The following is a 188,237-nucleotide window of genomic DNA, read 5'->3' as shown; positions in this document are numbered from 1 at the left end:
TCCGCGCCCCTGTCGGGGCGCCTCCGTCTATGCGGACAGTTGCGCGCCGTCGTGGTTGCTCGCGCAGTTCCCCGCGCCCCTGTCGGGGCGCCTCCGCCCGTGGAGACAGTTGCGCGCCGTCGTAGCTTGTCGCGCCCCTTACGGGGCCCTCTACGACTGGGTGTCTTCCGGGATTGATACCAGCCAGCGGGTGGCCTTGCGGGGGCGGAGGTACAGGGCCCAGTAGAGGGTTGCCGCAGCTGTGATGCCGCCTGTCCACAGGAGGTAGCTCGTTTCCTGCTGGGTGAGGATGTAGGCCAGGACGGCGATTAGGAGGACCGGCATCGTCGGCCACAGGGGCATCCGCCAGGCCGGGGTGTGCTTGTGGGCGCCTCGGCGGGCCAGGAGGGCGGCCACGGCCACCAGGAGGTACATGCCGGTCACCGAGACGCCCGTCACGCCGTACAGGGTGTCCAGGTTGACGAAGCAGAGCAGGGCGCCGGGGACGCCGACCGCGAGCGTGGCCACCCAGGGGGAGCCGAAGCGGCCGAGTCGGGAGAGGGCCGCGTTGACCGGGATGGGCCATGCCTTGTCGCGGGCCGAGGCGAACAGGACGCGGGAGTTCTGGATGACCATGACGATGCCCGCGTTGATGATCGCGAGGGCCACGCAGAGGCTGACGAACGTGCCGACCGCGGAGTTGGACCACGCCGTCACCATGCTGCTGATGTCGCCGCCGGTGAGTTCCTTGATGTCGGACGCGCCCATGGTGATCGCCGCGACCGGGACCAGGATGATCACCGTGGAGATCGCGAGGGTGGCGAGGACCGTACGGGCGACGTTGCGGCGCGGGTGCTCCAGTTCCTCGGAGAGGTAGACCGCCGTGGAGAAGCCCTGGGTGACGAAGAGGGCGATCGCCAGGCCGGAGACCACCAGCATCGCGGTGACGGTGGTGGCGTGGCCTCCCGCGTCCGCCACCTGCATGGAGGTGAGGCTGCCGGCTCCCCGGTGGCTGTGGGAGAAGCCCAGCACGGCCACCACGCCCGCCGCGATGACCTCGAGGACCAGGAAGACGCCCGTGATCCAGGCGTTCGCCCGCAGGTCCAGGAGGCCGGCGAGGGTCGCGAGGAGCATCACGCCGGCGCCGGTCACCGACGGGTCCAGGTGGGCGATCGGGGCCAGGTAGTCGGCCGTGCCGATCGCGATCACCGGGGGCACGATCATCACGACGAGGAGGGAGAGGACGAAGACCAGCCAGCCGGCCAGGCGTCCCGCCATCGTCGAGACCATCGCGTACTCGCCGCCCGCGCTGGGGATGAGCGTGCCCAGCTCCGAGTAGCAGAACGCCACGGCGATACAGAGGAGGGAGCCGATGGCGATCGTCAGGGCGGTGGCGGTGCCGAGGGAGCCGAACAGGTCGGGGACGACCACGAAGAGCGTCGAGGCGGGTGTCACGCAGGAGAGGGTCAGGAGGGTGCCGCCGACCACGCCGATGGAGCGCTTGAGCGTGTTGGGACTGTCGGACGCCTTTGGGAGGGCGGTCTCGGCAGGGCGGAGCGTGTCGGTCATGCGGCGGTTCCGATCGACTCGTGCGGATGCCTCCGGCGGTTGGGCTGCGCTGCATGGAACCCCGACGAAAACCGCTGCGTCAATGGCTGTTCACCTTCGGATTCCGCACTCTTAAGGCGGCCGGGGTCACATCACTTTCGCAGGGCCCAACGCCCCAATGAGGCAATCACCAAGCTCCTTGTGCGCATGACCTTGCATTCGAAGGTCATTCACCAAGAGGGCCTAAGTCACCCGTTTCATCCCGTCAACACGGGAACCGCAGCACGGCTGACAAAAAAAGTTGAGGCCGTCCGGTATCCGGACGGCCTCGACTGGGTCAGTCGGTCATGCTCAGTGGTTGCGGGGGAAGCCCAGGTCGACGCCCGCGGGGGCTTCGGACGGGTCCGGCCAGCGGGTCGTGACGACCTTGCCGCGGGTGTAGAAGTGGGTGCCGTCGTTGCCGTAGATGTGGTGGTCGCCGAAGAGCGAGTCCTTCCAGCCGCCGAAGGAGTGGTAGCCGACGGGGACCGGGATCGGGACGTTCACGCCGACCATGCCGGCCTCGATCTCCAGCTGGAAGCGGCGGGCGGCGCCGCCGTCCCGGGTGAAGATCGCGGTGCCGTTGCCGAAGGGCGAGGCGTTGATGAGGGCGACACCGTCTTCGTAGGTGTCCACGCGCAGCACGCACAGCACCGGGCCGAAGATCTCGTCCTGGTAGGCCTTCGCGGACGTGGGCACGTTGTCCAGCAGCGAGATGCCGATCCAGTGGCCGTCCTCGAAGCCGTCCACCGTGTAGCCGGTGCCGTCCAGGACGACCTCGCAGCCCTCGGCGGCCGCGCCCTCGACGTAGGAGGCCACCTTGTCGCGGTGTACGGCCGTGATCAGCGGGCCCATCTCCGACGTCGGGTCGTTGCCGGGGCCGATCTTGATCTTCTCGGCGCGCTCGCGGATCTTCTCCACCAGCTCGTCGCCGACCGCCCCGACGGCGACCACGGCGGAGATGGCCATGCAGCGCTCGCCCGCCGAACCGTAGGCCGCGGAGACGGCGGCGTCGGCCGCCGCGTCCAGGTCGGCGTCGGGGAGGACCAGCATGTGGTTCTTGGCGCCGCCCAGGGCCTGCACGCGCTTGTGGTTCGCGGAAGCGGTGGTGTGGATGTAGCGGGCGATCGGCGTGGAGCCGACGAAGGAGACCGCCTTGACGTCCGGGTGATCCAGGAGGCGGTCGACGGCCACCTTGTCGCCGTGGACGACGTTGAAGACGCCGTCCGGGAGCCCCGCCTCGGACAGCAGCTCGGCGATCTTGATCGACGCCGACGGGTCCTTCTCGCTCGGCTTGAGCACGAAGGTGTTGCCGCACGCGATGGCCATCGGGAACATCCACATCGGCACCATCGCCGGGAAGTTGAACGGCGTGATGCCCGCGACCACACCGAGCGGCTGGCGGATCGAGGAGACGTCCACCCGGGTCGCCACCTGCGTGGACAGCTCGCCCTTCAACTGCACGCTGATACCGCAGGCCAGGTCCACGATCTCCAGGCCGCGGGCGACCTCGCCGAGCGCGTCGGAGTGCACCTTGCCGTGCTCGGCGGTGATCAGCTCGGCGATCGCGTCCCGGTTGGCGTCCAGCAGGGCACGGAAGCGGAACAGGATCTCCGTGCGCTTGGCCAGCGAGGACTGGCCCCAGGTCACGAAGGCCTCCTGGGCGGTGCGGACCGCCGCGTCGACCTCGTCGACGGACGCGAACGCGACCTTCGTGGTGACCGCGCCGGTGGCCGGGTCGGTGACCGGCCCGAAGGTGCCCGACGTGCCTTCGACGGACTTGCCGCCGATCCAGTGGTTGACGATCTTCGTCATGACCGGTTACTCCTTCACAGATGGCGGCGTCGGGTCGAGACGTGCCGTTCGTACAGCTCACGTGCCTTGACCGCGGACGATCGGGTCGCGGTCTCGGCCACAGGTACATCCCACCAGGCCTGCGCGGGAGGCGGGCCCGACACAGTGTCGGCCGTTTCGGTCTCCACGTAGACACATGTGGGAGTGTCGGCGGCCCGCGCCTCGGCGAGCGCCGAGCGCAGGTCACGGACGGTCTTGGCGCGCAGTACGCGCATGCCGAGGCTGGCCGCGTTGGCGGCGAGGTCGACGGGCAGCGGGGCACCGGTGAAGGTGCGGTCGGCCGAGGGGAAGCGGTACGCGGTGCCGAACCGCTCGCCGCCCACCGACTCGGACAGTGCGCCGATGGAGGCGTAGCCGTGGTTCTGCACCAGGAGCACCTTGATGGCTATCCCCTCCTGCACGGCGGTCACTATCTCGCTCGGCATCATCAGATACGTGCCGTCGCCGACCAGCGCCCACACGTTCCGCTCCGGCGCCGCGAGTTTCACCCCGATGGCGGCCGGGATCTCGTAGCCCATGCACGAGTAGCCGTACTCCACGTGGTACTGGTCGCACGACCGGGTCCGCCACATCCTGTGCAGGTCGCCGGGGAGGGAGCCGGCCGCGTTGATCAGTATGTCCGTCTCGTCGACGAGCGCGTCCAGGGCGCCGAGGACCTGCGGCTGGGTCGGCCGGGCGTCCGGCTCCTCGGCCTCGTAGCAGGCGTCGACGCGCTGCTCCCAGCGCTCCTTGTCCTCGGTGTACTCGCTGACGTACGAGTCGGCCACGCGGTGGTCGTGCATCACCAGCGCCTCGGTCAGTTCGGCGAGGCCGCTGCGGGCGTCGGCGATCAGGGGCAGGCCGGCGAGCTTGTGGCCGTCGTAGGGCGCGATGTTGAGGTTGAGGAAGCGGACGTCCGGGTTCTCGAAGAGGGTGCCGGAGGCGGTGGTGAAGTCGGTGTAGCGGGTGCCGACACCGATCACCAGGTCCGCGGTGCGGGCGAGTTCGTCGGCGGTGGCCGTGCCGGTGTGGCCGACACCTCCGACGTCCTGCGGGTGGTCACAGCGCAGCGAACCCTTGCCGGCCTGCGTGGAGGCGACCGGGATGCGGGTGGCCTCGGCGAACTCGGCGAGGACCGCCTCGGCACGGCTGTGGTGGACACCGCCGCCCGCGATGACCAGGGGGCGGCGGGCGCTCCTGACCGTCCGTACGGCGGCGGCGAGTTCGACGGGGTCGGCGCCCGGCCGTCGTACGGTCCACACCCGCTCGGCAAAGAACTCCGCCGGCCAGTCGTACGCCTCGGCCTGGACGTCCTGCGGGAGGGCCAGCGTCACGGCACCGGTGTCGACGGGGTCGGTGAGCACGCGCATGGCCTGCAGGGCAGAGGGGATCAGCTGCTCGGGGCGGGTGACCCGGTCGAAGAACCTCGACACCGGGCGCAGGGTGTCGTTGACCGACACTTCGGCGGCATGCGGGACCTCGAGCTGCTGGAGGACCGGGTCGGCGGGGCGGGTCGCGAAGACGTCGCCGGGGAGGAGCAGGACCGGGAGGTGGTTGACCGTGGCGAGGGCCGCGCCGGTGACCAGGTTGGTGGCGCCGGGCCCGACGGAGGTGGTGACGGCGTGCGTGGCGAGCCGGTTCGACTGACGCGCGTAGCCGACGGCCGCGTGCACCATGGCCTGTTCGTTACGGCCCTGGTGGTACGGCATGTCGTCCGCGTACTCCAGGAGCGCCTGGCCGAGCCCGGCCACGTTGCCGTGGCCGAAGATGCCCCAGGTGGCGCCGATCAGGCGGCGGCGCTCGCCGTCCCGTTCGGTGTACTGGGCGGCGAGGAATCGGACGAGCGCCTGCGCGACGGTGAGCCGTATCGTCATCGATACCCCTCTGCGCTTTCTACGTGGGCCGGCTGGAAGCAGATCCGCCACTCCCGCGTCTCACCCGGCCCCGCCATGACGTTCAGGTAGTACATGTCGTGACCGGGCTGCGCGATCGACGGGCCGTGCCATCCGTCGGGGACCAGCACGGCGTCGCCGGAGCGGACCTCGGCGAGGACGTCGGTACCGCCCTCACGGGAGGGGAATACGCGCTGATAGCCGAGACCGTTCGGTCCGTCGATCTCGAAGTAGTAGATCTCCTCCAGCTCCGACTCCTCGCCGGGCCGGTGCTCGTCGTGCTTGTGCGGAGGGTACGAGGACCAGTTGCCGCCGGGGGTGATCACCTCGACGGCGATCAGCTTGTCGCAGTCGAAGGAGTCGGCCGAGGCGAAGTTGCGCACCCGGCGGGCGCTGGTGCCGCCGCCGCGTTCTTCGACGGGTACCTCCGGCGCGGGGCCGTAGCGGGCGGGGAGTCGTCGCTCGCACTTCGCTCCTGCCAGGGCGAAGCGGCCTCCCGCGCCGGAGGCGATCTGGACCTGGGTGTCCCGGGGCACGTACACGAAGTCGGAGACTCCGGCGAACACGCTCTCCCGGCCCAGGATCTGGAACTCTGTTCCCTCTGTTCGCACCGTACAACCGCCTTGTAGCGCAAGGATGATCCACTCACTGTCCCCAGTGGTGAACAAGTGGCTACCGCCAGGCGGCAGTTCGACGATCCGGAGGCTGCTGTGCGCCCAGCCGGCCCGCTTGGGGTCGATGTCGAGCGCGTACTGGGCGTTCGCGGTCGAACCCTTGCTCAGGTGCAGCTCGTTGGTCGTCATCGGGGCCTCACAGAAGTCCTACGGCGGTGTCCACGGCGGCGGCCACGTCGCCGTCCGCCGGGTACAGCAGCGAGCGGCCGACCACCAGGCCGCGCACGGTGGGGAGTTGGAGGGCGCTGCGCCACTTCTCGTAGGCGCCGGCCTGCTCCTCGACGGAGCCCCCGACCTCGCCGCCGAGGAGGACGGCGGGCAGGGTGGACGTCTCCATCACCTGGGCCATGTCGTCGGGGTTGGCGGTGACCGGCACCTTGAGCCAGGTGTAGGCCGAACTCCCGCCGAGGCCCGAGGCGATGGCGATGGACTTGGTGACCGCTTCCGCGGACAGGTCGTTCCCGACCTTGCCCTCGGGGGTGCGGCGGCTGATGAACGGCTCGACGAAGACGGGGAGCCGGCGCGCGGCCATGTCGTCGATGGCGCGGGCGGTGGACTCCAGGGTGGTCAGCGAGCCCGGGTCGTCGTAGTCGATACGCAGGAGCAGCTTGCCGGCGTCGAACCCGAGGCGCTGTATGTCCTCGGCGCGGTGGCCGGTGAACCGGTCGTCGAGTTCGAAGCGGGCGCCCTGCAGTCCGCCGCGGTTCATCGAGCCCATGACGACCTTGCCGTCGAGGACGCCGAGCAGGAGCAGGTCGTCGAGGATGTCGGCGGTGGCGAGGACGCCGTCGACGCCGGGCCGGGACAGGGCCAGGCAGAGCCGTTCCAGCAGTTCCGCCCGGTTGGCCATGGCGAGCTTGTCGCCGCCCACGCCGAGGGCGCCGCGGGCCGGGTGGTCGGCGGCGACGATCATCAGCTTGCCGTCCTCGTTGAGGAGCGGGCGGCGGGCTCTTCGCGCGGCCGCCTCGGCGATGGCCTCGGGGTGGTGGGTGCGGGTGTGGACGAGGGCCGCGATGTCCACGCTCGGCTGCCTGGCGGGGGCTGTGCCGTCGTGGTGCGCGCCCGCGACGCGGCCGGCCCTCACAGCACCGCTCCGGCGGCGAGCGCGGCCGCGATCTCTTCGCGGGTCGGCATGGCGGACGAGCACTCCAGGCGGGAGGCCACGATGGCGCCGGCCGCGTTGGCGTGCCGCATGGTCTTCTCCAGGTCCCAGCCTTCGAGGAGGCCGTGGCAGAGGGAGCCGCCGAAGGCGTCGCCGGCGCCGAGTCCGTTGAGGACGCTGACGGGCAGGGGCGGTACCTCGGCGGAGTCGCCGTCGCGGTTGACGGCGAGGACGCCCTTGGGCCCCTGCTTGACGACCGCTATCTCGACGCCGGCGTCGAGCAGGGCCTGGGCGGCGGCCTGCGGCTCACGCACGCCGGTCGCCACCTCGACCTCGTCGAGATTGCCGACGGCGACGGTGGTGTGCTTGAGCGCCTCCGCGTAGAAGGGGCGGGCGCTGTCCGGGTCGTTCCAGAACATCGGCCGCCAGTCGAGGTCGAAGACGGTGGTTCCGGCCTTGGCCCGGTGGGCGAGGGCCGCGAGGGTCGCCGTACGGCTGGGCTCCTCGCTCAGGCCGGTGCCGGTGACCCAGAAGATTCGGGCGCCCCGGACGGCGTCGAGGTCCAGCTCGTGGGCGTCGATCTCCAGGTCCGGGGCCTTGGGCTGCCGGTAGAAGTACAGCGGGAAGTCGTCCGGCGGGAAGACCTCGCAGAAGGTGACCGGGGTGTTCAGTCCGGGGACGGAGGTGACCCAGCGGTCGTCCACACCGAAGTCGCGCAGCGCCTCGTGCAGGTAGGCGCCGAAGGCGTCCTCCCCGGTGCGGGTGATGACGGCGGTGCTCCGGCCGAGGCGGGCGGCCGCCACGGCCACGTTCGTCGCCGACCCGCCGAGGAACTTGCCGAAGGACGACACCTGGGCGAGCGGGACACCGGTCTGGAGCGGATAGAGATCCACCCCGATCCGTCCCATGGTGATCAGGTCGTACGCCATCGGCTTCCCTTCGTCACGGCTCTCCCCCGGTTTGTAGTCCTGGACAGGAGGTCGTGTCAATGGTTTGTCCGGACATTCGGACGAGAGACCGCAACGGAGCCGGCGTGCACCGCTCGCCCGAATGTCAACGCGCCCCGCCGACGCACCGGCCCATGCCTGTGCCCCGGCTGTGTCACAAACACCCCTCTTGTGTCACACATGTCGCACCTACGCGGGTTCTCTGTCACACCTGGCCCACAGCCACTTGCCCATGGTCACTCTCCGTCGTTCACCGGGCGCAGGGTTTGTGATCGCCAGCGCAGCGCCCGGCTCCCCCGACGACCGCCTCCGGTCGCCCCCGCGGTGCGCGCAGGGAGGTGCACCTCATGACCGACCGAAGGCTCTGGTCCTACAAGGAGATCGCGGCACACATCCGCGTGCAGCCCGACACCGTCCGCTCCTACCGCAAACACGGGCTGCTGCCGCCACCCGACCATGTCGAGCGCGGCAAGCCCTACTGGTACGCCGACACGGTCCGCGCCTGGGTCGCCTCCCGGCCGGGCAACAGAAACCGCAGAGACCTCTGAACCGGGCCCGTCCCCTCCGTCGAGGACGGGGCACGGGACGCTCAGGCCCACGGCTCGATGACCGTCACCCCCGCTCCCGGCGCCCCGCCCATCGACGCCAGGGCCTGCGGGGCCGCGTCCAGGGTGATCGTCGAGGTCACCAGGAGGTCGGGGCGGAGGGTGCCCGCGCGGACCAGTTCGAGCATGGCGGGGTAGGCGTGCGCCGCCATGCCGTGGCTGCCGAGGAGTTCCAGTTCCAGGGCGACCGCGCGGGCCAGGGGCACGGGGGTGTTGCCGTCCGGCGACGGCAGCAGACCCACCTGGACGTGACGGCCGCGGCGGCGGAGGGAGTCGACCGATGCGGCGGCGGTGGGCGGTGAGCCCAGGGCGTCCAGGGAGAGGTGGGTGCCGCCGGCGGTCAGGGCGCGGACCGCCGCCGCCGGGTCGCCGCCGTCCGACGCGTCCACGCAGTGCGCCGCGCCGAACCTCCTCGCCAGGTCCAGGGCCTGGGGTGACACGTCGACCGCCACCACCCGCGCTCCGGACGCCGCCGCGATCATCACCGCCGACAGGCCCACGCCTCCGCAGCCGTACACCGACACCCACTCCCCCGCCGCGACCCTGCCCCGCTGCACCACCGCGCGGAACGCCGTCGCGAAGCGGCAGCCCAGGGAGGCAGCCGTCGTGTACGGCATGTCCTCGGGGACCGCCACGAGGTTCACGTCGGCGTGGTCCAGGGCCACGTACTGGGCGAAGGAGCCCCAGTGCGTGAAGCCGGGCTGCGTCTGGCGTTCGCAGACCTGCTGGTCGCCGGCCGCGCAGGACGGGCAGCTGCCGCAGGCACAGACGAAGGGAACGGTGACCCGGTCGCCGGGCCGCCAGCCGGTCACCCCGGCGCCGGCCGCCTCGACCACACCGGCGAGTTCATGCCCGGGCACATGCGGCAACGTGATGTCCGGGTCGTGGCCCGCCCAGCCGTGCCAGTCGCTCCGGCACAGGCCGGTGGCCTCGACGCGGACCACCACTCCGTGCGGGGACGGTCGGGGGTCCGGGACGTCCCGTACTTCGGCGGGGGTGCCGTAGTGGTCGAAGACGACTGCTCGCATGCGCGCGTGCTCCTTTCGGGGGCTGCGCGAAGGCTAAGCGCCCGTGCGGGGATCCATGGGACCGGGAGTCTCCTCGAATCCTCCGGACTGCGACATCAGGCGCATATGCCTAAAGTGCGGTTTATCGCCCCAGTCCCGATCCGCCGAGCGCCGTCCGCACCCGCAGGAGCACCCAAGGGGACCCCGCCGTGACCCACTCGCCGCATCCCGGCCGGCCGCAGGCCCGCATTCCCGGTCCGCAGCAGCCGCCACCGCCGTACCCCCGTATCCGCGCGGGCCTGTGGAAGCGCTGTCTCGGCGGTGGGCTCGCCCTGTGGGCGCTGACCGCGGTGGTGACGTACGCGACGACGAACACCACGCTGCTGCCGACGCTCATTCTGCTCGGCAGCTTTCTCGTCCCGGTCACCTTCGCACTGTGGGCCTACGAGCGGCATGGCCGCGACCTCGGCGTCAGCGCGATCCTCGGCTGCTTCCTGACCGGCGGCACGCTCGGGGTGCTGGGCGCCTCCGTCATGGAGTACTACCTCGTCCAGCCCTCCTGGGTGATGTTCGTGTCCGTCGGCCTGATCGAGGAGGCGGTGAAGCTCGGCGCGCTGATGTTCGTACTGCGCCGGCTGCCCGCGATCCGGGGCATGCGGGCCGGCCTTGTGCTCGGCGCCGCCGTCGGCTTCGGCTTCGCGGCCCTGGAGAGCGCCGGTTACGCCTTCAACGCGGCGGTCTCCACCGAGGGCATCGACCTGCGGGCGCTGATCGAGACGGAGATCCTGCGCGGGGTGCTGGCCCCCTTCGGGCACGGCCTGTGGACGGCGATCGCCGGCGGTGTCCTGCTCTCCTTCCGCCGCCCGAGCGGCCGCTTCCGCCTCACCGCCCCGGTCGTGAGCACCTACCTCGGCGTCTCCCTGCTGCATGCCCTGTGGGACTCCACGCACGGCATCGCGATCTGGCTGGTGGCGCATCTGGCGGGTACCGGACTGGAGCGGCAGTTGTTCGCCGAGGGGTACATCCCGCGCCCCACCGCCGAACAGGAGCACCTCTTCACGCTGTTCTCGGTCGGCCTGCTGGTGCTCGTCTCGCTGCTCGGCATCGCCTGGGTGCGTTCGCTGGCGCGCCGGGACCCCTCTTGGAGAAATACCCCCTAGGGGTATAGTGTGAAAACAGTGGGGTTCCCTCGCGGGCCCCACCGGCCCCACACGCCTCGACGAGGAGAACGACATGACCGCCCAGACCGACATCCCGGGTTCCGTGACCGCCGTCTACAAGGTGACCGGCATGAGCTGCGGACACTGTGAGGGTTCCGTCTCCGCCGAGCTCTCCGGGCTCCCCCGCGTCAGCTCGGTGAAGGCCGTCGCGGCCAGCGGCGAGGTCACGGTCGTCTCCGCGGCGCCGCTCGACGACGAGGCGGTCCGCGCCGCCGTCGACGAGGCGGGCTTCGAACTCGTCGGCCGCGTCTGACGCAGGCGCGATCCCGGAGCAACACACGCAGTACGAGCAGTACGTACGACGGAAACGTATCTCTCCACCGGGCCGTACCGACCAGCTGATACTGGCTCCGTGCGATCCGGTCCGTTGTCTGGAGTCCGGACATGACCACCAGCCCCACCACCGCAGAGACACGGATAGCCGAGCCGGCCGCCGGCCCTACGGCCGAGGTCGAACTCCTCATCGGCGGCATGACCTGCGCCTCCTGTGCCGCCCGGGTCGAGAAGAAGCTCAACCGCATGGACGGCGTCACCGCCACCGTGAACTACGCGACCGAGAAGGCGAAGGTGACATACCCCGGGGGGGTTCAGATCGCCGACCTGATCGCCACGGTCGAGAAGACCGGGTACACCGCCGAGGAGCCCGCGCCGCCGGAGCCGGAACAGCGACAGGTACCCGAAGCCGGGCCCGAGCGGGATCCCGAACTCGCCGCTCTCCGCCACCGCCTGCTCGTCTCCGCCCTGCTGGCCGCGCCGGTCGTGCTGCTCGCCATGATTCCGGCGTGGCAGTTCGACAACTGGCAGTGGCTGTCCCTGACACTCGCCGCTCCGGTCGTCGTCTGGGGCGGCCTGCCGTTCCACCGGGCCGCCTGGGCCAACGCCCGGCATGGCGCGGCCACCATGGACACCCTGGTCTCGGTCGGCACGCTGGCCGCGTTCGGCTGGTCGCTGTGGGCGCTGTTCTTCGGTGACGCGGGTATGGCCGGCATGCACGACGAGTTCCGGTTCACCGTCTCCCGGATGGACAGCGCGTCCACGATCTACCTCGAAGTCGCCTCCGGAGTCGTCGCGCTGATCCTGCTCGGCCGCTATCTGGAGGCCCGCTCCAAGCGGCGCGCGGGGGCCGCGCTGCGGGCGCTGATGGAGTTGGGCGCCAAGGACGTGGCGGTGCTGCGGGGAGGCCGTGAGGTGCGGATTCCGCTGGCGTCCCTGGCGGTGGGCGACCGGTTCGTCGTACGCCCCGGGGAGAAGATCGCCACCGACGGCACGGTCGTCGAGGGGGTCTCCGCGGTGGACGCGTCCATGCTGACCGGGGAGTCGGTGCCGGTGGACGTGGCCGTCGGCGACGCCGTCACCGGCGCCACGGTCAACGCCGGGGGCCGGCTGGTCGTCGAGGCCACCCGGGTCGGGGCCGGCACCCAGCTCGCGCGGATGGCGAGGCTGGTGGAGGACGCGCAGAACGGCAAGGCCGAGGTACAGCGGCTCGCCGACCGGATCTCCGCCGTCTTCGTCCCGGTCGTCATCCTGATCGCGCTCGGCACCTTCGGGGTCTGGCTCGGTGTCACGGGCGACACGGCCGCGGCGTTCACGGCCGCCGTCGCCGTGCTGATCATCGCGTGTCCGTGTGCCCTGGGCCTGGCCACGCCGACCGCGCTGATGGTCGGCACCGGGCGGGGCGCGCAGCTCGGCATCCTCATCAAGGGCCCGGAGGTGCTGGAGTCCACGCGCCGGGTCGACACCGTCGTCCTCGACAAGACCGGGACGGTGACCACCGGGCGGATGAGCCTCCAGGAGGTGTACGTCGCCGAAGGGGCCGACGAGGACGAGGTGCTGCGGCTCGCGGGCGCGCTCGAACACGCCTCTGAGCATCCGGTGGCGCGGGCGATCGCCGCGGGGGCCGAGGCGCGGGTCGGGAAGCTGCCGGCGGCCGAGCACTTCGAGAACGTCCCCGGACGTGGTGTACGCGGGCGCGTGGACGGGCGCGAAGTGGCTGTGGGGCGCCTCTTCGACGCCGTACCGCGGGAGTTGGCCGCCGCCCGCTCCCGGGCCGAGCGGGAGGGTCGTACGGCCGTCCTGGCCGGCTGGGACGGACAGGCACGGGGTGTCCTCGCCGTCGCCGACGCGGTCAAGGAGACCAGCGCCGAGGCGGTACGCGAACTGCGCGCCCTCGGGCTGACGCCGGTGCTGCTGACCGGGGACAACCGGGCGGTGGCCGAGGCGGTCGCCCGGGCGACCGGGATCGATGAGGTCATCGCCGAGGTGCTGCCCGAGGACAAGGTGGACGTCGTACGACGGCTGCGGCGCGAGGGGCGCACGGTCGCCATGGTCGGCGACGGCGTCAACGACGCGGCCGCGCTGGCCACCGCCGACCTGGGGCTCGCGATGGGCACGGGGACGGACGCGGCGATCGAGGCCGGCGATCTGACCCTGGTGCGCGGCGATCTGCGGGTGGCGGCGGACGCGATCCGGCTCTCCCGGCGGACCCTCGCCACCATCAAGGGCAATCTCATGTGGGCCTTCGGGTACAACGTGGCCGCGCTCCCACTGGCCGCCGCCGGGCTGCTCAACCCGATGATCGCTGGGGCCGCGATGGCGTTCTCGTCCGTGTTCGTGGTGACCAACAGCCTGCGGCTGCGTACCTTCCGCTGAAAGTTACCGCCGGTTCGCGGCAGCGGATGCAGAAGTCCCCCTGGAGTCCAACGCGCACCTCACATAAGCTCTTCACAAGGCTCGCGCATCATCCTTACGCTTGAACTCCGATCGCCATATCGGGGCTCTTGCGTATCTATCGGACATATGCAAGAGACGCAGATCACAGTGATGTGAACGTAACCATCGAAGGGGTTCGAAGGTCTAAATTGGCGATGTCAGACCAGCGTCTTGGGGGGCGCTGACCTGGCATCTGGGGATGTCTTGGGGGACTTCCTCAGAGATGCGTTGCCGGGGCACGTACGACGGGAAGCTTTGAGCGGCCCTCCCGTGCGGTACGGGTCCCGGCAGATCGCACCGCATCACTGGAGTACGACATGTAGTACGGCGAGTTCAGCTCGTTGTGCTCAAAGCAGCGAATTCAGGCGCTGCCATACCGAGCGCCCGGCCGGATCCCGTGGGGGGAATCCGCACCGGGACACGGGAAGGCGCCCTGGTCGCCGGCCCGTGGGGGGACCGGTGTACCAGGGCGCCTTCTGTTGTGCCCGTGCGGTGTTCCGCCATGCCGGTGCGGCGGGGGCGCCGATGAGACGGCGCCCCCTGACCGGCTGGTGTCAGCGCTCCTCGACCGGCACGAAGTCGCGCTCGACGACGCCCGTGTAGATCTGGCGCGGGCGGCCGATACGGGACCCGGGCTCCTTGATCATTTCCTGCCACTGGGCGATCCAGCCGGGCAGCCGGCCGAGGGCGAACAGGACCGTGAACATCTCGGTCGGGAAGCCCATGGCGCGGTAGATCAGGCCGGTGTAGAAGTCGACGTTCGGGTAGAGGCTGCGCGAGACGAAGTAGTCGTCGGAGAGCGCGTGCTCCTCCAGCTTCAGGGCGATGTCCAGCAGTTCGTCGGACTTGCCCAGCGCGGAGAGGACATCGTGCGCGGCGGCCTTGATGATCTTGGCGCGCGGGTCGAAGTTCTTGTAGACCCGGTGGCCGAAGCCCATCAGGCGGACGCCGTCCTCCTTGTTCTTCACCTTGCGGATGAAGGAGTCGACATCGCCGCCGCTGGCCTGGATGCCCTCCAGCATCTCCAGGACGGACTGGTTGGCGCCGCCGTGCAGAGGACCCCAGAGGGCGGAGATACCTGCGGAGATCGACGCGAACATGTTCGCCTGCGACGAGCCGACCAGACGGACCGTCGACGTCGAACAGTTCTGCTCGTGGTCGGCGTGCAGGATCAGCAGCTTGTCGAGCGCCGAGACGACGACCGGGTCGAGCTCGTAGTCCTGCGCCGGCACCGAGAACGTCATGCGCAGGAAGTTCTCCACGTAGGAGAGGTCGTTGCGCGGGTAGACGAACGGGTGGCCCACCGACTTCTTGTAGGCGTACGCGGCGATCGTCGGAAGCTTGGCGAGCAGCCGGATGGTGGAGAGGTCGCGCTGCTTCTCGTCGAACGGGTTGTGGCTGTCCTGGTAGAAGGTGGACAGCGCCGAGACGACCGACGACAGCATGGCCATCGGGTGGGCGTCGCGCGGGAAGCCCCGGTAGAAGTTCTTGACGTCCTCGTGCAGCAGGGTGTGCCGCGTGATCTCGTTCTTGAACGTGGTGAGCTCGTCCACCGTCGGCAGCTCACCGTTGATCAGCAGATACGCCACCTCCAGGAAGGTGGAGCGCTCCGCCAGCTGCTCGATCGGGTAGCCGCGGTACCGAAGGATGCCCGCCTCGCCGTCGAGGTAAGTAATGGCAGATTTGTAGGCGGCAGTGTTGCCGTATCCGCTGTCCAGGGTCACCAGACCGGTCTGGGTGCGGAGCTTCCCGATGTCGAAGCCCTTGTCGCCGACGGTGCTGTCGACCACCGGGTAGGTGTACTCGCCGTCGCCGTACCGCAGTACTACAGAGTTGTCGCTCACGTCTTCCCTCACCGACGTAGTGCCTCATCTTCGAGGTGCCCTGACTGTCTCTACCATCCCCCATTTGGCTCAGGAGAGTGCACTCGGGGTCGACCATTAGGCCCATCGACGGCACTCAGTGCCGCCAATCTGCTCATCCTGCCCCCTTGTTTCCCCAACTGGAAGTGGTCTGTGACCTTCACGACTCATTTGATCGATCATTTTTTGTGATGGCCGTCCATGAGCCGTGTGCGAACCGTCTACGGGCCGTCTACGAGCCGTCGCGGAGCCGGAAGTCCAGTGCCGTACAGCGCCGGCCTGCCGACACCGTGCGCACCGCCTGACCGATCGCCTTGCGAGAACCGACGAGCACGACCAGCTGCTTGGCCCGGGTCACCGCCGTGTAGAGGAGGTTCCGCTGGAGCATCATCCAGGCTCCGGTGGTGACCGGGATCACCACCGCGGGATATTCACTTCCCTGTGAACGATGAATGGTCACCGCGTAGGCATGGGCCAGTTCGTCCAGTTCGTCGAACTCGTACGGAACCTCCTCGTCCTCGTCGGTCAGCACCGTGAGGCGCTGGTCGACCGGGTCGAGCGAGGTGACCACGCCCACGGTGCCGTTGAAGACACCGTTCTTGCCCTTCTCGTAATTGTTGCGAATCTGGGTGACCTTGTCGCCGACCCGGAAGACCCGCCCGCCGAACCGCTTCTCGGCGAGGTCGGGGCGGCCGGGGGTGACGGCCTGCTGAAGCAGACCGTTGAGTACGCCGGCTCCCGCGGGCCCGCGGTGCATCGGCGCGAGCACCTGCACGTCCCGCCGTGGGTCCAGCCCGAACTTGGCCGGAATACGGCGGGCGGCGACGTCGACGGTGAGCCTGCCCGCCTCCTCCGTCTCGTCCTCCACGAAGAGGAAGAAGTCCTTCATGCCGTCGGTGACGGGGTGCTGCCCCGCGTTGATCCGGTGCGCGTTGGTCACCACCCCCGACTGCTGGGCCTGCCGGAAGACACGGGTGAGACGGACGGCGGGGATGGGACTGTCCTCGGCGAGCAGATCCCGGAGCACCTCCCCCGCCCCGACGCTGGGCAACTGGTCGACGTCCCCGACGAAGAGCAGGTGCGCACCGGGCGGTACGGCCTTCACCAGCTTGTTGGCGAGGAGGAGATCGAGCATCGACGCCTCGTCCACGACCACCAGGTCGGCGTCCAGCGGCCGGTCCCGGTCGTAGGCCGCGTCACCGCCGGGCTTCAGCTCCAGCAGTCGGTGCACGGTGGAGGCCTCGGCACCGGTCAGCTCGGCGAGCCGCTTGGCGGCACGGCCGGTGGGGGCGGCGAGCAGCACCTTGGCCCGCCTGGCCCGCGCCAGCTCCACGATCGACCTGACGGTGAACGACTTGCCGCAGCCCGGCCCACCGGTCAGCACGGCCACCTTCTCGGTCAGCGCGAGCTTGACGGCGGCCTCCTGCTCGGGGGCGAGGTCGGCGCCGGTCCGGTCCTTCAACCAGGCGAGCGCCTTGTCCCAGGCGACGTTCCGGAACGACGGCATACGGTGCTCGCCGGTGCGCAGCAGGCGCAACAGCTGGGCGGCGAGCGCCACTTCGGCCCGGTGGAAGGGGACGAGGTAGACGGCGGTGACGGGTTCGGCGTCGGGCGCGGCCCCGGGGAGTCTCTCCCGTACGACGCCCGGGTCCTCCCCGTCCTCGGGCGGTGCGGCCAGCTCTGCCAGGCAGTCGATGACCTGGCCGGTGTCGACCTGGAGGAGCTTGACGGCGTCCGTGATGAGCCGCTCCTCGGGGAGGTAGCAGTGCCCCTGGTCGGCGGACTGGGACAGGGCGTACTGCAGCCCCGCCTTGACCCGCTCCGGACTGTCATGGGGAATCCCGACGGACTGGGCGATCTTGTCGGCGGTGAGGAACCCGATGCCCCACACGTCGGAGGCGAGCCGGTAGGGCTGGTTCTTCACGACGGAGATCGAGGCGTCGCCGTACTTCTTGTAGATGCGCACGGCGATGGACGTGGACACCTCGACGGTCTGCAGGAACAGCATCACCTCTTTGATCGCCTTCTGCTCCTCCCAGGCGTCGGCGATCTTCTTGGTGCGCTTCGGCCCGAGGCCGGGGACCTCGACCAGCCGCTTCGGCTCCTCCTCGATGATCCGGAGGGTGTCCACGCCGAAGTGCTGAGTGATCCGATCGGCGAAGACCGGCCCGATGCCCTTGACGAGACCCGAACCGAGGTAGCGCCGGATGCCCTGGACGGTGGCCGGCAGCACGGTCGTGTAGTTCTCGACGGTGAACTGCTTGCCGTACTGGGGATGCGACCCCCAGCGCCCCTCCATCCGCAGCGACTCCCCCACCTGGGCGCCCAGCAGCGCGCCGACGACGGTGAGGAGGTCTCCGGCGCCTCTGCCGGTGTCGACGCGGGCGACCGTGTACCCGTTCTCCTCATTGGCGTAGGTGATGCGTTCCAGCACGCCTTCGACGGTGGCGAGTCGTCGTTCGCCGGTGGGGGTCCCCGTCTGCTGAGCCATGAACAGAAGGTACCGGCCGGCTCTGACAGCGATCATGGCCTCGGCCCGGATCCGCTACCGACAAGGACGTCCCATGCCCGTACCCGCCGACCCGACGGTCCTCCACCCGATGCCCGAGCACCCCCGGGTGGTCCAGCTCAAGCCGCTCGTGACGTCCCCGCTGATCGAGGTCGGCGAGTACTCCTACTACGACGACCCCGACGACCCGACCGCGTTCGAGACGCGCAACGTGCTCTACCACTACGGCCCGGAGAAGCTCGTCATCGGCAAGTTCTGCGCGCTGGGCACAGGCGTGCGGTTCATCATGAACGGCGCCAACCACCGCATGGACGGCCCCTCCACGTTCCCCTTCCCCACCATGGGCGGCTCCTGGGCCGAACACTTCGACCTGATCACCGGGCTCCCGGGCCGAGGGGACACCGTCGTCGGCAACGACGTCTGGTTCGGCCACGGTACGACGGTCATGCCCGGCGTACGGATCGGCCACGGCGCGATCATCGCCACCGGCGCCGTGGTCGCCGGCGACGTGCCCGACTACGGCATCGCCGGCGGCAACCCGGCCCGCCTCATCCGCACCCGCTACGACGAGCAGGACATCGCCCGGCTGCTGGCGGTGGCCTGGTGGGACTGGCCCGCGGAGCACATCACCGAGCACGTACGCACGATCATGTCGGGCAGCATCGCCGAACTGGAGGCCGCGGCGCCGAAACCTAGGTGACCGGAGGCCGGGGCGCGGCTAGGGTCGCGGACATGCAGTTCCTTCAGATCTACGGCTGACAGGGCGACGACCGGGCCGATGCCCGGGTTTCCCACCCGCGCGCTGTCTGTGCACACCGTGCACGTTCCTCGGAAACGTCGGCGCGCGCCGATTCGCCGTACCCTCCCCCGTAGATCTGAAATGAGCGAGCTTCCATGCCTTCGGTTCCTTCTGTGCCTTCCATCTCCCCTCGCCCTGGCCATATCGCGATGGTCGGCATCCCCGCCGTCAGCCATGTCCTGCCGAGCCTTGAGATCATCCGCGAGCTGGTGGCCCGCGGGCACCGGGTGACCTACGCCAACGACCCCGCGGTGGCCGACCTCATCGCGCCCACCGGCGCCGAACTCGTCCCCTGCGCATCCGTACTGCCGGTCGCCGACAACAACTGGCCCGACGACCCCATCGCCGCGATGGGCCTCTTCCTCGACGACGCCATCCAGGCACTCCCCCGGTTGCACGCCGTGTACGACGACGACCCGGCGGACCTGTACCTGTACGACATCGGCGCGTACGCCGCCCGCGCCCTCGCGGAAGCACAGGGCCGGCCGCTCATGCAGCTGTCCCCGACGTTCGTGGGCTGGGACGGTTACGACCAGGAAGTGGCCGTGCATCTACGACAGTTGCCGGGCGTCGACGCCTATCGGGCGAAGTTCGCCGGGTGGCTGGCGGCGGGCGGGGCGGTCACGACCGACGTGGACACCTTCTCCGGCCCTCCCTCCCGCGCCCTGGCCCTCATCACCCGGGCGATGCAGCCGCATGCCGACCGGGTCGACACGGGCACGGTGACCTTCGTGGGTCCCTGTTTCGACGTCTCCGCAGACGCGGAGATGTGGACGCGGCCTGCCGACTCGGAGAAGGTGCTGCTGATCTCCCTGGGCTCCGCGTACACCCGCCAACCGGAGTTCTACCGCCAGTGCGTTGCCGCCTACGGCGACCTGCCCGGCTGGCATGTCGTCCTCCAGATCGGCAAGTACACCGACCCGCGCGAACTCGGCGAGATCCCGGCCAACGTCGAGGTGCACAACTGGGTTCCGCAGCGGGCGATCCTGGAGCAGGCCGACGCGTTCGTCACCCACGCGGGCATGGGGGGCTGCGGCGAGGGCCTGCTGGCGGGCGTCCCGATGATCGCCGTACCGCAGGCGGCGGAGCAGTTCATGAACGCGGACCGGCTGGTGGAGCTGGGGGTGGCCCGGCGCATCGACACGCCGGACGCCACGGCGGATGCGCTGCGCTCGGCGCTCGCCGCGTTGGTGGCAGACCCGGAGGTGGCTGAGCGTTCGGCGAGGCTGCGGGCGGCGGCACGGGCGGAGGGGGGCACGCGGCGCGCCGCGGACCTTATCGAGGAGATGCTGGGCGGGGGGTCTTGAGGGCGTCGATGAAGGTGGTGAAGGCGGGGGTGGGGAAGGTGAGGGTGGCTCGGGTGGGGGTTTTGGAGTCGCGGATGGCTGTGTGGGTGGGGGTGGTTGCTATCTCCACGCAGTCGTCGCCGTCGCCGCCAGCGGAGTAGGAAGACTTCCGCCAGTTGTCCATGTGGTTCATCACAGTCCTTTCGCCAGCCTCTGAATGAGGTCACGCGACCGTTCCGGTGCGAGCGCCATAGCTCTTACCTCCTGGAAACGGCTTCGATATGTACTTAGTTCGGCCTCTGCGTCCACATAGAGCGCACCCGTGGGAGTGTCGCGGATCACCGTGTCAAGCTTGGTCACGCTGCCGCCCACGTAAGCCATCGTGCTACTGCCCCAAGAAAAGCCTTCGAGATCGAAGGGGATGACAGACACGGTGATGTGATCCGCTTCGGAGAGTTCCAGGATGCGAGTGAGCTGGGCCCGTGCTGTGGCCCGAGTGCCGACCATGATCCGCAGTGCCGCTTCATGGATCACCGCATCGAGCGGGATGGGTCGGGGCCCTTCAAGGATCACACGACGCGCCATGCGGTGACGCACGCGCAGCTCAAGTTCGTGTGGGGTGAGTTCGGGAATTCGGGTGGAGAATACGGCGCGAGCGTAGTCCTCGGTCTGCATTAGGCCTGGCACGAACAGGATGGCAACGTTGCGCTGGAACCGAGCGTGATGGTCGAGTTCGGCCAGATCCAGGAACGACGCGGGGAGCAAGCCTCGGTACTCCTCCCACCAGCCCTTCGTACGGTCCGTGGCCATCGCCACCAACGCGTCGACGAACTCCTCGTCCGTGCACATGTAGTGGACCGCAAGCCGGCGCAGCCGCTTCTCGCTCACGCCCGTGAGTCCGGCCTCGATCTGACTGATCTGAGCGGAAGCCACCCCGAGCAGAGCCGCCGCCTCCCGGGCCGTGAGGCCTGCCGCTTCGCGCAGCCTGCGCAACTCGACCGCCAGCCGCATCTGACGCGCCGTTGGCTGCTGCCTCAACACCATCGCACGCCTCTCCCAACACACCTGTGGACGCAATCCGTTCGAGGGTCAGGTTACGCGACCGGCTTGCAAAACTTAAAAAGATAGGTCTACCGTCGGTGACGCAACGCACACGCAGCGGAAGCGCACCGCTTCGTCCTGCCATGACGGCTGCGGCAATGCCACCCTGCGTGAAACTCCCCCAAAACCACCGGAGTTGATGACGCATGCCCGATGCCTGGGAGTACACCCTCTCCATCCCCAACGACCTCCGTGCCGTCACCGTCAGCCGTCATACCCTCCGGCTGGTCCTCACCGCGCACGGACTCGTCCGCTTCCTCGACGTCGCCGAGTTGCTCGCGACCGAGCTGGTCTCCAACGCCGTACGGCATACGAAGGGCCCCGCCGCGCTGAGGGTGCGTTGGTCACCGCCTGGCACCCTGCGCATCGGTGCGTGGGACGCGGACCCGGAACCTCCCGAGCCACCTGTGCCGTTGGAGGGGCTCGGGGAGCTGGAGGAGGGGCGGGGGCTGGCGTTGGTGCGGGCCTGCTCGGATCTGTGGGGCTGGCAGCCGTTGTCGAGATTCGGCAACCGGGGCAAGTACGTGTGGTGCGAGCTGGCTGCGGCGTAGGGAGCCGTCAGGTTCTACTCCGGGTCCCAGGCCAGGAGCAGGTCGAAGATACGGCGGTCGCCGTCGAGCTTCAGGGAGTCCACCGGGATACGACCGTACAGGGCCAGGGCCAGCTCACCGGCCGTGCCCCGGACGGAGGCGTCGACGGGAGTTGTGCCGGGTTCGGGGAGGCGGGCGGTGCGTGCCGCCGTCGGCTGAGAGCCACAGGCGCCAGGAGCGGCCCTCGGTGGCGTGGTAGTCGACGGCAGCCGGCTCGTGCGGCCAGGCGTCCGTCGTCGCACAGCAGGTGGACAGGAACTCGTCGACACCGTCGAGTGCCACCTCGTCCGGCAGCGGCTGCGGGGCGCCCAGGGTGAGTTGGGCATCGTAGGTGTACGTCGGGATCTCCTGGAGCTGGTGCCGGGCAACGGCACCGCAGGTCTGCGGCGACTGCGAGGTCTCCCACCACGTCCAGCAGCCGCGATCCGGGCCGGCCTCCCGCAACGCGTCCAGTAGCTGCTGCGCCGATGCGGCCCACCAGTCCAGCAGGGCATCGCGCTCCTGAGGCGCAACCGGAACGCCCCATGCGGACTTGGCCGGGGGAGCATCGGCAGGCCCTGCGGCGACGACGGCGGCCCACTTGCGGCGCCCCTCGCCCAGCGGGCCGGTTCGCGCGGGTTGAGCCCCGGCTCAGGACCTCGAACACCTCGTGCCAGCGGGCAGGGTCTACGCTGTGACCTGCGGCCACCGTCTCTTCGTTTGTCCACACAGCACACGATGATCAGCGGTGGCCGTACCTGTCTCTATGCCGACCTGTACTGAGCACCCCCAGTTGGCCGTCCCCGAGTCAGAGGCCGAGGGGTTCATCGGTCGCCGGGAGTAGGTCCCTCGCCTCATGCGCGCTTCGAGCCTGCTGGCTAAGGTCGGCGCTCATGCAGACCACGGGGATTGTTCGCCGCCGGGCGGCGGAGCGTAGGCGCAACACTCTGGAACGGCTCGTTACCGAGCGGGATGTGTGGGTGTCGACAGCACATCCTGATCACGGGCCGCACCAGGTGCCGCTGTGGTTCTTGTGGGATGGGCGAGCGGTGTGGATGTGCACCAGTGCCACTTCCGTGACTGCGCGGAACGTCCGCGAGGAGCCGCGCGTGCGCCTGGCTCTGCCGGACACCTCCGATGTGGTGCTTCTCCAGGGTGAGGCGGAGTGCTTCCTGGACCAGGATGTGCCCGGAGACGCGGCGGAGGCGTTCGCCGCCAAGTTCGGGTGGGACCCGCGTGCGGAGGAGAGTTCCTTTGCGTATGTGCGCGTGGTGCCGAAGAGTGTGCGTGCTTGGCGCGGCGAGCCGGAACTACGCGGCAGAGTCATCATGCGCGACGGGACGTGGCTGGAATAGCGGCCGTCCCTGATTGACTCGTCTACGCCCTGGTCAGCGGCTGTGCTGGCGGGCACTGCCGCCGTGCTTCACCGCCGCCACCATCCGCGCCGACCGCTCCAAGGGGCGCTGGCCCGCCGCCGCCGACGACTCCGGCCGCGTACACAGCTGACACGGCGTCACCATCGCCAAGGCGCTCGCCGACCGGCGCGCCTACCACAAGACCCGGGAAGGACGATGGCCATGGCCAAGGACCGCCCCTGGAAACACCCAGCCGCCCGTCGGCGCTGACTTCGACTTCGCCGACGAGGAAGATGCGCGCCTACTGCCTGCAGCATGCCCGCACCTTCCTGGCCCGGAGTGAGAGCGTCGACGCTGCGATCAGCAGCAGCCGCCCGCTGGACATCGCCGCCCGTACGCCATGATCGCCCGGGGGACACCCATTCGGTGAGGATGACAGCGCCGGATGAGTGTCCCCGGAACTCGGCACAGTCGCTACTTCTTGTGGCAGCCCCACTTGCCGTTGACCTTCGTGTAGTGCTTGCCCTTCGGGCACTTCTTGTGGGTCGGCGTCTTCGTGGGGGTCGGAGCGGGCGCGTGCTGACTGTTGGCCACGTTGGCCTTCGCCGGTACCGCGAGGGCGGTACCCGTTGAGGCCACGGCTGCTCCGCTGGCCAGCATGCCTGTGGCGATACTGACGGCCAGAGTGCGTGCGATCCTGCCTCGCATGATCGGCACCTTTCCGTAGTCGGCGTCACTGCCTCTCAGATCGATTCTTGGCGTCTCTCCCGCAGTTCGCATCTCGATCACGAACATGCTGCTCAAGCACCGGGTAGTTCGGCTAAAGGTTGAACCTGCCTGTGTTTCTTTGGCGTTACGTCGCAGTGCGGCGTTTTAGGCTGCGTACGCTCGCGCCGAGCCCTTGGACGGGGCAGGCGTGCCGGGCGGCCGTACACCGCCCGCGTCATGCGTGGGCCGCGCGACCCGCCGCCACGATCAACCAAGTCCCAGCCGTGACCTCGGTTTCTCCCCGGCAACGCCCCACCGCATTTCAAGGTGTCATCTTCGAGAGGTCGGGGGGCCCTGGCGTGTCGTCTGCGTTGCCAGAGCTCGTGTCCGAGGTCAGGCGCGCATGGCCGCCGACGCCGCTGCAAAAGGGGCAGCAGAAACGGTTCCTGCCCCGCGCCTCTCACCGTGGCAGAAGTTCGGCGGCTCCTGGCAACTGGCCACTCATCCCTCTCCGCTGGCCAGCCCCTCATCAGCGCACGCGCGCTGAGATGGTCGCACTGGCGCAGACGACGCCAAGCCGTCGCCCGCCGCTGCCACTATCAGCGGCGGCTGCACACGATCGAGGGGCGGCACGGGAAAGAGAACACGGGCCGTCCACCAGCCCACCACACCCACCCAAACCGCCCCTGAACAGGGAAAACGTCAAAGTGCTGCTGGAGTACTAGAGGGGAGCGGATTCCCGTCTGGACACCGTGGTCGTCGCCGTCGGCGGTGGCGGGCTCTTCGCCGGGGTGACAGCCTCGGCCCAGCACCACCGGGTCCGTGTAATGGCCGTCGAGCCGACCAACTGCCGTGCCCTGAAAGCCGCCCTGGAAGCCGGACACCCTGTCGATTCACCGTGGACTCCGTCGCCGCCGACTCCCTCGGTGCCCGCCGTGTCTCCGCCATGGCGCTGCGGGCCGCCCAGCAGGACGGTGTGCGCTCCTTGCTGGTGAGCGAGAGGAGATCGTCCAGGCGCGCCAGGCGCTGTGGGACCTTCGCAGGCCGGCCGTCGAACACGGCGCGGCGACCGCGCTCGCCGCGCTCACGGGCCACGGTTACCGGCCCGCCGACGGCGAGAAGGTCTGCGTCGTGCTGTGCGGAGCGAACACCGACCCCAGCGACTTGGCCGACCGGCGGCCCCCCCTCGCGCACTGATCGGCGCACCCGCGCGTCGGCCCGGGTACAGCCTGCTGTACCGGGAGTTGGGGCGTGTGCGGCAATGATCGGCGGGTTCGGCGCTGGTGTGCTGGAGGCATCGCGAGACGCACTGCGAAACGCATCGCAGAACGCGTCGCGAATCGCGCCTCTCAGACTCCGTCCGAACGTCCCGAAGGGACCCCCGGTGACCGTCACCAGCCTCCCGCAGTCGCAGGCCGAGCAGGCCCACACCCCTCTGCGCTCCCGTATCCGCCGCCACCCGCTGACCTGGTTCTTCTCGCTGGCCATGGGACTGAGCTGGCTGGCCTGGACTCCGTACATCCTGTCCGGGAACGGGCTCGGGGTGTGGCACTGGACCTTCCCCGGCGGGGCCGCCGGCAGCCAGTTGATGGGCGTCCTGCCCGGTGCGTACCTCGGCCCGATCGCCTCCGCGCTGCTCGTCACCGGTGTCACCGAGGGCCGGGCCGGGCTGCGGGCGTGGCGGGGGCGGATGACGAAGCTGCGGGTGCGCTGGTGGTGGTTCCTGGCCGTGGCGGTGTCCGTGCCCGCCGCGCTGACCGTCACCTCGGCCGCGCTGACCGGTCAGGGCCCGCTGATGCCGTCGGCGGCCGTGCTCGCCGCGTACGTCCCGGGACTGGTCATCCAGATGATCACCACGGGTCTCGCCGAGGAGCCGGGCTGGCGCGAGTTCGCCATGCCGCAGATGCAGCGCCGGTACGGCCCCTTCGTCGCCACCCTCGTCGTCGGACTGCTGTGGGGCGCGTGGCACCTGCCGCTGTTCCTCACCGAGTGGGGCGGCGGCCCGAACGTCGACCTGTCCCGGCCGCTGGAGTTCATGGCCACCACGCTCGCCTTCAGCTTCGTGATGACCTGGGTCTTCAACCGCTCCGGCGAGAGCATGCCGCTGGTCATGCTGCTGCACACCAGCGTCAACAACTACTTCTCCATGGCGTGGTCGGACATGTTCCCGGACGTCACGCCGGCGGACACCGCCCACGCCTTCCTTCTCGCGGCGGCGCTGGCGGCGGCCGTCGTGCTGGTGGCGACCCGGGGCCGGCTGGGTCTGCCGTCCGGAAGCACTTCCCCTGTCGGCCCGGGTGGCGGGATCCGCGAGGGGCGGTGATGGTGGGCGGCGGGGAACTTGTTCACGCGCAGGGAGAGCTGGAGATGCCCGAGATCACTACTCCGTACGCGACCGGCACCCCGTGCTGGGTCGATCTGATGGCGCAGGACCAGCAGGCCGCGCTGGACTTCTACCGTGACCTGTTCGGCTGGCAGGGCGAGCCCGGCCCGGGTGAGTTCGGCGGGTACGCGGTCTGCACGCTGCGGGGCAAGCCGGTGGCCGGTATTGGTCCTTCCATGGGGCCGGAGGGGCAGCCGGAGGCGCCGACCGTATGGACCACCTATCTGGCCAGCACCGACGCGCAGGCCACCCAGGACACGATCGTCTCGGCGGGCGGCACCCTGCTGGCCCCGGTGATGGACGTCGGCTCCCTCGGCCGGATGCTGATCGCCGCCGACCCGCAGGGCGCGGTGTTCGGGGTGTGGCAGCCGGGCGAGTTCCACGGCGCCGGGCTGGTCAACGAGCCGGGCACGCTGATCTGGAACGAGCTGAACACCAGCGACATCCCCGCCGCCACCGGCTTCTACGGCGAGGTCTTCGGGATCGAGATCCAGCCGATGGAGGGCGCCGAGGGGAACTACTGGTCGCTGAACGTCGGCGGCAAGACCGTCGGCGGCGCCGCCCCGCTCGGCGACGACCGGCCGGGTGTCCCGCCGCACTGGCTGGTGTACTTCGCCGTGGACGACGTCGACTCCACCGTGGACGCCCTGGTCAAGCGGAACGGAACGGTGCTGGAACCGCCGTTCGAGATGATGGCCGGCCGGATGTCGGTGGTCGCCGACCCGCAGGGCGCGGTGTTCGCGGTCTTCAAGCCGAAGCCGATGTAGGACGTGAGACACCGCCGGCAGAGCAGTCCCTGGTCAAGGTCTCCTTGTAACCCCAGGAGCCGTGCTGGGCGTTGTCGTGAGTGATGGTGCCGCCCGGGCCGCCCTGGAGGTGGGTGCCGTTCCACCAGGGCTTGCGGCCCGGTCCAGTTGATCTCGAAGGTGCTACCGGCGAGTGGAGTCGGACTGGGTGAACGCCCGTCGGCTGTGCACGAGCAGCTCGCGCACCGAGGGGTTGTGCGCGGTCTTCCAGATCAGGGCGAGCACTGCCGGTGTCTCGACATCCTCGATCGGGCAGGCGGTGAGCCGGTCACCGTGGCTCGCGGCCATCGAGTCGCTGAGGATGGCCACACCGAGCCCGCGGGCGGCGAGGCCGGCAATGGCGTCCGCGGCGCCGGCCTGCAGGGCGATCGCGGGCTGGAGGTTCTGCGCGGCGCAGGCCTGGTCGAATACCGCACGCAGACCGGTGCCGGGCGGCATGCACACGATCGGGTAGCTCATCAGGTCGCGCAGGGTTACTCGCCGCTGTTTCGCCTGTTGCGCCTGTTTCGCCAAGGGGTGCCCGGCCGGGACCGCCGCGACGAGCCGTTCGCTGATGATGGTCAGCGCCTCCAGCCCGTCGGGGGCGGCGGCCGCGGCCCCGATGAGTGCCAGGTCGACGGCGCCGCTGCGCACGCCCTCGGCAAGCCGGTCGGAGCTGTCCTCCAGCAGCAGGATCTCCACACCGGGATGCGCCTCGTGGAACGCGGCGAGAGCGTCGAACAGCGGGGTGAGGGTGCAGCCCAGCACCATTCCGACGGTGATCCGGCCCCTGATCAGGTCGGTCACCTCTCCCACCGCCTGGCCGACCGCCCCGGCTGCGGCGAGTGCGGTGCGGGCGTATTCGAGCGCGGCCTTTCCCGCGACGGTGAGCGTGACGGTGCGGGCCGACCGGTCGAACAACTCCGCACCGAGTTCACGTTCGAGCTGGCGGATCTGGGCGCTGACGCCGGACTGGCTGATGTGGACCCGCTCGGCGGCACGGGTGAAGTTCTGCTCTTCGGCGACGGCGACGAAGTATTCCAGCTGCCTCAGCTCCATGACTGCTGATTCTAGTTTGCAGAAGACACATCTGTTGGACTTCTGATCGGTCGGTGACCACGCTGAGAAGCGCCGGAACCCGACATCAGGAGGTACCCATGCCGGAGTACGAGAGGGCCATGCGCCCCGAAGACATCACGCGCCTGTTCGTCGAGCGGTCCAACGCCGGTGACGCAGCCGGGGTCGCGGCCCTCTACGAGGAGGACGCGGTACTGGCCTACCCGCCCGGCGAGCTGACGGTGGGTCGGGAGGCGATCCGCGCGCTGTGGGAGAAAGTGCTGGCGGGCGGTCCCCGCTTCGAGCCGGAGCAGCCACTGCCGACGCTGGTCAGCGGCGACATCGCCCTCACATCGACCCCGCCCAGGGACGGGGCCGGTGCGCGGGCCCAGGTCGTCAGGCGCCAGCCCGACGGCAGCTGGCTGCGCCTGCTCGACCAGCCCGAGTTCGCACGAACACCGGGGGCTTCGGGGGCGTGACGGGGGGATTTGTGCCCGCGGGTGGGGGAAGCCTGGCCGCGGAGCACTCGTGCCCAAGCGGCAAGCCCGGAGGCGAAGGACTTGTGCCCCCGTGGCCAAGCCCGCAGACGGAGGAACTTGTGCCCCCGTGGCGGAGCCTGGCCGCGGACGTGTCTCTCCCCGGTGGCACAGATCCGCCAGTCCCCGCCGGTAGGTGACCGTAAGGCGTGCTCCGGCCGTCGCGTCCGGGAATCGCCGGAATAGCCGTGAGACCGCCCCGCGTTGGGCGACCATGACGACGAATGCGCCGCGCTCCGAGGTACTGCGATACACCGCCTTCTCCAGCCGGCCCGAGGGCGGGAACCCCGCCGGCGTCGTACTGGACGCCAGTGGCCTGGACGACGCCGGCATGCTGGCCGTCGCCGCCGAACTCGGGTACTCGGAGTCCGCGTTCCTGACCGCCTCTCCAGAGGAGCGGTCGTACACCATCCGTTACTTCAGCCCCAAGGCCGAGGTGCCGTTCTGCGGGCACGCCACCATCGCGACCGCGATCGCGCTCGCCGAGCGGATCGGCCCCGGGGAACTGGTGTTCGCCACGCGCGCCGGCACCGTGCCGGTGGAGGTGACGGAGGAGGACGGGACGGTCACGGCCACGCTCACCAGCGTCGAGCCGCACGTCGAGCGCCTCGCCGACGCCGACCTCGCCGAGGCGCTCGCCGCGCTCGGCTGGCCGGAAGCCGACCTCGACCCGGGCTTCCCGCCCCGGGTCGCGTACGCCGGTGCCCGCCATCTCGTTCTCGCGGCGGCGACGCGGGCACGCCTCGCGGATCTGGCGTACGGCTTCGCGCGGCTCGAAGCCCTGATGCACCGCCTGGACCTGACCACGGTCCAGTTGGTGTGGCGGGAGTCGGCCACCGTCTTCCACGTCCGCGACCCGTTCCCCGTCGGCGGCGTCGTCGAGGACCCGGCGACCGGTGCAGCGGCCGCCGCGTTCGGTGCGTACGCCCGTGAGCTGGGCCTGGTCTCCGAGGACGCCGTCCTCACCCTGTACCAGGGCGAGGACCTGGGCCGCCCTGGCGAACTCACCGTGACGCTGTACGCGGGTGACCCGCGCGTCCGCGTCAGCGGCACGGGAACCCGTATCGGGTGAAGCAGCCGGTACCCGGCGCGACGGCCCGGCGAGAGTCACGATTCGATTTCGGCCACCTCCCGCCTCTTGCCTCAACCTCGTGTAATCGATTCCAATCCTCGGGACGCAGTGCGTGTAATCGATTCCATGAGTTCCACGAGGAGGTGGAGCGGCGATGGCGAGCATCAAGGACGTGGCCGCCGAGGCGGGCGTTTCCGTCGCCACGGTGTCCCGTGTCCTGAACGACCATCCGTCGGTCAGCGCCGACGCCCGTACCCGTGTGCTGGCCGCCGTCGAGACGCTGGGCTACCGCCCGAACGCCGTCGCCCGTTCCCTGCGCACCGACCAGACCCGCACCCTCGGCCTTGTCATCAGCGACGTACTCAACCCCTACTTCACGGAACTGGCCCGCTCGGTCGAGGAAGAGGCCCGCGCGCTCGGCTACAGCGTGATCATCGGCAACGCGGACGAGCGGCCTGAGCTTCAGGACCACCACGTACGGACGCTGCTCGACCGGCGGATCGACGGGCTGCTCGTCTCCCCCACAGACGGCGGCTCCCCGCTGATGCTGGAGGCGGCGCGCGGCGGGACGCCGATGGTGTTCGTCGACCGGTGGATCCCCGGCCTCGACGTGCCGGTGGTGCGGGCGGACGGGCAGACCGCCGTACGGGATCTCGTCGCGCATCTGCACGGGCTGGGGCATCGGCGGCTCGCGATCATCGCGGGCCCCGCCGGCACCACCACCGGCAGCGAGCGCGTGCAGGCCTTCCGGGAGGCCCTCGCCGCGTACGGCGTCCCCCTCCCCGACGCCTACATAGGACAGGGCGACTTCCAGGCCGACAGCGGGCGGCGGGTCACCGAGGGTTTCCTCGACCTGCCCGAGCCGCCCGAGGTCGTCTTCGCCGCCGACAACCTGATGGCGCTCGGCGCACTCGACGCCGTACGTGCGCGTGGCCTGCGGGTGCCGGACGACATCGCCCTCGCCGCGTTCGACGACATCCGGTGGTTCGTGCACACCGATCCGCCGGTCACGGCGATCGCCCAGCCGACGGGCGAACTGGGGCGCGCCGCCGTACGCGCGCTGATCGACCGCATCGAGGGGCGGTCTCCCCGGTCCGTCACCCTCCCCGCCCGGCTCGTCGTACGCCGCTCGTGCGGCGCGAACCCAGACGAGAACCGTAGCGAGAACCGCTGCGACAACCGTGGCGAGAACCCGACCCCTGTGCAAAGGAGCACATCGTGAGCAACCCGGACGAGTTGCTGCGCATCGAGGGCATACGGAAGTCCTTCCCCGGCGTGGTCGCGCTCGACGGCGTCGACTTCGATCTGCGCCGCGGCGAGGTGCACGTACTCCTCGGTGAGAACGGCGCGGGCAAGAGCACCCTCATCAAGATGCTCTCCGGCGCCTACACGCCCGACGAGGGGCGGATCCTGGCCGGCGGCGAGGAGGTGCGCATCCATGGCGCGCAGGACTCCGAGCGCCTCGGGATCGCCACCATCTACCAGGAGTTCAACCTCGTACCCGACCTCACGGTCGCCGAGAACATCTTCCTGGGACGGCAGCCGCGCCGCTTCGGGATGATCGACCGGAAGAGGATGGAGGCCGACGCGGAGGTGCTGCTCGCGCGGGTGGGAGTCCATGTCTCACCCCGCGCGCGGGTCCGCGAACTCGGTATCGCCCGCCTCCAGATGGTCGAGATCGCCAAGGCGCTCAGCCTGAACGCGCGCGTGCTCATCATGGACGAGCCGACCGCCGTGCTCACCTCGGAGGAGGTGGAGAAGCTCTTCGCGATCGTGCGGCAGCTGCGGGCGGACGGCGTCGGGATCGTCTTCATCACCCATCACCTGGAGGAGATCGCCGCTCTGGGAGACCGGGTGACCGTGATCCGCGACGGGAAGTCCGTCGGGCAGGTGCCCGCCGCCACCTCGCAGGACGAACTCGTACGGCTCATGGTCGGGCGGTCCATCGAGCAGCAGTACCCGCGCGAGCGGACCGGGACCGGTGCCGCGCTGCTGTCCGTGGAAGGACTGACCCGGGACGGCGTCTTCCACGACGTCAGCTTCGAGGTGCACGCCGGTGAAGTCGTCGGCATCGCGGGGCTTGTGGGCGCCGGCCGTACGGAGGTCGTGCGCGCCGTGTTCGGCGCCGATCCGTACGACAAGGGGGCCGTCAAGGTCTCCGGAAGCGCGCTCAGGCGGTACGACGTCAACGCGGCCATGGCCGCCGGGATCGGGCTCGTCCCCGAGGACCGCAAGGGGCAGGGGCTGGTCCTCGACGCCTCCGTCGAGGAGAACCTCGGCCTTGTGACCCTGCGCCGGGCGACCCGGGCCGGGATCGTCGACCTCAAGGCACAGCATGTCGCCGCCGGGCGGATCGCCAAGCAACTGGGCGTGCGGATGGCCGGCCTCGGGCAGCACGTCCGCACGCTCTCCGGCGGCAACCAGCAGAAGGTCGTCATCGGCAAGTGGCTCCTCGCCGACACCAAGGTGCTGATCCTCGACGAGCCGACGCGCGGTATCGACGTCGGCGCCAAGGTCGAGATCTACCAGCTGATCAATGAGCTGACGGCCGCCGGGGCCGCCGTACTGATGATCTCCAGTGATCTCCCGGAAGTCCTCGGGATGAGTGACCGGGTGCTGGTCATGGCCCAGGGCCGTATCGCGGGCGAACTGGCCGCGGACCAGGCCACCCAGGACTCCGTGATGGCACTCGCCGTCAGCAACCCCACCACAACCGACAAGGAGGCCGCTCGTGGCCGCTGACACGCTCAAGAGCACATCGGGCGCCGGTGGCGGCGCCGCGGCGGTCCGCCGACTGCTCCTCGACAACGGCGCGCTCACCGCGCTGATCGTCCTCGTCATCGCCATGTCGGCGCTGTCGGGCGACTTCCTCACCACCGACAACCTGCTGAACGTCGGCGTCCAGGCGGCCGTGACGGCCATCCTCGCCTTCGGCGCGACCTTCGTGATCGTCGCGGCGGGCATCGACCTGTCGGTCGGCTCGGTGGCGGCCCTGTCGGCCACCGTGCTGGCGTGGACCGCGACCCAGCACGGGGTCCCGGTCGTCATAGCGGTGGTGCTGGCGGTCCTGACCGGTGTCGCGGCCGGTCTCGTCAACGGCTTCCTCATCGCGTACGGCAAGCTGCCGCCGTTCATCGCGACGCTCGCGATGCTGTCGGTCGGCCGCGGTCTGGCGCTGGTGATCTCCGGGGGCTCCCCCATCGCCTTCCCGGACTCCGTCTCGCACCTCGGTGACACGCTCGGCGGCTGGCTGCCGGTGCCGGTGCTGGTCATGATCGTCATGGGGCTCATCGCCGCCTTCGTCCTCGGCCGGACGTACATCGGGCGCTCGATGTACGCGATCGGCGGCAACGAGGAGGCCGCCCGGCTGTCCGGGCTGCGGGTGTCCAAGCAGAAGCTCGCCATCTACGCGCTGTCCGGACTGTTCGCGGCCGTCGCCGGCATCGTGCTCGCCGCCCGGCTGTCCTCCGCACAGCCGCAGGCCGCCAACGGCTACGAACTGGACGCCATCGCCGCGGTCGTGATCGGCGGCGCCTCCCTGGCCGGCGGCACCGGCAAGGCGTCCGGCACGCTGATCGGCGCGCTGATCCTCGCGGTGCTGCGCAACGGGCTCAACCTGCTCAACGTGTCCGCCTTCTGGCAGCAGGTGGTCATCGGTGTCGTCATCGCGCTCGCGGTGCTCCTCGACACCGTGCGCCGCAAGGCCGGAGCGACTCCCCTGGCCGCCGGAACCGGCGGGAACAAGGGCAAGCAGGCCGGGACCTACGCGCTCGCGGCGGTCGTCACCGTGGCGCTGGTGGCCGCGACCTCCCTCCTGCACACCGGCTCCTCCTCGAGCAACCCGAAGATCGGGCTGTCCCTGTCCACGCTCAACAACCCGTTCTTCGTGCAGATCCGCTCCGGCGCCCAGGCCGAGGCCAAGAAGCTGGGCGTGGACCTGACCGTCACGGACGCCCAGAACGACGCCTCTCAGCAGGCCAACCAGCTGCAGAACTTCACCAGTTCGGCACTGGGCGCGATCATCGTCAACCCGGTGGACTCGGACGCCGCGAGCAACTCCGTGCAGGCCGCCGACAAGGCCGGCATCCCGGTCGTCGCCGTCGACCGGGGCGTCAACAACGCCAAGACCGAGGCCCTGATCGCCTCCGACAACGTCACCGGCGGTGAGCTGGCCGCCAAGACGGTCGCCGGGAGGCTCGGCGGCCACGGCAAGATCGTGATCCTGCAGGGCCAGGCCGGCACCTCCGCCGCCCGCGAACGGGCGCAGGGCTTCGCCAACGGCCTCAAGGCCTACCCGGGGATCCAGGTGGTGGCCCAGCAGCCCGCCGACTTCGACCGCACCAAGGGCCTCGACGTGATGTCGAACCTGCTCCAGGCCCACCCCGACGTCCAGGGCGTCATCGCCGCCAACGACGAGATGGCCCTCGGCGCGATCAAGGCGCTGGGCTCCAAGGCCGGCACGTCGGTGTCCGTGGTCGGCTTCGACGGCACCCCGGACGGCCTGACCGCGGTCAGGAACGGCACGCTGTACGCGTCGGTCGCCCAGCAGCCGAGCCAGCTCGGGAAGATCGCCGTGGACAACGCGCTCAAGGCCATCCAGAGCAAGAAGGTCGAGTCGACGATCAAGGTGCCGGTGAAGGTGGTCACGAAGGACAACGTGGCCGGCTTCTCGGGCTGAGCCACCAAGGAGGCGGCCGGGCTGTTGAATTGGGGGCCGGCCGCCTCAACTCTTTCATACAGGGAGTCAATCGATGTACGACTACGACCTCCTGGTCGTGGGCTCGGCCAACGCCGACCTGGTGATCGGGGTCGAACGGCGTCCGGCCGCCGGTGAGACCGTGCTGGGCGGCGACCTCGCCACGCATCCCGGCGGCAAGGGCGCCAACCAGGCGGTCGCGGCCGCCCGGCTCGGCGCCCGCACCGCGCTGCTGGCCCGGGTCGGCGACGACGCGCACGGCAGGCTGCTGCTCGACTCGCAGCGGGCCGCCGGGGTGGACACGGTGGGCGTGCTGGCGGGCGGGGCGCCGACGGGCGTCGCGCTGATCACCGTGGACCCCTCCGGCGACAACAGCATCGTGGTCTCCCCGGGCGCGAACGGCCGTCTCGCACCGGCGGACGTACGGGCCGCGGTCAGCCTCTTCCACGCCTCCCGGGTGGTCTCCGCGCAACTGGAGATCCCGCTGGAGACGGTGGTGGAAGTGGTACGGAACCTGGCCCCCGGCAGCCGGTTCGTGCTCAACCCGTCCCCGCCGCAACCCCTTCCGGGTGAGGTCCTCGCGGCCTGCGACCCGCTGATCGTGAACGAGCACGAGGCGAAGGTGATCCTCGGCGCGGCGTGCGTGAGTGAGGAGCCGGCCGACTGGGCGCGGCTGCTGCTCGCCAAGGGCCCGAAGTCGGTGGTGGTGACGCTGGGCGCGGAGGGCGCGCTGGTCGCCGACGGGCACGGCGTCGAGTCCGTCCCGTCCGTGAAGGTGGACGCGGTGGACACCACGGGCGCCGGGGACGCGTTCGCGGCGGCCCTCGCGGTACGGCTCGGGGCGGGCGCGTCGCCGGCGGAGGCGGCTCGGTTCGCGGCCCGGGTCGGGGCGGCGGCGGTGACGAGGCGGGGCGCGCAGGAGTCGTACCCGACGATGGCGGAGGTCGAGGCCCTGTGAAGAGGGCGGGGATCCTCAACCGTCATCTCTCCGGCGCGCTGGCCGAGCTGGGGCACGGGCACGGGGTGCTGGTCTGTGACGCCGGGATGCCGATCCCGAAGGGGCCGCGGGTCGTGGACCTCGCCTTCCGGGCCGGGGTGCCGTCCTTCGCGGAGGTGCTGGAAGGACTGCTGTCCGAGCTGGTCGTGGAGGGCGCGACGGCGGCGACCGAGATACGCGAGGCCAATCCGGCCGCGGCCGAGCTGCTGGCCGGGCACTTTCCCGACCTGGCCCTGGTCCCGCACGAGCGCCTGAAGGACCTGTCGCGGGACACCCACCTGGTCGTCCGCACGGGCGAGGCACGACCGTACGCGAACGTGCTGCTGCGGTGCGGGGTGTTCTTCTAGAGCCCGGTCACGGCTGGGGAACACCAAGGGCACGCCGTAGCGCTTACAGACATGCTTCGAGGGGGCCCGGTCCGTCGACCGAACCCCCTCGGCTTACCCCCTCCGCATCAGAACCCCCGCGATCCCCCCAGATCCCCTCCGAAAGTTCTGACGCCACGTATGACCGGCAGGGCGCGGGGATGGTTGTACGGGGTGCCGGAAATTCTTCCGGGGACGCCGGTGCCCGCGCTCGTGGCCTTCTTGAGTGGTCGCGGCTACCGGATCACATGCTCCACAAACCGGTTCGCCGTCTCCGCGAGCACCTCGCGGCCGTCCCTCGCCCACAACCCGTCGTTGAACAGCTCGACCTCGATGGGACCGGTGTAACCGGCCGCCTCCACGTACCCCTTCCACTCCCGCATGTCGATCGCCCCGTCCCCGATCTGGCCACGGCCGTTGAGGACGCCCTCGGGCAACGGGGTGGTCCAGTCGGCGAGTTGGAAGGTGTGGATACGGCCGCCCGCGCCGGCGCGGGCGATCTGCGCGGGCGCCTGGTCGTCCCACCAGATGTGGTAGGTGTCCACCGTGACGCCGACCTGGTGGGCGGGGAAGCGTTCCGCGAGGTCGAGGGCCTGGGTGAGGGTCGAGACCACACAGCGGTCGGACGCGTACATCGGGTGCAGCGCCTCGATGGCCAGCCGGACCCCGTGCCGCTCCGCGTAGGGGCCCAGCTCCCCCAGCGCGTCCGCGATCCGCTCCCGCGCCCCGTACAGGTCCCTGGAGCCCGCCGGCAGGCCGCCGGAGACCAGCACGAGGGTGTCCGTGCCGAGGGTCGCCGCCTCCTCGATCGCCCGCCGGTTGTCGGCCAGGGCCGCCGCCCGCGCCTCGGGGTCGATCGCCGTGAGGAAGCCGCCCCGGCAGAGGGTGGTGACCGTCAGGCCCGCCTCGCGGACCAGCTTGGCGGTCGCGTCGACGCCGTAGGACCGCACGGGCTCGCGCCAGAGGCCGACGCCGGGCACGCCCAGCTCCAGGCAGGCATCGGCGAGTTCGGGAATCGACAGCTGCCTGACCGTCATCTGGTTGATCGAGAAGCGGGACAGATCGCCGGTCACCGGGTCACTCCGTACAGGGCGAGCAGGTTCTTCATACGGTCCTCCGCCAGCTTCGGGTCGGGGAACAGGCCCAGTCCGTCGGCGAGTTCGTAGGCGCGGGCGAGGTGCGGCAGGGAACGGGCCGACTGGAGGCCGCCGACCATGGTGAAGTGTGCCTGGTGACCGGCGAGCCAGGCCAGGAAGACCACACCCGTCTTGTAGAAGCGGGTGGGGGTCTGGAAGAGGTGGCGGGAGAGTTCGACGGTCGGGTCGAGCAGGCGGCGGAAGCCGTCCGTGTCCCCGGTGTCCAGCACCCTTACCGCCTCGGCCGCCAGCGGTCCCAGCGGGTCGAAGATGCCGAGCAGGGCGTGGCTGAAGCCCTGCTCGTCGCCGGCGATCAGCTCGGGATAGTTGAAGTCGTCGCCGGTGTAGCAGCGGACGCCCTGCGGGAGGCGGCGCCTGAGGTCGATCTCCCGCTGCGCGTCCAGCAGCGAGACCTTGATGCCGTCGACCTTGTCGGGGTGGGCGGCGATGACCTCCAGGAAGGTGCCGGTGGCCGCGTCAAGGTCGCTCGACCCCCAGTAGCCCGCCAGCGCCGGGTCGAACATCGGGCCCAGCCAGTGCAGGACCACCGGCTCGGCGGCCTGGCGGAGGAGGTGGCCGTAGACCTCCAGGTAGTCCTCGGGGCCGGAAGCGGCGGCGGCGAGCGCCCGGGAGGCCATCAAGATGGCCTGGGCACCCGACTCCTCGACGACCGCGAGCTGCTCCTCGTACGCGGCCCGGATCCCGGCGAGCGTGCCGCCGGTGATCTGATCGGTGCCGACGCCGCAGGCGATCCGGCCGCCGACCGCCTTCGCCTCGGCGGCGCTGCGGCGGATCAGCTCGGCCGCCCCCGCCCAGTCGAGGCCCATCCCGCGCTGGGCGGTGTCCATCCCCTCGGCGACACCGAGGCCGTGCGACCACAGGTGGCGGCGGAAGGCGAGGGTGGCGTCCCAGTCGACGGCGGCGGGCGAGTCCGGGGACACGTCGGCGAACGAGTCGGCGACGACATGGGCCGCCGAGAAGACCGTACGGGAGACGAAGGCGGTGCCGGGGGTGAGGGCGAGCGGCTCGGTACGCGGCTCGTAGGTCCTCAATACCCCGTCGGCCCCGGGGAGTTGGATGGTCACAGCGCGATCTCCGGTACGTCGATACGGCGGCCCTCCGCCGAGGACCTCAGCCCCAGCTCGGCGAGCTGCACACCACGGGCGCCGGCCAGCAGGTCCCAGTGGTAGGGGGCGTCGGCGTAGACGTGCTTGAGGAAGAGTTCCCACTGGGCCTTGAAGCCGTTGCCGAACTCGCCGTTGTCCGGGACCTCCTGCCACTGGTCGCGGAAGGCCTCGGTGGCCGGGATGTCCGGGTTCCACACCGGCTTGGGGGTCGCGGACCGGTGCTGTGCGCGGCACTCGCGGAGTCCCGCGACCGCGGAGCCCTCCGTGCCGTCCACCTGGAACTCGACCAGTTCGTCGCGGTTGACGCGCACCGCCCAGGAGGAGTTGATCTGGGCGATGGCGCCGCCGTCGAGCTCGAAGATGCCGTAGGCGGCGTCGTCGGCGGTGGCCTCGTAGGGCTTGCCGTTCTCGTCCCAGCGCTGCGGGATGTGGGTGGTGGCGATGGCCTGGACGGACTTCACCCGGCCGAACAGCTCGTGCAGCACGTAATCCCAGTGCGGGAACATGTCGACGACGATGCCGCCGCCGTCCTCGGCGCGGTAGTTCCAGGACGGGCGCTGCGCGGGCTGCCAGTCGCCCTCGAAGACCCAGTAGCCGAACTCGCCGCGGACGGACAGGATCCGGCCGAAGAAGCCGCCGTCGATGAGCCGCTTCAGCTTCAGCAGGCCAGGCAGGAAGATCTTGTCCTGGACCACGCCGTGCTTGACGCCCTTCTCGTTCGCCAGCCGGGCCAGTTCCAGGGCGCCCTCCAGTCCGGTCGCCGTCGGCTTCTCGGTGTAGATGTGCTTTCCGGCCGCGACGGCCTGCCGGATGGCCTCCTCGCGGGCGGAGGTGACCTGGGAGTCGAAGTAGATGTCCACGGTCGGGTCGGCGAGCACGGACTCCAGGTCGGTGGAGACCTGCTCGTCGGACAGACCGTGCCGGTCGGCGATGTCGCGGAGCGCGTGCTCCCGGCGGCCGACGAGGATGGGTTCCGGCCACAGCACGGTGCCGTCGCCGAGGTCGAGGCCGCCCTGCTCGCGCAGCGCGAGGATCGAGCGGACGAGGTGCTGGCGGTAGCCCATGCGCCCGGTCACGCCGTTCATGGCGATACGCACCGTCTTGCGTGTCACGTGATTCCCTTCGTCCGCGTGCGTCTCAGCAACGCAGCAAGCGCTTTCTATCTGCTCTGAAGCTAGCCTTTGAACGCCGGTCTGTACAAGACCGTGATGGGGTCGAGTTGTTCGAGGGGGCGAACAACAGGAGTGAATGGCCTTATGGTCTGCACGGCAAGGGGGCTTCCTTTGATCAGGCTGTGTACGACGGCGTACGACGAGACGCGCGACCGGAGGACGACGAGATGACGGTGACCCTGGCGGACGTGGCGGCCCGCGCCCAGGTCTCGCCCGCGACGGTGTCGCGCGTGCTGAACGGCAACTACCCCGTGGCGGCTTCCACGCGGGAGCGGGTGCTGCGGGCGGTGGACGAGCTGGACTACGTCCTCAACGGGCCCGCGAGCGCCCTTGCGGCGGCCACGTCCGACCTGGTCGGCATCCTCGTCAACGACATCGCCGACCCGTTCTTCGGGATCATGGCGAGCGCGATCCAGTCCGAGATCGGCGGCCCGGGCGGACGCGCGGGCGGCGAACGGCTGGCGGTGGTCTGCAACACCGGGGGTTCGCCGGAGCGGGAGTTGACCTACCTGACCCTGCTGCAGCGGCAGCGGGCGGCGGCGGTGATCCTCACGGGCGGGGCCGTGGAGGACGCGCCGCACGCGGCGGCGGTGGCGGCGAAGCTGCGGAAGCTGACGGACGCGGGGACACGCGTCGTGCTGTGCGGGCGGCCGCCGGCGCCGGAGACGGACGCGGTGGCCCTGACCTTCGACAACCGCGGGGGCGGCCGGCAACTGACCGAGCATCTCATCGGCCTGGGCCACCGGCGGCTGGGCTACATCGCGGGTCCCGAGGAGCGGACGACCACCTGGCACCGTCTGGAGGGCCACCGGGCGGCGCTGGCCGCGGCCGGGATCGAGGAGGACCCGCGCTGGACCGTGCACGGGCGCTACGACCGGCGGGCGGGGTACGAGGCGACGCTCGAACTGCTGCGCAGGGATCCGACGCTCACGGCCGTGGTGGCCGCGAACGACTCGGTGGCGCTGGGAGCGTGCGCGGCGCTGCGGGAGTCGGGGCTGCGGATCCCCGCGGACGTGTCGGTGGCCGGGTTCGACGACCTGCCGTTCAGCATCGACGCGGTGCCTTCGCTGACGACGGTACGGCTGCCGCTGGCGGAGGCGGGGGCTCGGGCCGGACGCATCGCCATGGGCCGCGAGGAACCTCCGCCGGGCGGGATCGCGACGGTCCGGGGGGAACTGATGGTGCGTGGGTCTTCGGGGGTACCGCGGGTCTGAGCGAGGTGGTGACGCGGTGACCAGGAAAGGGGTGAGGCCCTTCGGAGGGCCCGAGCGGCCCAGCTGTAGCCGTAGCCGCCGAAGTGCGCCGTGCCGTCGTACCGGTTGCCGTGCACGCGGATGTCCTACTGCTGCCAGAGCACGGAGCCGGCGCTCACCGCCCGTGCGCTCTCGGGGCCGTTGCCATGCAGGATGTCCAGCAGATCGTTCCTGTAGACGCCGCCCCAGCCGTAGGCGGCCTCGGGCGGGTCCGCCTCCAGAACGATGATCTCGTGCCCGGCGTCCCGTAGCTTCGCCGGGATCGAGAAGTACAGGCCGACCGGGCCTCCGCCCACACACGATCCTCATCCGGTCACCGTCTCCACGGCCCGGGGACCCGCGGCGCGCAGGGGATTTGGTGCATGGATCCGGGTGCCCGAAGGCCGGGCACCCGGACCCACCCTTTGCTCTCAGTCTCAGAGAGCGTCAATGACTGTGGCTCGGCTCAGTTTCACCGGCCGCCGTGACCGCCACCGTGACCGCCACCGTGACCGCCGCCGTGACCGCCGTGCCCGCCACCGTGACCGCCGCCGTGACCGCCACCGTGACCGCCGTGCCCGCCACCGTGACCGCCGTGCCCGCCACCGTGGTCTCCGCCGTGACCGCCGCCGTGACCGCCACCGTGACCGCCGCCGTGACCGCCGCCGTGGCCGCCACCGCCGTCGTTCTGGTAAGTGGCGACGTGGTTGGGCGCCGAGTTGGTGGCCGCGCTGGCGACTCCGGCTCCGGCACCGAGTGCCAGGATGGGTGCCGAGACTGCAGCGATGGCCGCCCTCTTCATACGTGTGCTGTGCGCGCGCATGGTTTCGCCCCTCTCCGAGGGTGTGATGTGTTACGGCGGCCGCGTAAGGGGCCACCCGGCATGCGCTCCAGGGCCTGCGCGCAGCCCTGAGCGCGTCCGCCGCCCTCGATGCCGGTTCTCCGCACCGCACGGGCTCTCCGGCGGACCACGTCAGATCCGAAGTTGAATCGGACATAAGTGACGTTCGTGTATAAACCTACGGCGCGGGTGCGGTTAAGTCAAAAGCAGGACTAGAACCGGGCAAGAAAATCAAGTAAAGCCCGCGGGGCCGCCGTTCAGGCCGACGCCTTCCGGCCGGGCGGGGTGGCGGGATAGCCTCGGGGGCACGGCATCTCTGACTCAGTCAATCATCGGGGTCCAGCCATGACCGTCCAGGACATCCGTGCCTTCAACCGCTTCTACACCAACCTCATCGGCGCCCTCGACTACGGCCGCCACCTCTATGCCCCTTACACCCTCACCGAGGCCCGCGTGCTGTACGAGCTCGCGCACTTCTCCGACACCGACGCGGCCGACCTGCGGGCCCATCTCGCACTGGACGCCGGATACTTGAGCCGGATCCTCAACAAGTTCGAGGAGGCCGGGCTGATCGAGCGCTCGCCCTCGGAGAAGGACCCGCGGCGGCGGCGCGTGTCGCTCACCGCGGGCGGCCGGTCCGCCGCCGAGCTGCTCGACGAGCGGGCCAGGGAAACGGTCGGCTCGCTGCTGGGCGCCGTAGCCCCCGGTGAGCGGCCACGGCTCGCCGAGGCCATGCGGACCATCCGTACGCTCCTCGGCGACGCGCACACCCCCGACGGCGCCGGCGAGGTCGTCCTGCGCGAACCGCACCCCGGTGACCTGGGCTGGATCGTGCAGCGCAACGCCGCCCTGTATGCCGCCGAATACGGCTGGAACACCGACTACGAGGGCCTGGTGGCCCGGATCGTCGCGGACTACGCCGAGGACCACGACCCGCATCTGGAGCGGACCTGGATCGCCGAGTGGGCCGGGCGGCCGGTGGGGTGTGTGATGTGCGTACGGGACGACGCCCCGGGCACCGCACGGCTGCGGCTGCTGCTCGTCGAGCCGGAGGCCCGGGGGCTCGGCATCGGGGACCGGCTGGTCGGCGCCGTGATCGAGTTCGCGCGCGGGGCCGGCTACCGGGAGCTGGTGCTGTGGACCAACGACGTCCTCGGCGCCGCCCGCCGGGTCTACCAGCGGCACGGCTTCGTCCTCACCGCCGAGAAACCGCACCGCTCCTTCGGCAAGGACCTGGTCGGGCAGGACTGGCGGCTGGATCTGCGCAGACCGGTGAGTGAGAAGTAGGTTGGTGAGCATGAGGTTTGCCTTCTCCACCCTCGGGGTTCCCGGTCTGCCGGTGCCGGACGTGCTGGCGCTCGCCACGGCCCACGGCTATCACGGCGTCGAACTGCGCGCCCATCCGGAGGAGCCGGTGCATCCCGGCCTCGGCCCGGCCGCGCGGGCGGACGTGGCCGCCGAGTTCAAGGCGGCCGGAGTGGACGTCCTGGGCGTCGCCGGGTACGCGCGCGTCGCGGCCCCCGGCGAGGACGCCCCGGTCCTCGACGAGGTCCGCCAACTCCTCCAGCTCGCGCACGACTTGGGCGCCTCCTTCGTCCGGGTCTTCCCCGGCGCCGACCCGGCGCTGCCCACCGCCGAGTCCGACGCGATCGCCGCGCGGCGCCTCGGCACGGTCGCCGAGGACGCCTCCGCGCTCGGTGTCCGGGTCCTGCTGGAGACGCACGACTCGCACCGCACCGGCGCCGACGCGATCCGCGTCCTCGGCCCGGTCGGCCATCGCATGGTCGGATCCCTCTGGGACGTCATGCACACCTGGCTGGGCGGCGAGCAGCCCGCCGAGACCTACGCGGCCCTCGCCCCGCACCTCGGCTATGTCCAGGTCAAGGACATCGCCTCGGCCGAGGACACCACCCCGCTGCCGCTCGGCGCCGGGATACTGCCCCTCTCCGACTGTGTGGAGGTGCTCTCCCGGCACGGCTGGGACGGCTGGCTGTGCTGGGAGTACGAGAAGCGCTGGTACGAGGCGGCGGCCCCGCTGCCCGACCTCCTGGCGGCGGGCCGGGACCACCTGGCACGGCTGCTCAACGAGTCGGCGTGAGCACGGTGCGTCGGCTCACCGTAGGGCGGTGAACCTCGCCACCCGGTCTTCCAGTCGCTTACGGCACTGCGGCCACTCCGCCGCCGTGACGGAGAAGATCGCGGAGTCACGGAGCCGGTCGTCCTCGCCCGGCACCCAGGAGCGGGACCAGTTGCGCAGGACGCCCTCGAAGCGGGCGCCGACACCGGCGATGGCGGCGCGGGAGCGCTCGTTCCGGGCGTCGGTCTTGAGGTCGACGCGGGAGACACCCCAGCTGTCGAAGGCGTGCCGGAGGAGGAGGTACTTGGCTTCGGCGTTCACCCCGGTGCCCTGCGCGGACACGGCCAGCCAGGTGAACCCGATCTCCACCGCGTCCAGTTGGTCCTCGGCGAGCCAGCACCGGGGATCCCAGAACGCCGTCACACCCACGGCCCGCCCGGTCACCAGGGACACCTGCGCGTACGGCGCTAGCCGACCCGTCGCCGCGCGAGCGAGCTGGGCGTCGACGTAGGCGTCGACCTCCTCGGCCCGGGGGACCCAAGTGAACGCGTAGCTCCCCCGGTCCTCCTCCGCCGCCGCCGCCAGATCGTCCGCGTGCCGGTGCTCCAGCGGCTCGAGGCGCACCAACTTGCCCGCCAGCAACGGCCCTTGCAAGGTATAGGTCACACCCGGAGTCTCGCCTACGCGATCACGCGCCGTCGAACGGATTTTGCGGACTTGGAACCGGGGATGTCGACGAGCGGCATGTCCTCATGATCGCCCGTCAGGGGCCTCGGTCGGAGATTGCTTCCAAAGGGTGGACCAGGTGGATCACCCCTTCACTGACATCCCATACATCCTTTACGTCCCTCCGCTCCCGACTTCCGGAAGTCGGGAACCCGGCCCCCACCCCGTCCGTCCAACGCTCAGGCTGTCGGAAGAGTCTCCGTGGTGTGGTGTCGGCCCTCGCTGCTGGCTGCGATCGTCGACCCACGCTCTCCGCCGCACCGCGGCCGCCGGCCCGCCGCCATCGACGTGCCCCCCTCCAATGCGCCGATGGCGGCCCCTTTCTGGTTACTGTGCAGTCCCTTGACGGAAAGAAACTTCCCGAATATTGCTGAGCCAACGGAAGTTTCCTTCAGCCGGTTCCCCACCGGAAGGAGCGCACGTGCCCTCCAGACGCACCGTTCTCGCCGCGACCGCGGGCGTCACCGCGGGTCTGACCGTCGGCAGCAGCGCGTACGCCGTCGGCTACGACGACAAGAAGCTCCGCGCCCTCATCGCCCGTATGACCCTTGAGGAGAAGGTCGGCCAGCTGTTCGTGATGCGGGTCTACGGCCACTCGGCCACCGCCCCCGACCAGGCCGACATCGACACGAACCTCAAGGAGATCGGGGTCCGCACCGCCGCCGAGCTCATCGCGAAGTACCGCGTCGGCGGGATCATCTACTTCACCTGGGCGCACAACACCCGGGATCCGCGGCAGATCGCCGAACTGTCGAACGGGATCCAGAAGGCCTCCCTGGACCAGCCGCGCGGCCTCCCCGTCCTCATCGCCACCGACCAGGAGCACGGCGCCGTCTGCCGGATCGGCAAGCCCGCCGCCCTCTTCCCGGGCGCGATGGCCATGGGAGCGGGCGGCTCGCTCGCCGACGCCCGTACCCTCGGCCGGGTATCCGGCGCGGAGCTGCGGGCGATGGGCGTCCGGCAGGACTACTCCCCCGACGCCGACGTCAACGTGAACCCGGCCAACCCCATCATCGGCGTCCGGTCCTTCGGCGCCGACCCGGACGCGGTCGGCGCCCTGGTCGCCGCAGAGGCGGCGGGGTATCAGGCCTCCGGTGTGGCGGCCACCGCCAAGCACTTCCCCGGGCACGGCGACACCGCCGTCGACAGCCACTTCGGCTTCCCGGTCATCACGCACAGCCGGGAGCTGTGGGAGAAGCTGGACGCGGTCCCCTTCCGGGCGGCGATCAAGGCGGGCATCGACTCGATCATGACCGCGCACATCCAGTTCCCGGCGCTGGACGGCTCCGGCGACCCGGCCACCCTCTCCCATCCCGTCCTCACCGGCATCCTGCGCGACGAGCTCGGCTACGACGGGGTCGTGGTGACCGACTCGCTGGGCATGGAGGGCGTGCGCACGAAGTACGGCGACGACCGCGTCCCCGTGCTCGCGCTGAAGGCCGGCGTCGACCAGCTCCTCAACCCGCCCACTCTGGACGTGGCCTGGAACGCCGTGCTGAAGGCCGTACAGGACGGGGAGCTGACCGAGGCGCGGCTGGATGAATCGATCCTCCGGATCCTGCGGCTGAAGTCACGGCTGGGGCTGCTGGACCGGCCGTACGTCCACGCCAAGGACGTCGACCGGGTGGTGGGCACGGCCCGGCACCTCGCCACCGCCGACCGGATCGCCGAGCGCACCACCACCCTGCTGGTCAACGAGGGCGGGCTGCTCCCGCTGTCCCCGCGCACACACGGCAAGGTGCTGGTGGTGGGCGCCGACCCGGCCTCTCCGTCCGGTACGACGGGCCCGCCCACCGGTGTGCTCGCCACCGCCCTCACCGAACTCGGCTTCACCGCGACCGCGTTGTCCACCGGCACGGCACCCTCCGCGGCGACGATCGACAGGGCGGTCGCGGCGGCGCAGGGGGTGGACGCGGTGGTCGTCGGGACGTACAACGTGACGGCGGGCGGCGGACAGCAGCGGCTGGTGGAACAACTGGTCGCGACCGGCCGGCCGGTGGTCGCGGTGGCCGTGCGCAATCCGTACGACGTCGCCCAACTGCCCACCGTGAAGGCCTGCCTGGCGTCCTACTCCTGGACGGACGTCGAACTGCGGGCCGCGGCACGGGTGATCGCCGGGCGGGTCGCGCCGCACGGCAGGCTGCCGGTGCCGGTGCAGCGGGCGGACGATCGGGCGCAGGTGCTGTACCCGATCGGTCATGGGCTGACGTACTAGACGTACATAGCGGATCGGGCGCAACACCCCCAATAGGCGGAAAGCTTCCCGTGCAGCTGGCGTGGACCGTGATCGCGGGCCACGCTGGCAGGGGAGTTGGTATGAGGAGCAGATGTCTTGCTGGTGTGCTGGTGACGCTCGCCGTCGCCCTGTTGTCGGCCGGCTGCCGGCCGTCCTCGCCCGGGGCACCGGCGGGCAGCGCTCGGTCGACGGCGAGCACGACGGTGTCCGGGTACGGCGCGCGGTTTCTCGCGGTCGACGAGTGCAGTTCGTTCGGGACCGCCAGTTTCACCGAGGTGCCCTGCACCGGCGAACGCGCGGCGGCCCGGGTGGTCGCCCGGTACGACGGCGGCATCGCCGACGGGCCGCGGTGCCCGGCCACCACCGACTTCGTGCTGCACATCAGCGCCCAGCGCACGACCAGCGACGAGGACCGTGCCGGAACGATCCCGCAGGGCTACGCCTGTATGCGCAACCTGCAGCCGCCACACCCCGGCGACCCCGGCGGGGGCGGCGGACCGCGCACGATCGTCGGTGACTGCGTCTACGGCTCGGGCCACGGCCAGGTCCGCGAGACCGCCTGCGACGGCTCGGGGAAGCGGAAACCGCAGTACAAGGTGGAGCGGGCGGTGCCCTCGCGGGCCCGATGCCCGGAGTCCACGGCCCTGTACGTCCAGCTCGGCGGCGACCAGCCGGTGGGCTGCGCCCGCCGCGTGTGAACGCTGTGAACGCCCCTGGGGGTGTCTCCAGCGGGAGACGGACGCCGGCATGCGGGTCCGGGACCTGCCGGGATGGCCGCGCGGGGCTCCGGTGCGCCGACCAACAGGCCTCTGACGCACCGGAGTTGTGGTCGTTACGGTCGCAGCGCGGGCTCGCGCTCCACGTCACGGACGTCCAGTTTCGCGTCGTACTTCGCGAGCGGCTTCGCCGCCGTCACGGTGGCGGCCGGCAGACCCGCCCAGTCCAGGATGCGGGCGGTGGCCAGGGACTTCTCGTCGGGGACCAGACCGGCCACGTTGGCGCCGTGGTTGAGGCCGGGTGCGGTGAAGACGTACGCGTCCTTCGAACCCTTGCCGACGCGGAAGCGCTCCGCGCCCCACGGGTCGTTCTGGCCGTACACGAAGAGCATGTGGTGGGCGTTGTGCTTCACCCAGGTGTCGACGTCCCGCATGGCGTACCGCTGGAACCTCATCGGGATCGAGCGCGGCACGAAGTTCCGCGGCGGCTGGTAGCCGTAGCGGATGTACTTCTTCTCGATGTACGGGAACTGGATGGTGGGGGCGCCGAGTTGGGTGCCCGCCTGGTAGTAGTACGGGGTGTACGGCTCCAGGCCCTGGTCGGTGTAGGCGGAGAAGCCGGAGATCGTGTCGACCGAGTCCCAGATCTCGTCGTCGGTCGCGGTCGCCGCGTCCGCCGGGATCGTGTCGCAGTCGGACAGCAGGCTGTACTGCCAGAAGCCCCAGACGTAGTCGAGGACGACTGCCTCGTAGGCGCGGTCCAGGCCGCCGACGGTGTCGAAGGTGAGGCCGTTCTCGGCGGCGAACGCCGCGTACTTCTGCTCCAGCGGCTCCCGGCGCACCAGCGCCTCGCGCTGCACCGCGTCCAGCCGGTCGCGGCACTCCTGGGTGCCGACGCTCGCGAAGAAGCGGTCGTAGGCCGAGTCCTCGTCGTTCACGACGTCGTTGGGAGCGACGTACGCGACCACACCGTCCATGTCCCTCGGGTAGAAGCGCTCGTAGTACGTGGCGGTCATGCCGCCCTTCGAACCACCCGTGGAGATCCAGTTGTTGGTGTAGATCGGCTTCAACGCCTCGAAGATGCGGTGCTGGTCGCCGGCCGCCTGCCAGATGTCGAGCTTGGACCAGTCGGCCGGGTCGGGCCGGGACGGGGTGAAGAAGCGGTACTCCATGGAGACCTGGTTGCCGTCCACGATCTGGGTCGGCTCGCGGCGGCTGGGCGTCGTGGAGACGTTGTAGCCGCCGGTGTAGAAGACCGTCGGCCGGCTGACGTCCTTGTGCAGCACGGTGATCCGCTGCTGGAAGGTGCCGCGGTCCGGGTGGCGGTGGTCGACCGGCTGGGTGTAGTTCAGGACGAAGTAGCGGTACCCGGTGTACGGCTTCTCCTGGATCAGGCTCATGCCCGGTATCGCCAGAAGCCGGTCCTTGATGTCGGTGGCCTCCGGCTCGGCGGCGGTGGCCGCCCCAGCCGCGCTCAACGTGCCTATGAGCACCGTGAGCGCCAGCAGCCATCTGAGCGCCTTGCGCATGCGCACTCCCCTGGGAATCCGTGTGACAGATGTGCGCCGGAAGCTATCGGAGCAACTGCCTTCACACCAGGGGGGATTGAAGGGGCGTAAGGGCGTTCAGCACAGAATCCAGCCGGAACTCACCGAGCTCCGGCCGACCGAACCCTTCACCCACACGCACCGGTGCCCGGCGTGCACGGTCACCGGGCCCGCGTGGTACTTGTATCTGCCCTTGTCCACGACCGGACGGTTGCCGCGGGCCTGCACGCTGACGGACATCATGCGCTTGCCGCCGGACGTCTTGGGGAGGGTCATCGCGCAGACGTAGCCGCCCTGCCGGTAGACGTGCACGGTGCCGGTGGCGAAGGGCAGCGTCCGCACCTCGCGTCCGCCGCAGCTGCCCGCCGCCACGGCCTGGGCCTCGGCCGGTGCCACGAGGGCGAGCACCCCGGAGGCGGCCAGCACGGCCGCACCGAGCGCCAGCCGCCGCCGTATCGCACCACTGTCCACAGTCGTCCCCTCCCGTACCGCAGCTGCGCACCAGTCATGACCGTACTGATGTACGGACGCACGACATGTATCGGATGGTTGCACGGCCGTCATTGGCCCGGTCACCCACCCCGGACTACGTCACGTCAGGACATCGGAGCGGCCCGGGCGGTGACCGCCGTCAGGCCCTGACTCAGCGGGCCGCGCCCACCGGCTCCTCCGGTTCCTCGGCCTGGCCGATGAAGGTGCGCCACAGCTCGGCGTACCGTCCGCCACGGGCGAGGAGTTCGTCGTGGGTGCCGTCCTCGACGACCCGGCCGTGGTCCATGACCACCACCCGGTCGGCGCGGGCCGCGGTGGTCAGCCGGTGGGCGACCACAAGGGTTGTACGACGGCCCGCGAGGCGGTCGGTGGCCACGTTGACCTGTGCCTCCGTCGCCAGGTCCAGAGCCGCCGTCGCCTCGTCGAGGAGGAGAACGTCCGGGTCGACCAGCTCCGCGCGGGCCAGCGCGATCAGCTGGCGCTGGCCGGCCGAGAGGTTGCGGCCGCGCTCGGCCACCTCGTGGAGGTAGCCACCGTCCAGGGTGGCGATCATCTCGTGGGCGCCGACCGCCCGGGCCGCCGCCTCCACCTCGGCGTCGGTCGCGTCCGGGCGGCCGTAGGCGATGGCGTCCCGGACGGTCCCCGGGAAGAGGTACGGCTCCTGCGGGACCACCCCGAGCCGGTGCCGGTACGAGGTCAGGTCCAGGGCACGCAGATCCGTGCCGTCGACCGTCACCCGGCCGCCCGTCGGGTCGTAGAACCGCGCGACCAGCTTGACGAGGGTCGACTTGCCGGCGCCGGTCTCGCCGACGAAGGCGACCGTCTGCCCGGCGGGAATCGTCAGGTCGATGCCGCCCAGGGCCGCATCGCCCTCGTCGGCGGCCCCGTACGCGAAGTGCACGTCCTCGAAGGCGATCTCGCCTCGGAGTTCGGGCACCTCCAGCGGCTGGTCCGCCGCCCGCGTCGACGTCTGCTCGCGGAGCAGTTCCTGGATACGGCCGAGGGAGACGGTCGCCTGCTGGTAGCCGTCGAAGACCTGGGAGAGCTGCTGGACGGGCGCGAAGAACAGGTCGATGTAGAGGAGATACGCGACCAGGGCACCGGTGGTGAGCGTCGCCGCCTCCACCCGGTGCGCGCCCGCCATCAGCACGCTCGCCGCGGCCACCGACGACAGCAGCTGGACGAACGGGAAGTAGACCGATATCAGCCACTGGCCCCGGATGCGGGCGCGGCGGTAGCTCTCGCTGCGCTCCGCGTACCGCCGGGAGCCGTCGCGCTCGCGCCGGAAGGCCTGCACGATCCTGAGCCCCGACACCGACTCCTGAAGGTCGGCGTTGACCACCGACACCCGCTCACGGGCGAGTTCGTACGCCTTCACGCTGGCCCGGCGGAAGAAGAAGGTCGCGACGATCAGCGGGGGCAGGGTGGTGAAGACGACCAGGGCGAGCTGTACGTCGATCACCAGCAGGGCGACCATGATGCCGAAGAAGGTGACGACGGAGACGAAGGCGGTGACCAGTCCGGTCTGGAGGAACGTCGAGAGGGCGTCGACGTCGGTCGTCATCCTCGTCATGATCCGGCCGGTCAACTCCCGCTCGTAGTAGTCGAGTCCGAGCCGCTGGAGCTGGGCGAAGATCTTCAGCCGGAGGGCGTAGAGGACCCGCTCGCCGGTACGGCCGGTCATCTTGGTCTCGCCGATCTGGGCCGCCCACTGGGCGAGCACCGCGACCAGCCCCAGCAGCGAGGCCGCCCAGACCGCGCCGAGCGCCATCCTGGTGACGCCCTGGTCGATGCCGTGCCGGATCAGCACCGGGAGGAGCAGGCCCATGCCGGCGTCCACGGCGACCAGCGCGAGGCTGACGAGGAGCGGGCGCCCGAAGCCGCGCAGCAGCCGGCGCAGACCGTAGGAGTCCTCGGGGCGTACGGCCCGGGCCTCGTCGATATCGGGGATGTCGGTGGCCGGCGGCAGCGCGTCGACCTGGGCGAGGAGTTCGGGGGTGGCCGGGGTGCCGGAGAGAGCGGGGTCCCTGGGTGTACGGTCACCGGTCCACAGGCGCGGGGTCACGCCTCGCTCGGCGTCGAACTCCGCGTCCAGTTCGTCCCGTACGGACGTGTCCTCGTGCGGGACGGCGGGGAGGGCGTGGCCCGGGGAGACGCCGCCCAGCTCGTCGGGGTCGGTGAGCAGCCGCCGGTAGAGGGCGGACCGCTCCTGGAGCTCCTCGTGGGTGCCGATGTCGGCGAGCCGGCCGCCGTCGAGGACGGCGATGCGGTCGGCGAGGTTGAGGGTCGAGCGGCGGTGGGCGATGAGGAGGGTCGTCCGGTCCCGCATCACGTGTCTGAGCGCCTCGTGGATCTCGTGCTCCACGCGGGCGTCGACCGCCGATGTGGCGTCGTCGAGGACGAGCAGGCGGGGGTCGGTGAGCAGGGCGCGGGCGAGCGCGACGCGCTGGCGCTGGCCGCCGGAGAGGGTGAGGCCGTGCTCGCCGACCTTGGTGTCGTAGCCCTCGGGCAGCTCGGCGACGAAACGGTCGGCCTGGGCGGCGCGGGCGGCTACGTGAATCTCTTCGTCGGTCGCGTCGGGGCGGCCGTAGGCGATGTTGTTGCGGACCGTGTCGGAGAACAGGAAGGAGTCCTCCGGGACCAGGCCGATGGCCGCCCGCAGCGAGTCGAAGGTCAGCTCCCGGACGTCGTGGCCGCCGATCAGGACGGCGCCGTGGGTGACGTCGTAGAAGCGCGGCAGGAGCAGGGAGACCGTGGACTTGCCGGAGCCGGAGGAGCCGACGACGGCGAGGGTCTCGCCGGGGCGTATCTCGAAGCTCAGCCCCTTCAGGACCGGTCTGGCTTTGCCGGGGGCGCGGTCGTACGCGAAGGACACGTCGTCGAACTCGACGGTCGCGGGCGCGTCGGCGGGAAGGGTCTTCGTGCCCTCCCGCAGGGTCGGCTCGGTGTCGATCAGCTCCAGGACGCGTTCGGTGCCGGCGCGTGCCTGCTGGCCGACGGTGAGGACCACGGCGAGCATCCGGACCGGGCCGACCAGCTGGGCGAGGTAGGAGGAGAAGGCGACGAACGTGCCGAGGGTGATGTGGCCGCGGACGGCCAGCCAGCCGCCGAGCGCCAGCATGGCGACCTGGCCGAGGGCCGGGACGGACTGCAGGGCCGGGGTGAACCTGCTGTTCAGCCGTATGGTGCGCAGCCGCCCCGCGAACAGCTTCCGTCCGACCTCCCGGAGCTTGCCGGTCTCCTGTTCCTCCTGCCCGAAGCCCTTCACCACGCGAACGCCGCTCACGGCACCGTCGACCACGCCGGCGACGGCGGCGGCCTGGGCCTGGGCGTACCAGGTGGCGGGGTGGAGCTTGCTGCGGCTGTGCTTGGCGATCCAGTACAGGGCCGGGGCGACGGCGAGGGCGACCAGGGTCAGCGGCAGCGACAGCCAGGCCATGATCCCGAGGGAGATCAGGAAGAGCAGGACGTTGCCGATGGTCATCGGCAGCATGAAGAGCAGGCCCTGGATCAGCTGGAGGTCGCTGGTGGCCCGGCCGACGACCTGGCCGGTGGACAGCTCGTCCTGCTGCCGTCCGTCGAGCCGGGTGATGGTGTCGTACATCTCGGTCCGCAGGTCGTGCTGGACGTCGAGGGCGAGGCGGCCGCCGTAGTAGCGGCGGACATAGGTGGCCGCGTAGACGAGTACGGCGGCGCCGATCATGGCTCCGACCCAGGGCCCCATGGCACGGCTGTGATCACCGATGACGTCATCGATGATCACCTTGGTGATCAGCGGTACGACGGCCAGCACGGCCATACCGGCCAGCGAGGATCCCAGCGCGAGTACGACGTCCCCTGGATGCCGCCAGGCATACCCCGCCAGCCTGCTGGCCCAGCCCTGCCGCTCCCCCTGTTGCGCTGCCACGCGGCCGCCCTCCGTTCGCCCTGGTCTTCCGCATGACCACAACACGGACGGAACCGGATTTCATCCCTCCGCAATAAACCTCGGTCGGGGGGACCAGGGGGCTCGGTCCGTAGACCTGGTCCGCCGCTCCGGCCGGCGGGGCTTGACCTCAAGCAAGGTCGAGTTTCTACGGTCGGTGGTGTCGATCCGCACAGAGGGAGGAATCCGGCCGTGGAGTACTCGTACAGCGATGCCGAACTGATGCGCCAGCCCATCGGTTACTGGAGCTGGGCCGCCTACAAGGCCGTCGTCACCCGCGCCCGGGCCGCCCTCGCGGAGGTCGGCACCTCCCAGCCGCAGTGGTGGATCCTGGCCCAGGTCGCCGGGGCCGACGGCGCCAGGACGCGCGCGGAGGTGTCCCGTATCCTGCGGGGCTACCTCGACTCGGGCCCGGAAGTCCTTGAGGAGGAGATCGACAGCACCATCGTCCACGGCTGGATCACCGAGGACACCGGAGGCGTCCTGAACCTCACGGATGAGGGCCGCACCTTCTACGGCAAGGCCGCGGCCGTCCAGGCCGGGCTGGAGGCGGAGCGCCGGGCGGGCATCTCCGACGAGGAGTACCTGATCACCCTCAAGGTGCTGCAGCGCTTCATCCACAACACGGGCGGGAGCGCCTGGCACCATTAGGGGATCTCCGCCGTTTCTCCTCCGTTCGCGGAATCGCGATCACGGCCTGCCCCCGGGCGGATCCACACGGAGCGGTTCAGCGCGCTCGCCGCCATCAAACCCGGCGTCACCCCCACCGCCGCGGTCCGGCCGCACCAGCCGTCCGGTCCTCCGGGCCCCGGCCCCTTTGTCACCTTCGCCCGCAGTGACATCCCCACCCCGTGGTCACCCGCCCACGCCTCACTCCTCGAACTCGCCGAAGCCTGCGACAAACCCACCCGCTGATCGTGCCGCACCGGCGTCTGCCACACCTGTGTCACCCCCCGGTGACAGGCGGCGTCGTCTACACCGCCCCGCCCCTCGCCCCCCGAGCCCGGCACTGTCCTCGTCTGCTGCGGCACACCCGCCACCGACGCCGTCCCAGGTCTCTGAGAGGGCTCGCGCCTCCGTAACGACTCGTCAAACCCTCCCCCGCCCGTACAACCATTCGTGCGAACTCGCGAGTCAATTCGGGCATGACTCAACGGATATCCAGACGCGCCAGGGTGCTGGCGGCAGTCGTTGGCGGGGCCGCGTTCACCGCGGGGGTGGCCGCGCCCGCCTCGGCAGCCGCTCCCACCGTCAGCTGTACGTCCGCCAAGGCGGGCCTGGCAGCGAAGCTGAAGAAGGACATCACCGCCGCGATGGCGAACCGCAAGGGGACCATCGCCGTCGGACTCTACGACCGGTCCACGAAGACGACTTGCACGCTTCGCGCCACCACGCACTACGACTCGGCCAGCACCGTCAAGGTGACCGTGCTGGCCACGCTGCTGTGGGACGCCAAGAAGCACAACCGCTACCTCACGACCACCGAGCAGTCCCTCACCAAGGCCATGATCACCAAGTCGGACAACAACGCGACCACCAAACTGTGGAAGCAGTTGGGCCTGACGAAGATCAAGGGATTCCTGAGCGCCGCCGGGATGACCCAGACCACCCCGGGCGCCAACGGATACTGGGGCCTCACCCAGATCGACGTGCACGACGAGCAGCGACTGCTCACCATGATCACCGCCAAGAACACGGTACTGAGCGACAACTCACGGGCGTACATCCAGAAGCTGATGGGGCAGGTCATCTCGTCCCAGCGCTGGGGCACCCCGTACGGCGTCCCCTCCGGGGTCTCCGTGCACGTCAAGAACGGCTGGCTGCAGCGCTCGACGCACGGCTGGCGGGTGCACAGCCTCGGCACCTTCAAGGGCGGCGGCCACGACTACATGATGACGGTGCTGACTCACGACAACAGCACCATGAACTACGGAATCACCACAATCCAGGGCATCGCAAAGGCCATTCACAGGGACCTGGCCGCGAGCTGAACCCCGGCCTGACCCTGGCCTGCCGTGAGCTGACCTTTCATGAGCGGGTCTCCCGCCCTGCACCGATCCGCCTTACGGTGACGGCCATGCGCCTGCGAACCGTACTCGCCACCGTCACCGCCGGCCTGGCGGCGGCCAGCTGTCTGTCCGCCGCCGGGTCCGCCGCCGCGTCGGCCAAGCCTGCCCCGGTCAACGCCTGTTCGTCCGCGGTTTCCATCGACGGCTTCTCCGACGCCCTCGACAAGACGACGTACAACAGCACCTTCGTCGGCAACTTCTCGGCCCTCGCCGTGGACGGCCACGGATCCCTGGCCGCCCTCTCCGACCGGTCCTCGCTCTTCGACCTCGACGCGAAGACACTCGCACCGAAGAAGGTCGTCCAGCTCGCCGACGAGAACGGCGCCGCGCTCGACTCCGAGGGCCTGGTCGTGGACCGCGACGGCACCCGGCTCATCACCTCCGAGACCGAGCCGTCGATCCGCCGCTACTCGGTGGACGGCAAGATCCTCGACCGGCTCCCCGTGCCGTCGTCCCTGCTCGTGTCCCCCGCCGGCCGCGCCACCACCAACCAGACCTTCGAGGGCCTGACCCTCCTCAACGGCGGCCGCACCCTGCTCGCCTCCATGGAGTACGCCGTCTCCGGCGACACCGCCGGGATCGTCCGCTTCCAGACCTGGCAGCGGACCAAGGACAACCACTTCAAGCCGTCGGCCCAGTACGCCTACCGCACCGACGCCCCGATCCTCGGCGTCCCCGAGGTGCAGGCGCTCCCCGACGGCCGCCTGCTCGTCCTGGAGCGCGGCTTCACCTCCGGCGTCGGCAACACCGTCCGCCTCTTCCTGGCCGACCCGCGGCACGCCACGGACACCAGCGGCATCGGGAACCTCACCGGACAGGCCGGCGTCCGGCTGGTCAGTAAGACCCTGCTCACGGACATCGCCGACTGCCCGTCCCTGGGCGCCACGGCCAAGCAGCCGCAGCCCAACCCGCTCCTCGACAACATCGAAAGCATGGTGGTCACGGGCCGCTCGAAGGGCGCGTACAAGGTCCTCCTGGTCAGCGACGACAACCAGAACGCGGCCCAGACGACGCGGTTCTACCGGCTGTCGGTCCGGGTGCGCTGACGCCGGCACGCCCGTGGAGGGCGGCCGTACCGGCCGCCCTCTTACCCGCGCCCCACCCACCCACAGCCTGCGCCCAGGATCGGCACAGCCCTCACCCATCGGCCGTCGGCATGGTGGGCTGGTGACATCTGCCACCGATCCCATTCCCCCCACGACCGTGTCCCCCGACTGGGCCCCGCCCACGGCGACCCCCGCGGCTCCCCTGCCGGACAGGGCACCGCGCTGGTCGCTCCCCGCGTTGATCGCGATCCTGATCCTGGCGGCGGTGCTCTACTCCTGGAACCTCTCCGGTTCCAGCATGAACACCTTCTACAGCGGCGCCATCTGGGCCGGTACGAAGAGCTGGAAGGCCTGGTTCTTCGGTTCGCTGGACCCGGGCAACTTCCTGACCGTCGACAAACCGCCGTTCGCGCTCATGGTCATGGGCCTGTCGTGCCGCGTCTTCGGCTTCGGCACCTGGCAGATGATGGCCCCGCAGGTCGCGGCCGGTCTCGCCACGATCTGGATCCTGCACACCAACGTGAAGCGGGTGTGGGGCCACGCCGCGGCGGCCGTCGCCGCCCTGGTCCTCGCGCTGACCCCGATCACCGTCGCGATCAACCGCGACAACAACCCCGACACGATCCTGGTCTTCCTCATGGTGGCGGGCGCGGCGCTCGCGTTCCGCGCCACCCGTGACGAGAAGCTGCTCCCGCTGCTCGGTTCGGCGGCCTGCTTCGGCCTCGCCTTCAACACCAAGCTGCTCGCGGGCTGGATCGCGCTCCCGGCCGTCTTCGCGCTCTACCTGTACGCGTCGAAGGCACCCTGGGTGAAGCGGATCGTCAACCTGGCGCTGGCCGCGGTCGTGCTGGCCGTCTCCAGCTTCTGGTGGGCGATCGCCGTCTCCCTCGTCCCGGCCTCCGACCGCCCGTACATCGGCGGCTCGACGGACGGTTCGGCATGGGACCTGATCATGGGGTACGACGGTCTCGGCCGCGTCTTGGGCGGTGAGGGCAACGGCGCCGGAGGCGGTGGCGGTGGCGGAGGCGGCGGTTTCTCCGGTTCCGCCGGTCTCGGCCGGATGTTCAACGACATCCTCGGCGGCCAGATCTCCTGGCTGCTGCCCTTCTCCGCGATCGCCCTGATCGGCGGATTGGTGCTGTGCGGCCGCGCCCCGCGCACCGACCTCCGCCGGATGGCGCTGGTCCTGTGGGGCGGCTGGACCCTGCTGCACTACGTGATCTTCGCCACCGCGCAGGGCACCATGCACCCGTACTACACGACCGCGCTGGCCCCCGGTATCGCGGCGCTGTGCGGCGGCGGTGGGCTGATGCTGCTGCACGCGTTCCGCACCGACAAGCGATGGTTGTGGGTCCTCCCCCTCGCCTTCGGCATCACCGGCATCTGGGCGATCGTCCTCCTGCGCCGGGCCTCCGGCTGGAACACGTGGCTGTGGCCGACGATCGGCGTCCTGACGGTCGCCGGCATCGTGGGCATGCTGGTCTTCCTCCCCCACTCTCGGCTTCGCTCGAGCGGGGGGACCCCCATCGGCAACCGGGCCCGGCTGCTGACGGCCTCGGTGGCGACGGCCGTGATCGCGGCGCTGGCCGGTCCGACGGCGTACGCGGCGGCGGACCCGTTCGGCGGTTCGAGCGGCGGCGGCATGGGCGGTACGAACCCGACGGCCGGCCCCTCGACGGGCAGCGGCGGCTTCGGCGGCGGTCCCGGCGGTGGCGGCGGCAACCGGGGCGGCTTCCCGGGTGGCGGCCAGGACGGCGAGAACGCCGAGGCCGGCGGCGCGATGGGCGGCGGCTTCCCCGGCGGCACGAACGGCGAGGCGCCCGGCGGTACCCAGCAGGGCGGTGGCTTCCCCGGCGGCACGAGCGGTGAGATGCCGGGCGGCGGCACCGGCGGTACCGGCGAGGCGGGCAGCGGCACCGGTCAACGCGGCGGCTTCGGCGGCGGAGGCGGCATGGGGGGTGACGTGAGCAGCGACCTGATCGCCTACCTCAAGAAGCACATGGACGGCGCCACTTGGCTGCTGGCCGTCTCCAACTCCCAGTCCGCGTCCCAGATCGAACTGAGCTCCGAGGAGCCCGTGATCTCGATGTGGGGCTTCACCGGATCCGACAAGGCGATGACCGTCGCCAAGCTGAAGGAACTGGTGAAGGCGGGCAAGCTGCACTACATCCAGCTCGGCGGCGGCGGAATGGGCGGCAACAGCACGCTCAACTCCGAGGTGACCAGCTGGGTGCAGAAGAACGGGACGGCGGTGAAGGAGAGCGCGTACAGCAAGTCCACGACGGAGAGCTCGACCTCCAACTCCAAGTCCTCGTCGTCCTCGTCGTCCTCGTCGTCCTCCTCGACGCTCTACCGACTGGACCCCTCGGACGTCAGCTGACGTGACCCCGTGTCCGTGTGATCGCCCAGGAGCATGGGGGCGCCCCGGCAGTTCCGCCGGGGCGTCCCCAACTCCCCTTTCCGCAGAGCCCCGTGAAGCTTCGTACCTGGTCCCTCGCCGCCGCGCTCGCCCTGACCGCCCTCGTCGCGCCCGCGCAGAGCGCCTCCGCGCATGCGTCCGCCGCCCCCTCATGTCCCGACGGCTCGGTGTGCTTCTGGAGCGGGGAGGGCTTCGGCGGCAACTACTGGGATTGACATCCTCGCCCTCTCAAAAGAGGGGGATTCCAACCCAGGTGAGTTGAGGTTCACGGGCGCTCGAACGGCTGGTGGCCGTTGTCACCCCTCCGGCACCGACTGTACGCCGGGGGCGGGGGATCCCGCCCTGTCCTGCCGCGACGTTGATGCTTGCGTTCTCATCCGCGTTGCAGGTGAACCCGCAGGACACACAGACGAAGTCGGCTTGGCTCTTGCGCGACTTCTTCTCGATCCACCCGCAGGCGGAGCACCGCTTCCCCTGCCACGCTACGCGGGAGCGGGCATTCACCCCCGCCAACTGGTCCCGACCGAGAAGCGCGGTCTTCAACGGCGACTGGCGCTCCCGGTACCTCGGCGACTTCGGCGGCCGCATGGACGGGGTGGGCGCCGGCGGCTGCTGAACCGGTCGGGGTCCCTCGGCCCGGCACCTGGTGAGCCGGGCCGTACGTCCGCGCTCACCAGGTCGGGACGAACCCGCCGTCGATCCGCAGGTCGCTGCCGAGGATGTTGGCGGCACGGTCACCGGCCAGGAACACAACCAGATCGGCGATCTCCCGCGGCCGTGAGAAGCGGCCGCTGGCGGTCGCCGCCGCGGCCTGTGCCATAACCTCGTCGGGGCGCAGTCCCCCCGCGGCCGAGACGGTGTCGGCGACGCCCCCGCCGCCGAGCCACAGGTCCGTCTCGACAGGCCCGGGGCTGACGCTGTTGACGCGCACGCCCCGGGGCCCGAACTCCTTCGACAGCGCCTTCGAGAAGTTGACCAGCGCCGCCTTGGCCGCGCTGTAGTCGACCACCAGCGGATCCGGCAGCTCGGCGTTCACCGAGCCGATGTTCACGATGGAGCCGCGGCCGGCCTCCAGCATGCGCGGCAGCACCGCCCGGGTGACCGCGAGCGTGGCGAAAAGGTTGACCTCGAACGTCTGCCGCCACTCGGCGTCGCTCACCCCGAGGAAGCCGCCCGGCCGGGCCGGGGCTGCACCCACGTTGTTGACCAGGATGTCGACGCGGGGGCCTGCCGCGTCCACCAGGCGCTCCGCGCTGTCCGGCGTGGTCAGGTCGAGCCCGACCCAGCGGGCGCCGCCCGCCTTCACCAACCCGTCGAGCCCGGGCGACGAGGTGCGTGCCACCGCGACCACGTTGGCCCCAGCCGCCACCAGCGCCTCGGCCACGGCCAGGCCGATGCCCTTGCTCGCGCCGGTGACCACGGCCGTCCTGTCCTGCAGTTCTCCCGTCATGGACCCGCTCCTCGTTCCGCTCGGTCCTACCACTCCCACCAGCCTCCCCTCCGGAGTGCGGGAGCGCCTCCGCCGGACGGGTACTCAGCCCAGATGCGTCGGCGCGAACATCCTCAGCAGGGCCGGGAGCACCACAACCGAGGGGCCGGGCGCGGAAAGGGCCTTCGCCAGGTCCGTCTCCAGCGTCGCGGGGGTCGTACGGACTCCCGGCACCCCGAAGGACTCGGCGAGCGCCACATAGTCGGGGCGGGCCAGTTCCGTCGCCGTGGCCTGGCCGAAGGCGCCGGTCATGTACTCGCGCAGGATGCCGTAGCCGCCGTCGTCCACGATCAGCCAGGTGACCGGGAGGCCGTGCTGCCTCGCCGTCGCCAGTTCCGCGACGGAGTAGAGGGCTCCGCCGTCGCCCGACACGGCGAGGACCGGGCGGGTCGGGTCGGCGGCGGCCGCGCCGAGCGCAGCCGGGAAGCCGTAGCCGAGGCCGCCGGCGCCCTGGGCGGAGTGCATGAGGTTCGGGGCCTGGGCGTCGAACGCCGACCATGCCCAGTAGGACAGGATCGTCATGTCCCAGAAGGAGGGGGAGCCCGGCGGGAGGGCCCGGCGGACCGACGCCAACACGTCCTGTTCCAGGGTGAGTTCCTGGGACGCGATGCGCTCCGAGACCCGGGAGAGCAGGTCTCGTACCCGGTCGGCGGCCTGGTCGTCCGCGCGTTCGGTGACCGTCTCCAGCAGGGCCTGGAGCGCGAGCCGGGCGTCCGCGTGGATGCCGAGTGCCGGTTGGTTGGACTCCAGCTTGCCGAGGTCAGCCTCGATCTGGACGACCCGGCCCCGCGGCTTGAACGTGTGGTAATTGGAAGAGAGTTCGCCCAGGCCCGAGCCCACGACCAGGAGGACGTCCGCGTCCTCCAGGAAGTCCGTGGTGTGGCGGTCCTCCAGCCAGGACTGGAGGGAGAGCGGGTGGTTCCAGGGGAAGGCGCCCTTGCCGCCGAAGGTGGTGACGACCGGGGCGTTCAGCTTCTCGGCCAGCTGCCTCAGCTTGCCCGACGCGTCCGCCCGTACCACTCCCCCGCCCGCGATGATCGCCGGGCGGGCCGCGCGCGACAGCAAGTCGGCTGCCACCGCCGTCAGTTCGGGGCGCGGCGGCAGCTCCTCCGGGGTGGCGTCCATGGCCGTCACCACGGGGACCGGGGTCGGTGCGAGGAGGACGTCCTGCGGGATCTCCACCCACACCGGGCCGTGCGGAGCCGCCAGCGCCGACTTCCAGGCCGCCGCGATCGCCGAGGGGATCTGCGACTGGGTGCGGACGGTGTGGACCGACTTCACCACGCCCCGGAAGGAGGCCGCCTGGTCCGGGAGTTCGTGGAGATAGCCGTGGCGGCCGCCGCCGAGGCCGGCCGTGGGGATCTGGCTGCTGATCGCCAGTACGGGAGCGGAGGCCGCGGCCGCCTCCTGGAGCGCGGCCAGCGACATCAGCGCGCCCGGGCCCGTGGACAGCAGCAGCGGGGCCGCCTCGCCGGTGATCCTGCCGTACGCGTCCGCCGCGAAGCCCGCGTTGTTCTCCACGCGCAGGCCGACATAGCGCAGGGACGAGCGGCGCAGGGCGTCGAACATGCCGAGGGCGTGCTGGCCGGGCAGGCCGAAGACCGTCGTCGCGCCGAGCCCGGCCAGCGTCTCCACGACCAGGTCTCCGCCGTTGCGTCCGGCGGGAGGGTTCAGTGCGGCGGCGGTCTGCGCCTCCGTCGGGCGAAGCACCAGGTCGTGGTCGTGGGTCACTTCGAACGAGCCTCGGCAATCTGTCGGGTCATGATCGTGGTCAGTTCGTACGCCGTGTGCGAGGCCGCCACCGAGGTGATCTCCGCGTGGTCGTAAGCGGGTGCCACCTCGACGACGTCCGCCGACACCAGGTTGCAGGAGGAGAGCCCGCGGAGGATCTCCAGCAGCTCCCTGGACGTCATACCACCGGCTTCGGGCGTGCCGGTGCCGGGGGCGTGGGCGGGGTCCAGGCAGTCGATGTCGATCGAGATGTACAGCGGGCGGTCGCCGATGCGCTGGCGCAGCTGGTCGGCCACCTCGTCGGCGCCCCGGCGGTAGATGTCCGCCGAGGTCACGATGCCGAAGCCCATCTTCTCGTCGTCGGTCAGGTCCTGCTTGCCGTACAGCGGGCCGCGGGTGCCGACGTGGGAGAGGGCCGAGGTGTCGAGGATGCCCTCCTCGACCGCCCGGCGGAACGGGGTGCCGTGCGTGTACTCGGCGCCGAAGTAGGTGTCCCAGGTGTCGAGATGGGCGTCGAAGTGGAGGAGGGCGACCGGGCCGTGCTTCTTGGCGACGCTGCGCAGCAGCGGCAGCGCGATGGTGTGGTCGCCGCCCAGGGTCATCAGCCGGGCGCCGGTGCCGAGCAGGTCGTCGGCGGCGGCCTCGATGGTGTCCACGGCCTCGTTGATGTTGAACGGGTTCACGGCGATGTCGCCGCCGTCCGCGACCTGGGCGAGGGCGAAGGGGGACGCGTCCTGCGCGGGGTTGTAGGGGCGCAGCAGCCGGGACGCCTCGCGGATGGCGTTGCCGCCGAAGCGGGCGCCCGGCCGGTACGAGACACCCGAGTCGAACGGCACGCCCACGACGGCGACATCGGCGGTGCCGACCTCGTCGAGGCGGGGCAGCCGGGCGAAGGTCGCGGGACCGGCGTACCGCGGGACGCGGGAGGAGTCGACGGGGCCGCGGGGCGTCTCGTTGCTGCTCATGGGGTGATGCCTTCTTTCCTACGCTTTGACGCGTATGTACTGCTTCTGTCTACGACTTTACTGGGCGGCCGAGACCGCTTCGGACGCGAGTTCGGGAGCGCCGCGGCCCGCGAGCCGTTCGCGCCAGTTGGCCAGCACGGTCGCGTCGGTCGGCTTCGTCGCCAGCGAGACGGCGACATAGGCGGCAAGGGAGGACAGGAGGCCGTAGTAGACCGGCTCGTTGGCGAGGACGCCGTAGCCCGCCATCAGGCCGATCACCGCGAGGCCGCCGACGGTCACGGAGGCGAGGGCGCCCTGCACCGTGCCGCGCTTCCACAGCAGTCCGCCGAGGATCGGCACGAGGAGGCCGCCGACGAGCAGGTTGTATGCGACGGTCAGCGCCTCCACGACGTTGTTCAGCGCGATCGCCGTGCCGATCACCCCGACGCCCATGATCAGGATGAAGGCGCGGTTGCCCCGCACCTCGTCATGGTCACCGGACCCGGCCCGCCCGCGCAGCCGCGACCAGATGTCGTTGTTGGCGACGGTCGCGCAGGCGATCAGCGCGCCGGAGGACGTCGACATCACGGCGGCCAGCGCTGCCGCCAGCACCAACCCCCTCACCCCGATGGGGAGTTCGTCCTTGACGATGGTCGCGAAGGCGTCGTCCGGGCTGCCCAGCTTCGGATACAGCACCTTGGCGGCCGTACCGATCACGGCACCGGCGAGGGCGTACACGAGGCAGTAGGTGCCGGCGACCGTGCCGCCCCACTTCGCCGTCCGGTCGTTGCGGGCCGTGAACACGCGCTGCCAGATGTCCTGCCCGATGAGCATGCCGAACGTGTAGATCAGCACGTATGTGAAGATCGTCTCGCCGCCGATGCCCAGCGGGTCGAAGTAGGCCGTCGGCAGTTTGGCCTTCATCTCGGAGAAGCCACCCGCCTTGACCACCGCGATGGGCAGGAGCAGAAGCAGTACGCCGATCGTCTTCACCACGAACTGCACCATGTCCGTCAGGGTGATCGACCACATGCCGCCGAGCGTCGAGTAGGCGACGACGATCGAGCCGCCGAGGACGATCGCGACCGTCCGGTTCATGTCGAAGAGGACGTCGAAGATGGTGGCGTACGCGATGGTCGAGGTGACGGCGAGCATGAGCGTGTACGCCCACATCACGACGCCCGAGATCACGCCGGCCCGGCCGCCGTACCGCAGGTCCAGCATCTCGGAGACCGTGTACACCTTGAGGCGGGCGATCCGGGCCGAGAAGAAGACCGACAGGGCCAGCAGCCCGAGGCCGATGGTGAAGACCATCCAGGCGCCGGAGAGACCGTACTGGTAGCCGAGGCCCACGCCACCGATGGTGGACGCGCCGCCGAGGACGATCGCGGCCATGGTGCCGGAGTACATGGCGGGGCCGAGCCGGCGCCCGGCCACCAGGAACTCGCTCTTCGACCTGGCGCGGCGCATGCCCCACCAGCCCATCGCCAGCATGCCGGCGAGATAGAGGACGATCACGCTGTAGTCGACGGCCATGGGGCCTCCCTCACTGAACCTCACTGGAACCCGACTGGAACAAACGGAGTCGCCGACGGGTGACGGTCACCGACATTAGGTGGCTGAAAAGCGGCTGCGAAGTGTACGTTTCATCCATTCGAGCCCAACGGGATGGAGGGATCGCACACCATGCCGGACCCCGCTGTTCCCCCCACGCCCCCTGTGCCCCTGGCGGCCCTCCTGGCCCGTGAGGACCTCGCCCTGCGCCAGATCGCCGGGCCGTCCGACCCATCCCTGGTCGTCCACTGGGTGCACACCTCGGAGATGGCCGACCCGTACCCCTATCTGCTGGGCGGGGAACTGCTGCTGACGGCCGGGGTGCACATCCCGGAGGCGGCGGGTTCGGGCACGTACTTCGACGACTACGTGTCACGGATCGTGGCGGCGGGCGGCGCCGCTCTCGGCTTCGGGGTGGCCCCGGTGCACGACACGGTCCCGCGCGGCCTGGTCGCGGCCTGCGAGGCGTACGACCTCCCGCTGGTGGAGGTCCCGCCGCAGACCACCTTCTCCGCCGTCGCCCGCGCGGTCTGGCAGCTGATGGCCCAGGCCCGCCTCGCGGAACTGCGCCGGGTCACGGAGGCCCAGCAGAGCCTCGCGGCCGCCGCCTCCCGCCCCGACCCGGTCCCCTCGGTGCTGCGCCAGCTGGCGACCCGGCTCGGCGGCTGGGCGGCGCTGTACGGTCCGGAGGGCACGGAGATCGCCTCGGCGGGCCGAACCGGGGAGCCGGTACGCGCGTCCCTGGCCGAGCTCGCGGGCGTCGTACGGCCGTCAGGCCCCGGAACACCCACCTCGGCCACCCACGCCACCGCCGGCACCCACCTCGCCGCCTACGCCCTCGGCACCGGCCAGGGCTTCGCCCTCGGCGTCGCCACCCCGGGCCGCGAACCCGGCGACCACACGATCGCCTCGGTGGCGGCGGTCCTGCTGACCCTGCTCACCGGCGAGCACCAGAGCGCGGCGGGCACGGCCCGCTCCTCCGCGCTGGTACGGCTGCTGCTGGGCGCTCGCCCGTCGGACGTGGCGCCACTCCTGGGCGAGGGACGCTGGCTGGTCGTGCACGCCCGCCCGGAGGCCCAGGGGGCACCGGAAGCGGTCGCCGCCTCCGCGCTCGGCGCGGCCCTCGGGTCCGCGCTGCTCGACCTGGGGCCCGATGTCGTACGACTCCTCGTCCCCGCGAACCGGGAACCCGAGCCGCAGCCGGGCTGGACGCTCGGGGTGAGCTCGGCCGTCGAGCCGCCCGAGTGGGCCGCCGCCGACACCCAGGCCGCCCGCGCGCTGGCCCGCGCCCGCGCCACGCGCGCCACGCTGGTCCGGCACGGCGCCCGCCCCGGCCTCGACGAACTGGTCCCCAGGGGCGAGGCGCGAGCGCACGCCCGCGCCCTGCTTGCGCCCCTCGCCGCACAGCCCGCCCTCGCCGAGACGCTGCGCACCTGGCTGTCCCTGCACGGCAGTTGGGACCGTACGGCGGTGGCGCTGTCCGTCCACCGCAACACCGTGCGGCAGCGCATCGCCCGCTGCGCGGCGCTCCTCGGCGCCGAACTCGACGACCCGGACGTACGGATGGAGCTGTGGTTCGCGCTCCGACAGGACTGAGTGACCCACGTCCCAGCGGGCGATACGCAGGGGAATCGCACCGCGCCCTGCCTCACAATGGAGCCATGCCGATACCCGGGACACCCAGCCGCGCCGAGCTCGTCGAGCACCTTGTGAAGACCCGTATCGCGGGCGATGTCGCCACGCCCCGCGAGAACAACCTGCTCCACTACCGCAAGCTGGCCAACGGCGAGCGCAACTGGTGGCTGGGACTGGAACTCGGCGACCGCTGGACCGACGAGCAGGACGTGCTGGCCGTGATGGCCGAGCGGGTCGGGGTGAACGACGATCCCGAGTACCGGTACGGCCAGGACACCATCGACCCCGAGCTGACCGTGGACGGCCTGAACCGGCTGGCGGCGCGGCTGCGCAAGGCTGCCGAGGGACAGCAGCGGGTGCTGTTCGCGACCGGTCACCCGGGCGGCCTGCTGGACGTGCACCGGGCGACGGCGGCCGCGCTGCGCGCCGCCGGCTGCGAGATCGTGGTCATCCCGGACGGGCTGCAGACGGAGGAGGGCTACGTCATGCAGTTCGCGGACGTGGCCGTCCTGGAGCACGGGGCGACGCTGTGGCACACCCACTCCGGTGAGCCGATGAAGGCCATTCTGGCCGGGCTTGAGCGCGAGGAGCGGCCGCTGCCCGAACTGGTCGTCGCCGACCACGGCTGGGCCGGCTACGCGGCGGAGGTGGGCCTGGACTCCGTCGGATACGCCGACTGCAACGACCCGGCGCTGTTCCTCGCCGAGGCGGAGGGCACCCTCCAGGTGGCCGTCCCGCTCGACGACCATGTGCTCAGCCCGCGTTACTACGACCCGGTGACCGCGTACCTGCTGGCGGAGGCGGGACTGGCGTAACAGGGCCGGACAGGGCGAGGTGCGGCCCCCGGAGAGGGAACCGCACCTCGTGGCCTGGTCCTAGATCCTGAATCCTGTCTGTTGACGCCTGGTCGGTGGCTCAGAACCCGCCGAAGCCGCCGAATCCGCCGAAGCCGCCGAAGCCATACCCGGGGACGACCACGACGGGGACGACCGCGACGGGGTAGTACCCGTAGCCGCCGTAACGGCAGTTGTTGTAGAACCCGCCGAACCGGGAGTTGTTGCAGCCGTAGCCGCCTGTGACGACGTTCTGGTGAGAGGCGGGGGCCGCCGAGGCGGTACCCGCGGCGCCGATCGTGGCCCCACCGGCCAGCAGCAGGCCGGCGGCGGACATCGCGGCGATGCGCCTCGCGCGCTGTACTCGCATGGGAAATACCTTTCTGCCGGACTTACGTCCGCTACGCGGCACGTCCGCTATGCGGCACATGCACTGTGCGGCATTTCACTCATAGAGCTTAATCTCGGACAAGTCGCCCGGCACCTCGAACGGTCACCGCCCGTGGTCGCCCGAGTACCTGGATCCCGGGGTCGGATCCAGGTAGACCCGGCCGATCATGGGGAACGCGGCCCGCAGCCGCTGCTCGGCCCGTTCGCAGGCCCACTCGACCTCGGCCGCCGTCGACACGTCCCGGAAGTCCACCTTGGCGGCGACCAGCGCCTCCTGCGGGCTCTGCACCAGGGTGGTCAGCTCCAGTACGGCCACCATGTGCTCGGACTTCAGCAGTTCCGCCCGGATCCGCTCCCGCACGGGCCTCGGCAGCGGCCGCCCGATGAGGAACTCGGCGTTCGACCGGCCCAGCTCCCAGGCGACGCACAGCAGGAGCAGGCCGATGAGGAGGGAGGCGATGCCGTCCCAGATGGCGGAGCCGGTGAGCTGCCCGCCGAGCAGGCCGCCGGCCGCGAGCAGCAGGCCGACGAGCGCGGCCGAGTCCTCCAGCACCACGGCCTTCACGGCGGTGTCGGGGGTGCGCCGGAGATACAGCTTGAAGGGCACCCGCGACCGGGCCGCCTCCCCGTACGCCTGCTTGAGCGCCCTGCGCAGGGAGAGCCCCTCCAGCACGAAGGCGACGGCGAGGACGGCGTACGACGACAGCGGGTCGCCCGGTTCCTCGCCCGCGGCCAGCGCGTGGATGCCGTCGTAGAGGGAGAAGACCGCACCGCCGACGAAGGTGGCGACGGCGGCGAGCAGGGCCCAGATGTACCGCTCGGGGCCGTAGCCGAGCGGATGCTCCTCGTCGGCGGGTTTCTCGCTGCGTTTGAGTGCGATGAGCAGCAGCAGCTCGGTGCCCGTGTCGGCGACCGAGTGCGCCGCCTCGGACAGCATCGCGCTGGACCCGCTGATCACCCCGGCGATTGCCTTGGCGAGCGCGATCCCGAGGTTGGCGACGGCGGCGACGATCACCGTGAAGGTGCTCTCGCCACTCTTCTGGGCTTGGGACATGCCCCATGATCTACCTGGGGACGCGGAGAACACCCTCCTGGATCACGGAAACGGCCAGTGAACCGTCCTGGGTGTAGATCCGGGCCTGGCCGAGCCCGCGGCCGCCGTACGCCGACGGGGACTCCTGGTCGTACAGCAGCCACTCGTCGGCGCGGAACGGCCGGTGGAACCACATGGCATGGTCCAGGGAGGCGCCCACCACGTCCCCGACCGCCCAGCCGCCGCGGCCGTGCGCCAGCAGGACCGAGTCCAGCAGGGTCATGTCGGAGACGTACGTCGCGAGCACGACGTGCAGCAGCGGATCGTCCTCGAGCTTGCCGGCGGTCCGGAACCAGACCTGGCTGTGCGGCTCGCGCGGCTCACCGAACCTCCCGTACGGCGGCTCGTCGACGTACCGCAGGTCGATCGCCTCGCGGGCCTCCAGGAACTTCTCCACGACGGCGGGCGGCAGATGGTCGTAGCCGCGCAGGCGTTCCGCCGAGGTGGGCAGGGTCTCCGGGTCGGGCGCGGGCGGCATCGGGGTCTGGTGGTCGAGGCCGTCCTCGTACGTCTGGAAGGACGCGGAGAGGGCGAAGATCGGCCTGCCGTGCTGGACGGCGACCGCGCGCCGGGTGGTGAAGGAGCGGCCGTCGCGGATCCGCTCGACGTTGTAGACGATGGGCGCGCCCGGGTCGCCGGCCCGCAGGAAGTACGCGTGCAGGGAGTGGGCGTGCCGGTCCGACGGGACCGTGCGCCCGGCGGCGACCAGCGCCTGGGCCGCGACCTGCCCGCCGAATACCCGCGGGACGACGGCGGACCGGGACTGGCCCCGGAAGATGTCCTCCTCGATCTGCTCCAGGTCGAGCAGATCGAGGAGATCCTTCAGTGCCTGGTTCATGGCACCATTTCTACTTGCCGGTAATTACGCGGACCTTACAGGCCCATGTCCTTCGCGATGATCGTCTTCATGATCTCGCTGGTACCGCCGTAGATGCGGTTGACGCGGTTGTCCGCGTACAGGCGGGCTATCGGGTACTCGTTCATGAAGCCGTAGCCGCCGTGCAGCTGGAGGCAGCGGTCGATCACGCGGTGGGCGACCTCGGTGGTGAACAGCTTGGCGCTGGCGGCCTCGGCCGGGGTCAGCTCACCGGCGTCCAGGGCCTCGGTGGCGCGGTCCACGACGGCCTCGGCCGCGTCCACCTCGGCCTGGCAGGCGGCCAGCTCGAACTTGGTGTTCTGGAAGGCGGCGACGGGCTGGCCGAAGACGACGCGCTGCTGCACGTACTCCTTGGCGAACCGGACGGCGGCCTTGGCCTGCGCGTAGGCGCCGAAGGCGATGCCCCAGCGCTCGGAGGCGAGGTTGTGGCCGAGGTAGTAGAAGCCCCTGTTCTCCTCGCCGAGGAGGTCCTCGACGGGCACCTTGACGTCGACGAACGCGAGCTCGGCGGTGTCGGAGGTCTTCAGGCCCAGCTTGTCGAGCTTGCGGCCGACGGAGTAGCCCTCCGCCTTGGTGTCCACGACGAAGAGGGAGATGCCGTGGCGGCGGTCGTCGGGCGTCGGCGCGGAGGTCCGGGCACAGACGATCATGCGGTCGGCGTGCACACCGCCGGTGATGAAGGTCTTGGCGCCGTTGAGCACGTAGTGGGTGCCATCCTCGCTGAGCTTGGCGGTGGTCTTCATGCCCGCGAGGTCGGAGCCGGTGCCCGGCTCGGTCATCGCGATGGCCCACATCTCCTCGCCGGAGACGAACTTCGGCAGGTAGCGCTTCTTCTGCTCCTCGGTGGCGAGCAGCTTGATGTACGGCAGGCCGAGCAGGACGTGCACGCCGGAGCCGCCGAAGGAGACGCCGGCGCGGGCGGTCTCCTCGTACAGGACGGCCTCGAACTTGTAGGAGTCGATGCCGGCGCCGCCGTACTCCTCGTCGACGCGGATGCCGAAGACGCCCAGCTCGGCGAGCTTGTAGTAGAAGTCGCGGGGCGCCTGGCCGGCCGCGAACCACTCGTCGTACACGGGTACGACCTCGGCCTCGATGAAGGCGCGGAGGGTCTCCCGGAACGCCTCGTGATCCTCGTTGAACAACGTACGGCGCACGGCCGCCACCTCCACCGGCTTCGGTCTGTCTAAGCGCTTGCTCAGACTCCAAGGTACCGGCGAGTACGTTCAGGCGTCCAGGGTGACCTTGCCCACCTGTGGGATCAGTCCCCGGCCTTGCCGTAGCGGCGGAAGGCGGGGGTCTCCACCGTCCAGGGACCGAACGGCACCGAGTCCCCGTAGATATACGGGTCCTTGCGGGTGTAACGGCCTCTGCACGGATCGGAGTGCACCTCGATCGTGCCGGTGCGCGGGTCGACGATCATGTAGTGGGCGATGCCCATGGCCGGGTAGTCGTCGAGCTTCTCGAGGTAGACGCCGTCACGGTCGGACGGAGAGACGACTTCGACGGCCGCGGGCACCTGGGTCGCGTCGAAGGCGATGCCCTCCTCATCGAGTGCCTCCTCAGGAATGACGACCGCGTCGGGGAGGCGCATACGGCCGAGTGCGGGGTGCTCGATCTCGGGGCCGCTCGCACAGATATAGCCGGGATGCGTATCTGCGAGCTGCTCGTCCAGTTGCTTGCAGATACGACGGATCGTGCCCTCGTGCCGCTTCGACGGACACGTCATAGCCAGGATCGGACCGGACGGCCCGATCAGCGATCGCACGCATCTTCGCGTAGTCCATGCCCATGACCGCAGCGTACCGAGACGGTCCGACACCGGCCCGCGCCTCGGCTCAGCCGCCGTCCGCGGCCGCCTCGAACGCGCCCCGCGCCATCCGGTGCAGCAGTACCGCCGTCGCCCCCCGCCCCGGCAGGGAACCCGGCCGGCCCAGGTGCGGGGTCGAGTTCAGGAGGCCGAAGACCGAGTGGACCGCCGAGCGGGCCGCGGGTTCCGGCAGGGTGGGGTAGACCTCGCGGAGAACCTCCACCCACAGTTCGACGTACTGCCGCTGCAGCTGTCGTACCAGCTTGCGGTCGCTGTCGCGCAAGCGGTCCAGCTCCCTGTCGTGCAGGGTGATCAGTGGGCGGTCGTCGAGGGCGAAGTCGATATGGCCCTCGATGAGGGAGTCGAGGACCGCCGACGGACCGGTACTCCCGTCGGCCTCCGCCAGGCGGCGCTTCGCGCCCGTCAGCAACTGCCCGCTGATCCCGACCAGCAGCTCCGCGAGCATCGCGTCCTTGCCCGGGAAGTGCCGGTAGAGACCGGGTCCGCTGATGCCGACCGCGGCGCCTATCTCGTCCACGCCGACACCGTGGAAGCCGCGCTCCGCGAACAGCCGGGCGGCCTCCTTGAGGATCTGCTCGCGACGGGTCGGGGCGTCGGTTCTCGTGACCATGAGGGCAATTCTAGACAGGGAGGTTAGCGGTCGTTAACCTGAGGGAAATGCGTTAACGCTCATTAACAAGGTGAGGGGATCGCGGCATGGACCAGGCACCGGAGCTGACGAGCGCGGCAGACCCCGCCTCGGAGGCCTTTCGGGCCAACGAGGACGCGCACCGCCTCCTCGTCGAGGAGCTGCACGCCAAGCTCGCCGCCGCCGCGCTGGGCGGCGGGGAGAAGGCCCGCGCCCGGCACGCCGCGCGCGGGAAGCTGCTGCCCAGGGACCGGGTGGACACCCTGCTCGATCCGGGGTCCCCGTTTCTGGAGCTGGCTCCACTGGCCGCCGAGGGGATGTACGAAGGGGCGGCCCCGGCGGCCGGCGTGATCGCCGGGATCGGGCGGGTCAGCGGGCGCGAGTGCGTGATCGTCGCCAATGACGCCACCGTCAAGGGCGGCACCTACTACCCGATGACCGTGAAGAAGCACCTGCGGGCGCAGGAGGTGGCCCTCGACAACCGGCTGCCGTGCGTGTATCTGGTCGACTCCGGCGGCGCCTTCCTGCCCATGCAGGACGAGGTCTTCCCGGACCGCGAGCACTTCGGGCGGATCTTCTACAACCAGGCCCGGATGTCGGGGGCGGGGATTCCGCAGATCGCGGCCGTCCTCGGGTCGTGCACCGCCGGTGGCGCGTATGTCCCGGCGATGAGCGACGAGGCGGTCATCGTCCGCAACCAGGGCACCATCTTCCTCGGCGGCCCGCCGCTGGTGAAGGCGGCCACCGGTGAGGTGGTCACGGCGGAGGAGCTGGGCGGCGGCGAGGTCCACTCCCGGATCTCCGGCGTCACCGACCATCTCGCCGAGGACGACACACACGCCCTGCGGATCGTCCGGAACATCGTCGCCACCCTCCCCGCCCGCCGCTCACTGCCCTGGGAGGTCTCCCCGGTCGTGGAGCCCAAGGTCGACCCCTACGGCCTCTACGGCGCCGTCCCCGTCGACTCCCGCACCCCCTACGACGTCCGCGAGATCATCGCCCGGATCGTCGACGGCTCCCGTTTCGCCGAGTTCAAGAGCGAGTTCGGGCAGACCCTGGTCACCGGCTTCGCCCGGATCCACGGCCACCCGGTCGGGATCATCGGCAACAACGGCATCCTCTTCTCCGAGTCCGCCCAGAAGGGCGCCCACTTCATCGAGCTGTGCGACCAGCGCGGCATCCCGCTGGTCTTCCTGCAGAACATCTCCGGCTTCATGGTGGGCAAGGACTACGAGGCCGGCGGCATCGCCAAGCACGGCGCCAAGATGGTCACGGCGGTGGCGTGCACCCGGGTCCCGAAGCTGACCGTCGTCGTCGGCGGCTCGTACGGCGCCGGGAACTACTCGATGTGCGGCCGGGCCTACTCCCCCCGCTTCCTGTGGATGTGGCCGAACGCCAAGATCTCGGTGATGGGCGGCGAGCAGGCCGCGTCCGTCCTCGCGACGGTGAAGCGGGACCAGCTGGAGGCGCGGGGAGAGTCCTGGCCGGCGGAGGACGAAGAGGCCTTCAAGGCGCCCGTCCGCGCGCAGTACGAACACCAGGGGAACGCCTACTACGCGACCGCGCGGCTCTGGGACGACGGGGTCATCGACCCCCTCGAAACCCGCCAGGTGCTGGGCCTCGCTCTGACGGCCTGTGGCAACGCGCCGCTGGGTGAGCCCCAGTTCGGCGTCTTCCGGATGTGAGGAGGGGACTCGTGTTCGACACCGTACTCGTGGCCAACCGGGGCGAGATCGCCGTCCGGGTCATCCGTACGCTGCGGTCGCTGGGCGTGCGCTCGGTGGCGGTGTACTCCGACGCCGACGCGGAGGCGCGCCACGTCCGGGAGGCCGACACGGCGGTACGGCTCGGTCCGGCGCCGGCGGGCGAGAGCTATCTGTCGGTGGAGCGGCTGCTGGCTGCGGCCGCCGTGAGCGGTGCCCAGGCGGTCCACCCCGGGTACGGCTTCCTCGCCGAGAACGCCGGGTTCGCGCGTGCCTGCGCGGAGGCCGGGCTGGTCTTCATCGGGCCGCCGACGGACGCGATCGCGCTGATGGGCGACAAGATCCGCGCGAAGGAGACGGTGAGCGCGGCCGGTGTCCCGGTGGTGCCCGGCGGGCGCGACCCTGAACTCGCCTCTGCCGCACACGAGTTGGGCGCCCCGGTTCTGCTCAAGCCCTCCGCCGGCGGGGGTGGCAAGGGCATGCGGCTGGTGCGGGATCTGACCCTGCTGGACGAGGAGATCGCCGCCGCCCGCCGCGAGGCCCGCGCCTCCTTCGGCGACGACACCCTGCTCGTCGAGCGGTGGGTCGACCGGCCCCGGCACATCGAGATCCAGGTCCTGGCCGACGGGCACGGGAACGTGGTGCATCTGGGCGAGCGCGAGTGCTCGTTGCAGCGCCGGCACCAGAAGGTGATCGAGGAGGCGCCGTCGGTCCTGCTGGACGAGGAGACGCGGGCCGCGATGGGCGAGGCGGCGGTGCAGGCGGCGCGCTCGTGCGGGTACCGGGGCGCGGGCACGGTGGAGTTCATCGTGCCGGGCGGCGACCCTTCGTCGTACTACTTCATGGAGATGAACACCCGCCTCCAGGTGGAGCACCCGGTGACCGAGCTGGTCACCGGCCTCGATCTGGTGGAGTGGCAGTTGCGGGTGGCGGCCGGGGAGCGGCTCGGGTTCGCGCAGGAGGACGTCCGGCTGACCGGGCATGCCGTCGAGGCCCGGATCTGCGCGGAGGACCCGGCACGCGGCTTCCTCCCCACCGGCGGCACGGTGCTACTGCTGAAAGAGCCCTCGGGGGACGGCATCCGCACCGACTCCGGTCTCAACGAGGGCACCGAGGTCGGCAGCCTCTACGACCCGATGCTGTCCAAGGTGATCGCCTACGGCCCCGACCGGGAGACCGCGCTCCGCAAGCTCCGCAAGGCCCTCGCGGAGACGGCCACGCTGGGCGTGCAGACCAACGCCGGGTTCCTGCGCCGGCTGCTCGGCCATCCGGCGGTGGTGGCGGGCGAGTTGGACACCGGGCTGGTCGAGCGGGTGGTGGACGAGTTGGTCTCCACGGACGTACCGGACGAGGTGTACGAGGCGGCTGCCGCCGTACGGCTGGAGGCGCTGGAGCCCGCCCTCAATGCGGGATGGACGGATCCCTTCTCGGTGCCGAGCGGCTGGCGGCTCGGTGGCAGGCCCAAGCCGGTCGGCTTCCACCTCCGGGTGCAGGAGCCGGTGGAGTACGTCCCGCGCGGTACGCACGACAAGGTCACGGCCGACCGCGTGTCGGTGACACTGGACGGCGTCCGCCACACCTTCCACCGCGCCGCCGACTGGATCGGCCGCGACGGCGACGCCTGGCAGGTTCGCGACCACGACCCGGTCGCCGCCTCCCTCAACCGCACCGCCCACGCCGGTGCCGACTCCCTCACCGCGCCCATGCCCGGCACGGTGACCGTGGTGAAGGTCGCTGTCGGCGACGAGGTAACCGCCGGTCAGAGCCTGCTGGTGGTGGAGGCGATGAAGATGGAGCACGTCATCTCCGCCCCGCACGCCGGCACGGTCGCCGAACTCGACGTGAAACCCGGCGCCACGGTCGCCATGGACCAGGTGCTGGCGGTCATCAACCCGGTGGAGGAGGAGAAATGACACTCCCCATGGTCGTACCGGCCACCGATCTGCCCGCCCGCGTGCGGATCCACGAGGTCGGCGCGCGCGACGGCCTGCAGAACGAGAAGGCGACCGTGCCCACCGAGGTCAAGGCCGAGTTCATCCGGCGCCTGGCCGACGCGGGCCTGACGACGATCGAGGCGACCAGCTTCGTACACCCCAAGTGGGTGCCCCAACTGGCCGACGCGGAAGACCTGTTCCCCCGCGTCACCGAGCTGGAGGCAGCCCTCCCCGTCCTCGTGCCCAACCAGCGCGGCCTGGACCGGGCGCTCGCTCTCGGGGCCCGCCGGGTCGCCGTCTTCGCCAGTGCCACGGAGTCCTTCGCCAAGGCCAACCTCAACCGCTCGCTGGACGAGTCTCTCGCCGTCTTCGATCCGGTGGTGCGGCAGGCCAAGGACGCGGACGTCCATGTACGCGGCTATGTGTCCATGTGCTTCGGCGACCCCTGGGAGGGCGCCGTCCCGCTCCACCAGGTGGTCCGGGTCTGCAAGGCGCTGCGCGACATGGGCTGCGACGAGCTGAGCCTCGGCGACACCATCGGCGTGGCCACCCCCGGCCATGTCCTCGAACTGCTCTCTTTGCTGAACGAGGAAGGCGTGCCGACGAACGTCATCGGCGTGCACTTCCACGACACCTACGGCCAGGCGCTCGCCAACACCTACGCGGCCCTCGAGCACGGCGTGACGACGGTCGACGCGTCCGCCGGCGGGCTCGGCGGCTGCCCGTACGCCAAGTCCGCCACCGGCAACCTCGCCACCGAGGACCTGGTCTGGATGCTCCAGGGCCTCGGCATCGAGACCGGAGTCGACCTCGGCCGTCTGACCGCCACCAGCGTGTGGATGGCCGAACAACTGGGCCGACCCAGCCCGTCCCGTACCGTCCGCGCCCTCTCCCACCAGGAGTGACGACCATGGACCACCGCCTCTCCCCTGAACTGGAAGAACTCCGCCGCACGGTGGAGGAGTTCGCGCACGACGTCGTGGCGCCGAAGATCGGCGACTTCTACGAGCGCCATGAGTTCCCGTACGAGATCGTCCGCGAGATGGGCCGTATGGGCCTGTTCGGGCTGCCGTTCCCCGAGGAGTACGGCGGGATGGGCGGCGACTATCTTGCCCTCGGCATCGCCCTGGAGGAACTGGCCCGGGTGGACTCGTCGGTGGCGATCACCCTGGAGGCCGGGGTCTCGCTCGGCGCGATGCCTCTGCATCTCTTCGGCACGGAGGAGCAGAAGCGGGAGTGGCTGCCGAGGCTGTGCGCCGGAGAGATCCTGGGCGCGTTCGGCCTCACGGAACCCGACGGAGGCAGCGACGCGGGGGCGACGCGTACGACGGCCCGGCTGGACCCTGGCACCGACGAGTGGGTGATCAACGGCAGCAAGTGCTTCATCACCAACTCGGGGACCGACATCACGGGTCTGGTCACCGTCACCGCCGTCACCGGCCGCAAGCCCGACGGCAAGCCGCTGATCTCGGCGATCATCGTCCCGTCCGGCACGCCCGGCTTCACGGTCGCCGCGCCCTACTCGAAGGTCGGCTGGAACGCCTCCGACACCCGTGAGCTGTCGTTCGCCGACGTCCGGGTCCCCGCCGCGAACCTCCTCGGCGAGGAGGGCCGCGGCTACGCCCAGTTCCTGCGCATCCTCGACGAGGGCCGGATCGCCATCGCGGCCCTCGGCACCGGCCTCGCCCAGGGCTGCGTGGACGAGTCGGTGAAGTACGCCAAGGAACGGCACGCCTTCGGGCGTCCGATCGGCGCCAACCAGGCCATCCAGTTCAAGATCGCCGACATGGAGATGAAGGCCCACACGGCCCGGCTGGCCTGGCGGGACGCGGCGTCGCGACTGGTTGCCGGGGACCCCTTCAAGAAGGAGGCGGCCCTCGCCAAGCTCTACTCCTCCACCGTCGCCGTGGACAACGCCCGCGACGCCACCCAGATCCACGGCGGCTACGGCTTCATGAACGAGTACCCGGTGGCCCGCATGTGGCGCGACTCCAAGATCCTGGAGATCGGCGAGGGCACGAGTGAGGTACAACGGATGCTGATCGCACGAGAGTTGGGGCTGGTGGGCTGAGGCGGACACACGTCAGGGCGGACCGCCTCCGGATACGGCGCGTACCGGTACGCCCGGCGGGTCGGACGGCGACAGGCCGCTGACGGATTCATGCGAAAACCACCCGAGAGCTGGACAGCTTGTGAGGTTAGGCTAACCTAATCTACACCTTGTCCGGCGGTGTTTCCGCACGTCCGAAAGCAGCCACACCTATGTCCAACGTCAGAGCAGCCCGCCTCACCCGCCGCGGCGTACTCGCCGCCGGTGGCGCCCTCGGCCTCGGTGCCGTGCTCGCCGCCTGCGGGGACGACAGCAAAAGTGGTGGCTCCTCCGGCAAGGAGGCGACGGCCGCCAAGTCCGGTCCCTGGGCCTTCAAGGACGACCGCGGCACGACCGTGAAGCTGGACAAGATCCCGACGAACATCGTCGCGTTCACCGGCGTCGCCGCCGCCCTGTACGACTACGGCATCGACGTCAAGGGCGTCTTCGGTCCGACGAAGACCAAGGACGGCAAGGCTGATGTCCAGGCGGGCGACATGGACATCAGCAAGGTGACCGTCCTCGGCAAGGCCTGGGGCCAGTTCAACGTCGAGAAGTACGCGGCCCTCGCCCCCGAGGTTCTCATCACCACGATGTTCGACGGCGCCGGCACCCTTTGGTACGTCCCGGACGAGTCCAAGGACAAGATCGCCAAGCTCGCCCCGAGCGTCGGCATCTCGGCCTACGACCGCCAGCTGACGGTCCCGCTCCAGCACGTCTGGGCCCTCGCCGAGTCGCTCGGCGCGGACATGACGGCGAGCAAGGTCACGGACGCCAAGAAGCGGTTCGAGGAGGCGTCCACCCGGCTGCGCGCCGCCGCCAAGGCGCACCCCGACCTCAAGGTGCTGGCCGGCTCGGCCGCCCAGGACCTGTTCTATGTCTCCGGCACCAACCTCTCGGTGGACCTGGAGTACTTCAAGGCCCTCGGTGTGAAATTCGTCGAGCCGTCGGCGTCCGTGCTGAAGGCGAGCGGCGGCTGGTACGAGTCGCTCAGCTGGGAGAACGTCGACAAGTACCAGGCCGACATCATCATGATGGACGACCGCTCGGCGACCATCCAGCCGGCCGACATCACCCAGGCCACCTGGAAGAAGCTCCCCGCGGTCAAGGCCGGTCAGGTCATCGCCCGTTCCCCCGAGCCGATCTTCTCCTACGACAAGTGCGTCGCGATGGTGGAGAACCTCGCCGAGGCGCTGGAGACGGCGAACAAGGTCAGCTGACCCCCAGGCAGATCCACACGACTTCCTGAGTCCCAGGAGCTCATATGACGACGGCCGTAGCCGCCCCGTTCCGTTTCTTCTCCCTCCAGGTCGTACGGACGAGGCGGCTGGGTCCGTCTCTGGTCCGGGTCACCTTCGGCGGTGCCGATCTGGAGCATTTCCACTCCCACGGGCGCGACCAGTCCCTGTCCTTGTTCATCCCCGCCGATGGGCACACCGAGCCCGCCGTGCCCATCGAGCTGGGATGGGGGTCCCCCCGCTCGAGCGAAGCCGAGAGTGGGGGAGGCTGGTGGCAGGGCTGGCGTGAACTCCCGGACGAGGTACGGGCGGTGATGCGCTCGTACACGCTCCGGGAACTGCGCCGGGACCCGGACGAGATCGACATCGACTTCGCCCTGCACGGCGTCGAGCCCGGGGCCGCCACCCCGGCCGGGCCCGCCTCCCGCTGGGCGTCGCGGGCCGGCGCCGGTGACCGGGTGGTCGTGCTCGGGCCGGCCGTCGCCGACAACCGGGCGATCCGCTTCCGGCCGCCCGAGGACACCGATCTGGTGCTGATCTGGGGCGACGAGACCGCCGTACCCGCGGCGACCGCCATCCTCGAATCCCTCCCCGCCATCACCCGCGTCCGCGCCTGGCTGGAGGTGCCGCACGCCGAGGACGTCCAGGACGTGGTGACCCCCGCCGACGCGGAGATCGAGTGGGTGGTGGGCGGCACCGCCGAGGCGGCGATCCGGGGCGCCCGGCTGCCTTCCGCGGAGCGCCCGTATGTCTGGATCGCCGGTGAGTCCGGGCGGGTGAAGGAGCTGCGCCGGCACTTCGTCGGGGAGCGGGGGGTGGACCGGCGCCAGGTCACCTTCGTCGGCTACTGGCGGCGGGGCCTGACGGAGGAGCAGCTCCGGGCCGTCGGCGAGTAGTTACCGGGCCGAAGTGACGGCCGTCACGGGCGGGCAGCGTTTCCATCACGCTACTTAGGTTAGGCTAACCTAAGTAGCATTCCAGGAGTTCCGCTCCCCTCCCCCGCCCGGATCGTCCCCGGAGGACCCCCCTATGCGCTCGCACCTGCTCAATGACCTCACCGCGGAGCACTACCGCCGCTCCGTGACCGAAGGAGTAGAGCGGGTGGCGGCCAACCTCGCCACCACCGAACGGCCGTTCACGGGTGTGACCGTCGACGCCCTCTCCCCTCTCATCGACGGCATCGACCTCGACCGGCCGCTGCACGACACCACCGCGGTCCTGGACGAGCTGGAGGAGGTCTACCTCCGGGACGCCGTCTACTTCCACCACCCCCGCTACCTCGCCCACCTCAACTGCCCGGTGGTCATCCCGGCGGTGCTCGGCGAGGCGGTGCTCTCCGCCGTCAACTCCTCCCTGGACACCTGGGACCAGTCGGCCGGCGGCACCCTCATCGAGCGGAAACTGATCGACTGGACGACGGCCCGTATCGGCCTCGGCGAGGCCGCCGACGGTGTGTTCACCTCCGGCGGCACCCAGTCCAACCTCCAGGCGCTGCTGCTGGCCCGCGAGGAGGCGAAGCCAGGGCCGGGCGGGTGGGAAGGACCGGCCTCTCTCGCCGGACTGCGTATCCTCGCCTCCGAGGCCAGCCACTTCAGCGTGAAGAAGTCGGCGAAACTGCTCGGCCTCGGCCAGGACGCGGTGGTCTCCGTCCCCGTCGGCCACGACAAGCGGATGCAGACCGTCGCCCTCGCCCATGAGCTGGAGCGCTGCCGAAGCGACGGCCTCATCCCCATGGCGGTCGTCGCCACCGCCGGCACCACCGACTTCGGCTCCATCGACCCGCTGCCCGAGATCGCCGGGCTGTGCGAGCAGTACGACAGCTGGCTGCACGTGGACGCGGCCTACGGCTGCGGGCTGCTGGCCTCCCTGAGGTACCGGGACCGTATCGCCGGCATCGAGCGCGCCGACTCGGTCACCGTCGACTACCACAAGTCCTTCTTCCAGCCGGTGAGTTCGTCCGCCGTGCTGGTCCGGGACGCTTCCACCCTGCGCCACGCCACCTACCACGCGGAGTACCTCAACCCGCGCCGGATGGTCACCGAGCGCATCCCCAACCAGGTCGACAAGTCCCTGCAGACCACCCGCCGCTTCGACGCGCTCAAGCTGTGGATGACCCTGCGCACCATGGGCGCCGACGGCATCGGCGAGCTCTTCGACGAGGTCTGCGACCTGGCGGCGGAGGGCTGGAAGCTCCTCGCGGCCGACCCCCGCTTCGACGTGGTCGTCCAGCCGTCCCTCTCCACCCTCGTCTTCCGTTACATCCCGGCGTCCGTCACCGACCCGGCCGAGACCGACCGCGCCAACCTGTACGCCCGCAAGGCCCTGTTCGCCTCCGGCGACGCCGTGGTCGCGGGCACCAAGGTCGGCGGCCGCCACCACCTGAAGTTCACCCTGCTCAACCCCGAGACCACGACGGCCGACATCGCCGCCGTCCTCGACCTGATCGCCGGCCACGCCGAGCAGTACCTGGGAGGAGAGTCCCTTGACCGCGCGTCCTGAAAGCCCCGCCAAAACCCATGACTTCGTGGGTATCGGGCTCGGCCCCTTCAACCTCGGCCTCGCCTGCCTGACCGAGCCGATCGCCGAACTGGACGGCGTCTTCCTGGAGTCGAAGCCCGACTTCGAGTGGCACGCGGGGATGTTCCTCGACGGCGCCCACCTCCAGACCCCGTTCATGTCGGACCTGGTCACCCTCGCCGACCCCACCTCGCCGTACTCCTTCCTCAACTATCTGAAGGAGAAGGGCCGACTGTACTCGTTCTACATCCGCGAGAACTTCTATCCGCTGCGGGTCGAGTACGACGACTACTGCCGGTGGGCCGCGAACAAGCTGACCAACGTCCGCTTCGGCACGACGGTGACCGACATCCGGTACGAGGACGACGTCTACGTGGTGACGGCCGCCGCGGGCGAAACGTTTCGGGCCCGGCACCTGGTCCTCGGCACCGGCACCCCGCCCCACATCCCCGAGGCCTGCCAGGGGCTGGGCGGCGACTTCATCCACAACTCGCAGTACCTCCGGCACAAGGAGGCGTTGCGGTCGAAGGAGTCGATCACGCTGGTCGGCAGCGGCCAGTCCGCCGCCGAGATCTACTACGACCTGCTCAGCCAGATCGACGTCCACGGCTACCGGCTGAACTGGGTGACCCGCTCCCCGCGCTTCTTCCCGCTCGAATACACCAAGCTCACGCTGGAGATGACCAGCCCGGAGTACATCGACTACTACCACGCCCTTCCGGAGGACACCCGCTACCGGCTCACCGCTGAGCACAAGGGCCTCTTCAAGGGCATCGACGGCGACCTGATCAACGAGATCTTCGACCTGCTCTACCAGAAGAACCTCGGCGGTCCGGTTCCGACCAGACTGCTCACCAACTCCTCGTTGAAAGCGGCGACCTACGACAACGGCACGTACACCCTGAAACTCCGCCAGGAGGAGCAGGGCAAGGACTACCAGCTCGACACCCAGGGCCTGGTCCTGGCCACCGGCTACACATACGCCGAACCCGAGTTCCTGCGCCCCGTCAAGGACCGGCTGCGCTACGACACGCACGGCAACTTCGACGTGGCCCGCAACTACGCCGTCGACGTCACGGGCCGGGGCGTGTTCCTGCAGAACGCGGGCGTCCACACCCACAGCATCACCAGCCCCGACCTGGGCATGGGCCCCTACCGGAACGCGTACATCATCCGCGAGCTGCTCGGCACGGAGTACTACCCGGTCGAGAAGACGATCGCCTTCCAGGAGTTCTCGGTATGAGTACCACCGCCACCCACACGTTCACCTTCCGCCCCCTCGACCCCCTCCAGGACGCCGAGCTGCTGCACCGCTGGGTGACACACCCCAAGGCCGCCTACTGGATGATGCGGGGCGCCAGGCTGGAGGACGTCGAGCGGGCGTACATGGAGATCGCGGCCGACGAGCACCACCACGCGCTGCTCGGGCTCGGCGAGGACGGTGAACCCGCCTTCCTGATGGAGAAGTACGACCCGGCCCACCGCGAGCTGGTGGGGCTGTACGAGCCCGAGCCGGGGGACGTCGGGATGCACTTCCTGACCCCGGCCACCGACACGCCCGTGCACGGCTTCACCAAGGCCGTCATCACGGCCGTGGTGGCGCACCTCTTCGAGGACCCGGCGACCCGCCGGATCGTCGTCGAGCCGGATGTGCGCAACACGGCCGTGCACGCGCTGAACGAGGCCGTCGGGTTCGTGCCCGTACGGGAGATACAGAAACCGGAAAAGAAGGCGTGGCTGAGCTTCTGCACGCGGGAGCGGTTCCAGAAGGCGGTGTCCGTATGACCCTGGCAGACACGGTCGCCCATCTCTCCCCCGAACGCTGGGAGATGGCCAACCGGCTCCTGATACGCAAGGCGCTCGCGGAGTTCGCCCACGAGCGCCTGATCACCCCGGAGGAGGAGGGGGCCGGTTACGTCGTCCGCAGTGACGACGGGCTCACCCGCTACCGGTTCACCGCCGCCCGCCGCGCCCTGGACCACTGGCAGGTGGACGCCGACTCCATCAGCCGGGTCCGCGAGGGCACCGAACTCCCCCTCGCCGCCCTCGACTTCTTCATCGAGTTGAAGAAGTCCCTGGGCCTGAGCGACGAGATCCTGCCGGTCTACCTGGAGGAGATCTCCTCCACCCTCTCCGGTACCTGTTACAAGCTCACCAAGCCGCAGGTCCCGGTGGCCGAGCTGGCGCGGTCCGGATTCCAGGCGATCGAGACGGGGATGACCGAGGGCCACCCCTGCTTCGTCGCCAACAACGGCCGGCTCGGCTTCGGCATCCACGAGTACCTGTCGTACGCCCCGGAGGCCGCGAGTCCGGTCCGGCTGATCTGGCTGGCCGCCCACACCTCGCGCGCCGCGTTCACCGCCGGTGCCGGTATCGAGTACGAGTCCTTCGTCCGCGACGAGCTGGGCGAGGAGACCGTGGAGCGCTTCCACGGCGTCCTGCGTGACCAGGGCCTGGACCCCGCCGACTACCTCTTCATCCCGGTCCACCCCTGGCAGTGGTGGAACAAGCTCACCGTCACCTTCGCCGCCGAGGTCGCGCGCGGTCATCTGGTGTGCCTGGGCGAAGGGGACGACGAGTACCTGGCGCAGCAGTCCGTCCGGACCTTCTTCAACAGCAGCCACCCCGAGAAGCACTACGTGAAGACCGCGCTGTCGGTCCTCAACATGGGCTTCATGCGCGGGCTGTCGGCCGCCTACATGGAGGTCACCCCGGCGATCAACGACTGGCTGGCCCAGCTCATCGACAACGACCCGGTGCTCAGGTCCACCGGTCTGTCGATCATCCGGGAGCGGGCGGCCGTGGGCTACCGGCACCTGGAGTACGAGCAGGCGACCGACCGCTACTCGCCGTACCGGAAGATGCTGGCCGCGCTGTGGCGGGAAAGCCCGGTGCCGTCCCTCCAGGAGGGCGAGTCGCTCGCGACGATGGCCTCCCTCGTGCACGTGGACCACGAGGGCGCGTCCTTCGCGGCGGCGCTGATCGAGCGGAGCGGGCTGACGCCGAAGGACTGGCTGCGGGCGTACCTGCGGGCCTACTTCACCCCGCTCCTGCACAGCTTCTACGCCTACGACCTGGTCTTCATGCCGCACGGCGAGAACGTCATCCTGGTCCTGAAGGACGGCGTGGTCCAGCGGGCGGTCTACAAGGACATCGCCGAGGAGATCGCGGTCATGGACCCGGACGCGGTACTGCCGCCGACGGTCGAGCGGCTGCGGGTCGAGGTCCCCGAGGACAAGAAGCTGCTGTCCATCTTCACGGACGTCTTCGACTGCTTCTTCCGCTTCCTCGCCGCGAACCTCGCGGCCGAGGGGGTCCTGGAGGAGGACGACTTCTGGCGGACGGTCGCCGAGGCCATCCGCGACTACCAGGAGTCGGCGCCCGGACTCTCCGACAGGTTCGCCCGGTACGACATGTTCGCGCCCGAGTTCGCGCTGTCCTGCCTCAACCGGCTCCAACTGCGCAACAACCAGCAGATGGTGGACCTGGCGGACCCGTCGGGCGGCCTCCAACTGGTCGGAACCCTGAGAAATCCCGTCGCGGGGTTCTGATCCAGGCAGACGGGCTCCCCCGAGTACGGTCCTCGGGGGAGCCCGTCTTCTCCCTTCAGCTCATGTCGCGGGCCAGGGCACCTGCGGCGAGCGGTAGTAGTCGATACCGAGGGCGTCCCAGCGGGGCGCCTGCGCGGCGAGCCGCACCCTGTAGGCGTCCCAGTCGTGGCTCGCGGCCGGCGACCAGCCCAGCTCGGCCACCCCGGGCAGCCGCGGGAAGGCCATGTAGTCGATGTCGGCGCTCGTCACGATGGTCTCGGTCCACAGCGGCGCCTCGACACCCCGTACGGCCGAACCGGGCGCCCCGGCGAGGTAGTTGCCCGGATCCCAGTCGTACGACCGCTTCACCTCCACCAGGGCCGCCCAGTCCTGGCCGAGCGGGGTGTCCTGCGTGTACTTCATGTCGAGGTAGACCCGGTCGGCGGGCGAGAGGATCAGCCCGGTGCCGTGCTGGGCGGCCTTCACCACCTGCGCCTTCTCGTCGGCGCCGGTGTCGTCCAGGCCCCAGTACTGGGCGATGGCCCCGGGCGCCGGGTGCGCGCCGGTCAGCTGATGCCAGCCGATCACCGTCTTGCCGTACTTCGCGACGATCGGCTGCACCCGGTCCATGAAGGCCACATAGTCCGCGTGGCCGGTGGAGTGCGCCTCGTCGCCGCCGATGTGGAGGTAGCGGCCCGGGGTGAGGGCCGCCAGTTCGCGGATGACGTCGCGCACGAAGTCGTACGTCACCTGCTTCGACACGCACAGCGAGCTGAAGCCCACCTCCGTGCCGGTGTACAGCGGCGGTGCCGTGCCGTCGCAGTTGAGGTCGGCGTAGGAGGCGAGGGCCGCGTTGGTGTGCCCGGGCATGTCGATCTCGGGGACGACCTCCAGGTAGCGGGAGGCCGCGTAGCGGACGATCTCCTGGTAGTCGGCCTTGGTGTAGTGGCCGCCGCTGCCGCCGCCGACCTGGGTGGAGCCGCCGTAGGCCGCCAGGCGTGGCCAGGAGTCGATGGCGATGCGCCAGCCCTGGTCGTCGCTGAGGTGCAGATGCAGTTCGTTGATCTTGTAGAGGGCCAACTCGTCGATGTACCGCTTGACCTGGGCCACGGTGAAGAAGTGCCGGGAGACGTCGAGCATCGCGCCCCGGTAGGCGTAGCGGGGGCGGTCGGTGACGGTGCCGCCCGCGACCAGCCAGGGGCCGGGCTGCACGGTGTCCTTCTCGACGGCCGCCGGGAGCAGCTGGCGCAGGGTCTGGACGCCGTGGAAGAGGCCGGCGGCTTCGGCGGCGGTGATGGTGACGCCGTCGCGGCCGCTGCCGAGACGATAACCCTCGGCGCCGAACGGACCCTTGGCCAGGTGGAGTTGGATGCCCGAGCCACCATGGGTGGTCAGGGGCAGCCGGTAGCCGGTCGACGGGCGCAGCAGGTCCGCGAGGTACTCGGCGACCCGGCGGGTCTCCCGGGAGCCGTCGACGCGGATGGCGGTGTCGCGGGTGATGCGGTACGGCGCTCCGCCCGGGGTGACCGAGGCGGGCGCCGGGACGATCCGGCCGAGCGGAGCCGGGACGATCCGGCCGAGCGGGGCCGGGGCGGGCTTCGACGTCGCCGGGCCGGCGCCGACCGTGAAGGCGCCGGCCGCCGCGACCAGCAGCAGGGACCCGAGGACACGGGCCAGGCGGGGAGTACGGGGAGCCGTTCCATGATGCCGTCTCACATGCGCTCCTTTGACAGAACTCAGTGCAGAGGACTGGGCTGAGGATGCACCACGGGCCGGGATTGGTCGAGACCATGGCCCTGCATTCGCGGTGGAACAATCCCCGCATGGCGGAAATCATCCAGAAGGACGGCATCTGGGCCTTCGACACAGACGCCCTGCGGCTGATCCCCGGGCGGGACAGGAACGTCAGTGTGCTGCGCCGGACGCTGGGTGAACTCGTCGTCCCGCTGGGCGCCTTGGCGGGCATCTCGTTCGAGCAGGGCCGTAGGTCGGGGCGGCTGAGGCTGCGGCTGCGGGACGGCGCCGATCCGCTGCTGCACGCCACCGGCGGCCGTCTCGCCGAGACCCACGACCCCTACCAGCTGGCCGTGGAGCCGGACCGGTACGGCGTCGCCGAGTACTTCACGGACGAGGTGCGGGACGCGCTGCTGCTGGAGCAGGTCCCGAACACGCCGGTGAGCGAGTATCTCCTGCCGGGCCCGCGGCTGCCGCTGTCGGTCTCCGCCGGGGACGGCACGGCCGGCTTCGACGGCGAGCGGGTGCGGCTGGAGTGGAACTGGAAGACGGAGGACGCGAAGGCCGCCGCCGGTCCCCGCACGCTGGCCCTGGCGGACATCCTGGCCGTGGAGTGGCAGCCCTCCGCCGGGCTGGAGAACGGCCATCTGCGGTTCCGGGTGCGCGGTGCGCCGGCCGGGGCGCGGGCCAAGTACGACCCCAACGCCGTGGAGTTGTGGGGGTTCAAGCGGGATCCGCTGATGGCGCTGGTCGCGGCGGCGGTGCAGGCGCGGCTGCCGCATCCCTCGGCCGCAGCACCCGAGACGCCCCACGCGCCGGAGGCGGATCACGATGCCCTGCTACGGCGGCTGCGCGAACTGGGTGAGCTGCATCGCGACGGTGTGCTCACGGAGGAGGAGTTCGCGATGGCCAAACAGGCGGTTCTGAAGAGGATGTAGCGGGCGGTCCTCGTACAACCCGAGAACCGCCCGCCGATGCCCTGCGCCCTGCCTTCCGGGCGTACGGCGATTGCCCCCTGATCGGCGTTACTTGGCCTTGCGGGCCACCGTGAAGTGGTCGATACGGTTGCCGGTCTCGGCGATGCCCGACACCTTCAGCTTGGCGTACTGGCCGCGCGGGGCGGGCTCGACGTCCACGCGCAGGAAGGAGTAGTTGAGGTAGCGCACCCGGGACCAGGCGACGGTCTCGTTGACCTTGCCGTCCTTGGTGTTGATGAAGGAGGCCACGGAGTCCACCTCGTTGAGGTGGCCCTCGTAGGAGTCCGGGGCGGAGAACGCGTAGAGGCTGCGGCCGGCCGCGCCCGCGGTGACGTAGACGACACCCTCGGTCTCGGGGTAGGCCGTCTCGCCGATCGGGAGCTTCTTGGTGACGGTGTTGCCCTTGATGACGTCGGTGCGCTCGTACTGGTGGTTGTGGCCGTTGATGACCAGGTCCACCGTGTACTTCTCGAACAGCGGCACCCACTCCTGTCGCACGCCCCCCTCCGAGGCGTGCGCCGTGGAGGTGCAGTAGGCGCAGTGGTGGAAGAACACGACGATGAAGTCGATGTCCTTCGAGGCGCGGAACTTCCTGAGCTGCCCCTCGAACCACGTGGTCTGCGTGCCGCCCGAGATGCCCAGGTTCGCCGGGATCTCGAAGGAGACGTCGTTCGGGTCCAGCGAGATGATCGCCGTGTTGCCGTGGACGAAGGAGTAGACGCCCGGCAGGTGGTCCTTGTCCGGCCCGTTGTCGGGCAGGGTGAAGCGGGCCTCCTCGCCGCCGTAGCCGTTCGGCGAGTACCAGGCCTCCATGTCGTGGTTGCCGTACGACACCATCCACGGCACGGACTTGGCGACCGACTCGGTCTGGGCCAGGAACTGGTCCCAGGTGCGGGAGTCGAAGCCGGTGTCGGTGGCCTTGCCCTGGCCGGCCGGGTCACCGTAGGCGATGTCACCGGCGTGCAGGTGGAAGCTGGGGTTCTGGCCGAGGATCAGGCTGTCGTTGGCCAGGGCGTGGTAGCTGACGCCCTGGTCGCCGAAGGCCGTGAAGGTGAACGGCTCCTTGTGCGAGGGCGCGGTGGTGAAGGTGCCGATGGTGCCGGCGAACTGCGGGGCGGCCGGGTCGAAGCCCTCGTGGCCGACGCCGTAGAAGTACGTCCGGCCCGGCTTGAGGTTGGCCAGCTTGGCGTGCACGTAGTACTGGGTGTGGTCGGCGCTCGCGCCGACCCCGGCCGGGGTGTAGAGGGAGCGGATCTCGGCCGGGATCTTGACCGAGAGGTGCGAGGCGTGGGTGCCGATCCGGACGAACGGCTTCTTCACCGCGACCGGGACCTGCCAGGAGATCGTCATCTCCGTGCTGGCGTCGTTGCCGTAGGCCAGGTGACGACCGAACGGCGCCACGAAGGCGCCGTCGACGTACTCGGTGGCCGGGGCGGACGACTGGGTGGGAACGGCCGCCTGGGCGGTGCCGCCCAGCACGAACGAGCCACCCGTGACGGCGCCGACAGTCACGGCGCCGCCTCTGATCATCGAGCGCCGGGAGAACTTGGCGCGGAGGTACTCGTGCTGCTCGGCCAGGCTCATACGCTCGGCCAGCTGTTCGGGTACTCCCATACGAGGAATGTCCATGGTGTCTGAAACTCGCCTTCACAAGCAACGTGGCGCAAGACACAGGATGGACAGGCTGCGAACAGGGCCCCATAAGAGATTCAACAGACCGTTGCCCGGAATCGGGCAGGATTCTTGCGTTACCGTCATCCCGTACTCCAGGATCTACGGGTGCACGACGAACTGGTTGATCATCTGACGCGGTCCACGCTCCTGAGCCGGGGCGAGGCGCTGCGGGTGATACAGGACGTGCTCGCCTACTTCGACGAGACGGCCGGGGACTACGTCCGGCGCCGCCACCGCGAACTGCAGGCGGAAGGCCTGGTGAACGCGGAGATCTTCGAAAGGATCGAGGCGGATCTGAAGTACAGGGCGGTCGCGCCGCCGGAGCTCACCCTCCGGCAACTGCGCCGCATGGTCTACGGCTGAGGAATACGGTACACCTACATATGTGCGGAATTGTCGGATACATCGGTAAGCGTGATGTGGCTCCCCTCCTCCTTGAGGGGCTGCAGCGGCTGGAATACCGCGGCTACGACTCGGCGGGCATCGTCGTCACCTCCCCGAAGGCGGCCGGTCTGAAGATGGTCAAGGCCAAGGGGCGGGTCCGGGACCTGGAGGCCAAGGTCCCGGCGCGCTTCAAGGGCACCACCGGCATCGCCCACACCCGCTGGGCCACCCACGGCGCACCCTCCGACGTGAACGCCCACCCGCACCTGTCGGCCGACCAGAAGGTCGCCGTCGTCCACAACGGCATCATCGACAACGCCTCCGATCTCCGCCGCAAGCTGGAGGCGGACGGCGTCGAGTTCCTCTCCGAGACCGACACCGAGGTCCTCGTGCACCTCGTCGCCCGCTCCCAGGCGGAGACCCTGGAGGAGAAGGTCCGCCAGGCGCTGCGCCTGATCGAGGGCACCTACGGCATCGCCGTGATGCACGCCGACTTCCCCGAGCGCATCGTGGTGGCCCGCAACGGCTCCCCGGTGGTCCTCGGCATCGGCGACAAGGAGATGTTCGTCGCCTCCGACATCGCGGCCCTGGTCACCCACACCCGCCAGATAGTGACGCTGGACGACGGCGAGATGGCCACCCTCAAGGCCGACGACTTCCGGACATACACCACCGAGGGCACCCGGACGACGGCCGAGCCGACCACCGTGGAGTGGGAGGCCGAGTCGTACGACATGGGCGGCCACGACACGTACATGCACAAGGAGATCTTCGAGCAGCCCGACGCGGTCGACCGCGTGCTGCGCGGCCGTATCGACGACCGCTTCTCCACCGTGCACCTCGGCGGCCTCAACCTGGACGCCCGCGACGCGCGTGCCGTGCGCCGCGTGAAGATCCTCGGCTGCGGCACCTCGTACCACGCGGGCATGATCGGGGCCCAGATGATCGAGGAGCTGGCCCGTATCCCAGCGGACGCGGAGCCGGCCTCCGAGTTCCGCTATCGCAACCCCGTGGTCGACCCCGACACCCTCTACATCGCGGTCTCCCAGTCCGGTGAGACCTACGACGTCCTCGCCGCCGTCCAGGAGTTGAAGCGCAAGGGCGCCCGGGTGCTGGGCATCGTGAACGTGGTCGGTTCGGCGATCGCCCGCGAGGCGGACGGCGGCATGTACGTGCACGCCGGGCCGGAGGTCTGCGTGGTCTCGACGAAGTGCTTCACGAACACCACGGTCGCCTTCGCCCTCCTCGCCCTGCACCTGGGCCGCATCCGGGACCTCTCGGTCCGCGACGGCAAGCGCGTCATCGACGGCCTGCGCAGGCTGCCCGGCCAGATCGCCGAGATCCTCGCCCAGGAGGAGGAGATCGAGCAGCTGGCGAAGGAGTACGCCGACGCCCGCTCGATGCTCTTCATCGGCCGCGTCCGGGGCTATCCGGTGGCCCGCGAGGCGTCCCTGAAGCTCAAGGAGGTCTCCTACATCCACGCGGAGGCCTACCCCGCCTCGGAGTTGAAGCACGGCCCGCTGGCCCTGATCGAGCCGGCGCTGCCCACGGTGGCGATCGTCCCCGACGACGACCTCCTGGAGAAGAACCGCGCGGCCCTGGAGGAGATCAAGGCCCGCAGCGGCAGGATCCTGGCGGTGGCCCACCAGGACCAGGAGAAGGCCGACCGCACGATCGTCGTCCCGAAGAACGAGGACGAACTGGACCCGATCCTGATGGGCATCCCCCTCCAACTCCTCGCCTACCACACGGCAAAGGCGCTGAGCAGGGACATCGACAAGCCGCGGAACCTGGCGAAGTCGGTGACGGTTGAATAGGTTTTTCTCGCCCCGACGGCCGTAGCGTTAATTGAGCAGCCCCCACGGCGAGCAACCAGGTCCGCGAGAGCGGCGCCGGTTCAGGCGCATAAGGGGAACGGACCCCTACGTGTGCCACCGGCCACGAAGGGGCCCGCTCTCCATGTCGCCGGGGACGCCCAACTCCCCGGCGTCGGCTGCCCTATCAGCCGTGGGCCGTCACCCCACGGCCGGCAGCCCGCCCAGGAAGGACCGTCGGCCAGTGCGCCAGCGCGGCGGTCGCGGCGTACCAGGCCACCGCCCCCGCCGCCACGGCGACCCAGCCGCCCGCCTTGACCAGCGAGGAGCTGTTGGCGAAGTTCGCGACAGCGAGGAGCAGCATCGCCAGGAACAGCAGGCCGTGCATGGCCTGTCCGAGCGTGTCGCCGCCCGCGAGGGTCAACGACAGTGCGACGAGGGCGAAGAGGAGCAGGAAGAGCCCGGCCGCGTTGGCCGAGGCGTGGCCGCCGGACGAGACGGCCCAGGTGAACCAGAGGGCACCGAGGGCCACATAGCCCGTGCCGTTCGCGGTGTCACGGTCACGGAAGGCCAGCAGGCCGACGAGGAAGAGGGCGACTCCGCCCACATAGTGGGCGACTGATACGGCGTCGGAGGTGGTGACGTTGTCGATCACGCCGGTGGTGCCGAGGCCGAACGCCAACAGGGTGATCCCCAGGGCGAGTCGGCCGACCACCGCAGTGGTTCCGCTTCCCGCAGAGACGTCGTTGTCCACGGCGGGCTCCCTTCATGCTCGGTGCAGTTGCGCACGGTGACCGATATATGCCCTTCACAAGGGCACAAACACCTCTACGCACGAGTAGATTTGCGCACGGCACAAAGGGAGGCGGACCGTACCCACGGCGCATCTCACCTGGGAGAACGTGGAGTTACGGAATGACAACGACGGGCCGCTTGGCTCGCTTGGCGAGCCGCCCGGCGACAGAGCCGAAGATCCGGCCGACGATACCGTGGGTCGACCCCACGACAATCGCGTCGGCCTCGTACTCGCACCCCACCTCTTCGAGTTCGTGGCAGATGTCACCGCCGCGTTCGACAAGGATCCAGGGCACCTCGGCCAGATAGTCGGCGCAGGCGAGTTCGAGACCGAGCACCTCGGTGCGGTGGTCCGGCACGTCGACGAAGACGGGTGGCTCGCAGCCGGCCCACACGGTGGTCGGCAGTCGGTTGGCGACGTGGACGATGATCAGCCCCGCGCGGGAGCGATGTGCCATCCCGATCGCGTAGGCGAGGGCGCGTTCACTGGAGGTGGAGCCGTCGAAGCCGACGACCACTCCGTGTTTGAAGGCGGGGTCGCAGGAAGGGCGTGTCTCTTCCGCCGCCAGCGCATCGGCCGCCGTGGGGTCGGCGACCGGCCGCTTGCGGTCCGCTGGATCGAAGAATTCGTGACCGGCCATGGCTGTCTCGGCGTTGTGATCCTTTGTGGGAGGGACGACAGTGTGCGGCGGAGCTGTGTCCGGGAAACGTCTTCCCAACCCCATACCCCCAAGGGTACGGCGGCACGCCTCCTCAGCCCAGATCCCGCGCACTCTCCGTAGGGGCCTTCCCCGGAGTCGGTTAGGGGTTCCAGGGAGCATGCACGAGCCGCGCCCGTAACGCAATGGTTGCTGCCCCGTACAGGCGGTTTGCACAGAATTCGGACAGGCCCCGGGTCCACGCACGGTGACCGACCGCCCGAACACGCGTTGAACCCGGCAGGAGCACCGCCCGAGAGCGGGCAGGAGCACCACCAGGGAGACACGCACATGCCCGGACCGCGCCCGAAACCCGACCCGCGCCCCGCCCAGGACGGCGCGGGTGACGTCGTCCGCTGGGCCGCGTTCTCCTGTGTCCTCGTCCCCGTGGTGCTCCTCTGGTACGGCACCTCGCTGGCCGGCGCGGTCGGCACCGCCCTGGGCCTGGCCGCGGTCACCGCCGCGTGCCGGTTCCTGCTGCGCTGCTCGGAGCGGGGAGCCGCGGCCCGGGGAGGGGTCCGGGAAACGGCCCGAGGAACGACCCGGGGAGCGACCCGAGGAGGCGGACGTCACACTAGGGGCAGTACACCGGTCGACTGACCGGTTTCCATGCACGCGAACGCTTCTTTTCAGCCAACTTCCCGACCCTGTGCAAGAGGGGCCCCGACCACCCCCCAACCCCCGTTCCACCTGCACGGAAAGGGCCCAGGGGACCCTTCGCACCCTACGCGGTTTGGCCACTGCCACGAGGCGTACTTCCCTGCACGGCCCGTGAGTGCAACGCTTCGTGATCGAATGCTTCACGCCAAGTTGTCAAGTCGACAATCTTCGGCGTGTCGAACTGGTCACCGCAACACCGCGGAAACCAGTAGATTCGATCTTGACGTCTTACGGCGGGGGACTCGTGCAGGACCGAGGGGAAACGTGCAGGAGCGACACAACCGAGGAGCCGCGACCACCGAGGGGGGCTTAGCAGTATGAGCCACGACTCCACTGCCGCGCCGGAAGCCGCGGCCCGGAAACTCTCCGGGCGACGCCGCAAGGAGATCGTCGCGGTGCTGCTGTTCAGCGGCGGCCCCATCTTCGAGAGTTCCATACCACTGTCGGTGTTCGGGATAGACCGCCAGGACGCCGGAGTGCCGCGCTACCGACTGCTGGTGTGCGGTGGCGAGGAAGGCCCGCTGCGGACCACAGGGGGCCTGGAACTCACCGCGCCACATGGCCTGGAGGCGATCTCACGCGCCGGTACGGTCGTCGTGCCGGCCTGGCGTTCGATCACCGCGCCACCACCCGAAGACGCCCTGGACGCGCTGCGCCGCGCCCATGAAGAGGGGGCGCGCATAGTCGGGCTGTGCACCGGCGCGTTCGTACTGGCCGCCGCCGGGCTGCTGGACGGCCGCCCGGCCACCACCCACTGGATGTACGCGCCGACGCTGGCCAAGCGCTATCCGTCGGTGCACGTCGACCCGCGTGAACTCTTCGTGGACGACGGCGACGTCCTGACGTCCGCCGGTACGGCGGCCGGAATCGACCTCTGTCTCCACATCGTGCGGACGGACCACGGCAACGAGGCGGCCGGCGCGCTCGCCCGCCGCCTGGTGGTCCCACCCCGCCGCTCCGGCGGTCAGGAGCGCTACCTCGATCGGTCTTTACCAGAGGAGATCGGCGCCGACCCGCTCGCCGAGGTCGTCGCCTGGGCGCTGGAGCACCTCCACGAGCAGTTCGACGTGGAGACGCTGGCGGCACGCGCGTACATGAGCCGCCGGACCTTCGACCGTCGCTTCCGCTCGCTGACCGGTAGCGCCCCGCTGCAGTGGCTGATCACGCAACGGGTGCTGCAGGCGCAGCGGCTCCTGGAGACGTCGGACTACTCGGTGGACGAGGTGGCGGGCCGCTGCGGCTTCCGCTCCCCCGTCGCCCTGCGCGGCCACTTCCGCCGCCAGCTGGGCTCGTCCCCGGCGGCGTACCGGGCGGCCTACCGGGCGCGCCGGCCGCAGTCCGAGCGTCCGGAAGCCCCGGAACCGGCCCCGCTGCCACCGACGGGCCCGCTGCCGGTCCAGTACCCCGAGGGGGTACTGCCGATGCAGACCCGCAGGACAGCGGCGGTAGGCCTGTCGGCCAGCCTGCCGGGCCCACGAACTGGCAGCTGACGCCCCACCGGCCCACCCGACTCAGCTCGGGTGGGCCACTGCCATGCCGCCGCCCGGGGCGGCAGCCGCGCGAAAACGGCGTCCGCACCGACCGCGGGGGACCCAAAGGCCGACGTCAGCTTTAGGGTGGTCGCATGAACGATCGCATGGTGTGGATCGACTGCGAGATGACCGGCCTCTCGCTGTCCGACGACGCGCTCATCGAGGTGGCCGCACTGGTCACCGATTCCGAGCTGAACGTGCTCGGCGAGGGCGTGGACATCGTCATCCGTCCGCCGGCCAAGGCACTGGAGACGATGCCGGAGGTGGTGCGGCAGATGCACACCGCGTCCGGCCTGCTCGACGAACTGGCCGGCGGCACGACGCTCGCCGAGGCCGAGGAGCAGGTCCTGGCCTACGTACGGGAACACGTGAAGGAACCCGGCAGGACCCCGCTGTGCGGCAACTCCGTCGGCACCGACCGCGGCTTCCTGTCCCGGGACATGCCGGCCCTGGAGGGATACCTCCACTACCGGATCGTCGACGTGTCCAGCGTCAAGGAGCTGGCCCGGCGCTGGTATCCGCGGGCGTACTTCAACAGCCCGGAGAAGAACGGCAACCACCGCGCCCTCGCCGACATCCGCGAGTCGATCGCCGAACTGCGCTACTACCGCGAGGCCATCTTCGTACCGCAGCCCGGCCCGGACTCGGACACCGCGAAGGCGATCGCCGCCAAGCACGTCCTGCCTGCGGAATAGGCGTTCAGGAGGTCCCCGAAGGGGCGCCCGGAAAGCCGTGCGCGAGCACCCCTTGGGACCCTGTACACTTTTTCTCGGCCGGTCGGAGAAACCACAGAGTCACCGCCGGTCGTGGTGGGTGTAGCTCAGCTGGTAGAGCACCTGGTTGTGGTCCAGGATGTCGCGGGTTCGAGTCCCGTCACTCACCCTTGTACGAAAGGCCCCTGACCTGCGGAAACGCGGGTCAGGGGCCTTTTTGGTCGCCCGGCTTGGCCAAACATCCGCCCGAACCGGCCGGATTTTCGATCTATGGTCCGGCCCCATGTGTGCTCGGACCTCCCGTACCCACCGCAAGCGTCCAAGGGCGTGGAAGAGGGCTCCAAGGGGCTGTCCGCCTGCCCGCCATCCAGGCTTGCCTCGGCCACGAGTCGATCGAGAGCTGCAACTGGTAAGCGCCTGAGCGAAGTCGGCGGTGCCCACTCATGGGGCGGGCACCGCCGACAGCCACTGGGCTCCCGCTGTCGGTGGGGCCAGGACGAAGCCGCATCCCGCGGCGGCTCCAAGACCCATACGGGCAGGCGCGACAGGGATGCATGCAGGTGGCTACTACGCAGCCCTGCGCGCCAGTTGCCCCCCGCTTATTTGATCGCTCCTCGGACGACCCTCTCGTGAAAGCGGGCTAGCGAGTCCCCGCCCCGCCACCCAGCACATGCCGCAGCAACTCCCCGTCCTTCTTGGGCACCGCCAGGTCGTACGTCCCCGCGCCCGTGACGAGTTCGTACCGCTCGAACTTCCGGGCCAGGCGCACCTTCCCGGCCGCCGGCTTCAGCCGGAACGGCGCCTGAAGGGTCGCGCTCCGGCCTCCTCGCGCGTCGTTCCAGACGGGTGCCTCACCGGCAGCGAGCCGAAGGTAGCCCTGTCTCAACCGCGCGATCTGCTTGCCCTTGCCGACCGAGACCTTGACCGTCCCGCCGATGCTCTGCGTGAACCCGACGACACGCAGCGGCTGCCCGCCATCGAAGTCCGCGATGTCCCGCGCGGGCGTGCGGCGCCGGATCCACGCCCAGCGCAGCAGCACGTCCAGCATGGTCTCGGTGCCCGCGGAACGGCGTTCCGCGCGTGATCCTGTCACTTCCTTGTCCCCTCCGCCGCCGGTGAACACATCAGTCGACCTGCCAGGCCGTATGCAATGCCGAGCGCGCCAGGGACGGGTCCACGGCATCCACGGGCGGCTTCCAGTCGAACCCTCTCATCCGCTCGACGAACTCCGACGGCAGCAGCACGCCGTGGCGTCCCACGTAGTGCCCGAGGTCGCGGCGCCAGACCCAGGCGCCGTCGGTGAACAAGGACGAGCAGCCCACGAGATTCTCGCCACAGCCAAGCAGGCACCGGTCGGTCTCGGTGAATTCGGCGACCACCGGGGAGCCGGCAAGGTACGGGACAGCGAGTGCCGCGGTCTCCTGCCATTCCCCGGAGTCCGAGCGCGTGAGTTCGTGAATCCCTGGAAGATCGACCGGGACCTTGAAGAACTCACGGACAAACCCGACTCTCAGCATGATCAGTGCGCACCTCCCGCCATGGGAAGGAACATGCGCCAAGTCCCTCCGGGCTCCAGGAACGGTTCCTGCGACCCGAGACTCGGCATGACGCCGACCTTGGTGGTAGGAGCCCAGACCGGCACACCCAGACCATTGGCGACATCCTGGGCCACACCGGATACACCTGAATGACAGACGAGGAGTCTCACACATCCGCCCTCGTAATGCGGATTTCCTCTGACCGCCTCGACGATCTGGAGGGGATTCGTGTCCTGCCCGTCCACACCGAGTACTCCGCGGGTCGATCCATGCACGATCACATCGTGGTGGCCCGCGTTCTTGGCGTGCTCTCGTACGCTCATGGTCGCCGAGTCCGATCCGATGGATGTCGACGTATGTGTGTGCCTGACGGCGCCCCCACCAGGAGTGTAGTTGTCGGCGGGTGGGTCGGCCGACATCTGCGCGGCATCGGCACTCGCGGACGCGGCGCCCGTTTCGTGCGCACCGGACGGGTCGGAGGTGGTGACGGGGTTGTTGTCCGAGTAGCTGTAGCCGTTGAGTGACTGGTGCTGTTCGAGGGCCAGGAGCGGGTCGACACTGATGAACTGGCCCGTGGGCCTCGGTGAGCTTGGTCAGCTTGCCCTCGCCGTTCCAGTCCAGGCTCTGGCCGGTGCTGGAGCCGGCCTTCTCGACGCGCTTCTCGGTGTTGCCCGTGTCGTCGTACGTGTACTGCGCGGCCACGCCCGTGCACGTGCTGCCGGTCGTGGTGGCCGTCAGCGCATGCGGTCGGGTCGCGTCGTAGCAGTAGGTGGTGGTGACCGGCGTGGCGGAGTTCTGCTTCTCGGACTTGCGCTGGCCGGACGTGGTGTACGTGTACGACGTCCAGTAGGGGGCCGACCCGCCGAGGTTGGCTGTCGTACGGCCCGAAGTCGCACAGTCGGTGCTCTTCGGTGTCCACGCCTCGGTCAGATGCCGCTGGGCGTCATAGGCGAAGCACTGGTTGTCCGTGCCGGCACCTATGTTGGCGCCGTCGGATATGGACGTGACGTTGCCGACCTGGTCGTAGCCGTAGTCGAGGTTCTGGACAGCACCGCGGGTCTGGTCGTCCACCGCGGCGTCGAGCAGTCGGCCGGTGCCCTTCTCATAGGTGTTGGTGACGAAGACCCGCTTGGTGCCGGTCGCCGTGCCCAGCTGGAGCTGGCCGACCTGGCTCAGCGCGGTGTAGTCGGTCGCGAGCAGGTATCCGGTCTTGCCGGACAGCTCGTTGTTGAGGCCGAAGTCGTTGTAGCGGTACTCCAGGGTCTCCGCGGCGAGCCCACCGACGGCGGGTTCCTTGCTCGTACCGACGGTGCCATCAAGGCGGTACGTCGTCTCGACCGTGCTGGTCGGCGGGACGGCTTGGGAACTCACCAGAGGGTCGTCGGACGGAAGGGTGACGCTCGTGGCGGTGGGCCGGTACAGGTTGTCGTAGGCGGTGGTCTGCCGGGTGTAGGCCTTGCCGTTCACACCGTCCACGTAGCGGATGGACGCGGTCGCCTGGCCCTTGGCGACACTGTCGAACGTCCAGGCGGCGAGCCTGTTCGCATCGGTACGACTGGTCTGCCACAGGCCTGTCTTGCGGCCGAGCTCGTCGTATCCGTACAGCAGACTCCGGTCCTCGTCATCGGTCGTGGTGTCGACCTGGTCGAGTTCGGTGTAAGTGGTGACAGTGGTGCCCTTGTCCGGGTCGACCGACTTCACCTGGCGGCCGAACAGGTCGTACGTGTACGACCACTTCGTGTCGTCCGGGCCGGTGATCGTCTCCTGCTTGCCGTCGGGCGTGTAGCTGTACCGCACCCTTGTGTACGACGTGCCGGTCGTGGCGCCGTAGGCCGTGTCGTTCGGTGCCGTACCCGCATAGGTGCGGGTCTCGGCGGTGCGCCCCAGGGCGTCCGTGATGGTGCGGGTGGCGTTGCCGCCCTGGACGGCCGTGGTCGCCGTCGAATCGCCCGTGTAGGTCGTGGTCGTCGACCACTTCTTCACGCCGTCCACCAACAGGGTGGAGGTGGCGGCGCGCTCGGCGCCGTCGAACTCCGTCTCGGTCTGGCTCCCGCCGCCGTACGGAGTCTGCGTGTACGTGCTGTCGGGGGCGGTGGTGTTGTCGTAGACGTCGGCGTAGGTCTCGTAGACTGGCTCGCGCGTCACCGCCAACACCGCCGCCTCCCACAGGACGGTTGCCGCGAACGGCATCCGCTCCTTCGGCTTCCTCGCCTCCTGGCAGGACGCGAACTACCAGCGTGCGACTTCGAGCTCAACGGCCGCAGTTGCGTAAAGGTCTGATCGGAGCCGTCCGACATCCCCTTCGTTTAGTGGAGGCCGAGGGCGACCTCGGCGCCGGGAGGTGGAGCGTTTGGCCATGGCCAAACCGGATGCCACACAGCGTCGTCCAGCGTCATCATCCGCCACCCGCATGCACGGATTTATCCGCACGTACAGCAAAGACGCAGGTCGCCATAGCGATACGAAACAGGTTCGAGTCCCGTCACTCACCCTTATTGATCAAGGGCTGGCCTGTGAAAGCAGGTCAGCCCTTGATGTTTTCTCATCCGGCGCGGATCCCCCCGGCCCCGGCACGACCTAGGAAGACGCGCGGGTCACCAGCTCCGTCGGCAGTACCGCGTGCCGGCGTTCCAGGCCCCGGGACGCGGCCGGGCGGCGGTCGGCGATCTCCGCGAGGAGGAGGTCGATCATCGCGCGGCCCATCTCCTCGATGGGCTGGCGGACGCTGGTGAGCGGCGGGTCCATATGGCGGGCGATGGCCGAGTCGTCGTACCCGACCAGCGCCACGTCGTCGGGGATACGGCGGCCGACCTTGCGCAGCACCTGGCGGGCGCCCGCCGCCATCACGTCCGAGCCGGCGAAGACGGCGTCGAGGGCGGGCTCCCGCTCCAGCAGGCGGGTCATCGCACGCCGGCCGCCCTCCTCGGTGAAGTCGCCCGGCTCTATGAGGAGTTCGGTCTCCTTGCGGCCGGCGTCACGCAGGGCCTCGCGGTAGCCGTCGACGCGGCGCTGGGCGCCGTACACGTCCAGGCGGCCGGTGATGTGCGCGATCGTCCGGCGGCCGCCGGCCAGCAGGTGCTCCACGGCCGAGCGCCCGCCGCCGTAGTTGTCGGAGTCGACGGAGGTCAGCGTCTCGGCGGCCGAGCGCGGGCCGCTGATCACCGCGGGGATCTCCAGCTGGACGAGGAGGTCGGGCAGCGGGTCGTCGGCGTGGACGGACACCAGCAGCACTCCGTCCACCCGGTGGGCGGCCAGGTACTGGGCGAGCCGTTGCCGCTCCCGGTCGCTGCCCGCGAAGATCAGGAGCAACTGCATCTCGGTGTCGGAGAGTTCGGCACCGACACCGCGGAGCATGTCCGAGAAGTACGGCTCCGCGAAGAACCGGGTCTCCGGCTCGGGGACGACGAGGGCGATGGCGTCGGTGCGGTTGGCCGCGAGGGCGCGGGCGGCCGTGTTCGGAACATAACCGAGCTCCGCGACCGCCGCCTCGACCACGGCCCTGGTGGCGTCGCTGACCCGGGGCGAACCGTTGATCACCCGCGACACGGTGCCCCGCCCCACCCCGGCCCGGGCGGCGACTTCCTCGAGGGTGGGCCGACCACCGCTACGCCCCCGCGCTCCGTGGCTTGCCATGGGCTTTGCCCTCCTCGCCGACGTTCAACTCGCTGGCCTGGAATCTAACAGTGCTGTCCGCCGCCACAGCCGCGGCCGTTTTGTCAGGACATATGCAGCTTTCCCCTCGCCTCTCGGCGGTAGCTAACGGGCCTATAACTGAAGGCGGTTGGCCGCGTCCGCTCCCTTGACACCCCGCCCCGAACCGACGACTCTTCAACTCATCACTGGTGGGAGCGCTCCCACAGTACCTGACACATACACATCCCGCACGTTCCCCGCCCGAGCCGCAGCGAGAAACATACGGGCCCAACAATGCAGTTGGCCGGGGGGTCGGCACGTCAGGGCAACAGGAGGACGTAATGCGAGCACGTACCCGAACCGCCTCCCACAAGGCGGTGGTCCTGGCGGCCGTCGTGTCGCTGGGAGGAGCGTTGCTGGCCGGCTGTGCCGACGACAGTGGTGGCGGCAGCGACGGCACCGGCGGTGGAGGCAAGGGCAAGACGACGATCACGCTCGGTCTGTTCGGCACGTTCGGCTTCAAGGAGGCCGGGCTCTACAAGGAGTACGAGAAGCTCCACCCGAACATCGTCGTCAAGGACACCTCGATCGAGCAGAACGAGAACTACTACCCGGCGCTCGTCAACCACCTGACCACCAACAGCGGTCTGATGGACATCCAGGCCGTCGAGGTCAGCAACATCGCCGAGGTCACCAGCACGTTCGCGGACAAGCTGGTGGACCTGTCCAAGGTCAACGGCGTCTCGGAGAGCAACTGGCTGGACTGGAAGTGGAAGCAGGCAACCACGTCCGGCGGGCAGACCATCGGGCTCGGCACCGACGTCGGTCCGCTCGCCATCTGCTACCGCAAGGACCTCTTCGAGAAGGCCGGTCTGCCCACCGAGCGCGACGCGGTGAGCAAGCTGTGGGCGGGCAGCTGGGACAAGTTCATCAAGGCCGGCGAGCAGTACAAGAAGAAGGCGCCCTCCGGCACCACCTTCATGGACTCCCCCGGTGGTCTGCTGAACGCGATCCTCGCCGGTGAGAGCACCCGTTTCTACGACTCCTCCGGCAAGGTCATCTACAAGACGAACCCGGCGGTCAAGACCGCCTTCGACCAGACCGCGAAGGCAGCGCAGGAGGGCCTGGTCGGCGCGCAGACCCAGTTCCAGCCGGCCTGGAACACGACGATCGCGAACAACAAGTTCGCCGCGATCTCCTGTCCGCCGTGGATGCTCGGCTACATCAAGGGCCAGTCCAAGGCGGACGCGGCCGGCAAGTGGGACGTGGCCCAGGCGCCGCAGGCCGGCAACTGGGGCGGCTCCTTCCTGACTGTGCCCAAGAGCGGCAAGAACGTCACCGAGGCCGAGAAGCTCGCCGCCTGGCTGACCGCGCCCGAGCAGCAGGCCAAGCTCTTCAGCGTGCAGGGCTCCTTCCCGAGCGCGCCGTCGACGTACACCTCGGCGGCGGTGACCGGCGCCAAGAACGACATGACCGGTGACGCCCCGATCGGCACGATCTTCGCCGAAGCCGCCAAGGACAGCCCCGTGCAGGTCATCGGCCCGAAGGACCAGATCATCCAGCAGGGCCTGACCAACAACGGCGTCATCCTCGTCACCAAGGGCAAGTCGCCCGCGGAGGCCTGGGACACGGCCACCAAGACCATCGACAACAGCCTGGAGAAGTGACCGGCATGGCCACCCGGCACGACACCGCCGCGCCCCTCGCCAAGGAGGGGGGCGCGGCCCCGTTCCGCCCGCCCACCGTTCCCACCGAGGCGGAGCGGCGGCGCCGCGCCCGTCTCTCGCGCCGCTGGCAGCGGGACATCAAGTGGAGCCCGTACGGCTTCATCTCGCCGTTCTTCCTGCTCTTCCTCGCCTTCGGGCTCTTCCCGCTGCTGTACACGGGCTGGGCCTCGCTGCACACGGTGGAGCTGACCGCGCCCACGGACATGCAGTGGGCGGGGCTGCACAACTACACCCGCATCTTCGACGACGAGTTCTTCTGGAACGCGGCCAGGAACACCCTGACCATCGGGATCATCTCGACGGTTCCGCAGCTGCTGATGGCGATGGGGCTCGCCCACATCCTCAATTACAAGCTGCGTGCCTCGACCTTCTACCGGGTCGTGATGCTGGCGCCGTACGCCACGTCGATCGCCGCCGCCTCACTCGTCTTCGTGCTGCTGTTCGGCCGTGACTACGGCATGATCAACTGGGCGCTGCACTTCTTCGGCGTCAGCCACATCGACTGGCAGAACGACAAGTGGCCGTCCCAGATAGCGGTGTCGACGATCGTGATCTGGCGCTGGACGGGCTACAACGCGCTGATCTACCTGGCGGCGATGCAGGCGATCCCGCAGGACCTGTACGAGTCGGCGGCCCTGGACGGCGCCGCGCGCTGGCAGCAGTTCTTCCATGTGACGCTGCCGCAGTTGCGCCCGACGATCCTGTTCACCTGTGTCGTGTCCACCATCGGGGCGAGCCAGGTGTTCGGCGAGCCACTGATCTTCGACGCGAACAAGGGGGCGTCGGGAGGCGCGGAGCACCAGTTCCAGACGCTCGGCCTGTACCTGTACGAGCAGGGCTGGGTGAACCAGCACCTGGGCCGTGCCTCCGCCATCGCCTGGACGATGTTCCTGATCCTCATCGTGATCGGGATCGTCAACTACGTCATCTCGCGCCGGCTGCGCGCCAGTAGTTAGGAGACCGGCCGTGACGACGACCCTGACCAACCCTTCGGCTGCCGAGCCCAAGCGTGTGCGGCGCTCGAAGTCGGCGCGCGCCGGCGGCACGATGCACGCGGGCCCGATCGCGTACACGATCCTCGTGCTGTTCTCCATCGGCTCGCTGTTCCCACTGGTGTGGACGGCGATCGCCGCCTCGCGGAACAACAACCGGCTGGCGCAGACCCCGCCGCCGTTCTGGTTCGGCGGGAACCTCTTCAACAACCTGGACGTCGCCTGGAGCGAGGCCAATCTCGGCAAGGCGTTCCTCAACACCACGATCGTGGCCGGGACTTCCGCGGTGACCATCGTCGTGCTGTCCACGATCGCAGGGTTCGCCTTCGCCAAACTGCGCTTCAGGGGCCGTAACATCCTGATGCTGACGGTGATCGGCACCATGATGGTGCCGCCCCAGCTCAGCATCATCCCGCTCTACATGATGGTCGCCAAGCTGAACTGGGCTGACCAGTTGCAGGCGGTCATCTTCCCGTCCCTGGTGAGCGCGTTCGGCGTGTTCTTCATGCGGCAGTACCTCATCCAGGCGCTGCCGGACGAGCTGATCGAGGCGGCCAGAATGGACGGCGCGAGCAGCTGGCGGGTGGTGTGGCACGTGGTGTTCCCCGCGGCGCGCCCGGCGATGGCGGTGCTCGGCATGCTGATGTTCGTCCAGGCCTGGAACGACTTCCTGTGGCCGTTCCTGGTCCTCACGCAGACCGGCAACCCGACGGTGCAGGTCGCCCTGGCGGGCCTGGGCCGCGGTTACACCCCCGACCAGTCCCTGATCATGGCGGGCGCGCTGCTGGGCACGCTTCCGCTGCTGCTCGTCTTCGCGATCTTCGGCAAGCAGATCGTGGGCGGCATCATGCAGGGTGCCGTGAAGGGCTGACCGTTCATGAGAAGGGCCAGGGCCGCCACTTCTCATGAACGGGGGCCGGGTCACCGCCGTCCCGGCCCCTCCCGCCCCTCCTCCATCTACCCGTCGGTCTCAACGACCTCCAATGGGAGCGCTTCCATGCCTGAACCCATGACTTCCGTGACCTTTCCTCCCGCCTTCCTCTGGGGCGCCGCGACCTCCGCCTACCAGATCGAGGGGGCGGTGCGGGAGGACGGCCGCACGCCCTCGATCTGGGACACCTTCAGTCATACGCCGGGCAGGACGGTCGGCGGCGAGACCGGTGACATCGCTGTCGACCACTACCACCGCTACCGCGACGACGTCGCGCTGATGGCGGAGCTGGGCCTGAACGCGTACCGGTTCTCGGTCTCCTGGTCGCGCGTCCAGCCGACCGGCCGGGGCCCCGCGGTCCAGGTGGGCCTGGACTTCTACCGCAGGCTGGTGGACGAGCTGCTGGCGAAGGGCATCAGGCCCGCCGTCACCCTCTACCACTGGGATCTGCCGCAGGAGCTGGAGGACGCGGGCGGCTGGCCGGAGCGGGACACGGCGTACCGGTTCGCCGAGTACGCGCAGATTCTCGGCGAGGCGCTCGGCGACCGCGTCGAGCAGTGGATCACCCTCAACGAGCCCTGGTGCAGCGCCTTCCTGGGCTACGGCTCCGGAGTGCACGCCCCCGGGCGGACCGACCCGGGGGCCGCGCTGCGTGCCGCGCACCACCTCAACCTGGGGCACGGGCTGGCGACTTCGGCGCTGCGCTCGGTGATGCCGGCCCGCAACGAGGTGGCGATCAGCCTCAACTCCTCCGTCGTACGGCCGCTTTCGCAGGACCCGGCCGACCTGGTGGCGGTCCGGACCATCGACGACCTGGCCAACGGCGTGTTCCACGGCCCGATCCTGCACGGCTCGTACCCGGCGACCTTGTTCGCGGCGACGGCCTCGGTGACCGACTGGTCGTACGTCCTGGACGGCGACCTCGGCACCATCCGCCAGCCCCTGGACGCCCTCGGGCTGAACTACTACACGCCCACGCTGGTGTCGGCGGCGTCCGAATCGCTGAGCGGTCCGCGGTCGGACGGTCACGGCGCGAGCGCCCACTCCCCCTGGCCGGGCGCCGACGACATCGCCTTCCACCAGACCCCCGGCGACCGCACCGAGATGGGCTGGACGATCGACCCGACCGGCCTGCACGAGCTGATCATGCGGTACGCGCGGGAGGCGCCCGGTCTGCCGCTGTACATCACGGAGAACGGCGCTGCCTACGAGGACAAGGTGGACGCCGACGGCCGGGTGCACGACCCGGAGCGCATCGCCTATCTGCGCGGGCATCTGGAGGCGGTGCGTCGCGCTGTCACCGACGGGGCGGACGTCCGCGGGTACTACCTGTGGTCGCTGATGGACAACTTCGAGTGGGCGTACGGCTATGCCAAGCGGTTCGGCATGGTGCACGTGGACTACGGGACGCTGGAGCGGACGCCGAAGTCGAGCGCCCGCTGGTACGGGGAGGTGGCCCGCACGGGGGCGCTGCCGGAGGTTCCGGTGGCGTGAACCCGGGGGCGGGGGTGTTCCGGGGGACAGTGGGGAGTCCTCCGGAACACCCCGCCGGTCAGGGATCCTCGGGGACTTCGGGGGCCGGGGATCTGTAGCGGTACGGCGGGCAGCTGCGGTCCGGGCCGGTTCGAACGGCCCGGACCGCAGGTGTGTCCCGGTTGCTGCTCGCCGGCGCGTCAGCCGATCGCCGCGAACGCCTTCGAGAAGGCATACTTGTCCTGGACGACCGAGCTGCACGTGGCGTCGGCGGTGGGCTTGGCGCCGCCGTCGCACTGCTTGTCGCGGGTGGCCGACCACATCGAAAGCCAGCCGAGCCCCTTGGACTTGGCGAAGTCGACGAGCTGGGTGGCGTCGTCCACCTTGAAGACCTCGGAGGAGACGTCGTTGACGCCGATCATCGGGGTGACGGCCACCGTCTTCCAGGCGGCGGCGTCCGAGAGGCCGAGCACGCTCTTGACCTGGGCCTGGGTGGCGGTGGCGGCCTGGATGGCGTAGGTGCCCATGTCGCCGTTGTACGAGGCGCCGTAGTCCATCGCCATGATGTTGACGGTGCTGATCTTCACGCCGTTGGCCTTGGCGTTGGAGAGCAGGTTCACGCCGTCCTGGGTGAGGCCCTCCGGCATGACCGGGAGGGTGAAGGAGACGTCCAGGTCCGGGTGGCTCGCCTGGAGCTTGGCGATGGCCTTCGCACGGTTGGTGTTCGCCGTGGTGTTGGGCAGCGCGCCGCCCTCCACGTCGAAGTCGACCTTGGTCAGTTTGTAGGCGTCCACGGCCTTGCCGTACGCCGTCGCCAGCGCGTCCGCCGAGGAGCAGGTGGTCGCGAGCTCCGAGCCTGAGGCCCCGCCGAAGGAGACCCGGACGTCACCGCCCTTGGCGCGCAGCGCGCCGATCTGGGCTGCCACGCCGTCGCCGGCCAGGTCCGTCACCCCGCCCCACTTGGGCGTGCAGCCGCCGCCGTCGGTGATGAAGGCGAGGTTGTAGTTCTTCACACCGGTCGCGTCGGCGGCCGCGAGGAGGTCGAACGCCGGGTAGAGGGAGGTGTCGACGTACGGGGCGAAGCCGGCGGAGGCGGTGGTACCGGTGCCGCTGCTCTGGGTGGGGGACGCGGTGGGAGTGGCCGTAGCGGTGGGGGTGGCGGAGGCCGTGGGGGTCGGGGTGGGGGTGGGGGACTGCGTCGGGCGGCCGCTGGGCTCCGGGGTCGCCGTGCCGTCCGCCGAACAGCTCGCGTTGTCGATACGGCAACCGGTCGGGTCCCCGGCGCCGTTGACCACGAAGCCGACGGTGAAGGACTCGCCGGCCGCGACACCGTCCGTGTCCCACTTCGGCGGCTTCACGGTGACGTGCCGGCCGCTGACCGTGGACTCGGCGTTCCACAGCGAGCTGAGTTTCGCGCCGGCCGGCAGGTCGAACTCCAGGGTCCAGTCCTTCTCCGTCGCGCCGCTGTTGTTCGTCACGACGTACTGCGCGGTGTACCCGGTCGACCAGTCGCTGGTCTTCGTGTACGCGGCGCCGACCCCGGCCGCCTGCGCGATACCGGTGAACAGGATCGCCCCGCCGCCGACCACGGCCGCGGCGACCAGACCGCCTATCGCCTTGTTCCTGCCACTGATTCTGCGCCGGTGCGTGCTCATGCGCGTGCCTGCCTTCGCCTGCCGAAAATGGGGGGTGCGGCAGCACGCTAGCGACCGGCAAACGGACAAACGGCCTGATAGGGACGGTCGTTGGGGATCTTAGGGTGCGCTTAAGGATGGGATCGGGACCGATTAAAGGTCGAGACCAATTTTCTTGGTCTCCCCGGTTCCTCTCCTGCCCGCCTCCCCCGGCTGCCTGCGCGAACGGCGCCGGCGCACCGACCCCCGATGCCCCTTCCGCTCCGGCTTCCCGCCGTCCAGCTGGATCCAGATCCGCACCTCGGTCCCGCCGAGCACCGACGAGCCGATCCGCACGTCCCCGCCGGTCGACTCGGCGAGCCGGCGCACGATGTCCAGTCCGAGCCCGGTCGACCCGGCCGCCCCGGAACCCCGGCCCCGGGCCATCGCCGCCTCGGGATCCCGGATGCCCTGCCCGGCGTCGGAGACCAGCACGATGACGGCGTCCTCCCCGTTGTGCACGTCGACCGCGAAGGCGGTGCCCTCGGCGGTGTGCCGGAAGACATTGCCCAGCAACCCGTCCAGCGCGGCGGCCAGGTCGGCGCGGGCGACGGGTATGCGGACCGGCCGGTCCACGCCGGCCACCCGCCACTTGCGGCCCTCGTCCTCCGCGAGCGCCGACCAGAACCCCATCCGCTCCCGCACCACCTCGGCCGCGTCGCACCCGGCGCCCGGCCCGGCGGCCGCCGTCTGCGGCTTGGCCTCCCGGGCGGTACGGATGATGGTGTCGACCTCACGCTCCAGCTGGGCGACGGCGGCCCGGGTCTGCTCGGCGGCGGCCCCGTCCCCGAGCGAGGCCGCGTTGAGCCGCAGCACGGTGAGCGGGGTCCGCAGCCGATGCGACAGATCCGCCGCCAACTCCCTTTCGTTCGCCAGCAGCTGTACGACCTGATCGGCCATCGAGTTGAACGCGACCGCCGCCAGCCGCAGTTCGGTCGGCCCCTCTTCGGGCACCCGCGACCCCAGCTTGCCCTCGCCCAGTTCGTGCGCGCCCTCGACCAGCCGCTGGGCGGGCTGCACCATCCGTACGCCCAGCCGGTCGGCGACGGCGACCGAGCCGACGACCAGCGCCAGGCCGACGGCGGCGAGCACCGCCCAGGCCGTGGAGACGCCGTGGGTCACCTCGGACTTGGGGACGTACACCTCGACGACCGCGATGGCACCGGAGCTGAGCGCGACGGGCTGCAGCAGGGTCGAGCCGCCCGCCACCCCGGTCGTGGAGGCACGCCCCAGCTTCCGTACGGTCGCGATGTCCCGGTCGGCGGCGCGCTGCCGCCCGATGTCGACGGCGGCACCGTCTCCCGACGCCGGTATGTGCACGGCCATGCCGCGGTCGGCGCCGGCCGAGGCCACCACCCGCTCCAGCTTGTCCCGGTCGGTGGTGATGGACAGGGCGGGGGCGATGGCGGCCGCCTCCCGCTCGGCGTTGGAGAAGGCGCGGTCCCGGGCCATCTCCTTGACGACCAGGCCGAGGGGGACCGCGAAGGCGACCACGACCATCGCGGTGACCGCCAGACAGACCTTGACCAGTGCCCATCTCATCCGACCGGCCTCGCTTCCCCGCCCGGCGGCTCCAGCTTCACGCCGACTCCCCGAAGTGTGTGCAGATAACGCGGCCGGGCCGCCGTCTCCCCCAACTTCCTTCGCAACCACGACAAGTGCACATCAATGGTCTGGTCGTCCCCGTAGGACTGCTGCCACACCTCCGCCAGCAGTTCCTTGCGCGGCACGACGACCCCGGGCCGCCCGGCCAGAAAGGCCAGCAGATCGAACTCCCGCCGGGTGAGATCCAGCCGCGCCCCGTCCAACTCGGCCTGCCGCCGCAGCGGGTCGACGGTCAGCCCGCCGACCCGCAGCACGCTGGACGGCGTCACCTCGCCCCCGCCTGACCGCGCCCGGCGCAGCACGGCGGACATCCGCGCCGAGAGATGCTCGACGGAGAAGGGCTTGGTCAGATAGTCGTCCGCACCGGCGTTGAGCAGCCGGACGATCTCCGTCTCGTCGTCGCGGGCGGTGGCGATGATCACCGGCACATCGGTGATCCCCCGCAGCATCTTCAGGGCCTCGGAGCCGTCCAGGTCCGGCAGTCCGAGGTCCAGGATGACCACGTCGAAACGGAAATGGGCGACCTCGCGCAGCGCCTCCAGTGCCGTACCGACGCTGCGCACGGTGTGCGAGGCGTCGGTGAGATGCCGGATGAGCGCCGAGCGTACGAACTGGTCGTCCTCGACCACGAGCACACTTGCCATGCGCCGCACCGTACGCCATACGGCAGACCCCGGTCGGAGCCTGTGGATAACTCGGGACGAGTGCGCAGGGCGGTACCCCTGAGGCAGTATGGCCCGCGATGCGCAGAGGACTCGTACACGTACTGGCTTGGCTGCTCGCCACGGGCGCGGCGGTCACGCTGTCGTGGTGGGGCGTCCACACGGTGATGGCGGGAACGGCCTACGACCCACCGCGCGCCCTGCCCATCACGGCGGCGGACGCCCCGACGACGCAGGGTTCCAAGCCCCTGGCGTCGTCCACGTCCCGCCCACCGAGCCCCTCGCGCACCGCCTCCCCGCGCCCGTCGGCGACTCCCACACCGACGCCCTCCCGGACCCCGACGGCCACCCCTACCCCGTCCGCCACCGTGTCCGGCGAGGTCAGGGCCTATGACACGAACGGCGGCCGGGCGGTCTTCGACCTGGGGAAGACCAGCGCGACACTCGTGTCGGCGACCCCGGGAACCGGCTGGTCGATGCAGGTATGGAAGACGGAATCCTGGATCCGCATCGAGTTCAGCAGGAGCACGGACAGGGTGTCGGTGTTCTGCACATGGCACGACGGGCCGCCGCAAGTGCAGGTCGAGACTTACTGAGACCTGCACTTGTCAGCAGCCCTCACTCACCCGCGGCTTCACCGAAAGACCGAGGGCGGCGGCGAAGGCGAAGCCACAGCGACCGAATCAGTCACGGCGACAGCCCCACCGGTGAAATCCCTCAACTCCCGCCCATGTTCGACCCGCCCGGGGTGCGAATCGGAAGCACAACGCCGGGTCAGCTCCCCGACGGGCAGCTGGACGTCGGCCGCCACCAGCACCGCGTTGCCGAACCGCTTCCCCCGCCAGACTCCCGCATCCGCCACCACCGCCAGCTCCGCGAACCGCGCCCCCGCCGTGGCGATCTGCCCTCTCAAGTGCGCCAACGGCGGCCCGTCCGCGAGGTTCGCCGCGTACACACCCCCCGGCCGCAGCACCCTCCGCACCTCGTCGAGGAACTCCGTGGATGTCAAGTGCGCCGGCGTGCGTGCCCCGCTGAACACATCTGCTATGACCAGGTCCGCCCACCCCTCCGGCAGCCTGCCCAGCCCTTCCCGGGCGTCCACGGACCGCACCCGTATCCGCGCGTTCGGATCCAACGGCAGCTCCCGCCGGACCAGTTGGACAAGGGCCGCGTCCCGCTCCACGATCTGCTGCATGGACCGGGGCCGGGTCGCCGCGACATACCGCGCCAACGTGAACGCCCCGCCCCCGAGGTGCAGGACCTGCACCGGTCTGCCCGGAGGTGCGACCAGGTCGATCACATGGCCGAGGCGGCGCTGGTACTCGAAGGAGAGATACCCGGGATCGTCGAGGTCGACGTGTGACTGCGGGGCGCCGTCGATGAGCAGGGTCCAGGCGCGGCTGCGCTCGGGGTCGGGTATGAGCTGGGCGAGGCCGCCGTCGACGGCCTCGACCACGGCATCGGCGGCGGCCGGCCGGCGCCGTGAGTTCCTGGACTTGCCCATTCCGCCATTTTCGCAGGCAGCGGCCGTACAGGGAATTCAGCAGCAGCTGTCCGCGGCCTTGATCAGCCGGGCCGCCTCCCCGAGTGCCCGGCGCAGCACCGCCGGGTCGGTCGCCGGGTCGGCCTCGCCGGGCGGCAGCAGCCAGTCGGAGCCCGCGACCGGTGGCTCGGGGTTGAGTCGCAGCCCGCGCCCGTCGGTCCCGGTACAGGTGCTGCCGGGGACGTCCCAGCCCGCCGCCGTACCGGCCGGCACCACGAATCCGAGGGTGTCGCCCCCGTCGTCGTGGAGTACGGGCCCCACCGCGTCACCGGCCCCCCGCCGCAGGATGTCGACCGCCTCCAGGCCCTGCCGGGCCGGCACCGTGACGAGGTCGCATCCATCATCGTCTGCCGCCGAAGTCGTCGACGGCGCACAAGGATCGTTGCTCTGGCTGGTCTCCATCCCGGCCTCCACCGCGCAGCCCTCTTGCAGTCCATGACGTCCAACGCGCCACCGCGTCAACGGCTACGGCGGAAGTCAGCCGCAAAGGATGGCAGTTCATGGCAGATCGTGCAGGAGATATCCGGTTTGTAGCCAAACACAGCGTCACGGGTCCGAAACAGCAGGTACGTTCTTGCCCGCCGGAATCAAGGGTCCACTCGGACAACTCACCATCACTCCGGCATGGTTCGACGGTTCGCACGAGAGGACCCGGCCATGGCGTCGTCAACCACGACCTCGCAACCTGATCGGCCGGTACGGCCGAACGTCGCCTTCCGGCAGCTGCGCGGCCGGCACTCGCCGGCCGAGTTCGCCGCGCTGGTGCGGCGTGCCGCCCGCGAGATCGGCGAGCGGGTGAGCTGTGACGCGCGCTACATCGGCCGGGTGGAGGCGGGTGAGATCCGCTGCCCGAACTACGCGTACGAACGGGTGTTCCTGCACATGTTCCCCGGTCGCACGCTCGCCGACCTCGGCTTCGCGCCCCGCTCGTCCGTCCGCGGACGCGGGGCGCGGCCGCCGGAGGACACGCCCCTCGCCCTCGCGAGAGGCGATGTCCAAAAGGCCGTCGAGCCGCCGTATCACCCGCCCGACACGTTTCAACCGCAGGACACGTATCACCCGCAAGACAAGTACGAGACGCACGACAACTTCGAGGAGAGCGACGTGCTGCGTCGCCTATTCATGACCGGCGGAGGCGCCACGGTGGCCGCCGCCACCCTGGGCCCTCTGGGATCCACCATCGACGCCGTGGCGGCGGACCGGCCGGTACACCGCGCCGGGTCCTCGCACGCGGCCGCCCTGGAGGAGGCCGTACGCCGGATCCGGCTGCTCGACGACCGGCACGGCGCGGACGGTCTGTACCGGCGTGCCGCGGCTCCGCTGCGCGCGGCGTACGCGCTGCTGGACGCGGGCGCGACCCGCCAGACGACCGCCGACCGGCTGCACTCGGGCGCGGGTGAACTGGCCATCTCGGTGGGCTGGCTGGCCCATGACTCCGGCCGCTTCGACGACGCCCGCTCGCACTACGCGGAGGCGCTGGCGACGGCTCGGATGACCGGGGACCCGGGGCTGGAGGCGCACGCCTTCTGCAACACGGCGTTCCTGGCACGGGACGCGGGGAGGCCGAGGGAAGCGGTGCGAGCGGCACAGGCCGCGCAGCGGGTCGGCCGGCCGCTGGGCTCGGCGCGTCTGATGTCCCTGCTCGCGCTGCGCGAGGCGGGCGGCTGGGCGGGGCTCGCCGACCGCACCGGATGCGAGCAGGCCCTGGTCCGCGCGCAGGCCCTCTTCGAGCGAGGCCACTCGGACGCCGACCCCGAGTGGATGAGCTTCTACGGAGAGGCCGAACTGGAGGGCCTGGAAGCGCAGTGCTGGTCCACGCTGGGCGACTGGCGGCGTGCCGCGCGGCATGCGCGCAGGGCCGCCGACCTGCAGGATCCGCACTTCACGCGGAACATCGCGCTGTACACGGCGGAGCTCGCGGACGACCTCGCCCGCGGGGGTCGTCCCGACGAGGCGGCGATGGCGGGGCTGCGGGTCCTGGACCTGCTGGGCCAGGTCCAGTCGTCACGGATCCAGGGGATGCTGGCGGGAACGGCGAGGGTACTGCTGCCGCATCGCCGGGCGAGCGGGGTCCAGGAGTTCCTGGACCGGCATGCGTCGACACCGAGGGTGGTCTAGGCCCTGTCGTCAACGGGGGTGTGTGTCGTCGCGTCAGCCACAGCTGCGGGCAGTCGTGCCGCTTGGGGCGGCACGGGTGGGCGCAGGCGGCACCCTGCGAGCGCCGGTTGGGCGACCCCACTCCTACCCACCGTCAGCCGGACAAGTGCCCCAGGTCGTTCCAGCTCTCGATCGCCGGTTCGCCGTACGCCCACCCCAGCACGGACAGCGACGTCGGGTTCAGCCGGATCCGCGCCGCGAAATCCAGCGGCAGCCCCAGCCAGCGCGCGCCGATGGAGCGCAGTACGTGCCCGTGGGCGAACACCAGCACGTCCCGGTCTTCCGACCGCGCCCACGCCACCACCTCGTCCGCCCGCGCGGTGATCTCCGCGATCGTCTCGCCCTCGGGGACACCGTCCCGCCAGATCAGCCACCCCGGCCGGACCGCCTGGATCCCGGCCGGGGTCAGGCCCTCGTAGGTGCCGTAGTCCCACTCCATCAGCGTGTCCCAGTGGGCCGCGCGGTCGCCGAACCCCGCCAGCTCGCACGTCTCACGCGCGCGCGCCAGCGGGCTGGTGCGCACCTCGACGTCCGGGAGGCCGTCGAACGGCGGCCGGTGCAGGCGCTCGCCGAGCAGCTTGGCTCCCCGCCGGCCCTCCTCCAGGAGCGGTACGTCGGTCCTGCCGGTGTGCTTGCCGGACAGCGACCACTCCGTCTGTCCGTGCCGGGCCAGCAGGATGCGCGGTGCCATGGAGGTCGGGCCTTTCGGGAGAGGTTCGGGAGCGGGACACCTCCATCATCACCCACGCCGGAAACGCGCAGGGAGGGGGCAGGGAAGGGGCACGGGACGGGCAACCCGGCGGGCGGTCTCCGCGTCTTTGAGGGCTGAGCGCCCTGCATGGGCGGGAATACGCGCCACGTAAAGTGTCACGGTCGGCCCGCCGGGTGCCGCGCAGACAGGGACGACAAGGGGGAGGCAGCCGGATGCCGCAGACCGAGATACCGGGCACCGAGGTGACTGCGCGAACCCCGCTGCGCTGGTGGACCGAGCTGCCGCTGATCCTGCTGGTATACGGCTGCTACACGGCCGGCCGCCTGCTCGCGCGCGGGGACACGGCCTCCGCCGTCGACCACGGTCTGGCGATCCTGCGTATCGAGAAGGACCTGCGCCTCAACGCCGAGCACCCGCTCAACCGCCTGTTCACCCGCGAGCCATGGCTCGGTGTACCGGCCGACTTCTGGTACGCCTCGCTGCACTACCTGATCACCCCGGTGATCCTGGTCTTCCTGTTCCGCAGGCGCGCCGAGGTCTACCGGCGGGCCCGTACCTGGCTGATGACGTCCACGTTCATCGGTCTGATCGGCTTCACCCTGCTGCCCACCTGCCCGCCCCGGCTGCTGGACGCGAAGTACGGCTTCGTCGACACGATGGCCCAGTACGGCTCGTACGGCTGGTGGGGCGGCGACGCCAGCGCCCCGCGCGGCCTCGGCGGCATGACCAACCAGTACGCGGCGATGCCGAGCCTGCACTGCGGCTGGGCGCTGTGGTGCGGGGTGATGCTGTGGCGCCACGGCGGCACCCGTCTGACCAAGGTGCTCGGTGTGGCGTACCCGACGCTGACCGCGATCGTCGTGATGGGCACCGCCAACCACTACTTCCTGGACGCGGTCGCGGGCGCCGCCGCGATGGGCGCCGGCTTCCTGCTGTCGCCGTACGTGACGCGGGTCGCGGACTTCGTCCGGGTCCGGGTGACCCGGGGCACCTCACTGGTCGCAGCACGCTCCGGCGGCACAGGTTCCCCGATTGTCAGTGGCGGATGCCAGACTTCGGCGGGTGAGCGAATTCCATCGCAGCGCGAGTCCCGGCTCGCCTCCGGAGCCGAACCGGACGCCTCCCCCACCGCCGCGGGGGACGGCGCTCCGGCACCGGCTCGCTGAGCTGCGCGGCCCCGACGTCCCCGCCAAGGCCCTCGACGCGCGTGCCCTCGCGGCCCTCGCCGCGAACCCGGGGTGCCGAAGGCGGGCGATCCTGGACGGCGCCGGGGTGGACAAGACCGCGCTGGCGAGCGCCCTCGGCTCACCGTCGGCCTTCGGCCAGTCGCAGTTCGCGCTGACCCGGGGCAACGCCTTCGAGGCGAGGGTGAAGGCGGACGGCGGCTCGGAGTTGCTGCGGCTGGTACGCAGGCACGTGGACCCGGGCGCCGAGCCGGCCGAGCGGGCCGCCGTGCCCGACCTGTCCGCGATCGGTCCCGAAGGGCGTACGGCCCGTACGGCACTGGCGCTGCGCGAGGCCGCCGAGAGCGAGGCGGGCGGCTGGGTTCTCCTCGACCATCCGATGCTGGCCCTCCGGGTGGCCGGCTCCCCGGCGTTCCTGGAGCCGGACGCGGTGGTCGTGCACCCCGACGGCAGCTGGACGGTCGTGGAGATCAAGTCCTTCCCGATGCTGGACGGTTCGGCGGACCCGGCGAAGGTGGGGGCGGCCGCCCGGCAGGCGGCGGTGTACGTGCTGGCGCTCGAGGAGGTCGCGGCCCGGCTCGAGCCCGCCCCGCGTGTGCGCCACGACGTGCTGCTGGTCTGTCCCAAGGACTTCTCCAACCTGCCCACCGCCTCCGCCGTGGACGTCCGCAAGCAGCGCGCGGTCACCGCCCGCCAACTGGCCCGGCTCACCCGTATCCAGGACATCGCCGACGCCCTTCCGGAGGGCACCTGCTTCGCCCCCGGCCTGCCCGCCGAGCAGCTGACGGCGGCTGTCGACGCCGTCCCGGCGGCCTACGCGCCCGAGTGCCTGTCCGCCTGCGAACTGGCCTTCCACTGCCGTCAGCGCTCCCGCGCGGCCGACGAGGTCACCACGCTCGGCCGCGCGGTCCGCGCCGAGTTGGGCGGACTGACCACCGTCGAGGACGTCCTGTCGGCGGCCCGTGGCGAGAGCGGCGACCTGGGCGATCCGGCGGTCGTGGCCCTGCGCCGCGCGGCGGCCCTGCGTGCCGAGGCCCTCCAGGGGGCCGCGTGTCCCTGATCACCACCCTCGCCCGCCTCGAAGCCGTGAGCACGGGCACCGCCCAGCCCGCCGCGACCGTCCGCCACCGGCATCTGTCCGAGCACCCCCTCGTCTTCGTGCCGCTCACCACCTCGGGTGAGGCGGGAGCGCCCCTCGGCGCCCTGGTCGGCACCGACCGGGACGCCCCGCGCCTGCTCGTCGTACCGCAGCCCCGCGACCGCGACCTGCGGTTCGCGTTCCTCGCCGAGCTCGCCGACATGGTCCTGCCGTACCTGGACTCCTACGCCGGCTCGGTCGAGGCCGCCGAGCGCACCGAGACCGATCCGGAGACCGGCAAGCGGGTCAAGGTCGAGGTGGAACTGTGCGCGGACGCGCCCCAGTTGATCGTCCCGGGCCGCGCGGGCATCGAGTACGTACGGCTGCTGGGGCGGTCGATGCGCTTCAGGCGCACGGCGGAACAGGACCCTGAGGCGCCCTACCCGGCCCCGCCCCGGGTGCCGTTGCTCGGCCGCTGGCTCACCCACTTCGGTGAGCGCGCCCGCGTGCCCGGCTCCTCCCTTCTCCTGGCCATGACGGACCTGCTCTCCCGGCACTGGGCGACCGGGCAGTCCGGCGTCGAGGACCAGCACCTGGGCGCGCTGCTCGCCTGGATCGAGCCTCCCCCAGTCTCGGCTTCGCTCGACCGGGGGGACCCCCACGCCGGCAGCACAGGCGCGGACGCCGCGCGCGTGGCCGAGCTCGCGCGGGACGGCGAGGGCCAGTTGCTGTGCCCGCCGGCCGGCCCGGCCACCGACCCTGCGTTCGACAACAAGCTGCTGGCCCCCGCATTCGAGCGCTACGACCGCGCCCGCACCGCCCTGGCCGACGCCGAGGACGGTCTCCAGGCCGACGACCGGCTGCTGATCCTCACCGCCGCCGAGCGGGAGATCCGCGACCTCGTCGCGAGCCGGACCAGGCCCACCTGGGACGCGGTCTGGCGCGGGCTGGATCTGCTCCGCCGGCTGCCGGAGGGCACCCGGGTCGAGGAGCGGTGGACGCGCGACCGCTGGTCGTTCACGAGCCACCGGGACCGGGTGCTCGCCGGTGAGCCCCCGCAGCCGCGCCGCGACGACGCGGTCACCGCCGCCAACAAGCTGGCCACCCGCGAGCGCGAACAGGCCCGGCTCGAAGCCCAGGAGGCGCTCGACGACCCGCTGGTGATGGCGGGGCGGCGGCTGACCGGTGAGGCGTTCGCGGGTGAGGTCCTCGATGTCGTGATGGCGTACAGCGAGGGCAAGCGGCCCAGCCCGCGCCCGCTGGTGACCGTGCGCACGGAGGACCGGCCGCATCTGGGAGAGCGTGCGAAGGCGTACCGCTCGCTGGGCGGCAAACCGCAGTCGATGGAGTTCGTCGGGTATGAGGCCGAGGGGGTCCTGGTGCTCCGCGTCCTGGACAAGATGGGCCGGGGCAAGGAGCCGGAGGAGGGATCCGTCCCGGAGAAGGGCGACCGGCTCACCCTCACCCTGTTCGAACACGAACAGCGCGGCGGGGCGAAGCTGCCCGACCCGGAGGCGACCCCGTGGACCCACGGTGGGCCGCCGGGCGAGGCCGCACCGGAGACGGCCGACACGGTGACCGAGGAGGACGTGCTGTGACGGCCGACGCCGGCTTCGACCCGGGTGCGGCCGCCACCCGCGCCACCGCCGCGATCCTCCACGACACCCTGCACGGCACCGACCGGGGTGTGGTCGTGGACTCCCCGCCGGGCGCCGGCAAGTCCACGCTGGTGGTCCGTGCCGCGCTCGAACTCGCCGACGCGGGCCGCCCGCTGATGGTCGTCGCGCAGACGAACGCGCAGGTCGACGACCTGGTCATCAGGCTCGCGGAGAAGAACCCGGAGCTGCCCGTCGGCCGGCTGCACAGCAGTGACGCCGACCCGTACGACAAGGCGCTGGACGACCTGCCGAACGTCCGCAAGTCGGCGAAGGCGGCCGAGCTCAGGGAGGCACCGGTCGTGCTGTCCACCGCCGCGAAGTGGGCGCACGTCACGGTGGACGAGCCGTGGCGGCACGCCATCGTCGACGAGGCGTACCAGATGCGCTCGGACTCGCTGCTCGCCGTGGCCGGGCTGTTCGAACGGGCGCTGTTCGTCGGCGACCCCGGCCAGCTGGACCCGTTCGCGACCGTGGGCAGCGAGCAGTGGGCGGGCCTGTCGTACGACCCCTCGGCCTCGGCTGTGTCGACGCTGCTCGCCCACAACCCGGGCCTGCCCCAGCACCGCCTCCCGGTCTCCTGGCGCCTGCCCGCGTCCGCGGCCCCGCTGGTGTCCGGCGCGTTCTATCCGTACACGCCCTTCCGTAGCGGCACCGACCACGGTGACCGCCGGCTGACCTTCGCCGTCCCGTCCGACGGCTCCGGACCCGACCGGGTGATCGACTAGGCGGCCGAGTCCGGCTGGGGCCTGCTGGAGCTGCCCGCCCGGCACACCCCGCGCACCGACCCGGAGGCGGTCCGGGCGGTGGCGACGGTGGTACGACGGCTGCTGGACCGGGGCGGGGCGGCCGTGTCGGAACGTTCGCCCGACCCCGCGCCGCTCACCGCCGACCGGATCGCCGTCGGCACGGCCCACCGGGACCAGGCGGCGGCGGTCCGCACGGCCCTGGCGGAACTGGGGGTGACAGACGTCACCGTCGACACCGCGAATCGGCTCCAGGGCCGCGAGTACGAGATGACGGTCGTCCTCCACCCGCTCTCCGGCCGCCCCGACGCCACCGCCTTCCACCTGGAGACGGGCCGCCTGTGCGTCCTCGCCTCCCGGCACCGCCAGGCCTGTGTCGTGATCTGCCGCGCCGGGGTGACCGACCTCCTGGACGACTACCCGTCGACGGAACCGGTCCAGCTGGGGACGATCGAGAAGTTCCCGGACGGTTGGGAGGCCAACCACGCGGTACTGGCCCATCTGGCCGAGCACCGGGTCAGCTGGCGGCCCTGACGCAGACGTGGCCGAGCGCGGGGTCAGCCGGCAGCTCTGGGAGCCCTTGCGCGGACGCGAGAGAATGGACGGTGGCCATCGAACCGTAGGCATCGAACCGTACGAGGAGGACCAGACATGGCGGAGCCCACGCCGCGTCGGAACGAACCGCGGCTACGCCCCGTGCCCCTGCTCTTCGAGCCAGTGGAAGCGGTCGCCGACCCGGAGCACTTCTTCGGCCTGGAGTCGATAGACGACCCCGGGGCGCTGCTGGCGCGCGCGACCGAGCTGACCCAGGCTTTCCGTGTGGCCACCGACCGGGCGGTGGAGTTCCAGGCCATGGCCGCCGCCCAGCTCGCCGACCCGCGCCGCTTCGACCGTCTGACCCCGGCCGACATCGCCGAGCGGGCCGAGTGGACCGAGGACTACGCGAAGAAGATGGTCGAGTTCGGCCGGGATCTGCTGAAGGGCAGCGAAGACGCGGAGCCGGCGGAGCCCGTCTAGCGGACCCGCTGAGCAGGGCACGGCAGGCAGCAGGCGGCATATGCCAGGGGGGCAAGATACCCCTCTCCGGTCCGCCCCGTCCCGGTTTTCCGCAACTCACGGCGAGCGGCAGCTCACGATGGGTATCAATGCCCTATGACCAGCACACCGTACGAGACACCCCTCCACGGCCCCGGCGCCCGTTCCGATGCCGCCGGGGTCACCTACGACGGAGCCGCCTGGCTCGCCTCCGCAGGAACGTATCCGCGCAGCACGCTCGCCTTCTGGGAGGAGCGGCCGGACGCCCCGGTCGTCCTGCCCTGCGGTTCCGTGTTCGACGTGGTGAACGCCCCGGCCGTCTTCGGCCGCCGCATGCTGGACCGGATGTGGGACGAGGGGCCGGGCTCCGGACCGGTGGCGGTGTTCAGGGGCCGGATGCTTCTGTTCGCCGCCCCCGGCACCGCCGCACGGCTGCCGTCACTGCTGGGCTGGGAGGAGTGGGGTGGGCGCGGCGGGACCGTACCGCCGCTGCTGTGCCACGGCACCGGCGACGCGGTGACCGTCCCTGCGCTGTACGGCGACCGCTCCCCCGCCCCGGCCGACGCGCGCTGGCTGGTCGCCCCGGACACCCGGCACCCCTGGCTCCCCGGGCCGGAAATCCTGCTGTGGGCGGCGGTGCGGGCGGCCCGCTCGGCCGTGCGGATATCGATTTTTCCTCCCGCCGATCAGGATGCTAATGTCTACGACGTCAGCAGGCGCCGCTAGCTCAGTTGGTTAGAGCAGCTGACTCTTAATCAGCGGGTCCGGGGTTCGAGTCCCTGGCGGCGCACGCGAAGTAGGCGAAGAGCCAAGCTCCTGCGAGCTTGGCTCTTCGTGTTTCGCCCCTCGCGCTTGTGCCGCCGTGGTTCAGTCCGGCTCCCCCGGTGTGATCTTCACATTCCAGGCGCCGGAAGCCGTCCGCCCCTCCACCTCGACCTTCACACCGCGCCCCGGCACCGTGAAGCTCTCGCCGAGGGCGACCGGGGCGTCGGCCAGCGGCGGGTAGACGGAGTTCTCCCAGCAGGCCTCGGTACGCGGGTGGGCGTCGATCACCTCGACCGGGCCGCCGCCGGAGGCCGTCTCGTCGCGGACCCGGTAGACGAGAATGCCCTGCCGGCAGGCCGCGCTGTCGTTGCCGGACGCGCCGCGCGCCTCGAAGGCCAGCACGCTGTCGGGCCCGGTGCGCACCACCGCCAGCTTGGCGCCGTCGCCGAGCCCGAAGGCCGGCGCGCCCGCGGCGCCCTGCTCCGGCACCCCCGGCCCGGCCGACAGCGGCTCCAGGGTCAGCCGGGTCGGCCTGGTCCCCCGTACGCACACCACCTGGCGCGGATCCAGCCATCCGAGCTTCCACTTGTGCCAGGCGAAGAGGTCCGGGGACAGTCCGAACTGGCTGCCCATCAGATCCCAGTCGCCGACGTAGGTGTCCCAGTCGCCCTTGCCGTCCACCGGGCGGTGGTAGAGGTCGGGGAGGTCGAAGACATGGCCGGTCTCATGGGCGAGAACCAGCCGGTCCGGCGGATGCTTCTCGAAGACGGTGACGACCCGGCGGACGTCCGTGCCGTCCACGTGCACCGGGATGCCGAGGTTGACCACCTTCGTGGCGTCGGAGTCGACGCCGGGCGCGTCCGGGTCGGCGACGAGGTACACGACGTCGTAGCGCGAGAAGTCGACCTCGGGATCGGCCGCCGCGAACGCGTCCCGCAGGTAGGCGGCCCGCAGTACCAGGCTCCAGTCGCGTTTCATGCCGTAGGCGACCGAGGGCCGGGGCATCCGCAGCCAGTGCGTCAGCGGGTGCGGCCGGATCGTGAACTTCCCGTAGGAGGCCTGCTCGAAGTAGCGGGTGGTGGCCGGGAAGTGGTCGGCGGCGAGCTCCGCGGGCGTGGTGCGCGGGGGCGCGTCCGGGAAGGAGAGGAACACCATCACGGCCGAGAGCCGGTGGGTGGGGCGGGTGTAGTCGGCGTTCCAGGTGTCGACGCCCTCGGAGTGGTGCGCGTCGGTGCGGTGCAGGGCGCAGGGGACCGTGGAGAACGGCTCGGCGGCCGACGGTCCGGTCAGGATCGTCGTTGCGACGAGCGCCGACATCGTGGTGAATACGGCGGCGGTGCTGCGCAGCGGGAGACGCGGCACGGAAGGACCTCCGGGGCGGTTCGCGGGACACCGCACCCAGCCTGTGTTATTTGTCGCGATATGACCTGTTTATCTGCACCAGAAGAGTGAGGGGCCCCCTGGCGACCACCGAGGAACCCGAACGGCCGACACCCCGAGAAACTCACGGAACGTCACAAGTGGCCGGGCGACTCAAGAACCCGTCCAGGTGCAGGCAGAAACGATCTGTCAGAACCGGTGCTTCATCATGGACACTGGACAGTGGCTGGAAGGCCCTCGGGCCAGCCTCTATGATCGGCACACTTTCCTGCACGGACAGAGATCGAGTGCACTGCGGGAGCGAGCGGTGAGCGGAACGTCCGAAGGGCCGACGCCCGCGGCAGACCTCGACCGGTCCGCCGTCACACAGAGTGACAAGATTTATCGGAAGTCGTACGACGAGACGACCGACCCGAAGACAGGCGAGACGACAGACGAGACGACGGATCCGAAGACCTACGAGCACGCCTTCACGGCCGCCGCGCTGCCCATGGCCGTCGTCGACCGCGAAGGCCTGGTCAGCACCGCCAACGAGGCGTTCGGCACCCTGATCGGCGCCGACCCGGCCGGCCTGGCCGGGCGGCTCGCCGCGGACCTGGTGGACCTGGCCTCCGACGCCCGTACCTGGCACGCCTATCGCGAGCTGCTGCGCGGCCGGCAGGCCAAGTTGCGCTGCACCCGCCGGCTGAAGCACCCCGACGGGCACTCACTGTGGGTCCAGGTCACCATCTCTCCGCTGGCGAAGGACACCCCGGGCGTGCTGCTGTCGGTCTCCGACATCAGTGCGCGCCGCGAACTCCAGGCCCGTCTGCGGCACTTGCAGATGCATGACCCGGTGACCCGGCTGCCCAACCGGACGTTGTTCTTCGAGCGTCTGTCGGCCGCGCTGGAGGCGGAGTCGTACGAGCAGGGCGGTACCGGCCGAATCGGCCTGTGCTATCTGGACCTTGACGGTTTCAAGGCGGTCAACGACACCCTCGGCCACCGGGTGGGCGACCGGTTGCTGGCCGCCGTCGCCGAACGGCTGACCCGGGTCGCCGACGAGGCCGGCTCCGCGCGGGCCGGGGCGCCGCTGGTGGCGCGGCTCGGCGGTGACGAATTCGCCCTGCTGGTCGAGGACTCGACGGGCACGGAGCAGCTGGCCGATCTGGCCGAGTCGGCGCTGGCGGCTCTCCAGGCGCCGTTCGACCTGGCCGGCCGGCGGCTCTCCCTGTCGGCCTCGATCGGGGTCGTGGAGCGCCATGCGGCGGGTACGACGGCCACCGGTCTGATGCAGGCCGCCGACACGACCCTCTACTGGGCGAAGGCCGACGGCAAGTCCCGGTGGACGCTCTTCGACCCGGAGCGCAACGCCCACCTGGTCACCCGCCAGGCGCTCTCCTCCACCCTCCGTCCGGCCATTGACCGCGGCGAATTCGTGCTCGAATACCAGCCGCTGGTGGGCATGGAGGACGGGCGGCTGAGCGGGGTCGAAGCCCTGGTCCGATGGAACCATCCTCAGTTCGGCACACTGGCGCCGAATCGGTTCATCGGATTGGCGGAGGAGGACGGCTCGATCGTCCCGCTCGGCCGCTGGGCCCTGACCACCGCCTGCCGCCAGGCCCGCCGGTGGCAGCTGGACCACGCCGGCGAGCCGCCGATCTTCGTGAGCGTGAACGTGGCCGTCCGCCAGGTCTGGGACTCCGACCTGGTGGCGGACGTGGCGCAGACCCTGGCCGCGACCGGCCTGGCACCGCATCTGCTCCAGCTGGAGCTGACGGAGTCGGCGGTGATGGGCTCGGCGGGCCGCCCGCTGCAGGCCCTCCAGGCCCTCAGCGACATGGGTGTCCGCATCGCCATCGACGACTTCGGCACCGGCTACTCCAACCTCGCCTACCTCAGCCGGCTCCCGGTCTCCGTCCTCAAGCTGGACGGTTCCTTCGTCCGGGGCTTCCAGTACGACGATCCGGGCGATCGCCCGAACCCCGCCGACGAGGTCGTGGTGGAGGCGATGATCCAGCTGGCCCACCGGCTCGGTCTCACCGTCACCGCGGAGTGCGTCGAGACCTCGGCGCAGGCCTCCCGGCTGCGCCACATCGGCTGTGACACCGGCCAGGGATGGCTGTACTCCCGGCCGGTGACGCCGGATCGCATCTCCGAATTGCTGGGAACGCGGACCTACGCGGACACCCCGGTCGGCAAACCGTAGGCGTCGGCGATGAGTTCGTAGGAGCGCAGGCGCAGCTCGCCGCGGTGGGCGTGGGTGGTGAGCATCAACTCGTCGGCGCCGGTGCGCTTCTGGAGGTCGTCGAGACCGGCGCGGACCTCGTCGGGGTTGCCGTGCACGATGTTGGCGGTCCAGGAGTGCACGAACTCCTCCTCCATCGGCGAGAATTCGTGCTGCTCGACATCGTCGGGGTCGGGGAACAGACCGGGCCGCCCGGTGCGCAGCCGCAGCATGTTCACCGCGCCGGCCCGCACCTGGCGGCGGGCCTCGCGCTCCTCGTCCACGGCGAGCACGGAGACGCCGATGAGGGCGTAGGGCTCGTCGAGGACGGCGGACGGCCTGAAGGACTCGCGGTAGAGGTCGAGGGCCGGGATGGTGTTCTGCGCGGAGAAGTGGTGCGCGAAGGCGAACGGCAGCCCGAGCATGCCGGCGAGCCGGGCACTGAAGCCGGAGGAGCCGAGCAGCCAGACGACCGGCCGGTGCGGGGACTGCACACCGCCGGGGCTGGTGCTCTGGACGGGACCGGGGATGGCATGGATCCGCCGGTACGGGTGCCCGTCCGGGAAGTCGTCGTCCAGGAACCGGGTGAGCTCGGCGAGCTGCTGGGGGAAGTCGTCGGCGCCCTCGTTGAGGGTCTGGGTACGGCGGAGCGCGGCCGCGGTGGCCCCGTCCGTACCCGGCGCCCGGCCGAGCCCCAGGTCGATCCGCCCGGGGGCCATGGCCTCCAGCGTGCCGAACTGCTCGGCGATGACGAGCGGGGCGTGGTTGGGCAGCATGACGCCGCCCGAGCCGAGCCGGATGCGCTCGGTGTGGGCGGCGAGGTGGGCGAGGATCACGGCGGGCGAGGAGGAGGCCACACCGGGCATCGAGTGGTGCTCGGCGACCCAGTACCGCTCGAATCCGCGCGCCTCGGTGAGCCGCGCGAGCTCCACGCTGGTGCGCAGGGCGTCGGTGGCGGTACTGCCGGTGCCGACGGTCACCAGGTCCAGTACGGAAAGGGGCACGGGGGCGGTCCCGTGCGTGATGCCCCGGATCTCGTCTGCCGACACGGTGAGAGCCTCCTGTTTGCGGCCGTGAGCTGTACTAGCGGGCGACAACAGGAGGAGGGCTCCGGTTATTCCTTCCTTGTGCCCGTCAGGCTTGGACGATCGTGTCCGTCAGGCTTGGACGATCGGTTCGCGGGTGAACAGGCTGCCCAGTCCCGGCGCGTTCACCCGGCGGTCCGCCAGCCTCAGCCCCTCCCACACAGTCACCTGGTTCGCCGTGAGCACCGGCTTGGACAGTGCCTTCTCCAGCAGGGACAGGTGGGCTGCCGTATGCAGGGCCGTGTCCGGAAGCAGTACGGCCTCCGCGCCGGCCACGTCCGCGGCCCGCGCGAGGGTGAGCACCTCCTCCTCCCCCCAGGTCCCCACCTGCGCCGCGGTGACGATCCCCGACGGGCGGACCCCGACGACCTCCAGGCCTCCGGCCCGCAGGAAGTCGGCGAAGAGCTGGGCCACGTCGTCCGGGTAGGTCGCGCCGACCGCCACCCGCCGTACCCCGATCTCCCGCGCCGCGTGCACGAACGCGAAGGACGTGGACGACGCCGGCAGCCCGACCGCCTGGGCGAGGCCACGGATCTGCTGGTGGGCGCCCTCCCAGCCGTACACGAAGCTCCCGCTGGTGCACGCCCACACCACCGCGTCCGCGCCCGCGAGCCGTAGTTCGTCCACCCCGGCCGCCAGCCGCTGGGCCGATCCCATCTCCCGCAGGGCGTCCACCCGGTGTGCGTCCTCGCCGATGTCGGTATGGACGACGTCCAGCCGGATGTCGCTGCCGAGGAGCTGCTCGATACGTGGGTAGTCGTCCTCCGCGGAGTGCCCCGGGTAGAGGAGTCCGAGCGCTGTCATGTCCACCCTTCCTGCTGTTCTTCCGGCAGTACGGGCCACTCCCGCGGCGCCGATCCGTCCGGATGACTGATCAGCGTCTGATAGGGCCCAACGGCTCGGGTACCCAGCCTGCGCAGCGCAGCCCACATCGTGACCTGGTTGGCCGAGAGGACGGGGACGCGCAGTTCGGCCTCCAGCTGGGGGATGACGTCGTACGTGGGCAGGTTGGTGCAGGAGATGAACAGGGCGTCGGCGGCCCCGGGCCGTACCGCCTGCCGGGCCATGGCCACCACGTCCCGGTACGGCACCTGCCAGATGTGCCGGGTCAGCCCCATGAACGCACAGCCGGCGACCTCTACGCCCGCCTCCGCCACGTACTCCTCGAGGACCCGCGTCACCGAGACGGTGTACGGCGTGACCAGCGCGAGCCGCCGTACACCCAGCTCGGTCAGCGCGTCGAGCAGCGCACCGGAGGTGGTGAGGGCGGGCACCTCGCCGGACCGGGTCATCGCCTCGCACATCGCACGCTCCCCGGCGATGCCCCCGACGAAGCTGCCGGAGGTGCACGCGTAGGCGACCACCTCGGGTGCGACGGCGGTCAGCGCGCGCACCGCCTCGCCGAGCGTCTCGTGCTCGCTGACCAGCCGGGCCAGGTCGAGGCTGACCTCGACCGGCACGAACGGTGTCCTGGTCAGATGCAGGGACACGTCGTCCGGCACCCAGCGCCACAGCTCGCGGTCCAGGGCGAAGTCGAAGGGCGCCACGACTCCGACACCGCGCTGGGGAAGAGGTCCGCCCAGAAAAGAGACGTCCATGGGAAGTCACCGGCCTCACGCTGGAAGTCGAGCGGCAACGGTCGATGGTCACGCCCGTGTTGACGAAGGTAGGTTCGGGTGCGAGCGTGGTCAATCCGCGCATCTCAGACGTTCCATCCGCCCATGTCAGACGCTGCCGGACGCCGGGAGACCGCCCCGAATGACGCCGCCCGTCCCCACCCTGCTGGTCCTCGAGGCCGACCCGCCCCCGCGGCTCGGCCGGCTCACCGGCCGCGCCCGCGTCCTGCACACGGACGCGGCGGGCCTGGCGGCCCGGCTGCCGGAGGCCGATGCCCTCCTCGTCTGGGACTTCACCTCGCATGCCGTCCGTGAGGCCTGGCCGGGCGCGGGGCCGCGACCGCGCTGGGTGCACACGGCGAGCGCGGGCGTCGACCACCTGATGTGCCCCGAACTGGCCGCGTCCGACACGGTCGTCACCAACGCCCGCGGGGTCTTCGACGGGCCCATCGCCGAGTACGTGGCCGCGCTGGTCCTCGCGATCGCCAAGGACCTGCCGCAGACTCTCGGCCTCCAGCGGGAGCGGACCTGGCGGCACCGCGAGGGCCGCCGGGTCGGCGGCACGCGCGCGTGCGTGGTCGGCTCCGGTCCGATCGGCCGGGCCATCGTCCGCACCCTCAAGGCGCTCGGCATCACCACCGCCCTGGTCGGCCGCGTCCCGCGCACCGGCGTCCACGGCCCCGACGACCTCGACCGGCTGATGTCCCGCGCGGACTGGGTGATCGCCGCCGCGCCGCTGACCGAGCAGACGTACGGCATGTTCGACGCGCACCGCTTCGATGTGATGCAGCCGTCGGCCTGCTTCATCAACGTCGGCCGGGGCCAACTGGTCGACGAGGACGCGCTCGTGCGGGCACTGACCCGGCGCTGGATCGCCGCCGCGGCCCTGGACGTCTTCACCACCGAGCCGTTGCCCGCCGACAGCCCGTTGTGGGGCGTGCCCGGCCTCATCGTCTCGCCGCACATGAGCGGGGACACGATCGGCTGGCGGGACGAACTGGGCACCCAGTTCGTCGAGTTGTACGACCGGTGGGCGGCGGGCAGATCTCTGCTGAACGTGGTCGACAAGAAGCGCGGATACGTGCCCGGTCACTGACCCACGGGAGGGTGCCCCTCATGCAGCTCACCGACCTCACCGCCCGGCAACTCCTCGACGGCTACCGCACAGGCGAGTTCGGCCCGGTGGAGGCCACCCGGGCGGCCCTGGAACGGGCGGCCCGGATCCAGCCGCAGGTCAACGCCTTCGTCCGCCTGACCGAGGAGGACGCCCTGGCACAGGCGAGGGCGTCGGAGGAACGGTGGCGGCGCGGCGAACCGAAGGGCCTGGTCGACGGCGTCCCCGTGACGGTCAAGGACATCCTGCTGATGCGCGGTCATCCGACCTTGCGCGGCTCCAGGACCATTTCGGCCGCCGGGAGTTGGGACGAGGACGCGCCCTCGGTCGCCCGACTGCGCGAACACGGCGCGGTGTTCATCGGGAAGACCACCACTCCCGAGTACGGCTGGAAGGGCGTGACCGACTCCCCGCTCTCCGGCATCACCCGCAACCCTTACGGTCCCTCCCGCACGGCCGGCGGTTCGAGCGGCGGCAGCGCGGCCGCCGTCGCCTTGGGCGCCGGGCCGTTGTCCCTGGGCACGGACGGCGGCGGCAGCGTCCGCATCCCGGCGGCCTTCTGCGGAATCTTCGGCCTGAAACCGACGTACGGCAGGGTGCCGCTGTACCCCGCGAGCGCCTTCGGGACGCTGTCGCACGTGGGCCCGATGACCCGGGACGCGGCCGACGCGGCGCTGATGCTGGACGTGATCGGGACGCCGGACGCCCGGGACTGGTCGGCCCTCGGTCCCGCCCCGGGCTCCTTCGTGGCGGGCCTGGCCGGAGGTGTGCGGGGCCTGCGCGTCGCCTTCTCACCGACGCTGGGCGGCCAGGTGGCGGTACGTCCGGCGGTAGCGGCGGCGGTACGGCGGGCGGTGACCGAACTGGCCGGCCTTGGGGCCTACGTCGAGGAGACCGACCCGGACTTCAGCGACCCGGTGGAGGCGTTCCACTCCCTGTGGTTCGCGGGGGCGGCCCGGGTGACGCAGCGTTTCTCCCCCGAGCGGCGGGAGTCGCTCGACCCGGGGCTGCGGGAGATCTGCGGGCAGGGGGCCCGGCTGAGCGCGCTGGAGTACCTGGCGGCGGTGGACGTCCGGATGGACCTCGGCCGGCGGATGGGTCTCTTCCACGAACGGTACGACCTGCTGGTGACGCCGACCCTACCGCTGACGGCGTTCGAGGCGGGCCGGGAGGTGCCGAGCGGTTCGCCCTACCGGCGGTGGACCGGCTGGACGCCGTTCACCTATCCCTTCAACCTGACCCAGCAGCCCGCGGCGACCGTTCCGGTGGGGACGGACGAGGACGGGCTGCCGGTGGGGATGCAGCTCATCGCCGCCCGGCACCGGGACGACCTGGTGCTGCGGGCGGCGCACGCGTTGTACGAGGCCGGTTCCGCCGTGGCACCGCCGGGCTCCGGCGCCGTCGCGTAGCGGCATCGGCGCGGGCGTACTCACCCAGTTCGCGTGACGGCCGGCTCACCAAGCGCCGGATGGCTGGTCCCCCCGCCATCCGGCGCTTCGACGTCGGTGCTGCGGCCGCCAGCCTGACCCGCTGTCCGGACAATCTCCCTAAAACCACCAGAATCATGTGATGTCGGTTCACCAGACCGGTCGCGAGTCTGATTACGGCCGGTCAAGCCCGACCGGACGGGCGCGGCAACGATGCCCAGCCGAACAGAGCGGCAAGGAGCGGACGCAGCATGGCTGGAACAACCACAAGGGAGGGAGCGCAGGTATACGCGGCTCCCACCCTGCAGTACGGGGTGGCGGCGCGGAAATACGCCACCGAGTTCATCGGCACGTTCTTCCTGACCTTCATGGTCGGGGTGGCGGCGTTGAGCGGCAGCACATTCGTGCCGCTGGCGGCGGGCGCGACCCTGATGGTCATGGTCTACGCCGGCGGGCACATCTCCGGCGGCCACTACAACCCGGCGGTGACGCTGGCGGCGCTGATCCGCCGCCGGATCGGCGCCGGGGACGCGGTCGGGTACTGGGTCGCGCAGGCGGTGGCGGGTGTCGTCGCCGGGGCCGTCGCCCGTGCCGTGGTCAACCCCGCGACGGTCACGACCCTGACCCTGTCCGGGCACACCGAGGCGGCCGCCGCCGTGGTGGAGCTGCTGGCCACCTTCGCGCTGTGTTACGTGGTGCTGAACGTGGCGACGAGCAAGGACCAGCCCGGCAACGGGTTCTACGGGCTCGCGATCGGGTTCACCGTCGCGGCCGCCGCGTTCGCCGTCGGCGGCATCTCCGGCGGCGTGTTCAACCCGGCGGTCGCGCTGGGCGGCGCCACCGCCGGGCTCTTCGGCTGGTCGACGATCTGGGTCTACCTCGTCGTCCAGTTGGCCGCCGGCGTCGTAGCGGGGCTGGCGTTCCTGGGGCTCAACCCCGGCGACAAGTGATCACACACCGAGAACGGCCCGGGTCTGGCACCAACCCCAGGTTCCCGCGAAGGCCCTTCACGAAATGGAGAAACAGTTCATGACCAGTACACAGCCCAAGCCGACGACGGACGACGCCGGCATACCGGTGGCCAGCGACGACCATTCGCTGACCGTCGGCGCCGATGGCCCGATCCTGCTGCAGGACCACTACCTGATCGAGCAGATGGCCAACTTCAACCGTGAACGGATACCGGAGCGTCAGCCGCACGCCAAGGGAGCTGGCGCGTTCGGCTTCTTCGAGGCCACGAACGACGTCAGCGCCTTCACCAGGGCGGCGGTGTTCCAGCCCGGCGCCCGCACCGACACGGTGATCCGGTTCTCCACCGTGGCCGGGGAACAGGGCAGCCCGGACACCTGGCGCGACCCGCGGGGATTCTCGCTGAAGCTGTACACCTCCGAGGGCAACCTCGACCTCGTGGGGAACAACACCCCGGTGTTCTTCATCCGCGACCCGCTGAAGTTCCAGCATTTCATCCGGTCCCAGAAGCGCCGCGCGGAAAGCGGGCTGCGGGACAACGACATGCAGTGGGACTTCTGGACCCTCTCCCCGGAGTCGGCGCACATGGTGACCTGGCTGATGGGCGACCGGGGCATCCCGCGCACCTGGCGGCACATGAACGGGTACTCCAGCCACACCTACTCCTGGCTCAACGCCGCCGGTGAGCTGTTCTGGGTCAAGTACCACTTCATCTCCGACCAGGGCATCGAGTTCCTCACCCAGGCCGAGGCGGACGACCTGGCCGGCAAGGACGGCGACTACCACCGGCGTGACCTGTTCGAGACGATCAGGCGCGGGGAGCACCCCAGCTGGACGCTGAAGGTGCAGATCATGCCGTTCGAGGAGGCCAAGACCTACCGGTTCAACCCGTTCGACCTGACCAAGGTGTGGCCGCACCGCGACTACCCGCTGCACGAGGTGGGCAGGCTGACGCTCAACCGCAACGTGAGCGACTTCCACACCGAGATGGAGCAGGCCGCGTTCGAGCCGAACAACCAGGTGCCCGGCACCGGGCTGTCGCCGGACAAGATGCTGCTGGCCCGCGGGTTCTCCTACGCCGACGCGCACCGCGCCCGGCTCGGCGTCAACTACAAGCAGATTCCGGTGAACTCGGCAAAGGTCGAGGTGCACTCGTACTCCAAGGACGGCGGGATGCGCATCCGCAACGTCTCCGACCCGGTGTACGCGCCGAACTCCTACGGCGGCCCGCAGGCCGACCCGGTCGCCGCCGCGGAGGTGCACTGGTCAGCCGACGGCGACATGGTCCGCTCCGCCTACACGCTGCGCCGTGACGACGACGACTGGGGGCAGGCCGGCACCATGGTCCGCGAGGTCCTCGACGACGCCGCCCGCGACCGGCTGGTGTCCAACATCACCGGCCACCTGCTGGGCGGCGTGTCCGAGCCGGTGCTCGAGCGCGCTTTCCAGTACTGGAAGAACGTGGACGAGACCATCGGTAAAAGGATCGAGAAGGGCGTCCGCGACGGGCAGTCCTGACCGGTGGCCCGAACCACCCATGGGCCTGGCGCCGGCAGGTGCCGGGCCCATGCTCCTGACGACCGGACAGCCGTCCGGCACTGAACAGCCCAGATTCTGGGCGGGAACGCTGACGCGATGAACCATCCGACGAAATCCGCATGCTACGAGATCCGTGTGCGCGGAGAGCTGGGCCGGACGCTGCTCGGCGCGTTCCCCGGCCTGCACGCCGAGACCCAGGGAGCCGAAACCCGGCTCGTCGGGACGCTGCGCGATCAGGCGGCGCTGCACGGCGTGCTGGCCACGATCGAAGCAGTCGGCCTGGAGCTGATCGAACTCCGCCCGTGCGACGACGCGCCCGCCTGCAGCCGGGGGCACGGCGAGGGCCACGGCGAGGGCCACGCCTGAGATCCGGATCCGGCTCAGGCCCTGCGCGAAGAGGGGGCCAGCAGGCCGAGGGCCCGGGCCCGGTCCACGGCTTCGCTGCGGCTGTGGGTGCCGAGCTTTTCGTACAGGTGCCGCATGTGCGTCCGCACGGTGTTCACCGACAGGGACAGCTCGTCGGCGATCTCCGGCGCCGGCAGGTTGGTCGGCAGGTAGCGCAGGACGCGGATCTCACTGTCGGTCGGCTGCTCCCGCAGCCGCGCCGGCGCGCCGGCCTCCGGCTCTCCCCGCTCCCCTGCCAGAAGGCCGAGGATCTCGGAGACCAGGGCGGCATGAGCGGTGCCGCGCCGGGCGTGGCGCTCGAGCACTCCCGGCGCGGGGTGGAGGAGGAAGGGCAGCAGCGTGGCATCGGCCTCGGCGAGATCGAGCGCGCGTTCGAGGGCACGTCCGGCGGCGTCCGGGTCGCCGAGCGCGTCGCGCGCGATCGCCTCCAGCAGGAGGGGTTGTAGCAGCCAGCCGCGGGGTGCCATGGGCGGCGTGGAGCCGTCGAGGACGGGCGCGAGCGCGTCGGCCGCCGCCTGCGGATCGTCCTGTGCGAGCCGCAGTGCCGCCAGGGCGGCCCGGGTCTCCCCGGTCTCGTGCTCACCGGGGTCCATCTCTGCCATGGCCTGTTCGACGCGCTGCGCCTCGCCGAGCCGCACCAACGTGTGCAGCTGGAAGGCTCGCGTCTTCGTGGCGAGCGGATGATGGGCGGCGACCAGACCGGTCACGCGCTCGGCGGAGCGGAAACCGGCCAGCGCGTCCTGGTCACGGCCACGCGCGAGGTCGAGCAGCCCGCGGCCGTAGTGCAGCACCAGCACGGTCACCGGATCGGCCTGCGGGCGTACCACCCGCTCGGCGCGCTCCAGCCATGGCTCCGCCTCGTCGAGCCGTCCCCGCCAGAGCATGTGCAGACCGAGCGCCACATACGCGGCCGCGACGATCGGCTCGTCGGTCCAGCCGTGCCGCCGGGCCAGCTCGATCGCCTGCTCGCCGCGCTCCGCCACCAGATCAAGCGATCCGCCGAGCGCCACGACCGCCCAGTGCGCCAGCCCGAGGAGCTCCAGATACGGCCGCCCGATCCGGTGTGCCAGCGCGACGCCCCGCCCGAGGTGCTGGTCCGCGTCGTCGTACCGAACGGACCAGGTCTCGGCGACGCCCAGGCTGATCAGTGCCAGCGCGCGCAGATCAACACTGTGGTCGGCCTCCGCCCCGCCCCGGGCGTGGCCCGGGGTGAGCAGCCGCTGCGCCTCCTCGACCACGGCCGGCAGGTCGCCGTGCTGGCGGGCCAGCAGAAGCCGCAGCCCGGTGACCGTCACATCGAAACGCTCGCGCCGGTCACCGGGTACCGACGCCGAGCGGTGGCCGGCCAGCGCGAGCTGCCGCTCCGCCTCCCCCAGCGAGCCGTGCTCCGTCTCGTCGAGGGCGGCCAGCATGGTGAGCTCCCCGTCGGCCGCGATCACCGCGGCGGGGAATCCGCCCAGCAGCGCGTGGGCCGTGGCGGTCTGCCCGTCCAGGCCGAGGCCGATCCAGTGGTCCGACAGCAGGCGGGCCGCCGGATCCCAGTCCCCTGCCGCCTGGGCGTGCCGGATCGCCTCCATCGGACAGCCGTGTTCCGCGTACCAGCGGGCCGCGGTGCGATGCACGGCGGTGACCTCGTCCGGAGCGGTGCGCCGCAGCTCCAGCTGGAGCAGGTCGGCGAACATCGTGTGGTAGCGGAACCAGGACCGCCGCGCGTCCAGCGAGACCACGAACGCCCCGGCCTGCTCCAGGTCCTGCAGGATCCGCTCCGCGCCGGACCCTCCGGTCAGCAGGTCGGCGAGCTCGCCGTTGACCCGCTCCAGCACGCTGGTCCGCAGCAGCAGCCGCCGGACCTCTTCGCTCTGCCGCTCCATCACCTCGGCCAGCAGGTAGTCGGCCACCGTCCGCTCGCTGCCGGCGAACCCGGCCGCGAATCCCTCCGGGTCAGGGTGCCCGGCCAGCGACAAGGCGGCCAGCCGCAGCCCGGCAGCCCATCCCTCGGTCCGCTCGTGCAGCCGTGCGAGGGCGGCCCCGGACAGCTCCACCCCGGCGCCGTCGAACAGGGCCCGCGCCTCGTCCAGGCTGAACCGCAGCCCGTCCACGCGGATCTCGGTGAGCTGGGCCTCCAGCCGCAGCCGGTGCAGCCCCAGGCGCAGATCCCGGCGGGTGGACAGCACAAAACGCACCTGCTCCGGCGCACGCATCACCAGCAGCTCCAGCTGGCGCTGCGCCTCGGCCGAGCGCAACTCGTGCAGGTCGTCGATGACCAGCCAGATCCGGTCCTCCAGCGGTGCCAGGTCCTCCAGCAGCCGCTCCACGATCGTCCACCCGTCCAGCTCCGGCGCCTCCGTCAACGGCCGCACCAGGTCCGCCCCGCCGGCCGTGGCCCGCAGCGCGTCGCACACGGCGATCCAGAACCGTTGCGGATCCTGGTCCTCGCGCTGTATCGAGACAGATGCGGCATGCTCCGCCAGGCCTGTCTCGCGGATCCAGGACCGCAGCAGGACTGTCTTCCCGCTGCCGGCCGGCGCCGAGACCGTGGTGACGCGCGCGGCGTTGCCGAGCCGGGCGAAGAGCGCTCGGCGGGAGACGATCCCTCCCGGGACGGCAGGAAACTCGGCAGAAGCCATCGGAGCCTCGGCGCGTGATCGGCCTGCGGTTCTCATGGCGCTCAGGGTGCGGTCGGCAGGGACACTTGGGGACATTTCCGACCATCGTACAGATCTGCGGTTAATTCCCCGTAAGACATACGATGACCGCTCCGGGATCGCCACCGCCGCCTCCTGTGGCTCCGGGTGGCCCCGGTACGCTCACCGTCCCTCACGCTCGCCGGAAGCTGAGCGTCTCCCCCGCCGCCCCCGTCCGCCACAGGTCGTTGCAGGCCTCGGCCAGCTGCGGCAGGCCCTCCACCACCTGGCCCCAGACGATCCCCGGCACCCAGCCCACATCCCCGTTGAGCAGCAGGTTGTTGCGTTCGTAGAAGAGGGCGAGGTCGACGACCGTCGTACCGGCACGCACGTCGCGGTCGTAGCCGTAGGCCTTCGTGCCCAACTCCGTGCCGGCGAAGGAGAAGTAGCAGAGGTCGCCGGGGATGGGGGTGACGGTCGGGTTCTCCAGGGGCGGTTCCGCCGCCGCGAATGGCGGGAAAAGCGCGTAGATCTCGTTGCGGGCGTACTTCGCGTGGTAGACGTCGCCGGACAGCGGCAGGGCGTCCCAGACGGCGTCGCAGGTCACCGGGGCCCGGTCGTCCAGCAGCCGGGCCGTGGCGCTGACCTCGCGTTTGACCAGCGAGACTTCGATGAATCGATCGGCCATGCCTCCATGGTGCATAAGTCGGTTGGGCTCGGGTAGCTGCGCCGCCATGGCTCCACCACATGGGAACGAGACAGACACATCTGCATATGAATCCAGACACACCCGGCGTGCGGTGCTCGCGGGTGCGGCCGCCTTCGGAGCACTCGCCGCCGCCGGCTGCACGCGGGTGGCCAGCGCCTCCGGCACCGACGGCGGTGACCTGCTGCAGCGGCTGCGCGCCCAGGGTGTGGTGCGGCTCGGGATCGCCGGCGAGATCCCCTTCGGGTACATCGACAAGGACGGCCATCTCACCGGTGAGGCACCGGAGCTGGCGAAGGCGATCTTCAAGCGGCTCGGGGTCGACAAGGTGCAGCCGGTGCCGACCGAGTTCGGTTCGCTGATCCCGGGGCTGAACTCGCAGCAGTTCGATGTCGTGGCCGCCGGGATGTACGTCAATCCCGACCGCTGCGAGCAGGTGATCTTCGCCGATCCCGACTACCAGATGCTCGACTCGTTCATCGTGCGCAAGGGGAACCCCAAGGGGCTGCACGACTACAAGGACGTCGTCGCCAAGAAGGCCAAGTTCGCCACCGGGACCGGGTACGCCGAGATCCAGTACGCGGTCGAGGCGGGATACAAGGAGAGCGACATCCTGATCGTGCCGGACCAGGTGGCCGGGCTGAACGCCGTGGAGGCCGGGCGCGTCGACGCCTTCGCCGGTACGGCCCTCACCACCCGTGAGGTCGTCAAGAAGTCCGCCAAGGCCGAGGCGACCAAGGCGTTCGCGCCGCTCGTCGGCGGGAAGCCGCACGTGGACGGCGGTGCGTTCGCCTTCCGCTCGGCGGAGACGAAGCTGCGGGACGCCTTCAACGTGGAGCTGCGCAAGCTGAAGAAGAGCGGCGAACTCTTCCGCATCCTGCGGCCGTTCGGCTTCACCGAGGCCGAGATGACCGACCTGACGGCGAAGGAGCTGTGCGGCGGATGACCTCGGGACTGTGGGATCTCGTACTCAAGGGCGTCTGGACCACCATCCAACTTCTCGTGCTGAGCGGGCTGTTGATGACGGCGGTGGCCTTCGTGGTGGGCGTGGCGCGGACGAACCGGCACTGGTTCGTGCGGTTCCTCGCCGGCTTCTACACCGAGGTGTTCCGTGGCACCTCGGCGCTGGTGATGATCTTCTGGGTGTTCTTCGTGCTGCCGGTCGCCTTCGGCTGGCAGCTGGTGCCGCTGTGGGCGGGCACCCTCGCGCTCGGGCTGACGTACGGCGCGTACGGGTCGGAGATCGTGCGCGGGGCGCTGAACGCGGTCGACCCGGCGCAGAAGGAGGGCGGGATCGCGCTCAGCTTCACGCCCGGGCAGCGGCTGCGGCTGATCCTGCTGCCGCAGGCGGTGCCGGAGATGATCCCGTCCTTCTGCAACCTGCTCGTCGAACTGCTCAAGGGCACCGCGCTGGTGTCGATCACCGGCATGGGTGACCTGGCGTTCAGCGGGAACCTGGTGCGCCTCGCGCTGCAGGAGAGCGCGCACATCTACACGTATCTGCTGCTGATCTACTTCGTGATCGCGTTCGTCATCACCCGGCTGATGCGCGGTCTGGAGAAGCGGCTGCGGGCCGGGGTCGGCAAGGCTCCGGGGACGGAGTTCGAGGCGCGGGCACGCAAGCGCGCCGAGACGACCGGGGTCGGTGGTGTCGCGTGAAGTGGGACTGGAGTGCCGTAAGCGAGTTCATGCCGCACTTCTGGGACGGCCTGCTGGTCACCCTGGAGGCGCTGGTCCTCGGTTCGCTGATCTCGTTCTCGCTGGGGCTGGTGTGGACGCTGCTGATGCGGACACCGACCCGGTGGGTGCGCTGGCCGGTGGGCGTGGTGACCGAGTTCGTACGGAACACCCCGCTGCTGGTTCAGCTGTTCTTCCTGTTCTACGTGCTGCCCGAGTGGGGGCTGACCTTCTCCGCGCTGACCACCGGTGTCTTCGCGATCGGCCTGCACTACTCGACGTACACCATGCAGGTCTACCGGGCCGGTATCGAGGCGGTGCCCGTCGGCCAGTGGGAGGCGGCGACGGCGCTGAACCTGCCGGCGCGGCGGACCTGGGCGGTGGTGATCCTGCCGCAGGCGCTGCGCCGGGTCGTGCCGCCGCTGGGCAACTACGTGATCTCGATGCTCAAGGACACGCCGATCCTGATGTCGATCACCGTGCTGGAGATGCTGGGGCAGGCGCGGCTCTTCTCCCAGCAGCACTTCCAGTTCACCGAGCCGGTGACGGTGATCGGCGTCGCCTTCATCGTCATCTCCTACCTCGCCTCCCTTCTTCTGCGCACCCTGGAGCGTCGCCTTGTCCGTTGAGACCAGTAAGCAGCCGGCCGTGTCCGGCACCCAGCCCACCGAACTGATCCGCATCGAGGGGGTGACCAAGCGGTTCGGGGACAACACCGTCCTCGACGGGCTCGACCTCACCGTGCAGGCGGGCCGGCACGTCACCCTGATCGGGCCCTCCGGCTCCGGCAAGACCACGATCCTGCGGCTGCTGATGACCCTGACCAAGCCGGACACGGGCACCATCACCGTCGACGGGCAGCGGCTCTTCCCGGCGCCCGAGAAGGACCTGCGGGAGGTCCGCAAGCAGATCGGGATGGTGTTCCAGCAGTTCAACCTGTTCCCGAACATGACCGTGCTGCGCAACATCACCGAGGCTCCGGTGACGGTGCTCGGCCTGCCGAAGGACGAGGCGGAGACGCGGGCCCGGGAACTGCTGGACCTGGTGGGCCTCGCCGACAAGTGCGACGCCCGGCCGACCCAGCTCTCCGGCGGCCAGCAGCAGCGGGTGGCGATCGCGCGGGCGCTGGCCATGCGGCCGAAGGTGCTGCTCCTCGACGAGGTGACCTCGGCGCTCGACCCCGAACTGGTCGCGGGCGTCCTCGACCTGCTCAGGGACATCGCCCGCACCACCGACATCACGATGCTCTGTGTGACCCACGAGATGAACTTCGCCCGGGACATCTCCGACCAGGTCCTGATGTTCGACGCGGGCCGGATCATCGAGGCGGGTCCGCCCGAGCGGATCTTCAGCGAGCCCGAGCACGAGCGGACCCGGGAGTTCCTCAGCGCGGTGCTGTAAGCGTCTCCCCGCGAACCGTCGTAAGAGATTCCCCGCACGGTGTAGTGATTACCCGAAGTGATTGCCCGATCACCCGAGGTCCGGCGGTCAGCTCATTCCTCTGGCATATGCCAATGGGTCTTTGTCGCAGCTCGGAGGGCCGGAATCTCTCCAACACCCCCTCCGTTTCCCATTGCTGCCGGTTATCGTGGAGGGGATCCGCTGTCCGGATCACGGCCCAAGCAGTGTGTCGAGCAGCATCGCCGAGCGAGCGCAGGGGGACCCACCGTGGCGCTGAAGCACGAGCCGACCGCCCCGTACCACTCCGCCGAGGACGCGCTGCGCGTCCTGGAGACGGTGGCAGGGCACGCCGACGGCGTCACCGACACCGAGCTGGCCCGCCGCACCGGCGTCGCCCCCGGGCGGCTGACCGCGCTGCTGCGCATGCTGCGCCGCGAAGGCTACGTCGAGCAGGTCGCCGACGGCGCCTACGTCACCGGCGAGACCCTGCGCCGCCTCGGCTCCGCGCACGACCGGGAGCGTGCCCTCGGCGAGCAGCTCCAGCTGACCCTCGACCGGCTGCGCGACTCGGTCGGCGCCGCGGTCTATCTCAGCCGGTACGTCGACGGCGAGGTGCGGATCGGCCCGTGCGCGGCCGGCCCGCGAACCCCCGCGGTCAACGAGTGGGTGGACTTCCGCTCCTGCGCGCACGCCACCGCGGTCGGCAAGAGCCTGCTCACCCAGCTCGACCACAACGGCCGCCGCGACCACCTCTCCCGGCACAAGATGGCCCGCCTCACCTCGCGCACCATCACCAGCGACAAGCTGCTGCTCTCCCGGCTGGAGGCACAGCCGCCGACGGTGCCCGTCCTGGACCTCCAGGAGTACGCGATCGGCACGGTGTGCGCGGCGGTACCGATCACCGCCGGCTCGTCCGTGGGCTGCCTGGCCCTGTCCTTGCCGGTCGAGCACGCGCACCGGCTGCGCCAGGCCGCCGACGCCCTGAACCGCAGCGCGGCCCCGGTGCTGCTGTCCCTCGCCATCTGACGCCGGTCGGAAGCACCCCCGCGGACCAGGTAGTATTTTCTTCGTCGCCAGCCGCGAGACGCAGATCGGACGGTTCGGCGAGAGTCATGCGCCGCTAGCTCAGTTGGTTAGAGCAGCTGACTCTTAATCAGCGGGTCCGGGGTTCGAGTCCCTGGCGGCGCACGGTAGCGAAGGGCCCCTCGTGGACACGAGGGGCCCTTCGGCGTCCTCGGCGGTCAGTCTGCGGTAGGTCCGCTCCCCCGGCGGCCGGCCACCACACGGGGTCGGGGCACCGCACCCCTTCCCTGCGCAGCGCGGCCCGCTGGATCTTGTTGGTCGCCGTCACCGGCATCCGCTCCACCACCCGCACGAACCGGGGCGCCATCTTCGTCCCCAGATCAGGCCGGGCCAGCAGGAACTCGGCGAAGTCCAAGGGCTCGAACCGACCGGCGATCGTCGCCCTCACCTGGTCCCCGGTCACCGGATCCGGCACCCCGTACACGGCGACGGCATCCGCACCCGCGTACCGCGCCACGATGTTCTCGATCACCGCGGCGGCCAGATTCTCGCCGTCCACGCGGATCCGGTCATCGGTACGCCCCGCGAAGTACGGACAGCCGTCCCCGTCCCGGTAGAACAGGTCCCCGGTCCAGTACCTCCGTCAGATCAACACCCCGCGGCCTGATCCGACACGCAGGGAGGCCAATCCTCCGTCCCCGTCCCCACCTCCGAGAAGGCCACATGCACCCCGATCATGAAGGCCAGGGCGAACCCGACGAACACCACGAGGAACGCCAGCACGCACCCGGTGGTCGCGACCAGCCTCCCGTGCGCCGGCGGACTCGCCGTGGCCGCCTCGGGGTTCTCCGGCAGGTAGTACACCGTCACGAAGTCACCCTCGACGACGGTCGACGGCCCGGCCGTCTCGTCGATACGGACACTCCGCCCCTCGGACGTGGTGAACTCCAACACGCGATGCAGCGTGGTGCTCACGGACGTTTCCCCGCCACCGCTGGTCGTCGTGTACGTCCGCAGACAGCGCGCCTCGGCCGTACGGCCGTGACGCCACGTCCGGCTGATCTGACGCGACCGCCTCAGCGTCCTGACGATCCCGAAAACCCCGAGTACGACGAAGATGCCGGGAAGGACGTAGAAGAACGCTTGCAGCAGGCCCATGGCAGTCCCCCGATTCCGAACACCGGTCCGACTGACCGGTGTGGCGGGAACGTACCCCTGCGACCTGCGGCAGGTCCTCAAGCGAAGCTCAGATCAGCCGGATGTTACCCGCTCGTCGAACGACGCCGGTCAGAACGTGACGTCTGAGCAGGCGTAGAACGCGTTGCCCGTGTCGGCGACCGTCCAGACCGCCAGGATCACGTGGTGACCGCTCAGCCCCGACGGCAGGGTGCCGCTGTGGCTGAGGGTGGCCGGCGGGCGCTGGCCGTTGTAGGGGACGGTGAGGAACGGGGTGGTGTTCAGGTCCGAACGGGCGAGGGCGTGGTTCTGGTTCCAGCCCTGCCTGGTGACGTAGTACTTGAAGTCGGTCGTGGCATGCATCGCCGTGAACTGCCAGCGGAAGGTGTACGACTGACCACCCGTCACCCTGGTCGTCGGCCAGGCGCCGCCCGACGGCGTGGTGGGCGAGCTGAGCTGGGCGAACCGGCTCACCCCGCCGTTGCAGAGCTGGCCGTCGGCGGGGCCGGCCGCCGGGAAGCCCTTCGGGCCCTCGGCGCTCTGCGGCTCCCACTGGATGTCGCCGCAGTTGGTCACGGTGCCGTTGGCGCAGAGCTTCTGCCTGCTGATGGGAAGGTCGGTGTAGCCGTGCCCGCTGGCACCGCCGGTGGAGAGCGCGAAGGCTCCGGCGGTCGCCACACCGAGCACGACGGCCGAGATCTTGGTCCGTTTGCGCATGCTGCCGCTCCTGGAGAACGTGGGGGAGGTTCTGTGAGCCGTGCAGGTCTAGACCAAGTCCCAGATTATTGCCATCAGTTGACCGTGTCCATATCAACGACATGACTCCGCCCCTCAGGGTGCGGAGTCCGAGCGCGCCGAGCAGAACGCCACCGTCAGGTCCCGCACCAGCACCTTGCGCTCGTAGTCGTCGAGTTCGACCAGGCCGCGCATGGTCAGCCGGGTCACCGTGTCCTCGACGGAGTCCACGACGGAGGCGAGCATCCCCGCCCGCTGCTGGGCGTCCAGCGCGGCGATCCTGCGGCGGTGCATGGCCGCGGCGACCTCCGGGGCGTACTCCACCCGGACCGGCTGCACGGAGAACACCTCCAGACCGATCCCGGACGCGTCCTTCGCCACCAGCCGGGTCAGCGCGTCCGTGGCCATCTCCACCGAACCCCGCATCCTGCCCGGCACCTCCACCGGCACGCGGGCCAAAGCGGCCTCCACGCACTCACGCAGATACGTCTCGTGGTCGTCGACGCCGAGCACCGCGCGCGCGGTGTCCCGCATCCGCCACACCACCAGGACGACGACCCGCAGCGCGACCCCGTTGCCGTCCGCCGCCGGCATCTCCTCGCTGCGCCAGTGCCGCAGCCGGACGTCCACGCGGCGGCGCAGCAGCAGCGGGTTGACCCAGAGCAGGCCGGTGCGCCGTACCGTCCCCCGGTAGCGGCCGAACAGGCCGAGCACCCAGGCCCGTCCGGTCGCCCCGCGTGCGAGACCGGCGAAGCCGAACAGGCCGAGCGCGCCGGTTCCGGCGTACGCGGCCCACTGCGCCGGACCGAGCCCCGCGCCCGCGTACGCCGGAAGGTGCAGCGCGTGCGCCGCGAGCGCGGGCAGTACCCCCGCCCACCAGGAGGTGACGAGGCCCCCGGCCACCCCGCCGAGCCCGGCGGCCACCCCGGCCGCGCCGGGCAGCACCCGGGCGGGGCGCTCCACCAGCTCGGGGTCGACGGCGGCGACGGGCCGGGGCTTGGCCGGGGCCGGGCGGCGCAGCCGGGGCTGTTCGCCGGTGCCCTGCCGGCGGCCGACCACGGCGGGCCGCAGCGGGACCGACACCGGGTCGGGGTCGTCGCGGAACAGCAGGTGGACGGGGATCTCGGTGGTGGCCTCGTTCTGGATCAGCCGGGGGACCGGACGCGGGGGCGTCCCGCCGCCCCCGTGGTCCAGGGGGTCGTCCGATTCGGGGGTGTGTGCGGTGGTCGTACTCATGCCTGCCTCCAGCCTCCGCGCCAGATGCGTCAGGTGGTCGTCGGGTCGTTACAGGAACAGGCGGCGCCAGGTCTCCGGCCCCGGGTAGCCGTCGGCGGCGCCGCCGCGCCAGCCCTGGGTGCGCTGGAACGCCTCGACGGCCCTGCGGTCCGCCTCGCCCCAGGCCGGGCCCGGGCCGTCGGTGTAGAAACGGCCGAAGCCCTTCTTGACCAGCTGCCTGCCGAGCTGGGCGACGTAGTCGTTGGTGGCGCCCGGACGGAAGAGGTTCTTGCCGGGGTAGCCCGGCACCCCGTGCGAGGCGGGGGCGGGCGGGGCCGCGGCGGCGGGCTTGATGTCGTGGCCCCTTCCGGTGGCGAGGAGTTCCCAGGTGCGCGGGCCGGGCAGGCCGTCGGCCGCGGCACCGGTCCAGCCCTGGGCGAGCTGGAAGGCCCGGGTGGCCCGCTGGTCCGCGGTGTCCCAGACCGGACCTGGGCCCTTGGGGTAGTGGGTGCCGCCACCCCGGGCGACCAGCAGCCGGCCGAGCAGGGTGACGTACTTGTTGTCGGCGCCGGGACCGAAGTAGGCCGCGCCGGGGAACGGCACCGCCGTCTTCACGGCCTGGGCGCCGGCCGCGCCCCCTTCCGCGATCAGGCCCTTGTAGCGGTAGGGGACGTATTTGGCGGAGTTGCTCCAGTAGGCGTACGGCGTGGACTGGCGGCGGGTGCGCGGGGGTGTCTGCTCGTACGCCGTGTAATAGGTGTGCGTGTAGTCCGTCCAGCCGCCGAAGATCACGACGTGGGAGCCCTTCTCGGGGTTGTCCGGGTTGTGGAAGAGCAGGATGTCGCCGGGCTGGAGCTCCGCCTTGGTGATCTTCGTGCCGAACTGGCCGAGGCTGCCCGTCCACTCGTTCCCGGTCAGCTTCCAGGCCATCGAGACATAGCCGGAGCAGTCCTGCCGGTATCCGTCCGTCCAGTAGAGGGACATGCTGTACGGCACCTTGGCGGCGACCCAGATCTTGGCCCGGTTGATGATCTCCGTTCGGGTGATGGGGGGTGTCGTGACCGGGCCGGGCGCGGGCTTGCCGCCCCGGCCGTGCAGGGGCGCCTTGGTGCCCTGCGGGGTGTCGGGCTCCCCGTCCGCGGGGGCGGCGGACCGGTGGGGGGCGGGCGGGGTGCTGTGGGCGGCGGCCGTCGGGGCGCTCGCGGCGAGGGCGGCGGACGCGGCGGCCACGACCAGGACACCCCGGGCGGCCGGGTGCCCGCCGAAACGCCCGGGCAGCGGGTACGGGCCGACCCGCCGCCAGTGGACGCATCCGGGGCATTCGCAGTCGTTCGCGGGGTTGAATTCCTCGAATACCGGGGCCGGCATGCGATTCGCCTCACACTTCGGGTGGGTATGTCCGGGACTGTGCACATTGATCAGTTTCCCAACCGTCCTCCCAGTGCGCATGCTGACGGTCCGAATGATGTACGGCAGGGGGCGGACGGGGGTCCCCCTGGTTGGCCGGTGGCCGGGAGCACCACCGGCCGTCGGGTAGAGTTCTCGCGTCAGCACGCGCCGCTAGCTCAGTTGGTTAGAGCAGCTGACTCTTAATCAGCGGGTCCGGGGTTCGAGTCCCTGGCGGCGCACAGACACTCAGAAGGCCCTCCGCAGCAGCGGGGGGCCTTTTGGCGTACGACCCCACCGTCACAGGGGGCGGCTTCAGCGCCTTGTGCCCCTTTATGTCAACAACCGACACGGTCGATCCATACCATCACCACAGGTTCCACAATGAACGCGTATGACCGGTAAACACCGCGTTTCGCTCTTGCGATCATGCTGAGCACCGTAGAACCCTGGTTGTCCAAAGTGCCGATGATTCGCGGCACTTGGGGGGGTAGGTAACCGGTTGCCAGATCTGCGGGGTGAGGGGCCCGGCCATGAATCGGTGCCGAGGGGGGCATCATGCAACCGGACGGTCACGGTCTGTGTCCAGAGTCTGTGGAACGACTGTGCCCCGCCATTGACGCGCCCGACCGGGTCGAGGGGGACCTGAACGGGCGGTGAGACCGACAGACACGCGCTGACCTGCGCGTGTGGGGGGATGACTCATGACGTCGACGCCGACCGGCGCCCGGCAGGAACAGGGATACGACCCGTCACAGACCACACAGCTCAGAGTGCCCGCGCACCGGAGCACCACCGGCGCTCTGGGCCGGATCAAGAAGACTCTGCCGAGATACGACTACGAGCACTACAGCAGGCTCGCGGGCCCCCTCACCCAGCCCGATCCGAGCAAACCGTACAAGGTGCAGTACCGCTCACTGCTCTCCCAGGAGCCGCACCGCCTCCGCGCCGCCCTGATGCTGGGCGCGGCCCCGCTGCTCTCGCTGGTGCTGCTGACCTGGCTGCTGCAGCCCGGGCACTGGACCCAACGCGACTACCCGGCCTACGACTTCCTGCCGGCCCTCGACATCGTGATGCTGGTGTCGATCGGCCTGATCGAGTTCTTCCGCTGTATGAACGTGCTGTCCAACGCGCACGCCACCCTGGTGGCCCGCGACCCGGTCCCGGTGGTCCCGGAGACCGGCACCCGGGTCGCGTTCGTCACCACGTTCGTGCCCGGCAAGGAACCGCTGGACATGGTCACCCGGACCCTGGAGGCGGCGGTCCGGCTGCGCCACCGGGGCCTGCTGCACATCTGGCTGCTCGACGAGGGCGACGATCCCGAGGTGAAGCAGGTCTGCGCGCGCCTGGGCGTGCACCACTTCACCCGCAAGGGCGTCGAGAAGTGGAACCAGCCCAGGGGCCCGCACCGCGCCAGGACCAAGCACGGCAACTACAACGCCTGGCTGGAGGCGCACGGCGACGAGTACGACTTCTTCGCCTCCGTCGACACCGACCATGTCCCACTGCCCAACTACCTGGAGCGGATGCTGGGTTACTTCCGTGACCCGGACGTCGGCTTCGTCATCGGCCCACAGGTGTACGGCAACTACGACACGTTCGTCACCAAGGCCGCCGAGTCCCAGCAGTTCCTCTTCCACGCCCTGATCCAGCGGGCCGGCAACCGCTACGGCGCCCCCATGTTCGTCGGCACCTCCAACGCCGTACGGATCAGGGCGATCAAACAGGTCGGCGGCCTGTACGACTCGATCACCGAGGACATGGCCACCGGCTTCGAGATCCACCGCACCAAGAACCCCGCCACGGGCCGGAAATGGCGCTCGGTGTACACCCCGGACGTGCTCGCGGTCGGCGAAGGCCCGAACGCCTGGACCGACTTCTTCACCCAGCAGCTCCGCTGGTCCCGGGGGACGTACGAGACGATCCTCAAGCAGTACTGGAAGGGTCTGTTCACGCTGTCGCCGGGCAAGCTCTTCAACTACACGATGATGATCATCTTCTACCCGATGTCCGCCCTCAACTGGATCCTCGCGGCCCTGAGTTGCGCGCTGTTCCTGGGGCTGGGCGCCTCGGGCGTGAACATCGACCCCACCGTGTGGCTGATGCTCTACGGCAACGCCTCCGCGCTCCAGATCGGCCTGTACATCTGGAACCGGCGGCACAACGTCTCCCCGCACGAGCCGGAGGGCTCCGGCGGTGTGGCCGGCATGGTGATGTCGGCGCTGTCCGCGCCGGTCTACGCCCGCTCGCTCATGGACGCCGTGCTGCGCCGCAAGAGCAGGTTCGTGGTCACGCCCAAGGGCGAGTCGGCCAGCCCGGACACGCTGTTCGGGACGTTCCGGATCCACTGGTTCTTCATCCTGGTCTTCGGCGGCTCGCTCGCCGCCGGCTTCGCCGGCGGCCACTCGCACCCGGCGATGCTGACCTGGGCGACGCTGGCGCTGCTCATCACGGCGGCCCCGATCTTCGCCTGGCAGTACACGCTGCGCAAGCAGAGCAGGACGCCCGCGGTGGCCGCCGAGCCTCAGGACGCGGTGCCGCCCGGGTACACACGCGCGGCGCACGCCCCGCAGCAGCGGCCCCACTGGGCGCCCGCGGGCAGCGGCGGGAACACGGAGGACACCATGCGGATCGCGCTCGGCGGGCTGGGGGGACGTAACGAATGAACGACAGTGCCGGCCGCCGCCGGGCTCGTCGTCTCGCGATCGGCACGGCGGTGGTTCTCGCCCTGGCCGGGATGAACGGGCCGTGGGTGTACCGCTTCGGGTCCGCGGAATACCACCAGTACAAGATCAACAGACCGGAGTACAAGGCCGAGAACGGCCACTGGGACGTCATCGAGTTCCCGAAGGAGTACCGCCAGGACACCATCCACGCGATGCTCCTGCACACCGGGAAGGTGCTGCTGGTCGCGGGCTCGGGAAACAACCAGGACAACTTCGACGCGAAGATCTACGACAGCCGGATCTGGGACCCGGTCAAGGGCACCGTCAAGAAGGTGCCCACCCCGGCCGACCTGTTCTGCACCGGACACACCCAGCTCGCCGACGGCAACATCCTGATCGCCGGCGGCACCAAGCAGTACGAGAAACTCAAGGGCGACGTCAAGAAGGCCGGCGGCGTCATGATTCTCTACAACGAGAACCCCGACAAGCCGATGACCCTGCCCCAGGGCACCAGGTTCACCGGCAAGGGGAACGGCAAGGCGTTCCTCTCCGACGACCCGGTGCTGATCCCGCGCGCGACGAAGGTCTTCGACAAGAAGACCGGCAGGTTCCTGCGGAACAACCCCGGTTACGCGCGGGTCGTCGTCGCGGCGCCGAAAGAGGGCACCCGGTACGAGACCGGCACCCAGGACAACTACAACATCGAGGGACTGACCGGCGCCGACGCCCGCAACACCTATGGCATCGCCAACAAGCTCGGCATGGACAAGCGGGACTTCGAAGGCATCAAGGGCGCCTACGAATTCGATCCGGTGGCCGAGAAGTACATCAAGGTCGACCCGATGAACGAGGCACGCTGGTATCCGACGCTCACGACGCTGTCGGACGGGAAGATCCTCAGTGTCTCCGGGCTCGACGACATCGGGCAGCTGGTGCCGGGCAAGAACGAGGTCTTCGACCCGGCGACCAAGACATGGACGTACACCAAGTACAAACGCCAGTTCCCGACCTATCCCGCGCTTTTCCTGCTGCAGAACGGCAGGCTCTTCTACTCGGGCTCCAACGCCGGGTACGGACCGGACGACGTCGGGCGCGACCCCGGGATCTGGGACGTGGACACCAACCGGTTCACCAAACTCCCCGGGCTGAGCGATCCGAGCATGCTGGAGACGTCCGGGACCGTGCTGCTGCCTCCGGCGCAGGACGAGAAGTACCTGGTGGTCGGGGGCGGTGGGGTCGGGGAGTCCGAGCTGTCGACGAACAGGACGCGGCTGATCGACCTGAAGAACGCCGACCCGGAGTTCGTGGACGGGCCCTCGCTGGAGAAGGGGACGCGGTATCCGCAGATCTCGGTGCTGCCGGACGACTCCGTGCTGGTGTCGGGCGGCTCCGAGGACTACCGGGGGCGCGGCGACTCCGACATCAGGCAGGCACGGATCTATGACACGGCCACGAACTCCTTCAAGAGGGTGGCCGATCCGCTGGTGGGGCGGAACTACCACTCCGGGTCGATCCTGCTGCCCGACGGCCGGGTCATGTTCTTCGGGTCCAACCCGCTGTTCGCGGACAAGGCGAACACCAAGCCGGGGGTTTTCGAGCAGCGGATCGAGATCTACACACCGCCGTATCTCTACCGGGGCTCACGGCCGTCCCTGAGCGGGGGGCCGCAGACCATCGCCCGCGGGGAATCGGGGACGTTCACGTCTCAGCATGCCTCGGCCGTCAAGAAGGTGCGGTTGATCCGGCCCAGTGCGACGACGCATGTGACGGACGTGGACCAGCGGTCGGTCGCGCTGGATTTCACGGCGTCGGGGAACCGGATCACGGTGACGGTGCCGAAGAACCGGAACCTGGTGCCGTCGGGGTGGTACATGGTGTTCGTGGACGACGATCAGGGGACGCCGAGTGAGGCGCGGTGGGTGAAGGTGCCGTAGTTCTTCTGCCGTAGCGCTCCCGCGGGCCTGGACTTCGGGTGCGGGAGCGCTGTGGCTCGGCAGTTCCCCGTGCCTTTAGTGCCGCAACAGGCACTAGGTTTCTGACCCTTGCGCCAGCTTCAAGGCGTACGTCGGCCACCAACCGCCGGCCTGGGGGCCGCCCTTGCAGGTGCCGTCCGACTCGCCCGGGCGTTTGACCCACAGGTAGGCGTCCACCAGCGGGTCCGCCGTCTTCCTGGTCGGCGTTTCTCCCAGGGCCCTGCCCGGCGGGTTGCACCACCGTTCGTTCGGATCGCCCCCCGCATAGGGGCCGTTGCCGTTTCGGCTCGTGTCGATCACGAAGTGTTTGTTGCCGACCTGCTCCGAGAGTTGCTTGCCGTAGGTGATGGAGTCCCGGGTGGAGTAGAAGTTGGAGACGTTGACCGCGAAGCCGTCCGCCTGGGTGACGCCCGCCTGTTGGAGGGGCTGGTGGATCTGGTCGGGGTGGCCCCAGCCGGCGTTCCCGGCGTCCAGATAGACCTTCGTGTTCTTCAGGGACTTGAGCTTGGCGATCGCGTCGCGCAGCAAGTCGTAGCGTTCCTCGGCGAACTGGCCGTGGGTACAGCCGTCGACCAGGTGCAGTACGGCGTCCGGCTCCAGGATCACCGTGGCGGGGCGGTCCTGGATGCCCCGGGCGACCCCGTCGATCCACGCCCGGTAGGCGTCACCGTCGGCCGCGCCGCCCTGGCTGTACTGGCCGCAGTCGCGGTGCGGGATGTTGTAGAGGACCAGAAGGGCCGTGCGGTCGGACTTCTGCGCGGCCTCGGTGAAGCCGCGTGCCTCCTGCTCCGGGTTCTCCGGGCCGATCCACTCACCGGTCGGCTGTTCCGCTATCTTGCGGATCTGCTCGGCGTCGGTGTCCTTGCCGGCCTTCGCGTAGGCCTTCACCTGGCGGGCCGCGTTGGAGTCGGGGTTCACCCAGAACGGGTCCGTCTTCTTGGGCTGTTGCGTGATGGTCGCGCCCGGATCCGCGGTGTTGGGCCTGTCGTCGCCGCCTCCGCCCGAGGAGCAGCCTGCGAGAAGCAGCGCCGCTCCCAGTGCCCACGCCCAGGCCGGCGGCCGGGCCCCCCTGCTGTCGTACATCCAATTCCCCCCTGGGTGCACTTGGCCAAGGTCCCAATCGTGACATACCCACCGCACTCGTCACGAGGTCGCACAGCCTTGTCGGTGAGCTGTTACAGCCCAAGTTGACGGGCGGGCAGGAGGCTTGGCGAGCGCGGTCGAGGACCGGTCCGGCTCTACACGGCGGTTCCCTTTCCGGTGAGGTACGCCGAGACGACCACGTTCGCCGTGTAGCTGTGGGTCGTCCGGTCGAAGGTGCCGCCGCAGGTGATCAGCCGGAGTTCGGCGCGGCCCGACTCGCGGGTGCCGTAGGCCGCCTGGGCGTCGAAGTGGTCGCGGGGCACGACCCGTACGTCGTCGATGGTGAACTCGGCGACCGTGCCGTCGGCGCGGACCACGCGGATCGTCTCACCGGGACGCAGGGCGCTGATCTTGTAGAAGACCGCGGGCCGGGTCTCGGTGTCGACGTGCCCGACCAGGAGCGCGGTGCCGGCCGCCCCGGGTTCGGCGCCGGAGCCGTACCAGCCGACCACGCCGGGCTGGTCGAAGGGCGGTGGGTCGATCCCGCCCTGCCCGTCCAGGCCGCGGGCGACCACGGGAGCCTGCACGCCCAGGTCCGGTATGTCGATGCGCTCGGGCGGGGCCGAGTTCAACGGCTTTGCGGCGGGCGGGAGTTCGGTGCCAGCCGGGCGGCCGACGGCGGCCACGTCGCCCGTGGTGGGGCCGGATATGCCGTCGGGTACCTCGGTCACCCCGCGGCCCCACAGCCACAGCCCGAGCAGCAGGATCGCCCAGGCCACGCCGGTCAGCAGCCGTCCGGTGCCGGCGGATCGTTCGGTGTCGTCGGACATTGTCGTGCCGTCTCCTCAGCGTGAGCCTCGGCTCCGTCGGGCGCCCAGCAGCCCGACGGCGGCCGCAGCGAACCCGGCGAGGACGAGACCGGTGACCGCCTGCGCGGTGTCGGGACCGGCCGAGCGCGGCTCCACCGAGGCGAGCGGAGCGGTGCCGCCGCCGCCCGCGTGCACGGGCGCGACCGGTGTGGCGGGTAGGACGGCGGATCCGTCCGGCCGCCCGGCCTGCGACTGCGGCTGGGACTGGGACTGGGACGACTGGCCTACGACGGTGATGCTGCCGGTGATGACAGCGCCGGCGCAGGTGACCTTCACGGCGTAGGAGCCCGCGCCGATCGTGGAGCGGACCTGGCTCTCGCCGGCCAGGGTGCCGTCGTAGCCGCTGAGGCGGGCGTCCGAGACGAAGGCCGCCGAGGAGGCGGCGCCGGTCGTACCGGAGCAGCCGTTCACCCGCAGTGCGACGACCGAGCCCGGGGCCGGGGAGGCCGGGGTCACGGTGACTCCCTGGCCGTCCGCCGCACGGGCGGCCGCCGGGGAGAGGCCGGCGGCGCAGGCCAGGAATCCGGTACAGACAGTGAGGCGAAGTGAGCCCATCGTGAACCTCCAGATATCTGGAGGCTCCCCCGCACCGGGCGCCCCCGCATCCTCGGGGGGCGCCGCATTGCTCCGTACGGGTGAGGGCAGGTTTGGTGCCTGCCGGTCAGACGCGGTCGACGAGGTCCGCGATCGAGTCCACGATCTCGGAGGGACGGAAGGGATAGCGGTCGACGTCGTCCGGCTGGGTGACGCCGGACAGCACAAGGAAGGTGCGCATCCCGGCCTCCAGGCCCGCGAGGACGTCGGTGTCCATCCGGTCGCCGATCATCGCGGAGCTCTCCGAGTGGGCGCCGATCGCGTTGAGCCCGGCCCGCATCATCAGTGGGTTGGGCTTGCCGACGAAGTACGGCTTCTTGCCGGTCGCGGCGGTGATCAGCGCGGCGACCGAGCCGGTGGCGGGCAGGGCGCCCTCGGTGGACGGGCCGACGTTGTCGGGGTTGGTGGCGACGAAACGGGCACCGCTGTTGATGAGGCGCACGGCCTTCGTCATGGCCTCGAAGGAGTAGGTGCGGGTCTCCCCGAGGATCACGAAGTCGGGTTCGTGGTCGGTGAGGATGTAGCCGATGTCGTGCAGCGCGGTGGTCAGACCGGCCTCGCCGATGACGTAGGCGCTGCCGCAGGGCCGCTGGTCGTCCAGGAACTGTGCGGTGGCCAGGGCGGAGGTCCAGATGTTCTCAACCGGCACGTCCAGACCCATCCGGCGCAGCCGTGCGTGCAGGTCACGGGCGGTGTAGATGGAGTTGTTGGTGAGGACCAGGAAAGGGCTCTCGGAGTCCCGCAGCTTCTTCAGGAAGGCGTCCGCTCCGGGGATCGGGACACCCTCGTGGATGAGGACGCCGTCCATGTCGGTGAGCCATGACTCGATGGGCTTGCGGTCTGCCATGTGGTGCGTCTCCTGGCGTGCGGCTGGCGTACGTGCGGTCATGGGTGTGCTGGGGCGCCGGAACCACGGCGTACCGACGTCCCCAGCCTAGTCAAACCGCCTGATCCTGAACCTGGTCAGGACCGGGTGATCTGCACTCCGTCGACCATGCGGTACCAGTTGTTCAGTACCGGTGTTTCCGCCGTGCCCGGTGGATCAGCTGCCGGTGGCGGACTTCCGGTCCTCGACGTACGACGTGTGGTCCGTGTCGATGTCGTTCCAGCCGGGCGAGAAGATGTCGACGCCGTCCATCAGCTTGGTCAGCGTGATGGCGTTGGCGTCGACGGCCTTGATGTCGAAGTCGTGCATGGCCTTGATCAGTACGGCCGTGCCGTCGCCGGCGACACCCGGGGTGGAGTACTGCAGCTTGTCCGTGACGGAGTCGAACCGGATACCGCTGCTCATGCGAGCACTCCCGGCAACTGCGCGACGGAGTCCAGCACATGGGTCGCCCCGGCCGCCCGCAGCGCGTCCGCGTCATGCACGCCGGTCAGCACACCGGCGACCAGGCCCGCGCCGGCCCGGACGCCGGTGAGCATGTCGTACGAGGTGTCGCCGGCGACGGCGACCTGGCGGACGTCGTCCGCGGCGGCCGTGCGCAGCAGCGCGGTGAGGACCATGTCGGGGTACGGCCGCCCCCGGCCCCCGGCGTCGGCGGGGCACAGGGTGAGCGGCACCAGGTCCTGCCAGCCGAGGGCGGCGAGGATCGCGTCCTGGGTGGCGCGGGCGAACCCGGTGGTGAGGACGACGGTACGGCCGCCCGCCCGGAGTTCCTCGATGGTCTCGCGCGCGCCGGGCAGGGCGTGGACCCGGCCGCCGTCGACGAGTTCGGCGTACGCCGCCTCGAAGGCCCTGTTGGCCTCCTGGGCCTTGGTCTCCTCCCCGAACAGATGCCGGAAGACCGAGATCTTGGACTCGCCCATGGTGGCGCGGACGTAGTCGGTCATCTGGCCGGGGTCCGCGCCCAGATGGCGGGCCGCCGCCGTGAACGCCTGCTCGACGAGCCCGCCGTCCGCGACGGTCGTACCGGCCATGTCGAGCACGACGAGCCGGATGTCATCGGTCGTGGAGGTCATCTCTCTCACCAGCCCAGTTCGTTCGCGGTCGTCTCGGCTATCGCGGGCGAGCAGGTCATACCGCGCCCGCCGGGCCCGGTGACCAGCCACACCCCGTCGCTCACCTGCTGCCGGTGCACGACCCGGGTCGTGTCGGTGCACTGCGCGTACACACCGGCCCAGCGGTGCCGGATACGCGGGAGCGGCCGGCCGAGAAGGGACTCGACGACTCCGGTGAGGTGCTCGTACGGCTCCTCGACGGTGTCGAAGGCGAAGGGGTGCTCGTACTCGTGGGTGTCACCGATGGTCAGTCCGCCGTCGGCGCGCTGCACCATGAGCAGTTGCATACGGTGTACCGCCGCCGTCTCCGGCTGCGGCTGGCCGGCGTTGAGCTCGTCCAGGGCCGGGGAGGCGTACGCCGGGTAGTAGCGGAAGCTGTCGGCGTCCGCGACCGAGGTGGGCAGGGGTTCGCCGAGCGGGTCGGTCTGCATCATCTGGAGGCGGACGCGGCGCACCGGCAGGTCGGGTCCGGCCAGCTCGCGGACCAGGCCGCCGAGCCAGGCGCCGGTGCACAGGACGACGGCATCGGCGTGGTGGACGTCGCCGTGGTCGTCGCGGACCGTGCCGGGGCCGGTCACCTCGCGGACCTCCCGGCCCGTCAGGAAGGTGTAGTTCGGGGACTTCAGCAGCTCGGCGCGGAGGGCGAGCTGGGCGGTGCGCGGCTCGACGGCCGCGTCCCGCTCGCAGTGGAGGGCGGCGTCGAAGGTGCCGCGCAGGGCGGGGTTCAGGGCGCGGGCCTCGGCGGGCGTGAGCAGCTTGTGGCCACGGGCGGGCGCGTCCTCACGGGCCACGGCGGCCTCGGCGACGGCGAGTTCGTACGCGCCGCGCACCGGGGTCAGCGACCCGTTGGCCCGGAAGCCGAGCCCGGGCACCCGGCCGCCGATCTCCTCCCACAGCTCCCGCGCCCGCAGGGCGGTTTCGAGTTCCTCTCCGCCCGCGCGCCCGCTCACCCAGATCTGCCCGAAGTTGCGCAGCGAGGCGCCGCGGGCTTCGGCCTCGCGCTCGATCTGCACGACCTGGTGCCCGCGTTCCACTGCCTGCCAGGCGTGCATGGTGCCCACCACGCCTGCTCCGACGACTGTCACTCTCACGACCGACACGCTCCTTGTGACCGGGGAACCGGAAGGGTCCGGCTGACAACGAGAGCGTGAACTGGGCATCACGTTTGGGCTAGACCCGTTATTCTTTTGTGACATTTGGAGATGGTCGAAACAGCATTTCTCCACCGCTCCAGCCGCTCCAGCCGCTCCAGTCGCTCAGCCGCGAAGGTGGGCCGTGAAGGAGAACCGGTCCCCCCGGTACAGCGACCGCACCCGCTCCAGCGGCCGCCCCTCGGTGTCCCGTGACACCCGGTGGATCAGCAGCATCGGCAGGGCCGGCGGGGTGCCGATGAGGAGGGCCTCACGCGGGGTGGCCAGCACGGTCTCGATGCGCTCGTCGGCGTCCCCGAAGGCGATGCCCTTCTCGTGCAGATAGCCGTAGAAGGAGGATTCGGGGTCGAAGTCGGAGTCGAGGTCGGGGACCCGGGCCGCGGCGACGTAGGTGCTCTCCAGGCCGACCCGCTCGTCGTCGGCGAGCAGCACGCGCTCCAGGTGCCAGACGGGTTCGCCGCGTTCGAGGCCGGTCTCGGCGGCGAGGGCGGCCGGGCAGGGGAAGCGGTCGAGGGTGACCAGGCCGCGGCCGGGGGTGCGCCCCTGCCGCCGTACGCCTTCGGTGTAGCTGGCGAGGGACAGCGGCTGCTCCAGCTTGGGCCCGGCGACGACCGTGCCGCGCCCCTGCCGACGGAGCTTGCCTTCCAGCACGAGCTCGCGCAACGCCTGCCGGACGGTCTCACGGGCGACCCCGTACTCCTCCGACAGATCGCGTTCGGTGGGGATGAGACTGCCCTCCCCCAGCTCGCCGACGAGATGATCGATCCGTGCCTTCACCGCGTAGTACTTCGGGATGCGGCCGTGCTCGGGGATGCCTGAGCGGACGGGGGCGCCGGGGGCCTGGTCGTTCGGGTAGTCCACGCAGGGATGGTCGCAGACGGCGCTTTCATCGTCGGTTACGGGTCGAGGGATGCGGGCCGCCGTCGTCGGTTACGGGTCGAGGGATGCGGGTCGCCGTCGTCGGTTACGGGTCGAGGGATGCGGGTCGCCGTCGTCGGTTACGGGTCGAGGGATGCGGGTCGCCGTCGTCGGGTACGGGCCGTCGGCCACGGTCGCTGTCGTCGGGCACCGGCCGTCGGACACGACTCACCGCCGTCTGCGGGCCAGCAGGAACGCGCTGCCCCCTACGGCGAGCAGGGCGACGACGGCCGCGAACAGACCGTGGGCCAGGCCGAGGCCGGTGCGGGCCAGTTCGCGGGCGCGTTCCCCGGCCGCCTCGGCCTCCTCGGCGAAGGGCAGGGCGCCGCCCGGGGAGGCGGTGGGGGTGACCTCAGGGGTGGCCCCCGGGCTGCTGCCGGGGCTGGCGTTCTGGGTGGTACCCGGGGAGGTCTGCGGGCCGACCTCCGCGCCGATGGAGGGTACGGCTGGGGCGACGCTCGCGGGCGGCGGTTCGCCGCCGATGCCGAAGCGGTAGTCGTTCGACTCCCCCACCCACTCCCCGTCCGACCCCCGCCGCTGTACGGCGGCCGCGTTGACCGTGACCGCGTTCGGTGCGGCGTCGGAGGCGACGGCGAGCCTGACCTTGACCGAGACGGTCGCCCCGGGCGCCACGGTGAGTCCCGGGAAGTCGTCCCCGTCGAACACGCCGACCAGCTCGGACTCGTCGGTCTCCGTCAGCCGCACCGGGCGGGTGTGCGGGCCGTCGTAGAACTCCAGCTCGGTCTGGGACGCCTTGAGGGCCCGCTTGTCGTCGACGAGGACGACGACCGGGTGGACGTCGGCGCAGGTGCGGTCGGTGGTGTTGGTGAGGTCGAGGTACCAGGTGCCGTAACCGCCGCCGGCCTCGTAGGACGAGGGGCCGTCGTGGATGCGGGTGGTGAAGGGGAAGCCCTGCTTGCCGGTGCCCGCGCAGGACGCCTCGGCGACGGCAGGGGCGGCGGTCGCCGACGGCACGGGGGCGAGAACGGCGGCTGCGGCCACGCAGAGGGACAGGGACGTGCTCAGTCGCATGATCATGTGATCATGCCGGGTACCGCCGGGACCGGGCCGGTGCCACTCCGCGGGGGCGGACCAATCCGCTCGAACAGCCCCATGCCGTCAGCCGTCCGCGCGACCGAACAGCGGGGCGAGCAGCAGTTGGGCCGCGCCCTCCGCGACTCTCCGGTCGCTGCCCGGGGCGAGCCGGACGGGGACGGCCGTACCGAGGCTGCCCTCCCGCCGGGCGCGTTCGTCGAGGACGGCGGCGACTCCGCGGACGAAGGTCTCCGGGGCGGCCGCGACCGTACGGCCGCCGAGCAGCACGAGGTCGATGTCGAGCAGCGCTGCCAGGTTCGCGGCCCCGGCGCCCAGGACACGCGCCGCCTCACCCGGGTCCTGGCGGCCCACCGCCGCCAGGCACAGCGCCTCGATGCAGCCCCGGTTGCCGCAGTGGCAGGGGGGCCCGTCCAGCTGGATGACCTGGTGCCCGAACTCCCCCGCCCCGGTCCGCGCCCCCCGGTGCACGCTGTCGCCGATGACCAGGCCGGCGCCGAGTCCCGTACCGAGGTGCAGATAGGCGAAGGAGCCGCCCTCGCCGCCGACGGCGAGTCCGAGGGCGGCCGCGTTGCTGTCCTTGTCGACGACGACCGGCACCCCGAGCCGCTCGGCGAGCGCGTCCCGCAGCGGGAAGCCGTCCCACTCGGGGAAGCCGGTGACCCGGTGCAGCACACCGTGGGTGTGGTCGAGCGGGCCTGGCGCCGCGACGCCGACGCCGAGGACCTCTTCGGGCACCTCCTCGCGCAGCTCGCCGACCAGCCGCGCGGCCGCCCCCAGCACGGCCGCCGCCCCCGCCCCCAGATCCAGCTCCCCGTACCGCTCGCCGACGACCGTGCCGTCGAGGTCGACCAGTACGGCACGCAGCTCGTCCCGGTCGAGTTGCAGCCCCACCGCGTGCCCGGCCTCCGGCACCAGCCGCAGTACGGTGGCCGGCTTGCCCCCCGTGGACGCGCGCCGCCCGGCCTCCGCTGCGAGGCCCTCCTCGCGCAGCCGGGCGGTGATCTTGCTGACCGCCTGCGGGGTGAGCCCGGTCCGCTCGGCCAGTTCGAGCCGGCTGATGCCGTCCTCCCCGGCCGTGCGCAGCAGATCCAGCACCAGCGCGGTGTTGTGACTGCGCACGGCGAGCAGATTGGCTCCGGCCGTGCCCGGTCCGCTGTTCGTCCTGTTCACGCCACCTATTCTCCCTCCCGCTTGCACTTTGGCAACAGCGTTGCGAAAGTAGGACGCATGACAGCTGCCACTCCCCTGCGCGTCGGCCTCATCGGCTACGGCCTCGCCGGATCCGTCTTCCACGCCCCCCTGATCGCCGCCACCGAGGGCCTCGCCCTGGACACGGTGGTCACCTCGAACCCCGAGCGGCAGGCGCAGGCGCGGGCCGAGTTCCCGGGCGTCCGGACCGTCGCCGGCCCCGACGAGCTGTTCGACCGGGCCGACGGACTCGACCTGGTCGTCATCGCCTCCCCGAACAAGACGCATGTCCCGCTGGCGACGACCGCGCTCAAGGCGGGCCTGCCGGTCGTGGTCGACAAGCCGGTCGCCGGCACCGCGGCCGAGGCGCGTGAGCTGGCCGCCCTCGCCGAGGAACGCGGCCTGCTGCTCTCGGTCTTCCAGAACCGCCGCTGGGACAACGACTTCCTGACCCTCCGCAAGCTGCTCGAGGAGGGCGAACTCGGTGACGCCTGGCGCTTCGAGTCCCGCTTCGAACGCTGGCGCCCGCAACCCAAGGGCGGCTGGCGCGAGTCCGGCGACCCGGCAGAGATCGGAGGTCTCCTCTACGACCTCGGCAGCCATATCGTCGATCAGGCCCTGGTCCTCTTCGGCCCGGTAACCCAGGTGTACGCCGAGTCGGTGATCCGCCGGGCCGGCGCGGAGACGGACGACGACACGTTCATCGCGCTCACCCACGCCAACGGTGTCCGCTCACACCTCTACGCCTCGGCGACGGCGGCCCAGCTCGGCCCCCGCTTCCGGGTGCTGGGCTCGAAGGCGGGTTACGTCAAGTACGGCCTGGACCCGCAGGAGGCTGCGCTGCGCGAGGGCCGGCGCCCGGGCCCCGGATGGGGCGTCGAGCCGGAGTCTGTCTACGGCCGGATCGGCGCCGGAGAGTCCCCGGTCACCGGCGGCGGCCGTGCCGTCCCGACCCTCCCCGGCGACTACCCCGCGTACTACGCGGCCGTGGCCAAGGCCCTGCGGGGCGAAGGCCCCAACCCGGTGACCGCGCTGGAGGCGGCCGCCGCCCTGGACGTCCTGGAAGCAGCCCGCCGCTCGGCGCTCGAAAAGGTGACGGTGACCCTCTGATGCAGCACCACCCGCAGATCACCCCGAAGTCCACCCCCGAACTCACTCCGTCCGTGGAGGAGTTGGAAGCTCAGCAACGCCGCCTGGTTTTCCGGCAGTTCACCTACGACGACGCATGGGCCCTCGGCTCCCTGCTGGTGGAGATGGCACGGGAGCGCCAGGCCCCGGTGGCCATCGACATCCACCGCGCCGGCCAGCAGCTCTTCCACGCGGCCCTGCCCGGCTCGACCCCCGACAACGACGCCTGGATCGCCCGCAAGCGCCGGGTGGTGGAGCGCTACGGCTCCGCGTCCTACCTGGTGGGAGCCCGCTTCCGGGCGAAGGGCACGGCGTTCGAGGAGTCCTCACGCCTGGACCCGGACGCCTACGCGGCACACGGGGGTTCCTTTCCGATCACGGTGGAGAACGTGGGCGTGATCGGTTCGGTGACGGTGTCGGGCCTGCCACAACTCCAGGACCACCGCTTCGTGGTGGAGGCCCTGGAGCGATTTTTGGAGGCGTAGCCGACAAAAAGGGGCGCGGGGCTGTGTTCGATATGCGGCTACCGCCGCGTGGGCGCGACCAGCCACATCCGGCCCGCGGACAACCGACCGGCACAGTTCCCCGCCCCTCCCAGCGGAGCGCCTACGCGTCCTTGAACTCCTGACGCTGCTTGCCCAGCCCCGCGATCTCCAGCTCCACCACGTCGCCGCCCCGCAGATACGGCTTCGGCTCGGGCGCGCCGAGCGCCACTCCCGCCGGGGTCCCCGTGTTGATGACGTCCCCGGGGTAGAGCACCATGAACCGGCTGACGTACCGCACGACTTCCGCGACCGAGAAGATCTGCTCGGCGGTGGTCCCGTCCTGCTTCAGCTCCCCGTTGACCCAGAGCTTCAGCGACAGATCCTGCGGGTCCCCGACCTCGTCCGCGGTGACCAGCCACGGCCCGAGCGGGTTGAACGTCTCGCAGTTCTTCCCCTTGTCCCAGGTCCCGCCCCGCTCGATCTGGAACTCCCGCTCGGACACGTCGTGCGCCACGGCGTAGCCGGCGACGTACGCCAGCGGGTCCTCGTCGTCGGCCAGATAACGGGCCGTACGCCCGATGACGACGGCGAGCTCGACCTCCCAGTCGGTCTTCACGGACCCTCGCGGGACCAGCACCGTGTCGTTCGGCCCCACGACCGTGTCCGCGGCCTTGAAGAAGATGACCGGCTCGGCCGGCGGCTCGGCCCCCGTCTCGCGGGCGTGGTCGTGGTAGTTGAGCCCGATGCACACGATCTTGCCGATCCGCCCCAGCGGCGGCCCGATCCGCAGCCCGGTCGCGTCGAGCGCGGGCAGCTCCCCGGCGTCGGCGGCGGCCCGGACCCGGCCGAGCGCCGCGTCGTCGGCGAGCAGCGCCCCGTCGATGTCGTCCACGAGACCCGACAGGTCCCGCAGGGTCCCCCGGGCGTCGAGCAGCGCGGGCCGCTCCGCCCCCGCCGTACCGACTCGCAGCAGCTTCATGGTCGTCACCATCTCCCTTGATAGCGGGCGCCCGGCCGATGGGTGCAGCCATCGGAGGACTGGTCGATCCTCCAAGATGCGGATGCGGCGGGCAATACCCTGTTCACGTACTGGACCATAGGTACCGGCACCCTCATCGATACAGCACAGCCCGCTCGACGGCACTCCACGTCGTACTGGTCACCACATGCAGCGCGGCGGCCAGCGGCACCACGGCCACGGTGAGCAGCGTGAAGTACGACAGGTACGGCGTGACCTTGGTGACCGCACCGAGCCCCGGCACCTGCTCATCCGCCACGCCACCGCCCACCGCCCCCGCCGCCGTCCGCCTGGCGCGGAGGAAGGTGAAGGTGGCGACCGCGGCGACGAGGGCGAACAGCACCGGATAGACCAGCCCTGCACCCCCGAACCAGGTGCGACGGGTGTCCTACGCGGCGGTCGCCGGGAGGGCGTGCCCGGGGGCTCGTGGGCGGCTACGACCCTTGGCATCCGGATGGCGCTGCGGCAGGAAGGCCGTGCGCCGGGCCCGGTCGCGTATCGCCGTACGGATCCGGATGGGCGGCACGGCGGGCGCGGAGCGTGCGGCGAGGACGGAGGAGACCGCGAGGGCCGCGTCGGCAGCGACGGTCGCTGCGAGCGCGACGGTGGTGAAGAGGCTGCCGGAGTCGAGTAGAAGAAGGTCGAGCAGGAGGAGCAGCAGTACGGCCGCGGGACGCGAGGGCAGGGCCCAACGGTGGTTCGCGCGCATGCCCACCCCCCTCCGCATCACTGCCCTTTATGCATGATCCGTCTCCAGCGGCTCCAGGAGCCGCTTCGGCTTGAGGAGCGCCCGGCTGACCGGGTCGGCCGGGTCGGGGTCGAGCCCGGGGCCCGGCGTGATGACAACGTCCCAGACGGGTACGACGGTTCCACAGGCGGGGCATTCGCCGTACGACCCGAGCTCGGTGCCGCAGTCGGCGTGCCGGAAGTAGCGCAGCCGGCAGTCCATGAGGTGCTCGCGTCCCCAGACGGCGAGGGCGCGCAGCGCGGGAAAGAGAGCGATCCCGCGGTCGGTGACGACGTACTCGTCCCGGGGCGGCGACTCCTGGTACCGGCGCTTCTCCAGGATCCCCTCCTCGGTGAGCGTCTTGAGGCGGGCCGACAGGACGGCGCGCGGGATGCCGAGGTGGACGAGGAAGTCGTTGTAGCGCCGTACGCCGTAGAGCGCGTCGCGGACGACGAGCAGCGTCCAGCGCTCGCCGACGACCTCCAGCGCGCGAGCGATCGAGCACTCCTGCGTCACATAGTCCTTGCCCAGTGCCATGGGACCACCTTAGTCAGTTTCCCTGCCGCTGGTTCAATGAACGAACCGACGATGCTACGGTACTGCCATGACTAGGTTCAGTGAAAGAACTCTGAAGCGTGCGAGTCCTTCTGCCGTGACCGAGCCGCCCCCGGAAGCGTCCCCCGAACCGTCCCCGAGTGGCCGCCCCACACTGGCCCTGACCAGCGCCGCGACCGCCGTCGCCCTGATGACGTACACAGCCCCGATGGTCACGCTCCCGGACACGGCCGCCGCCCTGCACACCCCCCTCTCCGCACAGGCCTGGCTCCTGAACGGCACCCCGCTCGGCCTTGCCGCCCTCCTGCTGGTGGCGGGCAGCCTGGCCGACGACTACGGCCGCCGCCGTATCTTCGTCGCCGGCACCCTCGCCCTCGGCCTGACCACCGCCCTCGGCGGCCTCACGACCTCCACCTGGGCCTTCACCCTCGCCCGGGTGGCGCAGGGCGCGGCAAGCGCGGCGATCCTGGCGAGCAGTCTGGGCCTGCTGGTGGCCGCGTTCCCCAGCCCGCGCGGCCGGCTGCACGCGACGGGGGTGTGGGGCGCGTTCGTCAGCGGCGGCATCGCGCTCGGCCCACTGGTCGCCGGGGCGATGCCCAACTGGCGGGTCGCCTACGCCGTGCTGGGCGCGGCCGCGCTGCTGCTGGGGGCACTGTCCTTCCGCGCACTGACGGAGTCCCGCTCACCGCGAGGCGGCCGCCCGGACGTGGCCGGAGCCCTGACCTTCGGCCTGGCCCTGGTGGCGCTGGTGGCGGCCCTGACCCTTGGCCGCGACGGCTGGCTGCGGGCACCGGTGGGCCTGCTGCTGGCGGCGACCGTGGTGCTGCTGGCCGTCTTCGCTTTCGTCGAACGCCGATTCTCGGCTACGCCCATGATCGACCTGGCCCTCCTCCGCAGCCCCCGCTTCCTGTCCTCCTCCGCCGGCGGCCTGTTCACGGGCCTGACGGTGATAGGCCTGTTCAGCTATCTGCCGGCGCTGCTCCAGCAGACGCTGGGGATGTCCGCGATGGACACGGCGTGGCTGTTCCTGCTCTGGTCCGGCCTGTCCTTCACGGTCGCGCTCCAGGCGAAACGGCTGGCGGGCCGGGTGTCACCCCGTTGGCAACTGGCCGTCGGCTTCCTGCTGCACGCGGGCGGCGCACTGACGATGCTGGGCGCGCTGGACGCGGGCTCATGGCCGAGACTGCTGCCGGGCCTGGTCCTCGGCGGGGTGGGCAGCGGCCTCCTGAACGCCGCGCTCCCGCTCCTGGCGGTGGAGTCGGTCCCACCCGCCCGGGCGGCGATGGGCTCGGGCGCCCAGCAGACGTTCCGCTACATCGGCTCCTGCGCGGGCGTGGCCCTGACGATCGCCCTGGCCACGTCGTCCGGCGGCGGCCTGACCCACGGGGCGGATGTCGCGATGGTGGTGTCGGCGGGGGTGGCTGCGCTGGGCGCGGTGAGCGTGGTGGCGCTGCGGGAGCGGGAGCGGGAGCGGGAGCGCTAGAGGATCGGTACGACAGGGCCCGGGGCGGCGCTACGTCCGCGGCCGCATCGACACCGACTCCCCCCACACCACCATCCGGTACCGCGAGGTGAACTCGGGCGTGCAGGTGGTGAGGGTGATGTAGTAGCCGGGCCCCTTGTACCCGTACGACGGCTTCACGATCGACCGCGGCACGGCCCGGATGACCCCCAGCCGGTGCCGCACGCCAGCCAGTACCGCAAGCCAACCGGAGCCGTAGAGATTCCCGCCCCTCCCCCTCTTCACGATCACTTCCTCCACGGGTTTTAGAAAGCGCTGCCGAAACCCTCGACAACCTCGCGCGCCGCACCAGATGCTTCCTGTTGGCATGCGGGGGGACGAGTCAACACCGGTCCGGGACAAGGCGAACCGGTGCTTGAGCCGCACGGAGAGGTTGAGAAACAGCCATGATCCGACGCAGAACACTCCTGGCCGCCGCGGGAGGCGGCCTCCTGGGCAGCACCCTGGCCACCGGCACGGCCCGCGCCGACGCGACCATCGCCGTCAGCCCGTCGACGTCGTACGGCACCTGGGAGGGCTGGGGCACCTCGCTGGCCTGGTGGGCGAACGTCTTCGGCGCCCGCGACGACTTCGCCGACATCTTCTTCACCACCAAGTCGACGACGTACAACGGCACGTCGCTCCGCGGCCTGGGCCTGAACATAGCCCGGTACAACCTGGGCGGATGCAGCTGGAACAGCGTGAACGGCGAGAGCATGGTGGCCTCCGCCAACATCCCCGCGTTCAAGCAGATCGAGGGCTACTGGCAGGACTGGAACAACGAGGACCCCACCTCCTCGGCCTGGGACTGGACGGCGGACGCGACCCAGCGCGCGATGCTCGTGAAGGCGGTGAACCGGGGCGCGACCGCCGAACTCTTCGCCAACTCCCCCATGTGGTGGATGTGTTACAACCACAACCCGTCCGGCGCCTCCGACGGCGGCAACAACCTCCAGTCCTGGAACTACCGCCAGCACGCGTCCCACCTGGCCGCCGTCGCCCTCTACGCCAAGAACAACTGGGGCGTGAACTTCGCAACGGTCGAGGCCTTCAACGAGCCCTCGTCCTCCTGGTGGACCGCGACCGGCACCCAGGAGGGCTGCCACATGGACGCCACGGTCCAGTCGGCCGTACTCCCCTACCTGAGAAGCGAGTTGAACACCCGAGGCCTGACCGGCACGAAGATCTCGGCCTCGGACGAGACGAGCTACGACCTGGCCCGCACCACCTGGAACTCCTTCTCCTCCACCACCAGGGGCTACGTGGACCGCGTGAACGTCCACGGCTACCAGGGCTCGGGCGGCCGCCGGGACCTCCTCTACACGGACGTCGTGACGACGGCCCACAAGGCCCTCTGGAACTCCGAGACCGGCGACAACGACGGCACCGGCTACACCCTCGCCTTCAACCTCCTCTACGACTTCCGCTGGCTGCACCCCACCGCCTGGGTCTACTGGCAGGTCATGGACCCGTCCTCGAACTGGGCGATGATCGCGTACGACGCCAACACCCTCGCGGCAGGCGCCATCACCACCAAGTACTACGTAATGGCACAATTCAGCCGCCACATCCGTCCCGGGATGAAGATCCTGGACACCGGCGTGAGCAACGCGGTGGCGGCCTACGACAGCTCGGCGAAGCGCCTGGTGATAGTCGCCCTCAACACAGCCACCTCCGCCCAGACCTTCACCTTCAACCTCTCCGGCTTCACCACGGTGACCGGCGGCACCGGCGGCCTGGTCCCGCGCTGGAACACGGTGACGACGGGCGGGGACCTGTACAAGGCGTACTCGGACACGTACGTGTCGGGGAAGACGGTGGCGGTGTCGGTGCCGGCGAAGGCGGTACAGACCCTGCAGATCGACGGCGTGACGATCTGACGCACACCTGCCGCCCCTGAACAGGCGGGGGTACGGAAACGGCCGCACCCCCGCCTGCTCACTGAACCCGCACGGTCATCTCCACCCTCACGTGATCCCCCGCCGAGATCCCCTCCGGCTTGCGCACGGCACTCTTGAGCGGCAGCAGATACCCGCCGTCCTTGGGAAACAGCGAGGTCTCGAAGACAACGCCCCCTATCCGGGCCTCGACGGGGATGACACCCCAGCCGTACGAGGCCATGGCGGCGACGGCCCGAATGTCCTCGGACTCGTCCTCGGGCACGGGAACGAAGTAGTACGGCGCGGGCCCACGCCACTCGACGACCTGGCCCCCAAAGGCAAGCTGCATGAGACGAGTCTTACCCATCCCTCCCCATCTCTCCTTTGTCACCGACGGGCAGTACCGTGTGGCCATGCGCCCCGACACGCCTGCCGAGAACGTCGACCACACCGCCGAAGCGGCACGCCTGGAGCGGACCGCCGGCCTGTACCCCGAGGACGCGGAAGCACTGCTGTTGCAGGCCGCGGCCCACCTGGAACTGTCCGACGCCCGCCCCGCCGCGACCGCGCTCTACGACCGCCTGCTCTCCACCCCGGACAAACTGGAGAACGTGTCGCTGGTCCGCGCCCTGAAGGCGTCGAACCTGTGGGAGTACGACCACGAGGCAGAGGCCCGCGCGATCATCGGCGGCATCCGCACCACGTCTCCCCGGGACCCGGCCCCCTGGGTGATCGTGGCCGAGTCCCTGGAATCGCACGACGAGCTCGAGGCGGCGCACGACACGTTCACGGAGGCGGCAACGCTCCTCCTCACGGACGTAGCGGAACCCCCTTACGCGACGCACCCGCTGCTGTTCGGCCGCCATCGGGTCCGCCGCATGCTGGGCCTCCCCCATGACGACTGGGACGCCCTGGCCGAAACCGTGAACTCCTCCTCCATCTCCCTGGACGAACTCCACGACCCGAAGCGTGTCTGGTCCCTGGGCTCGGACAACCCGGCCGAACTGGAGGCGGAGATCTCCCGCCTACGGGCAGAGCTGGGCACCTACAGGGCGGCCCTGTCCCGCCCGTTCCCGGTAGCGGTCCTGCACTGGCCGACGGAGGAACTGTCGGAGTTGCTGTCGGCGTACCCGAACCTGGCAACGGAGTACCCCTCCCACCCCGAGCACCTCACGACCATAGAGTCCGCACTCCGCGAACTCTCAGCCTCCGGCACAGCCAACCTGGGCATCGTGACGGGCACGGTCCCGTCGTACGAGGCCTTCGCGGCATCGGAGGGCTCGCCGCCGGGGGACACGACGCTGTTGCCGCAGTACGCGACGACGCTGGCGGCGCGGGGGCGGGCGGTGGCTTGGCCGCCGCAGCGGACCTCGGACTGCTGGTGCGGCCAGGAGCAGTCGTATGACGCCTGCCACGGCGCATAGAGGCGGAGCCCGACCAAAACCCACCACGAGTTGTCAGTACATCCTGATACAACCAACTCAGCGATCACATCGGTGAGAGGGATCCTTCATGCATCCGGAGTTGGTTGGCAGCTCAACGCCCGTCGTCGGCCTGTACGAGACGCTGATCACCCGGCGGCTGCAACAACGCCTGAAGGACCTGGAAGCGGCCGGGTGGAAGGCCATCGAGGGGGAAGTCAGCAAGGAATCCGCTCCGCATGTGCTGGCACGACATGTTGCGGAAATCGTGCGGCGGGTCCTCCACGACCTGCCTATTGATGAGCAGGTCGTAGCCGCCAATAAGATCTTGGAGTCTCTCGCCACAGTTGACGGGGCCCGTGAGTGGATCGATGCGGTGGTGGATGGCCCCCGTCAGTTGCTTGCCATAGCCGAACGCGAAGCACCTGGCGTTTACGCCGTCCGACCTGCTACACCGCTGTCCGAAAGCTCGCTCATCACTAACGCCCCCGAAGACCCCAGTCTCGGCTTCGAACTGCGGGCTGAACTCGCTACCGCTGACCGCGTCGATCTGCTGTGTGCGTTCGTGAAGTGGTACGGCATTCGCGTTTTGGAGAGTTCGCTCCGCGAAGCTGCCCAGCGTGGCGTGCCCATTCGTGTCATCACCACGACGTACATGGGCGCCACCGACCGGCACGCCCTCGACCGGCTCGTCCGTGACTTCGGCGCGGAAGTGAAGGTCAACTATGAGACTCGCTCGACGCGCCTTCACGCTAAGGCTTGGCTCTTTCGCCGTGCCAGCGGCTTCGACACCGCGTATGTAGGCAGTTCCAACCTTTCCAAGGCTGCGCTTCTTGACGGCTTGGAGTGGAACGTCCGTCTGTCGTCTATCGCCACGCCCGCCGTACTGACCAAGTTCGAGGCGAGCTTCGACTCATACTGGAATGACATCGCTTTTGAGGCCTACGACCCGGATCGCGACGCCCGAAAATTGGACGAAGCTCTGGGCGTGGCGGGTGGTTCGATGTCCAGCCAGGACGCCAAGATCAGCCTCTCGGGACTGGAGGTTCGGCCGTATCCACACCAGGCCGACATGTTGGAACGGCTGCGCGTCGAGCGTGAGGTCCGCGGTCACCACCAAAACCTGTTGGTCGCCGCGACCGGGACTGGCAAGACCGTCATGGCTGCCCTTGACTACCGCTCTCTGCATAAGCAGTGGGACGGCAAGCAGTACCCGCGGCTGCTCTTTGTGGCACATCGCAAAGAGATCCTGAACCAGTCGCTGCGCAAGTACCGCGAAGTACTCGATGATGCGTCCTTCGGCGAACCGCTCTTCAGCGGTGAACTGCCACGCGGGTGGCAGCACGTCTTCGCGAGCGTCCAGTCCCTTACCGACCAGCGACTCGAGCAGTTCGACTCGGACCACTTCGACATCATCGTCGTCGACGAGTTCCATCACGCTACGGCTACGACCTATCGCCGCGTTCTCAACCACTTCAAGCCGAAGCAACTCCTCGGCCTAACCGCCACTCCTGAGCGTGCCGACGGGCTGAACGTGCAGGATGAGTTCTTCGAGGGCAGGATCGCTGCCGAGATGCGGCTGTGGGAGGCGCTCGAGAACGACCTCCTCTGCCCGTTCCACTACTTCGGTGTGCCTGACGGCACCGACCTCACCCGCCTCAACTGGCGTTCGGGAACGTACGACCAGAGCCAACTCGGCGACTTGTTCTCTGCTGACCATTTCCGGGCCCGTATCGTCATTAAGCAAGTGCGGGACAAGGTATCTGACCCGACGAAGATGCGGGCGCTCGGCTTTTGTGTCACTAGGAAGCACGCTCACTTCATGGCGAAGTGCTTCCAGGAGGCAGGGTTCAAGGCCGCGGCCTTGGACAGTGAATCGAAGCCCGAGGATCGCGACCGCGTCCTGTCCGAGCTCAAGGCCGGAGAGATCCAGGTCATCTTCTCCGTAGACCTGTTTAACGAGGGTTTGGACATACCCGACGTCGATACGCTGCTGCTCCTACGTCCGACGAACAGCGCCACGGTCTTCCTTCAGCAACTTGGCCGGGGCCTGCGCCGCACGCCCGACAAGCCCGTACTCACCGTGCTTGACTTCATTGGCCAGCATCGCGCCGAGTTTCGATTTGAAGAGCAGTTCCGCGCGATGACGAACCTTTCACGCAACCGACTCCTTGAACATGCCGAGCATGACTTCCCTCTGCTGCCGTCCGGCTGCCAAATCATCCTTGAAGGCAAGTCCAAAGACCTCGTGCTGGACAACATCCGCACGCAGATCAAGGCAACCGTGCAGACCCTCGCCAAGGAAGTCAGGGCCTTCGACACGCCGCTCCTAGCTGACTACCTCAGAGAGAGCCGCCGCGAAATCAAGGAGTTGTACAAGTCGAACAACTCATGGACGTCCGTCCTGCGCCGCGCCGGCCTGGCCGCCCTTCCTGAACAGGCTGACGAAGAGGACCTCTTGAAGCGCGTGCACGCGTTTCTGCATGTCGACGACCTCGAACGCGCCGAGGCATACACCCGCTTGCTGAGCGATGACGCCCTGGCGTACGAGGCCCTAAACCCGCGGGACCAAGTTTATGCACGAATGCTCTTCTTTAATCTCTGGGACAAGGCTGGTGGTTTCAGCTCCTACACGGAGGGCCTTGAATCGCTACGCGAGCAGCGAGCCCTCCGTAGCGAACTGCGGCAGGTACTCGACCAGGTGATGGGCCAGGCTGACCACTTCCCTATCCCCCTGGAGGGCGCACACGCGCATATTCCTCTGAAGATCCACAGTGCGTACAACCGTTCGGAGATCCTTGCCGCACTTGGCGTCGCTCGCCTCGGAGGGCAGATGCCAGGCTCGTTCGCGCAGGGCGTCCTGTGGGACGAGCCGAACCAGACGGACGCTCTGCTGATCACTCTCGAGAAGAACGAGAAGGACTTCTCGCCAACCGTCCGATACAAGGACTATGCGTTGAGCCCTGCCCTCTTCCACTGGGAGTCCCAGAGCACGACCGCTGACACGTCGCCCACTGGGCTGCGTTATCAACAGCACGCTCAGCGCGGCAGCCATGTGCTGCTGTTCATGCGGCGCTACAAGGACACCGACATCGGTAAGGCCCAACCATGGATGCTGCTCGGCCGGGCGACGTATGTCCGGCACGAGGGCAGCAAACCCATGGCCATCACCTGGCAGTTGCACCACGAACTGCCTGCGGATGTGTGGTCGTACTCGGCCATCGCCGCCGGTTAGCAGGCTCGACGCCCTTCACAGGAGTCCGCCGATCTCAGCCTCAAAGTGAGTCTGCGCCCGGTCGAGTACGTCATCGGGGTCATGGCCATGCGCACGCAGCCAGTGCAGCACGTCAGCCATGACCTCAATGGCGGCTTCTTCTCCCGCCGCCATACTCAGCAGGCTGGTGCTCCCGGCGATGGCTCTACCGTGTAGGAGCGGCCAGGATCCATACAGCTCAAGGATCGCCGCAGCCCGCGTGACGCGAGGACCGCTTGTTGGACTACAGGCTGCAGAGACATCAACCGCGAGCTCACACCACACCACCTTGGTGTCGCCGCGAAGCATCACACCCCACCGGTGGTCGGTCACTGCGTCGACTAGTGCCATGCCCCGTCCCGACTCCAGGGCAGTGCTGGCAGCGAGCAAGGTGGGCAACGCCCGCGGATCGGGATCCTCAACCTCCAAACGTAGGTGCGGCTCGTTGAGCTCCATGCGCAGTGTCGTGGGTGTTCCCTCGCCGACATGCTGAATGACGTTGGTGACCAGCTCTGATACACAGATCTGCGCTGCGTCCACGTGATCGTGCAGCCCCCACAGGATGAGCCGGAGCCTCAACATCCGCCTCAATTGGGCGACTTCCTTTGGATGGGCAGTGAACTCGTGGCGCCAGGGCTTCCGTACTGCACGCCCACTTACGTAGATCACCATTACTCGCCTCCCACACGCGCCGTTGCGCACTGACACTCCGCGATGACTCCTAGTGACAGACTCGCAGTGGGAATCCCTTCCTGCAACGTGCACGAAGGGATTCCCTCGTTAGGGTGATTGGCCTTTCGCGCCCCTTCCGATGGGATGGACTCTCCGCTATCCACGAGGAGTTGACATGGCCGGATCCCCCACGGCTCGCCGTCGCCGACTGGCAATCGAACTCAAGCGACTGCGCGAGGACAGCGGCCTCACCTGTAGCCAGGTGGGCAAGGAGCTGGACTGGAGCAGCTCCAAGGTCAGCCGCATGGAAACGGGACAGGGCCGCGTCCAGGCCTCCGACGTGGATGCACTCTGCCGCTTCTACGCGATTCCGGAGGAGCTACGCGATCTCCTGAAGTCGCTGGCCAAGGCGTCCAAGACCAAGGGGTGGTGGCACGCTCACGGCGATGCGATCCCCGCCTGGTTCTCTGTGTATGTCGGCCTCGAGCAGGCAGTTTCCAACTTGCGTAACTACCAAGCGGAGTTCATCCCGGGCCTGCTTCAGACCGATGAGTACGCAGCCGAGCAGTGCCGTGCATGGGTCGACCACACCTCGGAGGACATTCAGCGCATGGTCGACGTCAGGATGCGTCGCCAGGAGCTACTCACTAGAGAGGGCGCACCCGACCTGTGGGCCATTGTTCACCAGAGTGCACTGCAGTACGTGGTCGGCAGCCGCCAGGTCATGAGCCGCCAACTCGAACGTATGCTGGAAATCGGCAAGTTGAAGAATGTGACTGTCCAGATCCTTCCGTTCGACGCCGGCGCATACCCCACCACCGGGTCGTACACGATCCTCGGTTTCCCAGAGCAGGAGGACCCCGACTTGGTCTACCGAGAGGGGCTCACCGATTCGGTCTACCTCGAAGAACCCAAGGATGTGGCGCTTTACGCGAAGGCATTCGACCACCTCAGGGCCTTGGCTCTGAGTCCCCAACGCTCGACCCTGCTGATCACAAGACTCCTGGAGGGACATTCCCGATGATTCCGTCGTCCAGCATCCAATGGCGCAAGAGCAGCTACAGCAACGGCATGGGGGGCGAGTGCCTGGAAGTAGGAGCCCTCGCTGGGACAATCGCGGTACGCGACTCGAAGGTGGCCTTGGGGCCCCAGGTCACGTTGAGCCATGCTGCATGGCAGGGCTTCATACAGGCCCTGGCCCCCGTACAACCAGAAACACGCTAACTGACTGGCTGCCGCAGATCACGGACAATCTCGTCGGCGCGATGGAGGAAGCTGGCGTACGCCTCCACCCTGTCGCCTCTAACCTGAATCCCCATGGACCAATCAACGCCCGAATCCAAGGGACTCGCGCACCGATATACAGCAAGGCACAGGCCCGGCGAGCTGGCAGTTCCGGCTCTGTGGCACACGGTTGTTGGCACCAAATGGTGAACCGTTCCGGGTTTGATCGAGACTCTAGGTCGTGACTGTGACCTGGGGTTTCATGGTTTCGCGGTAGTACTTGGTCTCGTATTCCGCGGGCGGGATGTGCCCTATTTCACCGTGGAGCCGACGGTGGCAGTACCAGTCGACCCATTCAGCGGTGGCGAGTTCAACCTGGGAAAGTGTCTTCCAGGGCCGACAGGGCTTGATCAACTCAGTCTTGAACAGGCCGATCGTGGACTCCATGAGGGCATTGTCATAGGCGTCGCCGACCGATCCGATCGACGCGGCGATGCCTGCCCGGCCGAGGTGCTCGGCGAGCGCGAACGATGTGTACTGCGAGCCGGCATCGGAGTGATGTATCAACTTGCCTTTCTTATACGGGAGTTGGTCTCGGTGACGCTGCCACAAGGCCATCTCGAGGGCGTCCAGGACAAGCTGTGTCTCCTTCGATCTAGCTGCTGACCAGCCGACGATCCGGCGGGAGAAGGTGTCCACGACGAAGGCGACGTAGACGACGCCGGCGAACGTGCTGACGTGGGTGAAGTCGGCGACCCAGCAGCGGTTCGGGGCGGGGGCGACGAAGTTGCGGTCCAGGAGGTCCGGGGCCCGTTCCGAGCTCGCGTCGGGGATGGTGGTGATCACCTTTTTGCCGCGGACCGCCCCGGTGATGCCGAGTTCACGCATGAGGCGCTCGACGGTGCAGCGGGCCACCGCGACATCCTGGCGGTTCAGGTGCCGCCAGATCTTCCGGGCGCCATAGACACGGTAGTTGGCCTCGTACGCCTGTGTGATCAGGATCTTCAGTTCGGCGTCGCGGACGGTGCGGGCAGCGGGTGCGGCCTGGCGTTTGTGGTGAGCGTAGTAGGTGGAGGGGGCGATCTTGCAGTCGTGGTCGGTGAGGACCCGGCAGATCGGCTCGACGCCGCCGAAGCGGTCCTTGTGCTCGTCGATGAACGCTACGAGCGTGTGTGTGGCCGGTCGAGCTCGGCCGCGAAGAAAGACGCCGCGGCCTTGAGGATGTCGTTGGCCCGTTTCAGCTCGGCGTTCTCCTTCTTCAGCCGCTTCAGCTCGGCCGACTCCTCGCTCGTCGTGCCCGGACGGGTCCCGGCGTCGATCTGCTCCTGCCGCACCCATTTGCGCAGCGTCTCGGTCGTGCCGATGCCCAGCTTCTGGGCGACCGCCTTCATTGCGGCCCACTCGGTGTCGTACTCCGGCCGCACCTCGGCGACCATCCGCACCGCACGACGGCGCAGCTCAAGCGGGTACTGGGAAGGACGTGCCATAACTCGATCCTCTCAAACGATCGAGTCCCTACCGAACCCGGAACGGTTCATGGTCATGTTCCTTGCAACCAGCGGCAAGTTGGCAAGTTGTCAGTCTTGTTGGCTCCAGCGTCGAAGTTCCGGAGGCTGCCGCAGCCTCTGGTAGTCAGCTGCGCGCCGTGAGATCGTCCGCAGGTGACTGACACCGCTGCCGGGGAGACGGCCTTGGAGCGACCGGACGACCCCACAGGGTCCGCCCTTGCGCTTCGCGACTGAACTCGTCGCCTGGGTGGCCACTCCCCCTGGGCCCTGTCCGGGCACTCATGGTGGCTCGCCGCCCTGGCTGTGGTGGTTCTGATCGGTCTTCCGACGGTCTTCTCCCCAGGAGACAAGGCCAAGGTGATCATCGCGGTGCCGGGCTGGGCCACGATCCTGCTCGTGCTGCTTCAGCTCGCTGCGGCCGTGATCTCCGCGTGGTTGGCTTGGCCCGCCTGGGCGGCGGTTCCTGTGGCCCTTCTGGCCGCCGCCACCCTCGTCACGGAGCGCCGACGTTGGCGGTGGCTGGTTTCCGCGAATCGAGTCTCCAGCTGCAGCACTCACCCTACGACTGAGATACTCAGCCGCAGATCTGCAGCACTTCCAGAGAGTGACACCAGGATGGTGGCCGACCTGCATCTATCGTTGCGGATCACGCCTGACGGGCCTCGGTCACCGCCTGGCGTATCCCACGGGCCGTCCGGGCCCGCTGCCGTGCCAGCTGGTCGACCGCGCGGCCCAGCCAGTCCGCGTCGCCGAACCTGTGCGCCTCGCCCGCGTCGGCGGTCTGCGTGAGCAGCGCCTCGAACAAGACGAGTTCGGTGAGGTTGTACCAGTGGGGGTGGCGGTCGAAGGGGGCCACCCAGTCCTCATAGGGGTGGCGCAGCGTCATGTGCAGATAGCCGCGACCGCGCCCCTTCCAGGGGCCCGGCAACCCGCCGAGTAGTGCCAGTACGCCGTATGAGCCCTTCGGATACTTGGCGCCCAGCGTGAAGCGGGTGACCGTCACGATGCGAGGCCAGGGAATCAACTGCCCCTCGGAGTGGGGCGCGTGCTGGTACAGCCCATCGGTGCGGAACTCCAGCCAGGTGCCGCCCGCCCGCCGGTAATCACCCACCGCCCAGCGGCTGTCGACCCGTTCCAACGGCCCCAGAGACCCGCTTATGCCACCCATCCGCTCATTGGATCACATGTTGGAGCGCCAACCAGTTCAGCCGAGAGGATGTGCTCCGGCACGACTCGCTCGGAGTCATTCAGCGGACGGGGCGCAACGGGCACGGGAGACATTCGCCCATTACCCCAGCTCCGCGTAGCACTTCGTCATGGCTGACGGGTCTGAGGCTGCGACCAGTGCCAGGTGTCCTTTGTCAGCGAAGTTGGTCGTTGAGATCATGTCGGCCTGCGTGGACTGGTTTGGGTAGCAAACGATCACGCCGGAAAATATGTGACGTGGTCTTCGGCTGTACCCGGTTAGGCGCTGTGGCGTTCCGTGAGTGGACCAACGCCGAGATCTTCGCGCATGAGTTTGCGCATCTTGGCGGCAGCATTGCCGCGTTCCTCCCAGCGCGCGTGATCCTCTGGACTGCTGACAGCAGTGCCGTCGATGTAGCCGTCGCGGATGCGTCGCAGGCAGTGGAACACGCTGTTGGAGGCCTGGACGACAGGCTGGGGCGCGATGAGCCACATCCGTTCGGATGCGATGGCGATGCCTGATTCCCGGAAGGCTTCGCGCAGTGCAAGCGCCCGCTCGTCACCGGAAGGGTGCTCTCGCTCGGCCAGGGCCCGCAAGGCCTCACCGAGGACCTTCACGGCGGTCGTGTACTGCGTGTATGTGTCGAGCCGCAGCCGAAGAGCTTCTTTGGCGTCTTCGCGCTTCCACCGATTCCGATCGGCGATGAGCGTGGCGACGATGCCGATCGCGGCCCCGGCCAGGGTGGAGAGCAGTGGCAACCAATCCATGCGGGCCAGCTTGAGCCATACCGTGGCGGCGGCACCAGGTGGGCTTCGAGGCCGGACCCGTGTGGCCGGGAGGCAGCCGTCGACCGCCTCAGGGAGAATCCCAACGCGAATCTGGTTCCCGTCACCAGGCCCGATCAGTCGCCGGCAGGACCGCATGCCAACGGCCCCAAAGACGGGGGTAGTTGTCTTTCCCCGACTTCCCTGTCCGGGGGCCGGCTGCGCACCGCCTGATCGGGACTAGGGCCTGTCCGGCGGATCTTGAGTGGAAAAATGGGCGGCAGTCGGAGACCGAGCGCCCAGTGCGCCCGAAGCAACGAGATCGTGGCCGCGGCCTCCCTGGACGATGTCGGCCGCCACCCCGACTTCCACTCCAGCAACGCCAATCTCCGCTGGATGCTCATCCATCTCGTCGAGGAGACCGGACGGCACGCCGGGCACGCGGACATCGTGAGGGAACTGCTTGACGGGGCGAAGGGCTACTTCTAGGTCTTTCCGGTGGGGCCCAACCGAAGCCAGAGTCGGATCGAGGCAACGGTGACGGTGCCGTAGAAGACGTAGGCGCGTTTGTCGAACCTCGTCGCCACAGCCCGGAGCAGCAGTGCGCAGCTGTCACCCGAGCGGTGGGAGGCGAGGACGTCCGCAATGGCCAACCGGCGGCGACTGTGAAAATCGCTGTCCGATCACCGGAGCACGGTGATAGACATCCGGTGTGGAAAAGAATCTTGACTTCCCTGACCTGTTGCGACTGATCGATGAACGGTCGACCGCCTTCCGCGCCGTGGTCGCCGCCGCGCCCGGTCTCGACGCGCAGGTGCCGACCTGCCCCGGGTGGACGCTGTTCGATCTGGTGAAGCACCTGGGTGGGGGAGACCGTTTCTGGGCCGCCATCGTCGGCGCGGGGTCTGCGGACGCTCCCCCGGCCGAGGCCGTCGCCGCGCGCGCCGCGCTGGAAGTGCCGCAGGAGCGTGAGGCCCTGCTGGCCTGGCTGGACGCGTCGACGCAGCTTCTGCTGGGCGCCCTGCGCGCGGCGGGACCGGAGAGCGGTTGCTGGACGTGGTGGCCCGCGTCGCAGTCACCGCAGACCGCCGGCGGCACCGCCCGGCACCGGGTCCAGGAGACCGCGGTGCACACCTACGACGCCCAGCTCGCCGGGGGCGCCCCGCAGCCGCTGCCGGTCGAGCTGGCACTCGACGGTGTGGAGGAGTTCCTGTTCACCGTCTGCGCAACGCCGAGTGCCTGGCCGCACAAGCCCACGGCCTTCGACTTCCACGCCGCCGAGGGCCGCTCCTGGCGCCTCACCGTCGACGGCGACGGCGCACGCACCACCCGCATCCCCGCGCCCACCGCCGCGACCGGCGAAGACTCGGACGCAGCTGGCGCCTCCGTCCACGGCACGGCCAGTGAGCTGGTCCTCTACCTGTACGACCGGATCCAGGCCGAGTCCTTGCACGTTGACGGAGACGCAGGGCTGCTCGACCTGCTCCGCGCCTGGGAGCCGGAGGAGAAGTAGGACGTAGCGGGGGCGGTTGGCCGCGCCTCGAGCCGGTAAGACACGACTCTTCGCCAGGTTCGTCAGTCGCGGCACCGGGCTCAAACCCGCGAGGCGGCCTCGGGGCGTCACCAAGCCGACCGTCTGCCTGGATGGCAGTGCGAATTTGTCCGTCCCAGCGATCACGAGAAGCGCCCCGGGCACGGCGAGAGCCGTGGCACCGGGGCCGGGCCTGTCCGACGGATCTTGTGACCGTCGCCGAGGCTCATCGTTGGCATGGTCATGGGGCGGGGAGATTTAACGAATGCGGAGTGGGCACGACTGACGCCGCATCTGCCGAAGTCCGGGCAGCGGGGTGGGCGTTGGGCCAGTCACCGCAGGGTGGTCAACGGGATCCTGTTCCGTGAGCGGACCGGGGTGCCGTGGCGGGATCTGTCTGCACGGTTCGGACCGTGGAAGACCGTGTACGAACGGCACAGGCGATGGTCAGCGGATGGCACGTGGGACCGGAGCCTCGCGGCCGTCCTGGCCGACGCCGACGCCGATGGCCGCATCGACTGGTCGATGGTGAGCGTGGACTCCACCTCCTGCCGGGCCCATCAGCACGCCGCAGGAGCACATAGGAGACCCCCACGTGTGCCGGGAAAAGGACGTGCACCCTTCCACCACCGCCCCGACGAGGGACTCGGACGCTCCCGGGGCGGCTTGACCTGCAAGATCCACCTCGCCGGGGAGGGCGGACGCCGCCTGCTGGCCTTCCTGCTCACGCCGGGCCAGTGGGGCGACGCCCCGCAGTTCATTCCATCCGTCGGACAGGCCCTAGCCCCGTTCGGCCCCGTTACGACGTGGGGCGTCAGGTAGCGACCGGGGTGTCCTCCCCATGGCCGGGTGCGCCCAGGAGGTCGTTCGTGGCGCGGTTGATCTTCGCCAGTGCGCTCAGCAGGTGCTGTCGTTCCGCCTCCGTGAGGTCCGCGGTCACCGCCTCCTCCATGCGCCGGCGTTCCTCCTCGACCGGTTTCTGGAGTGCCCGGCCGGCGTCGGTGAGCCACAGTCTGACCAGGCGGCTGTCGCGGTCGTCGGGGCGCCTGGTGAGCAGACCGGCGGTGGCCATGCGGGTGGCCATCTTGGTGACGGTCGGGGTGGTGACGTGGACCGCCGCGGCGATCTCGCCCGGGGTACGGCCGTCCTGTTCCCAAAGGGCCGCGAGGAGGTGGTTCTGGCCGAGGTGGAGGCCGTACTCCCGCATGCCGCGGTCGGCCAGCGCCCGCAGGGCTTTCGACGTCCTGCTGTGCAGGTCCAGGAACTCGGGCATCGCGGCCTTTCTGGAAGGGAGTACGGCGTACCGGGCCGGCGGCCGGCGCCGGGCAGGCGATCGATTGACGGCTAATCATTTCCCGGCTAACGTCCCGTTCCGCGAAGTCGTTAACCGGCAAATGACAGGGGTGTCATGTTACTTCTCACCGGAGCCACCGGAAACATCGGCCGCGAACTCGTCCGCCAACTCGACGCACAGCAAGCCGAGTTCCGTATCTTCCTGCGCGATCCCGCCCGTGCCGCCGACCTGCCGGGCCGGGCCGAGCGCGTCGTAGGCGACCTGGACGAACCGCACACTCTCACCGCCGCCTTCCACGGCGTCGACCGTCTGTTCCTGCTCCCCGCGGGCATCGGCATCGCCCACACCAGGCACGCCATCGCCGCCGCCCGAGCCGCCGGGGTGCGCCGCATCGTGCACCTGTCCTCCTTCAACGTCCTCGGCACGCCCATGCCGGCCATGGGCCGCTGGCACCACGAACGCGAGGTCCTCGTCCGTGCTTCAGGCATCCCCGCCACCCTTCTGCGGCCGGGCGCCTTCATGACCAACGCCCTGGACTGGCTGCCCACGCTCCGCGAGGCCGGTTATGTCCTCGACCCCGTCGGCCCGGGCCGCTACGCGCCGATCCACCCCGCCGACATCGCCGCCGTGGCCGCCCTCGCTCTGACCGAGGACGGGCATGAGGGTGGGGAGTACTCGCTGACCGGCGCGGAGACGTTCACCCTCGCCGAGCAGGTCCGCGTCCTCGCCGATGCGATCGGGAGCCCTATCGAGGTGCGCTCGGCGACCACACCGGCAGAGGCGGTACGGTTCCGGTTCCCCGGCGGAGCGCCGCCGGCCCTCGCCGAGGCGCTCGTGGAGGGGCTCGAGCTCATGCGCGCCGACACCGCCGGTCTGCGCACGGAAACCGTCGAACGGCTCCTCGGGCGTAAGCCGCGGACGTTCGCCGACTGGTGCGCGGCGAACGCGGACGTGTTCCGGCGGGCACTCGGCGACTGAGCGCCCTTCGCTGCCAAGACCCCAGCCGAAGCGGGCGTCGCAGTGCCAGGATGAAGGCATGACGACGATCAACGGGGAAGTCGCGGTCGGGTTCGAGGGTGTGCGGGAGGCGTTCGCCGCCAACTTCGAGCAGCGGGGGGATGTCGGGGCCGCCGTGTGCGTGTATCGGGACGGGCGGCCCGTGGTGGATCTGTGGGGTGGGGTCGCTGATCCGGACACCGGGCGGGAGTGGGAGCGGGACACTCTCCAGCTCGTGTACTCCGCTACCAAGGGGGCGACCGCCACCATGGCGCATCTGCTCGCCCAGCGCGGGGAGTTGGATCTCGATGCTCCGGTGGCCGACTACTGGCCCGAGTTCGGGGTGAACGGCAAGGCGGGGATTCCGGTGCGGTGGTTGTTGTCGCATCGGGCGGGAGTGGTCACCGTCGATCCGCCTGTGCCGTTGGAGGAGGCGTTGGGGTGGGAGGCGATGGTGGCCGCCCTGGCTGCTCAGCGGCCCGCGTGGGAGCCGGGGACCGGGCACGGGTATCACGGGCGGACCTTCGGGTGGCTGGTGGGGGAAGTGATCCGGCGGGTTTCCGGGCGTACGCCCGGGAGGTTCTTCGCCGAGGAGATCGCCGGGCCGCTCGGCCTCGACTTCTTCATCGGGCTGCCGGCGGCCGAGCGTGGGCGGGTCAGCCGGATGGTGTATCCGAAGGCGGAGATCGATCTGAGCACCGTACCGCTGGAGGCCGTTCCGCCGGAGGCGCGGGAGTTCGTCGCCGCGCTGCAGGATCCGGACTCGCTGAACAACCGGGCGTTCGCCGTCACCGATCCCGCCGAGATCGACTTCAACTCCGCCGAGGTGCAGGCCGCGGAGATTCCCTCGTCCAACGGGATCGGTACGGCGCGTGGGCTGGCGCGGATGTACGCCGCGTTGATCGGGGAGGTGGACGGGGTGCGGCTGTTCACGCCGGAAACGCTTGCTTCGGCGACCGCGGAGCAGGCCGGCGGGGTGGACAAGGTCATCATGATGCCGGTTCGGTTCGGGTCCGGGTACATGCTGCCCGTCGAGATCAACCCGCTTACCGGTCCCCGTGCCTTCGGGCATCCCGGGCGCGGCGGGTCGCTCGCCTTCGCCGATCCCGAGCACGGCATCGCCTTCGGGTACGTCATGAACAGCATCGTCGAAGGGGCCGAGGACACGCGTGCGTCCGCGCTCGTCGACGCGGTGCGGGAGGCCTTGTGACAGAGGCCTGGTGAGGGAGGCACGGGGGCGGTGGTGCGGCGCGGTTCCGGTCCGGCCCGAGACCTGAGAGGGGGCCATGAGATCCCCCTGAGAACCCCGTGAAACATTTTCCCCGGCCCACCGCATCAATGAGGTGGAGCGGCAGAGCGCCGGGGACGGGGGAGTGTGCGGATGAGTCAGGGGGCTGTCGGGGACAACGCCGAGTTCGCCGCGGCCCGGGCCGGGCATCTCTACCGGTCCGGCTCACAGCAGACCGCCGCGACCCGCACCACCCCGGCGCTGACCATGAAGCAGCTGCGCGCCATCGCGCTCAGCCCCGAATGGAGGTCGTGAAGGCAGCGATCGTGTCCTCGATGAAGCAGGATTGGACAAGGGTCGACTCATGTTCGGTCAGCGCGGCCGCCGCCGGACCAGCCTCGGGAAATCCAGACAGAAGGCGGCAGAAACAGAAGGCGGCAGAAGGAGACAGGCATGGCCAGGGTTCCCAGTTCGGTGATCGCCGCGAGCGGGCTCGTCGGAGGGTACGGCGTGGCGCGGTGGACGAAGAAGCGGCCGCTGGGCGGGGCCGTGCTGGCCGTCGCCGGGACCGCCGCCGCGCAGCAGTGGCGGCAGCGGGCGGGCGGGAAGGCCGCCGGGGCGCTGTCCGTCGCGTATGCCGCCGCGTTCGCCGGGTCGCATCCGCTGGCCAAGAAGGTCGGCGCCTGGCCGTCCGTCCTCGGCGTGGCGGGTGCGGTGGCCCTGGCGTCCTGGGCGGTCGCCGACCGGCGCGGCTAGAAGGCGTCCGCGCTGCGAAAGGCTCGCCGGTATGCCTGGGGGCTTGTGCCGACCACTCTGCGGAAGCGTTCCCGGAAGGCCGTCGGGGAGCCGAAGCCCGACTGGGTCGCGATGCGTTCGACGGGGTGGGCCGTGGTCTCCAGCAGATGCTGCGCCCTGCGCACCCGCGCCCGGTGCAGCCACTGCAGCGGGGTGGTGCCGGTCTGGTCACGGAAGCGCCGGTTGAGGGTACGGGTGCTCATGCCGGCCCGCGCCGCGACCTCGTCCAGGGTCAAGTCCCGGTCGCAGTTGTCCTCCATCCAGCTCAGGAGCGGCTCCAGGGTGGCACCGGCCGGGGCCGGCGGCTGGTCGTGGACGATGAACTGGGCCTGGCCGCCCTCCCGTTCCAGCGGCATGACCGACATCCGGGCCGTGTGCGCGGCGACCGCCGAGCCGTAGTCCCTGCGGACCATGTGCAGGCACATGTCCATGGCCGCGGCCGCCCCCGCCGAGGTCAGGAACTGGCCGTTGTCGACGTAGAGGACGTTGGGGTCCACCTCGATCCCCGGGTGCAGCGCGGCGAGGACGTCGGCCGCGGCCCAGTGCGTGGTGGCGCGCAGGCCGTCCAGCAGGCCGGTGGCCGCGAGGACGAACGCCCCGACACAGACCGACGCGATCCGCGTGCCGTTCGCCGCCGCCGCGCGCAGGGCGTCGGCGACCTCGGCCGGGATGACATGGGCGGGATCCGCGAGGCCCGGCACGATGATCGTGTCCGCCTCGGCCAGCGCGTCCAGCCCGTACGGCGCCTTGACCGTGAACGCGCCGCCCGCCGCGGTCACCTCGTCCGCAGGCCCGCACACCCGCACCCGGTAGGCGTCCCGGCCGTCGGGCAGCCGGGCCCAGCCGAAGGTGTCGATCGGCACGGTGAAGTCGGACGGGATGACCTGGTCCAAGACCAGTACGGCGACGGTGTGCATGGCAGGAACGTAGCGTACGACGGGTTGCCGCCAACGGGGGCCGTGTCTCCGGGCGCTGACACTGTCCGGATGGCGAGAATCCGTTGAGTGGTGGCAGTATCGCCGCTTCTGCAAGATCCTCCGGCCGCCTACGGTCGAGGCCGTGACCAAGTTCCTCCTCGCCGTCCATGTCCTCGCGGCGATCGTCGCGATCGGTCCCGTCACCGTCGCCGCCAGCATGTTCCCGCCGGCCGCCAGGCGCGCCATCGATGCGCCCGACGACGTCCGTGCCGCCGAGACCCTCCAACTGCTGCACCGGATCTGCCGGGTGTACGCCGTCGTAGGCGTCGCCGTCCCCGTGTTCGGGTTCGCCACGGCGAGCAACATGCATGTGCTGGGCAGTGCCTGGCTGATCACGTCGATCGCGCTCACCGCGCTAGCGGCGCTCGTGCTGGCCGCGCTGGTACTGCCGCGGCAGAGCGCGCTGCTGGACGGTGGGGGTGTTACGCGGAAGGCAACCGCCCAACTCGCCATGTTCACCGGGATGTTCAACCTCCTCTGGGCCACCGTGACGGTGTTGATGATCGTGCGGCCGGGATCGACGACGAGCGCCTGAGCCACTCTCGGGTTTCTGTTATCGCGGCCGTTCCCGCCCGTCTCCCAGGGCATGCACACGACTCGACAGATCAGCCGCCGGAGCATGCTGCAGGCTTCGGGAGCGGCGGTGGGGGCCGCCGCGGGGATCGCCGCCACGGGCGGTCCCGCCTCCGCCGCCGGGGCCGCCTACGCCCATCCCGGTCTGCTGCACACCCGTACCGATCTCGACCGCATGGCCGCCAAGGTGAAGGCGGGCGCCGCGCCCTACACGGCCGGGTTCGCCCGGCTCACCGCCAACCCGCATGCGCAGAGCGGCTGGCAGGGGCGACCGCAGGCCGTGGTCTACCGGGGCTCGGGCACCCCGGAGAACTACGCGCTCCTCTACAACGACATCCACGCCGCCTACCAGAACGCCCTGCGCTACCACGTCACCGGCGAGAGCCAGTACGCCAACACCGCCGTCGCCGTCCTCAACGCCTGGTCGTCGGCCCTCACCGCGGTCAACGGTTCCGCCGACCGGTTCCTGGCCGCCGGGCTGTACGGCTACCAGTTCGCCAACGCCGCCGAACTCGTCCGCGACCACGGGGACTTCGAGCTCGCCCGGTTCCAGGAGATGCTGAGCAAGCTCTTCGGCGCGGTGAGCGACGACTTCCTCGTCCGGCACAACGGCGCCGTCATCTCCAACTACTGGACCAACTGGGACCTCGCCGCCATGGTCTGTGTCCTCGCCACCGGCATCTTCTGCGACGACCGCACCCAAGTCGCCCGCGCGGTCGACTACTTCAAGCACGGCGCCGGGCTCGGCTCGATCAGGAACGCCATTCCTGTCGTGTACGACGACGGACTCGCCGAGTGGCTGGAAGCCGGGCGCGATCAGGGCCACGCACTCCTCGGGGTGGGCCTGATGGGCACGTTCTGCGAGATGGCCTGGAACCAGGGGATCGACCTGTACGGGTACGACGACAGCCGGTTCCTCAAGGGGGCGCAGTACGTCGCCAAGTGGAGCATGGGCGGGCAGGTGCCATTCAGCGCGAGCACGCGGCGGAAGGGGGCGATCGGCGGGTGGTCCGGGAGTGAGACGGTGACCGCCGCGGCGGCCGTCGACCCGCAGGTGACCCGTCCCGTCTGGGCGATGATCGCCAACCACTACACCAAGCGGCGGGGCATGTCGGCGACGTACCTCACGCAGATCGCGGCGAAGGCCGCGCCGGAAGGCGGGGGCGGGGACTACGGGCCGAACAGTGGAGGGTACGACCAACTCGGTTTCGGCACGTTGACGTTCACGCGGGCACGGGCGGAGCCGGCAGGGGGTGCGACGTCCTCCCCGAGTCCGACGGCACCGGCATCGGCGTCCGCGTCCTCTTCGGCCTCGGCGTCGGCGTCGTCTTCCCCGTCGGCCATGGGCAAGGGCGACGACCTCGCCGCCACCGGGTCCGGTGATGTCGTCGGGTGGACCGCGGCCGCGGGGATCACTGCGCTGGCGGGTGGGCTGCTGTTGCTGCGAAGGCGGGGACGCCGGGCCGACTAGGCAACGGTCACCGAGGTCGGACAGACCGGCCACCGACCGCGGGGCCGGGCGGACACCGGCCTTGCTCCACCCGTGGGTCCTGGCCACCCGTTCGGCCGTATGCGGGCGGCTCGGGGGCTTCTCTCCCCGCCCCGAGCCGCCAGGATGGCCGGAGGATCACGCCATGGTGCGGGCGAACCGCGAGCGTCTGGAGACACACACCGGTGACCGTTCTCAACGACCCCGAGCACTCGGCCGTCCCCCATTACGACAGTGAGGTGCCGCTACGAGGCCGGCAGCCCGGCAGTGTCGTGGTGACGTGGCTGACGACCACCGACCACAAGACCATCGGCACGCTGTATCTGACCACGTCGTTCACGTTCTTCCTGATGGGTGGCGTGATGGCGTTGCTCATGCGCGCCGAGCTCGCCCGGCCGGGCCTGCAGATCGTCTCGAAGGAGCAGTTCAACCAGGCGTTCACGATGCACGGCACGATCATGCTGCTGTTGTTCGCGACGCCGCTGTTCGCCGGCTTCACGAACTGGATCATGCCGCTGCAGATCGGCGCGCCGGACGTCGCCTTCCCGCGGCTGAACATGTTCGCCTACTGGCTCTACCTGTTCGGTGGGCTCATCGCGGTGGGTGGCTTCCTCACCCCGCAGGGTGCGGCCGACTTCGGCTGGTTCGCCTACACCCCGCTGTCGGACGCGACCCGCACCCCGGGCCTCGGCGGCGATCTGTGGGTCATGGGTCTGGCTCTCTCCGGCTTCGGCACCATCCTCGGTGCGGTCAACTTCATCACCACCATCGTCTGCATGCGGGCCCCCGGCATGACCATGTTCCGCCTGCCGATCTTCGTGTGGAACGTGCTGCTGACCTCCGTCCTGGTCCTCTTCGCCTTCCCGGTCCTTGCCGCCGCACTGTTGGCCCTGGAGGCGGACCGCAAGTTCGGCGCCCATGTGTTCGATGCCGCGAACGGCGGACCGCTGCTCTGGCAGCACCTCTTCTGGTTCTTCGGCCACCCGGAGGTGTACATCATCGCGCTGCCGTTCTTCGGCATCGTGACCGAGATCCTCCCGGTCTTCTCCCGCAAGCCCGTCTTCGGCTACATGGGCCTCGTCGCGGCGACCATCGCGATCGCCGGTCTGTCCATCACCGTCTGGGCGCACCACATGTTCGTCACGGGAAGCGTCCTGCTTCCCTTCTTCTCCTTCATGACCTTCCTGATCGCGGTCCCGACCGGTGTGAAGTTCTTCAACTGGATCGGCACCATGTGGAAGGGCTCGGTGTCGTTCGAGACGCCCATGCTGTGGGCGACGGGCTTCCTCGTGACGTTCCTGTTCGGTGGCCTGACCGGTGTCATCCTGGCCTCGCCGCCGATGGACTTCCACGTCTCCGACTCGTACTTCGTGGTGGCGCACTTCCACTACGTGGTCTTCGGTACGGTCGTCTTCGCGATGTTCGCCGGCTTCCACTTCTGGTGGCCGAAGATGACGGGCAAGATGCTCGACGAGCGCCTAGGCAAGATCACCTTCTGGACGCTGTTCGTCGGCTTCCACGGGACCTTCCTGGTCCAGCACTGGCTGGGCGCCGAGGGCATGCCGCGTCGTTACCCCGACTACCTGGCGGCCGACGGCTTCACCGCCCTCAACACGATCTCGTCGATCAGTTCCTTCCTGCTCGGGCTGTCGATGCTGCCGTTCCTCTACAACGTGTGGAAGACGGCCCGGTACGGCAAGCCGGTCGGCGTCGACGACCCGTGGGGCTTCGGCCGTTCGCTGGAGTGGGCAACCTCCTGCCCGCCGCCGCGGCACAACTTTGTAACCCTGCCGCGGATCCGCAGCGAATCCCCGGCGTTCGACCTGCACCACCCCGACATCGCCCTGGCCGAGGCCGAGGCCCACGGCGTCCACTCATGACCGACGCGAGACACCGAGTGGGCGGCAGGCCGCAGCGGGGAACCGGCCAGGACCTCGGCAACGAGGTGGAGGGATACCTGCTGTGGCGGGCCCGGATCGCGGAGGCCGAACAGCGGGCGCGGGACTTCACCCGGGGCATGGACTGGCTGACCACGTCCCAACGCGAGGAGGTCGAACGCCACTACGTCGACGACAGCCTCCGGCACGCCCGGCAGGACCTCGAACGGATCGCCGCCCGGTGTGTGTCCCTGCGGGGCGAGTACGAGCGGCGCTACCGAGGACTGCGGGCGCGCTGGGTGGGATGGGCGCTGGCCGTGTGCGGGGGCGTCGCCTTCCTGGCGGCGGCCGTGTCACTGGGCCGCTGAAGGATCCTGTCTCCCGCCCTCGGCGCCGCTCAAGACACCGCTGTCTCCCACCCTCGGCGCCGCTCAAGACACCGCTGTCTCCCACCCTCGGCGCCGCTCAAGACACCGCTGTCTCCCGCCCCTACGTGCCGCCGTCCCTACGCGGACGCGTTCGCCGTCCCGCCCGGTGCCGCCGTCAGCGGTGTCGCGATGTCCTCCAGCGATCGGCGCTCCGCGTTCACCGCGCACACCACCGCCACCAGCCCGGCCGCGCACATCAGCCCCGCGCCGATCTGGAACGCCAGGACCGTGTCGGCCACCTTCCCCGTCCCCGTCAGGTCGGCGAAGAGCAGTGGGCCGCTGATGCCGCCCGCCGCCGTGCCCAGCGCGTAGAAGAACGCGATCGACATCGCCCTCGTCTCCATCGGGAAGATCTCGGACACCGTCAGGTACGCGCTGGACGCTCCCGCCGACGCGAAGAACAGGACGCCGCACCAGCACGCCGTCAGCGTTCCCGCCGTCAGCACACCGCGGTCGAACAGCCACGCCGTGAGGAACAGCAACAGCCCCGAGAGGAGGTACGTCGACGAGATCATCACCCTCCTCCCCACCGTGTCGAACAGCTTGCCCAGCAGCAGGGGACCCAGGAAGTTGCCGACCGCGATGACCGCGAAGTAGTACCCCGTGTCGCCCGTGGGCACGTTGAAGAACTTCGTGAGGATCGCGCCGAAGCCGAAGGTGATCGCGTTGTAGAGGAACGCCTGACCGATGAAGAGGGAGAAGCCGAGGACGGCCCGGCGGCGGTAGTCGTGGAAGACCGTGCGGGCGATCTCGGCGAAGGTGACGCCGCGCCGCTGGTGGATCACCAGTTCGCCCGCCGGTTCGGGGAGCGGCTCGCCCTTCTCGGCCTCCACCCGGCGCTCGATCGAGGAGACGATCTCCTCCGCCTCCCGCTCCCTGCCGTGGATCAGCAGCCAGCGCGGGCTCTCCGGGATGTTCCGTCGTACCAGCAGGATGACCAGGCCCAGGACGACGCCCAGCGCGAAGGTCAGGCGCCAGCCCACGTCCTTCGCCAGGAAGTCCGTGTTCAGCGCGACGATCGAGAGCAGCGAGCCGCCGACCGCGCCCACCCAGAAGCTGCCGTTGATGATGAGGTCCACGCGGCCGCGGTAGTACGCCGGGATCAGTTCGTCGATCGCTGAGTTGATCGCCGCGTACTCGCCGCCGATGCCGAAGCCGGTCAGGAAGCGGAAGGTGAAGAACCACCAGGGGGCGAAGGAGATCGACGTCAGGGCCGTGGCGGCCAGGTAGACCGCCAGGGTGATCATGAAGAGATTCCTGCGGCCGTAGCGGTCGGTCAGGCGGCCCCAGAAGAGGGCGCCGAAGCAGGCTCCGGCCACGTACAGCGCGGCCGCCATGCCGGTGACCTGTGACGAAGAGATCGCGAGCCCGCTGCCCGGTTCCGACAGACGGCTCGCGATGTTGCCCACGACCGTGACCTCAAGGCCGTCCAGGATCCAGACCGTGCCGAGGCCGATGACGATCGTCCAGTGCCAGCGGGCCCAGGGTAGGCGGTCCAGGCGGGCCGGAATGCGGGTGGTGATCGTCCGGCCGCCGTCCGCCCCTTCCACGTCCACGTCCGCACCCGTAGCCATCCGCGCCTCCTCGCCGGCGAGAGAACACAATCGGCAGGCGAGTGCCCCGCCGCGAGCGTTCGAAGCGCGCTACGCTCCCAGCGCCCGCGACACCGTGAAGATCAGCACACCGGCCAGCGACCCCACCACCGTGCCATTGATCCGGATGAACTGCAGATCACGCCCGATGTTCGCCTCGATCTTCCGGGTGGTGTGCTCGGCGTCCCAGCCCGCGACCGTGTCGGTGATCAGGGACGTGATCTCCTTGCGGTACGTCGACACCACGTGCACGGCCGCGCCCTCGACCCAGCTGTCGACCTTGTTCTGGACCTTGGGTTCGTTGGCCATCCGGGCACCAAGGGAGATCAGGGAGGCGCGGACGCGCAGCCGCAGCTCGCTGCGTTCGTCCTCGGCCGCCGAGACGATCATGGACCGTACGGCCGTCCAGGCGGACGCGATCAGGTCCTGCACCTCGCCACGGCCCAGGATCTCG

Annotated in this window: 163 protein-coding genes, 4 tRNA genes and 10 pseudogenes (1 of these 177 cut by a window edge); 95 read left to right on the top strand and 82 right to left on the bottom strand. The window is 70.1% G+C overall.

Going from position 1 to position 188,237, the window contains the following annotated elements; genetic code table 11:
• Window positions 1-150: 150 nt before the first annotated feature.
• The 6 genes from ABZ396_RS04100 to iolC form a co-directional block, all read right to left on the bottom strand.
• Window positions 151-1,548: an APC family permease gene (locus tag ABZ396_RS04100; RefSeq protein WP_358917010.1), complete on the bottom strand. Its 1,398-nt coding sequence runs from the start codon at window positions 1,546-1,548 to the stop codon at window positions 151-153.
• 330 nt (window positions 1,549-1,878) lie between these two features.
• A complete protein-coding gene (gene mmsA / locus ABZ396_RS04095; protein WP_358917012.1) occupies window positions 1,879-3,381 on the bottom strand; it encodes a CoA-acylating methylmalonate-semialdehyde dehydrogenase in 1,503 nt (500 codons plus the stop codon).
• Between the two features lie 14 nt (window positions 3,382-3,395).
• Entirely contained in the window at window positions 3,396-5,273 is a 1,878-nt protein-coding gene (gene iolD, locus ABZ396_RS04090; RefSeq protein WP_358917014.1) for a 3D-(3,5/4)-trihydroxycyclohexane-1,2-dione acylhydrolase (decyclizing), read from the bottom strand.
• Window positions 5,270-6,094, bottom strand: coding sequence for a 5-deoxy-glucuronate isomerase (gene iolB / locus ABZ396_RS04085; RefSeq protein ID WP_358917016.1), 825 nt, complete (start codon window positions 6,092-6,094; stop codon window positions 5,270-5,272). Before iolB ends, iolD begins: the two co-directional genes overlap by 4 nt.
• Window positions 6,095-6,101: 7 nt before the next feature.
• Window positions 6,102-6,986, bottom strand: a complete 885-nt coding sequence (locus ABZ396_RS04080; protein WP_358917203.1) for a deoxyribose-phosphate aldolase — start codon at window positions 6,984-6,986, stop codon at window positions 6,102-6,104.
• Window positions 6,987-7,045: 59 nt separating this feature from the next.
• Window positions 7,046-7,996, bottom strand: a complete 951-nt coding sequence (gene iolC / locus ABZ396_RS04075; protein WP_358917018.1) for a 5-dehydro-2-deoxygluconokinase — start codon at window positions 7,994-7,996, stop codon at window positions 7,046-7,048.
• Between the two features lie 365 nt (window positions 7,997-8,361).
• Between iolC and ABZ396_RS04070 the strand changes: the two genes are divergently transcribed.
• Window positions 8,362-8,562: a MerR family transcriptional regulator gene (locus ABZ396_RS04070; protein ID WP_358917020.1), complete on the top strand. Its 201-nt coding sequence runs from the start codon at window positions 8,362-8,364 to the stop codon at window positions 8,560-8,562.
• A 41-nt stretch (window positions 8,563-8,603) separates the two neighbouring features.
• Here the strand turns inward: ABZ396_RS04070 and ABZ396_RS04065 are convergent, their stop codons facing one another.
• Window positions 8,604-9,647, bottom strand: coding sequence for a zinc-dependent alcohol dehydrogenase family protein (locus ABZ396_RS04065; protein WP_358917022.1), 1,044 nt, complete (start codon window positions 9,645-9,647; stop codon window positions 8,604-8,606).
• Between the two features lie 188 nt (window positions 9,648-9,835).
• On the opposite strand from ABZ396_RS04065, the gene ABZ396_RS04060 reads away from it, so the two are divergent.
• The 3 genes from ABZ396_RS04060 (at window position 9,836) to ABZ396_RS04050 (ending at window position 13,495) form a co-directional block, all read left to right on the top strand.
• A complete protein-coding gene (locus ABZ396_RS04060) occupies window positions 9,836-10,786 on the top strand; it encodes a PrsW family intramembrane metalloprotease (protein ID WP_358917024.1) in 951 nt (316 codons plus the stop codon).
• A gap of 73 nt (window positions 10,787-10,859) precedes the next feature.
• A complete protein-coding gene (locus ABZ396_RS04055) occupies window positions 10,860-11,099 on the top strand; it encodes a heavy-metal-associated domain-containing protein (RefSeq protein WP_358917026.1) in 240 nt (79 codons plus the stop codon).
• 131 nt (window positions 11,100-11,230) lie between these two features.
• Window positions 11,231-13,495, top strand: coding sequence for a heavy metal translocating P-type ATPase (locus ABZ396_RS04050; RefSeq protein ID WP_358917028.1), 2,265 nt, complete (start codon window positions 11,231-11,233; stop codon window positions 13,493-13,495).
• Window positions 13,496-14,109: 614 nt separating this feature from the next.
• On the opposite strand, the gene ABZ396_RS04045 is transcribed toward ABZ396_RS04050, so the two are convergent.
• Both ABZ396_RS04045 and ABZ396_RS04040 read right to left on the bottom strand, forming a co-directional pair.
• A complete protein-coding gene (locus ABZ396_RS04045; protein ID WP_358917030.1) occupies window positions 14,110-15,399 on the bottom strand; it encodes a citrate synthase in 1,290 nt (429 codons plus the stop codon).
• A 250-nt stretch (window positions 15,400-15,649) separates the two neighbouring features.
• On the bottom strand, window positions 15,650-17,908 hold the full coding sequence (locus ABZ396_RS04040) for an ATP-dependent RecD-like DNA helicase (protein ID WP_358917032.1): 2,259 nt from the start codon (window positions 17,906-17,908) through the stop codon (window positions 15,650-15,652).
• Window positions 17,909-17,981: 73 nt separating this feature from the next.
• Here ABZ396_RS04040 and ABZ396_RS04035 point away from each other — a divergent pair, with 73 nt between their 5' ends.
• Both ABZ396_RS04035 and ABZ396_RS04030 read left to right on the top strand, forming a co-directional pair.
• A complete protein-coding gene (locus ABZ396_RS04035; RefSeq protein ID WP_358917034.1) occupies window positions 17,982-18,626 on the top strand; it encodes a CatB-related O-acetyltransferase in 645 nt (214 codons plus the stop codon).
• Between the two features lie 248 nt (window positions 18,627-18,874).
• Window positions 18,875-20,032 (top strand): macrolide family glycosyltransferase, encoded by a 1,158-nt coding sequence (locus tag ABZ396_RS04030; protein WP_358917036.1) that lies wholly within the window; start codon window positions 18,875-18,877, stop codon window positions 20,030-20,032.
• On the opposite strand, the gene ABZ396_RS04025 is transcribed toward ABZ396_RS04030, so the two are convergent.
• Window positions 20,001-20,195 carry a DUF397 domain-containing protein gene (locus tag ABZ396_RS04025; RefSeq protein ID WP_358917204.1) on the bottom strand — a complete coding sequence of 65 codons (195 nt, stop codon included), beginning with the start codon at window positions 20,193-20,195 and terminating at the stop codon, window positions 20,001-20,003. The two genes, ABZ396_RS04030 and ABZ396_RS04025, sit on opposite strands and share 32 nt — an antisense overlap.
• A gap of 8 nt (window positions 20,196-20,203) precedes the next feature.
• Window positions 20,204-21,055, bottom strand: coding sequence for a helix-turn-helix transcriptional regulator (locus ABZ396_RS04020; protein WP_358917038.1), 852 nt, complete (start codon window positions 21,053-21,055; stop codon window positions 20,204-20,206).
• A gap of 203 nt (window positions 21,056-21,258) precedes the next feature.
• On the opposite strand from ABZ396_RS04020, the gene ABZ396_RS04015 reads away from it, so the two are divergent.
• Window positions 21,259-21,663, top strand: a complete 405-nt coding sequence (locus ABZ396_RS04015; RefSeq protein ID WP_358917039.1) for an ATP-binding protein — start codon at window positions 21,259-21,261, stop codon at window positions 21,661-21,663.
• 14 nt (window positions 21,664-21,677) lie between these two features.
• On the opposite strand, the pseudogene ABZ396_RS04010 reads toward ABZ396_RS04015, so the two are convergent.
• Window positions 21,678-22,302: pseudogene (locus ABZ396_RS04010) on the bottom strand (maleylpyruvate isomerase family mycothiol-dependent enzyme); the annotation flags it as partial.
• A gap of 272 nt (window positions 22,303-22,574) precedes the next feature.
• On the opposite strand from ABZ396_RS04010, the gene ABZ396_RS04005 reads away from it, so the two are divergent.
• Window positions 22,575-23,036, top strand: a complete 462-nt coding sequence (locus tag ABZ396_RS04005; protein WP_358917040.1) for a pyridoxamine 5'-phosphate oxidase family protein — start codon at window positions 22,575-22,577, stop codon at window positions 23,034-23,036.
• Between the two features lie 474 nt (window positions 23,037-23,510).
• Here ABZ396_RS04005 and ABZ396_RS04000 read toward each other — a convergent pair whose 3' ends face one another.
• Window positions 23,511-23,744 carry a hypothetical protein gene (locus tag ABZ396_RS04000; RefSeq protein ID WP_358917041.1) on the bottom strand — a complete coding sequence of 78 codons (234 nt, stop codon included), beginning with the start codon at window positions 23,742-23,744 and terminating at the stop codon, window positions 23,511-23,513.
• 743 nt (window positions 23,745-24,487) lie between these two features.
• On the opposite strand from ABZ396_RS04000, the pseudogene ABZ396_RS03995 reads away from it, so the two are divergent.
• From ABZ396_RS03995 to ABZ396_RS03985, 3 genes and pseudogenes are all read left to right on the top strand, one after another.
• Window positions 24,488-24,941: pseudogene (locus ABZ396_RS03995) on the top strand (pyridoxal-phosphate dependent enzyme); the annotation flags it as partial.
• Between the two features lie 187 nt (window positions 24,942-25,128).
• On the top strand, window positions 25,129-26,067 hold the full coding sequence (locus tag ABZ396_RS03990) for a type II CAAX endopeptidase family protein (protein WP_358917042.1): 939 nt from the start codon (window positions 25,129-25,131) through the stop codon (window positions 26,065-26,067).
• Window positions 26,068-26,111: 44 nt separating this feature from the next.
• A complete protein-coding gene (locus ABZ396_RS03985; protein WP_358917043.1) occupies window positions 26,112-26,894 on the top strand; it encodes a VOC family protein in 783 nt (260 codons plus the stop codon).
• Between the two features lie 162 nt (window positions 26,895-27,056).
• Here ABZ396_RS03985 and ABZ396_RS03980 read toward each other — a convergent pair whose 3' ends face one another.
• Window positions 27,057-27,971, bottom strand: a complete 915-nt coding sequence (locus ABZ396_RS03980) for a LysR substrate-binding domain-containing protein (RefSeq protein ID WP_358917044.1) — start codon at window positions 27,969-27,971, stop codon at window positions 27,057-27,059.
• A 98-nt stretch (window positions 27,972-28,069) separates the two neighbouring features.
• On the opposite strand from ABZ396_RS03980, the gene ABZ396_RS03975 reads away from it, so the two are divergent.
• From ABZ396_RS03975 to rbsD, 7 genes are all read left to right on the top strand, one after another.
• Complete coding sequence (locus ABZ396_RS03975) at window positions 28,070-28,447, top strand: nuclear transport factor 2 family protein (protein ID WP_358917045.1); 378 nt, start codon at window positions 28,070-28,072, stop codon at window positions 28,445-28,447.
• A gap of 271 nt (window positions 28,448-28,718) precedes the next feature.
• Window positions 28,719-29,576 carry a PhzF family phenazine biosynthesis isomerase gene (locus ABZ396_RS03970; RefSeq protein WP_358917046.1) on the top strand — a complete coding sequence of 286 codons (858 nt, stop codon included), beginning with the start codon at window positions 28,719-28,721 and terminating at the stop codon, window positions 29,574-29,576.
• Window positions 29,577-29,730: 154 nt separating this feature from the next.
• Window positions 29,731-30,798 (top strand): LacI family DNA-binding transcriptional regulator, encoded by a 1,068-nt coding sequence (locus tag ABZ396_RS03965; RefSeq protein ID WP_358917047.1) that lies wholly within the window; start codon window positions 29,731-29,733, stop codon window positions 30,796-30,798.
• Entirely contained in the window at window positions 30,795-32,318 is a 1,524-nt protein-coding gene (locus ABZ396_RS03960; RefSeq protein ID WP_358917048.1) for a sugar ABC transporter ATP-binding protein, read from the top strand. The genes ABZ396_RS03965 and ABZ396_RS03960 overlap by 4 nt, the downstream gene beginning before the upstream one ends.
• Window positions 32,308-34,254 carry a substrate-binding domain-containing protein gene (locus tag ABZ396_RS03955; protein WP_358917049.1) on the top strand — a complete coding sequence of 649 codons (1,947 nt, stop codon included), beginning with the start codon at window positions 32,308-32,310 and terminating at the stop codon, window positions 34,252-34,254. The genes ABZ396_RS03960 and ABZ396_RS03955 overlap by 11 nt, the downstream gene beginning before the upstream one ends.
• Before the next feature lie 73 nt (window positions 34,255-34,327).
• Window positions 34,328-35,230, top strand: a complete 903-nt coding sequence (locus ABZ396_RS03950; protein WP_358917050.1) for a ribokinase — start codon at window positions 34,328-34,330, stop codon at window positions 35,228-35,230.
• Window positions 35,227-35,616, top strand: coding sequence for a D-ribose pyranase (rbsD, locus tag ABZ396_RS03945; protein ID WP_358917051.1), 390 nt, complete (start codon window positions 35,227-35,229; stop codon window positions 35,614-35,616). Before ABZ396_RS03950 ends, rbsD begins: the two co-directional genes overlap by 4 nt.
• A 254-nt stretch (window positions 35,617-35,870) precedes the next feature.
• Here the strand turns inward: rbsD and ABZ396_RS03940 are convergent, their stop codons facing one another.
• Genes ABZ396_RS03940 through ABZ396_RS03930 form a run of 3 tightly spaced genes read right to left on the bottom strand, consistent with a single transcriptional unit; the run spans window position 35,871 to window position 39,009 of the window.
• The gene (locus tag ABZ396_RS03940) at window positions 35,871-36,671 is read right to left on the bottom strand and encodes a sugar phosphate isomerase/epimerase family protein (RefSeq protein WP_358917206.1); all 801 of its coding nucleotides are present in this window, start codon (window positions 36,669-36,671) and stop codon (window positions 35,871-35,873) included.
• A 32-nt stretch (window positions 36,672-36,703) separates the two neighbouring features.
• Entirely contained in the window at window positions 36,704-37,855 is a 1,152-nt protein-coding gene (locus ABZ396_RS03935; RefSeq protein ID WP_358917053.1) for a dihydrodipicolinate synthase family protein, read from the bottom strand.
• Window positions 37,852-39,009 carry a Gfo/Idh/MocA family oxidoreductase gene (locus ABZ396_RS03930; protein ID WP_358917055.1) on the bottom strand — a complete coding sequence of 386 codons (1,158 nt, stop codon included), beginning with the start codon at window positions 39,007-39,009 and terminating at the stop codon, window positions 37,852-37,854. Before ABZ396_RS03930 ends, ABZ396_RS03935 begins: the two co-directional genes overlap by 4 nt.
• A gap of 227 nt (window positions 39,010-39,236) precedes the next feature.
• Between ABZ396_RS03930 and ABZ396_RS03925 the strand changes: the two genes are divergently transcribed.
• Window positions 39,237-40,283, top strand: a complete 1,047-nt coding sequence (locus tag ABZ396_RS03925; protein WP_358917057.1) for a LacI family DNA-binding transcriptional regulator — start codon at window positions 39,237-39,239, stop codon at window positions 40,281-40,283.
• Between the two features lie 125 nt (window positions 40,284-40,408).
• Here the strand turns inward: ABZ396_RS03925 and ABZ396_RS03920 are convergent, their stop codons facing one another.
• On the bottom strand, window positions 40,409-40,618 hold the full coding sequence (locus ABZ396_RS03920; protein ID WP_358917058.1) for a hypothetical protein: 210 nt from the start codon (window positions 40,616-40,618) through the stop codon (window positions 40,409-40,411).
• Window positions 40,619-40,748: 130 nt separating this feature from the next.
• Window positions 40,749-40,979: a hypothetical protein gene (locus ABZ396_RS03915; protein ID WP_358917059.1), complete on the bottom strand. Its 231-nt coding sequence runs from the start codon at window positions 40,977-40,979 to the stop codon at window positions 40,749-40,751.
• 508 nt (window positions 40,980-41,487) lie between these two features.
• On the opposite strand from ABZ396_RS03915, the gene ABZ396_RS03910 reads away from it, so the two are divergent.
• On the top strand, window positions 41,488-42,429 hold the full coding sequence (locus tag ABZ396_RS03910; protein ID WP_358917061.1) for a helix-turn-helix domain-containing GNAT family N-acetyltransferase: 942 nt from the start codon (window positions 41,488-41,490) through the stop codon (window positions 42,427-42,429).
• 10 nt (window positions 42,430-42,439) lie between these two features.
• A complete protein-coding gene (locus ABZ396_RS03905) occupies window positions 42,440-43,240 on the top strand; it encodes a sugar phosphate isomerase/epimerase family protein (RefSeq protein WP_358917063.1) in 801 nt (266 codons plus the stop codon).
• 15 nt (window positions 43,241-43,255) lie between these two features.
• On the opposite strand, the gene ABZ396_RS03900 is transcribed toward ABZ396_RS03905, so the two are convergent.
• Window positions 43,256-43,885, bottom strand: coding sequence for a GNAT family protein (locus ABZ396_RS03900; protein WP_358917065.1), 630 nt, complete (start codon window positions 43,883-43,885; stop codon window positions 43,256-43,258).
• A 481-nt stretch (window positions 43,886-44,366) separates the two neighbouring features.
• On the opposite strand from ABZ396_RS03900, the gene ABZ396_RS03895 reads away from it, so the two are divergent.
• A complete protein-coding gene (locus tag ABZ396_RS03895) occupies window positions 44,367-46,160 on the top strand; it encodes a glycoside hydrolase family 3 protein (RefSeq protein WP_358917066.1) in 1,794 nt (597 codons plus the stop codon).
• Between the two features lie 101 nt (window positions 46,161-46,261).
• Window positions 46,262-46,879: a hypothetical protein gene (locus tag ABZ396_RS03890; RefSeq protein WP_358917068.1), complete on the top strand. Its 618-nt coding sequence runs from the start codon at window positions 46,262-46,264 to the stop codon at window positions 46,877-46,879.
• Between the two features lie 134 nt (window positions 46,880-47,013).
• Here ABZ396_RS03890 and ABZ396_RS03885 read toward each other — a convergent pair whose 3' ends face one another.
• From ABZ396_RS03885 to ABZ396_RS03875, 3 genes are all read right to left on the bottom strand, one after another.
• A complete protein-coding gene (locus ABZ396_RS03885) occupies window positions 47,014-48,426 on the bottom strand; it encodes a S28 family serine protease (RefSeq protein WP_358917070.1) in 1,413 nt (470 codons plus the stop codon).
• 96 nt (window positions 48,427-48,522) lie between these two features.
• Entirely contained in the window at window positions 48,523-48,915 is a 393-nt protein-coding gene (locus ABZ396_RS03880) for a hypothetical protein (RefSeq protein WP_358917071.1), read from the bottom strand.
• A 172-nt stretch (window positions 48,916-49,087) separates the two neighbouring features.
• On the bottom strand, window positions 49,088-52,843 hold the full coding sequence (locus ABZ396_RS03875; RefSeq protein WP_358917073.1) for an ABC transporter ATP-binding protein: 3,756 nt from the start codon (window positions 52,841-52,843) through the stop codon (window positions 49,088-49,090).
• A gap of 210 nt (window positions 52,844-53,053) precedes the next feature.
• On the opposite strand from ABZ396_RS03875, the gene ABZ396_RS03870 reads away from it, so the two are divergent.
• The 5 genes from ABZ396_RS03870 to ABZ396_RS03850 all read left to right on the top strand — a co-directional run bounded on the left by ABZ396_RS03870 (window position 53,054) and on the right by ABZ396_RS03850 (window position 58,610).
• On the top strand, window positions 53,054-53,512 hold the full coding sequence (locus ABZ396_RS03870) for a MarR family transcriptional regulator (RefSeq protein WP_358917075.1): 459 nt from the start codon (window positions 53,054-53,056) through the stop codon (window positions 53,510-53,512).
• A 494-nt stretch (window positions 53,513-54,006) separates the two neighbouring features.
• Window positions 54,007-54,852, top strand: coding sequence for a serine hydrolase (locus ABZ396_RS03865; protein ID WP_358917076.1), 846 nt, complete (start codon window positions 54,007-54,009; stop codon window positions 54,850-54,852).
• An 86-nt stretch (window positions 54,853-54,938) separates the two neighbouring features.
• Entirely contained in the window at window positions 54,939-55,976 is a 1,038-nt protein-coding gene (locus ABZ396_RS03860; protein WP_358917077.1) for an esterase-like activity of phytase family protein, read from the top strand.
• A 121-nt stretch (window positions 55,977-56,097) separates the two neighbouring features.
• Window positions 56,098-58,356 (top strand): glycosyltransferase family 39 protein, encoded by a 2,259-nt coding sequence (locus ABZ396_RS03855; RefSeq protein WP_358917079.1) that lies wholly within the window; start codon window positions 56,098-56,100, stop codon window positions 58,354-58,356.
• Window positions 58,357-58,448: 92 nt separating this feature from the next.
• Window positions 58,449-58,610 (top strand): peptidase inhibitor family I36 protein, encoded by a 162-nt coding sequence (locus ABZ396_RS03850; protein WP_358917081.1) that lies wholly within the window; start codon window positions 58,449-58,451, stop codon window positions 58,608-58,610.
• Window positions 58,611-58,623: 13 nt separating this feature from the next.
• On the opposite strand, the gene ABZ396_RS03845 is transcribed toward ABZ396_RS03850, so the two are convergent.
• On the bottom strand, window positions 58,624-58,899 hold the full coding sequence (locus ABZ396_RS03845) for a zinc ribbon domain-containing protein (RefSeq protein WP_358917207.1): 276 nt from the start codon (window positions 58,897-58,899) through the stop codon (window positions 58,624-58,626).
• Between ABZ396_RS03845 and ABZ396_RS03840 the strand changes: the two genes are divergently transcribed.
• Window positions 58,823-59,011 carry a hypothetical protein gene (locus tag ABZ396_RS03840; RefSeq protein WP_358917214.1) on the top strand — a complete coding sequence of 63 codons (189 nt, stop codon included), beginning with the start codon at window positions 58,823-58,825 and terminating at the stop codon, window positions 59,009-59,011. The two genes, ABZ396_RS03845 and ABZ396_RS03840, sit on opposite strands and share 77 nt — an antisense overlap.
• 54 nt (window positions 59,012-59,065) lie before the next feature.
• On the opposite strand, the gene ABZ396_RS03835 is transcribed toward ABZ396_RS03840, so the two are convergent.
• The 4 genes from ABZ396_RS03835 to ABZ396_RS03820 form a co-directional block, all read right to left on the bottom strand.
• Window positions 59,066-59,845, bottom strand: coding sequence for an SDR family oxidoreductase (locus ABZ396_RS03835; protein ID WP_358917083.1), 780 nt, complete (start codon window positions 59,843-59,845; stop codon window positions 59,066-59,068).
• 84 nt (window positions 59,846-59,929) lie between these two features.
• On the bottom strand, window positions 59,930-61,615 hold the full coding sequence (locus tag ABZ396_RS03830) for a thiamine pyrophosphate-binding protein (protein WP_358917084.1): 1,686 nt from the start codon (window positions 61,613-61,615) through the stop codon (window positions 59,930-59,932).
• Window positions 61,612-62,580, bottom strand: a complete 969-nt coding sequence (gene speB / locus ABZ396_RS03825; protein ID WP_358917085.1) for an agmatinase — start codon at window positions 62,578-62,580, stop codon at window positions 61,612-61,614. The genes ABZ396_RS03830 and speB overlap by 4 nt, the downstream gene beginning before the upstream one ends.
• A gap of 57 nt (window positions 62,581-62,637) precedes the next feature.
• The gene (locus tag ABZ396_RS03820) at window positions 62,638-64,095 is read right to left on the bottom strand and encodes a sodium:solute symporter (RefSeq protein WP_358917087.1); all 1,458 of its coding nucleotides are present in this window, start codon (window positions 64,093-64,095) and stop codon (window positions 62,638-62,640) included.
• 150 nt (window positions 64,096-64,245) lie between these two features.
• On the opposite strand from ABZ396_RS03820, the gene ABZ396_RS03815 reads away from it, so the two are divergent.
• Both ABZ396_RS03815 and ABZ396_RS03810 read left to right on the top strand, forming a co-directional pair.
• Window positions 64,246-65,709 carry a PucR family transcriptional regulator ligand-binding domain-containing protein gene (locus ABZ396_RS03815; protein WP_358917089.1) on the top strand — a complete coding sequence of 488 codons (1,464 nt, stop codon included), beginning with the start codon at window positions 64,246-64,248 and terminating at the stop codon, window positions 65,707-65,709.
• Window positions 65,710-65,774: 65 nt separating this feature from the next.
• On the top strand, window positions 65,775-66,563 hold the full coding sequence (locus ABZ396_RS03810; protein ID WP_358917091.1) for a phosphatase: 789 nt from the start codon (window positions 65,775-65,777) through the stop codon (window positions 66,561-66,563).
• Between the two features lie 100 nt (window positions 66,564-66,663).
• Here ABZ396_RS03810 and ABZ396_RS03805 read toward each other — a convergent pair whose 3' ends face one another.
• From ABZ396_RS03805 to ABZ396_RS03780, 6 genes are all read right to left on the bottom strand, one after another.
• Window positions 66,664-66,951 (bottom strand): hypothetical protein, encoded by a 288-nt coding sequence (locus ABZ396_RS03805; protein WP_358917093.1) that lies wholly within the window; start codon window positions 66,949-66,951, stop codon window positions 66,664-66,666.
• A 123-nt stretch (window positions 66,952-67,074) separates the two neighbouring features.
• Complete coding sequence (locus ABZ396_RS03800) at window positions 67,075-68,025, bottom strand: cation diffusion facilitator family transporter (protein ID WP_358917095.1); 951 nt, start codon at window positions 68,023-68,025, stop codon at window positions 67,075-67,077.
• 10 nt (window positions 68,026-68,035) lie between these two features.
• Window positions 68,036-68,902, bottom strand: a complete 867-nt coding sequence (locus ABZ396_RS03795; RefSeq protein ID WP_358917097.1) for an acyl-CoA thioesterase II — start codon at window positions 68,900-68,902, stop codon at window positions 68,036-68,038.
• 35 nt (window positions 68,903-68,937) lie between these two features.
• Window positions 68,938-70,095: an acyl-CoA dehydrogenase family protein gene (locus tag ABZ396_RS03790; protein WP_358917099.1), complete on the bottom strand. Its 1,158-nt coding sequence runs from the start codon at window positions 70,093-70,095 to the stop codon at window positions 68,938-68,940.
• A gap of 104 nt (window positions 70,096-70,199) precedes the next feature.
• Window positions 70,200-70,667, bottom strand: coding sequence for a Uma2 family endonuclease (locus tag ABZ396_RS03785; RefSeq protein ID WP_358917101.1), 468 nt, complete (start codon window positions 70,665-70,667; stop codon window positions 70,200-70,202).
• 109 nt (window positions 70,668-70,776) lie between these two features.
• Window positions 70,777-71,379, bottom strand: a complete 603-nt coding sequence (locus ABZ396_RS03780) for a TetR/AcrR family transcriptional regulator (protein ID WP_358917103.1) — start codon at window positions 71,377-71,379, stop codon at window positions 70,777-70,779.
• Between the two features lie 86 nt (window positions 71,380-71,465).
• Here ABZ396_RS03780 and ABZ396_RS03775 point away from each other — a divergent pair, with 86 nt between their 5' ends.
• From ABZ396_RS03775 to ABZ396_RS03730, 10 genes are all read left to right on the top strand, one after another.
• A complete protein-coding gene (locus ABZ396_RS03775; RefSeq protein ID WP_358917105.1) occupies window positions 71,466-73,082 on the top strand; it encodes a carboxyl transferase domain-containing protein in 1,617 nt (538 codons plus the stop codon).
• 11 nt (window positions 73,083-73,093) lie between these two features.
• Complete coding sequence (locus ABZ396_RS03770; RefSeq protein WP_358917107.1) at window positions 73,094-75,013, top strand: biotin carboxylase N-terminal domain-containing protein; 1,920 nt, start codon at window positions 73,094-73,096, stop codon at window positions 75,011-75,013.
• On the top strand, window positions 75,010-75,939 hold the full coding sequence (locus ABZ396_RS03765; RefSeq protein ID WP_358917108.1) for a hydroxymethylglutaryl-CoA lyase: 930 nt from the start codon (window positions 75,010-75,012) through the stop codon (window positions 75,937-75,939). The genes ABZ396_RS03770 and ABZ396_RS03765 overlap by 4 nt, the downstream gene beginning before the upstream one ends.
• Window positions 75,940-75,944: 5 nt before the next feature.
• The gene (locus ABZ396_RS03760; protein WP_358917109.1) at window positions 75,945-77,105 is read left to right on the top strand and encodes an acyl-CoA dehydrogenase family protein; all 1,161 of its coding nucleotides are present in this window, start codon (window positions 75,945-75,947) and stop codon (window positions 77,103-77,105) included.
• 191 nt (window positions 77,106-77,296) lie between these two features.
• Complete coding sequence (locus ABZ396_RS03755; protein ID WP_358917111.1) at window positions 77,297-78,343, top strand: ABC transporter substrate-binding protein; 1,047 nt, start codon at window positions 77,297-77,299, stop codon at window positions 78,341-78,343.
• 44 nt (window positions 78,344-78,387) lie between these two features.
• The gene (locus ABZ396_RS03750; protein WP_358917112.1) at window positions 78,388-79,257 is read left to right on the top strand and encodes a siderophore-interacting protein; all 870 of its coding nucleotides are present in this window, start codon (window positions 78,388-78,390) and stop codon (window positions 79,255-79,257) included.
• 133 nt (window positions 79,258-79,390) lie between these two features.
• The gene (gene desA / locus ABZ396_RS03745; protein ID WP_358917114.1) at window positions 79,391-80,860 is read left to right on the top strand and encodes a lysine decarboxylase DesA; all 1,470 of its coding nucleotides are present in this window, start codon (window positions 79,391-79,393) and stop codon (window positions 80,858-80,860) included.
• Window positions 80,844-82,121, top strand: coding sequence for a lysine N(6)-hydroxylase/L-ornithine N(5)-oxygenase family protein (locus ABZ396_RS03740; protein ID WP_358917116.1), 1,278 nt, complete (start codon window positions 80,844-80,846; stop codon window positions 82,119-82,121). Before desA ends, ABZ396_RS03740 begins: the two co-directional genes overlap by 17 nt.
• Window positions 82,118-82,663, top strand: coding sequence for a GNAT family N-acetyltransferase (locus ABZ396_RS03735; RefSeq protein ID WP_358917118.1), 546 nt, complete (start codon window positions 82,118-82,120; stop codon window positions 82,661-82,663). Before ABZ396_RS03740 ends, ABZ396_RS03735 begins: the two co-directional genes overlap by 4 nt.
• Entirely contained in the window at window positions 82,660-84,429 is a 1,770-nt protein-coding gene (locus tag ABZ396_RS03730; protein WP_358917120.1) for an IucA/IucC family siderophore biosynthesis protein, read from the top strand. The genes ABZ396_RS03735 and ABZ396_RS03730 overlap by 4 nt, the downstream gene beginning before the upstream one ends.
• 60 nt (window positions 84,430-84,489) lie before the next feature.
• Here the strand turns inward: ABZ396_RS03730 and ABZ396_RS03725 are convergent, their stop codons facing one another.
• Entirely contained in the window at window positions 84,490-86,124 is a 1,635-nt protein-coding gene (locus ABZ396_RS03725) for a beta-N-acetylhexosaminidase (RefSeq protein ID WP_358917122.1), read from the bottom strand.
• Window positions 86,125-86,231: 107 nt separating this feature from the next.
• Here ABZ396_RS03725 and ABZ396_RS03720 point away from each other — a divergent pair, with 107 nt between their 5' ends.
• Entirely contained in the window at window positions 86,232-87,080 is an 849-nt protein-coding gene (locus ABZ396_RS03720; protein WP_358917124.1) for a DUF4429 domain-containing protein, read from the top strand.
• Between the two features lie 87 nt (window positions 87,081-87,167).
• Here the strand turns inward: ABZ396_RS03720 and ABZ396_RS03715 are convergent, their stop codons facing one another.
• Window positions 87,168-88,733 carry a metallophosphoesterase family protein gene (locus ABZ396_RS03715; protein ID WP_358917126.1) on the bottom strand — a complete coding sequence of 522 codons (1,566 nt, stop codon included), beginning with the start codon at window positions 88,731-88,733 and terminating at the stop codon, window positions 87,168-87,170.
• A 165-nt stretch (window positions 88,734-88,898) separates the two neighbouring features.
• Here ABZ396_RS03715 and ABZ396_RS03710 point away from each other — a divergent pair, with 165 nt between their 5' ends.
• Entirely contained in the window at window positions 88,899-89,156 is a 258-nt protein-coding gene (locus tag ABZ396_RS03710) for a hypothetical protein (RefSeq protein WP_352220754.1), read from the top strand.
• Window positions 89,157-89,176: 20 nt separating this feature from the next.
• Window positions 89,177-90,994: a glutamine--fructose-6-phosphate transaminase (isomerizing) gene (gene glmS, locus ABZ396_RS03705; RefSeq protein WP_358917127.1), complete on the top strand. Its 1,818-nt coding sequence runs from the start codon at window positions 89,177-89,179 to the stop codon at window positions 90,992-90,994.
• 184 nt (window positions 90,995-91,178) lie between these two features.
• On the opposite strand, the gene ABZ396_RS03700 is transcribed toward glmS, so the two are convergent.
• Together ABZ396_RS03700 and ABZ396_RS03695 are read right to left on the bottom strand one after the other, a co-directional pair.
• Complete coding sequence (locus ABZ396_RS03700) at window positions 91,179-91,745, bottom strand: GPR1/FUN34/YaaH family transporter (RefSeq protein WP_358917128.1); 567 nt, start codon at window positions 91,743-91,745, stop codon at window positions 91,179-91,181.
• A 154-nt stretch (window positions 91,746-91,899) separates the two neighbouring features.
• Window positions 91,900-92,427, bottom strand: coding sequence for a universal stress protein (locus ABZ396_RS03695; protein ID WP_358917130.1), 528 nt, complete (start codon window positions 92,425-92,427; stop codon window positions 91,900-91,902).
• 348 nt (window positions 92,428-92,775) lie between these two features.
• On the opposite strand from ABZ396_RS03695, the gene ABZ396_RS03690 reads away from it, so the two are divergent.
• From ABZ396_RS03690 to ABZ396_RS03675, 4 genes are all read left to right on the top strand, one after another.
• Window positions 92,776-93,084 (top strand): hypothetical protein, encoded by a 309-nt coding sequence (locus ABZ396_RS03690; RefSeq protein WP_358917132.1) that lies wholly within the window; start codon window positions 92,776-92,778, stop codon window positions 93,082-93,084.
• 377 nt (window positions 93,085-93,461) lie between these two features.
• Window positions 93,462-94,634 (top strand): helix-turn-helix domain-containing protein, encoded by a 1,173-nt coding sequence (locus ABZ396_RS03685; RefSeq protein ID WP_358917134.1) that lies wholly within the window; start codon window positions 93,462-93,464, stop codon window positions 94,632-94,634.
• Between the two features lie 134 nt (window positions 94,635-94,768).
• Window positions 94,769-95,371: an oligoribonuclease gene (gene orn, locus ABZ396_RS03680; protein ID WP_358917136.1), complete on the top strand. Its 603-nt coding sequence runs from the start codon at window positions 94,769-94,771 to the stop codon at window positions 95,369-95,371.
• 114 nt (window positions 95,372-95,485) lie between these two features.
• Window positions 95,486-95,558, top strand: a tRNA-His gene (locus tag ABZ396_RS03675).
• 471 nt (window positions 95,559-96,029) lie between these two features.
• Here the strand turns inward: ABZ396_RS03675 and ABZ396_RS03670 are convergent.
• From ABZ396_RS03670 to ABZ396_RS03660, 3 genes are all read right to left on the bottom strand, one after another.
• A complete protein-coding gene (locus ABZ396_RS03670) occupies window positions 96,030-96,482 on the bottom strand; it encodes a hypothetical protein (RefSeq protein WP_358917138.1) in 453 nt (150 codons plus the stop codon).
• Window positions 96,483-96,513: 31 nt separating this feature from the next.
• A complete protein-coding gene (locus tag ABZ396_RS03665) occupies window positions 96,514-99,117 on the bottom strand; it encodes a hypothetical protein (protein ID WP_358917139.1) in 2,604 nt (867 codons plus the stop codon).
• 387 nt (window positions 99,118-99,504) lie between these two features.
• Window positions 99,505-100,560: a LacI family DNA-binding transcriptional regulator gene (locus ABZ396_RS03660; protein ID WP_358917141.1), complete on the bottom strand. Its 1,056-nt coding sequence runs from the start codon at window positions 100,558-100,560 to the stop codon at window positions 99,505-99,507.
• Between the two features lie 341 nt (window positions 100,561-100,901).
• Here ABZ396_RS03660 and ABZ396_RS03655 point away from each other — a divergent pair, with 341 nt between their 5' ends.
• The 4 genes from ABZ396_RS03655 (at window position 100,902) to ABZ396_RS03640 (ending at window position 105,704) form a co-directional block, all read left to right on the top strand.
• Entirely contained in the window at window positions 100,902-102,227 is a 1,326-nt protein-coding gene (locus ABZ396_RS03655) for an extracellular solute-binding protein (RefSeq protein ID WP_358917143.1), read from the top strand.
• Between the two features lie 5 nt (window positions 102,228-102,232).
• A complete protein-coding gene (locus ABZ396_RS03650; protein ID WP_358917209.1) occupies window positions 102,233-103,243 on the top strand; it encodes a sugar ABC transporter permease in 1,011 nt (336 codons plus the stop codon).
• Between the two features lie 10 nt (window positions 103,244-103,253).
• A complete protein-coding gene (locus ABZ396_RS03645; protein ID WP_358917144.1) occupies window positions 103,254-104,150 on the top strand; it encodes a carbohydrate ABC transporter permease in 897 nt (298 codons plus the stop codon).
• A gap of 126 nt (window positions 104,151-104,276) precedes the next feature.
• Window positions 104,277-105,704, top strand: coding sequence for a GH1 family beta-glucosidase (locus tag ABZ396_RS03640; RefSeq protein ID WP_358917145.1), 1,428 nt, complete (start codon window positions 104,277-104,279; stop codon window positions 105,702-105,704).
• 179 nt (window positions 105,705-105,883) lie between these two features.
• On the opposite strand, the gene ABZ396_RS03635 is transcribed toward ABZ396_RS03640, so the two are convergent.
• The 3 genes from ABZ396_RS03635 to ABZ396_RS03625 all read right to left on the bottom strand — a co-directional run bounded on the left by ABZ396_RS03635 (window position 105,884) and on the right by ABZ396_RS03625 (window position 109,605).
• Window positions 105,884-107,338, bottom strand: coding sequence for a cellulose binding domain-containing protein (locus ABZ396_RS03635; RefSeq protein ID WP_358917147.1), 1,455 nt, complete (start codon window positions 107,336-107,338; stop codon window positions 105,884-105,886).
• Window positions 107,339-107,470: 132 nt separating this feature from the next.
• Entirely contained in the window at window positions 107,471-108,898 is a 1,428-nt protein-coding gene (locus tag ABZ396_RS03630; RefSeq protein ID WP_358917149.1) for a HAMP domain-containing sensor histidine kinase, read from the bottom strand.
• The gene (locus ABZ396_RS03625; protein ID WP_358917151.1) at window positions 108,895-109,605 is read right to left on the bottom strand and encodes a response regulator transcription factor; all 711 of its coding nucleotides are present in this window, start codon (window positions 109,603-109,605) and stop codon (window positions 108,895-108,897) included. The genes ABZ396_RS03630 and ABZ396_RS03625 overlap by 4 nt, the downstream gene beginning before the upstream one ends.
• Before the next feature lie 98 nt (window positions 109,606-109,703).
• Here ABZ396_RS03625 and ABZ396_RS03620 point away from each other — a divergent pair, with 98 nt between their 5' ends.
• Complete coding sequence (locus ABZ396_RS03620; RefSeq protein WP_358917153.1) at window positions 109,704-110,219, top strand: hypothetical protein; 516 nt, start codon at window positions 109,704-109,706, stop codon at window positions 110,217-110,219.
• Window positions 110,220-110,257: 38 nt separating this feature from the next.
• On the opposite strand, the gene ABZ396_RS03615 is transcribed toward ABZ396_RS03620, so the two are convergent.
• Together ABZ396_RS03615 and ABZ396_RS03610 are read right to left on the bottom strand one after the other, a co-directional pair.
• Window positions 110,258-111,127 carry a fused MFS/spermidine synthase gene (locus ABZ396_RS03615; RefSeq protein ID WP_358917154.1) on the bottom strand — a complete coding sequence of 290 codons (870 nt, stop codon included), beginning with the start codon at window positions 111,125-111,127 and terminating at the stop codon, window positions 110,258-110,260.
• 36 nt (window positions 111,128-111,163) lie between these two features.
• Window positions 111,164-111,568, bottom strand: a complete 405-nt coding sequence (locus ABZ396_RS03610; protein ID WP_358917156.1) for a hypothetical protein — start codon at window positions 111,566-111,568, stop codon at window positions 111,164-111,166.
• A gap of 255 nt (window positions 111,569-111,823) precedes the next feature.
• Here ABZ396_RS03610 and ABZ396_RS03605 point away from each other — a divergent pair, with 255 nt between their 5' ends.
• The gene (locus ABZ396_RS03605; protein WP_358917157.1) at window positions 111,824-113,284 is read left to right on the top strand and encodes a hypothetical protein; all 1,461 of its coding nucleotides are present in this window, start codon (window positions 111,824-111,826) and stop codon (window positions 113,282-113,284) included.
• 133 nt (window positions 113,285-113,417) lie between these two features.
• Here ABZ396_RS03605 and ABZ396_RS03600 read toward each other — a convergent pair whose 3' ends face one another.
• Entirely contained in the window at window positions 113,418-114,014 is a 597-nt protein-coding gene (locus ABZ396_RS03600) for a histidine phosphatase family protein (RefSeq protein ID WP_358917159.1), read from the bottom strand.
• 233 nt (window positions 114,015-114,247) lie between these two features.
• Between ABZ396_RS03600 and ABZ396_RS03595 the strand changes: the two genes are divergently transcribed.
• The 7 genes and pseudogenes from ABZ396_RS03595 (at window position 114,248) to ABZ396_RS03565 (ending at window position 120,523) form a co-directional block, all read left to right on the top strand.
• Window positions 114,248-115,201, top strand: coding sequence for a phosphatase PAP2 family protein (locus ABZ396_RS03595; protein ID WP_358917161.1), 954 nt, complete (start codon window positions 114,248-114,250; stop codon window positions 115,199-115,201).
• Window position 115,202: 1 nt separating this feature from the next.
• Window positions 115,203-116,279 carry a hypothetical protein gene (locus ABZ396_RS03590; protein ID WP_358917211.1) on the top strand — a complete coding sequence of 359 codons (1,077 nt, stop codon included), beginning with the start codon at window positions 115,203-115,205 and terminating at the stop codon, window positions 116,277-116,279.
• On the top strand, window positions 116,270-117,895 hold the full coding sequence (locus ABZ396_RS03585) for a hypothetical protein (protein WP_358917163.1): 1,626 nt from the start codon (window positions 116,270-116,272) through the stop codon (window positions 117,893-117,895). The genes ABZ396_RS03590 and ABZ396_RS03585 overlap by 10 nt, the downstream gene beginning before the upstream one ends.
• A pseudogene (locus tag ABZ396_RS03580) lies at window positions 117,892-119,232 on the top strand (AAA domain-containing protein). Before ABZ396_RS03585 ends, ABZ396_RS03580 begins: the two are co-directional and overlap by 4 nt.
• A gap of 117 nt (window positions 119,233-119,349) precedes the next feature.
• Window positions 119,350-119,715: a hypothetical protein gene (locus ABZ396_RS03575; RefSeq protein ID WP_358917165.1), complete on the top strand. Its 366-nt coding sequence runs from the start codon at window positions 119,350-119,352 to the stop codon at window positions 119,713-119,715.
• A 120-nt stretch (window positions 119,716-119,835) separates the two neighbouring features.
• Window positions 119,836-120,459: pseudogene (locus ABZ396_RS03570) on the top strand (bifunctional DNA primase/polymerase); the annotation flags it as partial.
• Window positions 120,450-120,523: transfer RNA gene (locus ABZ396_RS03565), tRNA-Lys, on the top strand. The pseudogene ABZ396_RS03570 and the gene ABZ396_RS03565, both read left to right, overlap by 10 nt.
• Before the next feature lie 77 nt (window positions 120,524-120,600).
• Here ABZ396_RS03565 and ABZ396_RS03560 read toward each other — a convergent pair.
• Window positions 120,601-121,815 carry a M6 family metalloprotease domain-containing protein gene (locus ABZ396_RS03560; RefSeq protein WP_358917212.1) on the bottom strand — a complete coding sequence of 405 codons (1,215 nt, stop codon included), beginning with the start codon at window positions 121,813-121,815 and terminating at the stop codon, window positions 120,601-120,603.
• Window positions 121,816-122,185: 370 nt separating this feature from the next.
• On the opposite strand from ABZ396_RS03560, the gene ABZ396_RS03555 reads away from it, so the two are divergent.
• On the top strand, window positions 122,186-124,066 hold the full coding sequence (locus ABZ396_RS03555) for an EAL domain-containing protein (RefSeq protein ID WP_358917167.1): 1,881 nt from the start codon (window positions 122,186-122,188) through the stop codon (window positions 124,064-124,066).
• Here ABZ396_RS03555 and ABZ396_RS03550 read toward each other — a convergent pair.
• From ABZ396_RS03550 to ABZ396_RS03540, 3 genes are all read right to left on the bottom strand, one after another.
• On the bottom strand, window positions 124,036-125,133 hold the full coding sequence (locus ABZ396_RS03550) for an LLM class flavin-dependent oxidoreductase (protein ID WP_358917169.1): 1,098 nt from the start codon (window positions 125,131-125,133) through the stop codon (window positions 124,036-124,038). The genes ABZ396_RS03555 and ABZ396_RS03550 overlap by 31 nt on opposite strands.
• A 108-nt stretch (window positions 125,134-125,241) precedes the next feature.
• Window positions 125,242-125,973, bottom strand: a complete 732-nt coding sequence (locus ABZ396_RS03545) for an aspartate/glutamate racemase family protein (protein ID WP_358917171.1) — start codon at window positions 125,971-125,973, stop codon at window positions 125,242-125,244.
• Window positions 125,970-126,767: an aspartate/glutamate racemase family protein gene (locus ABZ396_RS03540; RefSeq protein ID WP_358917173.1), complete on the bottom strand. Its 798-nt coding sequence runs from the start codon at window positions 126,765-126,767 to the stop codon at window positions 125,970-125,972. The genes ABZ396_RS03545 and ABZ396_RS03540 overlap by 4 nt, the downstream gene beginning before the upstream one ends.
• Window positions 126,768-126,927: 160 nt before the next feature.
• Between ABZ396_RS03540 and ABZ396_RS03535 the strand changes: the two genes are divergently transcribed.
• From ABZ396_RS03535 to ABZ396_RS03515, 5 genes are all read left to right on the top strand, one after another.
• Window positions 126,928-127,881 carry a D-2-hydroxyacid dehydrogenase gene (locus ABZ396_RS03535; protein ID WP_358917175.1) on the top strand — a complete coding sequence of 318 codons (954 nt, stop codon included), beginning with the start codon at window positions 126,928-126,930 and terminating at the stop codon, window positions 127,879-127,881.
• A 20-nt stretch (window positions 127,882-127,901) separates the two neighbouring features.
• Window positions 127,902-129,308, top strand: a complete 1,407-nt coding sequence (locus ABZ396_RS03530) for an amidase (RefSeq protein WP_358917177.1) — start codon at window positions 127,902-127,904, stop codon at window positions 129,306-129,308.
• Between the two features lie 269 nt (window positions 129,309-129,577).
• Window positions 129,578-130,276: an aquaporin gene (locus tag ABZ396_RS03525; RefSeq protein ID WP_358917179.1), complete on the top strand. Its 699-nt coding sequence runs from the start codon at window positions 129,578-129,580 to the stop codon at window positions 130,274-130,276.
• A 79-nt stretch (window positions 130,277-130,355) separates the two neighbouring features.
• Window positions 130,356-131,813 (top strand): catalase, encoded by a 1,458-nt coding sequence (locus ABZ396_RS03520; protein ID WP_358917181.1) that lies wholly within the window; start codon window positions 130,356-130,358, stop codon window positions 131,811-131,813.
• Window positions 131,814-131,930: 117 nt separating this feature from the next.
• On the top strand, window positions 131,931-132,200 hold the full coding sequence (locus tag ABZ396_RS03515; RefSeq protein ID WP_358917182.1) for a hypothetical protein: 270 nt from the start codon (window positions 131,931-131,933) through the stop codon (window positions 132,198-132,200).
• Between the two features lie 14 nt (window positions 132,201-132,214).
• Here ABZ396_RS03515 and ABZ396_RS03510 read toward each other — a convergent pair whose 3' ends face one another.
• A complete protein-coding gene (locus ABZ396_RS03510; RefSeq protein WP_359183757.1) occupies window positions 132,215-134,902 on the bottom strand; it encodes a LuxR C-terminal-related transcriptional regulator in 2,688 nt (895 codons plus the stop codon).
• A gap of 154 nt (window positions 134,903-135,056) precedes the next feature.
• Window positions 135,057-135,551 carry a DUF3830 family protein gene (locus ABZ396_RS03505; protein ID WP_358917186.1) on the bottom strand — a complete coding sequence of 165 codons (495 nt, stop codon included), beginning with the start codon at window positions 135,549-135,551 and terminating at the stop codon, window positions 135,057-135,059.
• A gap of 46 nt (window positions 135,552-135,597) precedes the next feature.
• Between ABZ396_RS03505 and ehuB the strand changes: the two genes are divergently transcribed.
• The 6 genes from ehuB to ABZ396_RS03475 all read left to right on the top strand — a co-directional run bounded on the left by ehuB (window position 135,598) and on the right by ABZ396_RS03475 (window position 139,835).
• Window positions 135,598-136,515 carry an ectoine/hydroxyectoine ABC transporter substrate-binding protein EhuB gene (gene ehuB, locus ABZ396_RS03500; protein ID WP_358917187.1) on the top strand — a complete coding sequence of 306 codons (918 nt, stop codon included), beginning with the start codon at window positions 135,598-135,600 and terminating at the stop codon, window positions 136,513-136,515.
• Window positions 136,512-137,228, top strand: a complete 717-nt coding sequence (gene ehuC, locus ABZ396_RS03495; protein ID WP_358917189.1) for an ectoine/hydroxyectoine ABC transporter permease subunit EhuC — start codon at window positions 136,512-136,514, stop codon at window positions 137,226-137,228. Before ehuB ends, ehuC begins: the two co-directional genes overlap by 4 nt.
• Window positions 137,225-137,875: an ectoine/hydroxyectoine ABC transporter permease subunit EhuD gene (gene ehuD, locus ABZ396_RS03490; protein ID WP_358917191.1), complete on the top strand. Its 651-nt coding sequence runs from the start codon at window positions 137,225-137,227 to the stop codon at window positions 137,873-137,875. The genes ehuC and ehuD overlap by 4 nt, the downstream gene beginning before the upstream one ends.
• Window positions 137,865-138,647, top strand: coding sequence for an ectoine/hydroxyectoine ABC transporter ATP-binding protein EhuA (gene ehuA, locus ABZ396_RS03485; protein ID WP_358917193.1), 783 nt, complete (start codon window positions 137,865-137,867; stop codon window positions 138,645-138,647). Before ehuD ends, ehuA begins: the two co-directional genes overlap by 11 nt.
• 267 nt (window positions 138,648-138,914) lie before the next feature.
• Window positions 138,915-139,673: an IclR family transcriptional regulator C-terminal domain-containing protein gene (locus tag ABZ396_RS03480; protein WP_358917195.1), complete on the top strand. Its 759-nt coding sequence runs from the start codon at window positions 138,915-138,917 to the stop codon at window positions 139,671-139,673.
• An 88-nt stretch (window positions 139,674-139,761) separates the two neighbouring features.
• Window positions 139,762-139,835: transfer RNA gene (locus ABZ396_RS03475), tRNA-Lys, on the top strand.
• On the opposite strand, the pseudogene ABZ396_RS03470 reads toward ABZ396_RS03475, so the two are convergent.
• The 5 genes and pseudogenes from ABZ396_RS03470 to ABZ396_RS03450 all read right to left on the bottom strand — a co-directional run.
• Window positions 139,801-140,307, bottom strand: a pseudogene (locus ABZ396_RS03470) (acyl-CoA synthetase); the annotation flags it as partial. The gene ABZ396_RS03475 and the pseudogene ABZ396_RS03470 sit on opposite strands and share 35 nt — an antisense overlap.
• An 11-nt stretch (window positions 140,308-140,318) precedes the next feature.
• Complete coding sequence (locus ABZ396_RS03465) at window positions 140,319-140,828, bottom strand: DUF3592 domain-containing protein (protein WP_358917197.1); 510 nt, start codon at window positions 140,826-140,828, stop codon at window positions 140,319-140,321.
• A gap of 129 nt (window positions 140,829-140,957) precedes the next feature.
• The gene (locus ABZ396_RS03460; protein WP_358917198.1) at window positions 140,958-141,563 is read right to left on the bottom strand and encodes a lytic polysaccharide monooxygenase; all 606 of its coding nucleotides are present in this window, start codon (window positions 141,561-141,563) and stop codon (window positions 140,958-140,960) included.
• 114 nt (window positions 141,564-141,677) lie between these two features.
• Window positions 141,678-142,817, bottom strand: coding sequence for an SPFH domain-containing protein (locus ABZ396_RS03455; RefSeq protein WP_358917199.1), 1,140 nt, complete (start codon window positions 142,815-142,817; stop codon window positions 141,678-141,680).
• A gap of 48 nt (window positions 142,818-142,865) precedes the next feature.
• Window positions 142,866-144,164, bottom strand: a complete 1,299-nt coding sequence (locus ABZ396_RS03450) for a peptidoglycan-binding protein (protein WP_359183751.1) — start codon at window positions 144,162-144,164, stop codon at window positions 142,866-142,868.
• A gap of 186 nt (window positions 144,165-144,350) precedes the next feature.
• On the opposite strand from ABZ396_RS03450, the gene ABZ396_RS03445 reads away from it, so the two are divergent.
• The 3 genes from ABZ396_RS03445 (at window position 144,351) to ABZ396_RS03435 (ending at window position 148,782) form a co-directional block, all read left to right on the top strand.
• Window positions 144,351-144,424: transfer RNA gene (locus ABZ396_RS03445), tRNA-Lys, on the top strand.
• A 462-nt stretch (window positions 144,425-144,886) separates the two neighbouring features.
• A complete protein-coding gene (locus tag ABZ396_RS03440; RefSeq protein WP_358922600.1) occupies window positions 144,887-146,848 on the top strand; it encodes a glycosyltransferase family 2 protein in 1,962 nt (653 codons plus the stop codon).
• Complete coding sequence (locus ABZ396_RS03435; protein ID WP_358922602.1) at window positions 146,845-148,782, top strand: kelch motif-containing protein; 1,938 nt, start codon at window positions 146,845-146,847, stop codon at window positions 148,780-148,782. Before ABZ396_RS03440 ends, ABZ396_RS03435 begins: the two co-directional genes overlap by 4 nt.
• A 93-nt stretch (window positions 148,783-148,875) precedes the next feature.
• On the opposite strand, the gene ABZ396_RS03430 is transcribed toward ABZ396_RS03435, so the two are convergent.
• From ABZ396_RS03430 to ABZ396_RS03385, 10 genes and pseudogenes are all read right to left on the bottom strand, one after another.
• The gene (locus tag ABZ396_RS03430; protein ID WP_358922604.1) at window positions 148,876-149,904 is read right to left on the bottom strand and encodes a glycoside hydrolase family 6 protein; all 1,029 of its coding nucleotides are present in this window, start codon (window positions 149,902-149,904) and stop codon (window positions 148,876-148,878) included.
• A gap of 155 nt (window positions 149,905-150,059) precedes the next feature.
• Window positions 150,060-150,734 (bottom strand): class F sortase, encoded by a 675-nt coding sequence (locus ABZ396_RS03425; protein ID WP_358922606.1) that lies wholly within the window; start codon window positions 150,732-150,734, stop codon window positions 150,060-150,062.
• A gap of 15 nt (window positions 150,735-150,749) precedes the next feature.
• Window positions 150,750-151,328, bottom strand: a complete 579-nt coding sequence (locus tag ABZ396_RS03420; protein WP_358922608.1) for a hypothetical protein — start codon at window positions 151,326-151,328, stop codon at window positions 150,750-150,752.
• 106 nt (window positions 151,329-151,434) lie between these two features.
• Window positions 151,435-152,214, bottom strand: a complete 780-nt coding sequence (locus ABZ396_RS03415) for an HAD-IIA family hydrolase (RefSeq protein ID WP_358922610.1) — start codon at window positions 152,212-152,214, stop codon at window positions 151,435-151,437.
• A gap of 195 nt (window positions 152,215-152,409) precedes the next feature.
• Window positions 152,410-152,625, bottom strand: a pseudogene (locus ABZ396_RS03410) (hypothetical protein); the annotation flags it as partial.
• A gap of 29 nt (window positions 152,626-152,654) precedes the next feature.
• Window positions 152,655-153,329 carry a phosphonatase-like hydrolase gene (locus ABZ396_RS03405; RefSeq protein ID WP_358922612.1) on the bottom strand — a complete coding sequence of 225 codons (675 nt, stop codon included), beginning with the start codon at window positions 153,327-153,329 and terminating at the stop codon, window positions 152,655-152,657.
• A gap of 5 nt (window positions 153,330-153,334) precedes the next feature.
• Window positions 153,335-154,459 (bottom strand): TIGR03364 family FAD-dependent oxidoreductase, encoded by a 1,125-nt coding sequence (locus tag ABZ396_RS03400; RefSeq protein WP_358922614.1) that lies wholly within the window; start codon window positions 154,457-154,459, stop codon window positions 153,335-153,337.
• Window positions 154,460-154,624: 165 nt separating this feature from the next.
• Entirely contained in the window at window positions 154,625-155,380 is a 756-nt protein-coding gene (locus ABZ396_RS03395) for a GntR family transcriptional regulator (protein ID WP_358922615.1), read from the bottom strand.
• 225 nt (window positions 155,381-155,605) lie between these two features.
• The gene (locus ABZ396_RS03390) at window positions 155,606-156,475 is read right to left on the bottom strand and encodes a hypothetical protein (RefSeq protein WP_358922617.1); all 870 of its coding nucleotides are present in this window, start codon (window positions 156,473-156,475) and stop codon (window positions 155,606-155,608) included.
• 81 nt (window positions 156,476-156,556) lie between these two features.
• Window positions 156,557-157,663 carry an ROK family transcriptional regulator gene (locus ABZ396_RS03385; protein ID WP_358922619.1) on the bottom strand — a complete coding sequence of 369 codons (1,107 nt, stop codon included), beginning with the start codon at window positions 157,661-157,663 and terminating at the stop codon, window positions 156,557-156,559.
• A gap of 57 nt (window positions 157,664-157,720) precedes the next feature.
• Between ABZ396_RS03385 and ABZ396_RS03380 the strand changes: the two genes are divergently transcribed.
• Together ABZ396_RS03380 and ABZ396_RS03375 are read left to right on the top strand one after the other, a co-directional pair.
• Window positions 157,721-158,791, top strand: a complete 1,071-nt coding sequence (locus tag ABZ396_RS03380) for a Gfo/Idh/MocA family oxidoreductase (RefSeq protein ID WP_358922621.1) — start codon at window positions 157,721-157,723, stop codon at window positions 158,789-158,791.
• Window positions 158,791-159,294, top strand: a complete 504-nt coding sequence (locus ABZ396_RS03375) for a heme-degrading domain-containing protein (protein WP_358922622.1) — start codon at window positions 158,791-158,793, stop codon at window positions 159,292-159,294. Before ABZ396_RS03380 ends, ABZ396_RS03375 begins: the two co-directional genes overlap by 1 nt.
• A 121-nt stretch (window positions 159,295-159,415) precedes the next feature.
• Here the strand turns inward: ABZ396_RS03375 and ABZ396_RS03370 are convergent, their stop codons facing one another.
• From ABZ396_RS03370 to ABZ396_RS03355, 4 genes and pseudogenes are all read right to left on the bottom strand, one after another.
• A complete protein-coding gene (locus ABZ396_RS03370) occupies window positions 159,416-160,273 on the bottom strand; it encodes a fumarylacetoacetate hydrolase family protein (protein ID WP_358922624.1) in 858 nt (285 codons plus the stop codon).
• A 133-nt stretch (window positions 160,274-160,406) separates the two neighbouring features.
• Window positions 160,407-160,682: pseudogene (locus ABZ396_RS03365) on the bottom strand (hypothetical protein); the annotation flags it as partial.
• 18 nt (window positions 160,683-160,700) lie between these two features.
• On the bottom strand, window positions 160,701-161,021 hold the full coding sequence (locus tag ABZ396_RS03360; RefSeq protein ID WP_358922626.1) for a DUF6412 domain-containing protein: 321 nt from the start codon (window positions 161,019-161,021) through the stop codon (window positions 160,701-160,703).
• A gap of 27 nt (window positions 161,022-161,048) precedes the next feature.
• Window positions 161,049-161,576 (bottom strand): helix-turn-helix domain-containing protein, encoded by a 528-nt coding sequence (locus ABZ396_RS03355; RefSeq protein WP_358922628.1) that lies wholly within the window; start codon window positions 161,574-161,576, stop codon window positions 161,049-161,051.
• A 115-nt stretch (window positions 161,577-161,691) separates the two neighbouring features.
• Here ABZ396_RS03355 and ABZ396_RS03350 point away from each other — a divergent pair, with 115 nt between their 5' ends.
• Window positions 161,692-163,077 (top strand): MFS transporter, encoded by a 1,386-nt coding sequence (locus tag ABZ396_RS03350; RefSeq protein WP_358922630.1) that lies wholly within the window; start codon window positions 161,692-161,694, stop codon window positions 163,075-163,077.
• Window positions 163,078-163,107: 30 nt separating this feature from the next.
• On the opposite strand, the pseudogene ABZ396_RS03345 reads toward ABZ396_RS03350, so the two are convergent.
• Window positions 163,108-163,266, bottom strand: a pseudogene (locus ABZ396_RS03345) (class E sortase); the annotation flags it as partial.
• Window positions 163,267-163,502: 236 nt separating this feature from the next.
• On the opposite strand from ABZ396_RS03345, the gene ABZ396_RS03340 reads away from it, so the two are divergent.
• Window positions 163,503-164,975: a beta-1,6-galactanase gene (locus ABZ396_RS03340; RefSeq protein WP_358922632.1), complete on the top strand. Its 1,473-nt coding sequence runs from the start codon at window positions 163,503-163,505 to the stop codon at window positions 164,973-164,975.
• Window positions 164,976-165,033: 58 nt separating this feature from the next.
• Here ABZ396_RS03340 and ABZ396_RS03335 read toward each other — a convergent pair whose 3' ends face one another.
• The gene (locus ABZ396_RS03335; RefSeq protein ID WP_358922634.1) at window positions 165,034-165,324 is read right to left on the bottom strand and encodes a DUF1905 domain-containing protein; all 291 of its coding nucleotides are present in this window, start codon (window positions 165,322-165,324) and stop codon (window positions 165,034-165,036) included.
• Between the two features lie 64 nt (window positions 165,325-165,388).
• Between ABZ396_RS03335 and ABZ396_RS03330 the strand changes: the two genes are divergently transcribed.
• Together ABZ396_RS03330 and ABZ396_RS03325 are read left to right on the top strand one after the other, a co-directional pair.
• The gene (locus ABZ396_RS03330; RefSeq protein ID WP_358922636.1) at window positions 165,389-166,399 is read left to right on the top strand and encodes a hypothetical protein; all 1,011 of its coding nucleotides are present in this window, start codon (window positions 165,389-165,391) and stop codon (window positions 166,397-166,399) included.
• 88 nt (window positions 166,400-166,487) lie between these two features.
• Window positions 166,488-169,631 carry a DUF3427 domain-containing protein gene (locus tag ABZ396_RS03325; protein WP_358922638.1) on the top strand — a complete coding sequence of 1,048 codons (3,144 nt, stop codon included), beginning with the start codon at window positions 166,488-166,490 and terminating at the stop codon, window positions 169,629-169,631.
• A gap of 15 nt (window positions 169,632-169,646) precedes the next feature.
• Here ABZ396_RS03325 and ABZ396_RS03320 read toward each other — a convergent pair whose 3' ends face one another.
• A complete protein-coding gene (locus ABZ396_RS03320) occupies window positions 169,647-170,321 on the bottom strand; it encodes an ATP-binding protein (RefSeq protein ID WP_358922640.1) in 675 nt (224 codons plus the stop codon).
• 175 nt (window positions 170,322-170,496) lie between these two features.
• On the opposite strand from ABZ396_RS03320, the gene ABZ396_RS03315 reads away from it, so the two are divergent.
• Both ABZ396_RS03315 and ABZ396_RS03310 read left to right on the top strand, forming a co-directional pair.
• The gene (locus tag ABZ396_RS03315; protein WP_358922642.1) at window positions 170,497-171,345 is read left to right on the top strand and encodes a helix-turn-helix transcriptional regulator; all 849 of its coding nucleotides are present in this window, start codon (window positions 170,497-170,499) and stop codon (window positions 171,343-171,345) included.
• Complete coding sequence (locus tag ABZ396_RS03310) at window positions 171,342-171,545, top strand: DUF397 domain-containing protein (protein WP_358922644.1); 204 nt, start codon at window positions 171,342-171,344, stop codon at window positions 171,543-171,545. The genes ABZ396_RS03315 and ABZ396_RS03310 overlap by 4 nt, the downstream gene beginning before the upstream one ends.
• Before the next feature lie 234 nt (window positions 171,546-171,779).
• On the opposite strand, the gene ABZ396_RS03305 is transcribed toward ABZ396_RS03310, so the two are convergent.
• The 3 genes from ABZ396_RS03305 to ABZ396_RS03295 form a co-directional block, all read right to left on the bottom strand.
• Window positions 171,780-173,032 (bottom strand): IS3 family transposase gene (locus ABZ396_RS03305; protein WP_358922646.1). Its coding sequence is split into 2 segments (ribosomal slippage): window positions 171,780-172,750 and window positions 172,750-173,032, totalling 1,254 coding nucleotides; the frame shifts between segments, so codons are not numbered across the junction.
• Between the two features lie 667 nt (window positions 173,033-173,699).
• Entirely contained in the window at window positions 173,700-174,221 is a 522-nt protein-coding gene (locus ABZ396_RS03300) for a hypothetical protein (RefSeq protein ID WP_358922648.1), read from the bottom strand.
• 296 nt (window positions 174,222-174,517) lie between these two features.
• On the bottom strand, window positions 174,518-175,006 hold the full coding sequence (locus tag ABZ396_RS03295; protein WP_358922650.1) for a hypothetical protein: 489 nt from the start codon (window positions 175,004-175,006) through the stop codon (window positions 174,518-174,520).
• A 294-nt stretch (window positions 175,007-175,300) separates the two neighbouring features.
• Here ABZ396_RS03295 and ABZ396_RS03290 point away from each other — a divergent pair.
• The 3 genes and pseudogenes from ABZ396_RS03290 to ABZ396_RS03280 form a co-directional block, all read left to right on the top strand.
• A pseudogene (locus tag ABZ396_RS03290) lies at window positions 175,301-175,492 on the top strand (DUF664 domain-containing protein); the annotation flags it as partial.
• 223 nt (window positions 175,493-175,715) lie between these two features.
• Window positions 175,716-176,516: a maleylpyruvate isomerase family mycothiol-dependent enzyme gene (locus ABZ396_RS03285; RefSeq protein WP_358922652.1), complete on the top strand. Its 801-nt coding sequence runs from the start codon at window positions 175,716-175,718 to the stop codon at window positions 176,514-176,516.
• 261 nt (window positions 176,517-176,777) lie between these two features.
• Window positions 176,778-177,296: pseudogene (locus tag ABZ396_RS03280) on the top strand (IS5 family transposase); the annotation flags it as partial.
• Between the two features lie 52 nt (window positions 177,297-177,348).
• Here ABZ396_RS03280 and ABZ396_RS03275 read toward each other — a convergent pair.
• Window positions 177,349-177,807 carry a MarR family transcriptional regulator gene (locus ABZ396_RS03275; protein ID WP_358922654.1) on the bottom strand — a complete coding sequence of 153 codons (459 nt, stop codon included), beginning with the start codon at window positions 177,805-177,807 and terminating at the stop codon, window positions 177,349-177,351.
• Between the two features lie 135 nt (window positions 177,808-177,942).
• Here ABZ396_RS03275 and ABZ396_RS03270 point away from each other — a divergent pair, with 135 nt between their 5' ends.
• From ABZ396_RS03270 to ABZ396_RS03255, 4 genes are all read left to right on the top strand, one after another.
• A complete protein-coding gene (locus tag ABZ396_RS03270) occupies window positions 177,943-178,806 on the top strand; it encodes an NAD(P)H-binding protein (protein ID WP_358922656.1) in 864 nt (287 codons plus the stop codon).
• 58 nt (window positions 178,807-178,864) lie between these two features.
• Window positions 178,865-180,034, top strand: coding sequence for a serine hydrolase domain-containing protein (locus ABZ396_RS03265; RefSeq protein ID WP_358922657.1), 1,170 nt, complete (start codon window positions 178,865-178,867; stop codon window positions 180,032-180,034).
• A gap of 171 nt (window positions 180,035-180,205) precedes the next feature.
• A complete protein-coding gene (locus ABZ396_RS03260) occupies window positions 180,206-180,367 on the top strand; it encodes a hypothetical protein (RefSeq protein WP_358922659.1) in 162 nt (53 codons plus the stop codon).
• A 138-nt stretch (window positions 180,368-180,505) separates the two neighbouring features.
• Entirely contained in the window at window positions 180,506-180,808 is a 303-nt protein-coding gene (locus ABZ396_RS03255) for a hypothetical protein (protein ID WP_358922661.1), read from the top strand.
• On the opposite strand, the gene ABZ396_RS03250 is transcribed toward ABZ396_RS03255, so the two are convergent.
• Complete coding sequence (locus ABZ396_RS03250) at window positions 180,805-181,764, bottom strand: helix-turn-helix domain-containing protein (protein WP_358922662.1); 960 nt, start codon at window positions 181,762-181,764, stop codon at window positions 180,805-180,807. The genes ABZ396_RS03255 and ABZ396_RS03250 overlap by 4 nt on opposite strands.
• Window positions 181,765-181,906: 142 nt before the next feature.
• Here ABZ396_RS03250 and ABZ396_RS03245 point away from each other — a divergent pair, with 142 nt between their 5' ends.
• The 4 genes from ABZ396_RS03245 to ABZ396_RS03230 all read left to right on the top strand — a co-directional run bounded on the left by ABZ396_RS03245 (window position 181,907) and on the right by ABZ396_RS03230 (window position 186,131).
• Window positions 181,907-182,359, top strand: a complete 453-nt coding sequence (locus ABZ396_RS03245; RefSeq protein ID WP_358922664.1) for a hypothetical protein — start codon at window positions 181,907-181,909, stop codon at window positions 182,357-182,359.
• Between the two features lie 84 nt (window positions 182,360-182,443).
• Window positions 182,444-183,868 carry an alginate lyase family protein gene (locus ABZ396_RS03240; protein WP_358922666.1) on the top strand — a complete coding sequence of 475 codons (1,425 nt, stop codon included), beginning with the start codon at window positions 182,444-182,446 and terminating at the stop codon, window positions 183,866-183,868.
• Window positions 183,869-184,071: 203 nt separating this feature from the next.
• Window positions 184,072-185,766 (top strand): cytochrome c oxidase subunit I, encoded by a 1,695-nt coding sequence (ctaD, locus tag ABZ396_RS03235; protein ID WP_358922668.1) that lies wholly within the window; start codon window positions 184,072-184,074, stop codon window positions 185,764-185,766.
• Window positions 185,763-186,131, top strand: a complete 369-nt coding sequence (locus ABZ396_RS03230; protein ID WP_358922670.1) for a cytochrome C oxidase subunit I — start codon at window positions 185,763-185,765, stop codon at window positions 186,129-186,131. The genes ctaD and ABZ396_RS03230 overlap by 4 nt, the downstream gene beginning before the upstream one ends.
• A gap of 137 nt (window positions 186,132-186,268) precedes the next feature.
• Here ABZ396_RS03230 and ABZ396_RS03225 read toward each other — a convergent pair whose 3' ends face one another.
• Window positions 186,269-187,765: an MFS transporter gene (locus ABZ396_RS03225; RefSeq protein ID WP_358922672.1), complete on the bottom strand. Its 1,497-nt coding sequence runs from the start codon at window positions 187,763-187,765 to the stop codon at window positions 186,269-186,271.
• A gap of 69 nt (window positions 187,766-187,834) precedes the next feature.
• Window positions 187,835-188,237 carry the 3' end of a DUF445 domain-containing protein gene (locus ABZ396_RS03220; RefSeq protein WP_358922724.1) on the bottom strand. Its footprint extends 860 nt past the window's final position, so 403 of the gene's 1,263 nt are visible here — the last part of the coding sequence; the start codon falls outside the window, past its right edge; its stop codon occupies window positions 187,835-187,837.

It is taken from the genome of Streptomyces sp. NPDC005866, assembly GCF_040629895.1.
Taxonomy (GTDB): Bacteria; Actinomycetota; Actinomycetes; order Streptomycetales; family Streptomycetaceae; genus Streptomyces.
This window is presented reverse-complemented; position numbering and strand designations above follow the sequence as displayed.

Bases quoted from the DNA above. Each gene is read 5' to 3' on its own strand.
- ABZ396_RS04100 (WP_358917010.1), bottom strand. From the start codon at position 1,548: ATGACCGACACGCTCCGCCCTGCCGAGACCGCCCTCCCAAAGGCGTCC.
- mmsA (WP_358917012.1), bottom strand. From the start codon at position 3,381: ATGACGAAGATCGTCAACCACTGGATCGGCGGCAAGTCCGTCGAAGGC.
- iolD (WP_358917014.1), bottom strand. From the start codon at position 5,273: ATGACGATACGGCTCACCGTCGCGCAGGCGCTCGTCCGATTCCTCGCC.
- iolB (WP_358917016.1), bottom strand. From the start codon at position 6,094: ATGACGACCAACGAGCTGCACCTGAGCAAGGGTTCGACCGCGAACGCC.
- iolC (WP_358917018.1), bottom strand. From the start codon at position 7,996: ATGGCGTACGACCTGATCACCATGGGACGGATCGGGGTGGATCTCTAT.
- ABZ396_RS04070 (WP_358917020.1), top strand. From the start codon at position 8,362: ATGACCGACCGAAGGCTCTGGTCCTACAAGGAGATCGCGGCACACATC.
- ABZ396_RS04065 (WP_358917022.1), bottom strand. From the start codon at position 9,647: ATGCGAGCAGTCGTCTTCGACCACTACGGCACCCCCGCCGAAGTACGG.
- ABZ396_RS04055 (WP_358917026.1), top strand. From the start codon at position 10,860: ATGACCGCCCAGACCGACATCCCGGGTTCCGTGACCGCCGTCTACAAG.
- ABZ396_RS04050 (WP_358917028.1), top strand. From the start codon at position 11,231: ATGACCACCAGCCCCACCACCGCAGAGACACGGATAGCCGAGCCGGCC.
- ABZ396_RS04040 (WP_358917032.1), bottom strand. From the start codon at position 17,908: ATGGCTCAGCAGACGGGGACCCCCACCGGCGAACGACGACTCGCCACC.
- ABZ396_RS04035 (WP_358917034.1), top strand. From the start codon at position 17,982: ATGCCCGTACCCGCCGACCCGACGGTCCTCCACCCGATGCCCGAGCAC.
- ABZ396_RS04030 (WP_358917036.1), top strand. From the start codon at position 18,875: ATGGTCGGCATCCCCGCCGTCAGCCATGTCCTGCCGAGCCTTGAGATC.
- ABZ396_RS04025 (WP_358917204.1), bottom strand. From the start codon at position 20,195: ATGGACAACTGGCGGAAGTCTTCCTACTCCGCTGGCGGCGACGGCGAC.
- ABZ396_RS04020 (WP_358917038.1), bottom strand. From the start codon at position 21,055: ATGGTGTTGAGGCAGCAGCCAACGGCGCGTCAGATGCGGCTGGCGGTC.
- ABZ396_RS04015 (WP_358917039.1), top strand. From the start codon at position 21,259: ATGCCCGATGCCTGGGAGTACACCCTCTCCATCCCCAACGACCTCCGT.
- ABZ396_RS04005 (WP_358917040.1), top strand. From the start codon at position 22,575: ATGCAGACCACGGGGATTGTTCGCCGCCGGGCGGCGGAGCGTAGGCGC.
- ABZ396_RS04000 (WP_358917041.1), bottom strand. From the start codon at position 23,744: ATGCGAGGCAGGATCGCACGCACTCTGGCCGTCAGTATCGCCACAGGC.
- ABZ396_RS03985 (WP_358917043.1), top strand. From the start codon at position 26,112: ATGCCCGAGATCACTACTCCGTACGCGACCGGCACCCCGTGCTGGGTC.
- ABZ396_RS03980 (WP_358917044.1), bottom strand. From the start codon at position 27,971: ATGGAGCTGAGGCAGCTGGAATACTTCGTCGCCGTCGCCGAAGAGCAG.
- ABZ396_RS03975 (WP_358917045.1), top strand. From the start codon at position 28,070: ATGCCGGAGTACGAGAGGGCCATGCGCCCCGAAGACATCACGCGCCTG.
- ABZ396_RS03970 (WP_358917046.1), top strand. From the start codon at position 28,719: ATGACGACGAATGCGCCGCGCTCCGAGGTACTGCGATACACCGCCTTC.
- ABZ396_RS03965 (WP_358917047.1), top strand. From the start codon at position 29,731: ATGGCGAGCATCAAGGACGTGGCCGCCGAGGCGGGCGTTTCCGTCGCC.
- ABZ396_RS03950 (WP_358917050.1), top strand. From the start codon at position 34,328: ATGTACGACTACGACCTCCTGGTCGTGGGCTCGGCCAACGCCGACCTG.
- ABZ396_RS03940 (WP_358917206.1), bottom strand. From the start codon at position 36,671: ATGACGGTCAGGCAGCTGTCGATTCCCGAACTCGCCGATGCCTGCCTG.
- ABZ396_RS03925 (WP_358917057.1), top strand. From the start codon at position 39,237: ATGACGGTGACCCTGGCGGACGTGGCGGCCCGCGCCCAGGTCTCGCCC.
- ABZ396_RS03910 (WP_358917061.1), top strand. From the start codon at position 41,488: ATGACCGTCCAGGACATCCGTGCCTTCAACCGCTTCTACACCAACCTC.
- ABZ396_RS03905 (WP_358917063.1), top strand. From the start codon at position 42,440: ATGAGGTTTGCCTTCTCCACCCTCGGGGTTCCCGGTCTGCCGGTGCCG.
- ABZ396_RS03890 (WP_358917068.1), top strand. From the start codon at position 46,262: ATGAGGAGCAGATGTCTTGCTGGTGTGCTGGTGACGCTCGCCGTCGCC.
- ABZ396_RS03885 (WP_358917070.1), bottom strand. From the start codon at position 48,426: ATGCGCAAGGCGCTCAGATGGCTGCTGGCGCTCACGGTGCTCATAGGC.
- ABZ396_RS03865 (WP_358917076.1), top strand. From the start codon at position 54,007: ATGACTCAACGGATATCCAGACGCGCCAGGGTGCTGGCGGCAGTCGTT.
- ABZ396_RS03860 (WP_358917077.1), top strand. From the start codon at position 54,939: ATGCGCCTGCGAACCGTACTCGCCACCGTCACCGCCGGCCTGGCGGCG.
- ABZ396_RS03835 (WP_358917083.1), bottom strand. From the start codon at position 59,845: ATGACGGGAGAACTGCAGGACAGGACGGCCGTGGTCACCGGCGCGAGC.
- speB (WP_358917085.1), bottom strand. From the start codon at position 62,580: ATGAGCAGCAACGAGACGCCCCGCGGCCCCGTCGACTCCTCCCGCGTC.
- ABZ396_RS03820 (WP_358917087.1), bottom strand. From the start codon at position 64,095: ATGGCCGTCGACTACAGCGTGATCGTCCTCTATCTCGCCGGCATGCTG.
- ABZ396_RS03815 (WP_358917089.1), top strand. From the start codon at position 64,246: ATGCCGGACCCCGCTGTTCCCCCCACGCCCCCTGTGCCCCTGGCGGCC.
- ABZ396_RS03810 (WP_358917091.1), top strand. From the start codon at position 65,775: ATGCCGATACCCGGGACACCCAGCCGCGCCGAGCTCGTCGAGCACCTT.
- ABZ396_RS03805 (WP_358917093.1), bottom strand. From the start codon at position 66,951: ATGCGAGTACAGCGCGCGAGGCGCATCGCCGCGATGTCCGCCGCCGGC.
- ABZ396_RS03800 (WP_358917095.1), bottom strand. From the start codon at position 68,025: ATGTCCCAAGCCCAGAAGAGTGGCGAGAGCACCTTCACGGTGATCGTC.
- ABZ396_RS03795 (WP_358917097.1), bottom strand. From the start codon at position 68,902: ATGAACCAGGCACTGAAGGATCTCCTCGATCTGCTCGACCTGGAGCAG.
- ABZ396_RS03785 (WP_358917101.1), bottom strand. From the start codon at position 70,667: ATGACGTGTCCGTCGAAGCGGCACGAGGGCACGATCCGTCGTATCTGC.
- ABZ396_RS03780 (WP_358917103.1), bottom strand. From the start codon at position 71,379: ATGGTCACGAGAACCGACGCCCCGACCCGTCGCGAGCAGATCCTCAAG.
- ABZ396_RS03775 (WP_358917105.1), top strand. From the start codon at position 71,466: ATGGACCAGGCACCGGAGCTGACGAGCGCGGCAGACCCCGCCTCGGAG.
- ABZ396_RS03765 (WP_358917108.1), top strand. From the start codon at position 75,010: ATGACACTCCCCATGGTCGTACCGGCCACCGATCTGCCCGCCCGCGTG.
- ABZ396_RS03760 (WP_358917109.1), top strand. From the start codon at position 75,945: ATGGACCACCGCCTCTCCCCTGAACTGGAAGAACTCCGCCGCACGGTG.
- ABZ396_RS03755 (WP_358917111.1), top strand. From the start codon at position 77,297: ATGTCCAACGTCAGAGCAGCCCGCCTCACCCGCCGCGGCGTACTCGCC.
- ABZ396_RS03750 (WP_358917112.1), top strand. From the start codon at position 78,388: ATGACGACGGCCGTAGCCGCCCCGTTCCGTTTCTTCTCCCTCCAGGTC.
- desA (WP_358917114.1), top strand. From the start codon at position 79,391: ATGCGCTCGCACCTGCTCAATGACCTCACCGCGGAGCACTACCGCCGC.
- ABZ396_RS03735 (WP_358917118.1), top strand. From the start codon at position 82,118: ATGAGTACCACCGCCACCCACACGTTCACCTTCCGCCCCCTCGACCCC.
- ABZ396_RS03730 (WP_358917120.1), top strand. From the start codon at position 82,660: ATGACCCTGGCAGACACGGTCGCCCATCTCTCCCCCGAACGCTGGGAG.
- ABZ396_RS03720 (WP_358917124.1), top strand. From the start codon at position 86,232: ATGGCGGAAATCATCCAGAAGGACGGCATCTGGGCCTTCGACACAGAC.
- ABZ396_RS03715 (WP_358917126.1), bottom strand. From the start codon at position 88,733: ATGGGAGTACCCGAACAGCTGGCCGAGCGTATGAGCCTGGCCGAGCAG.
- glmS (WP_358917127.1), top strand. From the start codon at position 89,177: ATGTGCGGAATTGTCGGATACATCGGTAAGCGTGATGTGGCTCCCCTC.
- ABZ396_RS03695 (WP_358917130.1), bottom strand. From the start codon at position 92,427: ATGGCCGGTCACGAATTCTTCGATCCAGCGGACCGCAAGCGGCCGGTC.
- ABZ396_RS03690 (WP_358917132.1), top strand. From the start codon at position 92,776: ATGCCCGGACCGCGCCCGAAACCCGACCCGCGCCCCGCCCAGGACGGC.
- ABZ396_RS03685 (WP_358917134.1), top strand. From the start codon at position 93,462: ATGAGCCACGACTCCACTGCCGCGCCGGAAGCCGCGGCCCGGAAACTC.
- orn (WP_358917136.1), top strand. From the start codon at position 94,769: ATGAACGATCGCATGGTGTGGATCGACTGCGAGATGACCGGCCTCTCG.
- ABZ396_RS03665 (WP_358917139.1), bottom strand. From the start codon at position 99,117: ATGCCGTTCGCGGCAACCGTCCTGTGGGAGGCGGCGGTGTTGGCGGTG.
- ABZ396_RS03660 (WP_358917141.1), bottom strand. From the start codon at position 100,560: ATGGCAAGCCACGGAGCGCGGGGGCGTAGCGGTGGTCGGCCCACCCTC.
- ABZ396_RS03655 (WP_358917143.1), top strand. From the start codon at position 100,902: ATGCGAGCACGTACCCGAACCGCCTCCCACAAGGCGGTGGTCCTGGCG.
- ABZ396_RS03650 (WP_358917209.1), top strand. From the start codon at position 102,233: ATGGCCACCCGGCACGACACCGCCGCGCCCCTCGCCAAGGAGGGGGGC.
- ABZ396_RS03640 (WP_358917145.1), top strand. From the start codon at position 104,277: ATGCCTGAACCCATGACTTCCGTGACCTTTCCTCCCGCCTTCCTCTGG.
- ABZ396_RS03635 (WP_358917147.1), bottom strand. From the start codon at position 107,338: ATGAGCACGCACCGGCGCAGAATCAGTGGCAGGAACAAGGCGATAGGC.
- ABZ396_RS03630 (WP_358917149.1), bottom strand. From the start codon at position 108,898: ATGAGATGGGCACTGGTCAAGGTCTGTCTGGCGGTCACCGCGATGGTC.
- ABZ396_RS03625 (WP_358917151.1), bottom strand. From the start codon at position 109,605: ATGGCAAGTGTGCTCGTGGTCGAGGACGACCAGTTCGTACGCTCGGCG.
- ABZ396_RS03620 (WP_358917153.1), top strand. From the start codon at position 109,704: ATGCGCAGAGGACTCGTACACGTACTGGCTTGGCTGCTCGCCACGGGC.
- ABZ396_RS03615 (WP_358917154.1), bottom strand. From the start codon at position 111,127: ATGGGCAAGTCCAGGAACTCACGGCGCCGGCCGGCCGCCGCCGATGCC.
- ABZ396_RS03610 (WP_358917156.1), bottom strand. From the start codon at position 111,568: ATGGAGACCAGCCAGAGCAACGATCCTTGTGCGCCGTCGACGACTTCG.
- ABZ396_RS03605 (WP_358917157.1), top strand. From the start codon at position 111,824: ATGGCGTCGTCAACCACGACCTCGCAACCTGATCGGCCGGTACGGCCG.
- ABZ396_RS03600 (WP_358917159.1), bottom strand. From the start codon at position 114,014: ATGGCACCGCGCATCCTGCTGGCCCGGCACGGACAGACGGAGTGGTCG.
- ABZ396_RS03595 (WP_358917161.1), top strand. From the start codon at position 114,248: ATGCCGCAGACCGAGATACCGGGCACCGAGGTGACTGCGCGAACCCCG.
- ABZ396_RS03575 (WP_358917165.1), top strand. From the start codon at position 119,350: ATGGCGGAGCCCACGCCGCGTCGGAACGAACCGCGGCTACGCCCCGTG.
- ABZ396_RS03560 (WP_358917212.1), bottom strand. From the start codon at position 121,815: ATGTCGGCGCTCGTCGCAACGACGATCCTGACCGGACCGTCGGCCGCC.
- ABZ396_RS03545 (WP_358917171.1), bottom strand. From the start codon at position 125,973: ATGACAGCGCTCGGACTCCTCTACCCGGGGCACTCCGCGGAGGACGAC.
- ABZ396_RS03540 (WP_358917173.1), bottom strand. From the start codon at position 126,767: ATGGACGTCTCTTTTCTGGGCGGACCTCTTCCCCAGCGCGGTGTCGGA.
- ABZ396_RS03535 (WP_358917175.1), top strand. From the start codon at position 126,928: ATGACGCCGCCCGTCCCCACCCTGCTGGTCCTCGAGGCCGACCCGCCC.
- ABZ396_RS03530 (WP_358917177.1), top strand. From the start codon at position 127,902: ATGCAGCTCACCGACCTCACCGCCCGGCAACTCCTCGACGGCTACCGC.
- ABZ396_RS03525 (WP_358917179.1), top strand. From the start codon at position 129,578: ATGGCTGGAACAACCACAAGGGAGGGAGCGCAGGTATACGCGGCTCCC.
- ABZ396_RS03520 (WP_358917181.1), top strand. From the start codon at position 130,356: ATGACCAGTACACAGCCCAAGCCGACGACGGACGACGCCGGCATACCG.
- ABZ396_RS03515 (WP_358917182.1), top strand. From the start codon at position 131,931: ATGAACCATCCGACGAAATCCGCATGCTACGAGATCCGTGTGCGCGGA.
- ABZ396_RS03510 (WP_359183757.1), bottom strand. From the start codon at position 134,902: ATGAGAACCGCAGGCCGATCACGCGCCGAGGCTCCGATGGCTTCTGCC.
- ABZ396_RS03505 (WP_358917186.1), bottom strand. From the start codon at position 135,551: ATGGCCGATCGATTCATCGAAGTCTCGCTGGTCAAACGCGAGGTCAGC.
- ehuB (WP_358917187.1), top strand. From the start codon at position 135,598: ATGGCTCCACCACATGGGAACGAGACAGACACATCTGCATATGAATCC.
- ehuC (WP_358917189.1), top strand. From the start codon at position 136,512: ATGACCTCGGGACTGTGGGATCTCGTACTCAAGGGCGTCTGGACCACC.
- ABZ396_RS03465 (WP_358917197.1), bottom strand. From the start codon at position 140,828: ATGGGCCTGCTGCAAGCGTTCTTCTACGTCCTTCCCGGCATCTTCGTC.
- ABZ396_RS03460 (WP_358917198.1), bottom strand. From the start codon at position 141,563: ATGCGCAAACGGACCAAGATCTCGGCCGTCGTGCTCGGTGTGGCGACC.
- ABZ396_RS03455 (WP_358917199.1), bottom strand. From the start codon at position 142,817: ATGAGTACGACCACCGCACACACCCCCGAATCGGACGACCCCCTGGAC.
- ABZ396_RS03450 (WP_359183751.1), bottom strand. From the start codon at position 144,164: ATGCCGGCCCCGGTATTCGAGGAATTCAACCCCGCGAACGACTGCGAA.
- ABZ396_RS03440 (WP_358922600.1), top strand. From the start codon at position 144,887: ATGACGTCGACGCCGACCGGCGCCCGGCAGGAACAGGGATACGACCCG.
- ABZ396_RS03435 (WP_358922602.1), top strand. From the start codon at position 146,845: ATGAACGACAGTGCCGGCCGCCGCCGGGCTCGTCGTCTCGCGATCGGC.
- ABZ396_RS03430 (WP_358922604.1), bottom strand. From the start codon at position 149,904: ATGTACGACAGCAGGGGGGCCCGGCCGCCGGCCTGGGCGTGGGCACTG.
- ABZ396_RS03425 (WP_358922606.1), bottom strand. From the start codon at position 150,734: ATGTCCGACGACACCGAACGATCCGCCGGCACCGGACGGCTGCTGACC.
- ABZ396_RS03420 (WP_358922608.1), bottom strand. From the start codon at position 151,328: ATGGGCTCACTTCGCCTCACTGTCTGTACCGGATTCCTGGCCTGCGCC.
- ABZ396_RS03415 (WP_358922610.1), bottom strand. From the start codon at position 152,214: ATGGCAGACCGCAAGCCCATCGAGTCATGGCTCACCGACATGGACGGC.
- ABZ396_RS03405 (WP_358922612.1), bottom strand. From the start codon at position 153,329: ATGACCTCCACGACCGATGACATCCGGCTCGTCGTGCTCGACATGGCC.
- ABZ396_RS03390 (WP_358922617.1), bottom strand. From the start codon at position 156,475: ATGATCATGCGACTGAGCACGTCCCTGTCCCTCTGCGTGGCCGCAGCC.
- ABZ396_RS03380 (WP_358922621.1), top strand. From the start codon at position 157,721: ATGACAGCTGCCACTCCCCTGCGCGTCGGCCTCATCGGCTACGGCCTC.
- ABZ396_RS03375 (WP_358922622.1), top strand. From the start codon at position 158,791: ATGCAGCACCACCCGCAGATCACCCCGAAGTCCACCCCCGAACTCACT.
- ABZ396_RS03370 (WP_358922624.1), bottom strand. From the start codon at position 160,273: ATGAAGCTGCTGCGAGTCGGTACGGCGGGGGCGGAGCGGCCCGCGCTG.
- ABZ396_RS03360 (WP_358922626.1), bottom strand. From the start codon at position 161,021: ATGCGCGCGAACCACCGTTGGGCCCTGCCCTCGCGTCCCGCGGCCGTA.
- ABZ396_RS03355 (WP_358922628.1), bottom strand. From the start codon at position 161,576: ATGGCACTGGGCAAGGACTATGTGACGCAGGAGTGCTCGATCGCTCGC.
- ABZ396_RS03340 (WP_358922632.1), top strand. From the start codon at position 163,503: ATGATCCGACGCAGAACACTCCTGGCCGCCGCGGGAGGCGGCCTCCTG.
- ABZ396_RS03335 (WP_358922634.1), bottom strand. From the start codon at position 165,324: ATGCAGCTTGCCTTTGGGGGCCAGGTCGTCGAGTGGCGTGGGCCCGCG.
- ABZ396_RS03330 (WP_358922636.1), top strand. From the start codon at position 165,389: ATGCGCCCCGACACGCCTGCCGAGAACGTCGACCACACCGCCGAAGCG.
- ABZ396_RS03325 (WP_358922638.1), top strand. From the start codon at position 166,488: ATGCATCCGGAGTTGGTTGGCAGCTCAACGCCCGTCGTCGGCCTGTAC.
- ABZ396_RS03320 (WP_358922640.1), bottom strand. From the start codon at position 170,321: ATGGTGATCTACGTAAGTGGGCGTGCAGTACGGAAGCCCTGGCGCCAC.
- ABZ396_RS03315 (WP_358922642.1), top strand. From the start codon at position 170,497: ATGGCCGGATCCCCCACGGCTCGCCGTCGCCGACTGGCAATCGAACTC.
- ABZ396_RS03310 (WP_358922644.1), top strand. From the start codon at position 171,342: ATGATTCCGTCGTCCAGCATCCAATGGCGCAAGAGCAGCTACAGCAAC.
- ABZ396_RS03300 (WP_358922648.1), bottom strand. From the start codon at position 174,221: ATGGGTGGCATAAGCGGGTCTCTGGGGCCGTTGGAACGGGTCGACAGC.
- ABZ396_RS03295 (WP_358922650.1), bottom strand. From the start codon at position 175,006: ATGGATTGGTTGCCACTGCTCTCCACCCTGGCCGGGGCCGCGATCGGC.
- ABZ396_RS03275 (WP_358922654.1), bottom strand. From the start codon at position 177,807: ATGCCCGAGTTCCTGGACCTGCACAGCAGGACGTCGAAAGCCCTGCGG.
- ABZ396_RS03270 (WP_358922656.1), top strand. From the start codon at position 177,943: ATGTTACTTCTCACCGGAGCCACCGGAAACATCGGCCGCGAACTCGTC.
- ABZ396_RS03265 (WP_358922657.1), top strand. From the start codon at position 178,865: ATGACGACGATCAACGGGGAAGTCGCGGTCGGGTTCGAGGGTGTGCGG.
- ABZ396_RS03260 (WP_358922659.1), top strand. From the start codon at position 180,206: ATGAGTCAGGGGGCTGTCGGGGACAACGCCGAGTTCGCCGCGGCCCGG.
- ABZ396_RS03255 (WP_358922661.1), top strand. From the start codon at position 180,506: ATGGCCAGGGTTCCCAGTTCGGTGATCGCCGCGAGCGGGCTCGTCGGA.
- ABZ396_RS03250 (WP_358922662.1), bottom strand. From the start codon at position 181,764: ATGCACACCGTCGCCGTACTGGTCTTGGACCAGGTCATCCCGTCCGAC.
- ABZ396_RS03240 (WP_358922666.1), top strand. From the start codon at position 182,444: ATGCTGCAGGCTTCGGGAGCGGCGGTGGGGGCCGCCGCGGGGATCGCC.
- ABZ396_RS03230 (WP_358922670.1), top strand. From the start codon at position 185,763: ATGACCGACGCGAGACACCGAGTGGGCGGCAGGCCGCAGCGGGGAACC.
- ABZ396_RS03225 (WP_358922672.1), bottom strand. From the start codon at position 187,765: ATGGCTACGGGTGCGGACGTGGACGTGGAAGGGGCGGACGGCGGCCGG.